This window comes from Aeromonas sp. TECH754, assembly GCF_056279295.1.
This window is the reverse complement of record NZ_JBWBRA010000001.1, coordinates 575,012-805,697: the sequence shown is the minus strand read 5'-3', so window position 1 is coordinate 805,697 and position 230,686 is coordinate 575,012. Positions and strand designations below refer to the sequence as shown.

General features: G+C 59.6%; 203 protein-coding genes, 2 tRNA genes, 2 pseudogenes and 1 riboswitch (2 of these 208 cut by a window edge). Of the genes and pseudogenes, 85 read left to right on the top strand and 122 right to left on the bottom strand.

All coding sequences use genetic code 11. From position 1 onward, the window contains the following. From lpxK to ACZ9IL_RS03570, 3 genes are all read right to left on the bottom strand, one after another. Positions 1-524 carry the 5' portion of a tetraacyldisaccharide 4'-kinase gene (gene lpxK / locus ACZ9IL_RS03580; protein WP_476002269.1) on the bottom strand. 463 nt of this gene lie to the left of the window's left edge, so 524 of the gene's 987 nt are visible here — the first part of the coding sequence; its start codon is at positions 522-524; the stop codon falls past the left edge of the window. Beyond that, entirely contained in the window at positions 524-2,293 is a 1,770-nt protein-coding gene (gene msbA / locus ACZ9IL_RS03575; RefSeq protein WP_476002268.1) for a lipid A ABC transporter ATP-binding protein/permease MsbA, read from the bottom strand. The genes lpxK and msbA overlap by 1 nt, the downstream gene beginning before the upstream one ends. Positions 2,294-2,448: 155 nt before the next feature. Continuing rightward, entirely contained in the window at positions 2,449-4,686 is a 2,238-nt protein-coding gene (locus ACZ9IL_RS03570) for a DNA internalization-related competence protein ComEC/Rec2 (protein WP_476005298.1), read from the bottom strand. Between the two features lie 28 nt (positions 4,687-4,714). On the opposite strand from ACZ9IL_RS03570, the gene ACZ9IL_RS03565 reads away from it, so the two are divergent. The 3 genes from ACZ9IL_RS03565 (at position 4,715) to ACZ9IL_RS03555 (ending at position 7,381) form a co-directional block, all read left to right on the top strand. Beyond that, positions 4,715-5,230 (top strand): DUF2062 domain-containing protein, encoded by a 516-nt coding sequence (locus ACZ9IL_RS03565; protein ID WP_476002267.1) that lies wholly within the window; start codon positions 4,715-4,717, stop codon positions 5,228-5,230. Then, a complete protein-coding gene (locus ACZ9IL_RS03560) occupies positions 5,227-5,724 on the top strand; it encodes a DUF2062 domain-containing protein (protein WP_476002266.1) in 498 nt (165 codons plus the stop codon). The genes ACZ9IL_RS03565 and ACZ9IL_RS03560 overlap by 4 nt, the downstream gene beginning before the upstream one ends. A 136-nt stretch (positions 5,725-5,860) precedes the next feature. Then, entirely contained in the window at positions 5,861-7,381 is a 1,521-nt protein-coding gene (locus ACZ9IL_RS03555) for a helicase HerA-like domain-containing protein (RefSeq protein ID WP_476002265.1), read from the top strand. Positions 7,382-7,484: 103 nt separating this feature from the next. On the opposite strand, the gene ACZ9IL_RS03550 is transcribed toward ACZ9IL_RS03555, so the two are convergent. The 3 genes from ACZ9IL_RS03550 to ACZ9IL_RS03540 form a co-directional block, all read right to left on the bottom strand. Beyond that, on the bottom strand, positions 7,485-8,675 hold the full coding sequence (locus ACZ9IL_RS03550; protein WP_476002264.1) for an amino acid aminotransferase: 1,191 nt from the start codon (positions 8,673-8,675) through the stop codon (positions 7,485-7,487). 173 nt (positions 8,676-8,848) lie between these two features. Further along, a complete protein-coding gene (locus tag ACZ9IL_RS03545) occupies positions 8,849-9,790 on the bottom strand; it encodes a hypothetical protein (RefSeq protein ID WP_476002263.1) in 942 nt (313 codons plus the stop codon). Between the two features lie 209 nt (positions 9,791-9,999). Further along, positions 10,000-11,037 (bottom strand): porin, encoded by a 1,038-nt coding sequence (locus ACZ9IL_RS03540; protein ID WP_476002262.1) that lies wholly within the window; start codon positions 11,035-11,037, stop codon positions 10,000-10,002. Positions 11,038-11,421: 384 nt separating this feature from the next. Here ACZ9IL_RS03540 and dinG point away from each other — a divergent pair, with 384 nt between their 5' ends. The 3 genes from dinG to ACZ9IL_RS03525 all read left to right on the top strand — a co-directional run bounded on the left by dinG (position 11,422) and on the right by ACZ9IL_RS03525 (position 15,269). Next, positions 11,422-13,494, top strand: coding sequence for an ATP-dependent DNA helicase DinG (gene dinG, locus ACZ9IL_RS03535; RefSeq protein ID WP_476002261.1), 2,073 nt, complete (start codon positions 11,422-11,424; stop codon positions 13,492-13,494). A gap of 156 nt (positions 13,495-13,650) precedes the next feature. Beyond that, positions 13,651-14,310: a YccT family protein gene (locus ACZ9IL_RS03530; protein WP_476002260.1), complete on the top strand. Its 660-nt coding sequence runs from the start codon at positions 13,651-13,653 to the stop codon at positions 14,308-14,310. 62 nt (positions 14,311-14,372) lie between these two features. After that, the gene (locus ACZ9IL_RS03525; protein WP_476002259.1) at positions 14,373-15,269 is read left to right on the top strand and encodes a histone deacetylase family protein; all 897 of its coding nucleotides are present in this window, start codon (positions 14,373-14,375) and stop codon (positions 15,267-15,269) included. A gap of 205 nt (positions 15,270-15,474) precedes the next feature. Here ACZ9IL_RS03525 and ACZ9IL_RS03520 read toward each other — a convergent pair whose 3' ends face one another. Both ACZ9IL_RS03520 and ylqF read right to left on the bottom strand, forming a co-directional pair. Then, complete coding sequence (locus tag ACZ9IL_RS03520; protein WP_476002258.1) at positions 15,475-16,623, bottom strand: MFS transporter; 1,149 nt, start codon at positions 16,621-16,623, stop codon at positions 15,475-15,477. A 474-nt stretch (positions 16,624-17,097) separates the two neighbouring features. Then, on the bottom strand, positions 17,098-18,048 hold the full coding sequence (ylqF, locus tag ACZ9IL_RS03515; RefSeq protein ID WP_476002257.1) for a ribosome biogenesis GTPase YlqF: 951 nt from the start codon (positions 18,046-18,048) through the stop codon (positions 17,098-17,100). Between the two features lie 332 nt (positions 18,049-18,380). On the opposite strand from ylqF, the gene ACZ9IL_RS03510 reads away from it, so the two are divergent. From ACZ9IL_RS03510 to uhpC, 8 genes are all read left to right on the top strand, one after another. Next, the gene (locus tag ACZ9IL_RS03510; RefSeq protein ID WP_476002256.1) at positions 18,381-19,772 is read left to right on the top strand and encodes an alkaline phosphatase; all 1,392 of its coding nucleotides are present in this window, start codon (positions 18,381-18,383) and stop codon (positions 19,770-19,772) included. 23 nt (positions 19,773-19,795) lie between these two features. Continuing rightward, on the top strand, positions 19,796-21,163 hold the full coding sequence (locus ACZ9IL_RS03505) for an alkaline phosphatase (protein WP_476002255.1): 1,368 nt from the start codon (positions 19,796-19,798) through the stop codon (positions 21,161-21,163). A 59-nt stretch (positions 21,164-21,222) separates the two neighbouring features. Beyond that, a complete protein-coding gene (locus tag ACZ9IL_RS03500) occupies positions 21,223-21,906 on the top strand; it encodes a hypothetical protein (RefSeq protein ID WP_476005297.1) in 684 nt (227 codons plus the stop codon). A gap of 81 nt (positions 21,907-21,987) precedes the next feature. Beyond that, positions 21,988-22,722, top strand: a complete 735-nt coding sequence (locus ACZ9IL_RS03495; RefSeq protein ID WP_476002254.1) for a substrate-binding periplasmic protein — start codon at positions 21,988-21,990, stop codon at positions 22,720-22,722. Between the two features lie 374 nt (positions 22,723-23,096). Continuing rightward, positions 23,097-23,492 carry a nucleoside diphosphate kinase regulator gene (rnk, locus tag ACZ9IL_RS03490; RefSeq protein ID WP_476002253.1) on the top strand — a complete coding sequence of 132 codons (396 nt, stop codon included), beginning with the start codon at positions 23,097-23,099 and terminating at the stop codon, positions 23,490-23,492. Between the two features lie 189 nt (positions 23,493-23,681). Then, complete coding sequence (gene uhpA, locus ACZ9IL_RS03485; protein ID WP_476002252.1) at positions 23,682-24,272, top strand: response regulator transcription factor UhpA; 591 nt, start codon at positions 23,682-23,684, stop codon at positions 24,270-24,272. Further along, positions 24,269-25,786 carry a signal transduction histidine-protein kinase/phosphatase UhpB gene (gene uhpB / locus ACZ9IL_RS03480; protein ID WP_476002251.1) on the top strand — a complete coding sequence of 506 codons (1,518 nt, stop codon included), beginning with the start codon at positions 24,269-24,271 and terminating at the stop codon, positions 25,784-25,786. The genes uhpA and uhpB overlap by 4 nt, the downstream gene beginning before the upstream one ends. A 24-nt stretch (positions 25,787-25,810) precedes the next feature. Continuing rightward, positions 25,811-27,148, top strand: a complete 1,338-nt coding sequence (gene uhpC, locus ACZ9IL_RS03475; protein WP_476002250.1) for an MFS transporter family glucose-6-phosphate receptor UhpC — start codon at positions 25,811-25,813, stop codon at positions 27,146-27,148. Positions 27,149-27,152: 4 nt separating this feature from the next. Here uhpC and ACZ9IL_RS03470 read toward each other — a convergent pair whose 3' ends face one another. Continuing rightward, complete coding sequence (locus ACZ9IL_RS03470) at positions 27,153-28,280, bottom strand: GGDEF domain-containing protein (protein ID WP_476002249.1); 1,128 nt, start codon at positions 28,278-28,280, stop codon at positions 27,153-27,155. Positions 28,281-28,767: 487 nt separating this feature from the next. Here ACZ9IL_RS03470 and ACZ9IL_RS03465 point away from each other — a divergent pair, with 487 nt between their 5' ends. The 3 genes from ACZ9IL_RS03465 (at position 28,768) to ACZ9IL_RS03455 (ending at position 31,551) form a co-directional block, all read left to right on the top strand. Beyond that, positions 28,768-29,568, top strand: a complete 801-nt coding sequence (locus ACZ9IL_RS03465) for a transporter substrate-binding domain-containing protein (RefSeq protein WP_476002248.1) — start codon at positions 28,768-28,770, stop codon at positions 29,566-29,568. 99 nt (positions 29,569-29,667) lie between these two features. Further along, positions 29,668-30,612, top strand: a complete 945-nt coding sequence (locus ACZ9IL_RS03460; protein ID WP_476002247.1) for an amino acid ABC transporter permease — start codon at positions 29,668-29,670, stop codon at positions 30,610-30,612. Between the two features lie 195 nt (positions 30,613-30,807). After that, the gene (locus ACZ9IL_RS03455; RefSeq protein WP_476002246.1) at positions 30,808-31,551 is read left to right on the top strand and encodes an amino acid ABC transporter ATP-binding protein; all 744 of its coding nucleotides are present in this window, start codon (positions 30,808-30,810) and stop codon (positions 31,549-31,551) included. A gap of 66 nt (positions 31,552-31,617) precedes the next feature. Here the strand turns inward: ACZ9IL_RS03455 and ACZ9IL_RS03450 are convergent, their stop codons facing one another. Next, positions 31,618-31,989, bottom strand: coding sequence for a YfiM family lipoprotein (locus tag ACZ9IL_RS03450; protein ID WP_476002245.1), 372 nt, complete (start codon positions 31,987-31,989; stop codon positions 31,618-31,620). A 210-nt stretch (positions 31,990-32,199) separates the two neighbouring features. Between ACZ9IL_RS03450 and ACZ9IL_RS03445 the strand changes: the two genes are divergently transcribed. Beyond that, positions 32,200-33,039, top strand: a complete 840-nt coding sequence (locus ACZ9IL_RS03445; RefSeq protein WP_476002244.1) for a sterol desaturase family protein — start codon at positions 32,200-32,202, stop codon at positions 33,037-33,039. Positions 33,040-33,265: 226 nt separating this feature from the next. Here ACZ9IL_RS03445 and ACZ9IL_RS03440 read toward each other — a convergent pair whose 3' ends face one another. From ACZ9IL_RS03440 to ACZ9IL_RS03405, 8 genes are all read right to left on the bottom strand, one after another. After that, a complete protein-coding gene (locus ACZ9IL_RS03440) occupies positions 33,266-33,808 on the bottom strand; it encodes a hypothetical protein (protein ID WP_042640220.1) in 543 nt (180 codons plus the stop codon). Positions 33,809-33,973: 165 nt separating this feature from the next. Beyond that, complete coding sequence (paeA, locus tag ACZ9IL_RS03435) at positions 33,974-35,305, bottom strand: polyamine export protein PaeA (protein ID WP_476002243.1); 1,332 nt, start codon at positions 35,303-35,305, stop codon at positions 33,974-33,976. 193 nt (positions 35,306-35,498) lie between these two features. Continuing rightward, entirely contained in the window at positions 35,499-36,209 is a 711-nt protein-coding gene (phoU, locus tag ACZ9IL_RS03430) for a phosphate signaling complex protein PhoU (protein WP_476002242.1), read from the bottom strand. Positions 36,210-36,319: 110 nt separating this feature from the next. Then, positions 36,320-37,138 (bottom strand): phosphate ABC transporter ATP-binding protein PstB, encoded by an 819-nt coding sequence (gene pstB, locus ACZ9IL_RS03425; RefSeq protein ID WP_033131161.1) that lies wholly within the window; start codon positions 37,136-37,138, stop codon positions 36,320-36,322. Between the two features lie 161 nt (positions 37,139-37,299). Further along, the gene (gene pstA, locus ACZ9IL_RS03420; RefSeq protein ID WP_476002241.1) at positions 37,300-38,949 is read right to left on the bottom strand and encodes a phosphate ABC transporter permease PstA; all 1,650 of its coding nucleotides are present in this window, start codon (positions 38,947-38,949) and stop codon (positions 37,300-37,302) included. A 33-nt stretch (positions 38,950-38,982) separates the two neighbouring features. Beyond that, a complete protein-coding gene (locus tag ACZ9IL_RS03415) occupies positions 38,983-41,220 on the bottom strand; it encodes a phosphate ABC transporter permease (RefSeq protein ID WP_476002240.1) in 2,238 nt (745 codons plus the stop codon). Between the two features lie 203 nt (positions 41,221-41,423). Continuing rightward, the gene (gene tadA, locus ACZ9IL_RS03410) at positions 41,424-41,963 is read right to left on the bottom strand and encodes a tRNA adenosine(34) deaminase TadA (protein ID WP_476002239.1); all 540 of its coding nucleotides are present in this window, start codon (positions 41,961-41,963) and stop codon (positions 41,424-41,426) included. After that, positions 41,960-42,130, bottom strand: a complete 171-nt coding sequence (locus ACZ9IL_RS03405) for a hypothetical protein (RefSeq protein WP_476002238.1) — start codon at positions 42,128-42,130, stop codon at positions 41,960-41,962. Before ACZ9IL_RS03405 ends, tadA begins: the two co-directional genes overlap by 4 nt. 449 nt (positions 42,131-42,579) lie before the next feature. On the opposite strand from ACZ9IL_RS03405, the gene ACZ9IL_RS03400 reads away from it, so the two are divergent. From ACZ9IL_RS03400 to aceA, 4 genes are all read left to right on the top strand, one after another. Then, a tRNA-Pro gene (locus ACZ9IL_RS03400) sits at positions 42,580-42,656 on the top strand. A 277-nt stretch (positions 42,657-42,933) separates the two neighbouring features. Then, a complete protein-coding gene (locus tag ACZ9IL_RS03395; protein ID WP_476002237.1) occupies positions 42,934-43,074 on the top strand; it encodes a hypothetical protein in 141 nt (46 codons plus the stop codon). Between the two features lie 708 nt (positions 43,075-43,782). Next, positions 43,783-45,390 (top strand): malate synthase A, encoded by a 1,608-nt coding sequence (gene aceB, locus ACZ9IL_RS03390; protein WP_476002236.1) that lies wholly within the window; start codon positions 43,783-43,785, stop codon positions 45,388-45,390. Positions 45,391-45,461: 71 nt separating this feature from the next. Next, positions 45,462-46,775, top strand: a complete 1,314-nt coding sequence (aceA, locus tag ACZ9IL_RS03385; RefSeq protein WP_476002235.1) for an isocitrate lyase — start codon at positions 45,462-45,464, stop codon at positions 46,773-46,775. 206 nt (positions 46,776-46,981) lie between these two features. Here aceA and hda read toward each other — a convergent pair whose 3' ends face one another. The 3 genes from hda to upp all read right to left on the bottom strand — a co-directional run bounded on the left by hda (position 46,982) and on the right by upp (position 49,706). Further along, on the bottom strand, positions 46,982-47,683 hold the full coding sequence (gene hda / locus ACZ9IL_RS03380; RefSeq protein ID WP_476002234.1) for a DnaA inactivator Hda: 702 nt from the start codon (positions 47,681-47,683) through the stop codon (positions 46,982-46,984). A 233-nt stretch (positions 47,684-47,916) separates the two neighbouring features. Next, positions 47,917-48,945: a DUF2066 domain-containing protein gene (locus ACZ9IL_RS03375; RefSeq protein ID WP_476002233.1), complete on the bottom strand. Its 1,029-nt coding sequence runs from the start codon at positions 48,943-48,945 to the stop codon at positions 47,917-47,919. A gap of 134 nt (positions 48,946-49,079) precedes the next feature. Beyond that, positions 49,080-49,706 carry a uracil phosphoribosyltransferase gene (gene upp, locus ACZ9IL_RS03370; protein ID WP_043137488.1) on the bottom strand — a complete coding sequence of 209 codons (627 nt, stop codon included), beginning with the start codon at positions 49,704-49,706 and terminating at the stop codon, positions 49,080-49,082. A 175-nt stretch (positions 49,707-49,881) separates the two neighbouring features. On the opposite strand from upp, the gene purM reads away from it, so the two are divergent. Both purM and purN read left to right on the top strand, forming a co-directional pair. Then, on the top strand, positions 49,882-50,919 hold the full coding sequence (gene purM, locus ACZ9IL_RS03365) for a phosphoribosylformylglycinamidine cyclo-ligase (protein WP_476002232.1): 1,038 nt from the start codon (positions 49,882-49,884) through the stop codon (positions 50,917-50,919). A 20-nt stretch (positions 50,920-50,939) separates the two neighbouring features. Further along, positions 50,940-51,578: a phosphoribosylglycinamide formyltransferase gene (gene purN / locus ACZ9IL_RS03360; protein WP_476002231.1), complete on the top strand. Its 639-nt coding sequence runs from the start codon at positions 50,940-50,942 to the stop codon at positions 51,576-51,578. A gap of 181 nt (positions 51,579-51,759) precedes the next feature. Here purN and ACZ9IL_RS03355 read toward each other — a convergent pair whose 3' ends face one another. The 5 genes from ACZ9IL_RS03355 to ACZ9IL_RS03335 form a co-directional block, all read right to left on the bottom strand. After that, on the bottom strand, positions 51,760-52,521 hold the full coding sequence (locus tag ACZ9IL_RS03355; protein WP_476002230.1) for a Nif3-like dinuclear metal center hexameric protein: 762 nt from the start codon (positions 52,519-52,521) through the stop codon (positions 51,760-51,762). Positions 52,522-52,765: 244 nt separating this feature from the next. After that, complete coding sequence (locus ACZ9IL_RS03350; RefSeq protein WP_476002229.1) at positions 52,766-54,103, bottom strand: sigma-54-dependent transcriptional regulator; 1,338 nt, start codon at positions 54,101-54,103, stop codon at positions 52,766-52,768. Next, positions 54,100-55,134: a sensor histidine kinase gene (locus tag ACZ9IL_RS03345; RefSeq protein WP_476002228.1), complete on the bottom strand. Its 1,035-nt coding sequence runs from the start codon at positions 55,132-55,134 to the stop codon at positions 54,100-54,102. The genes ACZ9IL_RS03350 and ACZ9IL_RS03345 overlap by 4 nt, the downstream gene beginning before the upstream one ends. A 201-nt stretch (positions 55,135-55,335) precedes the next feature. Continuing rightward, the gene (locus ACZ9IL_RS03340) at positions 55,336-56,754 is read right to left on the bottom strand and encodes a sigma-54 dependent transcriptional regulator (RefSeq protein WP_476002227.1); all 1,419 of its coding nucleotides are present in this window, start codon (positions 56,752-56,754) and stop codon (positions 55,336-55,338) included. Positions 56,755-57,015: 261 nt separating this feature from the next. Then, the gene (locus ACZ9IL_RS03335; protein ID WP_476002226.1) at positions 57,016-57,867 is read right to left on the bottom strand and encodes a DUF2726 domain-containing protein; all 852 of its coding nucleotides are present in this window, start codon (positions 57,865-57,867) and stop codon (positions 57,016-57,018) included. Positions 57,868-58,057: 190 nt separating this feature from the next. On the opposite strand from ACZ9IL_RS03335, the gene ACZ9IL_RS03330 reads away from it, so the two are divergent. From ACZ9IL_RS03330 to ppx, 3 genes and pseudogenes are all read left to right on the top strand, one after another. Continuing rightward, the gene (locus tag ACZ9IL_RS03330) at positions 58,058-58,570 is read left to right on the top strand and encodes a glycine cleavage system transcriptional repressor (RefSeq protein WP_476002225.1); all 513 of its coding nucleotides are present in this window, start codon (positions 58,058-58,060) and stop codon (positions 58,568-58,570) included. A gap of 76 nt (positions 58,571-58,646) precedes the next feature. Continuing rightward, a pseudogene (ppk1, locus tag ACZ9IL_RS03325) lies at positions 58,647-60,717 on the top strand (polyphosphate kinase 1). Further along, complete coding sequence (gene ppx / locus ACZ9IL_RS03320; RefSeq protein WP_476002224.1) at positions 60,707-62,197, top strand: exopolyphosphatase; 1,491 nt, start codon at positions 60,707-60,709, stop codon at positions 62,195-62,197. The pseudogene ppk1 and the gene ppx overlap by 11 nt, the downstream one beginning before the upstream one ends. Positions 62,198-62,279: 82 nt before the next feature. On the opposite strand, the gene mgtE is transcribed toward ppx, so the two are convergent. The 14 genes from mgtE to ACZ9IL_RS03250 form a co-directional block, all read right to left on the bottom strand. Beyond that, positions 62,280-63,623 (bottom strand): magnesium transporter, encoded by a 1,344-nt coding sequence (gene mgtE / locus ACZ9IL_RS03315; protein ID WP_476002223.1) that lies wholly within the window; start codon positions 63,621-63,623, stop codon positions 62,280-62,282. A gap of 123 nt (positions 63,624-63,746) precedes the next feature. Then, positions 63,747-63,916: riboswitch (M-box (ykoK) riboswitch) on the bottom strand. 176 nt (positions 63,917-64,092) lie between these two features. Continuing rightward, positions 64,093-65,301 carry a flagellar hook-associated protein FlgL gene (gene flgL / locus ACZ9IL_RS03310; protein WP_476002222.1) on the bottom strand — a complete coding sequence of 403 codons (1,209 nt, stop codon included), beginning with the start codon at positions 65,299-65,301 and terminating at the stop codon, positions 64,093-64,095. A 3-nt stretch (positions 65,302-65,304) separates the two neighbouring features. Beyond that, the gene (locus tag ACZ9IL_RS03305; protein WP_476002221.1) at positions 65,305-67,305 is read right to left on the bottom strand and encodes a FlgK family flagellar hook-associated protein; all 2,001 of its coding nucleotides are present in this window, start codon (positions 67,303-67,305) and stop codon (positions 65,305-65,307) included. Positions 67,306-67,308: 3 nt separating this feature from the next. Further along, positions 67,309-68,427 carry a flagellar assembly peptidoglycan hydrolase FlgJ gene (gene flgJ / locus ACZ9IL_RS03300; protein ID WP_476002220.1) on the bottom strand — a complete coding sequence of 373 codons (1,119 nt, stop codon included), beginning with the start codon at positions 68,425-68,427 and terminating at the stop codon, positions 67,309-67,311. Between the two features lie 102 nt (positions 68,428-68,529). Further along, complete coding sequence (locus ACZ9IL_RS03295) at positions 68,530-69,627, bottom strand: flagellar basal body P-ring protein FlgI (RefSeq protein ID WP_476002219.1); 1,098 nt, start codon at positions 69,625-69,627, stop codon at positions 68,530-68,532. A gap of 34 nt (positions 69,628-69,661) precedes the next feature. Further along, positions 69,662-70,333, bottom strand: coding sequence for a flagellar basal body L-ring protein FlgH (flgH, locus tag ACZ9IL_RS03290; RefSeq protein ID WP_033131137.1), 672 nt, complete (start codon positions 70,331-70,333; stop codon positions 69,662-69,664). 38 nt (positions 70,334-70,371) lie between these two features. After that, positions 70,372-71,160: a flagellar basal-body rod protein FlgG gene (flgG, locus tag ACZ9IL_RS03285; protein WP_033131136.1), complete on the bottom strand. Its 789-nt coding sequence runs from the start codon at positions 71,158-71,160 to the stop codon at positions 70,372-70,374. A gap of 14 nt (positions 71,161-71,174) precedes the next feature. Further along, on the bottom strand, positions 71,175-71,921 hold the full coding sequence (flgF, locus tag ACZ9IL_RS03280; protein WP_476002218.1) for a flagellar basal-body rod protein FlgF: 747 nt from the start codon (positions 71,919-71,921) through the stop codon (positions 71,175-71,177). 140 nt (positions 71,922-72,061) lie between these two features. Continuing rightward, positions 72,062-73,420, bottom strand: a complete 1,359-nt coding sequence (flgE, locus tag ACZ9IL_RS03275) for a flagellar hook protein FlgE (protein ID WP_476002217.1) — start codon at positions 73,418-73,420, stop codon at positions 72,062-72,064. A 12-nt stretch (positions 73,421-73,432) separates the two neighbouring features. Then, the gene (locus tag ACZ9IL_RS03270; protein ID WP_476002216.1) at positions 73,433-74,170 is read right to left on the bottom strand and encodes a flagellar hook assembly protein FlgD; all 738 of its coding nucleotides are present in this window, start codon (positions 74,168-74,170) and stop codon (positions 73,433-73,435) included. A gap of 105 nt (positions 74,171-74,275) precedes the next feature. Continuing rightward, positions 74,276-74,695: a flagellar basal body rod protein FlgC gene (gene flgC / locus ACZ9IL_RS03265; protein ID WP_139700896.1), complete on the bottom strand. Its 420-nt coding sequence runs from the start codon at positions 74,693-74,695 to the stop codon at positions 74,276-74,278. Next, entirely contained in the window at positions 74,692-75,093 is a 402-nt protein-coding gene (gene flgB / locus ACZ9IL_RS03260; protein ID WP_476002215.1) for a flagellar basal body rod protein FlgB, read from the bottom strand. Before flgB ends, flgC begins: the two co-directional genes overlap by 4 nt. A 61-nt stretch (positions 75,094-75,154) precedes the next feature. Continuing rightward, positions 75,155-75,979, bottom strand: a complete 825-nt coding sequence (locus ACZ9IL_RS03255; protein ID WP_476002214.1) for a CheR family methyltransferase — start codon at positions 75,977-75,979, stop codon at positions 75,155-75,157. An 18-nt stretch (positions 75,980-75,997) separates the two neighbouring features. Further along, positions 75,998-76,909 carry a chemotaxis protein CheV gene (locus ACZ9IL_RS03250; RefSeq protein WP_476002213.1) on the bottom strand — a complete coding sequence of 304 codons (912 nt, stop codon included), beginning with the start codon at positions 76,907-76,909 and terminating at the stop codon, positions 75,998-76,000. 234 nt (positions 76,910-77,143) lie between these two features. Between ACZ9IL_RS03250 and flgA the strand changes: the two genes are divergently transcribed. The 3 genes from flgA (at position 77,144) to ACZ9IL_RS03235 (ending at position 78,580) form a co-directional block, all read left to right on the top strand. Beyond that, entirely contained in the window at positions 77,144-77,749 is a 606-nt protein-coding gene (gene flgA / locus ACZ9IL_RS03245) for a flagellar basal body P-ring formation chaperone FlgA (RefSeq protein ID WP_476005296.1), read from the top strand. 97 nt (positions 77,750-77,846) lie between these two features. Further along, complete coding sequence (gene flgM / locus ACZ9IL_RS03240; RefSeq protein ID WP_476002212.1) at positions 77,847-78,167, top strand: flagellar biosynthesis anti-sigma factor FlgM; 321 nt, start codon at positions 77,847-77,849, stop codon at positions 78,165-78,167. Continuing rightward, on the top strand, positions 78,164-78,580 hold the full coding sequence (locus ACZ9IL_RS03235) for a flagella synthesis protein FlgN (protein WP_476002211.1): 417 nt from the start codon (positions 78,164-78,166) through the stop codon (positions 78,578-78,580). The genes flgM and ACZ9IL_RS03235 overlap by 4 nt, the downstream gene beginning before the upstream one ends. 60 nt (positions 78,581-78,640) lie before the next feature. On the opposite strand, the gene yfcE is transcribed toward ACZ9IL_RS03235, so the two are convergent. Together yfcE and ACZ9IL_RS03225 are read right to left on the bottom strand one after the other, a co-directional pair. Next, positions 78,641-79,183: a phosphodiesterase gene (gene yfcE, locus ACZ9IL_RS03230; protein ID WP_476002210.1), complete on the bottom strand. Its 543-nt coding sequence runs from the start codon at positions 79,181-79,183 to the stop codon at positions 78,641-78,643. A gap of 10 nt (positions 79,184-79,193) precedes the next feature. Beyond that, the gene (locus ACZ9IL_RS03225; protein ID WP_476002209.1) at positions 79,194-80,846 is read right to left on the bottom strand and encodes a peptide ABC transporter substrate-binding protein; all 1,653 of its coding nucleotides are present in this window, start codon (positions 80,844-80,846) and stop codon (positions 79,194-79,196) included. 234 nt (positions 80,847-81,080) lie between these two features. Here ACZ9IL_RS03225 and ACZ9IL_RS03220 point away from each other — a divergent pair, with 234 nt between their 5' ends. Next, the gene (locus ACZ9IL_RS03220; protein WP_476002208.1) at positions 81,081-81,998 is read left to right on the top strand and encodes a DMT family transporter; all 918 of its coding nucleotides are present in this window, start codon (positions 81,081-81,083) and stop codon (positions 81,996-81,998) included. Positions 81,999-82,147: 149 nt separating this feature from the next. Here the strand turns inward: ACZ9IL_RS03220 and rsuA are convergent, their stop codons facing one another. Further along, complete coding sequence (rsuA, locus tag ACZ9IL_RS03215) at positions 82,148-82,840, bottom strand: 16S rRNA pseudouridine(516) synthase RsuA (protein WP_476002207.1); 693 nt, start codon at positions 82,838-82,840, stop codon at positions 82,148-82,150. Between the two features lie 340 nt (positions 82,841-83,180). Between rsuA and ACZ9IL_RS03210 the strand changes: the two genes are divergently transcribed. Beyond that, complete coding sequence (locus tag ACZ9IL_RS03210) at positions 83,181-84,377, top strand: HD-GYP domain-containing protein (RefSeq protein ID WP_476002206.1); 1,197 nt, start codon at positions 83,181-83,183, stop codon at positions 84,375-84,377. Here ACZ9IL_RS03210 and ACZ9IL_RS03205 read toward each other — a convergent pair. Continuing rightward, on the bottom strand, positions 84,374-84,562 hold the full coding sequence (locus tag ACZ9IL_RS03205) for a hypothetical protein (protein WP_476002205.1): 189 nt from the start codon (positions 84,560-84,562) through the stop codon (positions 84,374-84,376). The two genes, ACZ9IL_RS03210 and ACZ9IL_RS03205, sit on opposite strands and share 4 nt — an antisense overlap. Positions 84,563-84,652: 90 nt before the next feature. Continuing rightward, positions 84,653-84,837, bottom strand: a pseudogene (locus ACZ9IL_RS03200) (fructose-6-phosphate aldolase); the annotation flags it as partial. 139 nt (positions 84,838-84,976) lie between these two features. On the opposite strand from ACZ9IL_RS03200, the gene ACZ9IL_RS03195 reads away from it, so the two are divergent. Both ACZ9IL_RS03195 and ACZ9IL_RS03190 read left to right on the top strand, forming a co-directional pair. Beyond that, the gene (locus tag ACZ9IL_RS03195; RefSeq protein ID WP_476002204.1) at positions 84,977-85,870 is read left to right on the top strand and encodes an EamA family transporter; all 894 of its coding nucleotides are present in this window, start codon (positions 84,977-84,979) and stop codon (positions 85,868-85,870) included. A 104-nt stretch (positions 85,871-85,974) separates the two neighbouring features. Next, positions 85,975-87,825 (top strand): extracellular solute-binding protein, encoded by a 1,851-nt coding sequence (locus tag ACZ9IL_RS03190; protein WP_476002203.1) that lies wholly within the window; start codon positions 85,975-85,977, stop codon positions 87,823-87,825. 198 nt (positions 87,826-88,023) lie between these two features. Here ACZ9IL_RS03190 and ACZ9IL_RS03185 read toward each other — a convergent pair whose 3' ends face one another. Both ACZ9IL_RS03185 and ACZ9IL_RS03180 read right to left on the bottom strand, forming a co-directional pair. Continuing rightward, a complete protein-coding gene (locus ACZ9IL_RS03185; RefSeq protein WP_033130508.1) occupies positions 88,024-88,416 on the bottom strand; it encodes a DUF2750 domain-containing protein in 393 nt (130 codons plus the stop codon). A 91-nt stretch (positions 88,417-88,507) separates the two neighbouring features. Further along, on the bottom strand, positions 88,508-89,065 hold the full coding sequence (locus tag ACZ9IL_RS03180) for a hypothetical protein (protein WP_476002202.1): 558 nt from the start codon (positions 89,063-89,065) through the stop codon (positions 88,508-88,510). 246 nt (positions 89,066-89,311) lie between these two features. Here ACZ9IL_RS03180 and ACZ9IL_RS03175 point away from each other — a divergent pair, with 246 nt between their 5' ends. Beyond that, entirely contained in the window at positions 89,312-89,560 is a 249-nt protein-coding gene (locus ACZ9IL_RS03175; RefSeq protein ID WP_476002201.1) for a TIGR02647 family protein, read from the top strand. Here ACZ9IL_RS03175 and ACZ9IL_RS03170 read toward each other — a convergent pair. The 7 genes from ACZ9IL_RS03170 to ACZ9IL_RS03140 all read right to left on the bottom strand — a co-directional run bounded on the left by ACZ9IL_RS03170 (position 89,547) and on the right by ACZ9IL_RS03140 (position 95,727). Further along, positions 89,547-89,849 carry a hypothetical protein gene (locus tag ACZ9IL_RS03170; protein ID WP_476002200.1) on the bottom strand — a complete coding sequence of 101 codons (303 nt, stop codon included), beginning with the start codon at positions 89,847-89,849 and terminating at the stop codon, positions 89,547-89,549. The two genes, ACZ9IL_RS03175 and ACZ9IL_RS03170, sit on opposite strands and share 14 nt — an antisense overlap. A gap of 97 nt (positions 89,850-89,946) precedes the next feature. Continuing rightward, positions 89,947-90,156, bottom strand: coding sequence for a cold-shock protein (locus tag ACZ9IL_RS03165; RefSeq protein ID WP_033130512.1), 210 nt, complete (start codon positions 90,154-90,156; stop codon positions 89,947-89,949). Between the two features lie 204 nt (positions 90,157-90,360). Beyond that, positions 90,361-91,461: a dihydrolipoamide acetyltransferase family protein gene (locus tag ACZ9IL_RS03160; RefSeq protein WP_476002199.1), complete on the bottom strand. Its 1,101-nt coding sequence runs from the start codon at positions 91,459-91,461 to the stop codon at positions 90,361-90,363. 94 nt (positions 91,462-91,555) lie between these two features. Then, positions 91,556-92,542: an alpha-ketoacid dehydrogenase subunit beta gene (locus ACZ9IL_RS03155; protein WP_476002198.1), complete on the bottom strand. Its 987-nt coding sequence runs from the start codon at positions 92,540-92,542 to the stop codon at positions 91,556-91,558. Between the two features lie 87 nt (positions 92,543-92,629). Beyond that, positions 92,630-93,727: a pyruvate dehydrogenase (acetyl-transferring) E1 component subunit alpha gene (pdhA, locus tag ACZ9IL_RS03150; RefSeq protein WP_476002197.1), complete on the bottom strand. Its 1,098-nt coding sequence runs from the start codon at positions 93,725-93,727 to the stop codon at positions 92,630-92,632. A gap of 475 nt (positions 93,728-94,202) precedes the next feature. Continuing rightward, positions 94,203-95,228 carry a succinylglutamate desuccinylase gene (astE, locus tag ACZ9IL_RS03145; protein WP_476002196.1) on the bottom strand — a complete coding sequence of 342 codons (1,026 nt, stop codon included), beginning with the start codon at positions 95,226-95,228 and terminating at the stop codon, positions 94,203-94,205. A 289-nt stretch (positions 95,229-95,517) separates the two neighbouring features. Further along, positions 95,518-95,727, bottom strand: a complete 210-nt coding sequence (locus tag ACZ9IL_RS03140) for a DUF1127 domain-containing protein (RefSeq protein WP_476002195.1) — start codon at positions 95,725-95,727, stop codon at positions 95,518-95,520. Between the two features lie 528 nt (positions 95,728-96,255). Between ACZ9IL_RS03140 and ACZ9IL_RS03135 the strand changes: the two genes are divergently transcribed. After that, positions 96,256-97,149: a DNA replication terminus site-binding protein gene (locus tag ACZ9IL_RS03135; protein WP_476002194.1), complete on the top strand. Its 894-nt coding sequence runs from the start codon at positions 96,256-96,258 to the stop codon at positions 97,147-97,149. A gap of 114 nt (positions 97,150-97,263) precedes the next feature. Here ACZ9IL_RS03135 and ACZ9IL_RS03130 read toward each other — a convergent pair whose 3' ends face one another. From ACZ9IL_RS03130 to rfbB, 21 genes are all read right to left on the bottom strand, one after another. Next, a complete protein-coding gene (locus ACZ9IL_RS03130; RefSeq protein WP_476002193.1) occupies positions 97,264-101,118 on the bottom strand; it encodes a DEAD/DEAH box helicase in 3,855 nt (1,284 codons plus the stop codon). 258 nt (positions 101,119-101,376) lie between these two features. Then, positions 101,377-102,030: a YceH family protein gene (locus tag ACZ9IL_RS03125; protein WP_476002192.1), complete on the bottom strand. Its 654-nt coding sequence runs from the start codon at positions 102,028-102,030 to the stop codon at positions 101,377-101,379. Between the two features lie 265 nt (positions 102,031-102,295). After that, positions 102,296-102,751, bottom strand: a complete 456-nt coding sequence (locus ACZ9IL_RS03120) for a glycine zipper 2TM domain-containing protein (protein ID WP_476002191.1) — start codon at positions 102,749-102,751, stop codon at positions 102,296-102,298. A gap of 193 nt (positions 102,752-102,944) precedes the next feature. Next, positions 102,945-104,660 (bottom strand): PglL family O-oligosaccharyltransferase, encoded by a 1,716-nt coding sequence (locus tag ACZ9IL_RS03115; RefSeq protein ID WP_476005295.1) that lies wholly within the window; start codon positions 104,658-104,660, stop codon positions 102,945-102,947. A 100-nt stretch (positions 104,661-104,760) separates the two neighbouring features. Further along, positions 104,761-105,846, bottom strand: coding sequence for an LPS O-antigen chain length determinant protein WzzB (locus ACZ9IL_RS03110; protein ID WP_476002190.1), 1,086 nt, complete (start codon positions 105,844-105,846; stop codon positions 104,761-104,763). Positions 105,847-106,026: 180 nt separating this feature from the next. Further along, positions 106,027-108,012, bottom strand: coding sequence for a polysaccharide biosynthesis protein (locus ACZ9IL_RS03105; RefSeq protein ID WP_476002189.1), 1,986 nt, complete (start codon positions 108,010-108,012; stop codon positions 106,027-106,029). 80 nt (positions 108,013-108,092) lie between these two features. After that, complete coding sequence (locus ACZ9IL_RS03100; RefSeq protein WP_476002188.1) at positions 108,093-108,653, bottom strand: sugar transferase; 561 nt, start codon at positions 108,651-108,653, stop codon at positions 108,093-108,095. Further along, on the bottom strand, positions 108,647-109,606 hold the full coding sequence (locus ACZ9IL_RS03095) for a UDP-glucose 4-epimerase family protein (protein WP_476002187.1): 960 nt from the start codon (positions 109,604-109,606) through the stop codon (positions 108,647-108,649). Before ACZ9IL_RS03095 ends, ACZ9IL_RS03100 begins: the two co-directional genes overlap by 7 nt. Before the next feature lie 15 nt (positions 109,607-109,621). Next, entirely contained in the window at positions 109,622-110,518 is an 897-nt protein-coding gene (locus tag ACZ9IL_RS03090) for a glycosyltransferase (protein WP_476002186.1), read from the bottom strand. A 19-nt stretch (positions 110,519-110,537) separates the two neighbouring features. Continuing rightward, positions 110,538-111,677, bottom strand: a complete 1,140-nt coding sequence (locus tag ACZ9IL_RS03085; RefSeq protein WP_476002185.1) for a glycosyltransferase — start codon at positions 111,675-111,677, stop codon at positions 110,538-110,540. Further along, positions 111,677-112,267 carry a DapH/DapD/GlmU-related protein gene (locus tag ACZ9IL_RS03080; RefSeq protein ID WP_476002184.1) on the bottom strand — a complete coding sequence of 197 codons (591 nt, stop codon included), beginning with the start codon at positions 112,265-112,267 and terminating at the stop codon, positions 111,677-111,679. Before ACZ9IL_RS03080 ends, ACZ9IL_RS03085 begins: the two co-directional genes overlap by 1 nt. Then, positions 112,264-113,025, bottom strand: a complete 762-nt coding sequence (locus ACZ9IL_RS03075) for a glycosyltransferase family protein (protein ID WP_476002183.1) — start codon at positions 113,023-113,025, stop codon at positions 112,264-112,266. Before ACZ9IL_RS03075 ends, ACZ9IL_RS03080 begins: the two co-directional genes overlap by 4 nt. Positions 113,026-113,120: 95 nt before the next feature. Beyond that, positions 113,121-114,359: a hypothetical protein gene (locus ACZ9IL_RS03070; protein ID WP_476002182.1), complete on the bottom strand. Its 1,239-nt coding sequence runs from the start codon at positions 114,357-114,359 to the stop codon at positions 113,121-113,123. Between the two features lie 583 nt (positions 114,360-114,942). Continuing rightward, entirely contained in the window at positions 114,943-115,890 is a 948-nt protein-coding gene (locus ACZ9IL_RS03065; protein WP_476002181.1) for a glycosyltransferase, read from the bottom strand. Positions 115,891-115,923: 33 nt separating this feature from the next. Then, a complete protein-coding gene (locus ACZ9IL_RS03060; RefSeq protein ID WP_476002180.1) occupies positions 115,924-116,484 on the bottom strand; it encodes an acyltransferase in 561 nt (186 codons plus the stop codon). A 5-nt stretch (positions 116,485-116,489) separates the two neighbouring features. Then, complete coding sequence (gene vioA, locus ACZ9IL_RS03055) at positions 116,490-117,599, bottom strand: dTDP-4-amino-4,6-dideoxy-D-glucose aminotransferase VioA (RefSeq protein ID WP_476002179.1); 1,110 nt, start codon at positions 117,597-117,599, stop codon at positions 116,490-116,492. A gap of 41 nt (positions 117,600-117,640) precedes the next feature. Continuing rightward, the gene (locus tag ACZ9IL_RS03050) at positions 117,641-119,071 is read right to left on the bottom strand and encodes a lipopolysaccharide biosynthesis protein (protein WP_476002178.1); all 1,431 of its coding nucleotides are present in this window, start codon (positions 119,069-119,071) and stop codon (positions 117,641-117,643) included. Beyond that, positions 119,071-119,619, bottom strand: coding sequence for a dTDP-4-dehydrorhamnose 3,5-epimerase (gene rfbC, locus ACZ9IL_RS03045; protein ID WP_476002177.1), 549 nt, complete (start codon positions 119,617-119,619; stop codon positions 119,071-119,073). Before rfbC ends, ACZ9IL_RS03050 begins: the two co-directional genes overlap by 1 nt. Positions 119,620-119,718: 99 nt before the next feature. Next, positions 119,719-120,597 (bottom strand): glucose-1-phosphate thymidylyltransferase RfbA, encoded by an 879-nt coding sequence (gene rfbA, locus ACZ9IL_RS03040; RefSeq protein WP_476002176.1) that lies wholly within the window; start codon positions 120,595-120,597, stop codon positions 119,719-119,721. Positions 120,598-120,720: 123 nt separating this feature from the next. After that, positions 120,721-121,608, bottom strand: coding sequence for a dTDP-4-dehydrorhamnose reductase (gene rfbD, locus ACZ9IL_RS03035; protein ID WP_476002175.1), 888 nt, complete (start codon positions 121,606-121,608; stop codon positions 120,721-120,723). Then, on the bottom strand, positions 121,608-122,693 hold the full coding sequence (gene rfbB / locus ACZ9IL_RS03030; protein ID WP_476002174.1) for a dTDP-glucose 4,6-dehydratase: 1,086 nt from the start codon (positions 122,691-122,693) through the stop codon (positions 121,608-121,610). The genes rfbD and rfbB overlap by 1 nt, the downstream gene beginning before the upstream one ends. Positions 122,694-123,477: 784 nt before the next feature. Here rfbB and ACZ9IL_RS03025 point away from each other — a divergent pair. Both ACZ9IL_RS03025 and ACZ9IL_RS03020 read left to right on the top strand, forming a co-directional pair. Continuing rightward, positions 123,478-124,152, top strand: a complete 675-nt coding sequence (locus ACZ9IL_RS03025; protein WP_476002173.1) for a response regulator transcription factor — start codon at positions 123,478-123,480, stop codon at positions 124,150-124,152. Positions 124,153-124,171: 19 nt separating this feature from the next. Then, positions 124,172-125,542: an ATP-binding protein gene (locus tag ACZ9IL_RS03020; protein WP_476002172.1), complete on the top strand. Its 1,371-nt coding sequence runs from the start codon at positions 124,172-124,174 to the stop codon at positions 125,540-125,542. A 572-nt stretch (positions 125,543-126,114) separates the two neighbouring features. On the opposite strand, the gene glk is transcribed toward ACZ9IL_RS03020, so the two are convergent. Continuing rightward, positions 126,115-127,083, bottom strand: a complete 969-nt coding sequence (glk, locus tag ACZ9IL_RS03015; protein WP_476002171.1) for a glucokinase — start codon at positions 127,081-127,083, stop codon at positions 126,115-126,117. A 348-nt stretch (positions 127,084-127,431) separates the two neighbouring features. Here glk and ACZ9IL_RS03010 point away from each other — a divergent pair, with 348 nt between their 5' ends. Beyond that, positions 127,432-128,286 (top strand): MurR/RpiR family transcriptional regulator, encoded by an 855-nt coding sequence (locus ACZ9IL_RS03010; protein WP_170176012.1) that lies wholly within the window; start codon positions 127,432-127,434, stop codon positions 128,284-128,286. A gap of 162 nt (positions 128,287-128,448) precedes the next feature. Continuing rightward, positions 128,449-129,888 (top strand): pyruvate kinase, encoded by a 1,440-nt coding sequence (pyk, locus tag ACZ9IL_RS03005; RefSeq protein WP_476002170.1) that lies wholly within the window; start codon positions 128,449-128,451, stop codon positions 129,886-129,888. 182 nt (positions 129,889-130,070) lie between these two features. Here pyk and ACZ9IL_RS03000 read toward each other — a convergent pair whose 3' ends face one another. Further along, the gene (locus ACZ9IL_RS03000) at positions 130,071-132,395 is read right to left on the bottom strand and encodes an acyl-CoA dehydrogenase (protein WP_476002169.1); all 2,325 of its coding nucleotides are present in this window, start codon (positions 132,393-132,395) and stop codon (positions 130,071-130,073) included. Positions 132,396-132,442: 47 nt separating this feature from the next. Beyond that, on the bottom strand, positions 132,443-133,096 hold the full coding sequence (gene psrA / locus ACZ9IL_RS02995; protein WP_476002168.1) for a TetR family transcriptional repressor PsrA: 654 nt from the start codon (positions 133,094-133,096) through the stop codon (positions 132,443-132,445). Between the two features lie 458 nt (positions 133,097-133,554). Between psrA and ACZ9IL_RS02990 the strand changes: the two genes are divergently transcribed. Beyond that, entirely contained in the window at positions 133,555-134,295 is a 741-nt protein-coding gene (locus tag ACZ9IL_RS02990; RefSeq protein ID WP_476002167.1) for a PHP domain-containing protein, read from the top strand. A gap of 86 nt (positions 134,296-134,381) precedes the next feature. Continuing rightward, positions 134,382-134,457, top strand: a tRNA-Thr gene (locus ACZ9IL_RS02985). Between the two features lie 252 nt (positions 134,458-134,709). Here ACZ9IL_RS02985 and ACZ9IL_RS02980 read toward each other — a convergent pair. From ACZ9IL_RS02980 to ACZ9IL_RS02965, 4 genes are all read right to left on the bottom strand, one after another. Further along, positions 134,710-135,705 carry a sulfate ABC transporter substrate-binding protein gene (locus tag ACZ9IL_RS02980; RefSeq protein WP_476002166.1) on the bottom strand — a complete coding sequence of 332 codons (996 nt, stop codon included), beginning with the start codon at positions 135,703-135,705 and terminating at the stop codon, positions 134,710-134,712. Between the two features lie 340 nt (positions 135,706-136,045). Then, positions 136,046-137,452, bottom strand: coding sequence for an efflux transporter outer membrane subunit (locus tag ACZ9IL_RS02975; protein WP_476002165.1), 1,407 nt, complete (start codon positions 137,450-137,452; stop codon positions 136,046-136,048). Beyond that, positions 137,445-140,594 (bottom strand): efflux RND transporter permease subunit, encoded by a 3,150-nt coding sequence (locus ACZ9IL_RS02970; RefSeq protein WP_476002164.1) that lies wholly within the window; start codon positions 140,592-140,594, stop codon positions 137,445-137,447. The genes ACZ9IL_RS02975 and ACZ9IL_RS02970 overlap by 8 nt, the downstream gene beginning before the upstream one ends. Before the next feature lie 18 nt (positions 140,595-140,612). Beyond that, the gene (locus ACZ9IL_RS02965) at positions 140,613-141,803 is read right to left on the bottom strand and encodes an efflux RND transporter periplasmic adaptor subunit (RefSeq protein WP_476002163.1); all 1,191 of its coding nucleotides are present in this window, start codon (positions 141,801-141,803) and stop codon (positions 140,613-140,615) included. Positions 141,804-141,965: 162 nt separating this feature from the next. Between ACZ9IL_RS02965 and ACZ9IL_RS02960 the strand changes: the two genes are divergently transcribed. The 3 genes from ACZ9IL_RS02960 (at position 141,966) to ACZ9IL_RS02950 (ending at position 144,722) form a co-directional block, all read left to right on the top strand. Beyond that, positions 141,966-142,607 (top strand): TetR family transcriptional regulator, encoded by a 642-nt coding sequence (locus ACZ9IL_RS02960; RefSeq protein WP_476002162.1) that lies wholly within the window; start codon positions 141,966-141,968, stop codon positions 142,605-142,607. A gap of 159 nt (positions 142,608-142,766) precedes the next feature. After that, positions 142,767-143,345 carry a class I SAM-dependent methyltransferase gene (locus ACZ9IL_RS02955; protein ID WP_476002161.1) on the top strand — a complete coding sequence of 193 codons (579 nt, stop codon included), beginning with the start codon at positions 142,767-142,769 and terminating at the stop codon, positions 143,343-143,345. Between the two features lie 195 nt (positions 143,346-143,540). After that, positions 143,541-144,722: a dicarboxylate/amino acid:cation symporter gene (locus ACZ9IL_RS02950; protein WP_476002160.1), complete on the top strand. Its 1,182-nt coding sequence runs from the start codon at positions 143,541-143,543 to the stop codon at positions 144,720-144,722. A gap of 59 nt (positions 144,723-144,781) precedes the next feature. Here the strand turns inward: ACZ9IL_RS02950 and ACZ9IL_RS02945 are convergent, their stop codons facing one another. The 8 genes from ACZ9IL_RS02945 to pxpB all read right to left on the bottom strand — a co-directional run bounded on the left by ACZ9IL_RS02945 (position 144,782) and on the right by pxpB (position 151,077). After that, positions 144,782-145,141: a glyoxalase superfamily protein gene (locus ACZ9IL_RS02945; RefSeq protein ID WP_476002159.1), complete on the bottom strand. Its 360-nt coding sequence runs from the start codon at positions 145,139-145,141 to the stop codon at positions 144,782-144,784. A 120-nt stretch (positions 145,142-145,261) separates the two neighbouring features. Continuing rightward, a complete protein-coding gene (gene tesB, locus ACZ9IL_RS02940) occupies positions 145,262-146,134 on the bottom strand; it encodes an acyl-CoA thioesterase II (RefSeq protein WP_476002158.1) in 873 nt (290 codons plus the stop codon). Between the two features lie 68 nt (positions 146,135-146,202). Beyond that, on the bottom strand, positions 146,203-146,853 hold the full coding sequence (gene pcp / locus ACZ9IL_RS02935; protein ID WP_476002157.1) for a pyroglutamyl-peptidase I: 651 nt from the start codon (positions 146,851-146,853) through the stop codon (positions 146,203-146,205). A gap of 118 nt (positions 146,854-146,971) precedes the next feature. Beyond that, positions 146,972-147,961, bottom strand: coding sequence for a DUF979 domain-containing protein (locus tag ACZ9IL_RS02930; RefSeq protein ID WP_476002156.1), 990 nt, complete (start codon positions 147,959-147,961; stop codon positions 146,972-146,974). Further along, positions 147,958-148,698 (bottom strand): DUF969 domain-containing protein, encoded by a 741-nt coding sequence (locus ACZ9IL_RS02925; RefSeq protein ID WP_476002155.1) that lies wholly within the window; start codon positions 148,696-148,698, stop codon positions 147,958-147,960. The genes ACZ9IL_RS02930 and ACZ9IL_RS02925 overlap by 4 nt, the downstream gene beginning before the upstream one ends. 54 nt (positions 148,699-148,752) lie before the next feature. Then, positions 148,753-149,496, bottom strand: a complete 744-nt coding sequence (gene pxpA / locus ACZ9IL_RS02920) for a 5-oxoprolinase subunit PxpA (protein WP_476002154.1) — start codon at positions 149,494-149,496, stop codon at positions 148,753-148,755. Beyond that, a complete protein-coding gene (locus ACZ9IL_RS02915; RefSeq protein ID WP_476002153.1) occupies positions 149,480-150,412 on the bottom strand; it encodes a 5-oxoprolinase subunit C family protein in 933 nt (310 codons plus the stop codon). Before ACZ9IL_RS02915 ends, pxpA begins: the two co-directional genes overlap by 17 nt. Then, the gene (gene pxpB, locus ACZ9IL_RS02910; RefSeq protein WP_476002152.1) at positions 150,406-151,077 is read right to left on the bottom strand and encodes a 5-oxoprolinase subunit PxpB; all 672 of its coding nucleotides are present in this window, start codon (positions 151,075-151,077) and stop codon (positions 150,406-150,408) included. Before pxpB ends, ACZ9IL_RS02915 begins: the two co-directional genes overlap by 7 nt. A 133-nt stretch (positions 151,078-151,210) precedes the next feature. Between pxpB and ACZ9IL_RS02905 the strand changes: the two genes are divergently transcribed. Then, positions 151,211-151,726, top strand: a complete 516-nt coding sequence (locus tag ACZ9IL_RS02905) for a winged helix DNA-binding protein (protein WP_427256579.1) — start codon at positions 151,211-151,213, stop codon at positions 151,724-151,726. Between the two features lie 69 nt (positions 151,727-151,795). Here ACZ9IL_RS02905 and rluB read toward each other — a convergent pair whose 3' ends face one another. From rluB to rnm, 5 genes are all read right to left on the bottom strand, one after another. Continuing rightward, positions 151,796-152,719, bottom strand: coding sequence for a 23S rRNA pseudouridine(2605) synthase RluB (rluB, locus tag ACZ9IL_RS02900; RefSeq protein ID WP_476002151.1), 924 nt, complete (start codon positions 152,717-152,719; stop codon positions 151,796-151,798). 95 nt (positions 152,720-152,814) lie between these two features. Continuing rightward, on the bottom strand, positions 152,815-153,399 hold the full coding sequence (gene scpB, locus ACZ9IL_RS02895; protein WP_476002150.1) for an SMC-Scp complex subunit ScpB: 585 nt from the start codon (positions 153,397-153,399) through the stop codon (positions 152,815-152,817). Beyond that, entirely contained in the window at positions 153,383-154,267 is an 885-nt protein-coding gene (locus ACZ9IL_RS02890) for a segregation and condensation protein A (protein WP_476002148.1), read from the bottom strand. Before ACZ9IL_RS02890 ends, scpB begins: the two co-directional genes overlap by 17 nt. Further along, the gene (locus ACZ9IL_RS02885) at positions 154,260-154,880 is read right to left on the bottom strand and encodes an L-threonylcarbamoyladenylate synthase (protein WP_476002147.1); all 621 of its coding nucleotides are present in this window, start codon (positions 154,878-154,880) and stop codon (positions 154,260-154,262) included. The genes ACZ9IL_RS02890 and ACZ9IL_RS02885 overlap by 8 nt, the downstream gene beginning before the upstream one ends. A gap of 134 nt (positions 154,881-155,014) precedes the next feature. After that, the gene (rnm, locus tag ACZ9IL_RS02880; RefSeq protein WP_476002146.1) at positions 155,015-155,896 is read right to left on the bottom strand and encodes an RNase RNM; all 882 of its coding nucleotides are present in this window, start codon (positions 155,894-155,896) and stop codon (positions 155,015-155,017) included. A 428-nt stretch (positions 155,897-156,324) separates the two neighbouring features. Here rnm and ACZ9IL_RS02875 point away from each other — a divergent pair, with 428 nt between their 5' ends. From ACZ9IL_RS02875 to ACZ9IL_RS02835, 9 genes are all read left to right on the top strand, one after another. Next, positions 156,325-157,977 carry an anthranilate synthase component 1 gene (locus ACZ9IL_RS02875; protein ID WP_476002145.1) on the top strand — a complete coding sequence of 551 codons (1,653 nt, stop codon included), beginning with the start codon at positions 156,325-156,327 and terminating at the stop codon, positions 157,975-157,977. An 80-nt stretch (positions 157,978-158,057) separates the two neighbouring features. After that, a complete protein-coding gene (locus ACZ9IL_RS02870) occupies positions 158,058-158,657 on the top strand; it encodes an aminodeoxychorismate/anthranilate synthase component II (RefSeq protein ID WP_476002144.1) in 600 nt (199 codons plus the stop codon). A 10-nt stretch (positions 158,658-158,667) separates the two neighbouring features. Beyond that, positions 158,668-159,681, top strand: a complete 1,014-nt coding sequence (gene trpD / locus ACZ9IL_RS02865; RefSeq protein ID WP_476002143.1) for an anthranilate phosphoribosyltransferase — start codon at positions 158,668-158,670, stop codon at positions 159,679-159,681. Next, positions 159,681-161,186, top strand: a complete 1,506-nt coding sequence (gene trpCF / locus ACZ9IL_RS02860) for a bifunctional indole-3-glycerol-phosphate synthase TrpC/phosphoribosylanthranilate isomerase TrpF (protein ID WP_476002142.1) — start codon at positions 159,681-159,683, stop codon at positions 161,184-161,186. Before trpD ends, trpCF begins: the two co-directional genes overlap by 1 nt. A 65-nt stretch (positions 161,187-161,251) precedes the next feature. Beyond that, the gene (gene trpB, locus ACZ9IL_RS02855; protein ID WP_476002141.1) at positions 161,252-162,445 is read left to right on the top strand and encodes a tryptophan synthase subunit beta; all 1,194 of its coding nucleotides are present in this window, start codon (positions 161,252-161,254) and stop codon (positions 162,443-162,445) included. Then, positions 162,442-163,248, top strand: a complete 807-nt coding sequence (trpA, locus tag ACZ9IL_RS02850; RefSeq protein ID WP_476002140.1) for a tryptophan synthase subunit alpha — start codon at positions 162,442-162,444, stop codon at positions 163,246-163,248. The genes trpB and trpA overlap by 4 nt, the downstream gene beginning before the upstream one ends. 652 nt (positions 163,249-163,900) lie before the next feature. Then, positions 163,901-164,731, top strand: coding sequence for a hypothetical protein (locus ACZ9IL_RS02845; RefSeq protein WP_476002139.1), 831 nt, complete (start codon positions 163,901-163,903; stop codon positions 164,729-164,731). Further along, complete coding sequence (locus ACZ9IL_RS02840) at positions 164,724-165,188, top strand: hypothetical protein (RefSeq protein WP_476002138.1); 465 nt, start codon at positions 164,724-164,726, stop codon at positions 165,186-165,188. Before ACZ9IL_RS02845 ends, ACZ9IL_RS02840 begins: the two co-directional genes overlap by 8 nt. A 268-nt stretch (positions 165,189-165,456) precedes the next feature. Continuing rightward, positions 165,457-166,293: a DUF2971 domain-containing protein gene (locus ACZ9IL_RS02835; RefSeq protein ID WP_476002137.1), complete on the top strand. Its 837-nt coding sequence runs from the start codon at positions 165,457-165,459 to the stop codon at positions 166,291-166,293. 162 nt (positions 166,294-166,455) lie between these two features. Here the strand turns inward: ACZ9IL_RS02835 and ACZ9IL_RS02830 are convergent, their stop codons facing one another. Continuing rightward, the gene (locus ACZ9IL_RS02830; protein ID WP_476002136.1) at positions 166,456-166,995 is read right to left on the bottom strand and encodes a metal-dependent hydrolase; all 540 of its coding nucleotides are present in this window, start codon (positions 166,993-166,995) and stop codon (positions 166,456-166,458) included. 141 nt (positions 166,996-167,136) lie between these two features. Here ACZ9IL_RS02830 and ACZ9IL_RS02825 point away from each other — a divergent pair, with 141 nt between their 5' ends. Further along, on the top strand, positions 167,137-167,379 hold the full coding sequence (locus ACZ9IL_RS02825) for a DUF3297 family protein (protein ID WP_161648224.1): 243 nt from the start codon (positions 167,137-167,139) through the stop codon (positions 167,377-167,379). A gap of 183 nt (positions 167,380-167,562) precedes the next feature. After that, complete coding sequence (locus ACZ9IL_RS02820) at positions 167,563-167,889, top strand: hypothetical protein (RefSeq protein WP_476002134.1); 327 nt, start codon at positions 167,563-167,565, stop codon at positions 167,887-167,889. Positions 167,890-168,115: 226 nt separating this feature from the next. Here ACZ9IL_RS02820 and ACZ9IL_RS02815 read toward each other — a convergent pair whose 3' ends face one another. Continuing rightward, entirely contained in the window at positions 168,116-169,327 is a 1,212-nt protein-coding gene (locus tag ACZ9IL_RS02815; RefSeq protein ID WP_476002133.1) for a NupC/NupG family nucleoside CNT transporter, read from the bottom strand. Positions 169,328-169,727: 400 nt separating this feature from the next. Here ACZ9IL_RS02815 and ACZ9IL_RS02810 point away from each other — a divergent pair, with 400 nt between their 5' ends. From ACZ9IL_RS02810 to tauD, 6 genes are all read left to right on the top strand, one after another. Continuing rightward, positions 169,728-169,928 (top strand): LysR substrate-binding domain-containing protein, encoded by a 201-nt coding sequence (locus tag ACZ9IL_RS02810; protein WP_476005294.1) that lies wholly within the window; start codon positions 169,728-169,730, stop codon positions 169,926-169,928. A 148-nt stretch (positions 169,929-170,076) separates the two neighbouring features. Beyond that, complete coding sequence (locus tag ACZ9IL_RS02805) at positions 170,077-171,180, top strand: ElyC/SanA/YdcF family protein (protein WP_476002132.1); 1,104 nt, start codon at positions 170,077-170,079, stop codon at positions 171,178-171,180. Between the two features lie 347 nt (positions 171,181-171,527). Beyond that, the gene (gene tauA, locus ACZ9IL_RS02800; RefSeq protein WP_476002131.1) at positions 171,528-172,502 is read left to right on the top strand and encodes a taurine ABC transporter substrate-binding protein; all 975 of its coding nucleotides are present in this window, start codon (positions 171,528-171,530) and stop codon (positions 172,500-172,502) included. 16 nt (positions 172,503-172,518) lie between these two features. Next, entirely contained in the window at positions 172,519-173,286 is a 768-nt protein-coding gene (gene tauB, locus ACZ9IL_RS02795; protein WP_476002130.1) for a taurine ABC transporter ATP-binding subunit, read from the top strand. After that, entirely contained in the window at positions 173,283-174,119 is an 837-nt protein-coding gene (gene tauC, locus ACZ9IL_RS02790; RefSeq protein WP_476002129.1) for a taurine ABC transporter permease TauC, read from the top strand. Before tauB ends, tauC begins: the two co-directional genes overlap by 4 nt. Positions 174,120-174,243: 124 nt before the next feature. Further along, positions 174,244-175,092 (top strand): taurine dioxygenase, encoded by an 849-nt coding sequence (gene tauD, locus ACZ9IL_RS02785; protein WP_476002128.1) that lies wholly within the window; start codon positions 174,244-174,246, stop codon positions 175,090-175,092. A gap of 135 nt (positions 175,093-175,227) precedes the next feature. Here the strand turns inward: tauD and ACZ9IL_RS02780 are convergent, their stop codons facing one another. Further along, entirely contained in the window at positions 175,228-175,911 is a 684-nt protein-coding gene (locus ACZ9IL_RS02780) for a TetR/AcrR family transcriptional regulator (protein ID WP_476002127.1), read from the bottom strand. Between the two features lie 215 nt (positions 175,912-176,126). Here ACZ9IL_RS02780 and ACZ9IL_RS02775 point away from each other — a divergent pair, with 215 nt between their 5' ends. After that, positions 176,127-177,263: a hypothetical protein gene (locus ACZ9IL_RS02775; RefSeq protein ID WP_476002126.1), complete on the top strand. Its 1,137-nt coding sequence runs from the start codon at positions 176,127-176,129 to the stop codon at positions 177,261-177,263. A 103-nt stretch (positions 177,264-177,366) separates the two neighbouring features. Here the strand turns inward: ACZ9IL_RS02775 and ACZ9IL_RS02770 are convergent, their stop codons facing one another. From ACZ9IL_RS02770 to ACZ9IL_RS02735, 8 genes are all read right to left on the bottom strand, one after another. After that, positions 177,367-177,735 (bottom strand): DUF1428 domain-containing protein, encoded by a 369-nt coding sequence (locus tag ACZ9IL_RS02770; protein WP_476002125.1) that lies wholly within the window; start codon positions 177,733-177,735, stop codon positions 177,367-177,369. A gap of 75 nt (positions 177,736-177,810) precedes the next feature. Then, positions 177,811-179,172, bottom strand: coding sequence for an MFS transporter (locus tag ACZ9IL_RS02765; RefSeq protein WP_476002124.1), 1,362 nt, complete (start codon positions 179,170-179,172; stop codon positions 177,811-177,813). Between the two features lie 190 nt (positions 179,173-179,362). Next, positions 179,363-180,256, bottom strand: a complete 894-nt coding sequence (cyoE, locus tag ACZ9IL_RS02760; RefSeq protein ID WP_476002123.1) for a heme o synthase — start codon at positions 180,254-180,256, stop codon at positions 179,363-179,365. Positions 180,257-180,266: 10 nt separating this feature from the next. Next, positions 180,267-180,596 (bottom strand): cytochrome o ubiquinol oxidase subunit IV, encoded by a 330-nt coding sequence (locus ACZ9IL_RS02755; protein WP_476002122.1) that lies wholly within the window; start codon positions 180,594-180,596, stop codon positions 180,267-180,269. Continuing rightward, on the bottom strand, positions 180,597-181,211 hold the full coding sequence (locus ACZ9IL_RS02750) for a cytochrome o ubiquinol oxidase subunit III (protein ID WP_476002121.1): 615 nt from the start codon (positions 181,209-181,211) through the stop codon (positions 180,597-180,599). A 4-nt stretch (positions 181,212-181,215) separates the two neighbouring features. Continuing rightward, positions 181,216-183,192, bottom strand: a complete 1,977-nt coding sequence (gene cyoB, locus ACZ9IL_RS02745; RefSeq protein WP_476002120.1) for a cytochrome o ubiquinol oxidase subunit I — start codon at positions 183,190-183,192, stop codon at positions 181,216-181,218. A 3-nt stretch (positions 183,193-183,195) separates the two neighbouring features. Beyond that, positions 183,196-184,227, bottom strand: a complete 1,032-nt coding sequence (gene cyoA / locus ACZ9IL_RS02740) for a cytochrome o ubiquinol oxidase subunit II (RefSeq protein ID WP_476002119.1) — start codon at positions 184,225-184,227, stop codon at positions 183,196-183,198. 556 nt (positions 184,228-184,783) lie between these two features. After that, on the bottom strand, positions 184,784-185,227 hold the full coding sequence (locus ACZ9IL_RS02735; protein WP_476002118.1) for a carboxymuconolactone decarboxylase family protein: 444 nt from the start codon (positions 185,225-185,227) through the stop codon (positions 184,784-184,786). Between the two features lie 120 nt (positions 185,228-185,347). Between ACZ9IL_RS02735 and ACZ9IL_RS02730 the strand changes: the two genes are divergently transcribed. Further along, positions 185,348-186,259 (top strand): LysR family transcriptional regulator, encoded by a 912-nt coding sequence (locus tag ACZ9IL_RS02730; protein WP_476002117.1) that lies wholly within the window; start codon positions 185,348-185,350, stop codon positions 186,257-186,259. Positions 186,260-186,369: 110 nt separating this feature from the next. Here ACZ9IL_RS02730 and ACZ9IL_RS02725 read toward each other — a convergent pair whose 3' ends face one another. Together ACZ9IL_RS02725 and ACZ9IL_RS02720 are read right to left on the bottom strand one after the other, a co-directional pair. Then, positions 186,370-186,699, bottom strand: a complete 330-nt coding sequence (locus tag ACZ9IL_RS02725) for a DUF3634 family protein (RefSeq protein ID WP_476002116.1) — start codon at positions 186,697-186,699, stop codon at positions 186,370-186,372. A 96-nt stretch (positions 186,700-186,795) separates the two neighbouring features. Then, the gene (locus ACZ9IL_RS02720; protein ID WP_476002115.1) at positions 186,796-187,764 is read right to left on the bottom strand and encodes a nucleoside hydrolase; all 969 of its coding nucleotides are present in this window, start codon (positions 187,762-187,764) and stop codon (positions 186,796-186,798) included. Positions 187,765-188,051: 287 nt separating this feature from the next. Here ACZ9IL_RS02720 and ACZ9IL_RS02715 point away from each other — a divergent pair, with 287 nt between their 5' ends. Further along, a complete protein-coding gene (locus tag ACZ9IL_RS02715; RefSeq protein ID WP_476002114.1) occupies positions 188,052-188,612 on the top strand; it encodes a HutD family protein in 561 nt (186 codons plus the stop codon). 3 nt (positions 188,613-188,615) lie between these two features. On the opposite strand, the gene ACZ9IL_RS02710 is transcribed toward ACZ9IL_RS02715, so the two are convergent. Together ACZ9IL_RS02710 and azu are read right to left on the bottom strand one after the other, a co-directional pair. After that, the gene (locus tag ACZ9IL_RS02710; protein WP_476002113.1) at positions 188,616-188,819 is read right to left on the bottom strand and encodes a hypothetical protein; all 204 of its coding nucleotides are present in this window, start codon (positions 188,817-188,819) and stop codon (positions 188,616-188,618) included. 204 nt (positions 188,820-189,023) lie between these two features. Further along, positions 189,024-189,464: an azurin gene (gene azu / locus ACZ9IL_RS02705; RefSeq protein ID WP_476002112.1), complete on the bottom strand. Its 441-nt coding sequence runs from the start codon at positions 189,462-189,464 to the stop codon at positions 189,024-189,026. A 315-nt stretch (positions 189,465-189,779) separates the two neighbouring features. Here azu and ACZ9IL_RS02700 point away from each other — a divergent pair, with 315 nt between their 5' ends. From ACZ9IL_RS02700 to ACZ9IL_RS02650, 11 genes are all read left to right on the top strand, one after another. Further along, positions 189,780-190,835: an FAD:protein FMN transferase gene (locus tag ACZ9IL_RS02700; protein WP_476002111.1), complete on the top strand. Its 1,056-nt coding sequence runs from the start codon at positions 189,780-189,782 to the stop codon at positions 190,833-190,835. Positions 190,836-191,002: 167 nt separating this feature from the next. Further along, the gene (locus ACZ9IL_RS02695; protein ID WP_476002110.1) at positions 191,003-192,649 is read left to right on the top strand and encodes a response regulator; all 1,647 of its coding nucleotides are present in this window, start codon (positions 191,003-191,005) and stop codon (positions 192,647-192,649) included. A 59-nt stretch (positions 192,650-192,708) separates the two neighbouring features. Continuing rightward, a complete protein-coding gene (locus ACZ9IL_RS02690) occupies positions 192,709-193,671 on the top strand; it encodes an ion channel (RefSeq protein ID WP_476002109.1) in 963 nt (320 codons plus the stop codon). A 266-nt stretch (positions 193,672-193,937) separates the two neighbouring features. Further along, positions 193,938-194,744: an exodeoxyribonuclease III gene (xthA, locus tag ACZ9IL_RS02685; protein WP_476002108.1), complete on the top strand. Its 807-nt coding sequence runs from the start codon at positions 193,938-193,940 to the stop codon at positions 194,742-194,744. 329 nt (positions 194,745-195,073) lie between these two features. Then, positions 195,074-196,258 (top strand): efflux RND transporter periplasmic adaptor subunit, encoded by a 1,185-nt coding sequence (locus tag ACZ9IL_RS02680; RefSeq protein WP_476002107.1) that lies wholly within the window; start codon positions 195,074-195,076, stop codon positions 196,256-196,258. Positions 196,259-196,267: 9 nt separating this feature from the next. Beyond that, complete coding sequence (locus ACZ9IL_RS02675; protein ID WP_476002106.1) at positions 196,268-199,396, top strand: efflux RND transporter permease subunit; 3,129 nt, start codon at positions 196,268-196,270, stop codon at positions 199,394-199,396. A gap of 172 nt (positions 199,397-199,568) precedes the next feature. Then, positions 199,569-200,003 (top strand): hypothetical protein, encoded by a 435-nt coding sequence (locus tag ACZ9IL_RS02670; RefSeq protein ID WP_476002105.1) that lies wholly within the window; start codon positions 199,569-199,571, stop codon positions 200,001-200,003. Between the two features lie 316 nt (positions 200,004-200,319). Beyond that, positions 200,320-201,843, top strand: coding sequence for an efflux RND transporter periplasmic adaptor subunit (locus tag ACZ9IL_RS02665; RefSeq protein ID WP_476002104.1), 1,524 nt, complete (start codon positions 200,320-200,322; stop codon positions 201,841-201,843). After that, a complete protein-coding gene (locus ACZ9IL_RS02660) occupies positions 201,840-204,986 on the top strand; it encodes an efflux RND transporter permease subunit (RefSeq protein ID WP_476002103.1) in 3,147 nt (1,048 codons plus the stop codon). The genes ACZ9IL_RS02665 and ACZ9IL_RS02660 overlap by 4 nt, the downstream gene beginning before the upstream one ends. A gap of 19 nt (positions 204,987-205,005) precedes the next feature. Next, complete coding sequence (locus ACZ9IL_RS02655; RefSeq protein WP_476002102.1) at positions 205,006-205,368, top strand: copper-binding protein; 363 nt, start codon at positions 205,006-205,008, stop codon at positions 205,366-205,368. Positions 205,369-205,837: 469 nt separating this feature from the next. Further along, complete coding sequence (locus tag ACZ9IL_RS02650; RefSeq protein WP_476002101.1) at positions 205,838-206,464, top strand: heme-binding beta-barrel domain-containing protein; 627 nt, start codon at positions 205,838-205,840, stop codon at positions 206,462-206,464. Between the two features lie 73 nt (positions 206,465-206,537). Here ACZ9IL_RS02650 and ACZ9IL_RS02645 read toward each other — a convergent pair whose 3' ends face one another. From ACZ9IL_RS02645 to ACZ9IL_RS02625, 5 genes are all read right to left on the bottom strand, one after another. Continuing rightward, on the bottom strand, positions 206,538-206,990 hold the full coding sequence (locus tag ACZ9IL_RS02645; RefSeq protein WP_476002100.1) for a DUF6979 family protein: 453 nt from the start codon (positions 206,988-206,990) through the stop codon (positions 206,538-206,540). A gap of 324 nt (positions 206,991-207,314) precedes the next feature. Continuing rightward, a complete protein-coding gene (locus ACZ9IL_RS02640; protein ID WP_476002099.1) occupies positions 207,315-209,009 on the bottom strand; it encodes a pyridoxal phosphate-dependent decarboxylase family protein in 1,695 nt (564 codons plus the stop codon). A 189-nt stretch (positions 209,010-209,198) separates the two neighbouring features. Next, a complete protein-coding gene (locus tag ACZ9IL_RS02635) occupies positions 209,199-210,215 on the bottom strand; it encodes a lipoate--protein ligase A (protein WP_476002098.1) in 1,017 nt (338 codons plus the stop codon). Positions 210,216-210,310: 95 nt separating this feature from the next. Then, positions 210,311-210,739 carry a DUF6691 family protein gene (locus ACZ9IL_RS02630; protein WP_476002097.1) on the bottom strand — a complete coding sequence of 143 codons (429 nt, stop codon included), beginning with the start codon at positions 210,737-210,739 and terminating at the stop codon, positions 210,311-210,313. Between the two features lie 11 nt (positions 210,740-210,750). Next, a complete protein-coding gene (locus ACZ9IL_RS02625) occupies positions 210,751-211,164 on the bottom strand; it encodes a YeeE/YedE family protein (RefSeq protein ID WP_476002096.1) in 414 nt (137 codons plus the stop codon). Between the two features lie 517 nt (positions 211,165-211,681). Between ACZ9IL_RS02625 and ACZ9IL_RS02620 the strand changes: the two genes are divergently transcribed. After that, on the top strand, positions 211,682-212,062 hold the full coding sequence (locus tag ACZ9IL_RS02620; RefSeq protein ID WP_476002095.1) for a hypothetical protein: 381 nt from the start codon (positions 211,682-211,684) through the stop codon (positions 212,060-212,062). A gap of 198 nt (positions 212,063-212,260) precedes the next feature. Beyond that, positions 212,261-212,989: an MgtC/SapB family protein gene (locus tag ACZ9IL_RS02615; protein WP_476002094.1), complete on the top strand. Its 729-nt coding sequence runs from the start codon at positions 212,261-212,263 to the stop codon at positions 212,987-212,989. A 332-nt stretch (positions 212,990-213,321) separates the two neighbouring features. Here ACZ9IL_RS02615 and ACZ9IL_RS02610 read toward each other — a convergent pair whose 3' ends face one another. The 3 genes from ACZ9IL_RS02610 to ACZ9IL_RS02600 form a co-directional block, all read right to left on the bottom strand. Further along, positions 213,322-214,560, bottom strand: a complete 1,239-nt coding sequence (locus tag ACZ9IL_RS02610) for a glycoside hydrolase family 28 protein (protein ID WP_476002093.1) — start codon at positions 214,558-214,560, stop codon at positions 213,322-213,324. Between the two features lie 242 nt (positions 214,561-214,802). After that, positions 214,803-216,107, bottom strand: a complete 1,305-nt coding sequence (locus ACZ9IL_RS02605; protein WP_476002092.1) for a glycoside hydrolase family 28 protein — start codon at positions 216,105-216,107, stop codon at positions 214,803-214,805. Positions 216,108-216,134: 27 nt separating this feature from the next. After that, positions 216,135-217,553, bottom strand: a complete 1,419-nt coding sequence (locus ACZ9IL_RS02600) for an MFS transporter (RefSeq protein WP_476002091.1) — start codon at positions 217,551-217,553, stop codon at positions 216,135-216,137. Between the two features lie 697 nt (positions 217,554-218,250). On the opposite strand from ACZ9IL_RS02600, the gene uxaC reads away from it, so the two are divergent. From uxaC to ACZ9IL_RS02580, 4 genes are all read left to right on the top strand, one after another. Continuing rightward, positions 218,251-219,663 (top strand): glucuronate isomerase, encoded by a 1,413-nt coding sequence (uxaC, locus tag ACZ9IL_RS02595; protein WP_476002090.1) that lies wholly within the window; start codon positions 218,251-218,253, stop codon positions 219,661-219,663. Between the two features lie 42 nt (positions 219,664-219,705). Further along, positions 219,706-221,169, top strand: coding sequence for a tagaturonate reductase (locus ACZ9IL_RS02590; RefSeq protein ID WP_476002089.1), 1,464 nt, complete (start codon positions 219,706-219,708; stop codon positions 221,167-221,169). A gap of 9 nt (positions 221,170-221,178) precedes the next feature. Continuing rightward, positions 221,179-222,666, top strand: coding sequence for a UxaA family hydrolase (locus tag ACZ9IL_RS02585; protein ID WP_476002088.1), 1,488 nt, complete (start codon positions 221,179-221,181; stop codon positions 222,664-222,666). Between the two features lie 544 nt (positions 222,667-223,210). Beyond that, positions 223,211-223,918 (top strand): oligogalacturonate-specific porin KdgM family protein, encoded by a 708-nt coding sequence (locus tag ACZ9IL_RS02580; protein ID WP_476002087.1) that lies wholly within the window; start codon positions 223,211-223,213, stop codon positions 223,916-223,918. A 266-nt stretch (positions 223,919-224,184) separates the two neighbouring features. Here ACZ9IL_RS02580 and exuR read toward each other — a convergent pair whose 3' ends face one another. The 4 genes from exuR to grpE form a co-directional block, all read right to left on the bottom strand. After that, on the bottom strand, positions 224,185-224,979 hold the full coding sequence (exuR, locus tag ACZ9IL_RS02575) for a transcriptional regulator ExuR (protein WP_476002086.1): 795 nt from the start codon (positions 224,977-224,979) through the stop codon (positions 224,185-224,187). A gap of 237 nt (positions 224,980-225,216) precedes the next feature. Next, positions 225,217-226,356, bottom strand: a complete 1,140-nt coding sequence (gene dnaJ, locus ACZ9IL_RS02570; protein WP_476002085.1) for a molecular chaperone DnaJ — start codon at positions 226,354-226,356, stop codon at positions 225,217-225,219. Positions 226,357-226,469: 113 nt separating this feature from the next. Next, entirely contained in the window at positions 226,470-228,392 is a 1,923-nt protein-coding gene (gene dnaK / locus ACZ9IL_RS02565) for a molecular chaperone DnaK (RefSeq protein WP_476002084.1), read from the bottom strand. Positions 228,393-228,691: 299 nt separating this feature from the next. Next, entirely contained in the window at positions 228,692-229,267 is a 576-nt protein-coding gene (grpE, locus tag ACZ9IL_RS02560; RefSeq protein ID WP_476002083.1) for a nucleotide exchange factor GrpE, read from the bottom strand. 243 nt (positions 229,268-229,510) lie between these two features. On the opposite strand from grpE, the gene nadK reads away from it, so the two are divergent. Both nadK and recN read left to right on the top strand, forming a co-directional pair. Further along, complete coding sequence (nadK, locus tag ACZ9IL_RS02555) at positions 229,511-230,395, top strand: NAD(+) kinase (protein ID WP_476002082.1); 885 nt, start codon at positions 229,511-229,513, stop codon at positions 230,393-230,395. Between the two features lie 113 nt (positions 230,396-230,508). Beyond that, positions 230,509-230,686 carry the beginning of a DNA repair protein RecN gene (recN, locus tag ACZ9IL_RS02550; RefSeq protein ID WP_476002081.1) on the top strand. It continues 1,487 nt past the right edge of the window, so only the first 178 of its 1,665 coding nucleotides appear in the window; its start codon is at positions 230,509-230,511; the stop codon falls past the right edge of the window.

Sequence of the window (230,686 nt, the reverse complement as noted above, 5' to 3'; positions counted from 1 at the left end):
AGCAGGCAGCCATTGCCAAAGCGGCGCGCACCGTCTACCACCACCAGTTCGAGATCCCGGGCCAGCGCATAGTGCTGCAGGCCGTCGTCGGTGATGATGATGTCCACCTCACCGCTTAGCTCGAGCAGGCGCACCGCATCGCTCCGCTTGGGCGCCACCACCACCGGGCAGCCACAGCGCCTTGCGATGAGCACCGGCTCGTCCCCCGCCTCTGCGGTGGTGCTGCTGGCATCGAGCCGATAGGGATAATGGGGCGCCTTGCCGCCATAGCCGCGACTGACCACGCCGGGACGCCAGCCGCGGGCCTGCAACTGTTCCACCAGCCAGACCACCACCGGGGTCTTGCCGTTGCCGCCGACCGAGAGGTTGCCCACCACGATCACCGGCAGGCTGGCGCGATAACGCTTGAGCCAGCCGCGGCGATAGCCATAACGACGCACTCCGCTGATGAGGGCGAACAACAGGGCGAAGGGGGCCAGCCACCAGCGCCAGCCGCTTCGCCCGTACCAGATCCGCTCCAGCATTATGCCGGGTGGCTCACGGCGGCGTTGCCGAACTGGATGGCGCGCAACTGGGCATAGGTGCCCTGCTGGCTCATCAGTTCGCTATGGTTGCCACGCTCGACGATGTGACCCTCGTCGATCACCAGGATCTCGTCCGCCTTCTCGATGGTGGAGAGGCGGTGGGCGATCACCAGCGAGGTGCGCGCCTTGCACAGCTCGTCGATGGCAGCCTGGATGTGGCGCTCGGACTCGGTATCCAGGGCCGAGGTGGCCTCATCCAGCAGCAATACCGGGGCATCGCGCAGCAGGGCGCGAGCGATGGCGATGCGCTGACGCTGACCACCGGACAGGGACGCGCCGTTCTCGCCGATGACGGTGTCGTAACCGGCCGGCATCTTGCTCACGAACTCGTCGGCGTGGGCGATGCGGGCCGCGTGCTGGATCTCTTCCCGGCTGTAGCGCTCTTCCGCCGCATAGGCGATGTTGTTGGCCACCGAGTCGTTGAACAGGTGCACATGCTGGGAGACCAGGGCGTACTGCTTGCGCAGCTCGCTCAACTTGTATTCACGGATGTTGACGCCGTCCAGCAGGATCTCCCCCTGCTCGATGTCGTAGAAACGGGTCAACAGGCTGGCGATGGTGCTCTTGCCGGAGCCGGAGCGCCCCACCAGGGCGACGGACTTGCCCGCCTCCACCTTGAAGCTGATGTTGTGCAGCGCCGGCGTCTCCTTGGTCGGGTAGGTGAAGGTGACGTTGCGGAACTCGATCTCGCCGCGGGCCCGCTCCAGGGTGCGGGTGCCGGTGTCTTCTTCCGGGGTGGAGTCGAGCAGGCCGAACAGGCTCTGGCAGGCGGTGATGCCGCGCTGGAACTGGTTGTTCACGTCGGTCAGGCTTTTGAGCGGCTTGAGCAGCATCATCATGGAGGTGACCATGACGGTGAAGGTGCCCGCGGTCAGGGTCGCCTTGACGCTGTCGATGGTCGCCACGTAGAGGAACACCGCCAGGGCGACCGAGGCCACCATCTGGACGATGGGGCTGCCGATGGCATCCGCCGCCACCATCTTCATGGTCTGCTGGCGCATGCGGTTGCTGACGGCGAAGAAGCGCTTGTCTTCCACCTGCTGGCCGCCGAACATCAGCACCTCTTTATGACCCTTGAGCATCTGCTCGGTGGAGGTGGTGATGTCACCGACCGCCTGCTGGATATGGCGGCTTATCTTGCGGAAACGGCGGCTGATGAGACCAATCAGGATACCCACGACCGGGCCGACCACCAGGAAGATCACCGACAGCTGCCAGGAGTGCCAGAACATCAGGCCGAGCAGGCCGATGACGGTGGCCCCTTCCCGCACCAGGGAGACCAGGGTCGAACTCGCGGCAGAGGAGACCTGACCGGCGTCGTAGGTCACCTTGGAGAGCAGGTTGCCGGTATTCTGACGGTCGAAGAAACTCATGGGCATGGCCATCAGGTGGCTGAACACCTGCTGTTGCAGCCGCATCACCACATGGTTGCCAACCCAGGCCATGCAGTAGTTGGAGAGGAAGGCGGCGCAGCCGCGCAGGGCGACGATGCCGAGCACGAAGAAGGGCATCCATTTCAGCACTGTGCTGTCGTTGCCGTTCAAGCCCTGATCGATCAGCGGCTTGATGGAATAGACGAAGGTGGTATCCACGGCCGCATAGCCCAGCATGCCGATGATGCCGCCAACCAGTCCCAGCTTGCGATCCCGGACATACCCGAGCAGGCGTTTGAAGACGGGCCAGCTCTCTTGTGAGGTTTCTTGTTGCATGAATAGCCGTTAATAAGGGAAATGACGGGGTATTCTAGCCAAAGCCGGGGCAACCACCAAGCGCCGCCATGCGGATACAATTAACCCGCCGCTGTCACCAGACCAAATTTGCATCATTTCAGGGGCCCCAGGGCGAAGAGAACGAACATCGCGGCTCATTTCTCTCGCCACAGCCTGGGCCGCCACCAGTTGCCGCCGCGTCTATACCAGGGGCCCTGCTCACGCTCGGCCCGGATCTCGAACCCGGCATCGCCGAGCTCCACCAGCACGGCGCCATCCTGACCGGTCACCCACTGCCGCGCGGCCGCATATCTCGCCACCACCTCGGGGCGGGGAAACTGCCACTGGTTCCTAAAGCCCGCGCTGTGCACCACAAATGTCGGGTTCACCGCCGCCACGAAGGCCGGGGTCGAGGAGGTGCGGCTGCCATGGTGCGGACTCACCAGCATTGTGCTGGAAAGAGTGCTCGAAAAAGTGCCGGCGGGCCCGCCCCTCTCCAGTTCAAGCAGCCGGTGCTCCGCCTCCCGCTCTATGTCGCCGCTGAGCAGGATGCGATGCTGGCCGTCGCTCACCTGCACCACGCAGCCATCGTTGTTGTGGCCAGCCCCGGGTCGCTCGGGCCAGAGCACGGCAAACTCGAGCCCCTGCCAGCGCCACCGCTGGCCACGCCGACACAGCTCGGTGCCTTGCTCGAATTGGAACGAGGAGAGTTCGCGCCGTACCGGCAAGGCCTGCAAAATAGCTTGTCGATTGCCGGCATGATCCCTGTCCTTGTGGCTGATGATGAGCGCATCCAGCACCCGCACCCCGAGCCGATTGAGCTGGGGCAAGATGGCGGCATCGGCCATGTTGTAGCCACCAGGGTAGCGATCACCGGTGTCATACAAGATGCCCCGCTCCCCACGGCTGATCAGCACCGACAGCCCCTGCCCCACGTCCAGCACCCGCAGTTGCCAGGGCGCAGGAGCGGGCCAGACGGCCAGCGCCAGGGCGGCGGCCACCGGAAGCAACAGGCTGCGCCCCGCAGGCAGTTGCCAGCCGGCCCACAGCAGGATGAGCAAGAGGCTGGCGGGCATCAGCCAGCCCGGCACTGGCCACCAGAGCTGCAGATGCGCCGCCAGCAGGCTCAATCCCCATAGCACCCACTCCAGCCCGAGATCCGCCAACCAGAACAGGCCATGGGCAAGGGTAGTCGACAGGGGGGCAACCAGGACGCCGATAAGGGCGAGAGGGATGATGCCGAGACAAAACAGCGGCAGCGCCAGCAGGTTGCACAGCAGGGCCAGGGGTGCCATGCCCTCAAACAGCAACAATTGAAGCGGAAGCAAGCCCAGTAGCAGCAGGATCTGCAGCCGCACCAGACCAGGCTTGGCCTGCAGATGGCCCGCCAGCAGCAACAGCGCCACCGCCATGAAAGAGAGCCAGAAACCGGCCGAATAGAGGGCGAAGGGGTCCCACAGCACCAGCACCACGAAGGCCCACAGCCAGATGCGATGACTGGGCCAATCCCGCTTGCGCCAGCGCAGCAGGCTCCAGACCGCCACCATGATGAGTGCCCGCTCGGTCGCCACCGCAAAGCCCGCCAGGGCGCTGTAGATAGCGGCGAACAACAAGGAGATCAGAATGGCGCCACGCAACCCGAACAGCCGCCCCAGCCACCAGCCGAGCACCGCCACCAGCGCGATATGCTGGCCGGAGATGGCGATGATGTGGGTCAGGCCGCTGCCGCGAAACAGCGCCCACTGCGTATCCGTGATGCCGCTCTGCTCGCCAAAGCTGAGCGCCGCCAGCAAGGGGGCATGGGGCAGCCCCTGCCAACCGGCATTCGCCTGCGCCAGCCAGCGATCACGCCAGCCCGGTGCCGAAGCCTCCAGCCCGATGATCCGGCGCAGGTTGCCGGTGGCGGTGACGCCCTTGCCAAGCAGCAGGCGGCGCCCGTCCATGCCCGCCTCGTTGGCGAGGCCGTGGGCGGGCTTGAGACTGCTCACCAGGGTGATGCGACTGCCGGCGGGGATGGGTGGCAACGCCTGATAGGCGTTGATCCGCACCAGAGGCTCGGGGGTCAGCGTACGCTCGTCGAGGGATTCCACTCGCAGCAGCAGGCGGACAAATTTATCCCCCTGTTTATCGCCTGACGGCTCCGTACTTTGTACTCGTGCGGTTATGATGTGGTTCGTCTGCTCCACCAGCAACTCCAGCCAGCCGAGCCGATACAGCAGGCTGCCCTGCATCCAGAGCAAGCCTAAAACCAGGAACAACAGCCGCCAATGGCGGTAATATGCGAGGGGGATGGCGAGAGACAGCAAGACGCCCCCCCATGCGACTGAAGGTAACCATGGCCAGAGTAGCGAGGAGCTTGCCCCCAGGGCAAACGACAACAGACGCAGATCCATGGAGCAAGTATTTAGCAAGGTTTCAATCATGCCCAAACATCTCATCCAGCGCTGGCTGCCCAATCAAGACGCGCTCAAGACTCACAAGCACCTGAAGATGTTCGGCAGCCTGCTGCTGGATAACAATCTCTGGCATCTCAATCGCCGCAGTGCCTCGGCGGCGGTCGGGGTCGGCCTGTTCATGGCCTGGATCCCGGTGCCGCTCCAGATGTTGCTGGCCGCAGGTGGCGCCATCGCCTGCCGGGCCAACCTGCCACTGGCGGTGGCGCTGTGCTGGGTCGCCAATCCCATCACCATGCCGCCCATGTTCTATGGCGCCTATCTGCTCGGCTGTGTGCTGCTGGGTCGCCCCTCTCAGGTGATCGACATCGAATTCAGCTGGCACTGGCTGAGCTCGGTGTTCGAGACGGTGGCGCCGCCACTGCTGCTCGGTGCCCTGCTGCTGGCTTGCGTCAGTGCGCTGTGTGGCTACTTGGCTACCCGCTTGCTGTGGCGGCTGAGTGTGGTGCGCCGGTGGCGTCAGCGCCGAGGGGATCCGATATGAAGCTTGCTCGCTTCAAGCTGGATCCCGACTCCCTGCGCAAACAGAAATGGTTCGCCCTGTTCGGCGAGCGGCTGTTTGCCCCGGCGCTGTGGCAGGGGGGCCGCCGGGCACTCTGCGGCGCCGTCGCGGCCGGGCTGTTCGCCAGCTGGGTACCGATGCCCATGCACTCGCTCGTCGCTGTCGTGCTGGCACTCGCCTTCGGCCTGAATCTGCCGCTGGCCCTGCTGGCAGTCTGGTTTAATAACCCCATTACACTGCCCTTTATGTACCTCTGGGCCTATCGCACCGGTTGCCTGATGCTGCACCAGCCTCCTGAGCCCTTTCACCTCACCTGGTCCCTGCACTGGCTGGAACACGAGGCGGCGACCCTGGTGCCCCCCTTCCTGCTCGGCAGCCTGCTGCTGGCGGTGCTGACCGCCATCTCCGGTGCCCTGCTCACCCTGCTGCTGTTGCAGCTGGCAAGGCTGGGCAAGGGGCGTCCCCACACGCCCTGAGCCATTGATCCGGTACTGTGATGGCAAGCCCCGAGTCAGCACGGACTCGGGGCTTGCCATCATTTGACTCAACCACCACACTCCTTGTAGCCCTCTCAGTCCTTAGCATCATCCGATCCGAGACAAGGAGTCCACCATGGCCGAACCGTTGACCCTCGCCTATGCCAATGGCCGTCCCATCTCCCTGCTACCCGCCCTCGCCAATCGCCACGGCCTCATCACCGGCGCCACCGGCACGGGCAAGACGGTGACCTTGCAGGTGATGGCGGAAGGCTTCTCCCGCCTGGGGGTGCCGGTCTTTCTGGCCGATGTGAAAGGGGATCTCGCGGGTCTGGGGGCCCCTGGCACCCCATCGGCCAAGCTGGACGCGCGCCTAGCACAGTTCGGCATCCCGGCCCCTGCCTTTGCCCCCTGCCCCACCCTCTGCTGGGATCTGTTTGCCGAACAGGGCCACCCGGTGCGAGCCACCGTCTCCGACATGGGCCCCCTGCTGCTGGCCCGGCTGCTCGGCCTGAACGACACCCAGAGCGGGGTGCTGGAGCTGGTATTCAAGGTGGCGGACGACGAGGGGCTGCTGTTGCTCGATCTGAAAGACCTGCGCGCCATGGTGCAATTCGTGGGGGAGAACGCCAAGTTTCTCACCACTCGCTACGGCAATGTCTCCACCGCCTCCGTTGGCGCCATCCTGCGCAACCTGCTCACTCTGGAGAGCGCGGGGGGCGATCACTTCTTCGGCGAGCCCATGCTGGATATCCAGGATCTGCTGCAGACCGATCAGGCCGGCCACGGCCATGTCAATGTGCTGGCAGCCGCCAGGCTGACCCAGTCCAGCCGGCTCTATGCCTGCTTCTTGCTCTGGCTGTTGTCCGAGCTGTTCGAGCAGTTGCCCGAGGTGGGAGATCCTGAAAAACCCGTGCTGGTGTTCTTCTTCGATGAGGCCCACCTGCTGTTCAACGACGCGCCCAAGGCGCTGCTGGAGAAGATCGAGCTGGTCGTGCGCCTCATCCGCTCCAAGGGGGTCGGCATCTACTTCGTGACCCAGAGCCCGGCCGATATCCCGGACAGCGTGCTGGGGCAGCTCGGCAACCGGGTGCAGCACGCCCTGCGCGCCTTCACCCCGAGCGATCAGAAGGCGGTACGGATCGCCGCCAACACCCTGCGGGCCAACCCGGCGTTCGATGCGGCCGGCGTCATCACCGAGCTTGGCGTCGGCGAGGCGCTCGTCTCCCTGCTCGATGAGAAGGGTCGCCCGAGCGTGGTGGAGCGCGCCTTCATCGCCCCGCCAGCGAGCCGTATCGGACCGCTGAATGACAGCGAGCGTCAGGCCCTGATCCTGGGCTCCTTGCTGCACGGCCGCTATGAAAAAACCGAGGATCGGGAGTCCGCCTTCGAGCGGCTGAGCAAAGGGGAAAAAACCGAGGTCGAGGATAACACCGATCTGTCCCCCACTCAGGCATCCCAACCGACGAGTGGCGGGCTGCTCGATGCCCTCAACGGCATGCTGTTTGGCCGCACGGGTCCCCGTGGCGGCCAGCACGACGGCGTGGTGCAGACCGCAACCAAGAGCGTGGCCCGCACCTTCGGCAACGAGGTGGGACGGCAGCTGATCCGCGGGGTGCTTGGCTCCCTGCTGGGCAGTGGCAAGGGCCGGCGCTGAGCCGCACAGGGAAATGAACATAAAAAAGCCCGCCAGAGATGGCGGGCTTTTTGCTGTGTCGGATCGGTGATCGCCCGAGCGGGAAGATCGCATCAAACCGGTTTTACAGCACCTTGGCGATGGCGTCACACAGGGGATCGATGTTGGCGCGGGTGATCCCGGCCACGCTGATCCGGCCGGAGCCAACGATGTAGATGGCAAACTCGCTCTTGAGACGCTCCACCTGATCCTTGGAGAGGCCGGAGAAGGAGAACATGCCGTTCTGCTCGCGAATGAAGCCAAAATCCTGGCTCACCCCGAGGGCCGCCAGCTTCTCCACCAGCAGCTCGCGCATCTCGCGGATCCGCACCCGCATGGCGGTCACTTCTGCTACCCACTCGGCATAGAGCGCCGGATCGCTGACGATGGCGGTCACCACGGCGGCGCCGTGTGACGGCGGGTTGGAGTAGTTGGCGCGGATGACGGTCTTGACCTGGGTGAAGGCCACGTCGGCCACGCCCTTGCTCGCGCTGACCAGGGTGAAAGCCCCGACCCGCTCGTTATAGAGGCCGAAGTTCTTGGAGAAGGAGCTCGCCACCAGCAGTTCGTCGTGACAGGCGGCGAAGATGCGCAAGCCTTCTGCGTCCTCCTCGATGCCTCGGGCGAAGCCCTGATAGGCGAAGTCAAACAGCGGCAACCAGCCAGCGGCCGCGCTCTGCTCGGCCAGGGCACGCCATTGCTCGGTGGTGGGGTCGATGCCGGTCGGATTGTGGCAGCAGCCGTGCAGCAGCACCAGTTCACCGGGTTGCACCTCGCTGAGCGACGCCTGCATGGCGGCAAAGTCCAGCCCCTTGGTCGCGGCATCGTAGTATTTGTACCACTTCACGGTGAGGCCGGCGGACTGGAACACGCTCACGTGGTTGGCCCAAGTGGGATCGGAGATCCAGATGGTCTTGGCCAAGCCGTTGCGCACCACAAACTCGGCGGCGATGCGCAGGGCACCGGTACCGCCCGGCGCCTGCGCCGTCTTGGCACGGCCGCTGGCAACCAGCGCGGAATCCTGCCCGAACAGGAGTTGCTGCACGATGCGACCGTATTCGATATTGCCCTCGATACCGAGGTAATTCTTGGTCTTCTCGCCCTCGAGCAGTTGCTGCTCGGCCTTCTTGACGCAGTGAAGGATGGGGGTGGCACCGGTCTCATCCTTGTAGATCCCGACCCCCAGATTGATCTTGTGGCTGCGAGTGTCGGCACGGAAAGCTTCGGTCAGGCCCAGGATCGGATCCGCTGGGGCGGCAACAACCTTTTCAAACATGGTAGTCCCTGTATTCCATTGAATGTGTGGGGTGTCAGGCGCTTTTTTGAAACAAAAAGCAGCAAACAAAAAGCGGCGGACAAAAGCGCCCGATTGGCAAGCGCTCCGTCAACTCTTTATACCATCGCCTTCCGTAGGGGAAAACCGCTTTTTCGAGCGGGTCTGTGGCTATATCAGCCAACGGCATGCCAATCGGGTGCCAGGGCGCAAGCCTCGGCTGACAAACCGCTGTTTGATTCGATCAGGTCGCTACAAAGTGCCAGCAAGGGTCGCGGGATCCGGCTCGGCTCCCAGGGACGAGAACCACTCAATGGGGTGGCATAGGCGTGCTTGATGGGGGCAAGCCCCCGCGGCAACCACCAGCTGGCCGGGCGGCCCAGCCGCTGGGCCAGCACCAGTACCCTGTCCACGCCGGCGGGATCCAAGGCGGTAAGATGGCTCCAGAGGGTGTGGGGTGGCAAGGCGGCAACCAGAGACTGCAGGGCGCCAGGCTCCGACACCGGAGCCCAGACCAGCAGGGTATCCGCCGGCAGCGCCAGCTCGGCGAAGACGCCGACGGAATCTGTGCTTATCACCCGCTGAATGTCCCCCTCCCCCCACAGGATCTTGCCAAGCCCCGCCAGGGTGCGTGCGGGCAGGGCCACCTCCCCCAGGGTCTGCAGCCAGGGCGTTGCATCAAGCAGGGTGCCGCCGCTGAAGAACAGGCTGAAGGGGCGAGCGGCTCGCAACCTGAGCGACTGATCGCCGCATAACCTGATGCCCTTGTCTTCAAAGTTGATCTGCTCAACCGGGCTGAACGCCCCCTCGCCCTTGCGATAGAGCGCCGCCAGCACCCGCTCGTTGACCCGCTCTCCCAGCTGCCAGCCCTGAGCCTGCAACCACTCCTCCGGCTCAGGTGGCGCACAGCTCATCTCGGCCAGCATCAATTCCCGGGTGAGGTAGCGGCGGCCGGCCGGGGTCAGCTCATAGTGGTGATTGCCGAGGGTGAGCAACAGCTGATTGTCTCTGAGCATGCCGATCAGCGGCTGCCACTGGCGGCCACGGATCGCCAGCGACGACTCGCTCAGCAGTTGCCGAGCCAGTGCTTGCCACTCGGGGTGACTGAAATCGATCAAACGCATCCTTCCCTGTGAGTCGACCATCTTTCAACGAATTGAATAATCTAGCGATTTACGGGAGGCGAGCCAAGGGTAAAAAAGAGACAACGTGAACTGGCGCAGGGGGAATGGCGGGCAGAGGAGGGAACAGGACGGCGGACGACAGATAAAACAAAACGGCCAAGCAAGCTTGGCCGTTTATCCACTAACTCAGTACTAAGACTGGATTAGAAGTTGTATTGCAGAGCAACAGTGAACTCGTCGTCCAGGTCGTCGATACCCTGGATTTTGTACTCGGTGTACGCCTTCAGCTTGGAAGTGAAGTTGTATTGAACACCCAGCAGAGTTTCGTCAACCTGGTCTTCGTAAGAAGAACCGGCCAGCTTGTCCTTGCCTTCCTTGAAGTTGTAGCCAGCCAGGAAGGTCCAGGCGTCTACGTTGTAGGAAGCAGCCAGCTCGTAACCGTGGCCCTTGCCGCCGTTACCGTTGACGTCATTGCTGATCTCGCCTTCGGTGTACACACCGGCGAAGTAGAAGCCGTTGATGGCGTAGTGTGCGCCCAGTGCCCACTCGGTCTTGTCACCGGAATCACCGTTCAGCTTGTTCTCCAGGTCGGAGTAAGCGTAACCGGCGTTCAGGCCCAGGCCGAAGTCGAAGTCATAACCGGCGGCAGCTGCGTAGCCGTAGTTACGCTTCAGGTTCGGGAATACGGTGTTGACGCTGTCGCCACCGACGTCAGAGACGATGACAGCGGTGTCGTCGTTGGTCTGATAGGACAGTTTGCCCTTGAAGCCCTGATAGCTGTTGGAGTAGATGATCTGGCCTTCTTGGCGACCATCGTAGTAGTTACCGGCATCACCCCATTCGTTGAAGATATCGGTCGGCTCCAGCACGTCGTAGAACGCGGTGTCGGTCTGACCGAAGATCACTTTACCGTACTGGGTACCATCGAAGCCAACATAGATGTGACGAGCCTTGAAGGAGTCACCGTTCTGGTCGCTGATGTTGTTGGAGTTCTCGGAGGCTACTTGCCACTCGGTCTTGGCGATACCAGACCAGGTGTTGTTCAGAGCAACTTTACCGGACCAGCCCAGACGGGAGGTACCGATCAGCTCGGCATCTGCATCGTTGTGGTCGGTGTAGTAGTTAGCCTGAACACGGCCGTAGATATCAAAAGATGTGCCGTCTTTGTCATAAACCACTGCAGCGTTAGCAGCAGATGCGAACAGAGCCGGGATTGCGATTGCCAGAATTGTCTTTTTCATAGTTGTTTCCAATGCCTACTGTAATTAAACACTAAGTCCTTGTTATTCCCTGTGTTAGCGATGTTCTTTGCATCACTATGGCGCCGAGACTATCACCGGGTTTTCCAATCCGCAATGAAAAAACTTTGAACTTTTTGCGAAAAGCATAGTCATAGCGAAAATTTTGTGAGCTGAATCCCACATTGTTTACCCCGCCAGGGAAAACGTTTACAGCGATAGTCGCTGCCTGAATCGCCACTTTATGGTGGTTTATTGCACCGCAATGAGTCCGCATACTATAAGTACAATGTCCTGGCATCGGAGCCTGCCTCCGCTTGCCTCGACCCCACCCGTCTGTTGCGGGTATCCTGTGCTCAATCCCCTCCGACATGGTCACCCTCATTCATGCTATCGACTCGCCTCAAAGCCACCATTCGCAATACCTATCGCCAGATTGCCGATGGCTTACCCGGTTTTGTGCCGCGCAAGGAGCAGAATTTTCTGGTGGCCGAAATCGCCAAGACCCTGACCGGTGAATACGACCGGGCTCGTCGCATCCTGGTGGCCGAGGCGGGCACCGGCATCGGCAAGTCCCTCTCCTATGCCCAGGGCGCCATCCCGGTGGCGCGCCTCACCCAGAAAAAACTGGTGATCTCCACCGCCACCGTCGCCCTGCAGGAGCAGCTGATCCACAAGGACCTGCCGTTCTATCACCGTCACAGTGAACTGCCGTTTCGCTTCATGCTGGTCAAGGGGCGTCAGCGTTATTGCTGCGAGCACCTGCTGGAGCAAGCCGCGAGCGGCGCCGAGATGGCCAACTTCGAGCTGGATTTCGGCGCATTGAGCAAGCACAAGCCGACGGATGCCGACAAGGAGCGCTATCAGGCGCTGTGGCAGGCCTACACCGACGGTAAGTGGGACGGGGATCGGGACAACTGGCCCAAACCCATCCCGGATCTGTGCTGGGAGCGGATCGCTGCCGATCGCCACAGTTGCAACAAGGCCCTGAGCCATCACCAGCACTGCCCCTTCCACCGCGCCAGAAACGACATGGACGCCGCCGACGTGCTGGTGGTCAATCACGCCCTGCTACTCTCCGATCTCACCATGGGGGGCGGCATCATACTGCCGCCCCCGGATGAGTGCATTTACGTGCTGGATGAAGCCCATCACCTGCCCACCATAGCCAGGGATCACGGCGCGGCCTCGGCCAGCGTGAAGGGTTCCCGCCGCTGGCTGGAGAAGCTGGCTCAGAGCGCCGGCAAGCTGGCCCGGGCCCTCAACAAGGAGAGCCTGCTCGATCCCCAGCTCAAGCTGCAGGATGCGCTGGCCTCCCTGCAACCGGATCTCAAGGCGCTGGAGCAGTGGCTCAGCGGCAACGATCAGCTGTTTGGCCGCGAGCAGCACCACAGATTTGCCGATGGGGTGTTGCCAGATCCTCTGCCCATGCTGGCGGAGAATCTGAAGGAGGCGAGCAAGAAGGCGTTGCGAGCGCTGGACCGGATGCAGGGTGCCATCGGCGAGGCCCTCAAAGACGGCGAAATCCGTCGCAAGGAGGCCGAACCCCTGCTGGCCGAGAGCGGTTTTCACCTGCAGCGGCTGGAGAGTTTCTGCGCCCTGTGGGAGATGCTGAGTCGCCATGTGCCGACCGGCAAGACGCCGATGGCGCGCTGGATGGTCAAGGGGGAGGATGGCGACATCTGGCTGCACGCCTCCCCCATCGAAGTGGGCTACCTGCTGGAGGAGTGGCTCTGGTCGCGCTGCCTCGGCGCCGTGCTGGTATCGGCCACCCTCACCGCCCTCTCCTCATTCAGCTATTTCCGCCATCAGGTGGGGCTGAAAGAACACGATGGCACCCGCTATCTGCGGCTGCGCTCGCCCTTCGAGTACCACAAGGCGGAGCTCTATCTGCCCAAGATGACCCATGAACCGAGCGATCCCGCCTTTACCCAGGAGCTGATAGACACCTTGCCCCGCCTGCTGGCCGGCAAGGAGGCGAGCCTGGTGCTGTTCTCCTCCTACCGGCAGATGAACGAGGTGGCGCAGGGGCTGCGTACCAAGGGCCTGTCCCTGCTGGTGCAGGGGGAGGCGTCCCGCAGCGCCTTGTTGACGCTGCACAAGCAAAAATGCGACGGCGGCCAGGCCAGCATCCTGTTCGGCACCGGCAGCTTCTCCGAGGGGCTGGACTTGCCCGGCCACTACCTCACCAACCTGGTGATCACCAAGCTGCCGTTCGCGGTGCCGAACTCCCCGGTGGAGGAGGCCACCGCCGAGTGGATCGAGCAGCGCGGCGGCAACCCCTTCCTGCAGCTGACGGTGCCGGAGGCGTCCCGCAAGCTGATCCAGGCCTGCGGTCGTCTCATCCGCAAGGAAGCCGATCGGGGCCGAGTCACCATACTCGACCGACGCCTATTGACCAAACGCTATGGCAAGGGGCTGCTCGACGCCCTCCCCCCCTTCACCCGACGGATCGAGTAGGCGGCACAATCGTCTGGCAGTGGGCAACCGGAAGAGAAAAAACGCGAAAATCCCCGGCGGGAACGCCATAAACGGCTATTGCCGCCCTGTGGCAAACCTGTAAAAATGAGCCCCTATTTTTCAGTGGGCAATCGCCTGACTGTTCAAGGAGATGAAATGAAACTGACTGTTCTGGTGCCGGCCCTGGCTGGTCTGTTGTGGGCAGGTAGCGCCCTGGCTGATAGCCAACTGGAAATAACCAATCCCTACGTCACGCAGTTGATCGACGGCGAGTCCATCAATCCCAAGCTGCTCGACAAGACCAGCAGCTTCCCCCTCAGTGCCGGCAAGCACCAGGTGGTGGTGGCCTTCGAGGGCAACTACTCCAACCGTAACGACATCAAGCTGGTCACCGCCGAGCCGCTGGTGATCAACTTCACCGCTGCCGACAACCAGACGCTGGTGCTGGATTACAAGAAGCCGCGCAATGAAGAGGAAGCCAAGGCGTTCGTTCAGGATCAGAAAGTGGTCCTCAAAGACAAGGTCAGCGGTCAGGTGCTGGAAAGCGAGCAGTTCGTCATGCCGAAAGTGGGTGGCTTCCAGCTGACCCGCGACTATCAGCAGGAGCTGCTGAAGATGGGCAAGGCCTTCAATCAGCCGGCCACGGTGGCTGTCTCCAGTGCTGCCGTGATGGCGGCTGCCAGCGCCCCAATAGAAGTGGCGCCGAGCAAGGCCCAGAGCAATCCGGAAGCCCTGACCCAGCTGCAGAGCTGGTACAACAAGGCCGATGCGGAGACCCGCAAAGCCTTCCAGATCTGGGTGATCCAGCAGCAATAATGATGGCGACATCGTGCCCATCGAGGGGAGCCTGGCTCCCCTTTTTCATGTCTCGCTGAGCCATGTCCCTGCGCATCTTCCATCACCCCAGCTACGCGGCCCTCGCCCTGCCCGAGCGCCACCGCTTCCCGCTGGCCAAGTATCAGGGGCTCTACCAGGCGCTATCGACCCGGGGCTACCCCCTGGCCCAGGCCAGCCCCGCCAACCGGCAACAGATCCTGCGGGTCCACGACGCCGACTATGTGGACGCTGCCCTGAACGGTCAACTCGAGGCAGGCGCCATCCGCCGACTCGGCTTCCCCTGGTCCTCCCTGCTCATCGAGCGAACCCTGTACTCGGTCGGTGCCACCCTGGCCGCCAGCCGTCATGCCCTGGCCGAGGGCTGTGGCCTGCAGATCTCCGGCGGCTATCACCACGCCCACCGGGATTTTGGCAGCGGCTTCTGCCTGTTCAACGATCTGGTGATCGCGGCCAGAACCTGCCTCGACGAGGGGCGCTGCGATCGGGTGCTGATCCTGGATCTCGACGTCCATCAGGGGGATGGCAGCGCCGCCCTGTGCGGCGACAGTCGCGACATCATCACCCTCTCCCTGCACGGGGAGCACAACTTCCCCCACCACAAGCCCGCCTCCCACCTCGACTTTCCGCTGCCCACCGGCATGGAGGATGACGCCTACCTGGGGACGCTGGAGCAGGCCCTCTCCCTGGCGCAGCGTCTCTACAACCCGGACCTGGTGCTCTATCAGGCTGGCGTCGACGTGCACCGTGACGATGAGCTCGGCTATCTCTCCCTCAGCGATACCGGGGTGCGCCAGCGCGATGCCATGGTGTTCGACTGGGCGCTGCGACAGAATCTCCCCATCGCCGCCGTACCCGGTGGCGGCTACCGGCGCGATTGGCAGCAGTTGATCCCGCTGCACCTCTCCCTGTTCGAAGAGGCCCGCCGCCGCTTCGGCTGAGGCACGTTGCTGCCTTGCTCGGTTCCTGTGCTGCTCATGGGCCCCAAAGACGAAGAGGCGACCCCGGGGTCGCCTCTTCGATTGTTTTATATCAACCAGATGATACACCGAGCCTCTCCCATGGGCAGGCCCAGCCGGTGAACGGCGCTATTCGCTGTTCATGTCGCGGCTCATGTTGTGGCCGTTCATGGGTACTCGGTGCGCATCAGGCATGGGCCACCGGCGTCGGATGCTCACCCATTTTGCGCAACAGCATCAGCAGATAGATAAAGGACACGCTGGCGATCATGATAAACAGCTGATGGTCCGAGTAGCGCTGCATCAGCAGCGCGGTACAGGCCGGACCGAGCAGGCTGCCGATGGTGTAGCTCAGCAGCAACGCCTGGTTCATCGCCACCAGCTGATGATGCTCAACCTTCTCGCAGGCCCACGCCATGGCCACCGGATAGAGTGTGAAGCCCGCCGCCCCAAGGATGAACAGCGCCGGGCCCATCGCCACGGTGCCGAGCATCGCCAGGCACCCCAGGATCACCACCAACACCTGAACCCGCAGCACGGGCAATCGCCCGAATCTGTCCGCCAGGCGCCCGATCGGCCACTGTCCCATGATGCCCGCACTCACCATCACCGCCATCCAGAAGCCGATGCCGGCATCACTCACCCCCTGATGGTTCAGATAGAGTGGCATCAGGCCATAGAGCGACCCCAATACCATGCCAGAGATGATGCAACCGTTGACACCGAGCCGCGCCTGACGCAGGCGCAGCATCGGCCACACCCTGGTGGTGCCCTGCTGTTCGCTGCGCTCGCTCACAATGCGGGTGAACAACAGCGGCAAGATCGCCGCCAAGACCAGACCGGTCACCCATGGCAGCACATCCATCAGCGCTGTCGACACCTTGCTGACCAGCAGTTGCCCCAGCACTGTGCCCACGTAATAAACCATCATGTACGCGGCCAGCAGACGGCCACGATTGCGCGAGTTGCCGCTGCACATCAGCGCGCTCTCGACCACGACCCAGATCATGGCGCAACCGACACCGGCGATGAAGCGCCAAGTGAACCAGCTCCAGAACCCCAGGGTGATGCCCAACCCGACACAGCCTGCGGCAAAGATCGCGGAGGCCAGGTAGTAGCTGCGGTTGAAGCCGACGCGCTTGATCAGCGTCCCCGCGAGCAGGGTACCCAGCAGGTTGCCGCTGAAATACGAAGAGCTGACCATGCCCACCTGCCAGGTCGGCAGATTTTCATGGGTGAGCCAGAGCGGAACCAGCGTGTTCAGCACCGCGATAGCCAGGGTCAGCAGCAGCAGGCCACAGAGCAGCAACAGCACTGGCCGGGTGTATATGGTCATGGATAAAACCGTGAGGAGAGTCAAAATTCGAGCGCATCATGCCACTGCCAAATGCATTGTCAATCGGCCTGAGATGGCGCGGTCGGCGTTTTTCTCCGCGCAGACTTGGCATCGCTTATCTGCACCGCAAAGCGCCTGCCAGGAGTCAGACTTATCCCATTGATTAACGGGACCTTTGGTCGTCAGGACGGGAATATTGCCGGTTGAGAATGCTCATCCACTTTTTGGCGGCGGCATGAGGGTGCAGGCGCGCTGCTGGCGATCGAACGGTGCTGAAACAAGCAAAAATACCCGGTGGTGGCTATCGGCGCGACTGGCGGTAGCGGATCCCGCCGCACCTCTCCCTGTTCGAGAAGGCGCTCCACCGCTTTGGCCAAGGCACTCCGCCATGTCGGCCTGCGTCCTGGCCATTGGCCCCAAAAACAAAGAGGCGACCCTGGGGTCGCCTCTTCTTTAGACAAATCACAATAGCGGCTATTTCTGACGCTTCTTTGCGTACTTGCGACGGGCGCGCGCCTGGCGCTCCTCTTCCCGCTCGGCCTTTTCTGCGGCCTTCTGCGCCGCATCGGCCTCGGCCTCCACTATCTCGGCGCTCACCATCTCCGGTGTCTCCAGCGAGATACGCCCCAGCAGGCCGGAGCGGAATTCGTTCACCAGGATCTCGGACGCCTTGTGCAGGTCGGCCAGGCCGCCCTTGCGCACGAAGGCGCGCTGACGGGCGATCATCTCCAGCAACTCGATCTCGGTCTCCGGCAGCTCGCTAATCTGATAGCGCGCCTTGATGCGCTCCGGATAGGCCTTGATGAAGTAGTCGGCGGCAAACATGGCGATGTCGGCGTAGTCGAACACCGTATCTTTGATGGCGGCGGTGATCGCCAGCCGGTAGCCGCAGGAGGGCGGGTTGAGCTTGGGCCACAGGAAACCCGGGGTATCGGTCAGGATGACGTTGTTGTCGAGCTTGATCCGCTGCTGGGACTTGGTCACCCCCGCCTCGTTGCCGGTGCGGGCTATGGTGCGCCCGGCCAGGGTGTTGATCAGGGTGGATTTGCCCACGTTGGGGATGCCCATGATCATGGCGCGCACCCCGCGCAGGTCAAAGTTTCTGTCCGGCAGCATCTCGTGGCACAGGGTCAGCAGCGCCTTGATCTTCTCCGGCTCCTGCTGGGTCAGGGGCAACGCCTTGATCCCTTTCTCTTGCTCCATGTGCGCCACCCACAGCTCGGTGATGGCCGGATCGGCGAGATCCGCCTTGTTCAGCACCTTGATCACCGGAGTATCGCCGCGCAGCTCGGGCACCAGCGGGTTCTCACTGGAGAAGGGGATGCGGGCGTCGAGCATCTCGATGATGACATCGACCTGGGGCATGACCTCGGCAATCTCTTTGCGGGCCTTGTGCATGTGGCCTGGGAACCAGTTGATGGACATTCGCGTTACTCTCTACAGGGGCTGCGGGCGCTGGCTTGCTATGGAAGGAGCGGCGAGCGATGACGGACGTCTGGCGTCGCAAGGGGGCGCATTTTACCTGCTGGCGCCGCAATTTGACAGGTCATTCTAGCCCGGTGAGCGCAAAGCACCAAGGTCCTGAGCCACCAGCACGGTCCACTCCCCTCGTCGTCGTTTATCCTGACCAGCCTAAATAAGTGATTGATACAACATAACATTTAGACGGCACCGTCACCGGATTGTCATGGATATCCACTAAAAGTGTCATTTGCCACCGTTAGGCTGCGCTCAGGTTTTACAAGGAGCGAACCCCAATGAGAAAAATGGCAGGACTTGCATTGATGATCGGCGCCGCCCTGGCCGCCGGCTGCAACTCCACAAATGACAGCGATACCCCCGAGCCCAGCGCCAGGAACGTGATCTTCTTCCTCGGCGATGGCATGGGCCTCAACACCCTGACCGCGGCCCGCATCTACGGCGTCGGTGAAGAGGGCAGCCTCACCATAGATACCCTGCCGGAGACGGCCTTCATCAAGACCTTCTCCCATGACTCCCAGGTCACCGACTCGGCCCCCTCCATGGCGGCCTACATGACCGGGGTCAAGAGCAACAACGGCGTCATCAGCATGGACAGCGACGCCACCCAGGAGAGCGACTGCAGCAAGAGTGCCGGCAAGCCGGTCACCACATTGCTGGAGCTGGCCAAGGCCGATGGCCGCGGCACCGGCGTGGTCACCAGCACCCGGGTGACCCACGCCACCCCGGCCGCCACCTATGCCCACATCTGCAACCGGGATCTGGAGGCCGACATCGCTGCCCAGCTGGTACCGGGCGGCGCCGGCTACAACGGCAACCTCAATGAGGGGCTGGACGTGGTGCTCGGCGGCGGCAGCAGCTTCTTCCTGCCCACCGCCGACAAGGGCAAGCGGGAGGATGGCCGCAATCTCATCACCGAGATGCAGGCCAAGGGCTATCAGTTCGCCAACACCCTGGATCAGCTGAACCAAGCCGATGCCGGCAAACCACTGCTGGGACTGTTCGGCTCCAGCCACATGAAATATGACCTGGACAGACCGGCCAGCGAGCCGTCACTGGCCCAGATGACCCTGGCCGCCATCAAGCAGCTCAAGGATAAAGAGAAGGGCTACTTCCTGATGGTGGAGGGGGGCCGCATCGATCACGCCTTGCACGATACCAACGCCAAGCGCGCCCTGCAGGATACCCTCGCCTTCGACGACGCCATCAAGGCCGCCATCGACGAGGTGAAGAAGACCGACCCCGAACTCAAGAACACCCTGATCGTGGTCACCGCCGACCATGACCACACGCTGGTGCTGAATGGTTATGCCAAGCGCACCGGCAAGACCACCCCTGACAACCCCGGGGTACTGGGGCTGGTGAAAAACTACGAGACCGGCGAGCCGAGCAAGGATAGCGATGGCATGCCCTACACCATCATCGGCTTTGGCAACGGCTACAACCGGGTAGACGGCCCGCGCAGCAGCGTGGCGGCCCTCGATGACGCCACCGTCTCGGCCAACGACTATCACCAGGAGGTGGTGGTCAAGGTGGGGGAAATAGGCAACGAGACCCACGGCGGGACCGACGTCTTCCTCGGCGCCATCGGCCAGGGGGCGGAGAGCTTCCACGGCTCCCTCGACAACACCGCCGTGTTCGGCAAGATCAAGGCTGCGGCCAAGCTGTAAGGGACTATAGGATGAAAATCACCATGAAAAAGACGCTGGTCTGCACCGCCCTGCTCGGTGCCCTCTGCGGGCTATCCCAGGCCCAGGCCGCCGACGCCAAGAACGTGATCCTGTTTATCGGCGATGGCATGGGCCCCACTGTGCTCACCGCCACCCGGCTGTTCAAGGTGGGGGAAGAGGGGGATCTGGAGATCATGAAGCTGCCCCAGAGTGCGCGCATCAAGACCTTCTCCCACGACGCCCAGACCACGGACTCGGCCCCCTCCATGGCGGCCTACACCACCGGCGTCAAGATGAACAACGAGGTGATCGCCATGAGCAGCGACACCAAGGCCGTGGCGCCTGGCAAGGATATCAACGGCAACAAGGGCATCAACAACTGCGCCAGCGACAATGGCACCCCGGTACCCAGCATACTGGAGCTGGCCAAGGCGGCGGGTAAATCGGTCGGCGCCGTCACCACCACCGAGCTGACCCACGCCACCCCGGCGGCCACCTACTCCCACATCTGCCATCGGGATGCGGCCTACGCCATCGCCGAGCAGGCGGTGCCGGGCGGCGCCGGTTTCAACGCCGCGCTCAAAGACGGGGTGGACGTGCTGCTGGGAGGCGGTGCCAACCACTGGACGCCTTACAGCGCCAGCAACAAGGGGGGCCGGGCCGATGGCCGGGATCTCACCGCCGAGCTGAGCGCCCAGGGCTACAGCTACGTCACCACCCAGAGCGAGCTGGCCAAGGTCAGCGGTGGCAAGGTGCTCGGCCTGTTCAGCGCCAAATCACACCTCGACTACGAGCTGGACCGGGTCGCCAAAGGCGCCTCCAACACCCAGCCGTCCCTGTCCGAGATGACGGCCAAGGCGATCGATCTGCTGAGCCAGAACAGCCAGGGCTACTTCCTGATGGTGGAAGGGGGGCGCATCGACCACGCCCTGCACGCCACCAACGCCAAGCGCTCCCTCACCGATGCGGTGGCGCTGGATGAGGCGGTCAAGACCGCGCTGGGCAAGGTGGACTTGAACGATACCCTGATCGTGGTCACCGCCGATCACGACCACACCATGACCATCAACGGCTACTCCGCCAAGGGCAACAAGGTGCTGGATCTGGTCAAGAACAGCGATGGCTCCACCCAGAACGATGCCGACGGCAAGCCGTTCACCACCCTGGTGTTCGGCAACGGGCCGAATCGCCCGGATCAGCGTCCCACCCTCACCAGCGAGGCGGTGATGGCGGACGACTACCTGCAAGAGACCGGCGTCAAGCTCGGCTCCGAGACCCACGGCGGCGGCGATGTCATGCTGTTCGCGGGCGGCGCCGGCAGTGGCAGCTTCAAGGGCACGCTCGACAACACCCGAGTGTTCGGCAAACTGCGGGAGGCGCTCGGCCTGTAGGACTCGGGGGCCCGGCTGCCATGGCGCCCGGGCCCCCGTTCTTTCGAGCGATGAAGATGATGATGAGACTCTTGCTCCCCCTGTTGCTGCTCGGCAGCACCCTCTTTACCGAGGCTCAGGCCGACGATACGCCGGATCTGGCCGCCCGCATCCGTTATCAGGACAGCGTCACCAGCAGCGACGGCATCACCAAACACAATGAGTGGCAGGAGAAGTGGATCCGGGTCGGCGATCAGGTGTGGAGCCAGCGGCTGATCCCCCTGCCCCTGGCCCGCGCCTATCACGCCACCCACGACGCCAATCCGGGTCACAAGCACTTCACCCACCAGATGGCGGCGCGCTGGGTCAGCCGCAGCGACGGCGACGAGCTGCAACTGCGCTACGCCGATGCCTGGCACAACCAACTGGTGGAAGTCCCCGCCGAGGAGTACGGCCAGGTCGCCTTCAAACCCGACTGGGCGCGCATTCGCCACCTGGTGGATCCGGCCCTGCTGCAGGAGATGACCCCCCTCGATGAGGCGGCCCCCGAGCAGGCGCGCTGGTACGAGAAACGCGAGGGCCGGCAGCGCACCCGCATCCTCTGGTCGAGCCAGTGGCAGCTCCCGCTGGTGGTGGAGTCGGCCAGCCTCGACGGCTATCGCAGCTACCGGATGGAGGTGACCCTCAAGTCCCTGCCAAAACAGCTGCCCTGGTCACAGCTCGGCGGTTACCAGACCCTGGATCTGCGGGATTTCTTCGACTGATCTCCCATCTGCAAATGGGGCTGGCCGATCCGGGTCGATGGAATGGTACACTCGAGGCCCCCATTCCCGGACCGGCTCTCCATGCGTACCCTTGCCCTGCTGTTGCTCTTCGGTTTGCCCTGGCTGGCTGGCGGAACGGCCCACGCCGTGACGGTCATCGCGGCCGAGGTGCCGCCCTATGTCATCGCAACCCGACAAGGGGCGCCGAGCGGCATGACCATAGAGGTGCTGGAGGAGGCGGCGCGCCGCCTGCACGAGCCCTTGACCATAGAGTTGATGCCGATGGCCCGTGCCCTGCAGCAGAGCCGCCACCGACAAGATGTGCTGCTGGTGCCGCCGGTCAGGAGTCCCCAACGTGAGGCTCAATTTCTCTGGATAGCCCCCCTGCTGGAGGAGGCCTTCGTGCTGGTCAGCCATCGCCGCTATCATCCTGCCCCGCTCACGGTGGCGGCGCTGTCCAGCGGCGCGCTGGGGGTGATGCGTGGCTCCTACGGCCAGAGCCTGAGCCGGCCGCTGGCCAAGGCCAGGGAGGAGGCGGTGACCGAGGAGCTAAGCAATGCCAACAAGCTGGCGCGAGGCCGCATCCAGGGCTGGGCCGTGGCCTGGAACACCGCCCGCTACACCCAGCAGCAGGCCGGGCTGCCGCTCGCGGATCTGGTACGCGGCGACACCCTGCAACAGACCGCCATCTATCTCGCCGCCCACCCCAACTTTCCCCCCGCAGAGGCCGCGCGCTGGCGCAAGGCCATCCAGGGGATGCAGCAAGACGGCAGCCTGAGTCGCATCCTCAAACAGTACGATTATCAGGCGCCCTGAGAACCTGTTCACCATCTGTCGCGAGAGATCGTCAGCAAGGGGAAGAGCCGCGCAGGAACCGGAATTTATAGATATAAATGAGGATTCCGAGCAGCACATGAGCCTTGATCACGGCCTCGCAGCAAGATCGGGGGCAGGTTCTGAGCACGGGTACGGGCAATTGCCAAAGTGCCCCGGAATGGTTATGGTATCCACATGAAAGCGCTCATGATTTTTTCAAGTCTGCTCACACCCCGCTGAGCCCCCGCCCTCGCCCCTCTGCGCGAGTCGTTCGGGGGCATCGTGCTTTCGATCTGTTTTCACAATCCAACACTCTGTTTTCGACCAGCTTGCCCGCCATCCTGGTCCCGTCAGCCATTGATAAGGAATGCCTTATGACACAGCCCAATCTCGTGATCTCCAGCCTGGATCTGGATCGCATCGAGCAGTTGCTCGGCAACCACCCGCAGCACTTGGCCCTGCAAGAGGAGCTGGATCGCGCCGAGATCCGCGAACCCGCCGACATGCCGCCGGACGTGGTGACCATGAACAGCACGGTGCGCTTCAAGATGCAAAATAGCGATACTGAATTCTGCCTAACTCTTGTTTATCCGAAGGATGTGCTAGGTGATGAGTCGAAGATCTCGGTGCTGGCCCCGGTCGGCAGCGCCCTGCTCGGGTTGAAGGTGGGCGACAGCATCGCCTGGCCAGGCCCCGCCGGGCGCACCATCCAGGTGGAGATCCTGGACGTGGTCTATCAGCCGGAGCGGGCGGGCGAACTGCACCGCTAACCTGCGTTGGCGCGCGCGTCCCGCCTCCCTGGCGAGCCGCGCGCGCCCTCTGCCTGATCCCGGTCAAGCTTTGGCTTTATGCCGCCACTTATCTTGCTCACTATTTGTCCTCCCCCTTGAGCCCGCGTTCGGTGACGGGTATCTTGTTGGCCGCGCCAGCACCCTGGCCACCCATCTCAGGCTGACATCATGATAAAAATTGCCCTCATCGACGATCACCAGATCGTCCGCTCCGGCTTCGCCCAACTGCTCAATCTGGAACCCGATCTGCGGGTCATTGCCGAATTTGGCAGCGCCGCCGAGGCCCTTGCCGGTTTGCCGGGCAGTGGCGTGCAGCTGTGCGTGTGCGACATCTCCATGCCGGACTGCTCCGGGCTGGATCTGCTCAAGGCCCTGCCCGCCAGCCTCGCCGTGGTGATGCTGTCGGTGCACGACAGCCCGGCTCTGGTCGAGCAGGCCCTGCAGGCGGGCGCCAAGGGTTTTCTCTCCAAGCGCTGCAGTGCGGAGGAGCTTATCGCCGCGGTGCGCACCGCGGTCCACGGCGGCTGCTATCTCACCCCTGACATCGCCCACAAGCTCGCCAGCAACAGCCGGGATCCGCTCACCAACCGGGAGCGGGAGGTGGCGCAGCTGTTGGCCCGCGGACTGGACGTCAAAGCCATCGCCGAGCAGCTCGGCCTCTCCCCCAAGACGGTGCACGTGCACCGCGCCAACCTGATGGACAAGCTCAACGTCAGCAACAACGTGGAGCTGGCCCACCGCATGCTGGACAGCTGGTGATCTCCCGCCTTGCCAGCTACGTCGCCATCGCCCTGGCGGCCAGCTTCATCTTCGCCGCCGGCTGGTTTTGCCTGTGGAGCATAGGTCTGCACCTGGCGGGCAGCCCGGTGCTGGCGGTGCTGCTGTTTCCGTTTGGATTGCGACTCGGCCTGCTGCTGCAGAGTCCCCTCGCCTACTGGCCACCGCTGTTGCTGTGTGAATCCCTGCTGCTCTATTGGCTCGATGGCGAGGTCAGCATGCCATTGTGGCCGCTCGTTCAGGCGGGCAGCCTGCTGACCCTGGTGCCGCTGCTCATCGCCCGCCGCCAGCGTATTCGCGACGACTGGCAACAGCTGCTGGTGCTGCTCGCCACCGTGACCATGGCCGCGCTGCTGCAATCCCTACTCTGGCATCTGGCCGGGGAGGATGGCCTCACCGCCCTGCTGCTGACCCTGACCGGCGGCCTGACGCTCACCTCCACCTGCATGCTGATCTGGCACTACCTGACCCGTGCCACCTGGGTGCCGCTCGGGCCGGCCCTCATCGATCAGCCGGTGGATTGGCGTTTTCGCCACCTGTTCTGGTATCTGCTGCTGTTCGTGCTGAGCCTCTGGCTGCAGCTCGGCCTGCCCGACTCCCTGGTGCGCTTCACGCCGTTTTGCCTCGCCATTCCCATCATGGCCATGGCCTGGCGCTACGGCTGGCAGGGCGCCCTGCTCGCCACCCTGATGAACACGGTCGCACTGATGGCGGGCCAGGCCTGGCACGAGCACCCGCTGGACTTGCTGCTCTCCCTGCTGGCCCAGAGCCTGACCGGCCTGCTGCTCGGCGCCGGCATTCAGCGCCAGCGCGAGCTCAATCAGGCGCTGACCCGCCAGCTCGCCCACAACCGCCAGCTCACCGAGCGGCTATTGGAGACCGAGGAGAGCATCCGCAAGGAGGTGGCCCGCGAGCTGCACGACGACATCGGCCAGACCATCACCGCCATTCGCACCCAGGCAGGCATAGTGCGTCGCCTGGCCCCTGACAACGGCGGTGTCGGCCAGAGCAGTGCCCTCATCGATACCCTGTCCCTCGGCATCTATGACGCGGTGCGCGGCCTGCTCGGCCGGCTGCGCCCCCGCCAGCTCGACGACATGAGCCTGGAGCAGGCGGTGCGCGGTCTGTTGCGGGAGCTGGAGCTGGAACGCCGCGGCATCGTCACCCGGCTCGACTGGCAGCTCGGGGATCAGGATCTCTCCGATGCCCAGCGGGTCACCCTGTTTCGGGTCTGTCAGGAGGGGCTCAACAACGTGGTGAAACACGCCAACGCCAGCTCGGTCAGCATCCGGGCCCACCAGCAGGGCGAGCGTTTGCACCTGCGGCTCGAAGACGATGGCTGCGGCCTGCCGGAACAGGCGCCTCAGGGCTATGGCCTGCTCGGCATTCGCGAGCGGGTGCAGGCGCTCGGCGGCACGCTGCAACTCTCCTGCCTGCACGGCACCCAGCTGACCCTCAGCCTGCCCTGCCGCAGGCGGGAGGATCCCGATGCCTGAGTCCCCATGCCAGAAGGCTTTCCCATGCTGAATTTTATCAAGAGCCGCTCGTCCGCAGCCCCCCTGCGGGATCAGCGCGAGATCGATGCCAGCTACCGCCACTGGCGTATCCACATTCTGCTGACCATGTATCTGGGCTACGCGGTGTTCTACTTCACCCGCAAGAGCTTCAACTTCGCCATGCCGGACATGCTGGCCAGCGGCATGCTGGGCAAGGCCGACATCGGCATGCTGTGGACCCTGTTCTACCTCACCTACGGCTGCTCCAAGTTCGTCTCCGGCATCATAAGCGATCGGGCCAACCCCCGTTACTTCATGGGGCTGGGGCTGATGGCGACCGGCGTCATCAACATCTTGTTCGGGCTCTCGTCGTCGCTTTGGCTGTTCGCGGCGCTCTGGATTGCCAACGCCTTCTTCCAGGGCTGGGGCTGGCCCCCCTGCTCCAAGCTGCTGACCAGCTGGTATTCCCGCACCGAGCGCGGCTTCTGGTGGTCGGCCTGGAACACGGCCCACAACGTGGGCGGGGCGCTTATTCCGCTCATCGTCAGCACCATCGCCCTGCAGTACGGCTGGCGCTACAGCATGATAGTACCCGGCGTCATCGCCATCCTGGTCGGCTTGCTGCTGTGCTGGCGACTGCGGGATACCCCGAGCACCCTGGGGTTGCCCACGGTCGGCCAGTGGCGAAACGATGCGCTGGAGATCGCCCAGCAGACCCAGGATATCGGCCTCACACCGCGCCAGATCCTGCGTAAATACGTGCTCGGTAACCCCTACATCTGGCTGCTGGCCTGCTGCTACGTGCTGGTCTATGTGGTGCGCACCGCCATCAACGACTGGGGCAATCTCTACATGACGGAGCAGCGCGGCTTCAATCTGATGAGCGCCAACTCGGCCATTTCGATGTTTGAGGTGGGGGGCTTTATCGGCGCCCTGGTGGCGGGCTGGGGATCGGACAAGCTGTTCAACGGCAATCGGGGCCCGATGAACCTCATCTTCGCCATCGGGATCCTGCTCTCGGTGGGGTCGCTCTGGCTGATGCCCTTCTTCAGCTACGTGTTGCAGGCGGCCTGCTTCTTCACCATCGGCTTCTTCGTGTTCGGGCCGCAGATGCTGATCGGCATGGCCGCCGCCGAGTGCTCCCACAAGGATTGCGCGGGGGCCGCCACCGGCTTCGTCGGCCTGTTCGCCTACATGGGGGCGGCGCTGTCGGGCTATCCGCTGGCCAAGGTGATGGAGATCTGGCACTGGAACGGCTTCTTCGTGGTGATCTCGGTGGCGGCCGGCATCTCCGCCCTGTTGCTGCTGCCCTTCCTCAAGGCGCAGGCCCCGCGCACCCAGGCCCCGGCGCTAACGCCTTGAGGCGTCAGGCCAGTCGGCAGATCCGGTTCTTGCCCTCCCGCTTGGCCTGATAGAGCGCCCGATCGGCCTGGCTGAACAGGGTGTCGAAGTGCCAGCCCTGATTGCAAGGCGCCAGCCCCAGGCTGGCGGTCACACCGATGCCATCCAGCGCCAGTGCCGCGATACCCTGCCGGATCTGCTCGCAGCGCGCCTGCTGGGCGGCCACCCCGGCCTCTGGCAGCAACAACACGAACTCCTCGCCGCCGAAGCGGCTCGCCACCAGATCCCGCTGGCCCGCCAGATAGGTCCCGACCGCCGCCAGCACCCGGTCTCCCGCCTCGTGGCCGTGGCGATCGTTGATCTGCTTGAAGTCGTCCAGATCCAGCACCACCAAGGCGCCACGCTTCACCATCTTGCCTGCACGCGCCATGAAGCCGCGCCGATTGAGCAGGCCGGTCAGGGGATCCTGGCTGGCCTGCTGGCGCAGGGCCAGCGCCCGGTACTGGGTGCAAAGCAGCAGCACCCCGAAGGTGGAGAGGTAGTTGCCCATCAGCATGGAGAGAAAGGGCAGCACGTTGACCCCATGCTGATCCATCAGCCCCCGCGCCTCACCGCTGAGCAGGGTCCCCATGCGCACCAGGTTGAAGCCATAGAGCAGTATGTTGACCACGGTAAAGACCAGCACGGCGGGCAGATAGGCCGGGTAGCCGTGGCGCCAGATCAGCACCACCACCACGGCCCCCAGCACCATGTAGCTCAGGCAGGCCAGCAGCACCCTGGGCGCCATTCCGTCATTGAACAGCACGCTCCAGCTCAGCAGCAGCCCATAGATCAGCATGAACAAGGCGAACGCCCGCCAGCTCGGCGCCTTGCCGAAGAAGCGCTGCAGTGCCAGCGGCATCAGGGCAATGCAGAGGGTGATCAGCAGGTTGGCCAGCCAGATCCCCGCCATGTTCGGCACGAAGGCCTGCAGGAAAAACAGGGACTGGGCCGCCAGGGCGCACAGGCTGGACCACCACCAGAGCCCGAGACCCGGGATCTCCTTGTGGGTCACCCAGATGATGGAGAGGGTGATGAAGCCCAGACCATAGCCCCCGAGGGCCATCAGCATCAGCGTGAATACGTCCAGTTTGAGCAGTATTGAGGCGTCCATACCCGGGCCTTCCGATGAGGATGGCTGAGTATATTGGAAGCCCATAACAAGACACAGAGGGAGCCTTCTCGGGCGATGAAATAATTTTCAGGTGCCCCGGAGGGGCGATAAAGAACGCTCATTCAACAATGGAGCACAATAAACGCGCCCATTTGATCCCCATCAGAGCGGGAAAACGGCGCAAAGTGCCCCTCGCAAACTTTTGCGCTTGAACCCACGCCATTAGATAGATATGTTGTTTTCATGTGGTTTTATGAGCCCAGCCACGAGGAAAAAGCACCACTAACTTATTGAGTCTTCTGGCACAATCAACTTTTGGTACATTTTTCACTCAGGCCAGCCTTCATAGAATCTCATATGGGGCTTTTGCCCGACCCAAGACAATAATCCTGTCTTGCCTGTTGCCGGATGCAGCAGTCTCTTGTGCCATGGAGTCGCACGGGAGCAGGTTCAAGGCCGAACACACTTTTCGACAGAGACGTCACCTATGATCAAAAAACTCATTCTCTCTACCCTGCTGCTGTGCGGGCTGGCCAACGCCGCACCCAGCTCTGCCCCTAGTTCCACTCTGGATGCCGTGCTGGAGCGCGGTGTGCTGCGAGTCGGCTTCGATGCCGGTTATCAACCCTTCGAGATGACCAACAAGCAGGGCCAATACATCGGCTTTGACGTGGATCTTGCCAAAATGGTCGCCAAGGAGATGGGGGTCAAGGTGGAGTTCGTCAACACCGCCTGGGATGGCATCATCCCGGCCCTGCTGACCGACAAGTTCGACGTCATCATGGGTGGCATGACGGTCACCCCCCAGCGCAACCTGCGCGTCAACTTCGCCGATCCTTACATCGTCGTCGGCCAGACCATCGTCCTGCGCAAGGACAAGGCGGGCGAGATCAAGTCCTTCAGCGATCTGAACGATCCCAAGTACAAGATCGCGGTCAAACTCGGCACCACCGGCGAGCAGGCGGTCAAACGCATGATCCCGAAAGCCACCCTGCTGCAGTTTGAAACCCAGGACGACGCCAAGCTGGAAGTGATCAACGGCAAGGTTGATGCCTTCGTCTACGACCTGCCCTACAACGCCATCTTCGCGTCCCAGAACACCGGCGCCGTGGTCCATCTGGACAAGCCGTTCACCTTCGAGCCGCTGGCCTGGGCCATCCGCAAAGGCGATCAGGACACCCTCAACTGGTTCAACAACTACCTGCGCCAAATCAAGGGCGACGGCAGCTATGACCGCCTCTACAAGAAGTGGTTTGAGTCCAACACCTGGTTGAACCAACTGAAATAACCCCTCAAGGGGCGGCTTGCCGCCCCTTCACGCAGATGACCCCCACACAATAACTACAAAGAGGTTGCGACAGTGCACAACCCAACACCCACAAGACAGATGGAAAAACAACCCAACCAGCTGCTCTGGCACGGCGTCTTCCTGCTGATGCTGCTGGTCGCCGTCTTCGGCATCTACAAGGCCGTACAGGCGGTCGATTACACCTGGCGCTGGGAGCGCATTCCCCAGTACATCGCCTATCAGGCCGAACAAAAACAGTTTGCCGAATTCGACGGCACCGTGATCACCGACAAGGGACTGCTGTTCCTGCAAGACGATCTCGATGCCAACCACCGTCAGGCCATCGCCGCCAAGGGTGCCCATGTAGCCGAAGGGGATACCGTCTTCCTCGGTGATACGCTCGACTCCCAATTCAGCTGGACCGCCGGCCCCATCGCCTGGGGGATCTGGGTCACGGTCAAGCTCTCCCTGGTCGCTGGCGTCTTCGCCATCTTGCTGGGCACCCTGGCGGGTCTGGCCCGTCTCTCCCCCAATCCCGCCCTGCGCAACCTGGCGGTCACCTATGTGGAGCTGATCCGCGGCACCCCGCTGCTGGTGCAGATCTTCATCGTCTACTTCTTCATCGGCACGGTATTGAACCTGGATCGTTTCACCGCCGGGGTCGCGGCGCTGGCGGTGTTCACCGGCGCCTACGTGGCCGAGATAGTGCGCGCCGGGATCAGCTCCATCCACAAGGGACAGATGGAGGCGGGGCGCAGCCTCGGCATGACCTCTGCCCAGACCATGCGCTACGTGATCCTGCCCCAGGCGTTCAAACGGGTGCTGCCTCCCCTGGCGGGCCAGTTTATCAACCTCATCAAGGACTCCTCCCTGGTCTCGGTCATCTCCATCACGGACCTCACCAAGGCGGGACGCGAGGTGGTCAGCTCCACCTTCAGCCCGTTCGAGGTGTGGTTCACCGTGGCCCTGCTCTATCTGGTGCTCACCGGCACCCTCTCCTTCCTGGTACGCCGTCTCGAGGTGAAATATGCGAAAAGCAACTGACTCCATCATTCGAGCCCGACAGGCGTCGAGATATCTTGCTGCGACCGGCACGCCCCGCCCCTTCCTGGTCCATCACCCGGAGGTGAAATATGCGAAAAGCAACTGACTCCATCCTTCGAGCCCGACAGGCGTCGAGATATCTTGCTGCGGCCGGCACGCCCAGCGCCTCCCAGGTCCGTCAACTGGAGGTGAAGCATGCGAGCAGCCACTGATCCCATCATCAAGGCGACGGCGGTCGAGAAGTTCTACGGCACCGAGGTGCACGCCCTCAAGAACGTCAGCACTCAGGTGGCGGAGGGGGAAGTGGTGGTGATCGTGGGGCCGAGCGGCTCTGGCAAATCCACCTTCCTGCGTACCCTCAACCAGCTCGAGACCATCAACGATGGCGACATCTGGGTCGATGGCATCTGCCTGACCGAGCCCGGCGACGTCAACAAGCTGCGCGAAGAGGTGGGCATGGTGTTCCAGTCCTTCAACCTCTTCCCCCACCTCAACGTGCTGGAGAACATCAGCCTGGCTCCCCAGAAGGTGCGTGGACTCTCCCGCAAGGAGGCCGAGGACAGAGCCAAGGCGCTGCTGCTCAAGGTCGGGTTGTCCAACAAGGCAGCGAGCTACCCGTCCCAGCTTTCCGGTGGTCAGCAGCAACGGGTGGCCATCGCCCGGGCGCTCGCCATGCAGCCGCGCATCATGCTGTTTGACGAGCCCACCAGTGCGCTGGATCCCGAGATGGTGGGCGAGGTGCTGGACGTGATGAAGGGGCTGGCCCGCGAGGGCATGACCATGGTGGTGGTGACCCACGAGATGGGCTTCGCCCGGGAAGTGGCGGACAGGGTGCTGTTCATGGAGAGCGGCGAGCTGCTGGTGGACGAGAAGCCCAGTGATTTCTTCGACAATCCCCCCTCCCCCCGTCTGCGTCAGTTCCTGAGTCAGGTGCTGTAATACCGCAAGTCTGACAACCAAAGAGGGAGCCCAGGCTCCCTCTTTTGTTTTTGGTGCGGCTCTTCCTCAGAACCGATAGCGCCCCATCAGGCCGGCATAATGCTGCTCAGGCAGCACCATGGGCGCCAGCAGCCAGCGATCTGTGCCGTAGGCCCCCACCGCCGCCCCCAGCGCATTGGCACCCGCATCCAGGGCTGAAAAATCCCCCTTGCCCGATGCCAGCTCCAGCAACTCCCCCGCCACCCCGATACCGGTGGAGACACCAAACCCGATCCAGCCCCTGTGCTCCCGATAACCATAGTGATCGGCGATGGCCGTGAACCCGGCCCCCATGGCCGCGCCGCCGGCAAAATGACTCAACTCGCTGTTGAAACTGTCATTGGCCCCTGCACTCGCGGTCAACAGGCTCAGCATGATGCAAACGTACTTTGCTCTCATCCTCTCCTCCTCAGCTGATGTCATGCCGCTTATGGCGCAGCCCACTCGAGCGCCTTATCTTCCAGTGTATGTGAGGATCCCGTCGGGAGCGGGCACTGGCACTGGCCCTGCCGCCCTGTCGCCCCGTCGCCCCGTCGAGCATGAAATGTTAATGAATTTTTAAATTCGTCCGGTATGCTGGGAGCCAACTGGTCCAACCGGATGGCTCACATGGATGTGCAACTGCTGCTGCTTTACCTCGCACCAATTTTCCTGGCCTTCATCGGCTGGGAGATGCTCTATCTGCGCAAGCACGGCGCGGCCTTCCCCACCGCCAGCTATCAGTGGCGTGATCTGTTCGCCAACGCAGTCCTGGCACTGATGCACCAGGGCAGCGATGCACTGGCGGCCATCGCCATCGCCTACCTCTACGACGGGCTCTGGGGCTGGCGGCTATTCGATATCGAGCTCAATGTCTGGAGCCTGCTGCTGCTGTTCCTGCTCCAAGATCTCTGCTACTGGCTGTTCCACTTCGCGAGCCACCATGTGCGCTGGCTGTGGGCCTCCCACGTGGTGCATCACAGCTCGGAGCGACTCAATCTCTCCACCGCCTTTCGCCAGAGCCTGATGTACCCCATCTCCGGCATGTGGCTGTTCTGGATCCCCATGATCCTCATCGGCTTCCCGCCAGAGGCCGTGGTCGCCACCGTGCTGCTGAGCCTGGGTTTCCAGTTCTTCGTCCACACCCAGGTGGTGGGCAAACTCGGTCGGCTCGAGTGGATCTTCAACACCCCCTCCCACCACAGGGTCCATCACGCCAGCAACGCCAAATACATAGACCGCAACTTCGCCGGGGTACTGATCATCTGGGACCGGCTGTTCGGCACCTTCGTGGAGGAGGATCCCGCCGAGCCTTGCCGCTTCGGCATCACCAAGCCGATCCGCAGCTTCAACCCGTTCACCCTCACCTTCCACGAGTGGCGCGACATGCTGCAAGAGGCGCGTGGCCTGCCCTGGCGGGCGAAATGGAGGGTACTGTTTGGCAAGCCCGCAGGCCCTTCCACCTCCTGATCACCTGTTCATGATTTGTGAAGAGAGGTCGTCAACAAGGTAAACGCTGCGCAGAAACCTGAGTGTATACAGATACATCCACACTCTTTACCCCACATAAGCGAGCAGCACATGAGCCTTGACCGCAGCCTCGTAGTCAGCTCGTGAACAGGTTCTGAAACAGCGCTGCACTCAACATGAATGAGGCCACCCAAAGGTGGCCTCATCGTTTAGCTGTCGTGACGGCTTATCGCCCCGCCAGCACTCGTTTGGTCTGTTTGACCCAGTCGGAGACACGCCCCTGCTGGGGGAAACCTTGCCAGATCTGCTCCCACTGGGCCGGGCTCAGGGGTCGGCCCAGCCTGCGCTGCACCCCGGCATAGAGGTAATCGTGGGCCGTGGTACGGGCCTGGGCGGAGGTGAGGAATTTGGACACAGGATCGGTGAGGCGCACATCCCGCATGCCGAGCAGCGGGTAGTCGCTGTGCACCGCCGCCAGCATGGTCTCGCGCATGGCAGACTCGATGTAGCCGCGGGCAAACAGGGCAGTCACAGACTCCAGAGAGCCCTGATCCGGCCCCTGATACTCTTCATCGAAGACCGGGCTCGGCTCTGCCACGGCACTTTGCACCACGGCATCGGGATCCGGCTGGGGGACCACCACCGCCGCCTGGGGGGCGGCGGGCTTGGGCGTGGCGACAGGTTTGCGCGGGGCACTCTGGCTACAGGCGCCGAGGGCGAGGGCCAGCGCCACACAACCGAGCGCACGGGAATAAGACGGCATCTTCATGACTCCTGAACGACCTCTTCGGTCACTATGGTTTCCATTCATGGGTTCCACTCTGGTGGTCAGCTGCTAATCCCGGCCTGTCCCACCACTTCATACTGCTCGGCTGCACATCTTATCGAAAAATGGCCCATACAGGGCCATTTTTATCGCGAGGCAGCCCGATGATCAGACCGCGGGGTGCGACTCAGGCACCTGTTTATCGGTATTGACGGGTTCGACCCGAGTCACCAGCAGCTGATCGATCTTGTAGCTGTCGATGTCCACCACTTCGAACTTGTAGCCCGCGTACTTGACCGAGTCGGTGCGCTTGGGGATCTTGCGCAACATGAACATGATGAAGCCGGCGATGGTCTCGTAGTTCTGGTTCCCTGGGAACTCTTCGATGTCGAAGGCCCGCATCACGTCGGAGATGGGGGTCACCCCGTCCACCAGCCAGGAGTTCTCGTCCCTCTGCACTATCTGCTCTTCCATCGCATGGGTGGCCCACTCTCCCATGACGGTGCTCATCAGGTCATTCATGGTGACGATACCCACCACCAGAGCGTATTCGTTCATCACCACGGCGAAGTCGCCGCGGTGATTCTTGAAGTACTCCATCGCCTCGTAGAGGTTCAGGGTATCGGGGATGATGATGACGTTCTGCACCAGAGAGCCGCTGTTGAGATCGATGCTCTGGCCGCTGATGACGCGGATCAGCAGCTCTTTCGCATCGACGAAGCCCTTGATGCTGTCGAGGTTGTGGTCACAGACCAGGAACTTGTTGTGCGGATGCTCGGCGATCTTGGCCTTGATACTCTCCTCGCCCTCTTGCAGGGTGAAGTAGATGAGGCTCTCGCGAGCCGTCATGGCGGAGGTGACACCGAGGGACTGCAGCTCGAACACGTTCTCGATGAGCTGATGCTCCTCGCGCTGGATGACGCCGGCCTCGGCGCCCGCATCCATCACCGCGTAGATGTCGTCTGAGGTTATCTCGTCGTTGCGGATCATGGAGACCCGCAGCAGGCGGAACAGCACGTTCGCCATGCCATTGAAGAACCACACCAGCGGCATCAGCAGGGTCACGCACAGCAACATGGGGCGCACCACTACCACGGCAACCCGCTCCGGCATGCTCATGGCAAGGCGTTTGGGCATCAGGTCGGCGATCAGGATAAAGAGGCTGGTGACGACCACGAAAGAGACGACAGAACTCAGCTGAGAGAGCCAGGGACCTTGATAGAAGCCGGCAATGAAGGTCTTGATAGCAGGGTTCAGGGCGGACTCGCCCAAGACGCCACCGAGGATGGCGACGGTGTTGAGGCCAATCTGCACCACGGTGAAGAAGTTGCCCGGCTGGGCCTGCAACGCCAGCACTTTTTCGGCATGGCGATTGCCCTCGTCGGCCATCACCTGCAGCTTGATCTTGCGGGAGGCGGCGAGGGAGATCTCGGAAAGAGAGAAGAACACGCTGCTGGCAACCAGCAACATCAACAAAAACAGACTATCGGCAAAACTCATGATTAACCTATTGCGATAGCCGCCTTAGCACAAGACGGCAAACTGGGCCCGGGAAACCGGACCGTGAGTCAATCCGGGACTCACACAGGGGCCATATTCTAGCAGAAAAGCGCCCACGAGGTGGCGTTATATTAAGCGGCCATCCAATGCAATAAAAAAGGCGCTCAACGCGCCTTTTTATTCATCCATCACCTCAGTGCTTGCCGAGCAGGTCGCTCAGCTCGTCCGCCTTGGTGTGGCGAACGTCCTTGCCCTTGACGTAATAGACGATGTATTCGCAGATGTGCTGGCAACGGTCGCCGACCCGCTCGATGGCCCGCGCCGCCCACAGCACGTTCAGCACCTGGGGAATGGTGCGCGGGTCTTCCATCATGTAGGTCATCAGCTCGCGGATGATGGACTCGTACTCCCGGTCCACCTTGTCGTCTTCCTTGTAGACGATGATGGCCGCCTCCAGATCCATGCGAGCGAAGGCGTCGAGCACGTCGTGCAGCATCTTGATGGTGCGGCGACCCATATTTTCGAGCGACACCAGCGGCGGCTGCGGCTTGTTGGCGTTGTCGGTCAGCATGCGAGCAATCTTGTCCGCCACGTCGCCGATGCGCTCCAGATCGGTGATGGTCTTGATGATGGCCATCACCAACCGCAGGTCGGAGGCGGTCGGCTGACGCTTGGCGATGATGCGGGTGCACTCTTCGTCGATCGCCACTTCCATCGCATTGACCTTGTGGTCGTTGGCCACTATCTTGCGCGCCGCATCCAGATCCTGGATGTGGATGGCCGAGATGGCGTCGGTCAGCTGTTGCTCCACCAGACCGCCCATCACCAGCACCTGATTGCGCACGTTCTCCAGCTCGGCATTGAACTGACCGGAGATGTGTTTATTGAGGTTCATATTGTCCATACGATTAATCCTTATGCTCCGATTATGCCCTAGCCGTTGAACCGACCGGTAATCTGTTTATTGATGCTCATCTTCTTCATACCAATCACCCTTGTCGCCCCCATGGCGGCTTAGCCATAACGACCGGTGATGTAGTCTTCTGTCTTCTTCTTGGCCGGGGTGGTGAAGATGGTGTTGGTGTTCGAGTACTCGATGAGCTCGCCCATGTACATGAAGGCGGTCTGATCCGACACCCGCGCGGCCTGTTGCATGTTGTGGGTGACGATCACCACGGTGAACTGGCTCTTGAGCTCGTTGATCAGCTCCTCGATGGTGAGGGTGGAGATAGGATCGAGCGCCGAGGTCGGTTCATCCAGCAGCAGCACTTCCGGCTCGATGGCGATGGCGCGGGCGATTACCAGCCGTTGCTGCTGACCACCGGACAGGCCGAATGCGTTGTCATGCAACCGGTCTTTCACTTCTTCCCACAGCGCGGCGCCACGCAGTGAACGCTCGGCGGCCTCATCCAGGGTACGCCTGTCATTGATGCCCTGCAGGCGCAGGCCATAGACCACGTTCTCGTAGATGGACTTGGGGAAGGGGTTCGGGCGCTGGAACACCATGCCGACCTGACGGCGCAGGGCGGAGACATCCACCCCCTTGTCATAGATGTTGTGGCCGTGCAGCTGGATCTCTCCCTCGATGCGGCAGATCTCCACCAGATCGTTCATCCGGTTGATGCAGCGCAGCAGGGTCGACTTGCCACAGCCGGACGGGCCGATGAAGGCCGTCACCTGACCCTTGGGGATCTTCATGTTGACGTTGAACAGCGCCTGCTTGTTGCCGTAATACAGGTTGAGGTCCTTGACCTCCAGCGCAGTCTGTTCCGGGCTCAGGTTGAGCAAATCCAGGGCGGTATGCTGGGTCGAAGTCGGTGTTACGTTGATCATCTTCTCTTTACCTCGAAACAAGTCTCAAATCAGTCTGGGGTGGCCGGCATCTGGGTCCGGCGACCGGAATTTGTCGTGCATCCGATATGTCTCCCTCATCCCCCTTCTCCCCGCAGGGGAAGGGGTCCCCCTCCTTGTGGAGAGGGGGCGAGGGGCGCCAATTAATGTTCAAGCGACCGGAATTTCTCACGCAGGTGATTACGAATGCCGATGGCCGTCAGGTTCAGACCGACGATCACCGTCACCAGCAGGAAGGAGGTGGCATACACCAGCGGCCGTGCCGCCTCGACGTTCGGGCTCTGGAAGCCGACATCGTAGATGTGGAAGCCCAGGTGCATGAACTTGCGCTCCACGTGCAGGTACGGGAAGTTGCCATCCATCGGCAACGTTGGCGCAAGCTTCACCACCCCCACCAGCATCAGCGGGGCCACTTCACCCGCTGCCCGGGCTATCGCCAGGATGAGGCCGGTCATGATGGCCGGGCTCGCCATGGGCAGTACGATGCGCCACAGGGTCTCGGCCTGGGTAGCGCCCAGTGCGAGCGAGCCCTGGCGAATGGTGCTCGGGATCCGGGCCAAGCCTTCTTCGGTGGAGACGATCACCACCGGCAGGGTCAGGATGGCCAGGGTCAGCGCCGACCAGATGACGCCGGGGGAGCCAAAGGTCGGGCTCGGCAGCGCCTCGGGGTAGAACAGCTGATCCAGGGATCCGCCCAGGGTGTAGACGAAGAAGCCGAGGCCGAACACGCCGTATACGATGGAGGGCACCCCCGCCAGGTTGATCACCGCGATGCGGATGATCTTGGTCAGGCTGTTCTTGCCCGCGTACTCGTGCAGGTAGACCGCCGCCACTACGCCGAGCGGGGTGACGATGATCGCCATCAGCATCACCATGAACACGGTGCCGAAGATGGCCGGGAACACGCCGCCCTCGGTGTTGGCCTCACGGGGGTCATCGGAGACGAACTTGCCAATCTGATGGAACCAGTGGCCCACCTTGGCCGGCAGGCTCATGTCGTTTGGCCACACCACGTCCAGCACCTTCGACATCGGCATGCTGACCAGCTCGCCACGCATGTCCTTGACGGTGATGGCATCGCGATCCGCCTGGGCTCGCAGGGAGAACAACTCCTTCTCCAGCCCCTGATAACGCTCGCCCAGGGTCTGGCGCTCGGCAGCCAGCTCGGTTTTCAGCTGGTCGGTCAGCTTGCCATCCAGCTCGGCCTTGCGCTCTTTCAGGCGCAGCTTCTCGAGCTGGTAGTTGATGCTGCCGATGTCACCCTTTTGCAGGTCGTTGGCCTGTTCGGAAAGCGCGTTGGCACGAGCCAGCACCCGTTGCAGTGCGGGATGCAGATCCTCGGTCAGCTCGCGGCCATCTTCCTTCACCGAGGTGATGTAGCCGTAGAAGTTGCCGTTGGTGGTGCGCTCCACCATGGCGAGCTCGGCCGGTTGGCTGCGGGACTTGATGTCGGTCTCGAGCAACCAGCGGAAGTCGAGGTCGACGAACTCACGGTTGCCGGTCTTGACCAGATAGCGGGTCAGTTGCTCGCGCTCTTCCCCAGCCAGTGCCTGGCCGGCGGCACGCAGCCGCTCGACCGGCACCAGCTCGCGATCGTTGACCTCGCCTATCAGCACGCTCTTGTTGCCGGCGGCGTCTTCCAACTGCCACTCATAGATGGGGTGCGGCCAGAAATAGACCAGACCACGCCAGCCGATCAGCAGCAACAGACCCAGTACCGCCACCAGACTCAGGCTGACGGCGCCACCCGTCATCCAGATCCAGGGGGCCCCTGATTTAAACCACTTACCCATTATCGATTCCTTGTTCATATACAGAACGGCTCATTACAGAGAGCTGTATTTTTCGCGCAACCGCTGACGAATGAACTCGGCCAGGGTGTTGAACATAAAGGTGAACACAAACAGGACGAAGGCCGCGAGGAACAGCACCCGGTAGTGGGAGCTGCCCACTTCCGATTCCGGCATTTCCACCGCGATGTTCGCCGCCAGGGTGCGCAGCCCCTGGAACATGGAGAAGTCCATGATGGGCGTATTGCCGGTCGCCATCAGCACTATCATGGTCTCGCCCACGGCGCGGCCAAGGCCCATCATCACCGCCGAGAAGATGCCCGGACTCGCGGTCAGGATCACCACCCGGCTCAGGGTCTGCCAGGGGGTGGCACCGAGTGCCAGAGAACCCTGGGTGAGGTGCTTGGGCACCGAGAACACCGCATCCTCGGCGATGGAGAAGATGGTGGGTATGACCGCGAAGCCCATGGCGATACCGACTACCAAGGAGTTGCGCTGGTCAAACTTGATGCCCATCTCGTGGGTCAGCCAGATGCGGGAATCGCCGTGCATGAAGGCATTCTCGATGAGCGGGCTCAGGGCGAAGGCGCCCCAGCCGATCAGCAGCAGCACCGGGATGAGCAGGATGGCGTGCCAACCCTCGGGCAGCCAGGAACGGCCACGTTCCGGCAGGTAATTCCAGATCAGCGCCGTCAGCAACATGCCCATCGGCAGCAAAATGAGCAGCAGGATCACCCCGGGCAGCGCCCCTTCGATGATGGGGGCGAGCCAGAGACCGGCCAGGAAGCCCAGGATCACGGTCGGCAGCGCCGCCATGATTTCCACCGTCGGCTTGACGTATTTGCGCAGACCAGCCGACATGAAGTAGGCGGTATAGATGGCGCCGGCCACGCCGAGTGGCACCGCGAACAGCATGGCGTAGAAGGAGGCCTTGAGGGTCCCGAACACCAGCGGCACCAGGCTCAGCTTGGCTTCGAAGTCATTGCTGGCGGAGGTGGATTGCCACACGTATTGCGGCTCCGGATAGCCTTCGTACCACACCTGCTGCCACAGCGCCGACCAGGTCACCTCGGGGTGTTCGTTCTCGACGGAGAACAGTTTGAAGTTGTTCTCCTGCTGCGCCAGCAACAGATTGTGGCGCGGGGAGATGGCCAGGGATGCAAGGGCACCACCTTCGACCTTCTCACTCAGCAGCTTGGTCTCGCCGGTGGCGTGGAAGAAGTTAACTGTCCCATCCTTGGCGCTGCTGATGAAGCCCTTGCGAAAGTGCTCGGGGGTCAGCAGATCGACGGGGCCGTCGCTCTTGAAGTCACGGATCTGGGTGAATGCACGCTTGCCATCTTTGGCCACCTCAAACCACTGGGAGATGACGCCGTTGTCATTGCCCACCAGCAGGGAAGACGCGCCGGAGAGCAGCGCGACCTGGGTCACGTTGGCATTCGGGGCATTGATCTCCATAACGTCGCGCAGGGAGATATCGTTCAGGTTATGGATGTCATAGACCGACAGGCGGTTGCCTTCCCGCACGAACAGGATGCGCAGGTTGGGGGTCAGCAACATCTGATCCACCTGACGCGGCAGGGAGGGAATGACGTAGTTCTGGCTGCTCCACTCGATCTCGCCGGAGAGGAAGTTCTCCTCACCGCTCAGCACCGCCATCACGCCACGGCCATCTTCGGTCACGGCGGCGGCGGCCATCTTGTCCTTGGTCGCCTCGAACACCATGCGTTGCAGCGCCTTGCCTTGCGGGTCGAGCACCATGGGCTCTTCGCCGAAGGGATACTGCAGGCTGGGCTCGATGACGCGCACGTCGTTGGGATAGGAGACTTTGAAATAGGGCTGAACCACCAGCGCCTTGCCATCGGCAAAGCCGTAGGCGATCAGCTTCTGACCCGGGGCGGGCGCGGCGACCGCGCTGATGTTACCGACAATCTGGGTCTGGCCCAGCACCTGGCCCACCTTGAGGTTGCCATCGGCTTGCACCACAAAGAAGCTGACCTGACCCTGGTCACTGAAGCGATAACCGATCTCGTTCTGCTCCTCGACGCCGAGCCAGGCCGTCTTGCCCTGCACCGGCAGGGTAAAGGAGGAGGTCGCATCCATGCTGGCGCCATTGAAGATGGGCTTCACCACATAGAGCAGGTAGAAGAATATAAGCAGCAAGGCCACCAGTACCAGACCACCTCCTGTGGTGACTCCGTACTTGGCCAGTTTGTCCTTGATCCGGCGTTTTCTACTGCCCGCCATGACCAGGTTGATCGATTCCGATGACATGCAAAACCTCAATGTGAGCTAGGCTTGGCGGCATTATATGGCGGTTGCATGACAGTTTTGTTACATGGGACGCGATGAAACGCAGGTTCTTGCAAGGACAAACAGGGGGCGTATTTTCTCATTGAGAAAGCGCCAACCGCTTGTTTATAGAGAGATATTTAAAGATAAGGGTAACGGGGAGGCCGGCGCCTCCCCGGCAGGCATCAGGATGGCGTATCGCTGGCGGGTTGCGATGCCAGCTTTTGTGCCTTCTTCTCGGCCCGGCGCCGTTTGAAAAACGCAGACAACTGGGCCGAACAGGCATCCGCCAGCACGCCGCCACAGAGCTCGACCCTGTGGTTGTGGCGGGGGTCTTGCAAGATCTCGAACACCGAGCCCGCCGCACCGGTCTTGAGGTCCCGCGCCCCGTAGACCACTCGCTTGACCCGGCTGTGAATGAGGGCGCCGGCGCACATGCAGCAAGGCTCCAGGGTCACGTAGAGCACGGTGTCAAGCAGCCGATAGTTTTGCAGCCGGGTGCCGGCGGCGCGGATCGCCATGATCTCCGCATGGGCGCAGGCATCGTGCTCGCTGATGGAGCGATTCCAGCCCTCGCCTACCACCTCGTCTCCCAGCACCAGCACGGCACCGACCGGGATCTCGCCGATCCCCTCAGCCTTGCTGGCCAGCGCCATGGCGTGGCGCATCCAGCGCTCGTCTTGCAGTACCTGGTTGATGGCGTCAGTATTCTCTGATGGCGTCACGCCCTTACCTCTTTATATTGCCTGTATATATTGAACATTGGCGCCGTGCTGAACGGGATCTCACCTGTTTCCCCTTCAGCCCTGGCGGCCAGCGCCATGGCGTGGCGCATCGGGCGCTCATCCTGCTGCGCTTGTTCAAAGAAGTCAGCATTCTCTGATGGCGTCACGCCCTTACCTCTTTATATTGCCTGTGTATCTTGAACATTGGCGCCGTGCTGAGCGGGCTCTCACCTGTTTCCCCCTCAGCCCTGGCGGCCAGCGCCATGGCGTGGCGCATCGGGCGCTCATCCTGCATCGGCTGCGACTCGGTCGCACTCTTCTCTGCTGGCTCCACGCCCGATCCTCATCGAGTATCCGTATTCAAAAGACGATAACACCGACTCACCCCCTGACGAGCCTCGGGCGCACCTTGGCTATCAGGTGCCCCGGCGCCCGATAGCCGCCGGAGAATGGGCGGCGATTATGCCAAATCTCTCGCCCGGACCCAAGTCGCACTTCCCTGTGAAACCGAGGGGGTGCGCAATAAAGAAGCAGTCGGCATCTCTCTGATAAAAAAGGAGTTGCGCCCACTTGCTCATATCATTAGACTCCTTTCCGTCAGCTCGACTGACCTCGTCGGTGTGTAGCGCAGCCAGGTAGCGCATCTGCATGGGGTGTAGAGGGTCGGAGGTTCGAATCCTCTCACACCGACCATTTTTCCCCGAAAATAGCCCAGTCTCCAGACTGGGCTATTTTTTTGCCTGCGCGCCCTCATCTCACTATCTTCTTCTCTTATTCTCGTCTTCACATCCGCATCATGTTGCCATCGACCACAAACACAGTGATGGCGTGCTTTTTATACAGAACCACTTGAAGCTTTCATCAAGTGTCGCTAGGATACGCAACTTTTCCGCCGGCCATTCATACAGGGAGGTGGGTATTCGGGTGAGGGAGTCACCAACCGGCTTGCAATCCATTGAGGCAAGCACCCATGACGCAAGCAGTTGATACTCAGCCCGACCAGCCCCTTCTCTCGTCCTCCCATCCCGCTCTCGAATCCGGTGATGCCGAATGCGGCAGCATGGTGCACCTCGATGTGATCGATCTCGCCGCCCCGGACGAGGATTACTGAGGCAACTCGGACCTCCCCCTCCCCCATCGAGAACGCGGATCAAGAGCCGGTTTTGTTGTCCGGCACCGCGGCTTGAATACTGCCAAATCACCACCGACAAAAATAACCACAAAATGCTGGTTAATTAGATGTTGTCAGTATTATTCACTGGTCATATCCCTGCCTCTACCTCCCCTACCCCTTTTGCTCCTTGATACAAACCTACGTTATTGCGCGTCATTTCAACCATGGGTGCACCACCCCCGCTGCGTTCACCAAACTCACCACCAAGTTTTAAACGGCAGTTCACCAGTCAACCTCGTTGGGCGCCAGATACCGGCTGCATTCACCGTATGGATTTCATACAGATGTTTTTACAAAGCCTGGAGTAAGGTCGGGATTTGTTTTTGCATTGGTAATTTTATTACGTAATTAATTACATTTTCACTGCTCGGCACCACGCTCATTCTTCTCCCCTGGCGAGGGGGATAAGCAAGAGCATAACCATCTGCATAGAGCTTTTATGCTAATCATCTAAATCTATTAAAAACATCAACTTAGATACCACTCAAAAACAGTCGTTTTAAAAATCAGGTTGACGACTCGGGCAAACTTTTGCACCTTATGAGTCGTGTTACCCCGCTGTTACGGGGAGTTTAATGAAAACAGGGATCGACGTTAGTCGTGGTTAATAAGTTCAAAATGTAACTTTTCAAAGGAGTGAACCCTATGTCGGCACCGGCCCAGACCATCAGCAGCACCCGTCTGCGCATTCAAGGCGAGATGCTTCCCGAATACGCGCCTATTCTGACGCCGGATGCGGTGGCCCTGGTATCCGAACTGGTGGAACGCTTTGCCCCCCAGCGCAACGAACTGCTGAAACAGCGGGTGGCCCGTCAGGCCCGTATCGATGGCGGGGAACTCCCCGATTTTCTGCCGGAGACCGCCCACATTCGCGAGAGCCAGTGGACGGTGCGCGGCATCCCGGCCGATCTGCAAGACAGGCGCGTGGAGATCACCGGCCCGGTCGAGCGCAAGATGGTGATCAACGCCCTCAACGCCAGCGTGAAAGTCTTCATGGCGGACTTCGAGGATTCACTGGCGCCAGCCTGGAATAAGGTGATCGAGGGTCAGATCAACCTGCGCGATGCGGTCAACGGCACCATCTCCTACCAGACGCCCGAGGGCAAGGCCTATACCCTCAGGGCTGATCCCGCCGTACTGATCTGCCGGGTGCGCGGCCTGCACCTGCCGGAGAAGCACGTCACCTTCGACGGCGCGCCCATCCCCGGCGGCCTGTTCGATTTCGCGCTCTACTTCCTGCACAACCACAAGGCGCTGCTGGCCAAGGGCTCCGGCCCCTACTTCTACCTGCCCAAGCTGCAGAGCCATCTTGAGGGACGCTGGTGGAGCGAGGTGTTCGCCTGGACCGAAGACAAATTCGGCCTGCCCCGCGGCACCATCAAGGCCACCGTGCTCATCGAGACGCTGCCGGCGGTGTTCGAGATGGACGAGCTGCTCTACCAGATGAAGGATCACATAGTCGCGCTGAACTGCGGCCGCTGGGACTACATCTTCAGCTACATCAAGACATTGAAGAACCACCCGGATCGCGTCCTGCCAGACAGGCAGGTGGTCACCATGGACAAGCCCTTCCTGTCGGCCTACTCGCGCCTGTTGATCAAGACCTGCCACCAGCGCGGTGCCCTGGCCATGGGCGGCATGGCGGCCTTCATCCCGGCCAAGGATCCGGCGGTGAACGCCGAGGTCTTCGCCAAGGTCAAGGCGGACAAGGAGCGGGAAGCGCACAACGGCCACGACGGCACCTGGGTGGCTCACCCCGGCCTTGCCGATACCGCCATGGCGGTGTTCAACGCGGCCATCCCGACCGGCGCCAAAAACCAGATCGGCGTGCTGCGCGAACAGGATGCCCCCGTCACCGCCGCCGATCTGCTGGCCCCCTGCGAGGGTGAGCGCACCGAAGCGGGCATGCGCACCAACATCCGGGTCGCCCTGCAATATCTGGAGGCCTGGATCAATGGCAACGGCTGCGTGCCCATCTACGGCCTGATGGAAGACGCGGCAACCGCCGAGATCTCCCGCACCTCCATCTGGCAGTGGATCCGCCATGGCAAGTCGCTGTCAAACGGCCAGGTGGTGACCAAGGCGCTGTTCCGCCAGATGCTGGCCGAGGAGCAGGAGGTGGTCAAAGCCGAGGTGGGTGCAGCCCGCTGGCAGGCCGGTCGCTTCTTGGAAGCGAGCGAGCTGATGGAGCAGATCACCTGCGCCGATACCCTGATCGATTTTCTGACGCTGCCCGGTTACGAGCGGCTCTGAGCCCAGAGCCCCGAGGGGCTCGCCAATAACAAGTCAATGGACACGTGAAATCAATGAAAGAGGGAACTGATATGGCACTGACCCGTGAGCAACAGATCCAGGCTATCGAGAAAGACTGGGCGGAAAATCCCCGCTGGAAAGGGATCAAGCGCGGCTACAGCGCCGAAGACGTGGTAAACCTGCGCGGCAGCTTGCAGCCTGCACACACCCTGGCCCAGCGCGGTGCCGACAAGCTGTGGGAGCTGATCCACGGCAGCGCCAGGAAAGGCTATGTGAACTGCCTCGGCGCCCTGACCGGCGGTCAGGCGGTGCAACAGGCCAAGGCGGGCATCGAGGCGATTTACCTCTCCGGCTGGCAGGTGGCGGCGGACAACAACCTCTCCTCCACCATGTACCCGGATCAGTCCCTCTACCCGGCCAACTCGGTGCCGTCCGTGGTGGAGCGCATCAACAACTCCTTCGCCCGCGCCGACCAGATCCAGTGGGCCAACAAGGTGGGCCCGCAGGATAAGGGCTTCGTCGACTACTTCCTGCCGATCGTGGCGGATGCCGAGGCCGGTTTCGGCGGCGTGCTGAACGCCTTCGAGCTGATGAAGGGCATGATTGAGGCGGGCGCCGCCGGCGTGCACTTCGAAGATCAGCTCGCCTCCGTCAAGAAATGTGGTCACATGGGCGGCAAGGTGCTGGTACCGAGCCAGGAAGCGGTGCAAAAACTGGTAGCGGCACGCTTGGCAGCCGACGTCTGTGGCACCACGACCCTGGTGATCGCCCGCACCGACGCCAACGCGGCCGACCTGCTGACCACGGATGCAGACCCGTATGATGCAGGCTTCCTGACCGGTGAGCGCACCGCAGAGGGCTTCTACAAGGTGCAGGCCGGCATCGAGCAGGCCATCTCTCGCGGCCTGGCCTACGCCCCTTACGCCGACATGGTGTGGTGTGAGACCGCCAAGCCGGACTTGGACGAGGCGCGTCAGTTTGCCGAGGCCATCAAGGCCCAGTACCCGGACAAGATCCTGGCCTACAACTGCTCCCCGAGCTTCAACTGGAAGAAGAACCTGGACGATGCCACCATCGCCCGCTTCCAGCAGGAGTTGTCCGACATGGGCTACAAGTACCAGTTCATCACCCTGGCGGGCATCCACAACATGTGGTTCCACATGTACGAACTGGCCTACCAGTACGCCCGTGGCGAGGGGATGAAGCACTATGTCGAGATGGTGCAGCAGCCGGAGTTCGCCGCCGCCGAGCGCGGTTACACCTTCGTGGCGCACCAGCAGGAAGTGGGTACCGGTTACTTCGACAAGGTCACCACCGTCATCCAGGGCGGCCAGTCCTCGGTGACTGCCCTGACCGGCTCCACCGAAGAAGATCAGTTCCACTGATAGCTGTGTAATGCTCGCAAACAAACCCCGGCCAAGTGCCGGGGTTTGTCGTTATGGGGCTTAGAACCTATCCCAGTAGGCGTAATCGTTGAAGGCAGTTTGAACACGGACAGCGCGCAGAAACCGGAGCGTACTGTAGTACGTGAGGATTTCGAGCACTGCCCAGGTTCAAAATGGCGAATAAGATAGCCTAATGGGATAGGTTTTCAGAGCTCGAGGATCTCTTTGACGAAAGGGATGGTGAGCTTGCGCTTGGCGCGAAAGGAGGCGTTGTCGAGCCGGTTGAGGGTGGCGAGCAGGGTGCGCATGTCGCGGGACAGCCGATTGAGCAGGAAGCGGCCCACGTCGATGGGCAGCTTGAAGCCGCGCAGCTCGGCGCGCAGTTGCAGGGCGCTGAGCTTGCCCTCGTCGTCCAGCTCGTCCAGGTGAAAGCTCACCCCCCAATCGAGGCGCGAGGCGAGATCCGGCAGTTGCAGCCCCAGCTTGCGCGGCGCGCTGCAGCCGGTGACCACCAGGGTGCCCTCGCCTTTCTCTTTCCAGCGGTTGTAGAAATCGAACAGGGCCCGCTCCCAGAGCGCGTTGCCGGCGATGGCCTCCAGACTGTCGAGACAGACCAATGGCAGGCTCTCGAGGGCATCGAGCATGCTGGGATCCAGCTGTTCAAACTGATCGAGGGAGAGATAGGCGGCGGCGGCGTCGCGGGCGTTGACCTCGGCGCAGGTGGCGTGCAGCAGGTGGGAGCGACCCGAGCCCTTGGCACCCCAGAAATAGAGGAAAGGCGCGCCCTGACCGATGGCCGCATTCTTGAGGGCGGTGATCAGATGGGCGTTGTTGCCGGGATAAAAACTGACGAAGGTTTCATCATCCGGTAATTGTACGGCTAAAGACAGTTGGGCCGGTTGCTTCACTCGTTGGGCTTTGACTGTGACATTTGTGCCCAAGTGTATCATTGCAATGGCAGATAGAGAACCGCCCGGACTCGGCCGAGCGGTGATGACAAGCCTGACAGGATCAGGCCTGCGACCATTGGTCGCGCAGCACTAATCCCGCCGCATGGGATCTGGTGCAAACGAGGTATCCATTGCCCAGCGGGAGAACCGCACAGATGCTCGGCCGGACGGTGAAGCCAAGCCCGACAGGATCAAGGCTGCGACCATTGGTAACGCAAGCCGCTCTCATTGTCTTCGATCTGGCGCAGACGGCTCTCCAGTTGCAGCCCCCGCACCAGCTCGGCCTTGTCCCCCTGCAGGGAGAGGTTGAAGGTAACCTTGTCCCCTTCCAGCTTGCCGATCACCACCTTGCTGACGCTGGCCATGCCTTGCAGCATCTTCTGCAGCTGGATCATGCCGTCGATCCCGGCGAGCCCTTCCACCACCAGGGTCTGGCTGGAGATGGTACCGGACAGGCGAGTACCGTAGTTTTGCACCAGCCAGCCGGCCAAAGTGTCGGCGAAGCCTTGCGCCACCTCGGCCTGGGAGCCGGCTCCCGCGCCCTTGGTCAGCTCGACCAGCTCACCGCCGGCCTTGGGCCCATAGAGTCCCCAGTCGATGCTCCACTTGCCCTCTTCCTTGTCATCGGGCGTCAGCTTGCCCAGCACCACCATCTCGGCACCGTAACGCTGGCTCGCTGCGAGGATGGGATCGGCGAAACGGCCCCAGACATCGGTGGCATTGACCGCCATGTTGTCATCGAGATCCATCAGCGGGATGCTGATCGGCAGGCCCATGGCCTGCGCCTGGCCGCGCAGGGCGGCGGCCCAGCCGTCGCTGGACTGATCCGGCAGGATGCGACGCTCCCCCTGATCGAGCACCAGCCAGATGGCCAGCTGCGGGCGCGCGGGGCCGAGCAGGGCAAACTTGCTCTGGGCTACCAGGGCGTTGACCTTGGTGACGTCAAAGTCGGCCTTGAGGAACTTGACCGGCCCGACATCCTGATAGCCGTAGTGCTGCACGTAATCCCCGGGGGTGGCCAGTGCCTTGACCACCTCGGGCTGGGTGAGGATGTCCCGCTTGCCGGTCACCTTGATGAGCACCTCCCCCAGCGCCTGGGTCTGGGCGGCGGTCATGTCGCCGCTGGTGGGCGCCTTGCCCTGATAGAGATCGGCCACCTGGGCAGCCGACACCATGAACGGCAGACAACAGCAGAGGAGTGTTGCTAAGCGTTTAAGCATAAAGAAGATTCTCGAAATGGGAGATGGGCTTATGGTAGCGGCAAGGCGCGCCTCCCAGCAAGACGACTATCCGGCCGAGCTTTCAAAAGCGTGAAGCCGGCACAAGGCCGGCTTCACGCGGATGAGGGCAAAACTTACTTGGTGCCGAAGATCTTGTCGCCGGCATCGCCCAGACCCGGGACTATGTAGCCCTTCTCGTTCAGGCCCTTGTCGACGGAGGCACAGTAGAGCTCCACGTCGGGGTGAGCGGCTTCCAGCGCCTTGATGCCTTCGGGGGCGGCGACCAGCACCAGCACCTTGATGGACTGGCAGCCCTTCTTCTTGAGCAGATCGATGGTGGCGATCATGGAGCCACCGGTGGCCAGCATGGGATCGATGACCAGCGCCAGGCGCTCCTCGATGTTGCTGACGATCTTCTCGAAGTAAGGAACCGGTTGCAGGGTCTCCTCATCGCGGTAGATACCGACCACGCTGACGCGCGCGCTCGGCATGTGCTCCAGCACGCCATCCATCATGCCCAGACCGGCACGCAGGATGGGCACGACGGTGACCTTCTTGCCCTTGATCTGGTCAACTTCCACTGGCCCGTTCCAGCCATCGATGGTAACTTTCTCGGTTTCGAAGTCAGAGGTCGCTTCGTAGGTCAACAAACTGCCCACTTCTTTGGCCAGTTCACGGAAACGCTTGGTGCTGATATCGCCTTCACGCATCAGCCCGATCTTGTGTTTGACCAGGGGGTGTTTGACTTCAACGACTTTCATTATTATCTCCTCTAACCGGCGCCAAAAAATCGCGGAATCATACAATAAAAGCCACGGCTTGTAGAGCTTTTCCACGCAAAAACGCGCAAACGATTTCCTTTCTGCTTTTACCCGCCCACTGGTAGAATACGCCCCGAATTTTACCCTCCACTTCTTTATATGACGGGGAATACGCGTGACTGACAAAACCTCACTGAGCTACAAGGATGCTGGCGTAGATATCGATGCCGGCAATGCACTGGTTGAACGTATCAAAGGCGTGTCAAAACGTACTCGTCGTCCCGAAGTCCTTGGTGGTCTTGGCGGCTTTGGGGCCCTGTGTCAAATCCCTGCGGGCTACAAGGAGCCGGTGCTGGTCTCCGGTACTGACGGGGTGGGCACCAAGCTGCGTCTGGCCATCGACTTGAAGAAGCACGACACCGTGGGCATCGATCTGGTGGCCATGTGCGTCAACGACCTGATAGTGCAAGGCGCCGAGCCGCTGTTCTTCCTCGACTACTACGCCACCGGCAAGCTGGATGTGGACACCGCCGCCGCCGTGGTCACCGGGATTGGCGTGGGCTGTGAGCAATCCGGCTGCGCCCTGGTGGGCGGCGAAACCGCCGAGATGCCGGGCATGTATGAAGGGGAAGATTACGACATCGCCGGTTTCTGCGTCGGTGTGGTGGAGAAGAGCGAGATCATCGACGGCAGCAAGGTCGGTGACGGGGATGCCCTGATCGCCCTGGCCGCCAGCGGCCCCCACTCCAACGGCTTCTCCCTGGTGCGCAAGATCCTGGAAGTCTCCAAGGCCGACGTGCATCAGCCGCTGGGTGAGACCACCCTGGCCAATGCCCTGCTGGAGCCGACTCGCATCTACGTCAAACCCGTGCTCAAGCTCATCAAGGAGTGCGAGATCCACGCCCTGTCCCATATCACCGGCGGCGGTTTCTGGGAAAACATCCCGCGCGTCTTGCCCGCCAACACCCAGGCGGTGATCGACGAGCAGAGCTGGCAGTGGCCGGCGGTGTTCAGCTGGCTGCAAGACGCAGGCAATGTCACCCGCCACGAGATGTATCGCACCTTCAACTGCGGCGTCGGCATGATCATCGCCCTGCCCGCCTCCCAGCTGGAAAAAGCCCTGACCCTGCTCAAGGCCGAAGGCGAAAATGCATGGCATATCGGCCACATCGCCAAGGCGGCAGATGGCGAGGAGCAGGTCGTCATTCAATGAATGACCGAATGAAGAGCCCAATGACACGCATCCTGGTCCTCATCTCCGGCAGCGGCAGCAACCTGCAGGTCATCCTCGACGACTGCGCCAGCGGCAAGATAGCGGGCGAAGTGGTCGGCGTCATCAGCAACAAGGCCGATGCCTATGGGCTGGTGCGCGCCCAGGAAGCCGGGGTGGCAACCTCCATCCTGGCCCAGCAGCAGTTTGCCCGTCGGGAAGATTACGATCTCGCCCTGCAGGCGCTGATGCAGGAGTACCGGCCGGATCTGGTGGTGCTTGCCGGCTTTATGCGGATCTTGAGCGCACCTCTGGTACGCCACTTCGCAGGGAAGATGATCAATATCCATCCCTCCCTGCTGCCGAAATACCAGGGCTTGCACACTCACCAACGCGCCATCGACGCCGGTGACAGCGAGCACGGTGCCAGCGTCCACTTCGTCACCGAGGAGCTCGACGGTGGCCCGGTGATCCTGCAGGCCCGGGTGCCCATCTTCGAGGGCGATGACGCCGATGACGTGGCGGCCAGGGTGCAGGCCCAGGAGCACAGCATCTACCCCCTGGTGGTGCAGTGGTTCTGCCAGGGGAGGCTGCAGATGCAGGAGGGCGCGGCCCTGCTGGATGGCGCCGTGCTCGGCCCGGCGGGTTATGCCAGCGAGTAGCGGAAACACCGAGATGTGAAAAGGGAGGCCTCTGGCCTCCCTTTTTTGTCTTTTGCAGTACAGCAGCCATGGCCGGCACAGGACTTAAACCGGTTCACGCGCTGTCGCGAGAAGCCGTCAGCAAGGTGAAGAGCAGCACATGAGCCTTGATCACGGCTTCGCAGCAAGCTCGTGGACGGGTTTACACCGGATTATCGATGTCGATAAAGGTCACCTCCAGCCCGTGCACCGTGGCCAGCCACTCCCCCAGCGCCTTGATGCCATAGCGCTCGGTGGCGTGGTGGCCCGCTGCGTAGAAGTGCATGCCCATCTCGCGAGCGGTGTGGATGGTCTGCTCCGAGGCTTCGCCGGAGATGAAGGCGTCGATGCCCTGCTCCGCCGCCTGATTGATGTAGCTCTGGCCACCGCCGGTGCACCAGGCCACGGAGCGGATAAACTCGGGCCCCGTGTCACCGCTGTACAGTGGCGTTCGACCGAGGCGCTCGGCGATGAGTGCCGCAAAGTCCGGCCCGCTCATGGGCACTTCCAGTTTGCCCACCATAGCCACGCTCTTGCTGTTCCAGGGCTCCAGCCCGCGGCGCACCTTGATGCCGAGCAACTTGGCGAGCTGAGCGTTGTTGCCCACCTCGGGGTGCACGTCGAGCGGCAGGTGATAGGCAAACAGGTTGATGTCGTGGGTCAGCAGGGTCTTGAGGCGACGCTGCTTCATGCCGGTGATCTGGGCCGGTTCCCCGCTCCAGAAGTAACCGTGATGGACCAGGATGGCGTCGGCATTGACGGCCACCGCCGCATCGATCAGCGCCTGGCTGGCGGTGACGCCGGTGACCACGTGGCGAATACGCTCACGCCCTTCCACCTGCAGGCCATTGGGACAATAGTCCTTGATGGCATGGGGTTCGAGCAGGTGGTTGAGCACGGTTTCCAGTTTTCGATGAGAGATCATAGGGTCCCCTAACACAATCAGACCCCGTCAACAGCCAGGGTCCTGGGTTCAAATCGTCAGGAGTCCATGATAATCGAGCCGGGCCGCCAAGGCCATGAGACTGGAAATCGGTTCGGGTGCTGTCACGAGAGGCCATCAGGAAGGTGACGCGCCGCACAGAAACCGGAGCTTATACATATAAGTGAGGATTCCGAGCAGCGCATGAGCCTTGATCATGGCGTAGCAGCAAGCACATGAGCAGATTTCAGGCGGACAGCTCGATGCCCGCCTCCCGCATCTGGGCCAGCTTGTAGCGCAGGGTGCGCGGGCTGATGCCGAGCCGGTCGGCGACCGCCTTGCGGCTGCCGTTGCACTCCTGCAGGGTGTCGAGAATGATCTGGTGCTCCTGCAACTTGAGCTCGCTGCCGAGCCCATCCCCCCCCGCCAGGCGCTCGAGCGGGCGCACCAGCGCCTCGTCCGTCTCCTCCAGGATCAGCTGGGCAGAACCAATCACCCCGTCCGGGCTCAGGATCAGGGCGCGCTGCACCACGTTGTCGAGCTCCCGCACGTTGCCGGGCCAGGGGTGGGCCAGCAAGCGTGCACGGGCATCGTCCATCAGCTGCGGCGTGGGCAAGCCCATCTGGCTGGCATGCAGCGCCAGCAGGTGCTCCGCCAGCGGCAATATGTCGCCGGGCCGCTCCCAGAGCGAACTCCAGCGCAGCGGGAAGACATTGAGACGGTAATAGAGATCCTCGCGGAACAGGCCGTCCTGCACCGCCTTCTTGAGATCGCGGTTGCTGGTGGCGATGACCCGAACATCGAGGGGGATCAGCTTGCGACTGCCGAGCCGCTCCACCTCTTTCTCCTGCAATACCCGCAACAGCTTGGCCTGCAGGCCCAAGTCCATCTCGGTGATCTCGTCCAGCAGCAGGGTGCCGCCCTGGGCCTGCTCGAACTTGCCGGGGCAACCCTGCACGGCGCCGGTGAAGGCTCCCTTCTCGTAACCAAACAGGGTCGCCTCCAGCATGTTCTCCGGAATGGCGGCGCAGTTGATGGCGACGAAGATCTGCTCGGCGCGGCTGGAGTTGTCGTGAATATAGCGAGCCAGCACCTCTTTGCCGGTGCCGCTCGGGCCGGTCACCATGACGGTGGCCTCGCTTCTGGCCACCCGGGTCGCCAGCTGGAACAGCTCGGCGGTCTTGGGATCCCCGAACACCACGGCCCGCTTCTCCACCTTCTGGGCCGGTACGTAGCGGCTGACCTGATTGAGCAGCACCTCGGGGGAGAAGGGCTTGGCGAGGTAATCGATGGCCCCCTCCCGCATGGCCCGCACGGCGCCATCGATGTTGGCATGGGCCGTCATCAGCAACACCGGTATCTGGGGGTATTGCTGGCGGATGTTGGCCAGCAGGGTCAGGCCGTCCATGCCCCCCATCTGAATGTCCGAGATGACCATGTCGAAGCGCTGGCGCGACAGGGAGAGTAGCGCCCGTTCACCACTGTCGGCTTCACGGCATTCGTAGCCGCCGAGCAGCAGAGTATCCACCAGCGCCTCGCGCAGGCCGTTGTCATCTTCCACTACCAGAATACGGACCTGGGTCATGCTACACCTCCGAGTTGCAGCTGTTGCTGATGCAAGGGGAACGACAGGGTAAAGCAGGTACCCTCGCCAGGCACCGAGGCCACGCCGACCTCCCCCTGATGGGCACGTACCACGGATTGCACCACCGCCAGCCCAAGGCCGGTGCCCTGGGAGCGGGTGGTGAAGAAGGGTTCGAAGATCTGGCTGAGCAGCTGGGCCGGCATCCCCTTGCCGTTGTCGAGGATGCGCAGCTCCACCCGGCTACCGCTGCGCACCGCGCTCACCAGCAGTGACGTGGCGCCGGCCTGCTGGGCGTTGGCGATCAGGTTGTTGATGGCGCCAGCCAGCGCGTTGCTGTTGGCGAGCAGCCAGAGATCCGGCTCCGGTGCCTCCATATGCAGCGCGCAGCCCTGTTGCTGGCAGAACACCTCGGCGCCGGCCTGCACCTGGGCCAACAACTCTTGAACCGAGGTCGGCGTCACCACCTGGTTGTCGCCGTTGCGGGCGAACAGCAGGATGTCGTTGATCTGTTTTTCCAGGTCTTGCAGCCTCGCCATCAGCTTTTGCTGGAACTGGCTGCGGGATTCGGGCTTGAGGGTGCGATTCGCGAGGTTGGCCGCATAGAGCATGGCGGCGGAGAGCGGGGTACGGATCTGGTGGGCCAGGGAGGCGGCCATGTTGCCAAGGGCCGACAACCGCTTCATGTGGTTGACCCTGTCCTGCAACTGACGGGTCTCGGTGAGATCGGTGATAAACACCAGTTGGCCGGGTTGATCTTGCAGCGGTTGGGTCGAGAGCTGGACCCGGCGCCCGTCGCGCAAAGAGATCTCGTGACCGTCATCCTCGCGGGGCTCGAAACAGCGGTCGATGATCTGGCGCCAGAGCAGGCCCGGCAGGGGTTCTCCCAACAGGGCGCGTGCGGCCGGGTTGGCGCGGGTGATCCGACCTTCCCCATCGAGCAGCAGTACGCCGGTCGGCAGTGCCTGGAAGATGGCGTAAAGCTGGCTCACCTCGTGAGACTGGAGCGGGTTGTCCTGCTGGGCGATTGTCATAAACCTGACCTCAAACTGGGTTTGGGATCAGGTTATTCAATTTCCATGCCAGTAAAATATCAGATATAAATCAATACATTAGACATCAAGTGTCAAAGCATTGACCTCGGCATCTGTTTAGGCTCGGTGCGAGAGGCCTAGGCCAGAGCAAGAACTTGATGCCCTTGCCCTGGGTCTCGCAGCCAGATGATGAGCCGCGACTCAGACGTCCTTGCTCATACCGTACTTCTTCATCTTCTCCACCAGGGTGGTGCGACGCATGCTGAGCAGGTCGGCGGCGCGGGCCACCACCCCTTCCTGGGACTCCAGGGCCTGGCGGATCAACTCCACCTCGAGATCGGCCAGCATCTCCTTGAGGTTGACCCCCTCCTGCGGCAGCTGCATGGGGAGCGAGAGACCACTGCTCGGCTCCGGCTCGAGCGGCGTCTGAAACACGGCGGCCAGGGCATCGCGCTCGTCCATCTCGGTGAGCCGCTCATCACGAGGCTCGCAGGGCAGCAGGCGATAGCGGCTCGGCAAGTCCACCACATCGACGATCTGGTTCGGGTAGAGGATCAACAATCGCTCGATGAGGTTCGACAGCTCGCGCACGTTGCCGGGCCAGGGGTACTGCATGATGGATTCCATGGCGCGCTGGGTCAGGCGGATGATCCCCCTGTGCTGCTCGGCATGGCGATTGAGCAGTTCCTGCAGCAGCAAGGGGATGTCGTCGGCGCGCTCGCGCAGGGGCGGCGTCTCGATGGGGAAGACATTGAGCCGATAGTAGAGATCCTCGCGGAACAGCTGGGTGCGGATCATCGCCTCCAGATCCCGGTGGGTCGCGGCGATGACGCGCACGTCCGCCTGTACCGGCTTGCCACCGCCCACTCTGTCGAACAGGCGCTCCTGCAGCACCCGCAGCAACTTGACCTGCATCGGTAGCGGCATGTCGCCTATCTCATCGAGGAACAGGGTGCCGCCCTGGGCCAGCTCGAAGCGGCCGCGGCGGGCGGCGATGGCGCCGGTGAAGGCACCCTTCTCGTGGCCGAACAGCTCGCTCTCCAGGAGCTCAGCCGGAATGGCGCCGCAGTTGATGGGCACGAAGGGGCCGCTGCTGCGGGAAGAGAGTTCGTGGATGGCGCGGGCCACCACCTCCTTGCCGGTCCCGGATTCGCCGAGGATCAGCACGTTGGCGTCGGTTTCCGCGACCTGGCCGATGAGGCGACGCACCTCCTGAATGCCCCTGCCCTTGCCCACCAGCAGCCGCAACAAGGCCTGGCCCTTGTCGTGCAGTTGCTGGCGCGGGTGCAGGGAGATGAAGGCCTGGCAGAAATGCAGGTGACGGGTCAACGACTCATAGGTGAAGGGCTCATCGCTGCCGCCGATGAAGTTGCTGTTGGGGTGACTGGCCTCAATCAGGGAGAGGAACGGGATGCGGGGAAAGGCGCCGAGCAGCTCGCCGAGGGGGCGCTCCTGCAACTCGCCCGTCAGGATCCCTTGCAGCGGGCCGGACGATTCGATGGCCACATCGAGCTCGGGCTCCGCTACCTCTTGCCAGGGGATCCCCATGAACGAAAGCACTGTTCCCAGCTGCTGGCGCCGCTGTTCATCGGCATCGACAATCAATACCTCCATCGCCATCCTATCCATCCTTTATCTACACCTGATGCCAAGTTATTGTTTTTTCGTGCTTATTAAGATAGCCACGCACGTTGAATGAGGGGCACAAAGTGCCAAAATTCTGGCGGATTGTCAAAAAATGTCGCACCCGGTGCCATCTTGCCGAGAGAGGGATCACAATCAGCCCATTTTTGTCGTCTGCGGAAAGTGGAAAAACCACCAGAGCAGAGAGAAAAACGTAGGAGAGAATGGCTCCGGTTGCAACCGGAGCCAGAGGCGGACTCAGTGTTTGAACTGACCGTGGGGTGCCGCGTAACGGCACTGGGGGAAGCGACTGCAGGCCAGGAACAGACGACCGACATGGGGGCCCTTCTTGGCTTCCCGCTCCACCAGGGGGGCATCACAGCGAGGGCAGTGAGGCAGAACCGCAGGCTGGTCCTCCTCGTCCGGGCTACCAAACAGGTTGTCCACCAGCTCGGGATCCGGCTCGGCGAGCACCGGCTTGCCGGCTGGCGGCACCGATGCCACAGGCGCAGGGCCACCATGATGGCGGGGGTCGCTCAAGTCCACACCATCGAGCAGCAGCGGGTTGAAGGTGGGCTCGCGGCGCTCCCCAGGCAGCAGGTCTTCAACCTGGGCAGAGGTCTTGCTCAGCAGTGGCAGCAACTGCTCGCGCAGCTCCTCGACCCGATAGTGGCTGCTGGCCGGGATCTGCAGCAGGGGCAGACCCGCACCGTCACAGGCCGCTTTCAGGAACAGATCCCGTGCCTTGCGTTTCTGCTGGCGGTGGGAGCTGTCATCGAGCTCGATAGCGCAGAGGAAGGAGAAATCCGCCGGGTGGCAGAGCAGATAATCGAAGTGCTTGGCACTGATCTTGTTGAATGCCTGCTGCCACTTGCTCTTGCCCATGCGGGCTTGTGGGGTCAGCACGTCGGCGACCCGCACCTTGGCGAAGACCCGCGCCTTGCCACCGACCGCCAGATCCAGCACGCCGAGGAAGGAGCGCTCGGCCGGACTGAACAGAGTCTCCTGCAGATCATAGGGCGACGCCTTGCCTTGCTTGCCTCTGCTCCAGACAATCACCAGCAGGAGCAGTACCAATAACACCAATCCCGATACGACCAGGGTATTCATGAGCGCACTATCCAGTTCACAAAACAGAGAAGGGGCATCACTCTACCACGGGGGCCACGGTCAGGCAGCGCAGAAATGGCGAGCCCCTCTGGTCGCGGCGCTTTTTCACTAAAATTGCGCGAGGCGGGGCTTCATATGGCCTGTCACAGCAGGCACAATGCTACAGAAACCCAATTCCAAGGAGAGCAGGATGCAAAAGCAATTGGTCGTCACCGTCATCGGAGCAGACAAACCCGGCATCGTCGAGAGTCTGGCGGATGTCATCACCCAGCAGCAGGGCAACTGGCTGGCCAGCTCCATGAGCGAGCTGGCGGGGCAATTTGCCGGCATCCTGCACGTGACCGTGCCCGATGAACACTACCGCAGCCTGTGCGAGGCACTGGTGATGCTGCCGGGCCTGACCGTGAGCTTTGCCGAGGGCCAGCTCAGCCAGGAGCCCGCACGCCAGATGATGCTGACCGTCACCGGCAACGACAGGCCCGGCATAGTGCACGAGGTGGCCAGCATCCTGCGTCAGCTCAACATCAACGTGGCCGATCTCACCACCGGCTGCGAGCCCGCGCCCCACTCGGGAGCCCCGCTGTTCTATGCCCACGCCCTGGTCGCCTTGCCTCCCCAGCTCGAGCAGGACGATCTCGTCGCGGCGCTGGAGTCCCTCTCCGATGACCTGGTGGTCGACATCGATCAAGACCTGACCGAATAGTGCCAATCGTCATAAAATTGTCATGGTTTGACGCCATAACTGCCGCGCAGACGCAACCTGATCACAGAGGCACCACATGAGCACCGACAAGCTGTATGAAGAGAAAGAGCTGAGTTGGCTCTCATTCAATGAACGGGTGTTGCAAGAGGCGATGGACAAGACGGTCCCCCTCATCGAGCGGGTCCGCTTCCTCGGGATCTTCTCCTCCAACCAGGACGAGTTCTTCAAGGTACGGGTCTCGGACGTCAAGCGCCGCATCCTCATCAACGAGGTACACGGCGGCGACGACGATGCCAAGGTATTGCTGCGCGCCATCCAGCAGAAGGTGATGACGCTTGGCGAGGCGTTCGACAACACCTACAAGGAGCTGTTGATCGCCCTCGCCCGTCACAACATCTTCCTGGTCAACGAGAGCCAGATCTCCGAATCCATCCAGCAGTGGCTGCGGGTCTTCTTCCGGGAGAAGGTGCTGCGTCACATCATTCCCATCCTGCTCAACAAGGAGGTCAACCCGGTCAAGTTCCTCAAGGACGAGCACACCTATCTCGCCATCGAGATGAAGAAGGGAGGCCAGGTGATCCAGTACGCCCTGGTGGAGGTGCCGACCGACGATCTGCCCCGCGTTCTTCCAGCTGCCGCCGGAGGGCACTCGCCGCAAGAAGCAGATCATCATCCTGGATAACGTCATCCGCTTCTGTCTCGACGAGATCTTCAAGGGCTTCTTCGACTACGACGAGATAGCCGCCTATGCGGTGAAGCTGACCCGGGATGCGGAGTACGGTCTCTCCGATCAGCTCGATCTGAGCCTGCTGGACAAGATGAGTGACGGCTTGAAGCAGCGCCTCACCGCCATGCCGGTGCGCTTCGTCTACGAGCGGGAGATGCCCGCCGCCATGATAAGCTTCCTCAAGCTCAAGCTGCAGATCAGCTCCTACGACGCCATCATGCCCGGCGGTCGTTACCACAACTTCAAGGATTTCATCGGCTTCCCCAACGTGGGCCGGGACTATCTGGAAAACCCCAAGCTGCCGGCCCTCGATTGCCGCGACTTCGACGGTTTCGTCAACGCCTTCGACGCCATCACCAAGCAGGATATTCTGCTCTATTACCCCTATCACAAGTTCCACCATTTCACGGAACTGGTGCGCCAGGCAGCGTTTGATCCGGCGGTGAGCGCCATCCGCATCAATATCTACCGGGTCGCCAAGAAGTCTCGCATCATCCACTCCCTCATCGACGCCGCCAACAACGGCAAGAAGGTAACCGTGGTGGTCGAGCTGCGGGCCCGTTTCGACGAGGCGGCCAACATCGACTGGGCCAACATCCTGACCGATGCGGGGGTCAAGGTGGTGTTCGGGGTACCGAGCCTCAAGATCCACTCCAAGCTCTGCCTCATCACCCGCCACGAGCATGGCGAGGCGGTGCGCTACGCCCACATCGGCACCGGCAACTTCAACGAGAAGACCGCCAAGATCTACACCGACTTCTCCCTGCTGACCCGCCACCCGGACATCACCGCCGAGGTGGAAGGGGTGTTCGAATACATCGAATATCCCTACCGGCGCTACAAGTTCAACCACCTGCTGGTCTCCCCCATCAACAGCCGCCGCCAGCTCTATCGCCTCATCGACGCCGAGCTGGCCAACGCCAAGGCGGGTCAGCCGAGCGGCATCACCCTCAAGATCAACAACCTGGTGGACAAGGACCTCATCAACCGGCTCTACGCCGCCGGCCAGGCCGGGGTGCCGATCCAGATGATCATCCGCGGCATGTGCGCCCTGCGTCCCGGCGTGCCGGGTCTGAGCGAAAACATCCAGATCATCAGCATCATCGACCGCTTCCTCGAGCACCCGCGGGTCATGGTGTTCCACAACAGGGGCAACCCCCAGCTGTTCATCTCCAGCGCCGACTGGATGAGCCGCAACATCGACGGCCGGATCGAGGTGGGCACCCCCATCTACGACGAGCGCCTGAAGCAGCGCATCCTGGATATTCTCCAGTTGCAGCTGAGCGATACCTGCAAGGCAAGGGTCATCGATGCAGACCAGAGCAACGAGTACGTGAAGCGGGGCAACCGCCGCAAGGTGCGTTCTCAGGTTGCGATTTACGACTACCTCAAACGCATAGAGTCAAACCATGGACAATAGTCTGTACGCCGCTGTCGATCTGGGCTCGAACAGCTTTCACATGGTCATCGCCCGTCTCACCGAGGGACGGATGCAGATCATCGACAGGCTCAAGGAGCGGGTTCGACTGGCGGAAGGGATGGATGAGCAACGCCGCATGTCGGATGAGGCCAGGAGCCGGGGCCTCGACTGCCTCACCCTGTTCGCCGAGCGACTGACCAACATCAAGCCGGATCAGATCCGCATCGCCGGCACCTACACCCTGCGCCGCGCCAGCAATGCCGGCGACTTCGTGCGCGAGGCGGCCAAGGTACTGAACCACCCCATCGAGATCATCAGCGGCCAGGAAGAGGCCCGTCTCATCTATCAGGGGGTGGCTCACACCCAGCACGTGGAAGGCCAGGTGCTGGTGGTGGACATCGGCGGCGGCAGCACCGAGCTCATCATCGGCGAGGGGTTCGACAGCAAGGCCCTCACCAGCCGCAAGATGGGCTGTGTCAGCTTCACCCAGAGCTTCTTTGCCAACGGCAAGCTGAGCGAGAAAGCCTTCAACAACGCCGTGCTGGAGGCGCAACATCAGCTCGCCCCCATCGTCAACCAGTACCGCAAGCTCGGCTGGCAGAGCTGCCTCGGCAGCTCTGGCTCCATTCGCACCGTGCGGGATGTGCTGCAGGGGGAAGAGTGGACCGACGGCAGCATCACCCTGGTGGGGCTGGAGCGGCTGAAAGAGGAGATGCTCAAGCACAAGAGGGTCGAGCAGCTCAAGCTCGCCGGTCTGACCGAGGAGCGCCAGGGGGTCTTCGCCGCGGCGGTCGCCATCCTGCTCGGCCTCTTCACCTCCCTGCCCATCGAGCGGATGGAGTACTCTGACGGTGCCCTGCGCGAAGGGCTGCTGTACGAGTTCGAGGAGCGACTGCAGCACCACGACATTCGCGAGCGCACCGCGCTGGCGCTCAGCACCCACTATCGCATCGACAAGCGCCAGGCTGGCCGAGTGGAGCAGAGCGTACTGACCCTGTTCGATCTGCTCAGCGATCCCTGGCAGATGCCCATCGAGCCCTATCGCGCCATCCTCGGCTGGGCGGCGCGGCTGCACGAGATTGGTCTGGCCATCAACTACAGCGGCATCCATCGCCACTCCGCCTATATCCTGCAAAACACCGATCTGCCCGGTTTCAACCAGGACGATCAGGCCCTGCTGGCGGCGCTGGTGCGCTTCCAGCGCAAGGGGCTCAAACTCTCGGAACTGCCCGCCCTGCCCAACCACGACGAGCAGACGGTGCTGCGCTGCATCCGCATCCTGCGCCTCGCGGTGGCGGCCCACCACCGCCGCCAGGATAACCTGGTGCCCGAGTGGCGCGTGCAGGCCGCCGGCGATCAGCTGGTGGTTACCCTGCCAATCGACTGGTGCGACGAGAACCGGTTGCTGATGCAGAACCTGGAGAAGGAGCACCGTTACTGTCTGGAGCAGGGCTGGCCCCTGTTGTTCCAGCTCGGCTGATCCCTGGGGCCAAACGAAAATTTGCCCAGCTCAAACGCAAAGAGGCAGCCAATGGCTGCCTCTTTGCTTGTTCCCTTCCCGCTTACCGCAAGTCGGGCAGTATCTGCTTGGCTATCTCGAAGTAGATGATGAGACCGGTGCCATCCACCAGGGTGGAGATGAAGGGGGCCGAGACCACCGCCGGATCGATCCGAAAGCGGCGCAGCACCATGGGGATCACCGAGGCGACGGTGGCACTCCAGAGCACGATGGCCACTATGGTCAGGGTCACCACCATGCCGATCTCGGGGCCCACTCCCAGGCTCCAGGCCCGTATCCAGGCTGCCACCGCTATGGTCATCGAGATGAACAGACCGGTGGAGAGCTCCTTCTTCAGGACGGTGCCGAGGTTCTTCAGGCTCACCTCCCCCACCGCCATGGCACGCACTATGGTGGTGGTGATCTGGGTGCCGCTGTTGCCGCCGGTGCCGATCAGCAGGGGGATGAAGAAGGCCAGCGCGATGGCCGCCTCCAGCTGCTCCTCGAACGCCCGCAGCACGGTGCCGGTATAGGCTTCGGCCACGAACAGGATGAGCAGCCAGCCCACTCGCTTGCGCCACAGCTGCCAGGGGGTCGCCTGCAGATAGGGGATATCGAGCGGCGAGGAGCCGCCCTGCAGCTCGGCATCCTCGGTGGACTCGCGCTCCAGGATGTCGGCGGCGTCGTCCACATGAAAGACCCCCACCAGCCGCCCCTGCGCCTCCACCGGCAGGGTCGGAATGTCGCGATCGATCAGCAGGCGGGCTGCCAGCTCCTGATCCGCCCGGGCATCGATGCGCACCGTCTCCCGCGCCATCAGTTCGCTCACCGCCAGCAAGGGATCCGCTATCAGCAGTGACTTGAGGGAGACGCTGCCGAGCAGCCGGCGCTCACCGTCCACCACATACAGATCCTGAAACAACTGGCCCTTGTCCCAGGCATCGTGGATCAGTTGCTTGGCGCGACCCACCGTCTCCTGCCCGTCGATGGCCAGATACTCGTGGCGCATGTTGGCGCCGACCGATTCACTCGGCCAGTCCAGCAGCGAACGGAAGGTGGATTGAGCCGGTTCGGGGAAGCGGGCGAGCAGACTGTGACGATCGCCGTCATCGAGCCTGCGCAGGATGGCCAGCAGATCACGTCTGGGGATGGCGCCCTGCAACAGGCCGACGATGCTGGCATGCAAACGCAGCAGCAGGCGACCGGCGCAGTCAGGTGGCAACGAGACGAGCAGCTCGGCGCCATCAGGGATGGGCAGGGTATCGAAGATACAGTTGAGCTCTTCCGGGCGCAGGGTCAGCAGCTGGTCGGCGCGTGCCACCGGATCCAGGTTGCGGGCAAGCCAGCCTTGCAGGGCAGCCAGGTCGAGCAGTTGATGACGATTGAGCAGGGTGTGTGTTTTCTTCATCACAGATATCCTCATGTGATCCCGGGTCGGGCCCGAGAGCAACCGGTCATACCGGCTGCCGTTTGCAAGAAAACAGCAATTTGATTGACGAGTAACAGGCAGGAAATGACGCCGTCCGGCGTGTATTCATCCCCACGTACCAGCTTTAGCACTGCATAACGTATCCGGCATGCCGGAAGCCACTTGGGTTGACACCTTAATCCGATGAAAACTGTCCTGATCTTGGGCGTCTCTGGACGTCGTGAGATCAGTGGCCTGTGTTTATGCAGGAGCCTCGCCTAACGAGATGCTGCGAAAAATAGCCACAGCCCAGTGGCTGTGCGGGCGGCATCATCGGCCAGTGGCTGGCCCGAGTCAAGCCAAGAGGGCTCCTGGCAACGGGTTGTTACAAATTGAGCAAAGGCGCGGGAAAACAGACGATGACGGGGAGGCAAGGCTCCCCCTGGCCTGGGCCAGGGGGAGCACTCATTCAGCGGATATAGTCAAACAGGGTCAGCTTGCTTATCTTGCTGAAGGCGAGCTGGGTGGCGCTCATGGCCGCATCCTCCTTGGAGAGGGTCGCTATCACCTCGTACATGTCGGCCTCCGAAACCTTGGCCCGCGCCTGCTGGTTCAGGGTGCTGAGGCCATCGTTCGAGCTCATCACCTGCTCCAGGCTGTTGAGCCGGCTGCCCACGTCCCCCTGCCCCCTGTCCACCTTGGTTCTGGCGTTGTCCATGTGGGTAGTGGCATTGGCCGTCGCCAGCTGGAAGTCATCCGCCGAGATAGTGGGATCCCGCAGGGCCGAGATGAAGTCGGACATGCCGTTGAGCACGTTGTCGTTCTTAGGTGCATCCAGTGCGAAGGTCTGATCCGCGCCGCCCGCCGGCAGGTCCAGAGTCAGCTCCAGCCCGTTGAAGGCTATCTTGTTGCCCGCGCTGTAGTCGCCGCTCTGCACCAGAGTGCCGCCGCTGTCCTTGATCTCGTAGGTATCCGGCGGGCCCGCCAGGGTGCTCACCGTGAACTGGTTGCTGGCAAGGGACGAGTCATAGTGGTTGCGATAGAAGCTCTCGAAATTACCCTGATCCCCCACTCCGACCTTGATGTTGGCGCTGGCGGCGCTGGCGGTGCGCCGGGTCCCCACCATCTCGAACAGATCGAAGCCGGAGTCATTGGCCGGGATCTGTACCGTGGGAGAGATCTGGATGTTGCGCTGGCCGGTGTCCCCCTGGAACACGTAGTTGCCGCTCGCATCCTTGACGAAGGGCTGGGTCTTGCTCTGGTTGCCGCCGAAGATGAACTCCCCCTGGGAGTTCTTGCTGTTCATCAGGTCGAACATCTGCTGTTGCAGCCCCTCCAGCTCGCTGGCGATAGCCTTGCGCTCCTCGGACCCCATGGCCGAGCTGTTCGCCTTCTGGATCAGGGTCTTGGCGCTCAGCATGGCGGTGTTGATGGAGGTCAGGACGGTATCTTCGTGGCCCAGGCTGTTCTCCAGCAGGCTGCCGTTGACGCTGTACTGCTTGAACAAGTCGATCTCCTTGGTCAGCGCCATCTTCTGGCTCATGCCGGAGGGATCTTCCCCCGCCCGGGTGAACTTGTCCCCGGACATCAGCTGGTTGTAGGCCGTGTTCTGGCGCTCGCTGACCTTGCTCATGGTGGCGAGGTTGCGGTCATAGATCATGTTGGTGGTGATGCGCATGGGTTACCTCACGGACGACAACAGGGTATCGAAGATGGTCTTGGCGGTGCTGACTATCTGGGCCGAGGCGGCATAGGACTGCTGGAAGCGGATGAGGTTGGCCGCCTCTTCCTCCAGGTTGACGCCGGAGACGCTCTCGTAGATGCCGGTACTCTGGGTCAGCTTGGCCTCGTTGGCCTGCAGCAGGGTCTTGGCCTGACTGGTCTTGTTGCCCACTCCGGTCACCAGCGCGCTATAGGCATCGTTGAAGGTCATCTTGTCGTTGCTGGTGGCGGCGTTGTTGTTCTTGCGCACCAGCGTCTTGTTCTGCAGCTCCGCCAGCGCGAGGCCATTGGCGTTGTCGGCGAAGCCATCCTTGTTGTAGCTCAGGGTGAAGCTGTCCTTGGCCTCCACCTTGCCGGTGATGCTGAAGTCGTAGCCCGGGGTCTGGGTGGGATCGGCATAGACCTTGGGGCCCCCCAGCGGGCTCTCGAGGGCCGCCATCAGGTTCTGGCCCTTGCTGGACGCCGGCGCCACCCCGATGAGGGTGGTGCCATCCGCCGCATACACCTCGTAGTTGCCGCCGTTGTCTATCTTGACCACCTGAGGGGCGCTCGGATCCAGGGCATTGGCCCCGAAGCCCGACCCCGTCCCGGTATTATGAACACCGCTCAGCTTGATCTCGCCGGAACCCAGGTTCTGAGAGTTCTTATCGGCCTTGACAGGGGAAGCCAGCGCAATATCTTCCGGGCGGGTGATGGCGGCTTCCAGTCCTGCGGCTGCGTGCTTGGTCGGTTGCAGCAGTATCTTGTCGCCAGCGGCCGGGGTACCGGAGAGATCTATCTCGATACCGTGCCCCGCTACCTCGAACTTGGCCGGCGGGGTGGCGCCCGTCATGAGGGAGGTACGCTTGCCGGCGCCGTCGATGGAGAACACCTCGTAGCCGGTGGCACTGTTGAACTGCACCTCATAGTCGAAGGTGGTCACCTCTGTCCCCTTGCCGGGCACGAAGTTCACGCTGGCAGCGCCGTTGCCGCTGTTGCTGCCATAAGGGAGGCCCTGGCTCCCCTTGAGAGTGAAGAGATCCCCCCCCAGCTCGTTGTCCAAGTCCATCCCCAGCCGGTTCTGCTGGTTCATGGCATCGGCCATGGCGACGGCCAGCTGCCCCAGCTCCCGCTTGGAGGGCTCCAGATCCCGGCGGGCGTTGAACAACCCGCCGATGCCGCCCCCGATATCCTTGTCATTGATGTTGACCTTGTTGGATCCCAGGGTGAGCTGCAGGGCCGACTCGCGGGAGTCAGGGTCCCCCGCCACCACCTTGAACTGGGCCACGCCGCCGTCCAGCACCAGGGAGTGTCCGGTGCTCATGTTCACCAGCATGCTGCCGTTGGGCTGGGTCACGGTGCGGATCTCCATCTTCTCGGAGAGCTGGCGGACCGCCTCGTCGCGCTGGTCGAACAGCATCAGGCTCTCTTCCGGCGAACCCTGGGTGCGAATGATGGCCTGATTCAAGTCATTGATGCTGCTCAGCAGGCTGTTGACCCTGTCAGTCTCGTCGCCGAGGGTGGCATTGATGGTGTCGGACTGCTTGTCGAGCTGGGCCGAGAGGGTGTGGTATCTGTCCACCATGCCGTTGAGCTCGCTCAGGGTGGTCTTGCGCCCGCCGATCTCGGCAGGCGACTCGTTGGCGGTGTGGAAGGCCTTGAAGTAGGAGGTAATGGTGGTGCCCACGCTGTTGCTGGTGTCACCGAGCAGGCTGTCCAGCTGGAACAGTTGATTGTAGCGTGTGTTCGAGGCGTTGTAGGCGGAAGTATCGCGGCGTACCTCCCCCTGAGCGTAGGCGTTGATGACCCGCTCGCTAATCATGTCCCCCGTCCCCAATCCGACGGAATTGGTGTAGATCAGGGTGCGTTCACGTACATAGCCCTGGCTATTGACGTTGACGATGTTGTTGCTGGTGGTCTGCAGCAGCCGCTGCTGGGCCATCACACCCGAGGTTCCAATTCCAAGCAGATCGCTTGCCATAACTTACAGCTCCATCTCTGTGTTCCGGGTCGCAGTGTTGCCGGGCGTGAAGTAGCCGGTGATGGCGTCACTGCGCAAGACCTGTTTCAGTTTCTTGGCGTACTGGGGGTCGGTGGCATAACCGGCCTGCTGCAACGCCTCGAAATAGCGATCCGGACTGTCCGCCTTGGCCAGGGCGCCCTTGTAGCGGGAGCCCGAGGTCAGAAAGTCCACATAGTCGTTGAAGCTCTCCTCAAACGACTCGTAGGAGCGGAACGCCGCCTTCTGGCGAGACGCCACCCCTTGCTCGTATTCCAGGGTGCTGACCACCGCCTTTGGACCTTCCCAGCGCGGATCGGCCTTGATACCGAACAGGTTGTGGGTCATCTGCCCTTCCCCGTCCTTGATCACCCGCTTGCCCCAACCGCTCTCCAGCGCCGCCTGTGCCACCAGCACCGCCGGGCTCAACCCCAGCTTGTCCGCCGCCTTCTTGGCCAGCGGCATCAGCCGATGGACGAACTCTTCCGGACTGTCGAACACCTTGGCGCTGCCGCCCGCCCCCTCAATCCCTTGACTGCTCAGGCGCTGGCTGTCCCCCATGGGAGGCACGGTGCGATGAGGGCGTCTGGGCAGGGCAAACCGGGGTTCGGCCCCATTCAGCTCGCTATTCATCTCCTTTTCAGCAAAATCTTTGCCAACTTTTGAGGCTGCGATCAAATCATTGGGGGCCGAGGTGGGAGGCTGGTAGGGTTTATAGACCCGTTCGGTGCGCTGCGGCAGCTTGAGCACCCGGCCGTCATTGTGGGTGAAGCTCTTCTCGGGGGAGAACTGCTTGGCCACCATCTCGGCGATGCCGAGGCCGCCCTTGCTCGACATGTCGGCGACCCGCTGCTCGTCCAGCATCCCCTCGTAGAACTGGGTGTAGCTGCTGTTCATCGGGTTGTCCTCGGTCAGCACCGCGTTGGCCTGGCGCATTCCCTTGAACAGAGTCTGGGTGAAGATGGACTCGAACTGGCGAGCGGCCGCCATCAGCGCGTCGGCCTTTCCCTCCTTGCTCATGCTCATCCGGCGCAGCTTGTCCAGGTTCTGGACATCCTGCACCATGCCAAGATTGATCCCGCTCTGGGAGTCGAACTCTGCCATAACCTACCTCGTTGCCGCCCGTGGCAAACCCTTGCCGCCCAATACCTTACCCAATGACTCGCCGCCCTTGAATGGCGCCAGCTTGATGCGATGGCCCGTCATTTACAGGATGACCAGCTGCCCCTGAATGGCACCCGCCTGCTGCAGTGCCTCCAGGATCGCCATCAGATCGCCCGGCGCTATCCCGACCTGATTCACCGCCCGCACCAGATCGTCCAGGGTCGCACCGGTATCAAGCTTGAACATCCGGCCCGGCTCCTGCTGCACGTTGATGGTGGAGTTGTTGGTGACCGCCGTCTGCCCGCCCGCCAGCGGATTGGGCTGGGAGACCTGCTGATTCTCGGCGATGGTCACCGTCAGCCCGCCATGGCTGATGGCGGCGGGCCGCAACTTGACCTGGCTGCCGATGACGATGGTACCGGTGCGCGAGTTGACGATGATCTTGGCGGACTCGGTAGCCGGATCCACCTCCAGATTCTCGATGGTGGCCAGGTAGGAGACCCGCTGGTTGGGGTCCCGTGGCGCAAATACCTTGATGGAGGTCGCATCCAGCGCCTGGGCGGTGTTGGGCCCCACCAGATCGTTGACCACGTCGGCCACTCGCCTAGCGGTGGTGAAGTCGGGCCGGTTCAGGTTGAAGGTGATGGTGTCCCCCTGGGAGAAGGCATTGGGTACCTCGCGCTCCACGGTGGCGCCATTGGCGATGCGCCCCACGGTCGGGGTATTGACCACCACCTTGGAGCCATCGGCACCCTCGGCCCCCAGGCCGCCGACCACCAGGCTGCCCTGAGCCACCGCATAGACACGGCCATCCAGCCCCTTGAGGAAGGTCTGCAGCAGGGTGCCCCCACGCAGACTCTTCGCCTCGCCGATGGCGGAGACGGTGACGTCTATGGTCTGGCCCGGCTTGGAGAAGGGCGGCAGATCGGCGTGGATGGCGACCGGCGCCACGTCCTTGATCTTGGGCTTGATGTTGTCCGGCACCTTGATGCCGAAGTTGTTGAGCATGGTCCTGAAGGTCTGCTCGGTGAAGGCGTTGTTCTTCTCGCCCGTACCGGGCAGACCCACCACCAGGCCGTAGCCGAGCAGCTGGTTGCTACGTACCCCTTCCACCGAGCTGAGATCCTTGATGCGGGAGGCATGCGCCAGCCCGAGCGGCAAGAAGCAGCACAGCAGGCCGAGCAGACGGAGTCGATTCATGAGATCTCCTGACTGGACCTGGGTCCAGTGAATCCTAGATGGGCCACCAGGGACCGTTGAAGAAGCTGGTCAGCCACCCCTGTTCCTGGGTGTTGGCCAGATCGCCGGTGCCGCCGTAATGGATGCGCGCATTGGCGACCCGCTGGGACGACACGCTGTTCTCCGAGGTCACATCCTCGGGACGCACCAGGCCGGTGATGCGGATGTATTCGTTGCCGTTGTTGAGCATGATCCACTTCTCGCCGCGCACCAGCAGATTGCCGTTCGGCAAGACCTTGACCACGCTGACCGAGATGTTGCCCTGCAGGCTGTTGCTCTGATCCGCCTTGGCCTGGCCCTTGAACGCGCTGGTCTGGCCGATGGAGGCCGACAGGTCATAGGGGCTCGCCGTCACCGGCACCCCGCCGAGGGTGACGGGTTCCAGCTCCAGCTTGTTGTCCTTGCCGCTCTGGGTGTTGGCCTTCTTCGACGCCGAGGTCGATTCGGCCAGCTGGATGGTGATGATGTCACCCACCCTGTGGGCCTTGATGTCCGAATAGATGCCATTGACCTGCTCGGGCTGGAAGATGGCGCCGGTCGGCCGGACAGAGACCGGCTCCGACTCGCCATAGACGGGGGCGAAGTCGGGATCGTCGGGTTTGGCGGTATTGGGTGTGCTGGCGCAGCCTGTCAGCGTCAGCAGGCCCAGCATCCAGATGGCTTTCATCATGGTTCTCCGCTTGAAAATGCCCAGGTAAACCTGGGTTAGGTCCGTTGAGTCAGGAAGGACATCATGGAGTCCACCGCCGAGATGACCTTGGAGTTCATCTCATAGACCCGCTGGGCCTGAATGAGGTTCACCAGCTCTTCGGTCACGTTGACGTTGGAGGTCTCCAGCATGCCCTGCTTGACCACCCCGAGTCCGTCCGCACCGGCCGTGCCCTGGATGGGGGCACCGCTCGACTGGGTCTCGAGGAACAAGTTCTCCCCCATGGGTTGCAAACCGGTGGGGTTGACGAAGTCGGTGGTGTTGATCTGGCCCACCACCTGTGACTGGCCATCTCCCTTGAGCTGCACCGACACCTGACCATCCTCCCCCACGGTCACGCTCTGGGCGTTCTCGGGGATCTGGATCTCCGGTTGCAGCGGGTAACCGTTGCCCGGCGTCACTATGGTGCCCTCGTCGTTGAGGGTGAACTGGCCGTTGCGGGTATAGGCCGCGCTGCCGTCCGGCAGCTGGATCTCGAAGTAGCCGCGGCCACTGATCATCAGATCCAGCGAGTTGTCCGTGGTCTGCACGTTGCCCTGGCTGTGGTTCTTCTGGGTGGCGACCACCTTGGCCCCCGCCCCCAGCATCAGGCCGGACGGCAGTTCGGTGTCCGCCGAAGAGCGCCCGCCAGGCTGGTTGATGTTCTGATAGAGCAGGTCCTCGAAGATGGCGCGCGCCTTCTTGTAGCCAACGGTGCTGGCGTTGGCGAGGTTGTTCGAGGTGACAGAGATGTTGGTCTGCTGGGCATCGAGGCCGGTCTTGCTGATCCAGAGTGCAGGATTCATGTTGTGCTCCTTGATTAGCTGATACGCAGCAGCTGGGTTTGAGCCTCGTCGTTCTCCTCGGCGGTCTTCATGATCTTGACCTGAGTTTCAAACTGACGTTGCAAGCGAATAAGGTTGGTCATCTCGTCGACCACGTTGACGTTGCTGCCTTCCAGCGAGCCCGCCAGCAGGCCGACCTCGGCGGAGGCGGCTTCATTCTGGCCGTCCTTGCGACGAAACAGGCCATCCTGCCCCTTCGCCACCGTGTCGCTGGCCGGATTGACCAGCTTGATGCGCTGGAAATCTTCCGGCAGGTTGGCGGCGGCCCCTTCGGGACGACCGCTGATGGTGCCATCCCGGGTGATCTCGATCTTCTCCATGGGCAGCGGCAGCACGATGGGCTGGCCGCCGTCGTCCACCACGTTGAGCCCGGTAGAGGTCTGCAGGTTGCCGGCGGCATTGAGCTGCAAGTTGCCCATGCGGGTATAGGCCTCTTTCCCATTGGGGTCCTGCACCGCAATCCAGCCCGGGCCGTCGATGGCGACGTCAAGATCCCGCCCCGTGGTCATCAGCATGCCGTGCTGCAGGTTCTGGCCCGGACTCTCGGTCATGGCGAACACCCGCGTGGGCAGCCCTTCGCCAAACGCCTGCATGCTGCGCGCCTGCTCGAAGTCAGACTTGAAGCCGATGGTGTTGGCGTTGGCCAGGTTGTTGCCACGCACAGCCAGGCTGTTCATGTTCTCCTTGGCCCCGGACATGGCGATGTAAAGCAGGTGATCCATGGGATCCTCCGTCAAACAGATGACTCTGGGGGGACAACTGCAAGTAGGATGCCAAGACAACAAAGAGGAGCAGAGGAGGGAAAACACACGAGACAGGCGTAAAAAAGGGCGCCGCAGCGCCCCTTTTAAATAACAACCAATTAGCGGATCTGCAGGATGCTCTGCTGCAGCGAGGTATTCACTTCCAGCGAACGGGAGTTCGCCTGGAAGTTGCGCTGGGCGGTGATGAGATCCACCAGCTCGGTGGTCAGGTCCACGTTGGACTGCTCCAGTGCCGACGACTTGATGGAGCCGAAGGTACCCGAGTTGGGAGTACCGGGCAGCGCATCACCGGAGAGCAGGGATTGACGCCAGGAGGTATCACCCACCTGGGTCAACCCCTGGGAGTTGGCGAACTTGGCCATGGCCACCATGGCGACCTTGACCGTGGTGGCGTTGCTGTAGGTCGCCGAGACGATGCCATCTGCGGTGATCTCGACCTTGGTCAGGCGACCGACGGTGGAGCCATCCTGAGTCAACTTGTTGACTTCAAACGGCGAGGCATACTGGGTCACGGTACCGAGCTTGATCTCGATAGCCTGGGTAGCATCCGCGCCATTGGTGATGATACCGGCCCCCGCCGCCCCCAGCTGCTCGGTCTTGATGACCGCCGGCGTGGTCGGGGTGACCAGCTTGCCGGAGGCATCGAAGGTCACGCGGGCACTCAGGGGGGCCTGGCTGACGCCGGTGGCCATGGTGGTGGCGGCACCACCCGCGATGTCGATAGGCTTGTCACCTTCATAGAGGTACATGCGCCAGGCCGTCGGCACCACCGCCTTGGTCGGGTCGGCCGGATCGGCTTCCTTGGTGAAGTACTGGGTAATGGTGTGCGGCTCACCCAGGGAGTCATAGACCACCACTGAGGTAGAAGAGGAGTAGGTACTCGAATCCTTGGGATCGAACTTGGAGGCATCCGCAGCACTGTTGCCCGCGGCCAGCGGTGAGGCGGTGGATGGCAGGTTGAAGCCGGCATCGATCTGGGACGTCTGGACGGGTTCGCCAGCACGGTCCGGGATCTGGATGGGCTTGGTCGCGTTGATGCTGACCGCCTTGGGGGTACCGTCGGCGTTGGTCTCGTACCCCTGCAGATAGCCGCCGGAGTTGCTGACCATGTAGCTGTTTTCGTTGAGCTTGAAGGCGCCCGAGCGGGTGTAGGTGCGGTCCAGGCTGGTCATTCCGTCCGAGGTGACGAAGAAACCGTTGCCCTGGATGGCGAGATCCAGCGCGTTGTTGGTAAATTGCAGCGCCCCCTGGTGGAACTGCTGCGCCACCGCGCCGGTCGCCACCCCATTGCCGACCTGCGTCTTGGCATTGGCGAAGATGGAGTTGGCATAGACGTCCGCAAACTCGGCACGGGACTCCTTGAAGCCGGTGGTGTTGACGTTGGCAATGTTGTTCGCGGTGACGTTCAGGTCTTTTTGAGCCGCATTGATGCCGCTGAGGGCATTGTTGAATGACATGTCTTTATCTCCTTAGATCACTGCTTTAGAGGTCGGGTCCGGGGTCGTGTTCGACTTGCCGGTCGTCCCGCCAATTTCCAATACGTCGGTCAGATAGATACCACCCAGCCCCTTGAGCTTGAGGGTGCTGGGGTTGGCGCTGGTACCCAGGGTGACGCTCTCGACCTGGGCGTAGGCCAGTGCCGGGATAGTCTCCGACTTGCCATTCACGGTACCGTGGATCTCGATCTGGTACTTGCCGCTCTTGGCCAGGTTGCCATCCTTGTCCTTGCCGTCCCACTCGAAGGCCACGTTGCCCTTCTGCTCGCCCTCGATGGCGAACTCCTTGACCACCTGACCACTCTCGTCCTTCACCGTCACCTTGAGGTTGCTGGCACCGTCGCCGGTGGCGATCATCCCGGAGATGGCTCCCCCCTTCTCCAGATAGCCGGTGTTGGAGGGGATGAGCACGTTCTGACCTACCAATGCCGAGGCCTGCAGCGCCTGGCTGGAGGTCATCAGGCTGTTGAGGCTGCCCATCTGGGTGGAGAGGCTGCTGATCCCCTCCGAGGTCGACATGGACGTCATCTGAGACAACATCTGGGCGTTGTCCACCGGTTTGAACGGATCCTGATAGGAGAGCTGCATGGTCAACAGCTTGAGGAAGGAGGCTTGATCGAGCTCCTTCTTCTGGGTCGTGGTGTTGGCCGTACTGGTCTGGTTCGTCGAAGCCCGGTTGACGCCGAGCAGGCTGTCATAGGTATCTGCCACTTATGCTTCCCCCTCTGTCCGGGTTTGCCGCGCACCGCACGGGCCGAGCCGATGGCCGCGGCCGTGCAGGCTGTCACAGGTCTCTGTCATCTGGGTTCACCTCTATCAGGATTTGCCGAGGCCGAGCGTCTGCTGCAGCATCTTCTTGGCCGCGTCGGCGACCTGAACGTTGGTCTGGTAACTGCGCGAGGCGGCAATCATGTCGGCCATCTCTTCCACCATGTTGACGTTGGGCTTGAAGATGAAGCCATCCTTGTCCGCCATGGGGTGGTTGGGGTTGTACTCCTTGAGCAGCGGTGCATCGCTCTCCACTATGCCTTTCACGTCGACGCCGACCGAGGCCTGCTTGTCGGACATGGCCTGCTCCAGCTGGGCGGCAAAGACTGGCCGCCTTGCATGGTAAGTTTTTTCCACGCTGGAGCTGACGCTGTCGGCGTTGGCCATGTTGCTGGCGACCGTGTTGAGGCGAACCGACTGCGCGCTCATGGCTGAGCCTGCAATGTCAAAGACCTTGAACAAACTCATCCTTGTTCTCCTTTCAGTGCCTTGAGCAGGCCGCTTATCTTGCCGTTCATGAATTCGAGGGAGGCCTGGTACTCGAGGCTGTTGCGCAGGAACTCGCTGCGCTCCTGTTGCACATCCACGGTATTGCCGTCACCGGTATCCGGTTGCAGGGGGTTGCGAAACTGGGTCGACCCCGGGGCATCCATCTGCAAGGCGATGTGCTTCTCGCTGGTGGTGGCGAGGCCAAAACCTTGCTGGCTCCGGGCATCCTGCAGCGCCTGGGAGAAGTTGATGTCCCTGGCCTTGAAGCCCGGGGTATCCGCGTTGGCGATGTTGCTCGATAGCACCTCCGCACGCTTGGCGCGAACGCTCAGCGTGTATTGGTGAATACCGAATGCCTTGTCGAATGAAATTGCCATAGCGCACCTCCTGCTTCACGAATGTTTAGCAAGAGGTGTGCCAAAGGGGGATTGGAAGGGATTATTTGATCTTGTAGACGATGCCGGGGTTGCAGCGGATCATCTCGAACTTGTCGGTGAGACCGGCAAGGGACTCCGAGGCCCCCAGCATCAGATAGCCGCCGGGATTGAGGCTGCTGGCGAACTGGTTGAGGATCTTGGACTTCACCTCGGGCGCAAAGTAGATGAGCACGTTGCGGCAGAAGATGATGTCGAACTTGCCGAGCAGGCTGTAGCTCTCCAGCAGGTTCAGGGGCCGGAAACTGGTCAATTTTCTGACACGCTCCGATACCCGCATCTTGTTGTCACCGTGGGCCTCGAAGAACAGCCGCTTGCGCTCGGGCGACAAGCCGCGTGCCAGCGCCAGGCTGTCATAGACCCCCTCCTTGCACTGATTGAGCATGGTGCTGGAGATATCGGTCCCCACTATCTGCACCCCGCCCGGCAAGGTGCCAGGCCGCTTGACCTGCTGCTCCAGCGCCGTCATGGCGATGGAGTAAGGCTCCTGCCCCGAGGAAGAGGCGGCGGACCAGATCTTGATGGGACGGCCGCTCTTGCCGAGCTCGGGGAAGATCTTGTCGCTCAGCAGCTGGAACGGGTAGGTATCGCGAAACCACAGGGTCTCATTGGTGGTCATGGCATCAATCACCGCCATCTTCAGATCCCGTTCCCGCACGTTCATCGCCCGGGTCACCAGTTCAGACAGACTCTCGATACCAAACTGAGTCATCAAGGGCGACAGGCGGCTCTTGACCAGATACTGTTTGTTGTCACCCAGCACGATGCCGCTCTGCAGCGCCAGAAAATTGCTGAATTGTTTGTATAAGTCGTCCGACAGTGTCTTCATGCAGTTTTTTCTTCTTTATTAGAGAGCGCCTTGTACGGCCTTGGCCAATTCATCAGGCTGGAATTTGGCAATGAAATTGTTCGCACCAACCTTCTGCACCATGGCCTGATTGAACACCCCGCTGAGGGAGGTATGCAGGATAACATGCAACTCCTTGAGCGCGGGATTGTTGCGGATCTCCGCCGTGAAGGTGTAGCCGTCCATCTCCGGCATCTCGATGTCGGAAATGACCAGCGCAATCTGATCCTTGATGGGACCCAGCTTGGCCATCTCCAGCAGCATGTTGAGCGCCTCGCGCCCATCCTTGGCCAGCACACACTGCACCCCGATGGCCTCCAGCGCTCGCAGCACCTGCTTGCGCGCCACCGAAGAGTCATCAGCTACCAGTACCGGACGCCCGTGGGTGTTGCGCTCCACGCTGGCTTCAACCAGCTCGGCACTCACCTCGGTGGAGACCGGCGAGATCTCGTTGAGGATCCGCTCAACGTCCAGAATTTCGACCAGCTCGCCATCCACCTCGGTGACCGCCGTCATGTAGTTGATGCGGCCGGCGCCCTTGGGGGGTGGCAGGATGGATTCCCAGTTCATGTTGATGATGCGTTCGACCGATTGCACCAGGAACCCCTGAATGGATCTGTTGTACTCGGAGATGATGATGAAGCACTTGGAAATATCCTGGATCGGGCGATTGCCCATCGCCATGCTGAGATCGATCACCGAGATGGTCTGGCCACGGATATGGGCCACGCCGCGGATGCAGGAGTTGAGTTTGGGCATGACGGTCAAGGGGGGGCATTGCAGCACCTCACGCACCTTGAACACGTTGATGCCAAATCTTTGACGTCCATTGAGACGAAACAGCAGTAACTCCAGTCGGTTTTGTCCCACCAGTTGGGTCCGTTGGTTGACCGAGTCCAAAATACTCGCCATAAACACTCCCTAAAAACGCTTGGCACTGATCGTGCATATGTCGCTGCATGCAGGTTGGCTTGCGTCAGACCATCGATGTCTCGGCAACCAAATTCAGCAGCAAGCATAGTTAACTACGGTGGTATACGTGATCAACTTATCGACCGGCAAGCAAAAATGATTAGTAGACTTTTCCTGATCTTACTGCCGTTTTGCAGCCTCTCTCACGCCATGGCGTCCGAGGTCACCCAATACCTGCAGGAACAGGCGCAGGAGTTCGTGCTCGGCCAGCTGGAGATCCCCCTCGATGCCCAGGCCGAGGTCAAGGCCGCGGCCATCGATGAGCGTCTCCCCTTGAATCGCTGCGAGGAGGCGCTGACCATCTCCTTCCCCACCAAGATGGAGATCCGCCGCAACACCACCGTCTATCTCAAGTGTGAATCGGCGCAGCCCTGGGATCTCTACCTGCCGGTGCGGGTCAGCATCCAGAAACCCTATGTCACAGTGGCGACCCCGGTGGCCAAGGGCGACATCCTCAGTGAGTCCATGCTGACCCTGGCCTATCAGGATCAGACTCTGGTGCGGGGCGACTTTCTGAGCGATCCGGCCCCCCTCATCGGGGCGCGCAGCAAGCGTGAACTGAAACCGGGTCAGCCCGTTCGGCTCACCCAGGTCTGTGTGGTGTGCAAGGGGGATGAGGTGACTCTCCTCGCCGAAAATAGCAGCATGCAGATCAAAACCATGGCCCGAGCCTTGCAAGATGGCAGCTTCGGAGACATGATCAGGCTCGTTAACATTCGCTCGGGCAGACAGGTACAGGGCACCGTCAGTGCCGTTGGTTCCGTGGTGGTCACATTTTGATTATTTTGTTAATGCTTCGATTTTTTTTCTAAAGTTCTGACCACCATCACCGATAAACAGAGATAAGCGAACAGCAAAGCAGACGAAGGTAAAGCGTATGGCTATCAACAATATCAACAACTTGGCAAACAGCAGGTTGCAAAATAGCGCAACCAGTCAGGGTGTAGCCAGCAAGTCAACGACCTCGGCCGAAGGCAATCGCGCGGCAACCGTCAAGACTGACTCTGTCTCCTTGACCAACGAGGCGCAGCAATTGCAACAGATGCACAAGACCCTCAACACCGCCTCCACCGGTAATGAAAGCCGCGTCGAAAGCCTGAAGAAGGCCGTGGCCAGTGGGGAATACAAGGTCGACAGCGCCGCCGTGGCCAAGAAGATGTTCAGTTTTGAAGCCGATCTGGATAAACGGCTCGGATGATGGACTTAGTCGCGCTGCTGCACGCCCAAGATGAATACCTCTCCCAGATGCAAGGCTTGCTGGCGGAGGAGTTTGACCTGCTCAAACAACACCAGGCTCTGGCCTTGCCGGCGCTGACCGATCGCAAGCAGCAACTGCTGGTGGTCATCGAGACCCTGGACAAGACCCTGGCCGAACTGCCCGATCTGCAGCAACGGCTCAGCGCCTTCCCGCAGCAGATGCAGGCATTGCAAGCCAAGCTGGACGCCTGCCAGGAGCAGAACAACCTCAATGGCCGGCTGCTCGAGCTGAGCATCATCTCCAATCGCCGACTGGCAAGCTTCCTCAGCAAGCTGCGCGATCGCAACTCCCTGACCTATGATGCCAAGGGCAATACCCGCTCCGGCACCCGCTCCCTGGGTATCAAGGCCTGAACTCCCCTCGCGTTTAACAACACCAGTCAGACCCCGTCACTCCCACGCTTCCCTACCCGCTTACAGTACCAATCGCATCAGTTCTGCGCCATCGCTGCAGGCATGAATGCGCAGCATCCCCTCCTCATAACAGCCATAGCTGGCCGCCAGCGCCCCCCGTGGGAAGCAGATCGAGCCCGGGTTCATCAGCACCAGATCGCCCTCCCGCTGCAGCAGGGGAAGATGGGTGTGGCCGCTGATAAACAGGCTGCCCGCCGGCAACGGCACCTCGCCGGGGCGATAGAGATGGCCGTGGCTGACGAACCAGCGCCGCCCGTCCACCAGCAACTGGTTGTAGGGTGCCGTGATGGGGAAATCGAGCAGCATCTGATCCACCTCGGAATCGCAGTTGCCCCGCACCGCCATGATGCGGGGAGCCAGCGGGTTGAGCCGCTCGGCCACGGCGGCGGGGGCATAGCCCTCGGGGACCGGATTGCGCGGGCCGTGATTGAGCAGATCGCCAAGCAGCAGGTAGTGATCCGGCTGCCAGGGGGCGAGCCGCGCCAGCACCTGCTCCAGGGCCGCCAGGCTGCCGTGCACATCGGAGATAATGGCTATCTTCATCCCGCGTTCCTCATGGCTGACTGAAATAGAGATCCTTGGTGGCGATCGCGCCCTTCAGGTTGCGGCTGGGCAGGCCGCTCAGGGTGGGATCCACCAGCCGCATCTGGTTGTAGTGATAGACCGGAATGGCCGGCATCTCGTCCATCAGCAACTGCTCGGCCTGGTGGTAGAGCCCGGTCCGGGTCGCCTCGTTCAGGGTGTCCGCCGCCTGTTGCAGCAGGGTATCGAAGGCGGGATTGCAGTAACCGCTCTCGTTCTGGGGATCCTGACAGCGGAAACTGTTGAGCATGGAAGACGGCTCGACATAATCACCAAACAAAAATGAGCGGGCCAGCATAAAATCTCCACTGTCTTTCGCCACCTGGTAGGCGTTCCACTCCATGTTGTTGAGCGCAACCGTTACCCCCAGCGGCTTCCACATGGCCGCCACCGCCAATGCCAGCTTCTTGTGGTTCTCAGAGGTGTTGTAGGTCAGCGTCAGCTTGAGAGGACGGGCGCTGTTGTAGCCGGCCTTCGCCAGCAGTGCGCCGGCTCGGGCCAGGCGGGTCGGTTGATCCAGCAAGGCCAATTCGGTGTTGAGCTCCTCATAACCCGGCATGGCGGGCAACAAGGACCAGGCCGGCGGCTCACCCTGACCACTGACCTTCTCGGTCAGCAGATGGCGATCGATGGCCATGGAGAGCGCCTGGCGCACCCGCACGTCCTGCAGCTCGGGGCGGCGCAGGTTGAAGGTGTAGAGGTAGGTGCCGAGCAGCGGCAGGCCCCAGATCCGCTCGGGTGTCTCCTGCATGGTTTTCTGGTAATACTCCAGCGCCACCTTGTTGGTGAGCTGGATCTCCCCCGCCTCGTAGCGCAGCCGCTCCGCATGCTGGGAGGCGAGGGGCAGATAGGTGACGCGCTGGATCCGGGTATGGGCATCGTCCCAGTACTGGGCATTGCGCTCCGCCTCGATACGCTCGTTCGGCACCCAGTTCACCAGCTTGTAGGCACCATTGCTGACCAGCTTGCCGGGCTGGGTCCATTGCTTGCCAAACTGGCTGATGGCCTGCCTGTTGACCGGCACGAAGGGGCGCTGGCTGATGAGTTGCAGGAAGTAGGGCACGGGCCGCTCCAGGGTCACCTTGAGGATCTGATCGCTCTCGGCCTCGACTCCCAGCGCCTCGAGATCCAGGGCGCCGGCATAGATGGACTGGGCGTTGTTGAGGCCGGTGGCCAACAACAGACCGGCGGACGGAGAGGCCTGCACCGGATCCAACAGGCGCCGCCAGGCGTAGACAAAATCCTGTGCTACGAGCGGCTCGCCGTTTGACCACTTGAGCTGCGGGCGCAGGAAGAAGCGCCACACCAGCCCATCCTCGCTGGTCTCCCAGCGCTGGGCCTGGGCCGGCACTATCTTGCCCTGGCCATCCTCGCTCACCAGCCCCTCGAACAGGTCCACCAACACCACCTCCCCCGGGAAACCGGTGCGGATCTGGGCCGGATCCAGGGACTCTGGCTCGGCACCGTTGCCCTTGACCAGGGTCTGCCTGTCCGACAGCACAGGCTGTTGCACCACAGTGGTCGCGTGCAACGGCGGCGCCAGCATCAGCCCCAGCAACATGGGAGGGAGCCAGCGACGAGCTGGCCGGCGGGTAGCGCAGTAAACTGCCGGACGGTGAACCATGACATAAACCTCATTCAATTCTTTTGACTGCAGATAGGGGGAAGGCCGGCGGCGCGCCCGGCGGAGAATGCATGATGCCGCACTTGTTATCCCCGAAGACGGCCCGTATTGTATCGGGCTTGCCCGATAGATGGAGTCTTTCGGGTTATTTTTTTCAGCCATTTCTTCTTAAGCAAGCAAGCGGACGCTGGCAGTCGTCTGGCACGCCTTCTCGCTACATTGTCAGGGACTGTTATGGGATATGAGTGGCTGGCGCTGGCAGCGGCCAGTTTATGGGCAATGGCCGCCCTTATTTCCGTCAAACCGGCCCGCCATCTGGGGGCCTTTGCCTACAGCCGCTGGCGAATGTTCCTGGTCAGCCTGATGCTGGGCAGCGCCAGCCTGGTTACCGGTGGCTGGCAGACCCTCACCGAGAGTGCCCTGCCCCTGCTGGCGCTGTCCGGCCTCATCGGCATTTTCGTCGGTGACACCGCCCTGTTTGCCTGCATGAACCGGCTGGGACCCCGTCGCAGCGGCTTGCTGTTCTCCTGCCACGCCCTCTTCTCCGCCCTGCTCGGCCTCTGGCTGTTTGGCGAGCGGCTCGATGGCTGGCGTCTGGTAGGTGCCTTGCTGGTACTGGCCGGGGTCATGCTCGCCATTCTGTTCGGGCGACGCGGCAACCCGCCTCCGTCTCAGCAGCACAACGAGTGGGAGCAGGTGCGCGGTCATCTGGCCATCGGCATCGCGCTGGGCCTGATTGCGGCCCTGTGTCAGAGCCTGGGGGCCATCATCGCCAAGCCGGTGATGATGGGTGGCGAGGTGGACGCGGTGAGCGCCTCCGGCATTCGCATGGGCAGCGCCCTGTTGGCGCACTGCGTGTTGCGGGTGCTGCGGGTGCCGCTGGCCCTGCCACAGAATCCCATCAACCGGCGGGTGCTCGGCATGATAGGCATCAACGGCTTCCTGGCGATGGCGCTCGGGATGACGCTCATTCTGGTGGCTTTGCGTCAGGGGGAGGTCGGCATGGTGGCGATCCTCTCCTCCACCACCCCGGTCATACTGCTGCCCCTGCTGTGGTGGCACTCGGGGGTGAGACCCGCGCTTCCCGCCTGGGCTGGCGCCCTGCTGGCGACCCTGGGCACGGCCCTGGTCTTGGGGATGGGCGGTGCCTGACTCCCCTAACCGCCCCTCTTATCCCACGAGGATAAGGCGGTCGGTCCAGGCTCTGCGGCTACCGGATTGCCCACACGGCGCCACTGCCTCTGTGTGGCATCAGCCCGTTATCGAGCCGCGCCCTCTCTTTCGGGAGAGGGCGCAGGCTATCAGAACTGGGCTATCTCGTCGTCGGTCAGCTCACGGTATTCGCCAGGTGCCAGCTCCTCATCCAGCACCAACGCCCCGATCTGCTGCCGATGCAGCCCGACCACCTTGTTGCCGATGGCAGCGAACATCCGCTTCACCTGGTGATACTTGCCCTCGTGAATGGTCAGCAGTGCCTCACACTCTCCGAGCAGCTCCAGCTGTGCGGGGCGGGTCTTGTCTTCCTCGTTGCGCAGGAAGACCCCGTCGGCAAACAGCGAGATGGCATCCTCGTTCACCGGATCCGCCAGCCAGACATGGTAGGTCTTGGCGCACTCGTGGCGCGGCGAGGTGATGCGGTGAGACCACTGGCCGTCATCGGTGATCAGCACCAGCCCTGTGGTATCGAGATCGAGCCGGCCCACCACGTGCAGCTTGCCCATGGCAGGCTCATCCAGCAGCTGGAAGACGGTCGCGTGATCCGGGTCCTCGTTGGAGCAGACGTAGCCTTCCGGTTTGTGCAGCATGAAGTAGCGGTTGCGCTGGTCCAACGAGAGCATGACCCCATCGAACTCGATCTGGCTCTGCTCGTTGATGTGGAAGGCGGGCTGCTTGACCAGGATCCCGTCCACCATCACCTCACCCTGACGGATCAGCTTGCCCGCCTGGGAGCGGGTCAAATCGGAGCAATCGCAAAGAAATTTATCGAGCCGCATGCCAAAACCTCGGAGTCCATCAATAAAGGGGCGTCATTATATCGGCCGGGCCGGACAACGCCAGCACTAAGCAAGGATGGGAGCCACTGGATACCCTTTGACTATTACTGGGTTGCACGGCTGACGACGCGGCCGACTGACCACATCATTCACTGGCTCGGGCAGGCTCGGCCTGAAGACGGTGCTTGAAAGCCGCCTCCCAATGCCTCAATCTTGGTGTTACATAGCGATACAAGCTGGTTTCGATGACAAAAACCACACAAACATACATAGACTCAATAGTGTCGTGGTAGATTGCTCGATAACGCGCCCGTTACGCACAATAATGTCAGGAAGCCGTATGAAGTCGAGCACGCCTCATCCCGTCATCCCGGTCAATCGGCTGCAATCGGGCATGTATGTGGTTGCCATCACCAGCCAGACCGGCGCCATGGAAATTGCCCAGACGGGACTGGTCACGAACCACCAGCAGATAGAGGCCCTGATCCGGCGCGGGGTCAGCGCCGTGCAGGTGGATATCTCCCGCAGCAAGCTGGCCGGGCTCGAGCCCGCCGCCGCCCCTCAACCTGACGACGCCTCGTCCACCCCACCCCGTCCGGGCACCAGTGCCAACGGCGAAGGGCGCGAGCTCAAGATCCGCCGCCTGTATCAGGAGGCCCGCGCGCTGCAGGGCAAGTTCATCCGCCAGCTCAAGGCAGGGGAACCCATCGACATCACGCCGCTCGCCGCAGTCGCCGAAGAGATGGTAGACACCATGTTCAGCCACGGCGACGCCATGCTCTGCCTTGCCCGCATCCGGGCCAAGGACGCCTATCTGATGGAACACTCCATGAACGTGGCCATCCTCTTGGCCAACTTCGGCCGCTATCTGGGGCTCCCGCGCAGCGTGCTCAAGGAGCTGACCCTGGGGGGCCTGCTGCACGACGTGGGCAAGATCATGACCCCGGACGAGGTGCTCAACAAACCGGGCAAGCTGACCGACGAGGAGTTTGACGTGATGCGCCTGCACGTGGTGCACAGCCACGACATCCTGCTGGCGACGGCCGGCATCACCCCCATCATGCTGGAGGTGGCGGCCAATCACCACGAGCGGCTCGACGGCAGCGGTTATCCCCGTCGTCTGAAGGGGCCCCAGCTGTCGCTCTATACCCGCATGAGCGGCATCGTCGATGTCTACGACGCCGTGACGGCGGACCGGGTCTACAAGCAGGGGATGCAACCGACCCAGGCGTTCCGGATCCTGCTCAAGGGCGCGGATCATCACTTCGATCGGGAATTGGTCACCCGCTTCATCAAGTGCATGGGGGTCTATCCGGTCGGCACCCTGGTGCAGCTGTCCAACCAGCGGCTGGCCATCGTCATGCAACGCAATCCAAAGGAGCCGCTCAAACCGGTGGTGAAGGTGATCTATCACACTGGCCAGCGCCACTACCTCGAGGTGCAGTGGCTGGATCTCGCCAGGAGCGGGGGACAGGAGAGCATAGAGAGCACGGTGGATCCCAAGGAGTTTGGCATCAACCTCGCCAACTTCGTCTAGGTGTTGCGAGACTCGGATCGCCGCTCGCGGCAATAGTGGATGAGAAACTCCTCATCCAGAGGTGACAGGCAAAACCGCAGGCTGGCTTCCTCGATGGCCTGCAAATCGTGCTGCCGATGCTCACCGAGCCAGCGCACGGCGCGGCGCAGATCCTCGCCCTGGGGCAACAGACTGTGATCGCTCATGGGGAACCTCCTGCCAACCGGGCTCGAAATGTCGAGCCTCCCCTGAGTGTAGTTCCCCCAGTCCCCTCCCCCGGTTCCCTCCCCCTGGCGTTAGCCGAAGGCCCGCTGCCAATCCTGGTCGAGCTTGGCGAGCGCCGCATCCACCGCCGGCATCCTGAGCAGTTGCTCGGCCACATCGAGCGGCAGGGTGATGACTGGCAGCCTGCCAGCAGGCAGTCCAGCGCCTGACGCGGGGTGCCCCTGCACGGCGTCGCCGCCTGAACCATCCTGTGCGGCACGGAATGGCCGCACCTTGACGCTCTCTGGTTGACACCCATCACCCCTTAGCGGTTATGCTCGAGCCTCTGTCGACTCGCCGGCTCCCTTTGGCCTGTGCCTTTCGCACCACAGCTGCCGTATCAACAAGGACGTATCATGCAAGCCAAGGACAAGTGTCTGGCCGCCCTGGTCATTCTGTGCTGGGGACTCAATTTCGTGGTGATCAAGTGGGGACTGGATGGCATTCCACCCCTGCTGCTGGGCGCACTGCGCTTCATCGGGGTGGTGTTCCCCGCCATCTTGCTGGTGCCCAGACCCGCCATGCCCTGGCGCTGGCTGCTGGCCTATGGCGGCGCCATCAGCCTTGGGCAGTTCGCCTTCCTGTTCAGCGCCATGAAGTTCGGCATGCCGGCGGGCATGGCCTCTCTGGTGCTGCAATCCCAGGTGCTGTTCACCCTGCTGTTCGCCATGATCTGGCTCGGGGAGCGCTGGCAGAGCCATCACTGGGTGGCGCTGCCGCTGGCGGGAGGCGGCCTCTATCTCATCGCCGCCAACGGCGAGGGCAACCTCACCTTGCTCGGCTTCATGCTGACCCTGTGTGCAGCCGCCTGCTGGGGCCTTGGCAACGTCATCAATCGCCAGATAGGACTGCGCTACCAGACCAGCCTGCCAAGCCTCATCGCCTGGGGTGGCCTGGTACCCATAGCGCCGTTCCTCGCGCTCTCCTGGCTGTTCGAGGGGCAAGCGCGCATCGTCAGCAGCCTGCAACATTTCAGCTGGCAGGGGCTGCTCTGCGTACTCTACCTGTCGCTCATCGCCACCTGGCTCGGTTACGGCCTCTGGGGGCGCCTGCTGATGCGCTATCCGGTGGCCCAGGTCGCGCCGCTCTCCCTGCTGGTCCCCTGCGTCGGCATGGTGGCCGCCGCCCTCCTGCTCGATGAACATCCCAACACCTTGCAATGGCTCGGCTCCGGGCTGGTGCTGCTCGGCTTCGTGGTGCATGTGCTGGGCGGGCGCATGAAGCTGTTCAAGCCCCAGGCCGAGCACTGACGCCACGGCATTGACCTGGCGGGGGAAAGTTCCCATCATGAGACAGGCCCTCGCGGGCCTGACATCGTTCCCGGCAGGACGCCGATCATCAGGAGAGCAAGGACATGCTGCACCCTTCGTCACCGACCATTTCACTGTTTTTGCGCGTTGTACGATTCACGGCACTGGTGACCTCGCTATTTTTCAGCACCTTTGGCTGGAGCGCAGCGCTGCCGGCAGATCTTGTATGGGAGAGCAATGACAGCGACCCCGTCTACGCCGATCCCGCCGCTATCCGCGGCGGCACCTTTCACGATTTCATGACGAGCTTCCCGCTCACCCTGCGCAAATACGGGCCGGACTCTAATGGCGGCTTCGCGGGCTACATCCGGGAAGGCACCCTGCCGCTGCTCGCCACCCACCCCGTCACCGGCAACCCCATGCCGATGCTGGCCAACCAGTGGGCATTTGGAACCGACAACAAGACCCTCTACTTTCGCATCAACCCCAAAGCCCGCTGGTCGGACGGTCAGCCCGTCGTTGCCGACGACTGGTTGTTCACCCTCAAGATGATGCGCAGCAAGGAGATAAACGATCCCTGGTACAACAACTACTACAGCACCCAGATAAGCGCAGTGACCAAATTCGATGATCACACGCTGTCCATCACCAGCGGCACCGAGAAGAGTCGGGAAGATCTGCTGGAATCCTTGCCCTTCAGCCCGGAGCCGAGCCACGCCATCAAGCTCACCGCCAACTGGGTCAAGGAGTACAACTGGAAGATCCTGCCGGTCACCGGCGCCTATGAGATGGGCGAGCTGAAGAAAGGCAAGTCCGTGACCTTCAACCGGGTCAAGGACTGGTGGGGGGATGGGGAGCGCTACTTCCAGCACCGGTTCAATCCCGATCACATCGAGATCAAGGTGCTGCGGGATCAGAACATCGCCTGGCAGTATTTCCTGCGCGGCGAGCTCGACACCTTCCCGCTCGTCATGCCCAACTGGTGGCACGACAAGAGCAAGACCGCCGAATTCGACAAGGGTTACATCGACCGGATCTGGTTCTATACCCAGACGCCGCAATCGCCGATGGGGCTCTACCTCAACACCGCCGACTCGCTGCTGAGTGATCTCAATGTGCGGCTCGGCATCCAGTATGCGCTCGCCATCGACAAGATGATCGCCACCCTGCTGCGCGGGGATTACCAGCGCCTCAACAGCTATGGCTCTGGCCAGGGCGCCTTCACCAACACCGATCTCAAGGCGCGCCCCTTCGATCCCAAGCTGGCACGGGAATACTTCGCCAAGGCGGGCTTCACCAAGACGGGGCCGGATGGCATCTTGCAAAATGACAAGGGGCAGGCCCTCTCCTTGAGCATCACCTATACCACCCAGGAGCATGCCCAGCGCCTGACCCTGCTGCGGGAGGAAGCGAAGAAGGCGGGCCTCAATCTGGAGCTGAACCTGATGGATGCCTCCGCCGGTTTCAAATCCATGCTGGAGAAGAAGCACCAGAGCGCCTGGATGGGCTGGAGCACCGGCCGCTATCCCGCCTATTGGGAGCATTTCCACAAGATCAACGCCAACAAGCCGCAAACCAACAACATCATGAACATCGATGACGATGCCATCACCGCCCTGGTGGAGCAGTTCGACAAGGCGTTCGACTTTGCCAAGAAGGCCGAGCTGTCTCGCCAGATCCAGCAACGGCTCTATGAGCTGGCAAGCTTCGTGCCCGCCTATCAGGTGCCCTATACCCGGGCCGGCGCCTGGCGCTGGGTGAAACTGCCCAAGATCCCGGCGACCCCCAAGAGCGATCTGCTGTACTGGCCGCTCGATGGCGGCAACTCGGGCTACAGCTTTGGCGGTCTGTTCTGGATCGACGAGCAGCTGAAGGCGGAGACACAGACGGCCATCAAGAGTGGTCAGCGCTTCCCCCCCGTCACCCTGATCGATACCCGCTACCAGCAACCTTGAGCCTTGCTTGCGACACCAGACAAAAGACCCCGCACCGTATCGGACGGCGTCTTGAGTACAAGAAGAGTGTCGCATGCAAACAAAAGACCCCGTTCCGTATCGGACGGGGTCTTGAGTACAAGAAGAGAGCCGCATGCAAACAAAAGACCCCGCTGCATGGCGGGGTCTTTTTATGGCAACAGATACCGATGCGAGGGATTAGCCGCGCTTGGCCTGCTTCTGGGCGATGGCGTCGGCCACGTCGGCCGGCTCCAGCACGATGCCTTCCTGATCCGGGGTCGGGAACACGGCGACGCAGAGCTCATCTTGCTCCATGCCATCGACCCAGCGCTCCAGCCACACCTTGAGGGTGATGGATTGCGGCTTGCAGTCGGCCCACTCGCCTTCGGCCCAGGCCTTGGCATATTCAGGGTGCGGCCAGACCGGGATGCAATCTTCATCTTCGGTGGTCAGCATCATGACGCCGTGTTCGTCGGTCAGGACAAACAGCTCTTCGTGCTCGACCAGCTTGCTGATGAAGTGATCAAAGCGGTAGTCGGCGTTCAGTTGCAGCGCGGCATTGCGCTCGGTGTCGCTAAGTTCATAGCTCATTGGTCAAGTCTCTCATTCAATAAAGGGCGACATGTTCACATCTTGCCGGCGGCTTGTCCAGCATGAGCATGCTGTCAGTCACCGGAATGGCTCAATCCAACGTCGGTGTCACCAGGGTAACGCCCGCCGTCTCGCTCAGCCGCTGGCGCAGCCAGTAGGCGGACTCCACCTCCACGAAGCAGAGCTGGGACCGACCGGCCTGCACGCCTTGTATGATCTGCTCGAACCGGGCCAGTTGCTGTTGCTGCCAGGCCCCCGCCAACTTGGCACCGTGGGCTTCATCCACCACCTCGCGGCGCAGCTCGAACAGGTTATCGGTGATCGGGCTGTTGATCCTGGCCGGATTGCTCCAGTACATCAGCAGGTTGTCCATCATCTCATCGTCGTAGCTCGCCAGCGCGTCGAGCTCGGGTGTCTTGCCCTCATCCCCAGCCGCGAAGTCGCACCACCCCGCCGCAAGCGGCGCCAGCTCCTGTGCACTTCCCCCCTTGGCATGCTGGCGCAAGCGCGTCACATCTTCCCCCTTGATGGCCGGCAGCCAGAGATCCCCTTGATGTGCGTCGAGCAAGGGCAGCAGCAGAGCGGGAGCATAAACAGGAAAACGGGGGGCAAGGGAGTGCAGCAGAGAGACCAGAGTCACAGTGATCATAAGAGGCGCCTTGAGCTGGAAGGCCTGGGATCATACCTGGCCGAAAAGACAAACGAGCAGCTATTCTATCATATTTGCCAGCCCACGGATTGTGCCGTCACGCTTGAGCGGTCTGGATTTCGAGACCAAAAAAGCAGCGTTCGCGCCCCCCCTGCCCGGACAAAGCCCAATAGTTTGAGCCAGCGCGCACTAAAGTAAAACCGGGAATGCTAGTTTGCATACATCTTTAGCGTAAGGAGTGCATCCATGAGTGGGATCGACCAGGTTTCTGACGATTTTGTAAATGAGCTGAAAATACTGGCATGCTTTGATCCGGCCAACATGAGTCTGGGGATCAAGTTACGCAGCGACATGTCTGAAGAGCTATGCCAGGCGGCAGAGCGGATGCATCAGCAGGGCCTCATCAGTGCAGCCGATGGCGGCTATCTGACCCCCTTCGGCATGACCATGCTCGAACACCTCCATCACCTGCTGGTGGCACTCAAGCCGAGTTGATTTCCTGCGGCGCCCAGAGCGAGAAATTGAGCAATTCCCAACGTTTACCTTGTCGCAGCAGACAAGCAAACAGCAAAGGACCTTCGGGTCCTTTTATCTTGCCATCGATCAACCACTCCCCCTCTCGCTTTGCCACCGGCAGAGCCTTGATCTCCTCGGGCAATTCCATCTTTCCAAGACGCACCTGTACGAACTGCTGACAGACGGTCACGGCCTGACTCGCAGCGGGATCGGGAAGCGGGGCGTTGGCAAGGAGCAGGGATGCGGTCAACAACAGTGATGGGATCATGAGGCTTGGCATGCTGGATAAGAGAAATTTAAGAATATGCCATAAACAAAAAGCCGTGGTACCAGAGGCACCACGGCTTTCTTAAATTCTGTAAGAATTACAGAGCAGTTACGTTCTCAGCCTGCGGGCCTTTCTGACCTTGGGTCACGGAGAACTGTACGCGCTGACCTTCAGCCAGGGTACGGAAGCCGTTACCGCCGATAGCGCTGAAGTGAACGAAAACGTCCGGGCCGTTTTCTTGCTGGATGAAGCCAAAACCTTTGGTTTCGTTGAAAAACTTAACGGTACCGGTGATCATGTTAGACATATCTTTAACCTGTATTCAAAAAAATTACTTATGCTTTTCAGCGGATAAAGCTTAAAAACGGGATTACTTATGTACAACAGGAGAAAATGTAAAACATCGTCTTCATTGGCATAACTATCGCCCTTTCAAGCTGCCTAGGATTATACGTGCCTTTGTCGATTACGCAAACAAATTTGTGCCCTGCCAGCGGCAGGGCACTGTCGTTTATACATCCGCCGATTCCAGTGCCTGAACCAGGGCTTTGAGGAAGCGTGCCGCCTCACCACCGGTGCAGGCCCTGTGGTCAAAGGTCATCGACAATGGCAGTGCCCGGACCGGTCGCGCCTCCCCGTGGATGAAGACCACTTTGTCAAACAACTTGCCCGCGCCAATGATGGCCACCTGGGGCGGCGTGACGATGGGACTGGCGTAGCGCCCCGCGATGGCACCGAAGTTGGTGAGGGTGATGGTCGCCCCCTGCAACATCTCGCGTGGCACGGCGCGCGCCTTCACGTCGGCTATCATCCGATTGAGCCCCTGGCGGATATCCGCCCGCTCCCGCTCGGCCACGTTCTCCATCACCGGCACATAGAGCCCGTGTTTGGAATCGACGGCGATGGCCACATTGACCTCGTTGAACAGACGTCTTGATAGCGTATCCCCGTCGAACCAGGCGTTCATGGAGGGCTCGGCACGGCAGGCGACGCCGATGGCCTTGATGAGGCGCACCGTGACATCTTCATCGGTGCGCCAGTGACGCAAGTCCACCTCATCGGTGAGGCTGACCGGTACCACGGTGCGATGAGAGTGTTCCATCGCCTTGGCCATGGCCCGGCGCGATCCCTTGAGAAACTCGTTGCCACTGCCCTGCATCGCTTCGAAGGCCGTCTGCACGTCCTGCTCGGTCACCATGTTCGCGTTGCCGCTGCCCTTGAGCCGCTCGATATCGAGCCCCAATTTTTGCGCCAGCAGACGCACCGCGGGCATGGCCTGAACCAGGTTGCCGCCGGGGGCGATGGCCCCCACCACGAAGTGATCCTCGATGTGTTGCTGATGAGTGCTCACCTTGCCTACTACGGTGCCATCATCCTCACCCCCTTCGAATTCCACCAGGGGAGCACCGATGTGGAGTATGTCCCCCTCCTGGCCGCAGAGCCGGGCGATGACCCCGGCCACCGGGGAAGGCACGTCCACCAGCGCCTTGGCGGTCTCCACCGACAGCAGCACCTGATCGACCTGCACCGTCTCGCCGGCACTGACCTTCCATTCGACGATTTCGGCCTCGGCCAGTCCTTCGCCCAGATCCGGTAATTTGAAAAATTTCATGACCCGTTCTCCATCCGCTGGGAAATCACCGCACGTTGAAAAATTCCATGCCTGTCGTTTGCGCAGTCGTTCAACCGCCCATTTGTGTACAAGGTCATAGCCAATTTTTCTCCATCAGCTGGTGAGCCGCATCCGCAATATCCTGCTCGGTGATGAGGTAATACTCCTCGTTGCGATAGTAGGGCACGGCGGCGTCCACCCCGGTGAGGCGCTTGGGCGGCGCCTTGAGGGAGGTCAGCGCCTCCTCGGTGACCCGCGCCACTATCTCGGCGCCGACCCCGAAACTGCCGCACGCCTCGTGCACCACCAGCAGGCGGCCGGTCTTGCGCACCGACGCCAGGATGCTCTCCATGTCCAGTGGCTTGATGGTGGCCAAGTCCAGCACCTCGCACTGGATGTTCTGCTCGGCCAGCAGCACGGATGCCCGCATCACCTCCTGAATGCAGGCCCCCCAGGCGACGATGGTAATGTCCCGGCCAGGGCGCAGGGTGAAGCAGACATCCAGCGGCAGGCCGACACCGTCATCCACCACGTCCGATTTCATGGAGCGATAGATACGATCCGGCTCGAAGAACATCACCGGATCCGGGTCACGAATGGCGGAGAGCAGCAGGCCGTATGCCCGCCTGGGGCTCGAGGGGATCACGACTCGCAGCCCCGGGATGTGGGCAAACAACGCCTCCACACTCTCGCTGTGGTGCTCGGGCGAGTGGATGCCCGCGCCATAGGGCGAGCGATAGACGATGGGACAGGAGAGTCGGCCACGGGTGCGATTGCGCATCCGCGCCGCCTGGCAGATGATCTGCTCCATGCCGGGGAAGATGAAGCCCTGAAACTGGAACTCGGCCACGGGTTTGAGCCCCTGGGTGGCCATGCCGACCGCCACCCCGGCGATCAAGCCTTCCGCCAGCGGGGTATCGATCACCCGCTTGAAACCAAACTTGTCGCGCAGGCCCACGGTGGCGCGAAACACCCCGCCATTGACCCCCACATCCTCGCCAAGTACCACCACGTCCGGGTCTCGCTCCATCTCGTGATGCAGCGCCAGGTTGACGGCTTCGAGCAATGTCATGTCACTCATGCTTCCTCCCCGGTGACAGCGATCATCAGGCCAGAGCCAGGCGCCGTATCGTCATGCCGCGCCAGCCGGGCTATGCCCAATATCATCTCATTCATGGTGGTTCTCCCCGCCCTGCAACTGCATGCCTTTGGCGATGATGCGCTGCCGCTGGTTACGATACTCCCTCGGCAGCTCGGCGAATTGGTAGTCGAGCAGAGTTTCCGGTGCCTGACGCGGCGTGCCTTCATACGCGGCGACGGCGCGATCGACCTCCCGGCTGGCCTCCGCCAGCAAGGCCTGCTCCTGCTGTTCATCCCACCAACCCTGCCCGGCCATGAACTGGCGCAGCCGCTTGACCGGCTCCTTGGCCCAGGCGGCTTCGACCTCGGCCGCCTCGCGGTAACGGGTGGCATCGTCGGCGGTGGTGTGATCCCCGAGCCGATAACTGACCGCCTCGATCAGGGTCGGTCCCTTGCCGCTGCGGGCGCGCTCGATGGCGGCGCGGGTCGCCTCATAGACCGCCACCACGTCGTTGCCATCGACCTGCAGGCTGCGCACACCGGCCCCGATGCCCTTCTGGGCCAGCGTCGGGGCGCTGGTTTGCAACTTGCGCGGCACCGAGATGGCCCACTGGTTGTTGTTGATGATCATCACCATGGGCAGGTGCCAGACACCGGCGCAGTTGAGCCCCTCCAAAAAGTCCCCCTTTGAGGTGCCGCCATCCCCTATGGTGACCACGGCGACGCGAGGCTGATTGCGCAGCTTGAAGGCCGCGGCGATGCCGGCGGCGTGGGTGATCTGGGTGGCGATGGGCACGCAGATGGGCAAATCTTCCGACAGTTCCCCATCGGCCTTGTAGAAGACACTGCCCCGTTCATCCCCGCCCCAATATTGCAGGTTCTGCTCCATGGGCACGCCCCGTACATAGAGGGTCGGCATGTCCCGGTAGTAGGGGACGTAGACATCCTCAGGCCGCATGGCGAGTCCGACGCCAATCCCTACCGCTTCGGCTCCCAGATGGGAGGGAAAGGTGCCGAGTTTGCCGGTTCGCTGCAGCGCGATCGCTTTCTTGTCATAGCTGCGCACCATCACCATGTTGCGGTAGAAGGTGTGCAGTATCGCCTTGTCCAGCCAGGTCGGCAGTGTCGCGACCGGGCGCCCCTCCTCATCGAGGTAACGAAGGAAAGGGATGTCGACATGGGTCATAGCTGGCTCCTTGCCGTTGTCAGCGTCACCACCATGAGGTGACCCTTAGAATGTAAATAGAATGTTAAGCAAAGGGCAATGGAATTTAGCCAGGTAAGACCAGTAGAAACTTCTTTAATTTCAGAAAGAAGATGAGATTTTCGGCGAACAGAAACGAAGAAGGGAGCCCGATCGGGCTCCCTGTCAGGGTTGGTGCGGGATCACGCCCCTCTCGATGGGGGGTGGCAGAAGACGCTGGCCAAGGGGGCGGGGCACGGCATCCCCCTACACGGCGGCGGATAGCCCTCCTTCGCCGCAGAAAACGCTGGCTCATCGGCCAGAAAACGCGCTCAGCTCGCCCCCATCAGTGGATCGGTACCACCAGCAGCATGGTGTGCTGGCTGCCGGGATCGGAAATCGCTCAAGCCATTCCCATACAGACTCGACACCAGCCACCGTATGGCGCGTGGGCCGAAGAGTCTGAAAGTCACTCGGATCATTCCCACAGCCGGGTCGGTACCACCAGCAGCATGGTGCGCTGGCCGATGGCCACGTTGGCATTGGGAAACACCACCGCTTCCCGGGGTTTCTCCACTCGATATTGCAGATCCCCGTCTTCCGCCAGCACAAACCCCTGGGGGAATTCGGTGAAGTTGTCCACGTCGCTGGCAAACAGGAAGCGGAACTGCTCGGAGCGCTTGTTCACGACTCTATCGATGGCAAACAGAGTAAAGTCATCCGCCCGCCAGGGGTCGAGCGCCATCTCGTCCTGGGTGACCAGCTCCTGCAACGCCTGCCGGGCCTCGAGGAAGCGGGTCATGTCGTTCTCGCCAAAGGGGCGCACCTTGCCGAGTTCCACCGTGAAGGCGTGGGCACCGTGGCGATGGGAGCTGTAATAGCTGAAGGTGGTGGTCGGCCCGCCGGAGAGCAGTATGGTGCGCACCCCGCAGGCGCCGAGAAACTGCACCTGCTCCTTGCTGTGCGGCCGCTCGTGGGGGAAGGGGTAGACCGCGAACTTCTCGTGGCGCGAGCCGCGGATGGCGGTGTGCAGATCGTAGTGATAACGGGGCCGGGCGGGAGCGGCGAAGAAGCGGCTCACACACTGCTCGAGGCGCATGGCGCGGATGCGCTCCCGGTTGCACAGCCCCTCCCCCTTGCTGTGGGCGCCGGAGAACAGGCGGTTCATGTTCTCCTCCACTTCCCGCAGCCCCAGGTTCATGGCGGCCGGGTTGCCAAACAGGAACAGCACACGGTGGCGAGCCCTGAGTTCCCCACTGAGCAGCCGGGTCAGCAGCTGGTTGCAGATCTCGATGGGCGCGGTCTCGTTACCGTGTACCCCGCAGGAGAGCACGATGTCCTTGCGCCCACCCGGCTGATCGCCTGCGCCGCTGGCGGGTTCCAGACAGATCACACCCGTGTCCCACACGCTCACCCGGGTGCCGTCTGGCAGCTCATAGGCGAAGGGCTCGAGTTGCCACTCGTGGCGGCGGGTCAGGGCCAAAAAGTCATGCTGGGGAATCATCCGTCTCACCCTCTTGTCGGTTCACGCTTGTCGATGTCAGACAAGGCGGATTATACGCAAGGCGCCGTGGCTTAAAATCAGTTTTTAAACAAATTCAAACAGTAATGATACAAAAATGACGATAGCTGATGACAACGTAGCGAAAGAGGGGGCAAAGGGGAGAACGGGTCGGAAACGGTGAAGCCGCAGAGAAAGGACAATAACAGGCAATCAATACAACGGGATGAGCCTGGCTGGCACCGGCGGCTCAAGAGAGGCAAAAAAAAACGAGGCATCCATGCCCGGTCTATCAACCACGCCAGAACGGCTTGGTGGTCTCCTGGAAACGATCCGCTTCGTTCAGGCCGATGTCTTTGAGCAGGTAAGCGGGCAGCTCGGAGAGCTGGCGACGGCTGCGGCTGCGTTCCAGCCAGGTCAGGACGGTTGTTTTCACGCGAGCAGCCAGATTGGATTGACTGGAATGCTGATAACCGGTTTCGGTGTAAGTTATGTTAGCCATCTGATGGCTCCTCTTCGTAAGTTGCAATTCGGCGCAGGGTTCAAATTTGATGCGCAAAGCTTAGTCAGCCTGAAGGGGCGTCTCAATTGACGAATTTTGATACAAGACATTAGTAAATCTAATGGTCAATGTCGCCCGTTGTATCGGGCTAACCATATGATTTTAAATGATAATGCCATTGCATTGTTTCCCCGTCGCGTGGGGCAGCATTTTCTCCTGCATGGCGGCTCTCTAACTATGCAATTTCTCAAATTAGGTATGCAGTCACCGGATCCAGCGCTCCTGCTGGCAACCGGCCATTTACCGCCAGTTGTTAATAATGCGATCTTTCATTGATCCTTATTTAACAGACAGATACAAATACAAAACACTCAAATGGCTATCACGCCAACCCTTCATCTGCGGCGTCAGAAACAGAGACTTGGCGCCTCTCCGGCATACTGGTATGGTTATTTATACAGTGCTTTAATCAGACCCCTGCCGCGTCCATTGCGGACGAAACACCGCAGGCCAACACGGGATATGCCGATGGATACCTTCACGCCCACCGCCGCCTTGCGCCAGCAGATGGCCGCCCTGGAAGATGCCCTGGCCCGCCTCGCCAACCAGCTCAGTCGACTCGAGCTGCTGGAGGCCCATGTCTATCCGCTCCCCGCCGTGGCGCAGGGGGAGGAGCACGATCCCATCGAGGCTATCGAGGTGGGTTATCTCGGTGGTGACGAGGCACTGGCGGCCACCCTGGCCGCCTATCGGGATCACAGCGCCCGCCCTGGCTGCTCCACCAAGGCCACCCACCGGTTACCGGGCTGGCTGCGCTTTCCCGCCGCCAGCGCCGGCCTGCTGCGCCCGCTGCTCGATGAGATCAACGACCACAAGCTCGCCTTCAAGGCCATGGTGCAGGAGGCGGGAGGACGGGATGAGAAGTTCGAGCTGGTGCACCAGGCGCTGCCGGGGGTCATCACCCTGCAGGTCTACCGCAAGCTGACCCTGCTCACAGGGGAGCTGCATTCACTCGGCTTCACCTGGGCGGACAAACAGAGCATCAGCCGCCTCAGCCGGGAGCAGGTGCTGGAGATGCTGGAGCGCAGCCGCCGCTATATTCCGGCGCTGTCGGACAACGAGGAGTGGAGCAAGATGGTGGATCAGGAGGTGTACGACATTCGTCGCCTGCCGGCCGATGTGGAGCTGCGGATCCGCCGGCCGGTCAAGACCCACCCCATGATCAACCTGCTGTGGCAGGACAGGGAGCCGCGCAAGCAGCAGCTCAAAGCGAGCCTGCCGCTGCTGCTCTGCTCGGACACGCCGCCGAGCGTCACCCACCTCGGTCACTACCCGCCCAAGCTGCGTCAGGCGCGGCGGGATCGCAAGATAGGGGGTGAGGCCATCATAGAGCGGCTGCACCTCTATCGCTATCAGGGGTAAGGCACAGCCTCGTGAGGAGAGCGCCATGGTGTGCGGCACTCCTGCCGCATGTCAGGGCCCCACACAGCAAAGGGGGAGCACCACCGGATGCTCCCCCCTGTTTATTCCCGCCGATCAGCTCATCAGCAGGGCCCGCAGGCTCTCCACGTCGAGTCCGCGTACCTCGGACTGACCGCTGAGCAGGCCATCGGCCAGCGCCCGTTTCTCGTCGTGCAGCGCCACGATTTTCTCCTCCACCGTCTGCTCGCACACCAGTCGATAGACAGTCACCGGCTGAGTTTGCCCCATGCGGTGCGCCCGATCGCTCGCCTGATCCTCCACCGCCGGGTTCCACCAGGGATCCAGGTGCAGCACGGTATCGGCCTGGGTCAGGTTGAGGCCGGTGCCGCCAGCCTTGAGGCTGATGAGAAACAGCGGCACGGGGTCGTGGCGGAACCGCAGGATGGACTCCTGGCGGGACTTGGCGGAGCAGCCGCCGTCCAGATAGCAGTAGTCCCACTGCTTCTGCTCGATACGCTCTCGCAGCAGGCTCAACAGATCGACGAACTGGCTGAACACCAGCACCCGATGACCACCGTCGATGGCCTCCTCCAGCAGTGCCATGGCCTCATCCAGCTTGCTGCTGGTCTGATTCCACTCCGGCATCACCAAGGCTGGCGAGCAGCAGAGCCGACGCAGCCGGGTCAGGCCGCTCAGCACGTGCATCAGGGCGCGGCCATCGGCGCTTTGCACCTGTTGCACCACCTCGCGCCTCGTCGCCTCATAGAGCTGGCGCTCCTCGGGAGAGAGGCTGATGTGGTGGATGATCTCGGTCTTGTCTGGCAGCTCGGTCAGCACCTGCTGCTTGAGGCGGCGCAGGATGAAGGGGCTGATCACCGCCCGCAGCAACGCCATGTGCTGGGGATCCTTGACCGCCTTGCCGAAGCGGCGCTTGAATTCGCCGAGGCTGCCGAGCAGGCCCGGGTTGATGAAGGTAAACAGACTCCACAGCTCACCGAGGTGGTTCTCGATGGGGGTGCCGGACAGGGCGAGGCGGAAATCGCCGTCGAGCTGGAACAACAGCTTGGCGCGCTGGGTACCGGCATTCTTGATCTGCTGCGCCTCGTCCAGCACCATGCTCGCCCAGCGGCGGGACTTGAGCGCCTGGGCCAGGCTGCCGAGCATGCCGTAGTTGACCAGGATGATCTGGCCGGCCCTGGCCCCCTGGATCAGCGCCTCCCGCTCGGCAGGATTCTCGAACACCACCACCTCCAGTTCGGGAGCAAAGCGTGCGACCTCCTCCTGCCAGTTGGTGACCACTGACTTGGGCACCACCACCAGCGCCGGGCCCATATGCTGACGCATGCGCAGCACCATCAGCGCCTGCAACGTCTTGCCGAGCCCCATGTCATCGGCCAGGCAGGCCCCGAAACCGTGATGGGCCAGGGTCGCCATCCAGCGCACCCCCTCTTTCTGATAGTCCCGCAGCGCCGTCAGCAGCTCGGGCGCACACTCCACCTCCTGCTGCCACTCCTGTTGCAACGACTGCCAGGCATCATCCCCGGCGGTGGTGACCGCCGACAGCAACCGGGCCAGGGGATAGGCCAGCTTGTTGTTGATACGCTGCTCGGTGTCCAGCATGGCGCCGAGCATGGTGAGGCGCTCCACCAGCTTGTCGCTCAGCATCAAACTGGTCTTCTCGTCGAGCTGGACGGTGCGCTGGCCCGGGGTGAGCTGGCGCAGAATGAGGCGCAAGTCGAGGATCTGGTGTTCGTCCAGCGCCAATGCCCCCTCCACCTGGAACCAGTCCTGGCGCCGCTCGATGCGCAGGCTCAGGGCGGCCTCGTCGAGGCTCTTGAGCCGCGCGCTGTCCTGATGCCAGTGAATGACCACTCCGGCCTCCACCAGCTCGGGCAGGGAATTGACCAGGGTCAGTGCCTGCTCCCCTTCCAGCTTCCATTCGTTACCGGGCAGCCCGATGGGCAGCTGGTTGCGCAGGCGCTGGGCCTCGCCCTTCTCGGCGAGCAGGTCGCGCTGCCAGTAGTGGTAGTCCCTGACGCCCTGGCGCACTATGGCCTCGCCTTTGCCGAGCGGCAAGGGTGGCAGATCCCCCTGTCGGGTCACCAGCTGCACCACTAGCTGGCTGTCCTGCCAATCCAGCTGCACCGCGGCCACCCCAGGCCAGGGTGCCAGTTCGGCATTGCCCTGCAACCCCGCCACCTGGCTGTGCCAGGGCAGATCGGGGATGGCGTCCAGGGTACGCTGCAACTCGGCCAGGCCGGCCTCGGGCAACCGGGGGATGGATTCCAGTGCCGGCAATTTATCCAGCAGGGCTTGCGGCGTCAGGATGAGCTGCCACAAGTCCTGCGCCAGCGGCACTATGTGTGCCCCACGGGCGGCTGCGGCCGGGCTCAGCACGGCGCTCATGCCCGGGGTATCTGAATTCTGTTCAGTCGCCACTATCTGCAGCAAGGGCGCGCTGATGGCCAGTTGCAGCTTCTGCCCCTTGGCATTGAACAGCCGGGGGTGGCTGGCGAGCGGAGGCCAGGCGTCTCGCGGCAGCTTGCTCATCCCCCTTGGCAGGGTGCGCACCAGCGCCCAGTCCGCCTCGTCGAGCAGAGCGGCATACTGGGTGGAGAGCAGGGCCGGATCGACCCGGCGACCAGCGGTCCACTCCCCCTTGGTACTCTGTTTCTGGATCTTGCACTCAAGCTCGGGGCCGTCGGCATGGAGCAGCCACACCAGCCGCTCCTGCGCCTTGCGCACGCCGCTGGAGCGACCCAGCCCCTGCAGCCAGTTCAGCCAGCTGGCCGAGGCTGGGGTGTTGTCTTCGTCGTCCGGCTCGTCAGCCGTATCGGGGGTTGGGGGGGTACGCAGCTGCTGCAGCGGGGGGTGCTGGGCTCCCGAACCGAGCAACAACCGCAGCAGATCCTGGCAGAAGGCCATCAGGCGATGACGGGGGCTGGCCTCCAGCACATGGGAGAGATCCCACTTGTGCAAGATGGCTACCTGCGGGCTCTGCTCCCCGTGGCGTGCCAGGGTGCAGAGATCGAGCCAGAGGTAGCCCCAGTGCAGCTCCTCCAAGGGCAGTTGCAGGGTATCGAACAGCCCGACCGCCTGACCGTGGCGATCACCGGCCCACTGCCCCAGCAGATCCGTCAGCAGCGGGCACTCATTGCCGAGGCTGCGTTGCCACTTCTTGCGCTGCTCGCTGGCGAGCACGGGATCGGCCTGCTGCAGCCAGCCCAGCCAGAGCAGCGCACTGAACATCCGCGGCCAGGGCGCGTGCCCCTGCTCTTGCTGCCACTGCCCGAGCGCGCCGAGCAAGCGCTCGGCCAGGGGTTGTTCCCCGCCCCGCTCGGCGAGTTGTTGCAGGGCCGGCCAGTGAGTGGTTACCTCGCCGGCGAGCGGGCCACAGAGCCATTCCCACTCGGCGGCCAGCCCATGGACCAGGCTCGCCAGCGCGGGGGCGCAGGTGGCACTGGGCTGCGCCAGCGGCCAGCCTGACTCGGGCTCGGCGTCGAGCAGGGTCTGCAGGGCGAAATGCTCAAGCAGCAGTTGCTGCCAGGCCGGACTCGACTCCGGCAACAAGCGGTGAGCATCGGGCAGGTCCAGCAGGCTCAGCAGCTCAGCACTCTGGTAATAGGCAGGGATCTGACCCGCCTTTCCCAGACAGAGCTCGCGTACCAGTGCCTGCGCCATCTCCTGGCCGGTGACTGATGGCACCCGCGTCCAGTCGGGCATGGGGCAGGCCCCCGCCCGCACCGCCAGGATCAGCGCCAGGCTACCCTCCGCCGTCAGGCTCCACTGCTGCTCTCCGCGCAGCCGTACCAGCCCTTGCTGCTGCAGCTGGTTCAGCTTGTCGATCAGCGCCTGCAGCGACAGCGACGCTGGCAGCATATCGAGCAAATAGCGAGGGCTGGCGGTGCGCTGCAATTGCAGCTCGCCGAGCAGGGCATAGCAATCCGAAGAGAGGGTGAAGGCTGACATCAGAACTCACGGGCAAGTGCAAAGGCGGAATTTTAACGGGAAAGCGGCGGCGGCTCGACCCTTAACCGCGAATTAGTACAAAAAAAGCGGGCAGCCTCATGTTATTACCCGATGGCACAGGGCATCGACGCGGAGAGAGAAGGTCGGTAAAGCGGATGAAAAGAGGGTTAATTACGGGAACATGCAGATAAAAGACCATAAAAAGGCGCCGAAGCGCCTTTTTTGCGAGGTCCACCCAGAGGTGAATGGGCAAAGGGCTTAGCCTTCCAGCTCGGCCAGTCGCGCCTCCAGCGCCTGCACCTGCGCCTTGAGGGTCTCGACCTCATCTTCCAGCACACTCAGGCGATCGGCGGCGGGAGAGGCGTGGTGACTGACGGGGGTTGCCTCGGCCAGGGCCGCCAGATCGATCTCGCCGCTAAACAGGTGAGCATAGCGGGACTCGCGCTTGCCCGGCTCGCGCGGCAGCTTGACCACATAGGGCCCCTGCTCCGCGAGCTTGGCCAGCACGGCATCCACCTGGGTCACATCATCGAAGCTGCACAGCCGGTTGGTCCGCGAGCGCAGCTCACCCGGTGTCTGCGGGCCGCGCAGCAGCAACTCGCAGATGATGCCGAGCTCCTGGGCGCTGAACTTCAGCTCGCCAAACTCGGTGTTGCAGAAACGATGCTGATAGCGAGGCACCCGGGCGTTGAAACCGGCGGTATTGACCACCAGCCGGCGACGGATCAGCTCGTCGATGACGGCGCGGATGTCCAGCTCGGAGAGCTCCAGCACGGGTTCGCGATTGCTCTTCTGATTGCAGGCGTTGACCAGCGCATTGAGAGAGAGAGGGTACTGATCCGGCGTGCAGATCTCTTTCTCTATCAGACAGCCGATCACGCGAGCTTCCAATGGGCCTAGTACTAACTCCATTTCAACCTCCCTTGCCAAACGTTAAGGCGGTTATCTTAGCCAAGGCACCCCGCGCGTCCAGCACTGAACCGCATTTTTGCGAGCCAATCAAACCCTTGATGAAACATCGCACAGCTCAGGCCGGAGCGCCCTGGCATAACGCAATCCAATCGAAGCCTGTCCATGATGGAGAGCTAACGACAGCAACAGAGGCTCCTCTTCTGGAGGTGACGTACCAGATGCCCGCGGCGGCAGACGACACGGCACGCCGAGCCGAAGTGCCAGCCTAGAGGGTCTTGTCGACCTGGGTATCAGTCCCCGAAGTCAGGATGCGCACCCTGTCCCCCTTGCTGAAGCTGAGCTTGGGATCGTTCTCCTGCACCACGTTGAGCAGCGTCCCGGCCTCGGTCTTGATCAACAGCTCGACCGATTGTCCGGTCGGAGCCACTCCCTGATCCCCCTGACGGCGGCGCGATACCTCGGCCCCGGCGATGGCTCCCGTCACCGTGGCGATGGTCTGGCCCGAGCCGCCGCCAAACTGACTGCCGGCGGCCGCTCCCAGGGCCGCGGCCCCTATGGTGCGCAGTGGCCGGCTCCCCTGCGAAGGAGCAGCAGTACTCGGTGTGCCGACGAGGCGGCTCTCCTGCACAGTGCCGTATTCCACCTTGGCGCTGGTACCGGCCATGGCGGACGAGGAGGCCAGGATGAGCAGGCTGGTGGCGATGAATGCGATTCTTTTCACGATGTCGACTCCGATGAAGAATGAATGCCCTTGGATCCGGGCAACGGGCTGATGAATGGCTCGTAGATAATTGAGAGTCCTCGCCATTTTCCAACGAGACTACACCGCTGAAGCTGACTGCAAGCTTGCCTGGGATGGAAATGATAACGGCCGCAAGGCGGCCGTTATGAAACAAAGCGGGTCTGCAATGCCATCAGGAGGATGGTTTGCGCTCCAGGGTCGCCGCCACCGACTTGGCTGCCGAGGCGGTGAGCAAGGGCTCACCCGGATAGAGTGCCAGTGCCTGGCTGCGCAGACGCTGGGCCTCCTCCGTTCGTCCCAGCGCATGGAGGGCGATCACCATGTTGGCGTAGATGTTGGCTCTGGGGGTATGGCGTACGAAATTTTGCCCCCAGTCGAGGTAAGCCTCAAGCTCCGCCTTGTTGTTGGCCTGCAGACCCACCATCAGGCGCACCGCGTTCACATCGAACTCCACCCGGGTCAACCAGGCAAGGGGGTTGACGACCTCCAGCAGCAGTGCAGGCTGCTTGTAGCCGCCACGCTCATACTTGGTCACCACCCAGGCGGTGTGAATCGCGGTCAGCATGAAGGGCACCACGATGAGGGGAATCGCGATGGCCAGGAATCGCAGCAGCAACCAGGGACGACAAACATATTCCCGCCAACTGATGCCGCCAGCAGCTTGCATCCCCTCCTCCACTTCCGCATCCAGCACATAGATGAGCAGCAGCAGAGCCCACCACAGGGCGATGGCATGGTAGAAGGGGTATTCGGTCTGGGTGTGCAGCAAGATGGGCGTCACCAACGCCAGCAGGGCCAACCCCTTGACCCCACCTGCCCGGCTTAGTCGCCACAGCAGGGCCCCCACCATCAGCAGCATACCGAGCATGGGAGCCAGCCCCCCTTCCACCGCCCAGTAGAGAAACTCGTTGTGAGGGTGATCGAGGTTGTATTCGATCTGCACCATGGCGGGGTTGAGCGCCTTGTCGGCCATATAGTGCTGCAGGAAAATGGGCTCGAAACTGCCGTAACCCCAACCGGTCCAGGGTGCCTCGGCAATCAGTTTGGCGGCGTAGGGCCAGTAGATGGAACGCATACCACCGGATTGATAGATCTCAAGCCCGCGCTTGGCGCCGCTCATACCATATTGAGATAACAGGCCCAGCGCGATGCCCAGCACGACCAACCCCCATACCCGGCCCAGTTGCCGTTGACGACGAAGCTGTGGCGCGAGCAGGAGCAGCGCCAGCAACCCACCCAGCTGACCCACCCGCGACTGTAGTCCGACCAGAAGCACACAAGCCGCCAGGATAACCCCATAGCGCAGCCCCTTCAGCCAAAGATTGGCGTCGGCACGCATCTCCAGCCAGATCGCCAGCGACAGACCGGTCGCCATAAAGCTGGCCATCACGTTGGGTTGCTGGAAGATGCCGTAGGGACGATTGGCTTGGGTGTCATAGCCTATCCAGTTGCCTGGTGTCAGTAGGTAGAACTGCACCAGACCGAGCAGCGCCTCGATGGCGACGGCGCCGAGCAACAGATAGAGCAGTTTGTCCCGCGTCTGACGCTCCCACTGCCATTGATAGAGGCAGGCGAGAAACAGCAGACCGGCGAATAACCCGAGCAACCTGGGAATGGCGTAGTCCTTGAGCTCGAAGCCCGGATACGCCATCGGCAACAGCAGCAACATGCCTCCCAACCACAACCCGACCATCAATGGCGTGACGACCAATCTCTGGCGCAATGTCACCTGCCATAGCCCGAGTCCCATCACCAGGCTGGCGAAGATCCAGCCCCAGGCATTGAAGGGCAGATAAAGACCGGACCCGCCCGGGTTGTGCATGAAGAAATGCATGCCCAGCAGCCAGTACAGCACGCTGATCACACCAAACACCCTTGCCGTCACCATCATCCTGCCTGGCTCCCTATGCCCATCTCCAGCGGCCCCATCATTCGTCGCCTCAAAAAATAAAAGGGGGCTGATGCCCCCTTTTGCTCATGCATGAACACTATACCTGTTCCGGCCTTCGAAACGCATGGCGTACCAGCACGATACCGACCCCCAACATGCCGCCGAGCAAGGTGGCCAGCACCACGATCAGCGGACGTTTGGGTTTGTCGCGGCTAAGGGGCTCACTCGGTGAGGCCAGATAGGCAAAGGATTGGAACGGCAGCTCCTCGAGCTTGATGGCCTGGAGGCTGTTCAGTTGTAAACGCAGATCGCCGATGCCCGGGTTCATGAACTCGGGGTTCTTGATCTCCTTGAGGATCTTGAGCTTTTCGGCTAAAGCACGGGCTCCGAGGTCGATAGCCAAGCTCCCCTGATCTTGCAGATTCTGCACCGGTGCTTCTATCCCCGCAGCCCGAGTAATGCGCAAACTGTATTCAGTACGCAAGATGTCATCTTGCAATTGCTTGAAGGTATCGACTTTTGCGCTCTCGAACTGGGTCTGCAACGTCTTGATCCGGTTTTGCCAGATGGTGTTGAGCTCCTTGCCCTTGGCCGCCGACTCCTGCTGCTGGATGAAGGCGATGTATTGCTCCAGGCGGGATTTGGCCTCACCCGCCGTCGCTGCGGCAAAGGAGAGAGTCACATCTTCGCGCAACTTGTCCGGTGCCTTGGCGCTGATCCCCTCGGTCATCTTATTGAGTAGCAGTCGCTTGCCTTTCGCGTCCGTAACCCCGGACTGCACCACCTCGGCATCCAGATAGCCTTTATCCATCAGGAACTGACGCTTGTTATTGAAGCTATTGAAGTTATTTACAAAATCACTGTAAAGCGCCTTCTTGTCGAAAGAGGTAAAGGCTGAGGCCGGTATCTGAGCGTTTATCAGCTGGTTGATATTGAGCTCGAGCGATTCCACCTCCTTGAGGGTGGGCGGCTTGATCTCGGCCTGACTGACCCAGACTTGGGGGGCCAACAGAGCATAGGCAATAGCTGCAATGGCAAAAACACCTGCAACCAGCAGGATTAGGATTTTCTGGCGCCATAGCATCAGAATCAGCTCGCGCAGATCGATTTCATCGCCGGAGGAGGCTTGCCAACCTTGCGGCGACTTGACTGCAGATGTAGGGGTTATTTCATTGTTAGTCATAACGACATTCGTTTCCTAATCAGTTCAGAGAGGTAAAAAAAAGCGTCGAATGGTCTTTGTCGGACAAATCAGGTACATATTTTCCATAAGAGGCCAAGCAATAGTGACATAGGGCATCACAACTGCGCTGCGGCCCGATCCATACATCGTGGCAAAGAGCAGTCACCATAAGACTCCACATTACAATATGGAATAATCGGCTTCCGTATTCAAAAATTCGATATTGCTGACATGAGAACTAACCAAGTTCTGTTTCAAATTTACTCGTGCTTTCCATACCAAATCACAGATACCATCGGTAGGTGAGAACGCTACTGGTGCTTCCAACAATAAATGACGGATTTTTTCATGATCAAACTGATGACAGGCCTCATCGATTTTGGTCAGTAGGACTCGCAACTCAGACCAAGGCAACATATGCTCATTTGCTTTCATGATTCTAGGGTGATGAGTGCCCGACACATTGTCACCAATAAGAAGCTCTTCAAAGAGTTTTTCACCTGGCCGCAACCCAGTAATCTTTACCTCAATATCTCCATTAGGATGTTGCTCATTTTTCAGCGTTAAACCACTCAGTCGAATCATTCTATGTGCCAACTCGATAATTTTGACCGATTGCCCCATGTCCAATACAAATACATCGCCGCCACTACCCATAGCGCCAGCCTGGATCACCAACTGAGAAGCCTCAGGAATAGTCATAAAATAGCGAGTGATGTCAGGATGAGTCACGGTAAGAGGACCACCGCCTCTAATTTGCTTGCGAAACAGGGGAACAACTGAACCAGAAGAGCCTAAAACATTGCCAAAACGCACCATGCAAAAGCGAGTCTGAGTCTGAGTCTGAGTCTGAGTCTGAGTCTGAGCAGAGGCTAATGCCTGTAACGCCAGTTCGGCTAAACGCTTAGTCGCCCCCATGGTGTTTGTTGGTCTCACCGCCTTATCGGTCGAAATAAGAACAAAAGTCTCAACTCCAGCGGAAATTGCAGCCTGAGCACAATAAAGTGTGCCAAATATATTATTTCGCACGCCTTCTACCACATTATACTCAACTAAAGGTACATGCTTGTAAGCGGCAGCATGATAGACTGTTTGAATCTGGAAACTATTCATGATGGTATTTAAGCGATTCTGCCTCTGCACCGACCCTAATAACGGGACAATCTCCAACTCGATATGCTCATGATGGCAAAGCTCATGAAGATCATTATCGATGGCATATAATGCATATTCTGATACTTCAAACAGAACCAACTTGCTTGGCTTGCAATGGATAATCTGTCGACATAATTCAGAACCAATGGATCCACCTGCCCCCGTCACCATGACTCGCTTGCCGGTAATATTAGCGTTCATCAGCTCTGGAATGGGTGCCACAGGATCTCGCCCCAGCAGATCTTCGATAGAAACCTCTTTTAACTCATCGATCAATGCCTTCCCATCAACAAGATCGGCCATGCCGGGGATAGAGAGCACTTCACAGGGAAAGTGTTCTAGACGGCGAATCACTTCTTGGCGTACCAAACGGGATGCGCTAGGAATTGCCAACAGTACCTTTTTGATATCAAAGCGTTCGACCAAATCAGCAATCATGTCAGGAGAATAAACATTCACCCCTTGGATTGTGGTTTTGATCAAATTTTCAGCATCATCGACAAATGCCACGGTGAAAAACTCCTGCCCTTGATGCAAGGCTTGCTGCAGTTGCCTTCCAGAAGAGCCAGCCCCATATATAAGTACCGGTATACGTGTTGCTCTGCCGCGATTAACCAACATTCTGAAAAACAATCTGGTACCACCAACCAGTAGGACTGCAAACGCAAAATAAATAACAGATACGGTTCGGGGTAAGGGAACCTCAAAAAAGAAGGCTAGCATCACCAAAGATATCGTTGATATAAAAACACCAAGCACGACTGTCCATAGTACTTTAAAGCCGACATAGCGCAACACCGCCCGATAGAGCCCCAACCGCATAAATATAACGATGGTGATAGGCACCAATAATGCCAGAGTCTGCCAATGCAAGAGGCTTTGAATTGGCATGGCAGAGTCAAGTCGCACCCAAAACCCGCCCCAAAAAGCCAATGATAGCAAGACAGTATCAGCAAAAACGCTAATCACTCGCTTATATAAACGAGGAATACCAAGAAATAATGCCAACATTATCCCACCCTATAATAAAAATGATAAAACTTGGTAACAAGTGCTATGAAATAAAAAGTAACAACTTATTAGGCCGTATATTATTTTTTTGGCTTTACCGCATCCCCTTTCCCACGACCTGTTGCCGTTACAACTATATAATGGACATAATTACCTAACGTCAAGTTATCAATCATCTCACGATCTGTTTGCGCCAATAACTTGGGAGTAGACATGTCGATATTCTGTACTTGTGCAAGTCCGGTAATGCCAGGTAATACATCATAGATACCCAATGCATTGCGCTCTGAAATCAGCTCTTCTTGGTTAAACAAGTTAGGTCGTGGCCCAACCAAACTCATTTCTCCCTTTAATACATTAATCAGCTGCGGTAATTCATCGATTTTGGTTTTGCGCAAAAAACCACCTAGCTTGGTAATAGAGGTAGAGCTGGCCAAATGACTGGCAACCGACTGGGTATCAACCGACATCGTGCGGAACTTGATCAATTTGAATGGTTTTTTGTCTTTACCTACTCGCGTTTGCACAAAAATAGGAGAGCCGGTATCAAACAAGCCGATGATAGTCACAACCAACAACAGCGGCCATAAGAACAACAGACCAAAAAAAGCTGAACAAAAATCAACCAACCTAATTAGCATGATCTCTCTTCCTCAACAAAACAGCGCTTAATGCCTTCTGCCACCGAGACGGGGGGCTGCCAGCCCAAGGTGTGTTTGGTGTGGCTAATATTCACTTGCAGATTACCACACAGCCGCTCAATCACCGCCTGTTTACCAAACAGCCACCCCAACACACGCAGCCAACGCATGGGCACTGGGATAAGCCTTGGTGACTTGCCCGCCGCTTGCGTCATCATCCACAATAACTGGGTGGTAGAAATATCCTGATCATCGCTCACCAAAAAGGTCTGGTTAGCAGCATGGGGGTGTTCAATACAGGTAATAATCAGATCAATCAGGTTATCTAGCGCAACCATGCTGCGTTGATTGTGAATGGCACCCAACGGCAAAGGCAAATTCCTGTCAGCAATCGCAAGCAACGAACGAAAATTGCCTTTAACTCCCGGCCCATACACCAAGGGCGGGCGAATAATCACCAACTCCATGTCAGTGCCAGCCACCAAACTGCGTAGTCCCTCTTCTGCTGCTTGCTTTGAACGGCCATAAGCATCTTTTGGTGCTGGTAGGCAAGCATGACTAAAAGGTAAAGTATCGGTGGTGGATTCACCATTGACCTTAATTGAACTTATGAAAATAAAGCGTTTCACGCCCGCAGCGATGGCTTGATGCGCCAAATTTAACGTGCCTTCGACATTCACAGCCCAATAAATATCATCGCTATGATTAGACAATGTCATCACATGTGCCTGCGCAGCGCAATGAATAACCACATCAATATCGCCCAACGCGTAAGCGAAATCCGCATCTCCACTGAACTCGCCCCTCACATGAATAATTGCTTGTGCAGCACTGGCATGTAAACAGACTGGCGCACGGCGGCCATAAGTGCGAATACTGCAGTCTTGCTCGCGCAACAACTGTGCTAACACAGCCTGCCCGACAAAGCCAGTGGCACCAGTTAATAGAATCATTATCAACCTTAAATATCAAAAAACATTGAACAAAAGAGCAAAGGATAATGCTATTCGATCGCGCAATCTACGCCTTAACTTATGAATATTGAAAAGTAAATATAAATTACCGAAGTAACCATTAGCCAGTCCATTTTTCACTATGGATAAATTCTGCAATTGCAAATGCCCGGCTATTTTTAATGACTGATTACGATACCAATTGTTTTTTATCATATAAAGACGTTTTTGTGCAGCAGCGAAGCTATTGTTTGTGCCTACCTGATTGTTAGCATGCTGACGATAATTCATCATAGGTTCAGGATCGATAAACCAGGAATATCCTTGACTACGAGCAAATGCGTATAACAACCAATCATGGAGGGCAATATCTTCACCTACTTTATGATAGCGGTCCAGTAACCATGCTTTAAAGCACATGGCAACCTCACGTTTAAACACGTAAGTACAACCAGGACCGGCGGCTTCAAATAAAAAATCCCACTCACGTTGTGGCTGCGATTTATCGATTAATACCTCGCGCCCATCTTCCCAAAACGCAGTAACATTGGCTGAATAACAATCATAATGCCGTAGCATTTGAACAGCTTTAGCTAATTTGTTATCAAGCCATATGTCATCTTGGTCACTAAAGGCAATATAATCGTAACGACCAATATCAGTATCTTTTAACAGGCGATAGAAATTTTTACCCGCTCCCCCAAAACGCTCACCATAAGATAGCAATTTGATGTTTTTGTGTTTTCTAACAAGATCGCTACATATATCAAAGGTATCGTCATTGCTTAAATCAACACTAATCACTATATCTACAGCCACATCAGTTTGCTGAATAATTGTTTCAATTTGTTTATCTATCAAACTACTACCATTATATGCGGCTAGCAGAATCAAAGCATGATGATTGATCATGTGTTGGTCACTCTTTTTATTATGCATTTTGATTTTTATGATCAAGTAGCTTTACAACTAACGAATCCCAATCAGGGAATGTATCATTATCATTGTATGACGATGTTTTATCATAAATAAAATCACCGTTAATAAATCCAATAATCAACTCAGCCAATGCCATAGGATTATTTACATCAAAAAACTTAGCTTTGTCATACATCCCTAACGTTTCATAAGCATAAGGTAAATCAGCCAAGAATATAGGCTTATTGAACTCCTTAGCTTCCACAATAGGCAGCCCCCATGTTTCTAATTTAGAGGGAAAAACAACCAAGTCTGATGATTGATAAAAATAGTTAACTTGCGTCCGCGTAAGTCGTCCGACAAAGTTCACTGAGTTTAATGAAGCGTATTTATTATATAGCCATTTTACGTATGCAGAATCATTTTTATGATCAAGCGTTAATACTAGTTCAATTTTCTTTGATAAAGAAGATGTGTATTTTTTTTCAATTATTACCATCGAGTCGAGCAACAATTCGAAATTTTTAAATGTACGTGGTAAGGCTGGATAAAATATTTTTATTTTATCGCTATCTACGCATTGATATATTGGCGCATTGTCAGTTATATTTTCATCTTTGTTTGTGTTTGGCTTTGCCACATACACTTGACGAGCACCGTATTCATTTTTAAATAACTCTGCAATCCATTTCTGTTGGCAAATTATTGCACAATTCGCTTTGATATTTAATTTATAAAGAAATTTATAAAATTTTGAAAAAAGAAAAAATTTCTTATCGAATCTAAAATCTTTAAATGTCGCCTTATATGCAGGGGAGGGATTATGACAATAGACAAATTGCTTTATTTTTGCGGCAGAATATAAAAAAGGCGTCATATCATGCATAGCAAGCCAAATATCAGGTTTTATCTTTTTTGATAAAAACCAACAATAAACATACTCAAAAAAACACCTAAATAGCCAGTTTTTTTTTACTAAAGGAAACTCTAAAAATATAATGTTTGTCTTAAAATTATGATTAAATAAATATCTACTATTAACTAAACAAATCACTTCAATGTTATCTTTTTTAGCCAATGCTGAGATTGCGTCTTGGAATACCTTAAGTGGCCCACCTTCAACGAGGTTCACGCCAGATATAACAATTTTCATTATATGTTTTTCCAAATAGATAACTCAAAATCATATTTTTTTATTACTTTAGCGGGATTACCAACAGCTATACAGTACTCAGGAATATCTTTTGTCACTACAGCACCCGCACCAACAATAGAGCCTGCACCAATCGTGATACCGGGTAATACTAAAACCCCCTCCCCCAACCAAACTTTATCACCAATCGTCACAGGTTTAGATGTTAACTTTCGTCTAATCGGCGCAAGGAGAATTTCTTGCTCATCCGGGAAACAACCATGGTTGTGGTCTGTAATAAATACTTTGCTTGCAATCAAAACATCATCACCAATAGCAATACCTTCAATACAACCAATGTGTACGTAATCATTAATCTGGCAACGCTTGCCAACTTTCAGTTGAGGAGTGACATCACTGGATTTTATACAATCGATGCGCAAACCAACACCAGATGTGAACCCATCACCAATTTGAAAATAGCGAGCTCCTGTGAAATAAAAAGGATAGCGTAAAATCCTAAACTTCGGATAAAAAATTTTAGTTACAATTAGGTCTCTAAATAATCTAAACAGACCTAGAATAGTGTGTTTTTTTATTTTATCAATCATCGAATAACCTTACATGAAATAAATGATAAAAATACTTTATATAAAAATTTAATCTGAACTGACTTTATAGCCCACAAAACAGAAGATCCAACTTGAAAAATCAAATTCACATTGAAATACTTTATTAAAGCTGCTGAATTTGCTAACAAAACTTCTTTTTTTCTAAATTCACCAGATGAGCCATTTATATGCGACAATTGATGTTCTAAATACGCATTAGATATGGTGTATTGGTATTTTTTTTTATTGATAAAGTAACAAAAAGCAGTGTCAATACCATATAGCTCAAACGACTCATCAAAAACAAAACCATTTATATTTTTAATTTCTTGAATTGCATAATTTGATATAGCTAGACCACTTGTTATTGTTTGAACCCCAGATGCAGTAACCACGGGGTAATACTCGATACCTTGGCATTTTATTTTTGGCATGAGCACTTTAAAATCGACGTTCAGAATATCAAAAAGATAATCTTCAGCTACATTCGTGTCATCATCAAAAAAAACATATTTGTTAGCCTGATATAAATCAATGAATCTATTATAAATCTTTGAAAGCGAGCCATTGATCAGCACCTGATGCACTGAAATAAAATCAGGTAATTCTTCATCGACCTGGATCTGTGGTCCATTATTAAAAACGACAATTTTTATTTTTTTCTCAAGACATGACACGTATTTTTCCAACGAAATAAGAGTTTCGCTTTGTGAGATTTTTTTATTATAAAGTACGATACAGAAACAGATATCATGCATTTATATACACCATTTTTTTCATATAAATAGTAGATTTTTCTATAAATTAATTTTTTATGATACTATATTCGTTGATGCAAAAATATCTCATAAAACTAACTATAAATATCAATTTGTTTTTTTTCCCCACAGCTGAAAAAACATAACAACATCGAAATAAAATAAACTTGTGTAATACCATTGGAACCAAAAAGATATACATCTTTAAAATTACCAATTAATATTAAGCAAAGACAGATAATGTAAACAGCTAACATATCTCTATTATTATTGTTTTGTAAGACAAGAAACAAATTATAAAATAATAAACAAAGTGTAGCTAAGACAGCAAGAATCCCAAAATACCAAGTCAATAATACATAGCCACTATCAATGCCCAACTCTCTCGAAGAAAACACACCTTCACCAAAAATTATTTCATTTGGAAAATGATACATACTCTTTAAGATTTCGCTGGATGCCGTGGTAGCTTCATTACCACTCAAAACATTAATAAATAACTCAAAAGCCCATTCAATAAATATTTTAGATTCATTATAAAAAAATACAATCAAGCCAGTTAACGTTGCGGTTAATAGAAGAATGCAATTTAATAACAAACTCTTATTAGCTCTTGTAAATCTTACGGGGATAAACAAAATAGCTAAAAAACCGACAATTAGAATCAAGACCCCCATTCGACCAGAAAGAAAGACTGCGATCACATTCAAAAAAATCAAAATCAAATCAATAAAACTGTGCTTATGATTTTTTTTATGCTGTATATAAACAAGACCTATATAAATCATTAAACAATGAAACAATGACATTAACGAGCCACCAAAAACAAACAGCCCAGAACTTCGAATTCCTGATGCCAGATGTTCTTCATTTTGGGGACTGGTATCAATTATACTGTAGAGTATATCCCTTACATCAGGGATTAACAAAACTAACACGGTAAAAATAGCATTTATGCAACCAGCTAAGTAAACATGCCTTAATAATATGTATTTATAATCATTTATATAAAAGCAGCGATAACAAACAACAAGCATTATTGCATTAATATAAATAATCAGGCCATATACAATAAATGCTATTAGTTCAAATGAATTTGTCGCATGAACAAGCGGAGCTATAGCCACAATAACCAAAAGTAATAAATATGAAAATAGTGACAAAATTATTTTTCTTGATAGGATTTTAGGATTGTTTTTTATTAAAAAACAACAAAAAACTAACAATATAACCGGACTGAAAAATAATACAGTTCCTATTTCATGTATTGACATAGGTATAACAAAAACAAATATTAGGAAAAACAAAATGCATTTATAAAACATATTATTCATCAAATAATCCATCTATATCTGGTGATGCCTCAGAGCAAGATTAATAAAATTCATTACCCAAAAAGGATCCACAATAGAAACTCTGTGCTAAGTACCACCTTTAGTCTTTTGCGCTTCACGCCAGCTCAAAAATACAAAGTCACATAAAATATTCCGAGAAAATTTTTGTACTATCACCCCAAAAAGCCCACGCTCATATTCTTATTAGCACAGACCAACATTCAAGCACTAGTGAATTTTAGCCGTTCGCTGCCCACACTCATCTATTTATTCCCAACAACCCGAACCAATTGCAAACTGCGTCAATTTATCGCCCTACTCAATAACCCCGGCAGTTTAATATCAGGAAGCGTATAGAAACATAAGTTTGAACGGACATAGGATATGTGAGGGTTTTGAAAAAAGCACAAGCAAAACTGATAAATTAAACAATCCTAATGGAGTAGACTATAAATTGAAATTTGACGAACAACAAGAAATCCAAAAAGTGGGATCAGATATTTCACTTTAACATTGTCTAAAAATCACCACACCATCTATTTTTATAAAAAACAATGTAGTTCACTAATGAATAATGGATTAGCTATCGGCGACACACAATCGTAAATTGAGTATTGGACAGTCTGCTTTTAAATTTCGTCACAATAAAAGTGAATATTTCATTACCCAATAAATATAACGCTTGCATGATGTAATATTTTATTATAAGCGATGAGATTTCAGAATGCTGAGCATAAGCAATGTGATTTTTATTAAGATAACTAGTTAATTTTCCATACCATGAGTTTGCTTTGATTCTTGAATAATCATGGAGGCTAAGTTTACTATTTTTTAGACCTTCAACTCTGGCTTCATGGACTAATTTAACAACCGTAGAAGGTTGCGTTGAACATAGACCACCATTAGCATTTCTACGATAAAAAGCTAATGTATCTTTTATATACCCCAAGAAGCCATTTGTAGCCAGCACAATATGAACACAATAATCAACTACCCTCCCACTACTGTTAAATACATCACCAGCGAGGTTTTTACGATATGTCATTGAACTATTATTTAAAAAATTAGATTTTTCTAGTAAATAACTACTATTGATTTTGCATGGTAAATTTTCTGCATTATTAAATAGCCCATACACTGAGCCATCTTCATTTATAACTGTCGCATTACTATATATAGCGGAACAGTCTTCATTTTTTTCTAAAAAATCTATCTGTATTTCTACTTTATTTTTAGCCCAATAATCATCTCCATCACAGTGCGATACATAGTTTGTTTCAGCCCGACGGTGTACGTATTTGAAGTTTTCATACGCACCTATATTTTCTTCATGTCTGACGTGTTCAACAAATGAATATCTCCTTGCATATTCAGCACAGACTTCTGATGTACCATCCGTAGATGCATCATCTGATATGAGTACTTTATATAAATAATTTGTTTTTTGATTAACTATGCTTTCTAAACATTGCTTTATGTATTTTTTTTGATTGTATGTCACAATGCAAACTGTAAGTACTATTTTGTCCATTTTGACCACCTTTGCTTTATACTATAATATTTTCTAACTTTTCAGTAGTCTCACTTCAAGATTCAACAATTCTCGTTTGCGGTTTTTAATCTTCTTCGCCGGTGAACCAATATATACTCCAAATTCTTCACAGTCTTTAGTCACCAACGATAGTGAACCCACCGCTGCACCTTCATGTAAGGTAACACCAGGCAACACAACAGAGCCGGAACCAATAATCACATGCTTACCCAGAGTCACATCCGCATGTGTAACATTAGTATACTCCATGGGGACCATAGGGTTGGTCATATATGTGCCACTATAGTCATCATTACTTGAATAAACTGCAACTCTTGATGAAATATTACAAAAATTAGCAAGCGTTATTTTGCCTGCCCCAATTAATGAACTATAAACCGCAATGTGTATGTAATTACCTAGTTCTATTCCTCCCTCTCCAGCAGAAAGAACGCAGAAATCGTCAATACGTACATTGCTGCCAATATGAATTCGACTAGACCCGTAGATAGAGGCTTTATCAGAAATTAGCACATTAGAACCAAAGGATGCAAATCCCATACTGGCTAACTGCTCTTGAGTAAGAAAAGCCATATAGATTAACTCCCATTAATCAGGTTGATAATTTTATCTTGCTCAAAAGAATTCAACTCGTGATATATCGGTAGGCAGAGCACTTTATCCGCTAACTGATTAGCAAAAGGCAACAGATTGGCCTGTGCACTAGGCAGCCCGCGATACATCGGCATATTACTAATCAAAGGATAGAAATAACGGCGAGACAATATATTGTTTTCCTTGAGCTTATCATACAACTCATCACGACTCAGTGGATAATCAGATTCAACCAAGATAGGGAAATAAGAGTAGTTACTATTCGCATATTGATTGTGCTGATAGACAGTAATTCCCTTTACATCAGATAACGCTGTACGATAGTTTGAATCAATTGTTTGACGTTGCTGCATAGCATGGTCTATGTGCTTAAGTTGAACCAAGCCAAAAGCAGCATTAATCTCACTCATTTTTCCATTAATACCAGGAGCCGTCACGGTTAGCTCATCGGCTATACCAAAGTTCTTCAAGCGATCAATCCGCTGTTTAGTTTTAGCATCCGGGCTAATAATGGCACCTCCCTCAAAGGTGTTGAATACTTTGGTTGCATGAAAACTTAAAATAGAAAGGTCGCCCCATTTAAGTAAACTTTCCCCTTTGTAATTCACGGCGAAAGCATGGGCTGCATCGTAAATGACTTTCAGGCCATAATTATCGGCAATCTTCTGAATCGCTTCGACATCACACGGATTAGAATAGCAATGCACCGGCATAATAGCTGTGGTGCGAGGGGTTATCGCCGCCTCAATCTTAGCGGGGTCGATATTAAATGTTGTGGGATCAATATCGACAAACACCGGCTCTAAACCATTCCACATGATCGAGTGGCTGGTCGCCACAAATGAATAAGGGGTGGTAATAACTTCACCACTGATCCGCATCGCCTGTAATGCCGTAATCAAAGCAATGGTGGCATTATTGAATAGAGAAATATATTCAACACCAAGATAATCACAGAGTTCAGCTTCCAATTCTTGATGAAACGGTCCATTGTTGGTTAACCAGCGATTATCCCAAATTTTCTCCAGATAAGGAATAAACTCATTCAACTCAGGTAGGAAAGGTTGGGTAACAGGAATATTTTTATTTCTCATTTTCTCTTCCAAAAAAGTCATAACGCTTAGACTTAGATAATTTAGCGATGCAAAGCACTACGAAATTGCAATAGCAACGCCTTTTGAGCTAACACTAAATAGAGTAAATAAGTAAGCGTACCAACACTGATATTAATTACGATCTGCAACCAAGGTTGCACTTGCCAGAGTTGTCCAATTACATAAGCGAGCAGAGCAGAAAGTACAACCGCTAACCAGATAGGGGCTAAATCTTTAAACTGCTGCCATTGACTAATGCGAATGAGCTTTGCCGTGTAATAGGTGTTAAGCAATAAGGAAAAGTAGGATGAAAGAGTAAAACCAATACACATACCTAATACACCATAGGATATGCTGATCAGCAAAATAACTATCCCAATGATTTTTTTAATCACTTCTAGCTTTAAAAAAAGATCACTACGCCCCATGACTTGCAGCAAATTTAGATTTATTGCATGAACGGGATAGAGCATATAACCCACACACAATACACTGAGCAAACTCGCGGCACTCTGCCATTGCTCACCCAGTAGAGAAGTTAGTAGCGGTTGAGCAACAAGCCCTAAACCAATAATTAATGGGAAAATAACTACAATAGCCATCTTCAACGTCAAGCGGTAGACGCTTTCCATATTCTCAGCACTGTCTTGTAACTGACTAAACAGTGGGAAAGTTACCCGTTGAATAATGCTGGTTAGGGTTATCGCTGGTACACTAGCCAACTGATTAGCTTGAGTAAATTGTCCTACTAACGTAGGACTGAATTTCTTGCCGATGATGATCAGGTAAAGATTATTGTAGAGCACATCCAATAAACCAGAGAACAATAACTTGCTACCAAAACAAAATAGGTAGTTAAATGATTCTTTAGTAGCCTTTCCCCGTGGCAGCCAAGGGGAAAATACGTTAAATAGAATTAGATTACATATGGTATTGAGTAAGGTTTGTACCACTAATGCCCACACCCCATAACCATTAAGCGCTAACACTATAGCAGTGCAACCGCTAACCAATACACTGATGACCGAAATCTTAGCTTGGGTTTTGAAATCCATTGCTACAGTCAATTGCATTCGAGGTATTAAGGTAAAGGCATTGATCAATACCGCCAGCCCCAATATTCGTAATAAATCTGGCAATTCTGGCTGCTGATAAAAATCAGCAGTATAAGGAGCACCGAAATATAATACGAGATAACAAAGGATAGATATAATAATGTTGTAGTAAAAAGCGGTGACAAGATCACTCTCTGTCCGATCAATTTTACGGATCAACGCCGAGGTAAAGCCACTATCGACAAAGACATTAGCTATGGCAATAAATACCGCAAGCATGCCAATCAGACCGAATGCGATTGGCCCGAGTAACCGAGCCAGCAACAAAGTCAGACCAAGCTGTATACCTTGAGTCAATATACGCTCGATAGCACTCCACTGTAAGCCTTTTCTAGTCTTAGTCGCCAAATCCGACATTAGAGATACTCGGCCATTGTGAAAATAGGCTGTCGTTGATCTTTATCGGATAAAATTAGTGGTAATCCAACGATTGGCCATTCGATAGCGATGCTTTCATCATTCCACTTGATGCCGCGATCACTGTTGCAGGCATAATAATCAGTTGTCTTGTACAAGAACTCAGCTGTGTCGGTTAACGTAATAAAACCATGAGCAAATCCTTCCGGGAGCCATAGCTGACGTTTGTTTTCACCGGAAAGATGTACACCCACCCATTGGCCAAATGTTGGAGAGCTTTTTCTGATATCAACTGCTACATCGAACACTTCACCAGCAACACACCTCACCAGCTTTCCCTGAGCATGAGGTGGTAACTGGTAGTGCAGCCCACGTAATACCCCTTTCGAAGATTTCGAATGATTGTCCTGCACGAAGGTCACAGAATAACCAACCGCCTCTTCAAATAATTTGTGATTAAAGCTTTCAAAGAAGAAACCTCGCTCATCACCGAATACTTTCGGCTCAAAAATTAGCACATCCGGGATATTGGTCTTGATTACATTCATTGCTCAATCCAGAAAATTTGGAATTTTTCAGTGGAGGGATAGAAAATAGGGAATATACGATAGTACGCGTCGCTGTTCACCAATCACTATTTCCCAAACTTAGGCTTTAGCCACCATCTTCAGCAGATATTGACCATAAGCATTCTTGGCAAGTGGCGCAGCCAGTTGCCGGATCTGTTCGGCGTCAATAAATTTCTGGCGGTAGGCTATTTCTTCGGGACATGACACTTTCAACCCTTGGCGGGTTTCGATTGTTTGAATAAAGTTGCTCGCCTCAATCAGGCTCTCGTGAGTGCCGGTATCCAGCCAGGCATAACCACGACCCATCATGGCCACCGACAGATTGCCTTGTTCAAGGTAGATACGGTTAACATCAGTAATTTCCAGTTCGCCACGGGGAGATGGCTTCAGGCTCTTGGCAATCTCGACCACGCTGTTGTCGTAAAAATAGAGACCGGTCACCGCATAGTTGCTCTTGGGCTCCACTGGCTTCTCTTCCAGTGACATTGCCGTTCCCTGTTTATCAAATTCCACCACACCATAACGCTCTGGGTCATGCACGTGATAGGCAAACACGGTCGCACCACTGGCTTTGGCCGCCGCGCCTTCCAGCTGCTTCTGCAAGTCGTGGCCGTAAAAGATGTTATCGCCCAGCACCAGGGCACAATCATCGTCGCCGATAAACTCTTCACCCAGAATAAAGGCTTGTGCCAACCCATCCGGGCTCGGCTGTACCTTGTACTGAAGGCTCAGGCCCCATTGGCTACCATCACCCAGCAATTGTTCAAAACGGGGGGTATCTTGCGGGGTACTGATGATAAGGATGTCGCGAATACCTGCCAGCATCAGGGTGCTCAGCGGGTAATAGATCATCGGCTTGTCATAGATAGGCAACAACTGCTTGCTGACAGCCATGGTCACAGGATAGAGACGGGTGCCAGAGCCGCCGGCCAGAATAATACCTTTACGTTTAGTCATAGAGCTTGATTTCTTATCTTTGAATGATGTAACCCATCAAAGTGAGTGCGCTTACATAACACTCATTTTGCGTTTTATCCCTGTTGGTGAGAGGCATCATATCCCCACACCGCTGCCATCTTTTTATTTACCGAGGATCTCGGTCAGCATCCGCTCGACACCGACTGTCCAGTCCGGCAGAACCAGCTTGAATGTGCGTTGAAACTTGGTGGTGTCGAGTCGCGAGTTGTGCGGCCGCTTGGCCGGTGTCGGAAAGGCGCTGGTCGGGACGGCATTGACCTGAGTCACCGCCAACTCGACACCGGCGTCCCGTGCCTTGGCAAAGACCAATTGGGCATAGTCAAACCAGGTCGTGGTGCCAGAAGCGATCAGATGATAGAGCCCCGCCACTTCGGGTTTGTGCTGCGCGGTCCGGATCGCATGAGCGGTGCAGTCGGCCAGCAGTTCGGCTCCGGTCGGAGCGCCAAATTGATCATGGATGACCGACATTTCACTGCGCTCCTTGCCAACACGTAGCATGGTCTTGGCGAAGTTGGCACCACGGGCGGCATAGACCCAACTGGTGCGGAAGATGAGGTGCCGAGAACACAGTGCAGCGGCCTGCTCGCCCGCCAGCTTGGTCTCACCATAGACGTTGAGCGGTGCCGTCTGATCGCTCTCGACCCAAGGACGTTCGCCACTGCCATCGAATACGTAATCGGTGGAGTAGTGCACCAGCCAGGCACCCAACGCCTCAGCTTCTTTGGCAATCGCAGCCACGCTGGTGGCGTTGAGCAGTTCGGCGAATTCCCGCTCGCTTTCCGCCTTGTCGACGGCGGTGTGAGCCGCGGCATTGACAATCACATCCGGCTTGAGCAGGCGAACCGTGTCGGCCACGCCAGCCGGGTTGCTGAAATCGCCGCAATAGTCGGTGGAGTCAAAATCCACCGCGGTAATGCGGCCCAGCGGGGCCAATGCGCGCTGCAACTCCCAGCCTACCTGACCATTCTTGCCAAACAACAGGATATGCATCAGGCACGCTCCCCGTAGTTTTGCTCGATCCAGGACTGATAGGCCCCGCTCTTGACGTTGCCAACCCACTGCTGATTTTCCAAGTACCACAGCACGGTTTTGCGGATGCCGGATTCGAAAGTCTCTTGTGGTTGCCAATCCAGCTCGGCGCTCATCTTACTGGCATCGATGGCATAACGACGGTCGTGACCGGGGCGGTCGGTCACATAGGTGATTTGATCACGATAGGACCCTGCTTTCGGCACCATCTCATCGAGCAGGTCGCAGATGGTGTGTACCACCTCCAGGTTCTGCTTCTCGTTGTGACCGCCGATGTTATAGGTCTCACCCATCACCCCCGTGGTGACCACGGTATAGAGTGCACGGGCATGGTCTTCCACATAGAGCCAGTCACGGATCTGGTCCCCCTTGCCATAGACCGGCAACGGCTTGCCATCTAGGGCGTTGAGGATCACCAGCGGGATCAGTTTCTCGGGGAAGTGATAGGGGCCGTAGTTGTTGGAGCAATTGGTGACCACAGTCGGCAGGCCATAGGTACGGCGCCAGGCGCGGACCAGATGGTCGCTCGATGCCTTGGAGGCGGAATAGGGACTGCTGGGCGCATAAGGGGTCGTTTCGGTAAAGAGCGGCAGCGCCTCACCAGGAGCGGCTTCATCGGGATGGGGCAGGTCGCCATATACCTCGTCAGTGGAGATATGATGGAAGCGGAAGGCCGCCTTGCGCATCTCATCCAGCACGTTCCAATAGGCACGGGCGGCTTCCAGCAACATGTAAGTGCCGACGATATTGGTTTCGATGAAATCGGCAGGTCCGGTGATGGAGCGATCGACGTGGCTCTCGGCCGCCAGGTGCATCACGGCATCGGGTTGGTGGGCGGCAAAGACCCGATCCAGCTCGGCGCGGTTGCAGATATCTACCTGCTCGAACGCATAGCGATCGCTGCCTGAGACCTCAGCCAGGGATTCCAGGTTGCCCGCATAGGTCAGCTTGTCGAGATTGACCACTGAGTCTTGGGTATCACGGATGATATGACGAACAACGGCCGAGCCGATAAAACCGGCACCACCAGTTACAAGGATTTTCATATAGGTAAGTACTCTACAAAACAGAATTGAACAATGGAGAAGAAATACAGAAAAATTAGATAGTCCAGAAAATAACAAAAATGCAGGCTACCGCCCCTGAGTTACAGCTCCCAATATGCTGTTTTTAACCTGATTGTGCGCGCTGTTGGTCATCATATCCTCCAGCTTCTTGTATTGGTTGATGCATAACAATGGTGTCAAATCACGTTGCACATCTGAGTATTCCGAGAGCATGCATTGTTCACATCTTGGGCTGTTGAAGCCCTAAACCCGACTCGCGCCTGATTCTATCCCGCTTCCCCCGAGGATGAACAGTCAAAACATAGGAAAGCCCCCATCAAAGATGGACTCTTTCTGGTCCCAACAATGAAACTGTTCCCAACCGTACCTGAATAAACTTAGCAGACTATAAAGAAAACCTTTTTATTTTAACTAGTTATAGATAATGGTGTCGTTTGCTTATGTGTTCAAGAATATTTTCTGAACAATAGTAACTTGTAGCGTTGGAGCCCAAAGCACGTGTTCAGCCCCTGTCGGTGCGATCATAATCGTCGCAAAGCTCCCCATAGGAAGACGGAGCAGAGGCCAACGACATTGGATTTTCGCCTAGCACATCAGCCAGACGGACACCCTTTGGCCATCGTATTTACACAAGGGAACATGCTGAGAATAAAGGAATATGCGATTCAGTCTCGATACAGGGGGATCTGTGTAGGATCCACATTGACTCTCCTCCCCATACACCCTCTAATTGACAGCCTGGACCCTCATCATCATGCATCTTATGAAAATCCTTTTGGTCGAAGACGACAAGCTGCTCAATCACCATCTCACCACGCTGTTGACCGAGGCCCAGAATCAGGTCCATAGCACGGATAGCGCCTTGGTCGCGCTGCACTATGCTCGCGACTATCCCATCGATGTCGCCATTATCGATCTCGGCCTGCCGGACATGGACGGCCTGCAGCTCATCAGCCAACTGAGAGAGCAGCAGATCCCCTTCCCCATCATAGTGTTGACCGCTCGTGGCAGCTGGCAGGACAAGGTGGAAGGACTGGAAGCCGGTGCCGATGATTACCTGGTCAAGCCGTTCCAGAAAGACGAGCTGCTTGCCCGTCTCAACGCCCTGGTGCGTCGCAGTGCCGGCTTTATTTCACCCAAGGTAAAAGCCGGTGACTACGAACTCGATCTGTCCCGCAAGGAGCTGACTATTGCTGGCGAAGTCACCGTGCTCACCAGCTTCGAGTATCTCATCCTGGAATATCTGATGCGCAACGCCCGTCAGGTGGTCTCTAAGCAGCAACTGCTGGATCAGCTCTACGGCGATGGTGAAGGGGATCCGAATACCATCGAAGTCATGGTGAGCCGGCTGCGCAAGAAACTGGACCCGGAAGGATTGATATCCCCCATCTCCACCATTCGCCGTCAGGGTTATATATTCAATCTTTCATGCAGTTGAAGCTACCGCGATAACGACCATGAAAAGCCCCATGTATCTGATCCGCCGCTCTCTCCACCTCAAGCTGATGCTGAGCGCCATGTTGGTCATCGCGATCATCATGACCTTCTCTGTCTATATCCTCTACCTCGGCCACGCCGAGGAGCAGGCCCAGAAGGCCAGCACCCGCATGCAGGAGAACCTCTCCAAGCTGTTCTCCTCAAAGCAACCGGATCCCCATGCCATCACCGATCTTGGCAACATCACCCCGGATGCCATCGACCCCAACCTCGATACCCTGATCTGCCGGGCCGACGGGGAGCTGAGCTGGTCCAGCCTGCACATGCCGGAGGTGATCTCGGCCAAGGGCACCATCTGCCGGGATCTGATGAAGCATCTGGGTGGGCTGGATCAGGACTATTTCTTCAAACTGCATACCATCAAGACCGGCGATAGCTACTTCATCTACAGCCTGCGTTTCCTGCGCAATCACGGCGACGGCCCCACCACCTATTACGTGGTGATGGTGGACTCCGCCAAGAGCTACCAAGACCAGACCCGGGAATATCTCTATCAATGCATTCGTCAGGCGCTGCTCTCCTATTGCCTGCTCGGCGCCCTGCTGCTGCTGACCAGCTTCTGGAGCCTCTCCTCCCTGCGTACCATGGCGCGGCAGATAGACGAGATCAGGGCCGGCAAGCGTGAGGCTCTCTCCGACGACTACGAGCGCGAGTTGACGCCATTGACCGAGTCGGTCAACCAGTTGCTGGAGAACGAACGCCAGCAGACCCAACGTTACCAGCATGCACTGAATGATCTGGCCCACAGCCTGAAAACCCGCCTCGCCCTCATCCAGATCACGGCGCAGGAGCTCAAACTCGGTCATGACATCCATGACAACATCAGTGAACAGATCACCACCATGGATCAGATCATTCAGTACCAGCTGCGCCGCGCCGTCACCGGACGCAAGCGTCTCGCCAGCAAGGGCACCGAACCTGTTCCCCTTATCGAGAAACTGCTGGCAAGCCTCGCCAAGGTCTATCGCCACAAGAAGCTGCAAACCGGCTTCCAATTTGATGACGATGTCTTCTTTCACGGCGAACAGGGCGATCTGATGGAGCTGATGGGTAACCTGCTCGACAACGCCTGCAAGTTTGCCATCAGCGAAATCCAGGTGCAGGTGCGCCATCAAGGCAGCGGCCTGCTGATCCTGATAGAGGACGACGGTCCCGGCATCGCGCCCGGCAAATCAGAGCAGATCTTCCAGCGCGGGGTGCGAGCCGACAGCTCCTCCGGTCAGGGTATCGGCCTCGCGGTGGTGACCGAAATCGTGCACAGCTATGGCGGTGACATTCGGGTGGATGAGTCCCCCCTCGGCGGCGCCCGCTTCCAGATGACCCTTCCCTGATACTTGGGTACTCGCCCGACGGGTCCGGGCGGGTACCCAAGATATTCTACCTCTGGGCCCATGTTTCTCTGCCCAGCCTTTGTGATCGCCACCAATCTCTTGTCACTCGTCCCGCCGCCTCAAGCTGACGGACAGCCATATCTGTTCGTTGCCAACGCCTCCCATCAACCCTCTCCACACTGCATATTGGCAGCGCCCGCAATAGCGAGGCCTTATGCACTTATGCACTTATGCACTTATGCATCAGCAGGTTGACGTGTCTTCACGCAAGATGACGGCCGGGATCATCGGCGGCTGGATGCAACCGTCGAGGGAACAACCTCTCAATATCGGGATGGGAGGCGATATTTGGAGGAGAACTGCACGGCAAAACGTGCAAAAAATAGATAAAAAAACCGGCCGCGAGGGCCGGTGAAACAGTTCAGGCTTGTCAGGTGACAATCGCACCCAGCGGATGAAGACCGGTTCCAATTCCTTATGAAGCCCTGTCCTCTTGAGTACGTGAGTTCACTTTACCCCATGGTCACTGAATCGGGACTGAACCACGATGAAATCGTTTCCTTACCCATTTTTCAGAGCAGGATCCCGAGAGATTGACGCAGGTAGGCGCCGGCACCGAGCAGGCCCGGGCCCTCATGAGTGATGAGGTACACGGGGATATCTTTCAGGTAGGGCTTGAAGCGCCCCTTGTCCTCGAAAGCGACCCGAAAGCCCGAGCCGAGGAAAAACTCCTGGAAGCGCGGCACTATGCCGCCAGCGATGTACACGCCACCAAAGGTGCCCATATTGAGCGCCAGATTGCCGGCAAACCGCCCCATCAACACGCAGAACAGGCTGAGGGTGCGGCGGCAATCGAGGCAAGAGCCCGTCAGCGCCCGCTCGGTGATGTCCTTGGGGGCGAACGGCTCAGGCTCGCGGCCATCGGACTTCACCAGACCGCGGTAGATGTTGACGAGACCCGGACCGGAGAGCAGCCGCTCCGCCGAGACATGGCCGAGCTCGGCACGCATCACCTGCAGTACGGCATCTTCTTCCTCGCTGTTGGCAGCGAAATCCACGTGACCGCCCTCCCCTGGCAGGCTCAGCCACAGATCGCCGGCCTGTACCAGATGAGCGACCCCAAGGCCGGTGCCGGCCCCATAGACGGCGATGGGTTTGCCCGCCACCGGGGCGGCGCCGCCAAGCTGGATGCGGTCGGCCTCACCCAGCACGGGTACCGCCATGGAAACGGCGGTGAAGTCGTTGATGACTTGCAGCCGGGTCAGGCCCAGCTTGGCCTGCATCTCACGGATGGAGAACTCCCAGCTGTGGTTGGTCATGGCGACCCAGTCGCCGTTGATCGGGCAGGCGATGGCGATGCAGGCCTCGCTCACCTCGGTTTTGTGTTCCTCCAGATAGAGGCGCACCACGGCTTCCAGGCTGGGATGAGCCAGGCCGGAATAGGTCTTTGCCTGGGAAATGGCGCCGCTTGCCAACTCACAGAGGGCCAGCCGAGCATTGGTGCCGCCGACGTCGCCGACCAGCGCATGGGTATGCTGCATAACAAACTCCTTCGTTACCGACTCGGGGCGGCCCTTACCGTCCCGACATTATTATTTGGCAGCGATTCTACCCGAGCCCAGGACCCGGCCGCGCGTTTGATGGGTGCAACTGTGCGCCCGCTCACAGTGTTGTTGCTTTGCAACATTTGTAAGCGTTTTCAGAGGGCAAATGGAAGTTTGTAACCAAAAATACGAAATAATTAGACATGAGTCATACTTTATGGGGTCGAGGTTAGTTCCGATAAGCGCTTGTCTTGTATAGTCATCAAGTTGATTGGAAACCTGCTTGAGCTGTGAACTTAGTGCACAGACACTGAAGTTAAATTACAAAAATGCTTGGTGGTAATGATGAATACCCTTGATAAAATTACGAACAATTTGGAAAGTTTTAGTAAATCAGAGCGTAAGGTGGCTGAAGTGATCCTGGCGTCGCCCCAGACCGCCATTCACTCCAGTATTGCCACCCTCGCCAAGATGGCCGACGTCAGCGAACCGACCGTCAATCGCTTCTGCCGCCGCCTCGATACCAAAGGCTTCCCCGACTTCAAACTGCACCTGGCCCAGAGCCTGGCCAATGGCACGCCTTATGTGAATCGCCACGTGGAAGCCGAAGACGGCCCCGACACCTACACCGCCAAGATCTTCGAATCGACCATGGCCTGTCTGGATGCCGCCAAGAACAGTCTGGACATCTCCGCCATCAATCGTTGCGTCGATATCCTGACCCAATCCAAGAAGATCAGCTTCTTCGGCCTCGGCGCCTCTTCGGCCGTGGCCCGCGATGCCCAGAACAAGTTCTTCCGCTTCAACATCCCGGTGGTGAGCTTCGAGGACATCGTCATGATGCGCATGAGCTGCATCAACAGCAGCGAGGGAGATGTGGTAGTGCTCATCTCCCACACCGGCCGCACCAAGGCGCTGGTCGAGATCGCCGCGCTGGCCCGTGAAAACGATGCCACCGTGATCGGCATGACCGCCAAGGATTCCCCGCTGGCACGCGAATGCAACCTGGTGCTCTCCATGGATGTGCCAGAAGACACCGACGTCTACATGCCGATGGCCTCCCGCATCGCCCAGCTGGCGCTGGTGGATGTACTGGCGACCGGTTTTACCCTGCGCCGTGGCATGAAATTTCGCGAAAACCTGAAGAAAGTCAAAGAAGGTTTGCGCGAATCCCGCTTCGATACCCCACACAATTCCTGACCTGCCGGGGGCCAGTCCCCCGACTGTCTATGCCACTTGGCTTGGTGTAGTATTGTAATTTAATAACATAAGGCCACCCAGATGGCCTACAAGCGGGCGCCAATCCCACGCGCTTGACGGGGCAGTATTTCAAGTCATATCAACTTCATATCGGAGTCTTTCATGCCAAGACGTACAAAGATTGTAACCACACTCGGTCCGGCGACCGATCGCGACGGCATCCTCGAGGGGATCATCCGCGCCGGTGCCGACATGGTGCGGATGAACTTCTCTCACGGCACTCCTGAAGATCATATCCTGCGCGCCAACCAGGTGCGTGAAATCGCCGCCAAGCTCGGCCGCCACGTCGCCATCATGGGCGATCTGCAAGGCCCCAAGATCCGTGTATCCACCTTCAAGGACGGCAAGATCTACCTGGCCATCGGTGACAAGTTCATTCTCGACGCTGCCCTCGGCAAGGGCGAAGGCTGTCAGGAACAGGTTGGTATCGATTACAAGAGCCTGCCAAACGACGTGGTGTCCGGCGACATCCTGCTGCTGGACGACGGTCGGGTACAGCTGAAAGTCGAACAGGTCGAAGGTACCCGCATTCACACCACGGTCACCGTGGCCGGTCCGCTCTCCAACAACAAGGGCATCAACAAGAAAGGCGGCGGTCTCTCCGCCCCGGCCCTGACCGAGAAGGACAAGGAAGACATCAAGACCGCCGCCCGCATGAACGTGGACTACCTGGCCGTCTCCTTCCCCCGCAACGGCGACGATCTGCGCTACGCCCGTGAACTGGCCCGCGAAGCCGGCTCCAACGCCAAGATAGTGGCCAAGGTCGAGCGCGCCGAGACCGTCGCCAGCGACGAGGCGATGGAAGACATCATCCTCGGCTCCGATGCCGTCATGGTGGCTCGTGGGGATCTCGGCGTCGAGATCGGCGATCCCGAGCTGGTCGGCGTGCAGAAGAAGCTGATCCGTCACTCCCGTCGTCTGAACCGTGTCGTCATCACCGCGACCCAGATGATGGAGTCCATGATCAATGCCCCGCTGCCGACCCGCGCCGAGGTGATGGACGTGGCCAACGCCGTGCTGGATGGTACCGATGCGGTGATGCTCTCCGCCGAAACCGCTGCCGGTCAGTTCCCCATCGAGACGGTGACCTCCATGGCCAGCGTCTGCGTGGGCGCCGAGAAGCACCCGAGCCTGAACGTCTCCAACCACCGCATGAACTACACCTTCACCTCGGTGGAAGAAGCCGTGGCCATGTCCACCATGTACGCCGCCAACCACCTGGAAGGGGTCAAGGCGATCGTGGCGCTGACCGAATCCGGCACCACTCCGCTGCTGATGTCCCGCATCAGCTCAGGTTTGCCGATCTTCGCCATGTCTCCTCACAACAAGACCCTGGCCTGGACCAATCTCTACCGTGGCGTCACCCCCGTGCTGTTTGACGGCGACGAGACCAAGCCGGTCTACGAGGTCTGCCGCGAGGCGCTGGACGCGCTCAAGGCCAAAGGCTTGGTCCAGAGCGGCGACATGGTGCTGCTGACTCATGGCGACAAAATGGAAACCGTGGGCAGTACCAACACCTGCAAGGTGATGATGGTCGAGTAACTCCCGGCTTCACATCGACGAAAACGGCTCCCACGGGAGCCGTTTTGTGATGGTGAATACTGACGCTATCACCGGCGTCCCTGACCACCCAAAGCCTTCTTTATCCCTTCCTTTGATATACCAATAAAAAAACCGGCCACTTGGGCCGGTTTTCGATTCATGTTGAGCTCTTGATGTCAGGCTTAAGCGGCATGCACCGCCGGGGCGGGTTGGGACACCCCCTCCAGCTCGCCCGGGGCGAAGTTGTCCACCTGAATGGCTTCGTAGCGCAGAGCGTCGGCAGCCAACAGCTTTCCGGCCTCATCCTGGCTGAGGATGGATTGGGACAAGGCGGCGGCGACCAGCTCGGGCAGCGCCATCTTGCGCGGCAACTTGCCCTCTTTCTGGGCCTGTACCAGCTTCTTCTCGATGGGCTGCACCGCCACCATGGCCTGGAAGGCACGCTCCATCAGGCCAACCGGATCCGCATCATCCTTGCCCACATAGCACAGGGCGGTCAGACGGTCGCGGAACTCGCCAGGGGTCATCATGGCCAGGCAGATGGCGTGGCAGCGATCGTCGGTCGGCATCTTGTAACCGACGCCGAACGGGAACACCACCCGCTTGAGCACGGCACCGGCCAGCTTGTTCGGGAAGTTCTGGAAGAAGCCCTCGAACGCCTTGCCAATCAGATAGAGGTTGCGCTCCACCGCATACTGCACGAACGGCAGATCGGAAACCATGCGGCCCTGATCTTCGTAGTGCTTGAGGGTGGAAGACGCCAGGTACAGGTGGCTCAGCACGTCGCCCAGGCGGGCGGAGATCATCTCCTTGCGCTTGAGATCGCCACCCAGCATCAGCATGGAAACATCAGCACAGAGCGCCAGCCCCTTGCTCATGCGCGACAGCTGCTTGTAGTAACGGGCCGTCTCGCCGTTCACCGGGGAGCCGTTGAACTGGCCCAGGGTCAGCCCCTGGAACAGGGCGCCGAAGAAGTTGCCGGTACCGAAGGCGATGTGTTTCATCAGCAGGGCGTCGAATTTCTCGAGACCGCGCTCCACGTCGGTGTCGGCTGCCGCTTCCAGCTCGGCGAACACGTAAGGGTGGCAACGGGTCGCTCCCTGGCCGAAGATCATCAGGTTACGGGTCAGAATGTTGGCCCCTTCCACCGTGATGGCCACCGGAATGCCCATGTAGGCGTAACCGGTGTAGTTCTTCGGACCTAGCTGGATGGCACGGCCGGCATGGATGTCCATGGAGTCATCCATGACCTGACGCGCCATTTCGGTCATGTGGTACTTGGAAATCGCGGTGACGATGGCCGGAGCCTGACCCAAATCCAGCGAACCGGCCGTCATGCGACGGGCCCCTTCCAGCTGATACGTCAGGCCACCGATACGGGCCAGCGCCTCTTGCACCCCTTCGAACTTGCCGATGGACATGCCAAATTGCTTGCGCACATAGGAGTAGGCACTCACGGTGCGGCTCGTCATGTGACCACAGGCGGTACCGAGCGCAGGCAACGAGATGCCGCGACCGGCGGACAGACATTCGACCAGCATGCGCCAGCCGCGACCGGCATACTCCGGACCACCGATGATCCAATCCAGCGGAATGAACACATCCTTGCCATAGGTGGGGCCGTTCAGAAACGCCAGCCCCATGGGGTAGTGGCGATCGCCAACCCGTACACCCGGGTGGCTGGTCGGGATCAGGGCACAGGTGATACCGAGCTCTTCCTTGTCACCCAGCAGCTTCTCCGGATCATACATCTTGAACGCCAGCCCCAGCACGGTGGCCCGCGGCGCCAGGGTGATGTAGCGCTTGTTCCAGTTCAGGCGGATGCCAAGCACCTCTTCACCCTTGTACAGACCCTTGCAGACGATCCCCTTGTCCGGAATCGCACCCGCGTCGGAGCCCGCCTCGGGACCGGTCAGGGCGAAACAGGGCACTTCCTTGCCATTGGCCAGACCCGGCAGCCAGAAATCCTTCTGGGCCTGGGTGCCGTAGTGCATCAGCAGTTCGCCCGGGCCCAAGGAGTTCGGCACCATGACGGTGACCGCCACGCTCAGGCTCTTGGTGGCGATGCGGGTGACGATGGTGGAGTTGGCAATCGCCGAGAATTCGCGGCCGCCGTAAGATTTCGGGATGATCAGGGCGAAGAAGCCTTCCTTCTTCAGATAGTCCCACACCGGCTCCGGCAGATCCTTGGTCTCGTTGACGATCTTGAAGTCGTCCACCATGGCGAGCAGGGTCTCGACCTGATTGTCGATGAAGGCCTGTTCCTCGGCGCTCAGGGTCGCCTTGCCGTAGCCATGCAGTTTTTTCCAGTCGGGGTTGCCGCGGAACAGCTCGCCATCCCACCAGACGGAGCCGGCCTCCATGGCCTCCCGTTCGGTGGCCGACAGCGGCGGCAAGATCTTCTTGAAGATGCCAAACACCGGGCGGGTAACCACCTTTTTACGGATGGAGGGCACGCCGAGCACGACGGCTATCGCCAGCACCAGCAGGATAAGCAATGTGATCATACTCAAGTTCCTTCTATTTCACTGTTTCCGTTGATTATTGTTAGCAATTACACGGCCAGGGACAGCCTGGTCGACTCCACGGGCGCGCCGACACCGGACGCCAGATAAGGAATAACGTTGCGCACCAGCCCTTCCACATCGAGCTGCTGGCCAAAGTCGGCCTGGGCGATGTCGCGCAGCGCATCGGCGGAGGCCATGGTGAACACGACGGTGCCCAGGGTGAAGTGCAAGCGCCAGAACAGGTCCGCCGGCGACAGCGACGGGTTGGCCTTGGAAATCGCCTGGGTGATCCGCTGCAGGGTCGCGCCGTAGTGGGTGGTGATGAAACGGCGCAAATGGCCCTGGCTGTCGATGTAGCCACGCCCCAGCAGCTGCATGAAGAGCGCAGGCCCGTTGGTACGCACCTCCACCAGCTTCATCAGCGGGTCGACGAAGCTTTCGAACACCTGCAGCAAGGTCAATTGCTCCTGTACCATCAGGGAATGCAGACGCGCGTCGAGCGCCGGCATAAACAGGCTCAGATAGCGATCGAGCACCGCCTGAATCAGCTCTTTCTTGGAGCCGAAGTGATAGTTGACCGAGGCCAGGTTGACGTCGGCCTCGCTGGTGATCAGACGCAAAGAGGTATCGGCAAACCCCCGCTCGGCAAACAGCACCTCGGCGGCATCGAGAATACGGTTTTTGGTATCGACTTTACTCACAGGACACCTCACTTAAAACGAATGTTTAAAAAGTACGTTTCACGCCCAGACATGTCAAGAGAATGTGAACGAGTGTTGGTGAATTGTTTTTAATCAAAAAGGGGAATGAGGTGGGAACTTAGTCGACCAGCGGGACTCTATATCTATGCCACTGCAATTAAACATTAAGTCTCGCCCAACCTGCACCATGCTAGTTGGGCATTTTTTTGTCCGCTCGTGGGCAAGCGCGCGAAAAAAAAACCGCCGCAGGGAGCGACGGTGGGGAAATCGGGTCGGATCATCCAGTTCCAACCCCTCGATGGGTGTTCAGGCTTGCATCGATAGGCTCATGTTGACAGGTAAAGATGGCCAGACTTTGTCAGGCGTCCCCTGATTTGTGACAAAGTATGGCAAGCCGCAACATGGCCCGCTCTCGCCAATCTTGCTATGCTGGCGCCTCATGCCAGAGGGGAGAGAAGATGAAGTATACGGTCGATACCCACACGCACACCGTCGCCAGCACCCACGCCTACAGCACCATTCATGACTACCTGCCCATCGCCAGGGCGAAAGGGATCAAGCTGTTCGCCACCACGGATCACGGCCCCGACATGGCCGATGCCCCCCACTTCTGGCATTTCGTCAATCTGCATGTGCTGCCCAGGGTGGTCGACGGGGTCGGCATCCTGCGTGGCATCGAGGCCAACATCAAGAACATCGCCGGTGAGATCGACTTCCCCGAACGCTATGAATCGCGGCTCGACATGATCATGGCCGGCTTCCATGAGCCGGTGTTCCCGCCCTGCGATCAAGCTACCCACACCCAGGCCATGATCAACGCCATCAAGAGCGGCCGGGTCGACATGATAAGCCACCCCGGCAACCCCGCCTTCCCCATCGACATCCAGGCGGTGGTCAAGGCCGCCGCCGAATATCGGGTGGCGCTGGAGATCAACAACTCCTCGTTCAGCCACTCTCGCCCCGGCAGTGAGGGCAACTGCCGTGCCATCGTCGAGGCGGCGCGCGATCTGGGTGCCTACCTCACCTTCGGCTCCGACTCCCACGTGGCCTTCAGCCTGGGGGATTTCGAGCACTGCCACCGGCTGGTGACGGAGGCCGGCTTCCCCGAGGAGCGGATCCTGGCGCGCTCCCCCCGCGCCCTGCTCGAGTTTCTCGAGAGCCGAGGCCGCGCCCACATCCCGGAATTTGTCGGTCTCTGACTTGCACCTGTAACCCCATGAGCTGATTCATAAAACCGATTCAGACTCATTGACTTGCCCCGTTATTTTCGGGAATCTAGTCCCACGCCGGTATAGCTCAGTTGGTAGAGCAGCGCATTCGTAATGCGAAGGTCGGGGGTTCGACTCCTCTTACCGGCACCAGATAACACAAAGGGTTAGCTTCAGTTAGAAGCTAACCCTTTGTGCCTTTTGTCATTTGAGGCCCACCAAGGACCCCAGATTCACAACGCTAGCGCCCAACCTACATCCTTCACATGCCTGCCATGGCCCGCTCTTCCATGGGATCCCTGACAAGCCAACCGGAACCTATGACGATCAAGGAGTGGAGGCCCCACAGGTGAGGGACCTCAGCATAACGGCACCTGGCCGGGATGTTTTCATCCAAGACGCCTCTTACTGCACCGCATAGACCTGGTCGAACACCCCACCTTCCTTGAAGTGAGTACTCTGGATAGCAGGCCACTCACCGAAGGTCTTCACCACGTTGAGGAAGGTGACTTGCGGGAAGCGGTCGGCGAATTCTGCGAGGATCGCCGGGTTGCGCGGGCGCAGGTAGTTGTTGGCGGCGATGCGCTGGCCTTCGTCAGACCACAAGTACTTCAGATAGGCCTCGGCCTCCTTGCGAGTGCCCTGCTTGTCGACGACCTTGTCCACCACCGCCACCGGGAGTTCGGCCACGGCGGTGACGCTCGGGTAGACCACCTCGAAGTTGCCACGGCCGAACTCGCGGGCGATCATCTCGGCTTCGTTCTCGAAGGTGATCAGCACGTCGCCTATCCGGTTCTGGATGAAAGTGGTGGTGGCGGCGCGGCCACCGGTATCGAGCACAGGGACTTGCTTGAACAGCTTGCCGACGAACTCCTTGGCCGCCTTCTCATCGCCACCCTTCTCCAGTACATAGCCCCAGGCCGACAGATAGGTATAGCGGCCGTTACCCGAGGTCTTGGGGTTGGGCACTATCACCTGCACGCCATCCTTGAGCAGATCGGGCCAGTCCTTCAGGCCCTTGGGGTTGCCCTTGCGCACAATGAACACTGTGGCCGAGGTGAAGGGCGCGCTGTTGTCCGGCAGGCGAGCCGCCCACTCTTTCGGTACCAGGCCGCCATGTTCGGCGAGGGCGTTGATGTCGGTGGCCATGTTCATGGTGATCACGTCGGCGGGCAGGCCCTCGATGACGGCCCGCGCCTGCTTGCTCGAACCGCCGTGGGACATATTGATCTGCAGCGGCTGACCGCCTTCTGCCTGCCAGTGTTTCTGGAAGGCTGCGTTGTAGTCCTTGTAGAAGTCACGCATCACGTCGTAGGAAGCGTTGAGCAGGGTGGCAGCCTGGGCCAGTGGGGCGAGGGCCAGGCCTGCGGCGAGCAGGGTAGCCGGCAGTAGTCGTTTCATTGCACATCCTTGGAATGAGAGTCGAGTAACCAACTATATGATTCCCTCAATTATTCTTTGAAAGAATAATAAGTTCGTAGCTTATGCAATTTGTGGCATGACTCTGGCTGGGTTCAGTGGATGAGATGGATGGTGGCAGTGATTAGGCTACCGGTTTTCGCAGCCAGATGAAGACAGGAGAGGCCGATGCATATTATAGGTTGCGCTTGTGCTGGCTGATCCCATGTTTGGCGAGTAAATATCTAACCATCCCATATGGGTTGGTGTCATCACATATAAAAACAGGACGAACCCAGTGGTTCGCCCTGTTGCTGTCACTATGTCAGCAGCTGGAGAGAGGCTAGCCCTGCGATGGGGCTTCCTTGGGGGCCTGCCAGCCGCCACCGACCGCCTTGTAGAGCGCGACCTGGTTGCTGAGCTGGGCCAGACGGGTGCTGATCAGCCCCTGCCTCGCGCTGAACAGGGAGCGCTGGGCATCCAGTCTCGTCAGGTAGCTGTCCACCCCCTGCTCATAACGGAACTCCGCCAGCTTGAAGTAGGTCTGGTTGGCATCCACCAGATCCTGCTGGGCCTGCAGCTGTTGCTGATAATCGGCCTGGGCGCCGAGGGTATCGGCGACCTCCTTGAAGGCGGTTTGGATGCTCTTCTCGTAGCTCGCCACCGCCTGCTTGGTGCCCACTTCCGCCACGTCCAGATCCGCCACCCGCTTGCCACCGTCGAAGATGGGCAGGTTGATCTGGGGCATGAAGGTCCAGGTGCCGGTGCCACCGTCAAACAGCCCGCTCAGCTGGTTGCTGGCGGTGCCCGCCGTCGCGGTGAGCGAGATGGTCGGGAAGAAGGCGGCGCGGGCCGCGCCTATGTTGGCGTTGGCCGCCTTCAGGCTGTGCTCCGCCGCCAGGATGTCCGGCCGCTGTTGCAGCAGGCTGGAGGGTGCACCCACCGGGATGGCCGCCAGTTGCACCTCGGCCAGGGTTGCCGGTTGGCCGTCGAGCACGGGCACTTCGGTACCGAGCAGCAGGGCCAGACCATTTCTGTCCTGTTTCACCTGGCGCTGGTATTGCGCCTGGCTGACCCTGGCATTCTCGAGCGCGGTGCGCCCCTGTGCCAGCTCCATCTCGGAGGCGGCGCCCAGCCGGTATTTGTGCTGGGTCAGGGCGTAGCTCTCCTGCTCGGTGGCCAGGGTCGCCTGGCTCAGCGCCAGCAACTCCTGATCCGCCAGCAGGGTGAAGTAGGCATTGGCTACCGAGGCGACCAGCGCGATCTGGGTGCTGCGCTGGGTCTCGACTTGCGCCAGGTAGTTCTCCAGCGCCTGATCTTTCAGGCTCTGGATCCGACCAAACAGGTCCAGCTCGTAAGCGGTGATGCCGATGTCGGCACCGTACTGGCTGCTGATCCTGCCCTGCCCCGTGGCGCTGAGATCGTCGGATCCCTGCTGGCGAGTGCCGGTGCCGCTGGCAGCCAGGGTCGGCAGTTGAGCCGCCCGCTGGATCCGGTATCTGGCCTCATAGGCCTCGACATTGAGCGCCGCGATCCGCAGATCCCGGTTGTTGTCCAGCGCAGTCCCGATCAGCTTCTGCAGGGCCGGATCGAGGAACTGCTGGTGCCAGGGGGCCATCTCCCCCTGGGTCTCACTCAGATTATCCTGCCAGGAGGCGCCTTGCGGCAACTCGGGGCGCTGGTAGTCGGGGGCCATGGAGCAGGCCCCCAGCAGCAGGGTCACACTCAAGGCGACCAGAGTCTTAGTCATGTTTGATCTCCTTGGCATGGGCCACGCGCTCTTCGGGGGTCTGGTGCTTGGTGAAGTAACGCATCACCAGCACGAAGAACAGCGGCACGAAGAAGATGGCCAGCACGGTCGCACTGATCATCCCCCCCATCACGCCGGTCCCGATGGCGTTACGGCTGCTGGCTCCGGCGCCGGAGCTGACCACCAGCGGCAGCACACCGAGGATGAAGGCAAGGGAGGTCATCAGGATCGGACGCAGACGCAGACGCGCCGCCTCGATCACGGCCTCTCCCAGCCCCATGCCCTTGTCATAGAGCTCCTTGGCAAATTCGACGATCAGGATCGCGTTCTTGGCAGAGAGCCCTATGGTGGTGAGCAGGCCCACCTGGAAGTAGACGTCGTTCTCCAGGCCTCGCATGGTCGCCGCCAGGATGGCACCCAGCACCCCGAGCGGCACCACCAGCATGACCGAGAACGGAATGCTCCAGCTCTCATAGAGCGCAGCCAGACAGAGGAACACCACCAGTAAGGAGATGGCGTACAGCGCCGGCGCCTGGGAACCCGCCTGCCGCTCCTGGAAGGAGAGACCGGTCCACTCGATGCCCACCCCTTCCGGCAGTTGCTTCACCATCTGCTCGATGGCCGCCATGGCGTCACCGGTACTCTTGCCGGGGGCCGCCTCACCGACGATCTCCATGGCGGAGACGCCGTTGTAGCGCTCGAGCCGCGGCGAGCCGAAGCTCCAGTCGGTACTGGCGAAGGCGGAGAAGGGCACCATCTGACCCGCGTTGTTGCGCACATACCACAGCTTGAGATCTTCCGGGTTCATCCGGAACTGGGCATCCGCCTGCAGGTAGACCTTCTTGACCCGGCTGCGATCGACGAAGTCGTTCACATAGGACGAGCCCCAGGCCGCCGACAGGGTGTTGTTGATGTCGCTGATGGAGAGCCCCTGCGCCAGCGCCTTCTCGTAGTCGATCTTGATGTCGAGCTGGGGCGTGTCTTCCATCCCGTTCGGGCGTACCCGCACCAGGTTGGGATCCTGCGCCGCCATGCCGAGCAGCTGGTTACGAGCCGCCATCAGCTTCTCGTGGCCCAGACCGCCGCGATCTTGCAAGAAGAAGTCGAAACCGGTCGCGGTGCCGAGCTCCGGGATCGGAGGCAAGTTGAAGGCGAAGACTTGCGCCTCCTTGATGCTGAACAGATACCCCATGGCGCGGCCGATGATGGCGTTGGCACTGCGCTCCTCGCCCTGGCGCTCGCTCCAGTCCTTCAGCTTGATGAAGGCCATGCCGCTGTTCTGGCCGCTACCGGCGAAGCTGAAGCCCGCCACCGTCAGTACGGAGTCGACGTTGTCCTTCTCGTTCTCGAGGAAGTAGTCGCGCATCTGCGCCAACACCACTTCGGTACGCTCCTTGGTCGCACCGACCGGCAGTTGCACCATGGACATGATGACCCCCTGATCCTCTTCCGGCAGGAAGGAGGTGGGCAGTCGCATGAACAGCACGGCCAGTACCGCCAGCATGGCGACGTAGATGAGGCTGTAACGGGTACCCTGCTTGATCACCTTGCGCACGCCGTTCTGGTAACGGTTGGCGTTGGTGTCGAAGAAGCGGTTGAACCAGCCAAAGAAGCCGCGCTGGATACCGTGATCGCCCTGCTTGATGGGTTTGAGCAAGGTGGCGCAGAGGGCCGGGGTCAGGATCAGGGCCACCAGCACCGACAGCACCATGGCCGAGACGATGGTCAGGGAGAACTGGCGATAGATGGCACCGGTCGAGCCGCCGAAGAAGGCCATGGGCACGAACACCGCCGACAGCACCAGGGCGATCCCCACCAGGGCGCCGGTGATCTGGGTCATCGACTTGCGGGTCGCTTCCAGCGGGGAGAGTCCCTCCTCGCTCATCAGTCGCTCCACGTTCTCCACCACCACGATGGCGTCATCCACCAGCAAGCCGATGGCCAGCACCAGGCCGAACATGGTCAGGGTGTTGATGGAGAAGCCGAACGCCGCCATGACACCGAAGGTGCCGAGCAGCACCACGGGCACTGCGATGGTCGGGATCAGGGTCGCCCGGAAGTTCTGCAAGAACAGATACATGACGCAGAACACCAGGAAGATGGCCTCCACCAGGGTCTGCACCACCTCCTCGATGGAGATCTTCACGAACGGCGTGGTGTCGTAGGGATAGACGATCTTCATGTTGGCCGGGAAGTACTCGGAGAGTTCACCCAGCTTGGTGCGCACCTCGTCGGCGGTGTTGAGGGCGTTGGCCCCGGTCGCCAGCTTGATGGCGAGCGCCGCGGTGGCCTGGCCGTTGTAGAGTGCCGAGGCGTCGTAGCTTTCGCCGGCGAGCTCGACCCGCGCCACGTCCTTGAGCAGCACCTTGGAGCCGTCCTGATTCACCCGCAGCAGGATGTTGTTGAACTCCTCCGGGGTGGAGAGACGGGTCTGCCCCATGATGGTGGCGGTAAATTGCTGATCGCTCACCGCCGGGGTGCCCCCCAGCTTGCCGAACGCCACCTGGGTATTCTGCGCCTTGATGGCGGCCTGAATGTCACCTGGGGTCATCTGCACCCGGTTGAGCTTGTGCGGATCCAGCCAGATACGCATGGAGTACTGGCTGCCGAACAGGGTGATGTCACCCACCCCGTCCAGACGGCTCAGGGGCTCTTTGATGTTGCTCACCACGTAGTCGGCGAGGTCATCGTTGGTCATGCTGCCATCGCTGGAGATGAAGGCGGCCACCATCAGGAAGCTGCTGGAGGTCTTCTGGACCCGGATCCCCTGCTGCTGTACTTCTTGCGGCAAGAGCGACATCGCCTGCTGCAGCTTGTTTTGCACCTGCACCTGGGCGATGTCGGGATCGGTCCCCGGCTGGAAGGTGAGGGTCACGCTGACGTTGCCGGAAGAATCGGACTGAGCCGACATGTAGAGCAGGTGATCCAGCCCGGTCATGTTCTGCTCGATGATCTGGGTCACCGAATCTTCCACGGTTTTAGCGGAGGCGCCCGGGTAGCTGGCGGAGATGCCAACGGCGGGCGGGGCTATGGTCGGGTACTGGGCCACCGGCAAGCCGATGATCGCCATGGTCCCGGCCAGCATGATCACCAGGGCAATCACCCAGGCGAAAATGGGTCTGTCTATGAAAAAACGTGCCATGAGGCGACTACTCCATCCTTACTTGTTGGCCGGGGTCTGCTGGGCATTGGTGGCGGCGCTGTCGCTCTTGCGTTCAGCGGGCGCGACCTGGGCACCGGGTTTGACCTTCTGCAGACCGGCAACGATCACCTTCTCGCCGGCATTGAGGCCGGACTCCACCACCCAGCTGTCGCCAACGACGCGGCTGAGTTGCACGTTGCGCAGCTCGACCTTGTTGTCCGCGGTCACCACCATGACGGTGGCGCCGCCGTTCGGGGTCCGGGTCACGGCGGTTTGCGGCACTAGCAGCCCCTCGGGGCGCTCACCCTCTTGCAGGGTCGCGCGCATGAACATGCCGGGCAGCAGCAGCCGATCCGGGTTCGGCACTATCACCCGCAGGGTCACCATGCCGGTGCTCTCGTCCACGGTCACATCGGAGAACTGCAACGCACCTTGCTGGCCGTACTGGCTGCCATCTTCCAGCTGGAAGCTGACCTTGGCGCCATCCTGCTGCCCCTGGGTCAGCTTGCCGGCGGCAACCTGGCGCTTGAGGCGCAGCAGATCGGCGGTGGACTGGCGCACATCCACATACATGGGATCGAGCTGGGAGATGGTGGTGAGGCTGGCGGCTTGCTGGGCGGTCACCAGGGCACCCTCGGTCACCGCAGACTTGCCGATGCGGCCACTGATGGGAGCGGTGATGCGGGTATAGGCCAGGTTGATGTTGGCACTCTGCAAGGCGGCCTTGGCGGCCCCTATCTCGGCGACCTGCTGCTTCCAGGCGGCGTCGGCATCGTCATATTCCTGACGGCTGATGGCCTTGACCTTCACCAGCTCGGCATAACGCTGGGCCTTGAGGCGGGCACTGCGCTCGTTGGCTTCGGCCTTGGCGAGGTTCGCCTTGGCACTGGCGACGGCGGCCTGATAGACGGCGGGATCGATCTGGTACAACAGCTGACCGGCCTTGACGTCGGAGCCCTCGGTGAACAAACGCTTGAGGATGATGCCATTGACCTGGGGACGCACCTCGGCGACGCGCAGGGGAGCGGTGCGACCGGTGAGTTCGGACATGAGTTGTAGCGGTGCGGTATGGAGGGTCACCACGTCCACGGCGGCAGGGGGCATCTCCCCCATGGCCTGCTGGGCTTCTCCCTTGTCGCCACAGCCGGACAGCAGACCGCTTGCCAGCAGGGCAAGACCCACTGAACGTGCGAGAATATGTTTATGCATGAGATTTCTAAGCCTCTGTTTCAAATGTTTCAAACAAAAAAGTCAATAAAACCACAGGGTTTATAGGGTCCCTGTTGGTAAAAGCGTAAAGATGAGGCAATATACATACATTCATAAATGTATGTAAGAAACTTTTTCCCCTTTTAGACAGGAATGGATCCGATGGCCAGACGAACCAAAGAAGAAGCGCAGCAGACCCGCTGCCACATCATGAGCACGGCCCTGAATCTGTTCTGCCAACAGGGGTTGGCCAAGACCAGCCTGACCGATATTGCCAACGCCGCCGAGCTGACCCGGGGTGCCATCTACTGGCATTTCAAGAACAAGGAAGAGCTGTTTATCTCCCTGTGGGAGGAGCTCTGCTCCCCCCTCTCCCATCAGCTCGACGCCTGTGTCGATGAACAGGAGCCGGATCCCCTCGGCAAGCTGCGAGTCTTCCTCAAAGACGTGATGTTCAAGATAAGCCTCGAACCCGCCCATCAGCAGATGTTCACCATCATGTTCAATCTGGAGTCGCTGGAAGGGGAAGCCAGCGCTCTGCGCGAGCACATGCGCGCCCAGTCCCTCAATTTTTTTCAGGATCTGGAGCTCACCCTGGCCAATGCGGTGCGCCTCGGCCAGTTGCCGGCGGACCTCGATCTGCGCAGGGGCGCGACCCTGATGCACTGCACTCTGGATGGCTACATCATCAACTGGCTGCACTTCCCGGAGCGCATCAACCTCATTCGGGATGCCGACTTCCTGCTCGACACCCTGTTCGCCCTCATCGCCCAACCGCAGGGCCCGGCGGTGCGGCGCAGCTGAGGTGAAACGGGTCAGTTTCCTGGTCCTCTGCGCCCTTCAGAGCCATCAAGCCGGCATGCCATGGGATCCCGGCCTGACACAGACCAGGATCGACGATCAATAGGGCGACAATATTTGCTAGGATAGCGACCCTCACCCGACCCGCTTTCGAGATGACCCATGCCAGCTTCTGCCCCCTTCCCCGACCACCAGCCCGCCCGTGTGGCCCTCACCGGCGAGGCCCATGGCCCCTTCCTGGCCCGGCTGCGCACGGGGGCCCACCTGCTGGAGGCCGGTTGCGGCGCGGGGGAGGACCTGCACTCTTTCCGCGAGCTGGGATACGTGGTGACTGCCTTCGATGCCAGCCGGACCCAGGCCAGCGCCGCCTCGCGCCTGTGCGGCCAGCCGGTGCGGATCTGCCGTTTCGAGCAGATGCACAGCGTCGTGCCCTTCGACGGCATCTGGGCCAGTGCCTCCCTGCCCTGCCTGCACGAGCAGGAACTCGCCCCCGTGCTGACTCACCTCGCCAGCCTGCTCAAGCCCGGCGCGCCGTTCTACTGCTCCTTTCCCCACCTCGATGACGCTCCGGTCACCGGAACCTGTTCACCCGAGGGCGACTACCCGCTGCGCGTCTGGCTCGACGAGGCCGGGCTCAGGGCGCTCATGGCGCCGCTTCCGTTCGAGTTGCAGAGAGTCTGGTGCGCCGAGGACGGGGTCAATGGCCGCTGGCTGCATGCCCTGCTGATCCGCCTTCCCTGAACCCACGCCGTACAATTAATCATCATTTTTGCCCGTCCCTTTTCCGCTGGCGATATACGTCGGCGCGATCACATTTAACAAAATTTAACTCCAAGTTAACCAGCATCAAGCAGACAAAATGCGGCTGTCGTGTTAAAAAGCAGCAATATAATCAAGATTAAATAACAAGACCGACAACAACACCTGGAACATCACATGAAACTTGTCCTGAAACTGATTGCCGGCATCCTCGCCGGTCTGCTGTTAGGCCTCTACGCCCCGGAATGGGTCGCACGCGTGCTGTTCACCGCCAAGACCGTTATCGGTCAGCTGATCAGCTTCACCATCCCGCTCATCATCCTGTTCTTCATCGCCAGCGGCATCGCCAGCCTGCCGAAGAACTCCGGCCGACTGCTGGGCAATACCGTTGCCCTCGCCTATGGCTCCACCCTGGTGGCCGGCACCCTGGCCTTCCTGGTGGCCAGCCAGCTCATCCCGATGCTGACCAGTGAAGCTACCCTGACCAGCCAGGAAGGCGCCAAGCTCGCCTCCTACATCACCATGGAAATCCCACCGCTGTTCGGGGTGATGTCGGCCCTGGCCGCCGCCTTCGTGTTCGGCATCGGCATCTCCGCCACCGGGGCGCGGGATCTGCGCAGCGTGGCCGATCAGGGTCGCGACATCATCGATCTGCTGCTGGCCAAGGTGATCATCCCGCTGCTGCCGTTCTACATCGCCGGCGTCTTCGTCGAGATGACGGTGGAAGGCACCGTCTTCACCACCCTGAAGACCTTCGGCGTGGTGCTGGTAATGGCCATCCTCATGCACTGGCTCTGGCTGAGTGTGCTGTTCGTCGGCACCGGTCTGGCGCTGGGTCGTTCTCCGGCCACCCTCATCAAAAACATGCTGCCGGCCTACTTCACCGCCATCGGCACCATGTCCAGCGCCGCCACCATCCCGGTCGCCCTCAAGGCCAGCAAGAACAACGGCGTGAGCGATGCCATCGCCAACTTCACCGTGCCCCTGTGCGCCACCATTCACCTCTCCGGCTCCACCATCACCCTGGTGACCTGTGCCACCGCCGTCATGTTCCTCTCCGAGCACCTGGCCATTCCCAGCCTGCTCGAGATCTTCCCCTTCATCATGATGCTGGGCGTAGTGATGATCGCAGCCCCTGGCGCACCCGGTGGTGCGGTGATGTCTGCACTGGGCCTGCTCACCTCCATGCTCGGTTTCGGTGACGCCTCCATCGCCCTGATGATCGCGCTCTACCTGGCGCAAGACAGCTTCGGCACCGCCTGCAACGTCACCGGTGACGGTGTCATCGCCCTCTGGGCCGATCACTTCGCCAAGGGTAGCGACACCAGCCTCCCGGCCGTGGAGCAGGATGCGGCCTAAACGCCGCCCATGAAAAACGGGAGCCACTGGCTCCCGTTTTTTTATGCGGCAATCAACGCCTATTCGGCGGCCAGCGGCTCGGTGAAGATGAGGCGGTTGCCGAAGGGATCGGTGATCGTCACCTCGCGGCAACCCCAGGGCATGGTCTCGATGGCAGGCCTGGCGTTGGGGTAACCGCGCCCCTGCCACTCGGCAAACAGCGCATCGAGCTCCGTGGTCGACAACCGCAGGGCCGCCCCCGGACAGGCATCCCCGTGATGCTCCGACAGGTGGATAACCCAGTCCCCTCGGGAGATCTGCAGATAGAGGGGCATGTCCGGGCCGAATCGGTGCTGCCAGTCGATGCCAAAGCCGAGGTAGTCGAGGTAGAAACCCCGTAATTTGGCCTCATCGAAGCTGCGCAGAATGGGGATGATCATGAGGTCCCCTCTCTGCCACCTGAGTCGTCGAGGGAGAAGCCCCAAAGCTTGGTCTCATCGCGGCGGTGCACAATGGGCACGAGCATCAGCTCGCGCTCCCCAGTCTGCCCACTGGCGCATTCATGCCCCTGCACCCCGGCGGCGGATCACTCCCTCCTGCACCGTGCTGGCCACCAGCACGCCGTCACGGGTGAAGAACTGGCCGCGCACCAGACCACGGCCACCGCTGGCGCTCGGGCTGTCCACCACGTAGAGCAGCCAGTCGTCGAGCCGGAAGTCACGGTGGAACCACATGGAGTGATCGATGGTCGCCACCTGCATGTCCGGCTCCCAGTAGGAGACGCCGTGGGGCTGCAGGGCGGCGAACAGGAAGTGGAAGTCAGAGGCGTAGGCCAGCAGGTATTTATGCACCCGCTGATCATCGGGCATCTGGCCGTTGGCCTTGAACCAGGTGTAACGCAGCGGCTCGTGCACGTCGGGACGGATCGGGTCGACCAGGGTCACCGGCCGGATCTCGAGCGGCTTCTCGCACAGGATCTTGTCGCGCAGGGCTGGCGGGATCAGTTGCTCGTAGGGACGCACCAGCTCCAACTCGCTCTTGAGCTGCTCGGGCGGGGTGATGTCCGCAGGCATCTGCGCCTGGTGCTCAAACCCCTCGGCCTCGATCTGGAAGGAGGCGTTGAGGTAGAAGATGGGCTTGCCGCCCTGGATGGCCTTGACCCGGCGGGTGGAGACGGTCTGGCCATCGCGGATGTTCTCCACGTCGTAGACGATGGGCTTGTTGGCATCTCCCGGACGCAGGAAGTAGGAGTGGAAACTGTGCACCTGACGATCGCCGGCGACCGTCTGCTTGGCGGCTGACAAGGCCTGCCCCATCACCTGTCCGCCAAACACGGATCGCAATCCGAGATCCTGGCTCTGGCCCCGAAACAGGCCCTCCTCGATCTTCTCCAGTGCCAGCAACGCCAGCAGCTCATCCAGTACCTTGCTCATTCGTCTCTCCTGTATCAGTGCGGGAAAGGCTAACAAGGAGACAGGGCCGAGGCAACCATTGCCGTCCCTCAGTGGGTCGTCCCGCCGGTGACCACCAGATCCCGCTCGTGGCACAGCGCCGCGTCGAGGGCTATCCCCACTCCTTGCACTATCTGGGGCAGGCCCATCGAAGGGGTGCCCGCCGGCTGGCGCGCCGCCTGCTCGGGCAGATAGGGAATGTGCAGGAAACCGCCCCGACAGCTCAATCCATCCTGCGCTATCTCGTGCATCAGACCGTAGAAGAGGTGGTTGCAGACATAGGTGCCGGCGCTGTGGGAGACGGCGGCGGGCAAGCCTGCCTCACGCAGTGCCGCCACCATGGCCTTGATGGGCAGGGTGGTGAAATAGGCGGCGGGCCCCTCTGCCACTATGGGGCTGTCGATGGGTTGTGCCCCGGCGTTGTCCGGGATACGGGCGTCATCCAGGTTGATGGCCACCCGCTCCAGGCTGAGCTCGCTGCGCCCTCCCGCCTGGCCCACTGCCAGCACCAGCACGGGGCGGTGACGCGCCAACTCGGCCCTGAGTTCGGTCAGGGCCTGGCCGAAGGCGCAGCTCAGTTGCACCGCCCGGATCAGATGATCGCCGTGGCGCTGGCCATCGAGCTGCCTGACCGCCTCCCAGGAGGGGTTGAGCGGCTCGCCGCCGAAGGGTTCGAAACCGGTCAGTAAAATGGTCTTCATTATTGCCATATCCTTCTGTGTTGCCCGGTATGCGGCCGAACGGGGCGCCGAGGCCGCCGATGCATGACGGCGGGAGAGACGAGGACAGACCAGGATGGTCGGCCCTCGTCATGATCCATCAACGAAACGCCAGGAAGTACATCAGCAGGATGTTGCAACCAAGCATCAGGATCGCGGTGGGGATCTGCACCAGGATGACCTGATACTTGTTGTCCAACTCGAGCAGGGCGGCGGGCACTATGTTGTAGTTCGCCCCCATGGGGGTCATCAGGGTGCCGCAATAACCCGACAGCATGCCGATGGCGACGACGGCGGCGGGGTTGCCGTGGGCTCCCATGATGAGGAAGGGAATGGCGATGCCCGCCGTCATCACCGGGAAGGCTGCGAAGGCGTTGCCCATGATCATGGTGAACAGCGCCATGCCCACGCAGTAGATGGTCACCATCAGGAACAGGTTGTCGGGGGTGACAAACAGATTCACCACCTCCTTCACCGACTCCCCCGTCTGGGCGACCACGAAGACCCCTCCCAGCATGGCGAGCATCTGCGGCAGGATCGCGGCCCAACCGATGGAATCCACCAGCCGTCTCGACTCCCGCACCGCCTGCAGGGGAGTGCCGCCGGTCAGCTTCCAGCCCAGCAGCAGGGCCGCCAGGGTGCCGATGGCCAACGAGGTCAGGGTGATGTTCTTCTGATCCAGCACGAAGTGATCCCCCAGGGTGGCATGTCCCAGCAGCAGGGTGCTGAGTACGGTCGCCACCGGGATCATGACGGCGGGCAGGAACAGACGGTTGCCCAGCTTGGCCGCCGATCCTTGTCGCTCGGCATCGCTGCGCTGGGAGTAACGCCCCATCGCCAGCTGACCCGTCCCGGCCAGCAGGGCGATCAGGATCACCAGCCCTCCCACTATCCGGTAGGCAATCTGGCTGCCGAGCTGGCTGACCAGCAGGTCGCCGAACAGGAAGATGGCGCCGAAGCAGAACCAGAACAGGGCCGTCGTATACCGCTTGGGGTTATGCCTGTCCGAGAGGGTCATGCCGACCTGCAGCATGACGATGAGACCGATGAGGTAATAGATATCGTTGATGGTGATCAGGCTGTTCATCATGCACGCTCCAGCACGGCTTGGCCATTGGCCCTGGCCTGTTCGCCCGACTGCCAGGCGGCCACGTCGCGGGCGATGCTGGCATCCAGTCTGAGCAGGCGCCCCATGTGGATGAGCAGCGCGCACAGGGCAGTCGGTATGCCCCACAAGCCGATGTAGAGGGGCTCGACCTGGGTGATGCCGTTCTCCTGGAGGAAGGCACTCATCAGCAAGACGGCGCCGAAGGCGAGGAAGATGTCTTCACCGAAGAAGACCGCCACGTTGTCACAGGCGGCGGCATGGGCCCGGATCTTGTCGCGAATGTGTTTCGGCAAGTCACCATGACGATGCACCGCGGCGCCCTCCGTCATGGGGGCGATCAACGGGCGCACCGTCTGGGCATGGCCCCCCAGGCTCAGCAACCCCAGCATGGCCGTGCCCTGGCGCAACACGAAATAGAGCATCAGGATGCGGGCCGAGGTGGCTTTGCGGATGCCGGCGATCCAGCTCTGTGCCCGCTCCTTGAGGCCATAGCGCTCCAGCAGGCCGATCACCGGCAGGATCAGGATCAGGGTGGCCAGTTGCCGACTGTTGAGAAACTTCTCACCGAAGGTCTCCAGCAGCCCGGTCAGGGACATGCCGGTTGCCAGACCGGTCGCCAGCCCCGCCGCCGTCACCACCAGCAGCGGGTTGAACCTGAGCGCGAACCCCACCACCACCACGGGGATCCCGATCAGTGGCAATAACAGACTTCCATCCATGCAATCCTCTCCATTCCATGTGAATGCCACCGCGGTGGCGTGAAATTGACCTCTTCAATGAGGCCTTATCGATATGCCATTCGAAACCAAGGCCTCGTGCAGGCGCCTCGCAAAGGCGACGGCATGGGCGCCATCTCCGTGCAGGCAGATGCTCTGGGGATCCAGCGCCAAAAGGGTCCCATCCAGAGTCTCCACTTCCCCCCTGCTCACCAGACGCAGGGTCTGGCTCAGCGCCCTGGCCTCGTCCTCGATGACGGCGCCAGGCTGGTCCCGCGGCGCCAGGGAGCCGTCGGCCAGATAGGCGCGATCGGCAAAGACTTCTTCGATGGGGGTCAAGCCATGGCGCCGGGCGGCGGCGATCAGCTCGCTGCCCGCCAGCCCCATCAGCTTGAGGGAGGGATCCAGGCTGGCGATCGCGCTGGCGATGGCATCGGCCAGGGCCCCGTCCCGGGCGGCCTGGTTGTAAAGCGCGCCATGGGGTTTGACATGGGCCAGCCGGCCCCCGGCCGCCTTGGCCAGCGCGGCCAGGGCCCCCACCTGATAGAGCACGTCGGCATAGACCTTCGCCGGCTCTCGTACCATGGGCGCCCGTCCGAAGTGCTCCCGATCCGGGAAGCTGGGATGAGCGCCGATGGCCACCCCTCTGGCCAGGGCCAGCCGGACCGTCTCGCCCATCAGGGACGCATCCCCGGCGTGCCAGCCACAGGCGATGTTGGCCGAGCTGACAAACGCCAGCAGCGCGGCATCCGAATCACAGCCCTCGCCCACGTCGGCGTTGAGATCAATCTGTCTGTTCATAAGCCATCCATTCAAAACGATTGAGGTGCCGTTGCCATTCGTGCCGCGCCGCCAGGGCTTGCTCCCGCGTCACGGGGGAGAAGCGCAGCCGCGCTCCCGGCCGCAACTGGGCCAGCTTCCAAAGATCGGCCTCGATGACGCAGCCGATGCGCGGATAACCTCCCGTGGTCTGGGCATCGGCCAGCAGTACGATGGGCTGACCACCGGGGGGCACCTGGATGACGCCGGGCAGGACCCCGTGGGAGGCCAGCTCCGGTCCGCGACTGCGGACCAACGTTGGTCCATCTAGGCGGGCCCCCATCCGGTTGCTGGCGGGACTGAGCCGCCACTCCCCCTGCCAGAGCGCCGCCACGGCGGCGGGCTCGAACTCGTCAAATTCAGGGCCAGGCAAGACCCGCAGGCAGGCGTCGGACTCGCGTAGCCAAGCGCCCAGGGTGCCGTCATGAACCAGCGGCGCCCCCAGGGGCAGGCGATCCCCGGCTTGCAAGGCCCGGCCCCGATGACCGCCGAAGGCGGCCTGCAACTCGGTGGCGCGCGACCCCATCACCGGGGGGACCGCCACGCCGCCATCCAGGGCGAGGTAGGTGCGCATGCCATGGCGGGGGGCCGACAACCGCAAACGCTGGCCGCGGCGCATCCGCCAGCGCCAACCGTGCCAGACAGCCTCACCATCCAGGGTGGCGCCGCAGTCGGCACCGGTCAGCGCCAGCCAGCCATCGCGCAGGAGGCAGAACTCGGCCGCCCCCAGCACCAGCTCTATCCCCGCCGCCCCGGCGGGATTGCCCACCAGTCGGTTCGCCAGGATCAGCGCCTCCCTGTCAAGGGCGCCCCCCAGGGCGATACCGAGATGGCGCACACCGGGGCGGCCGAGATCCTGGACCGTGCTCTGGAGCCCGGGACGAATGACCGCTAGCATGGAGAGCCTCCCTGGGGAACGAAGCGCACCCTGTCCCCCGGTAGCAAATAGGAGGGCTCGTCACGAGCCGGGTCGAACAGCGCCAGATCCGTGCGGCCGATGAGCTGCCAGCCGCCGGGGCTGGCCGCCGGATAGATGCCGGTCTGGGTCCCACCTATGCCGACGCTGCCGGCGAGAACCTTCAGCCTGGGCTCACTGCGCCGTGGCACCGCCAGCCCCGCTGCCAGCCCGCCCAGATAGGCGAAACCGGGCTGAAAACCGAGGAAGTAGACCCGGTAATCGCCGCCGCTGTGGCGTGCCACCAGCTCGGCCGGCGTCAGGCCACAATGCCGGGCGGCCTCCTCCAGATCGGGCCCCCATTCGCCACCGTAATGCACCGGGATCTCCCGCTCCCGCGGGTGGTAGTCGAGCTCCTCGCCCTGGTGCCACAGCTCGGTCAGCCGCCGCTCGAGACGGGCAAGGCTAGTCACCTCGGGATCGAACACCAGAGTCAGGTTGTTCATCCCCGGCACTATCTCCGCCAACGGCTCGCCCTCTTCTCCCTCGCGCAGTCGATCCGCCAGCCACCAGACTCGTCGCTGACCGATCAGATCGGCCCCCAGATCCGTCTCCAGCACCAGGGCCCGCTCTCCCAGCGGGTAGAGGCGACACTCACTCGATCCCATACAGCCTCCGACAACGAAACATAGCATTAACATACAACAAACATATCAACAAAACATCGATAATTTATCTACAATAAGCCATCGTAGGGAACGCAAGCCGTGTCTCCGGCATCTCATCAGGAAAGGAGTCTCCATGACCAAGCCCCCCTCCATCGTCTCATCGGCCCACCTCGTATCGGCCCAGGCCCCCGCGCTCTCGGAGCTGGAGTTCGGCCTGACCGTGCTCAACAACTCGTTCCACCGCTGGGTCGTGCGCTGCATGGGGGCCGCCGGGGAGAAGGGGCTGACCGCGCTGGAGGTGCTGCTCATCCACCACATCAACCACCGGGATCGCCCCAAGCGGCTGGCCGATATCTGCTTCGTGCTCAACATCGAGGACACCCATGTCGCCACCTATGCCCTGAAGAAGCTGGTGACCCTGGGCTATGCGGCGCGCACCAAGGTGGGCAAGGAGGTGCATTTCAGCACCACGCCGGCCGGGGCCACCCTGTGCCGCCAATACAGCGAGATCCGCGAGCAGTGCCTGATCCAGGTGATAGTGGAGAGCGGGCTGGCCGGGGCGAACGCCTCGGCGGCGGAGATAGCACAGCAGTTGCGGCTGTTTGCCAGCCTCTATGATCAGGCGTCTCGCGCCGCCGCCTCTCTGTAGCTGCCGGGGCCCCAATAAAAAAAGAGCCGGCCCCTTGCGGGGCAGGCTCTTTCAAGGCCGTGGCAGGAATTACTTGCTGCCGGTACCCGAGTTGCGGGTCGAGGAGGTCGGCTTGCGACGGGCGGTGGTGCTGCGCGCGCGCGGCTCCATGCCCTGCATATCCTTGTGGCGCTTGACGGCGCGGCGGATCTGGGCAGCCTGCTTGTGGCGGGTGGTCTTGCCATCCTGCTGCAGATCGACCTTGGATTCGGTCTCGTAGTTCATGTGGACCAGACCGCGCAGGTAGTTCACCTCCGGCAGCTTGAGCTCTTTCCAGCCACCGCGGGGGATGCCGCGATCCAGGGTCACGTCGCCGTAACGGATCCGCATCAGGCGGCTCACCTGCACTTCCTGGGATTCCCACAGGCGGCGCACTTCACGGTTGCGACCCTCGGTCAGGGTGACGTTGAACCACTGGTTCAGGCCTTCACCGCCGGCCGGCTTGATCTTGTTGAACTTGGCAACGCCGTCTTCGAGCTGCACGCCCTTGCGCAGGCGTTGCAGCATGGCTTCGGTGATCTCGCCAAACACCCGCACCGCGTATTCCCGCTCCACTTCGTGGCTCGGGTGCATCAGGCGGTTGGCCAGCTCGCCGTCGGTGGTGAACAGCAGCAGGCCGGAGGTGTTGACGTCGAGACGACCGACCGCAATCCAGCGGGCACCGTCCATCTTGGGCAGACGATCAAACACGGTAGGACGACCTTCCGGATCGTGACGGGTACACATCTCCCCTTCGGGCTTGTGATACGCCAGCACGCGGCAGATCTGCTCTTCAGCCGCACGGGTCTTGATCTGGTGGCCATCCACCCGGATCACGGCGTTTGCTTCGACGCGATCCCCCAGCGTAGCGGCCTTGCCATCCACACTGACCCGACCTGCGGTGATCAGGGCCTCCATCTCACGACGGGAGCCTTGACCCGCGCGGGCCAACACTTTTTGCAGTTTTTCACTCATCGGGTTTACCTGATTGTTGATCGCTGCCCGCTCATGACGCGGGCAACTGTGACTCCTGTGGTGGCGCCTTGAAGGCGCCACCACCGCTTTGCTACTCAGGACGGTACAAACTGACCGTCACTGCCCTCGCCCAGGAAACCTGACAAGGGTTGCTGCAGTTCGGGATCCAGCTCGGGGAGCTGCTCCAGACTCTGCAGATTGAAATAATCCAGAAATTCCCGGGTGGTGGCGAGCAGCTCGGGGCGCCCCACCACCTCCTTGTGGCCTATGCTGCGCACCCAGCCACGCTCCTTGAGGGTATTGACGATCTGGCTCGATACCGCCACCCCGCGAATGGCTTCAATCTCGGCCCGGGTGATGGGCTGACGATAGGCGATGAGGCCCAGCGTCTCCATCACCGCCCGCGAATAACGCGGCGCCCGCTCGCTCCACAGCCGGGAGAGCTCTTCCGCATACTCCTGGCGGGCCTGGAAGCGCCAGCCGGAGGCGACCTCCTTGAGCTCCACCCCCCGCTCGCTGTACTCCTGCTTGAGCTCCGCCAGCAGCAGTTGGACATAGCGGCTGGTGACGGGGTAATCCGCCAGCACGCCGGCCTTGAGATCGCTCACCGTCAGCGGGCGACCCGCCACAAACAGGGCCGCCTCGATCAATGTCTTCAGCCGTTCAGTGGGCAGCGCCACGATACGCCTCCTCTTCCGGCTGGCTGGCCAAGGCAAAATGGATGGGCCCGAGGGGCTCTGCCTGCAGGATCCAGATAAGGGACTCCTTGCACAGCTCCAGCAGGGCCAGAAACGTCACAAGCACCCCCATGCGTCCCTCTTCTGCCTTGAGCACCTGATCCAGCCGCAGGGTCTGGCCCAAGGAGAGCAGCGCGAGGATCTCCGCCATGCGCACCCGGGTCGGGATCTGCTCACGGCGGATCTGGTGATGTTCGAAATGAGTCGCGCGTTTTACCACACTTTGCATGTAAAGGGCGAGCTCAACCAGCGAAACATCGGGAGTCAATGGCTTGAGATCGCCAAAATCCGGTGGCAAGGCACTGGCGACAAAGATCTCCCGCTCCAGCCGTGGCAGCGCGTTGAGCCGCTCGGCACCGGTCTTGTAGCGCTCGTATTCCTGCAAGCGGCGGATCAGGGTGACGCGGGGATCTTCCCCCTCCTCGTCATCGTCAAACTCCGGTGCCTTGGGCAGCAGCAGACGGGATTTGATCTCCGCGAGCCAGGCCGCCATCAGCAGGTATTCGGCCGCCAGCTCCAGATTGAGACCCTGCATCAGCTCCACGTACTCCATGTACTGGGCGGTGATCTGCAGGATCGGCAGGTTCAGGATATCCAGCTGCTGGCGACGGATGAGGTAGAGCAGCAGATCGAGCGGCCCCTCGAAAGTGTCGAGAAACACCTCCAGCGCATCCGGCGGAATAAACAAGTCCTGGGGCAGCTCATGATAGGGCTGCCCCAGGACCTTGGCGATGGGCAGGGGGAGGCTCGCCTCCCCCGCAATGCCCGCCACCGTCGCCTCGGCGGGCACCGCATCTACCGCCTTATTCAAACGGCGTGGGATCCCCTGCGCCGCGACGACGCAGCACCGGCTCGTCGTCGGAGAAGTCCACCACTGTGGTGGGCTGCTCGCCCAGATAGCCACCGTTGACCACCAGATCCAGCTGCTTGCCGAGCTTGTCGAAGATCTCTTCGGGGTCGAATTCCGCCATCTCGGAACCCGGCAGGATCAGGGTGGTGGAGAGCAGCGGCTCGCCGAGCTCCTCCAGCAATGCGAGGGCGATGTTGTTGGCCGGCACCCGGATGCCGATGGTCTTCTTCTTCTCGTTCATCAGCCGGCGCGGCACTTCCTTGGTCGCCTTGAAGATGAAGGTGTAGGCACCCGGGGTGTTGCTCTTGATCAGCCGAAACGCGCTGTTGTCCACCTTGGCATAGGTGGCGATCTCGGAGAGATCCCGGCACACCAGGGTGAAATCGTGGTTTGGCTCGATGCGGCGGATGCGGCAGATACGCTCCAGCGCATCCTTGTTGCCCATCTGGCAGCCCAGCGCATAGCCAGAGTCGGTGGGATAGACGATGACGCCGCCGTTTTTCAGGATCTGCACGGCCTGGCCGATGAGACGGATCTGGGGATTATCCGGATGTACGTAAAAATGCTGACTCATATGCTGCTCTCACAATAGGGGCAAGATGACTGCCCGCTTCATGGTCACGGACCCTGTGGCCCATGACACTACCTTAACCTGTTTGGTGCAGACTCGCTCGCACCAAAGGCCAACCCTCACGGCCGACGTCATCCTCAACGGGCGGCCAGCAGGCTGGCATGCTGCTCGGGGCTGAGGCCGAAGTGGCCTGGGTAGCCCAGCCAGAGCGGCATCCCCTCCTTGGGCAGCCAGAGGTGGCGGCCGAGCTCGGTCCAGCTGGAGGGAAAGTGAAAGTCCGATCCCACCGAGATGTAGAGATCGTGCTCCTTGGCCCACTGGCCGAGATTGGCACGCTCCTGAGGGCTCTGCTGGGGCAGGGAGACCTCCATGGCATCGCCACCGGCGGCCTTGAAGGCCACCAGCAACCGCTTGATCCACTTGGCGGTGAGGCCGTAGCGACTGGGGTGGGCCAGCACCGCCAACCCGCCTGCGCCGTGAATGGCCTCGATAGCTACCGACATCTCGAGCCACTCGGCGGGCACATAGCCCTTGTTGCCCCGACTCAGGTACTTCTTGAACACCTTTTGCATGTTGTCGGCCACCCCGCGCGCCACCAGCACCCGGGCAAAATGGGCGCGGGTCACGGCGGCATCACCGGCCAGTGCCTTGGCCTCTTCATAGGTGCCGGGCAGCTGGCACTTCTCCAGACGGCGCCCTATTTCCTCGGCCCGCGCCTCGCGGCGGGCCAATTGGGCGGCGAGGAAAGCGGTGAGCGCAGGATTTTGCTCATCCACCCCCAGCGCCACTATGTGGATCTCGTGATGCTCCCAACCGGTGGAGATCTCGACCCCGCTCACCAGTCGCAGCGGCAGTTGCTCGGCGTCGATCGTTGCACGGATCTCATCAAGCCCGGCGAGGGTGTCGTGGTCAGTGACCGCTAACACTTCGACCCCTTTCTCGGCGGCGCGACGCACCAGATCCCGGGGTGCCAGCACCCCGTCGGAGGCGGTGGTATGACAGTGAAGATCGAATCTCATCGGCTTATTTCGCTCTCATCAACAGGCCACTTTGGAAAAAAGAAGGCAAAAAAGCGACTTGACTTGGCCGCAGCTTTATCGTTTTCTGTAGACACTTCAACTGCAAACAGAACGTTACAGGATTCTATCATGCAAACGACAATCACCCTGAACCAGAACTGGTGGTGGCACATTCCCTGACATGCGGGCGTGTGGTCGTTGCTGTACCTGTAATCTGACAGCAAATTAAGAACACAGAGAAAAAGCCCGCTGACCCCAGCGGGCTTTTTTATTATCCGGCAAATGGACATCTGATGAAACCGAGAATTCAGACAAGCACCCAGACGTGGCGATGGCGAACTCGCTGAAGTGGTGAAAAACCTATCAAACTCCAAGAGATTCAACGTCATGAACATCGGTTACACAGAACACATGCAAGGGAACGCATTATGACAGCCAGCAAGACCCGGTTATCCCTGGGCGAATTCGACACCCTCAGGCTCAATGCCCCCTATGTCACGGACCCCCTGGCGCTCTACAGCCAGCTGTGCCAGGGCCGCCCCAACAACCTGCTGCTGGAATCGGTGGAGATCGACTCCAAGGCCGGCACCCAGAGCCTGCTGCTGGTGGATGCCTGCCTGCGCATCGAGTGCCGTGGCCGCACGGTGCGGGTACGCGCCCTCAACGACAACGGCGCCCGGCTGCAAACCCTGCTCGGTGAACAACTGCCGACCATCATCCGCCGCAATCGGGTGGCGGGGGAGCTGCACCTCGACTTCCCGGCCTCCGATCGGGAGCTGGATGAAGACAGCCGCCTCAAGGGCTGCAGCGTGCTGGATGTGCTGCGCACCCTGCAGCAACAGCTGCATTGCGCACAGGGTAAAGAAGCGCTGTTCATGGCGGGCAGTTTCGCCTATGACCTCATCGCCTCCTTCGAGGATCTGCCACAAGTGCCGGAAGGCAGCAACGACTGCCCCGACTACTGCTTCTATGTGGCCGAGACCCTGATCACCATCGATCACATCAAGCAGAGCACCCAGCTGCTGGCCTGCCTGTTTGGTGGCAGGGACGAGCAAGACGACAGCCAGCAGGATGAGTGCTACGCCCGCCTGCTGGCACGCCTCGAAACCTTCAAATTGGCTTGCCAGCAGCCGCCACCCAAGCCGCAGGCGACCCAGCCGCTGACCGGGGCGCTCAGCGTCGACAAGAGCGACAAGCAGTTCTGCGCCGAAGTCGAGAAGCTCAAGGGCTTCATCCGTCGGGGTGACATCTTCCAGGTGGTGCCGTCACGCAGCTTCTCCCTGCCCTGCCCCGAGCCCATCGCCGCCTACCGTCGCCTCAAGCAGACCAACCCCAGCCCCTACATGTTCTATGTGCAGGATGAAGGCTTCACCCTGTTTGGCGCCTCGCCGGAGAGCGCGGTCAAGTTCGAGCCGGGCAGTCGTCAGGTGGAGATGTACCCCATCGCCGGCACCCGTCGCCGTGGCCTCAACCCCGATGGCAGCATCAACCTGGATCTGGATGGTCGCATCGAGCTGGAGCTGCGCCAGGACGAGAAAGAGGTCGCCGAGCACCTGATGCTGGTGGATCTGGGCCGCAACGACATCGCCCGCATCTCCGAGCCCGGCACCCGCTACGTGAAGGATCTGCTGAAAGTGGATCGCTACAGCCACGTGATGCATCTGGTCTCCCGGGTGGTCGGTACCCTTCGTTCGGATCTGGATGCCCTGCACGCCTATCAGGCCTGCATGAACATGGGCACCCTCACCGGCGCCCCCAAGCTGCGGGCCAGCGAGCTCATCCGCATGGTGGAAGGTCAGCGTCGCGGCAGCTACGGCGGTGCCGTCGGCTACCTGAATGGCGTGGGGGAGATGGACACCTGCATCGTCATCCGCTCCGCCTTCGTCAAGGACGGGGTGGCCCATGTCCAGGCCGGTGCCGGCGTGGTCTATGACTCCAAGCCCCAGATGGAAGCGGACGAAACCCGCGCCAAGGCTGCCGCCGTGCTGGCCGCCATCGCCGCCAGCCATGGCACCTCCCTGCAGGCCCTGAGCCTGCAGGAACATCAGTCCGAGAAGCACAAGGAGGCGCGCCATGACTAACATCTTCCTGCTCGATAACGTCGACTCCTTCACCTGCTGCCAGGTTGCCGATCAGTTCCGCCCTTTGAAGGAGCAGCATCATGACTAACATCTTCCTGCTCGATAACTTCGATTCGTTCACCTACAACCTGGTTGATCAGTTCCGCACCCTCGGCTACCCGGTGCGCATCTACCGCAACAGCCTGCCGGCGAGCCGCATCATGGCCGAGATTGATGCCGCAGGCGGCGACGCCGTGCTGGTGCTCTCGCCGGGCCCGGGTGCCCCTCACGAGGCCGGTTGCCTCATCGATCTCATCAAGCTGGCCCGCGGCCGGGTGCCGATCCTCGGCATCTGTCTCGGTCATCAGGCGCTGTGCGAAGCCTATGGCGGCACCGTCGGCGCGGCCGGGGAAATCGTCCACGGCAAGCGCTCCCTGATCGAGCACAACGGCCACGGCGCCTTCGCCGGCCTGCCGAGCCCGCTGCCGGTGGCCCGCTACCACTCCCTGGTCGCCACCTATGTGCCGGAAGAGCTGCAGGTGATTGCCCACTATCAGGGCATGCCCATGGCCATCGAGCAGAGCGGCGATCGCGTGCTCGGCTTCCAGTTCCATCCAGAATCCATCATGACCAGCGAAGGGGCCCGCCTGCTCACCCAGGCCCTCGCCCATGTGACTCGTCCCGAAAGCAGTGTGCGGTAAGGAGACCCCCATGCATCAACATCTCAACACCCTCTATCAGGGGCAGTCTCTCTCCCGCGACGAAGCGCGCGATGCCTTCGGCCAGGTCGTGCGCGGCGAAGTGGATCCCATCGTGCTGGCGAGCCTGCTCACCGCCCTCAAGCTCAAGGGGGAAACCCCGGAGGAGATCGCCGGGGCCGCCGAGGCCCTGCTGGCCGAGGCCCGCCACTTCCCGCGCCCGGACTATGCGTTCTGCGACATCGTCGGCACCGGCGGGGATGGCCTCAACACCATCAACGTCTCCACCACCTCGGCCCTGGTGGCCGCCGCCTGCGGCCTCAAAGTCGCCAAGCACGGCAACCGCTCGGTCTCGAGCAAATCCGGCTCGAGCGACCTGCTCGACAAGATGGGGATCAAGCTCGACATGAGCCCCGAGCAGGCCCGCCGCTGCCTCGATGAACTCGGCATCTGCTTCCTGTTCGCCCCCCAGTATCACGCCGGGGTGCGCCACGCCATGCCGGTGCGCCAGGCGCTCAAGACCCGCACCTTATTTAACGTCTTGGGGCCGCTCATCAACCCGGCTCGCCCCAGCTACCAGCTGATGGGCGTTTATGCCCCCGAACTGGTGCGCCCCATCGCCGAAACCCTGCTGGCGCTGGGTCTGAAAACCGGTATGGTGGTACACGGCGCGGGGCTGGATGAGATCGCCATCCACGGCCCGACCCAGGTGGCCGAGATCCGGGACGGCGAAATTCGTGAGTACTTGCTCACTCCCGCCGATTTCGGGCTGGCCACCTACCCGGTCAGCGCCATTCAGGGCGGTGAGCCGGAAGAGAACCGCGCCATCACCGCCGCCATCCTGGCGGGGGAAGGCAGCCCGGCCCACAACGCCGCCATCGCCGCCAATGTGGCGCCGCTGCTGGTAATGGCGGGCAAGGCGCCGGACTTCAAGCAGGCCGCCGCCATGGTGCTGGCCAAGCTGGCCAGCGGTGAGACCACCGCGCTTGCCAAGGCACTCGCCACCCTGAGCCATCAGGAGGCATGATGTCAGCCACGACCACCGAAAGCCGCCCACAGGGCAGACCCCAGCTTCGCAAGGATAACGAGATGTCAGACCCGATTGCCCCACTCTCTGCCCATGACTTCTTGAACATGGCCTCCATCAACCAGACCATTCTCGGCAAGATAGTGGCCGCCAAGCAGGAGTGGGTGGCAGCCCGCAAGGAAGCCCAGCCGCTGGCAAGCTTCCAAGGGAGCCTGACCCAGAGCGATCGGGACTTCGAGGGGCAACTGAGGGCGGGCGGCACCCGCTTCATTCTCGAATGCAAGAAGGCCTCCCCCTCCAAGGGACTGATCCGAACCGACTTCAACCTGGAGGCCATCGCCGATGTCTATGGCAAGTACGCCACCGCCATCTCGGTGTTGACCGACGAGAAGTTCTTCCAGGGCGATTTCACGTTCTTGCCAAGGGTACGGGCCAGGGTCAGCCAGCCGGTGCTGTGCAAGGACTTCATGATTGACCCCTATCAGGTCTATCTGGCCCGCCACTATCAGGCGGATGCCATCTTGCTGATGCTCTCGGTGCTGACCGACGAGGGCTACCGTGCCCTGTTCAAGGTCGCCAAGGAGCTGGGCTTGGGGGTATTGACCGAGGTGAGTAACGAAGAGGAGCTGACCCGCGCCATCGCGCTCGGCGCCCCGGTGATCGGCATCAACAACCGTGATCTGCGCGACCTCAGCGTGGATCTGGCCCGCACCGGCCAACTCGCTGCCGACATTCCCGCCGATCGGGTGGTGATCAGCGAATCCGGCATTCGGGATCGCACTCAGGTCGCCACCCTGCGCCAGCACGCCAAGGGCTTCCTGGTGGGATCGTCGCTGATGGAGGAAGACGATCTCGAAGCCGCGGTGCGCAAGCTCACTCTGGGCCAGAACAAGGTGTGCGGCCTGACCCGCCCCGAGGATGCCGCCGCCGCCCACAGCGCCGGCGCCGTGTTCGGTGGCCTCATCTTCGTCGCCAAGAGCCCGCGCTACGTGGATATCCCCAGTGCTCGCGCCGTGATGACGGGGGCGCCGCTCAACTATGTGGGGGTGTTCCGTAACGCCCAGACCGCCACCATTGCCAAGACGGTGGAGGCGCTGAACCTCGCCGCGGTGCAACTGCACGGGGACGAAGACGCAGCCTACATCGAGAGCCTGCGCCCCCTGCTCCCCCCAAGCTGCCAGATCTGGAAGGCCGTCGGCATTACTCTCGACAAGACAAGTGGCGAGCCGCTGCCCAGCCTCGACTACCCGGCGGATCGCCTGCTGCTGGATACGAAAGTCGGCAACCAGAGCGGCGGCACCGGTCAGGCGTTCGACTGGGGCATGCTCGCGGCCCTCGATAAATCCCGCCTGATGCTGGCGGGGGGCCTCAACCCGGATAACGCCCTGCAAGCGGCCCAGATCGGCTGTTTGGGCCTCGATTTCAACTCCGGGGTGGAGAGTGCGCCGGGAGTGAAGGATCCCCAGAAGCTCGCCGCGGCCTTTGGCGCCCTGCGCCAACTGTAAGCGCGCCGGTGACTCATTCAAAAAATTCATGAACTGCGTTTACCTATAAGCACAAGGAATAATATATGACTCTGCTCAACCCGTTCTTCGGTGAATTTGGTGGCATGTATGTGCCCCAGATCCTCGTCCCCGCCCTGCTCCAGCTGGAGAAAGCCTTCGTCGATGCCAAGGAGGATCCTGCCTTCGTCGCCGAATTTCAGGAGCTGCTGACCGAGTACGCCGGTCGCCCGACCCCGCTCACCCTGACCCGCAATCTGACCAAGGGCACCAAGACTCGCCTCTATCTGAAGCGGGAAGACCTGCTGCACGGCGGTGCCCACAAGACCAACCAGGTGCTGGGCCAGGCCCTGCTCGCCAAGCGCATGGGCAAGACCGAGATCATCGCCGAAACCGGCGCCGGTCAGCACGGGGTCGCCACCGCCCTGGCCTGCGCCCTGCTCGGCCTCAAGTGCCGGGTCTACATGGGCGCCAAGGATTGCGAGCGCCAGAAACCCAACGTGTTTCGCATGAAGTTGATGGGCGCCACCGTGATACCGGTGCATTCCGGCTCCAGCACCCTGAAAGATGCCTGCAACGAGGCGCTGCGGGATTGGGCCGCGAATTATGACAGCGCCCATTACCTGCTCGGCACCGCGGCCGGCCCGCACCCCTTCCCCACTATCGTGCGGGAATTCCAGAAGATGATCGGCGAGGAGGCCAAGGCCCAGTGCTTCGAAAAAGAAGAGCGACTGCCCGATGCGGTGATCGCCTGCGTCGGCGGCGGGTCGAATGCCATCGGCATGTTCGCCGATTTTATCGATGAGCCTTCCGTGCGCCTGATCGGCGTCGAGCCGGGTGGTCATGGCATCGAGAGTGGCGAGCACGGCGCACCGCTCGGTCACGGCAGCAAGGGAGTCTTCTTTGGCATGCACTCCTACCTGATGCAAGACGAGCAGGGCCAAATTCAGGAGTCCTACTCCGTCTCGGCGGGGCTCGACTTCCCCTCCGTCGGCCCGCAGCACGCCCATCTGGCCGCCATCGGCCGGGCAGACTATGTCTCTATCACCGACAAAGAAGCGCTGGATGCGTTCCAGGAACTGGCCCAATCGGAGGGGATCATACCGGCGCTGGAGTCCTCCCACGCCCTGGCCCATGCCCTCAAGATGGCCCGCAGCGAGCCTGAGAAAGAGCAGGTGCTGATCGTCAACCTCTCCGGCCGTGGCGACAAAGACATCTTCACCGTCGCCGACATCTTCGAAAAAGAAGGAACCCTGTCATGAATCGCTACGCACAACTCTTCTCCCGCCTGGATGCCGCCAATCAGGGCGCCTTCGTGCCGTTCGTGATGCTGGGTGACCCCACTCCCGAGCTGTCACTCGCCATCATAGATGCGCTGATCGAAGGGGGCGCCGATGCCCTCGAGCTCGGCATTCCCTTCTCGGATCCGGTGGCGGACGGCCCCACCATTCAGGGAGCGGCCCTGCGCGCGTTTGCGAGCCACACCACTCCGGATGCCTGCTTCGGACTGCTCGCCCGGATCCGCGCCAAGTACCCGCAGATCCCCATTGGCCTGCTGGTCTACGCGAACCTGGTCTATGTGCGTCACATCGACGGCTTCTATGAGAAGTGCCAGCAGGCGGGTGTGGACTCCGTATTGGTGGCAGATGTGCCGGTGCAGATGTGCGAGCCCTACAAGGCGGCGGCCGACAAGTTTGGCATCGACAGCATCTTTATCGCCCCGCCCAACGGCGATGCCGAGACCCTCAAGGCCGTTGCCGAGCTCGGCTCTGGTTACACCTATCTGGTCAGCCGCGCCGGCGTCACCGGCGCCGAGACCAAGGCCGGCATGCCGGTGGAGGGCCTCATCAACTCCTTGCGCGAGTTCAAGGCGCCCCCTGCCCTGCTCGGCTTTGGTATCAGCGAACCGGCCCAGGTACGCGAGGCGATCAAGGCCGGCGCCGCCGGTGCCATCTCCGGCTCTGCCGTGGTGAAGATCATCGAGACCCACCACCAGAACCCGGAACATATGCTGACTCGTCTGAAAGAGTTTGTGGAAGGGATGAAGGCCGCGACCAATCGATAAGGGGCGGCATTAGCCAAATGCCATTGACCGTGTCTGAAGAAAGGGAGCCTGATAGGCTCCCTTTCTATTTCCTGCTTGTTGCCGCTCCCAGCGTCTTTGTCCCCTCTCCCCTTGGGAGAGGGTGAGGGGAATTCCCCCCCCCCATTAACCCAACAGCTCACTTAATCAACAACTTTCACTAATTGGTTGAACCAGCTCAGATTTCTATCAACTCCCTCTTTCCATGTCTCAATCCGGCCTCTTATGATAGCCACATGACAATCCATCTCTCGGGAGGGCCCCATGAGAGCGATTGCTGACACAACTCAGGTGAAAAGCAGCGGACTGGGAGCTGTAACTCAGGGGCGGTAGCCTTGTCGGCGCTTGCTACAGCCAACCATTTAACTGTTTGGCAATGTGCGGCGTTAAAAGAGGCAATTAAGCAACAATGCTCAGCTCCAGAGTTCAGCTGGTAGTGTAATTTTTTAAAATGAATTTGTCATAGCGATTCTCAAGATGGTATGCAGTTATATAGCAAGCTCAATTATCGGACTAACACCACTTTCCATCTAATATTTTTTAAGTGCCTTAGTATGACAATCAAGATTTAAGTGTATGCACGTCATGGTTTGTTAGTATAAAATCACAATAATTTTAATTAATAGGAATAATAATGGCTGACTGGACAGACCTACTACCAACTGTGGTAAAAGCACCGATAACAATTTATCAAAATAAGAGTCACCTCCATCAATGGTGGAAAAAGCTGTTAGTCTATGCAGGTCGTGGGGATACAAACGTTGTTGTAACTGGTGCTGCAGGATCCGGTAAGTCGGTATTAACCCTATGTCATCATGGTGAAGTAAAAGATCGTGAATGGAAGGATCCGGGTACTTCCACTACGGTCGAGAAGAAAGCGATTTCAGTCGGTGAATGGACAAAAATTTTTACAGTTGTTCCGGGACAAGAAATACTAGCTAGAGAGGCTGCGTTAGATGAAGCCTTTAACAAACATAAAAGCCTTGAAGGTGTGCTTCATGTTGTAGATTTTGGCTACACTTCAGTTCGTTCTAGTGTTTCTGAACAAAAGCTAAGAGATAAAGGTTATGAAACTCTTGACTCTATTCGAGCATATAACCTTGAGCGTGAATTAGAAGAATTTAAGAAAGTTGCAAATTTAATTGCAACAGCATGTGCTGCAGGACGAGGACCTAAGTGGTTAACCATAGCAGTTAGCAAGGCAGATTTGTACTTCGATAAATTAGAGCAAGCTAAAATGTATTACTATCCAGAAGGTAATAGCCAGTTTGTAGAGGAGCTGAATAGACTATTAAAGCGAGTTGGCTCCAATAATCTCAAATGCCGTGTTGTACCTGTTTGTCCTAAACCCAAACCGTATGTTTGGGGGGATACTAAAATCTCTCCTCAACTAGTGACCTTTGATGAGCCAGCTAATTATATGCAAAACTTTATTGGTATCTTAGCAGAGGTTTCCAATGAGTGATGAATACTTCGAAAAAACAAACACTACTTTAAGTGAGTTGGAAAAAGTAATTTCACTCGCTGAAGATGTATCTAATAATTTGAAAAAATTAGAAGAGCTGTTTATATCAAATAAGCAGAAACAGTACATTTTTTTTGGCTGCATTTATGTTTTTGTAACATTTTCAGTGTTGATTATTTTACCAACTATGACACCAGATATAAGTTCATTCTATCGAATGCTATTCTCTATCTCAACATTGATCATGTGTTTCCCATTTTTCATTGTTCTTTTTAATATTCGCAGGCGAGCTAAAAAATTAGCTGAAGAATTAAAAATTGAATCATCTGTACTAGCTGAGTTACTAGACTTAATTCATGAACTAGAAAACTACAGTCGTTTCGTGGAATCGTTAGATCCAGTAACAGTCGCTACTTATCGGATGAGATTAAAACGCCTACGCTTTTCGATTAAATAGGTACGTTAACAACGTTGGGACACCCACCTTTCTGAGCCTGGCGTATCATAGCCAACATTCGACAAGATGGGTGTCCCAGCTCTGCTGATGACTGGGCTTTTTAAATAATTACAAACCTCCAGTCATAAGGTGGCTAACAAACGTATCAAGGCGCTCACTGGGGCACCAAAACTACGCGGTGATTTAGTTTGGTGCTTCGCTAAAGCTTAACTAAATCATAGTTACGTTTCGGCGCCCCTTATGCTGGCGTTAAGTTTATAGGGAATTCATGAAACTATATCACTATACCGATCAGAATGGTTTTATTGGCATTTTTGATTCAAGAACTTTATGGGCTACCAAAATTCAGTATCTGAATGATCACAATGAATATTACTTGGCAGCCAAAATAGCATCAAAAATAGCATCAAAAATATTAAAAGAAAGAATTGAAAAAGAAACGAATTTCGATATTCGTTTCACATATGAGACATTTTTGAATATAATACAGTTGATGTCTCATATTAATGTATGCGTCTGTTCCTTAAGTGAACAAGGTGATTTGTTAAGTCAGTGGCGTGGCTATTCAAACAAGATGGGGGGCTATTCCATAGGATTTGATTTCGATAGTATTGAGTCTATTGCAAAGCGAAATAGTTTTGAACTAGTAAAGTGTATTTATGATGAAGAACAGCAAGTAAATAAAGTAGAGTCGGTCATCAATGAATCTATTGGCATGGTTGGTCAATATTCACAGTATGGTATTAATAGGAAGAGTATTGACTATTTCGAGGAAACATTATTAAAGCTAGCGCCAGTGTTAAAGGATAGTCATTTCTCTGAAGAAGCCGAGTGGCGATTAGTAGGAATAGCAAACACCATGTCATTAAGCTTTCGCGCAGGAAATTCGATGTTACTTCCCTTTAAAAAAATATCATTGGGCAGTAAGGTAGAGTTGAAAGAAATGGTTCAAGAAATAATCATTGGTCACACTCCTCATATTGATTTAGCTAAACAAGCAACACAATCTTTTCTAGTTAAATCGCTGCTTTCTCAAGATGACTTTCCTTTAAGGATATTTCCGTTTAATGTTCTAGAAAGTAAGGTGCCATATCGAAGTTGGTAAACTCAACAAAGTATTTAAGAGTTATTCCCAATAAAATTGGGACATCTACCTTTCTGAGCAAGGCGTAGCATAGCCAACACTTAAAAAAATGGGTGTCCCAATGTAGCTAGTTTGGGTTTGAGCCAACCACGATATATCAAGAGAATATTCCCAACCCCACCACTACCGCCTCCTGCCCCACACCCGCCACCCCGTCAAAGTCAGCATCAATACAACCCCCGGCAGCCAGACCCAGTAGAGCTCGGAGAGGATCACAGCCTCACCTCGGGCGGTGAGGTACGCCTCCAGCTTGAAGGGGGCGACCCGGATCACCTGCCAGGGGGCGAAGAAACGCTCGTCACGCCACGGCCAGAGCCAGAGCCAGCCAACCCCCTTGCCGCCGGTGGTGAGCGAATCAAGCAGGCTGTGGGAAAGCAGCGACACCAGCAGATACGACCAGACGGTGACGGCACGGGCCCTAAGCTGGTGGTGAAACAGCATGGCCAGCGTGGGCAGGGCAAAGGCGAACAGCAATGAATGGGTAAAGCCGCGGTGGCCAAAGACATGGCCGTAGGCAACCCCCAACTTGAAAGCGAGCACATCGGCATCGGGCAGCATGGCGATGGCAACCCCCGCCAGCAGCAGGCGCGGCGGGATGATCCGGCTGCCAAGCCCCAGTCCAAGGCAGAGAGGGACGGCGGCGTGAGTGACTATGGTGGGCATAGAGTGAAGCTCCAAGTGAAAACATTTGCCTACCTTATCCCCGCTCGGTGAAGTGAAGGTGAAGTTGCGTGCCACCAGCCTTGAGCCCATGACGGGCATTGCCTACAATGACCCACTTTTTATCAAACTCAGGTCTATAAAATGAGCGACAACAAACCAGCCCTGCCCGACCGTCTGGCGGCCAACCCGCGCAGCCCGCACCATGTGGCGGAGTGCTTCGAGCACGAGATCGGCATTCGCGTGAACGGCAAGGAGCGCACCAATGTCGAGGAGTACTGCATCAGCGAAGGTTGGGTAAAGATCCCCTCCCCCAAGGCCAAGGATCGCTATGGCAATGCCATGCTGATCACCGTCAAGGGCACCGTCGAGGCCTTCTACGCCTAAGCCACCTCTCTGGCTGCTGCCACCCTGAACCGGGGAGTGCTGCGATGATTCAAAACACCGGCCTAGCGCCGGTGTTTTGTTTTTCGCTGCTATTGGGTTCATGAATAGCTACCAGGACCCCCTGTTAATCTCTTCAGCTGACACCTATGGCACAATGGCCGCCTCAACGACTGAATTCCTTTTATGACCGAGATGAATCGAAAGACAACAAGGCTGGCCGCCCTCTGCTTTTCCCTGTTTCTCACCCGACTCGGGTTTCACGCCGTTGGCTACGATCACATTGATCACAACACAAACGATCCCTACGGCTTATCGGATTTGATTGAGCTGGCCTTGGCCCTGATCTATCTGGTGAGCTTGGTGCTCTGCCTACTGCATGCGTTTCGGGTGCTGATTCGCCACTGGGATCAAGGGGCTTTGGAGGCCTCTCTACTCCTTGCCCTCTGCACCCTGCAATGGCACAGCTATGACTATCTTCACAATCTGGCCGCCCGCCTGGTCATCCAATAACGTTCCCTTCATTCCACCAGCAGCATCACCAATGGCTTGTCCGACATCTGCTTCATCAGGCCGAGAATCTATCCCCAACAACTTAAAAAGCCCCGTTCTGCCTTGTGGCGAGACGGGGCTTTATCATTTTTTATGATTGAAGAGCCAATCACATTAGCAAGCCTAATGAGCTGACATCCTCTTAGGGCCAGCGTCCCGAGCCTTAGCCCTCGTCTTAGCCCTGTTCTTAGCCAAGTGAAACGAAGATCCCCGCCAAGGTCGCACTCATCAGGTTGGCCAGAGTGGCGGCCAGCACGGCCTTGAGGCCCATGTTCGCCACATCCTGGCGGCGCTCCGGCGCCATGGTACCGATGGAGCCGAGCTGGATGGCGATGGACCCCAGGTTCGCGAAGCCGCACAGGGCGAAGGTGACGATGATCTGGGTGTGGGTGCTCAATCCATCCTTGATGCTGGCAAAGTCCAGGTAGGCGACGAACTCGTTCATGATCACCTTCTGGCCGATAAGCGACCCGGCCGCCATCATCTCGCTGCTCGGCACCCCGATGAGCCAGGCGACGGGGGCGAACAGATAGCCCAGCAGCAGCTGCAAGGAGAGCCCGGGCCAGCCAAACCAGTCACCTACCGCGGCAAAACCGGCGTTCAGCATGGTGATGACGCTGACAAAGGCCAGCAAGATGGTGCCGATGGCCACGGCAATCTTCATGCCCCCCATGGCGCCGCCCGCCAGCGCATCGATGGCGTTGCTGTAGTCGCTCTTGTCCAGGGTGATCTCGTCTTGCTCGCGCACCCGCTCCTGCTCCGGCACCAGCAGTTTCGCCATCAAGAGGCCACCCGGCGCCGCCATAAAGGAGGCGGCGATGAGGTATTTGAGATCCACACCGAGGCCGGCGTAGCCCCCCAGCACCGAGCCCGCCACCGAGGCCATGCCGCAGGTCATCACAGTGAACAGCTCGGAGCGGGTCATGCCCGCCAGGAAGGGGCGGATGAGCAGGGGCGACTCCCCCTGCGAGAGGAAGATGTTGCCGGTGGCCACCAGGGATTCGGCGCGGCTGGTGCCGAGCAGGCGGTGAATGCCGCCCCCCAGCATCCGGATCACCCACTGCATGATGCCGAAGTGATAGAGCACGGCGATGAGCGCACTGATGAAGATCACCAGGGGCAGCACCCGCACCGCGAAGATAAAGCCGTTGCTCGCCAGATCGCCGAACACGAAGCGGATGCCGCTGTCGGCGAAGCCGAGCAGGGCGGAGACGCCGTTGCTCATGGCGCCCAGCATCAGCTGACCGGGGGGGAAGTAGAGCACCAGGGCGGCCAGGCCGACTTGCAGCGCCAGGGCGCCCAGCACGGTGCGCCAGCGGATGGCACGGCGATTTTCACTCGCCAGCCAGGCAATAAACATCAGGGCCAGCATACCGACCAGACTCAACAACAGTGTCATCTTGCACCTATGAAATGAGGAGATTCATACGGCAAGCCTGCAGAGGGCATCGCGCAGGGAGGCGGAAAGCGTGCCGACCCGCGCGACACACGGACCACAAACCTACGGTTCAGTGGCGGGTCCCATCCTGGGGTCATTCACGTTCCGGGTGACGGCGTGTATCAGGTGACGCCAGCCGCGGCAGAGGCGGCGACTGGCAGGTCGGGCGGCGATGCTACAGTGATCGCCGCCACATAAAAAGCGGTAAAACGATTCGCATTGGAAACAAAATTCGGCTCGTTCCAGATTTACCCATCAGCGATGATTTTTCGCCCGCTCGCCAGGCGCGGCAAGGCGGCCCCCGCCAGCACCAGGGTGGCGCCGAGGCAGGCCGACCCCGCCGAGGGCATCACACAGGGCCCTGCTGGCGGGCCTTGGCATCGGCAACATGCCGGACTTCATCGTGGCTGCCGACCTCACCAGCGGTCGGCAGGTGCCCACGCGGCCTGCCTACAGGCTGCCCGAGCACGGCATCTGGTGCCTCTATCCGCGCCGCCGCCACCTGCCTGCCAAGGTAGAGGCCTGGCTCGCGTTTCTCGAGGAGCGGCTCGGCCAGCCCTGAGCTCAGGTTAAGCCCATCTGCGGATAACCGAAGCTGTTCACGTTTTTTTCAGCCACAACAGGTACAATGAGCCATAACCAAGTTCATGTTTTTATTGGAAAAGCCACAAGAGCGCCGAGATGATGCCCTTGCCCAAAGGAAGCCATTGATGAAAAGAACCGCGATCGCCCTGACCCTGGCCAGCCTGTTGGCACTGCCGGCGTTTCTCCCCTCCGTCGCCTCGGCTGCCCCGGTGCGCTCCCTGCAAAAAGAGCAGAATTACGATCAGTACATCAGCAAGCGTCAGGTGGTGGATCAACTGCTGGCGGATGCCCTGCACATCTTCAAGTCGCCGGCCCGGGTCTCTGATGCCGGCTTCACCGCCAAGATGCCGAGCAACATGGAGCAGGTCACCGAGCTCTTGTTGCAGGCCCATCAGCTCGAACCCTATCGCACCGACTTGCTGATCTCGGCGGCCAACGCCCAGATCTACAACGGCAACGTGGACAGGGCCATCGGCCTGTTCGAGCAGGCGCTGGTCGCGGCGCCGGACGATCTGGATCTCAACACCTATCTGGCCACCTGGCAGCGCTTCAAGGGCAACCAGGCCAAGGCCGATGCCTACTTCAAGCGGGTGGGTGAGCTCAATGGCGGGCGCGCCGCCGACTTGCAGCGCATCTTCGACACCGTGGACAGGGTCAACGCCACCCCGCTCAAGGAGCAGCAGGGACGGGGCGAGAAGAAGGGTCGCCGCGCCATCGTCACCCTGGGCTATGCCCTCAACCCGGACGGCAGCATGCACGAGATCCTGCTGGGACGGCTCGAGACCACCCGGGCGCTGGCCCAGGCCAACCCGGCGGCGCTCGTCATCCTGACCGGCGGCGTGCCCCAGAACCGCCAGACCGAGGGCAAGCTGATGGCGGACTGGCTGGTGAAGAAGGGCATCGACCGCTCCCGCATCATCGAGGAGAACTACGCCACCAGCACGGTGGAGAATGCCCTCTACAGCGGCTATGCCCTCGCCCGCCACCAGATTGAATACGCGACCCTGGTGAGCTCCGCCAGCCACGTGCGCCGGGGCCAGACCCTGCTGGAAATCGCCTGCTGGCAGAGCGGTCCGGCCGGGATCCAGATAGACAGCGTCAGCTACCCGGACAAGCCGCTGTCGACCCTGGCCAAGGTGAGCGACGGCGAGCTGCTCGGCATCTACCGCGACGCCCTGCGTACCTATGGCCTGTGGAGCTACCGCTCGGCGCCGCTGATCGAGCGCTGATCGCCAGCCCCCCGATCGCGACAACCCGATAACAGCAGCCCGCCCACCGGCGGGTTGCTGTTTTTCGGCCGCATAGGCCAGCCGTACGCCAGGCCCCTGCCCACTCTCCTCCTCCGTTGTTCCCTCCTGTTGCCACCGCTCTGCGGGCGGCCTGTTCCTTCCCGCCAGAGAACCCGATTGCCAGCGGGCAAATAACCTCTGCACAACTCGGCATATCTGAATTACCTCATTGATTCACCGTTCTTTTTCTAAGAACCATAACTGATGACAGCTGCCTTCTCGTTCCTTCATTCCCCGGATCATTCGGGGAAAGATGAGGCCTCAATCACCCCATGAAGGAACGCATCATGACAGGAAAAGGAAGGTCCCTCTGGCTGGCGGCACTCGCGCTGGTCACCCAATCGGCTCTGGCGGTCGAAGTCACCGTCGCCTACCAAACCTCGGCGGAGCCCGCCAAGGTGGCACAGGCCGACAACAGCTTCGCCAGGGAGAGCGGCGCCAAGGTGGAGTGGCGCAAGTTTGACAGCGGCGCCAGCGTGGTCAGGGCGCTCGCCTCCGGCGACGTGCAGATAGGCAACATCGGCTCCAGCCCGCTGGCGGTGGCCGCCAGCCAGAACGTGCCCATCGAAGTGTTCCTGCTCGCCTCCAAGCTCGGGCAATCCGAGGCGCTGGTGGTGAAGCAAGGACTCGCCAACCCTCAGGATCTGGCAGGCAAGCGCATCGCCGTGCCCTACAGCTCCACCACTCACTACAGCCTGCTGGCGGCACTCAAGCACTGGGGCGTCGATCCGGCCAAGCTGCAGATAGTGAACCTGCAACCTCCGGCCATCATCGCCGCCTGGCAGCGCGGCGACATCGACGGCGCCTATGTCTGGGCCCCGGCCCTCAACCAGCTGACCAAGGAGGGCAAGGTGCTGACCGACTCGGCCCAGGTCGGTGAATGGGGCGCCCCGACCCTGGATGTGTGGGTGGTGCGCAAGGACTTCGCCAAGGCGCACCCTGAGGTGGTACAGGCCTTCGTCAGCAGCACCCTGGCGGCCCAACGCGGCTACCTCGACAATCCGGACGGCTGGCTGGCCCAGCCGGACAACCTCGGCAAGCTGGCAAAACTGAGCGGCGTCCCCGAGGCCGACGTGCCCGGCCTGGTCAAGGGCAACACCTACCTCGACGCCCGCACCCAGAGCGCGGAGATAAACCGCCTGGTGAACCAGACCATCGTCGACACCGCCCGCTTCCTCAAGGCCGAGGGCAAGGTCGCCAATGCCGCCACCGACTACCGCCAGTTCGTGACGGATCGTTTCGTGAAATCCGTGCCCCAATAAGCCACAGGAGACGATCATGCTGCAGCTATCTCATGTGTCCGCCGAGTACGCCGGCAAGAAGGTGCTCGACAACATCAGTCTGAGCCTCCCTGAGGGCGAGTTGATGGTGGTGCTCGGCCCCTCCGGCTGTGGCAAGACCACCCTGCTCAACCTGGTGGCCGGGTTCGAGCCTTGCCAGAGCGGCCAGATCAGCCTGCAGGGCAAAGCGGTGACGGGGCCGGGCGCCGAGCGTGGCGTGGTATTCCAGAGTGAGGGGTTACTCCCCTGGCGCAACGTGCGGGACAACGTGGCCCTTGGCCTGCAACTGGCCGGGGTACCCAGGAGCAGTCGGGATGAACAGGCGCAGGCACTGCTGGCCAGCGTGGGGCTGGAGGGGGCGGGCGATCGCCCCATCTGGCAGCTCTCCGGCGGTCAACGCCAGCGGGTCGGCATCGCCCGCGCTCTGGCCACCCAGCCCCAGCTGTTGCTGCTGGACGAGCCGTTCGGCGCGCTGGACGCCTTCACCCGCGAGCAGATGCAGACCCTGCTGCTGCGCCTGTGGCACCAGGGGCGCCGTCAGGTGCTGCTGATCACCCACGACATCGAGGAGGCGGTGTTTCTGGCAACCGACTTGGTGCTGCTCTCCCCCTCCCCCGGCCGGATCATGGAGCGGCTGACCCTGGAGTTCGGTCGCCGCTTCGCCGCCGGCGAGCCCTGCCGCAGCATCAAGTCCGATCCGGCCTTCATCGAGCGCCGTGAATACGTGCTCGGCCGGGTATTCGAGCAGCGGGAGGCCTTCGCATGAGCATCGCCCTCACCCGTACCGTCCGCGCCTCGAGTCATCGCAAGCACGCCCTGCGTTGGCCGCTGCCAAGGCGGCTGACCCTGAGTCTCGCCACCCTGGCCGCCTTGCTGGCCCTGTGGTGGCTGGTGGCCCGGCTCGGCTGGATAGATCCGCTGTTCCTGCCGCCCCCGGCCCGGGTACTGGCGCAACTCGTCACCATAGCGGGGCCGCAAGGCTTCATGGACGCCACCCTGTGGCAACACCTGGGGGCGAGTCTGGGCCGCATCCTGATCGCCCTGCTGGCCGCTGCGTTCTTCGGGATCGCGGCCGGCATCGCCATGGGGCTGAGCCCCACGGTGCGCGGCATGCTGGATCCGCTGATCGAGCTCTACCGGCCGGTGCCGCCGCTCGCCTACCTGCCGCTCATGGTGATCTGGTTTGGTATCGGCGAGACCGCCAAGGTGCTGCTCATCTATCTGGCCATCTTCGCCCCGGTGGCCATGGCGACCCTGGCGGGAGTGCAGAGCGCCAAACCGGTGCGGCTGCGGGCGGCCCGCGCCCTCGGTGCCTCCAAGGCGCAGGTGCTGTGGCATGTGATCCTGCCCGGCGCCCTGCCCGAGATCCTGACCGGGCTGCGCATCGGCCTCGGGGTCGGTTGGTCGACCCTGGTGGCAGCGGAGCTCATCGCCGCCACCCGGGGCATGGGCTTCATGGTGCAATCGGCCGGTGAGTTTCTGGCCACCGACGTGGTACTGGCAGGCATTCTGGTGATCGCGGTGATCGCCTTCGTATTGGAATTGGGCTTAAGAGCCTTGCAGCGCAGGCTGACGCCTTGGCATGGAGAAGGACAATGAACGACAAGCTGACCATCACACCGCTCGGGCCCCATGGTGCTCATCCAGATCGCCTTCGTACCGGAACCGGGTTGACGCGCATTGCCGCACCGGCTGACGTCCCGACATCCCATGGAGAAATACAATGAACGACAAGCTGAGCATTACCCCGTTGGGGCCCCATATCGGCGCGCAGGTGGCGGGCCTAGAGCTGGCCCAGCCGCTGACCCAACCGCAGTTCGAGCAGCTTCATCGTGCGCTGCTCAAGTACCAAGTGCTGTTCCTGCGGGATCAGCCCATCACCCCGAGACAACAGCGAGCGCTGGCGAATCGCTTCGGGGACTTGCACATCCACCCCGTCTATCCCCACAGCGAGGAGGCCGAGGAGATCATCGTGCTCGACACCCACGACGACAATCCTCCAGACAACGACAACTGGCACACCGACGTGACCTTCATCGAGACGCCGCCGGCGCTGGCCATCCTGGCCGCCAAGCAGCTGCCACCCACCGGCGGAGACACCCTCTGGGCCAGCGGCATAGCCGCGCTGGCGGCCCTCTCCCCGCCCCTGCAGAAGCTGCTGGCGGGACTGGAGGCGGAGCATGACTTCACCAAGTCCTTCCCGGCCCATCGCCACAACGGCAGCGAGATCGATCGTCAGCGCTGGCAGGCGGCCGTGGCCAGCAACCCGCCCCTGCGCCACCCGGTGATCCGCACCCACCCGGTGAGCGGCCGGCAGGCGCTGTTCGTCAACGAAGGCTTCACCACCCGCTTGCCGGACTTGCCCGCCCGGGAGAGCGAGGCACTGCTCAGGTTCCTGTTCGATCACATCACTCGCCCCGAGTTTCAGGTGCGCTGGCGCTGGCAGGAGCACGACATCGCCATCTGGGACAACAGGGTGACCCAGCACTATGCCAACGCCGATTACCTGCCGGCCCGGCGGGTGATGCACAGGGCGACCATCCTGGGAGACAAACCTTTCTGGCGGCCCTGATGATCAGCAATACCGGGCAGGGTCGTGACGCGAGGGATGTATAAAAAAATCCGAGACCCGTCGACGGGTCTCGGATTGTTGTCGCCGATGGATGGGCAATGTCGCCTCGCTGAGCACCGCGGCCATCGCCTGGGTCTATTTCCCCGACGCCGAGGCAGCCGTGCTCCGGGGGATGGGGAGCGAGTCGTCATCCCGTGCACAGCTCTGGATGCCGGCCAGGGAAAACCGCTTGAAATGGGCTACCAATTCCCGGTTGCTCATCCTGTCGGCAAGGCCATGGATGGTGCTGGAGGCGAACTTGCCCGTCATCATCAGCATCATGCACGGGCCTATGATGCTCAGAAAATAGAGCAGGACCCTGGGGTCTTCCTCCGCGATCCCGGTGATCTGGCTGACGATCCGAAGCAACGTCTGGCGTTTGCTCATCCCTTCCGACTGCAGAAAATCATTGAACAGGGGTGAGGGAGAGAGCAGCTCCTGGGTATAGAGCCGTCCGTACCACCCCTCCTGCTCGTTCAACCTGGAGATATTCATCTCAAGCAGCGCCTCCAGTTTCTCTGCAGGCGCCAGGGTGCTCTCTGCCAAGGCGGTCAGCTCGGCACCGTCGAGATAATGCCGATGCGCCTCGGACAACACCTCCAGATAGAGCCCTTCACGTCCGTTGAAGTGGTAGTTGATCGCGGCCAAGTCCACTTCGGCAGCGCTCGCGACCTGCTTGTTCGTCGTCTGGGCATACCCCTGTTTTGCGATCAATGTGCCTGCGGCCTCAAGGATCCTGGCTCGGGTAATAGCGCCATCACTGCGAGATGTTCTGCTCATGGGTCAACCTGTCAAAAATTTCCATAAAATCAAAAACTTCAATACAGATTAAATTTAACTTGAACTTACTTTAAATTCAATTTAAATTTCGCATAGTTTAAATTCAATTTCAATTTACATTGTGACCTGGCAGAGCCGAGCAAAGATGAGCGCATTCATGGCGTTCGCCATGAGCAAGATTGCCATTTCTTACCCTACCCGGAGTGACTGCTTTCATGCCCAACCCCCTTTTGCTCTCTGGCTTGGCCCTGTCCATGCTTGCCGCCCCCGTCTTCGCCGCGAACACCTCCGACCCGGACGTGACCAAGGGTGAGGTGAGCGAGGCCGAACAAGAGGGCAGCGACGCGCCGAAAAAAGAGAAGCCCGCACGCTCCCCCTGGCTGTTCGTGCCGCTCTTGAGCTCCAACCCCAAGCTGGACACGGCAGCGGGCCTGATGGTGGGCTATCTGCATACTTTCGACGAGAAATCCCGTCCGTCGCTGTTCACCGTCTCGGCCAAGTACACCACCTCGGAGTCCCTGATCGCGAGTGCCTTCGCCAAGACTTCATTCGGGGCGGATCACCACCGCATCGTTGGCGGCATCATCTCGGGGGACATCAACAACGACTACGAGGACTACCTCGGCAGCGGTCACGCCCTCGAGACCAACGACAACTTCCGCTCCGCCTTCTTCCGCTACCTCTACCGGGTGGAAGGGGACTGGTTCGTGGGCGGCATGGCGGCCTACTCCAACTACGAGATGACGGGGCGGGACTTCCAGTCCGAACAGGTGCTGGACGAGCTGGGGCTGGAAGGCTTCACCTCGGGAGGCTTGGGGCTGGTGGTGCAACACGATTCCCGAGACAGCGACTTCAGCGCGACCAAGGGCTGGTACCTGAACGTCAATAACCTGGCCTATCGGGAAGAGCTCGGGGGGGAAGAGGACTTTGACATCTATCGAGTCGACTATCGCGGCTACTGGAGCCACGGCGATGGGCACGTACTCGCCTGGCGCAACCGCAACCAGTTCTCCCACGACGCACCGAGCGGCTCCTACTCCCCCATCTACCTGCGCGGTTACACCCCGGGTGAGTACCTGGGGCAGCACATGTCTGCCGTCGAGATCGAAGAACGTTACAAGCTGGCTGAGCGCTGGACCGCAACCGCCTTTGCCGGCGTGGCCTGCCTCTATGGCGACTCGGTAAACGGGGAATCTCTCGACTGTGGTGACAGCGCGAACGTCTATCCGGCCTGGGGGGCTGGCGTGCAGTATCTGCTCAAACCGGAAGAGGGAATCGTCATCAACCTCGAATACGCCATGGGCAAGGACGACAACTCGGGTATCTACCTGAAGATGGGTTACAGCTTCTAAGATCCTTGGCGATATAGCCACCCGACCATCCGGTCGCACAGGATGGACGCTCAGCAATAAAGAGGCCCGCCAATTGGCGGGCCTCTTTTCCTTGTGCAACACCTCAACCACGCAGCTCCAGCACTGTGCTGAAGCCGCCGAAGATCATGCGGGCACCGTCGAACGGCATCTGCGGCAGGAGGGCATTGGCCGGATCCATTCTGGGATCCTGCATTATTTTCTTCATGGCCTCATCCCGGGTGGCCTTGTCCGGCCACTCCACCCAGGAGAAGACCACGGTCTCATCCTCCTTGGCCGCCACCGCGCGATAGAAGTCGGTCTGCTTGCCGTGGGGCACGTCGTCCCCCCAGCACTCCAGCACCCGGGTGGCCCCATATTCGAGGAAGATGGGGTCAATCTGTCTGGCATGCTCGATCATGGCCTGCTTGTTGGCCGTGGGCACGGCGATCACGAATCCATCTACATATGACATGAGACTCTCCTCCTGATTGAGGATCTCAGCATAGCAATGGCCTGGACCCGCCGCCCCCTCCCGGCCTCAGCCCAGTCAGCTGGCGATCAATCGCTCCAGATCGCTACGGCTCAGGTGCTTGGTGTCCACCTTCACGTAGAGTGAGCGCTCTGCGGGAACCAGCAACACGTCGCTCACCCCGTCGCAGGCGCGGATCTTCTGCTCCAGCGCCGGGCTTGCTTCCAGCCCTTCCGGCAGCACGATGCGCAGGCTGCTGACATAGGGCGGCTCCTGCATGGTGAGGCTCACCCCGAGCCAGAGCAGGGCCAGCACGGCGCAGCTGCCAAATACCAGGGGTGCACCGCCCAGGCTATAGAGCAGGCCGCCGAGGCTGCCACCGATGGCGACCCCGATGAACTGGCTGGTGGAGTAGACCCCCATGGCGGTGCCCTTGTAACCCGGAGGCGACTCCTTGCTGATGAGGGACGGCAACAGCGCCTCCATCACGTTGAAACCGATGAAGAAGATTTGCAGCCCGGCGAGCAGGCCCCACAGCTGTAGTCCTGCCTGCCACAGCACCACCTCGGCGATGAGCATCACCAGCACGCAGAACTGGAATACCCGTTTCATCTGGCGGCGCTTCTCGGCGTAGATGATGAAGGGCACCACGCTCACGAAGGCTACCAGCATGGTCACCAGATAGGCCTGCCACTGGCTGTCGCGGGGCAAGCCGGCCTGCTCCAGCAGCGGCGGCAGCGCCACGAAGCTCGACATCAGCAGGGTATGGACGCAGAGGATACCGAGGTTGAGCTTGAGCAGGCGCGGGTTGGCCAGCACGGTGCGGATCCCCCCCTTCACCAGCGCCGACTCACGGTTGAGCAGGTGGCTGGTCGGGGTCGGCACCCACCACAGGGTGATGCCGATGCCGCCGAGCGCCAGCAAGGCGATGAGCCAGAACAGGCCGGACAGTCCCAGTGCGTGGGTGATGATGGGCCCGGTCACCATGGCGATGGCGAAGGTGATGCCAAAGCTCACCCCGATGAAGGCCATCGCCTTGGTGCGGTTCTGCTCACGGGTCAGATCCGAGAGCAGCGCCATGACCGCAGCCGAGATGGCGCCGCTGCCCTGCAGGGCACGACCGACGATGACCCCCCAGATGGAGTCGCTCAGGGCGGCGATGACGCTGCCGATGGCAAACATCAGCAGGCCGCCGATGATGAGGGGCTTCCTGCCGATGCGATCGGAGAGCAGCCCGAACGGGATCTGCAGCAGGGCCTGGGCCATGCCATAGACGCCGATGGCGAGCCCTATCAGCGTCTCGGATGCACCGGCAAGGGACATGCCGTAGGTGGTCAGCACCGGCAGCACCATGAACATGCCGAGCATGCGCAGTGAGAAGACGGAACCGAGCGCCCAGGTTGCCCGGCGTTCGCTCCTCGTCATGGTGAAATCATTCATGATGGCCTCGATAGATTCAGAACAAGAGGGAGAGAAGGAGATGGCAGCCTGCACGGCCTGGCCACAGACACAAAGAGCCCCTGAAACATTCCAAAATGGGGGCGCCCCATAATAACAGAGCCGGGAAGGTTCCCGGCTCTGGATTCTATTGATTTTCCTGTGTCACATCACAGCCTTGCATTTCAGGCCATCAGGGCAGCATGGTCACCAACACCGGCGCTGCGTCCGGCTGGAAGTCCACCGACATCATCACGCTGAGGCAGGTGATGGTGACGATCGAGAACATGAACAGCTTGCGGGCCCAGAGGGAGTCATCCACCGCCTGCTTGTAGCCGGACAACGCCATCCCGAGCCACCAGACGCTCACCGCGGTCGCCACGATCAGATACTTGTAACCGGCGTAACCGCCGAGGAACAGCATCAGGGTCGGCACCATGAAGGCCAGGATGTAGAGGGTGATGTGGTGTTTGGCCACGGAGATCCCCTTCACCACCGGCAACACCGGGATGTTGGCCGCCTGGTAATCCTTGAAGCGGAAGATCGCAATCGCATAGGAGTGCGGCATCTGCCACAGGCTGAAGATCGCCAGCAGGATCAGCGCCCCCGAGTCGAACTGACCGCTCACCGCGCAATAACCGATGACGGGGGGCGCGGCGCCGGAGAGGCTGCCGACCAGGGTGCCATAGACCGAGTGGCGCTTCATGTAGAGGCTGTAAACCCCCACATAAACCAGGAAGCCAAGCACTGCCAGCAAGGCGGCCAACGGATTGGCCGCGAAGTACAGCAGGGCAATGCCCGCAACGCCGAGTGCGCTCGCATACCAGAGCGAGACGCCAGGGGCGATCAGCCCCTTCACCAGGGCGCGGTGCTTGGTGCGCTCCATGATGCAGTCGATGTCCCGGTCGATGTAGTTGTTGAACACACAACCGGAGGCGACCACCAGTGACACCCCCGCCATGGTCAGGATGAACAGGGGAAGATCCAGGCTCCCCTTGGAGGCCAGCAGAAATCCACCGATAACCGAGATGAGGTTACCGAAGATGATGCCCGGCTTGGTCACTTGCAGGTATTGCTTCATCATCACATCAACCCGCTCAGTGAATCATCATGTTGACGTTGAGGTTGTACATGATCCACAGGGAACCCACTACGACTATGGCGATGATGAGCACGGTGAAGACCAGCGCCACCAGGTTCCAGCGCTCCTCGGAGGAGGTATTCATGTGCAGGAAGTAGGCAAGGTGCACGAAGATCTGCACCACCGCCATCCCGACCACGGTGCCGAGCACCACGGCGTGGGAGGCGCTGCCGTCCATCACCATCCAGAACGGGATCGCGGTCAGGATGAGTGACAGCACGAAGCCGATCAGGTAGGACTTGGCGCTGCCGTGGCTGGCGCCGTGATTATCAACCGCATGACTCATTTACATGACCCCCATCAGGTAGACCACGGTGAAGACGCAGATCCACACCACGTCCAGGAAGTGCCAGAACAGGCTCAGGCACATCAGGCGAGTACGGTTGCGCTCGGTCAGCCCCTTCTTGGAGATCAGCACCATCATCACGATGATCCAGATAAGACCGCTGGTCACGTGGATACCGTGGGTACCGACCAGGGTGAAGAAGCCGGACAGGAAGCCACTGCGCTGCGGGCCGAAGCCTTCGGCGATCAGATGGTGGAACTCGTAGATCTCCATGGCGATGAAGCCGGCACCGAACAGGAAGGTCACCAGCAGCCAGCCGTTGACGGCGGCCACCTTGTTCTTGTTCATGGCCAGCATGCCGAAACCGAAGGTGATACTGCTCAACAGCAGCAGCATGGTTTCGGCAAACACGAACGGCAGCTCGAAGATGTCCTTGCCGCTCGGGCCACCGGCGGTGCCGTTGACCAGCACTGCATAGGTTGCGAACAGGGTCGCAAACAGGATGCAGTCGCTCATCAGGTAGATCCAGAAACCGAACACCTTGTTGGCACCGGCATCGTGGTGCCCATGATCCTCATGGGCGCCGTGAATATGATGTAAAACGTCCGTTGCCATAGCGTCAGGCTACCTTGTTGATGTTGTCGAAATGCTGACCTTCGATGCGCTCGATCTCGTCAACCTGTACGTAGTAGTCCACATCGTCGTTGAAGCTGTGGATGATCCAGGTGCCGATCATGCCGACGAAGCCGGCGATGGCCATCCACCAGATGTGCCAGATCATGGCAAAGCCGAACACCACGCTGAAAGCGGCGATGATCACGCCGGCACCGGAGTTCTTCGGCATGTGGATGGGCGCATACTTGGACGGCTGGCGGTAGGCGCTACCGTCTTCCTTGGCTTCCCAGAACGCATCCAGACCCTTGACCTGCGGCTCGATGGCGAAGTTGTAGAACGGCGGCGGCGAGGAAGTCGACCACTCCAGGGTACGGCCACCCCAGGGATCACCGGTCAGATCGCGGTTCTTCTCGCGGTCACGGATACTGACCACGACCTGGATCAGCTGGCACAGGACGCCGATGGCGATCAGGCCGGCGCCACAGGCGGCCACTACCAACCAACCGTGGTATTCGGGGTCGATGCCCTGGCTGACGCGACGGGTCATGCCCATGAAGCCCAGTACGTAGAGCGGCATGAAGGCGACGAAGAAGCCGGTGATCCAGAACCAGAACGCACGCTTGCCCCAGACGTCATCGAGCTTGAAGCCGAACGCCTTCGGGAACCAGTAGGTGATACCGGCGAAGCAACCGAACACCACGCCGCCGATGATGACGTTGTGGAAGTGGGCGATCAGGAACAGGCTGTTGTGCAACACGAAGTTGGCGGCCGGGACCGACAGCAGGACCCCGGTCATGCCACCCACGGTGAAGGTGATGATGAAACCGACGGTCCACAGCATGGGCGAGCTGAACTCGATGCGACCGCGATACATGGTGAACAGCCAGTTGAAGATCTTCACCCCGGTCGGGATGGAGATGATCATGGTGGCGATGCCGAAGAAGGCATTCACGTTGGCGCCCGAGCCCATGGTGAAGAAGTGGTGCAACCAGACCACGAAGGCCAGCACTGTGATGGCCAGGGTGGCCCACACCAGGGAGGTGTAACCGAACAGCTTCTTCTTGCAAAAGGTCGCCACCACTTCGGAGAAGACCCCGAACACCGGCAGCACCAGGATGTACACCTCGGGGTGACCCCAGGCCCAGATCAGGTTCACGTACATCATCATGTTGCCACCCATGTCATTGGTAAAGAAATGGGTACCCAGGTAGCGGTCTGCGGTCAGCAGGGCAATGGTGACGGTGAGGATCGGGAAGGAGGCGATGATCAGGATGTTGGCGCACAGGGCGGTCCAGGTGAACACCGGCAGACGCATCATGGTCATGCCAGGAGTACGCATCTTGATGATGGTGGCAAAGAAGTTGACACCGGTCAGCAGGGTTCCCAGACCCGAGATCTGCAGACTCCAGATCCAGTAATCGACCCCGACTCCCGGACTGAACTCCAGCCCCGACAAGGGCGGATAGGCCAGCCAGCCGGTCTGGGCGAATTCACCGACCCCGAGGGAGACGTTGATCAGCACCACGGCCGCGGCGGTAAACCAGAAGCTCAGGTTGTTGAGGAAGGGGAAGGCGACGTCACGGGCACCGATCTGCAGCGGCACGACGATGTTCATCAGGCCGATCACCAGCGGCATGGCCACGAAGAAGATCATGATGACGCCGTGGGCGGTGAAGATCTGGTCGTAGTGGTGCGGTGGCAATATGCCCTCGCCCCCGGCCGAGGCCATGACCTGCTGGGTACGCATCATCACCGCGTCGGCGAAGCCGCGCAGCAGCATGACCATGCCCAAGATGAGATACATGATGCCGAGGCGCTTGTGATCCACCGAGGTGAACCACTCTTGCCACAGGTATTGCCACTTGCCGTAGTAGGTGATGAGACCGGCGATCGCCAGCCCACCCAGTAAGATACAGGCTATCGTGACCATGATAATGGGTTCATGGTACGGGACAGCCTCGAGTGTTAACTTTCCAAACATCGATTATTCCTCGGATCCTGCTTTCACACTCTTGTCATCCATCGGCATGGCCATGTGCCCGGCATGATCTTCATGTCCGGCCTGTGCCATGTCGCCGTGATCCATCCCTGCCATATCATCCATCTCGTCGCCCTGCTTGGCGGCGGCTTCATGCTTCATGCCCTTGTGATCCGCGGGTTTCATGTCACCCATGAACTTGTTGATCACATTGACGAACAGCTGCGGATCGGCACTGGCGAAATATTCCACCGGGTTGTTCTGGCTCTGTTTGGCCAGGGTATCGAACTCGCCCATGGTGCTCAGCATCTTCGGCGACTGCTTCACCTTGGCAACCCAGGCGTCGAAACCGGCTTGATCCTGGGTGGCGATGGCCTTGAACTTCATGCCGGAGAATCCGGCGCCGCTGTAGCTGCCCGAGATCCCCTTGTACTGGCCCGCCTCGTTGGCGATCAGGTGCAACTTGGTCTGCATGCCCGCCATGGCGTAGATCTGGCCGCCGAGTTGCGGAATGAAGAAGGAGTTCATCACGGTATCCGAGGTCACCCGGAAATTGATGGGGGTATTGATCGGGAAGGCCAGTTCATTGACCGAGGCGATGCCCAGTTCCGGATAGACAAACAGCCACTTCCAGTCGAGGGAAATAACATCGACCTGGATCGGTTTGACATCCGATTCCAGCGGTTTGTAGGGGTCCAGATCGTGGGACGTCTTCCAGGTAATGATCGCCAGAATGACGATAATGATGACGGGAACTGTCCAGACAACGGCCTCAATCTTGGTGGAATGAGACCAATTCGGGGTATATGTGGCGTTGGTATTGGATGCTCTGTATTTACGAGAGAAAACCACCGCCATCACAATCACCGGGATCACCACAATTAACATCAGCCCAAGCGCTGTTAATATCAGTGACCGCTGTTCCAGACCTACTTGCCCTTTAGGGCTCATCAGAGCCATGTCACAACCACTCAGCAAACCAGTGACTGCAATCAACAGCAAAGCACCCAAACCTCTCTTCAAATCACCAGGTCTCATGCCGTGTCCTCACCTTCCGAAGGCGTTGATGTCATAAAAATGCGGCATTTTATTGCATCTGAATGTCATGTGAACAACATGAAAAATTAATCCATCAATTGTGTTTTTTGAGGCTTTTGGCGTGCTACAAATGTTAATGGCTTGACACGCCCGATTTTATCGAAGTCACATGCCGGCAATTCATCTTTCATTAATTACATCCTCATCCATTAACGCTCAATTATTGAGCGATACCTCTGGCGTCTATTATTGTTTTTATAGTCAATATGTGATTTAGCCCCATTTATCACCCTTCATGAGCATTTACCACCGACCACTACCTTGATTTGGATCAGGGTATTTCCGGCTAAAAACAAAAATTAATTAATCAAACATTAGTATGATTAACTCCTAGCGGGGCCCCAATAGGCACCCCACATTCAGCCAAGAAATCGCCAGCTCCCCGTGGCCAGATAAAAAACGGGCCTCCGATAGAGACCCGTTCCGTACCTTGCACGACACAATTTGCAACATTTCCATCCAGTAAAATGCCATCAAGGCAGCGATAACCTCTGCATCAGCGAGGCTTGTGCTCCATTCTGGTGGCGACCGCGATCCGGTTCCAGGCATTGATGGTGACGATCTGCATCAGGCACTGGGCCAGCAGGGTTTCACCGAGTTGCACCAACCCCTGCTGATACGTCGCCTCGCTCAGACCCTGGTCTGCGATCAGGGTCACCTCGTCGGTCAGGGCCAGCACGGCCCGCTCGCGCTCATCGAACAAAGGGGATTCCCGCCAGGCGGCCAGCGCCAGCAGGCGCTGCGGGCTCTCCTGCTGCTGCATCGCCACCTCGGCGTGCATCTCGATGCAGTAGGCGCAGCCGTTGATCATCGAGGCCCGCAGCTTGATGAGCTCCTTGAGGACGGGCGATATGTCGCTCCCGCCGAGATAGGATTCGAGGCCCATCATGGCCTTGATGGCGGCGGGGGCCTGACTGGCGAGCTGGATACGATCTGACATGGCAATACTCCTGAGGTGAGCGCCCCTCTTGGGCGATGACGGCATTGTTCACCTTCCCACTCCTGAATAGAATACCGTCATCATCGGCAACAGTTTTGCATATAACGCAAAGGTATCCTCATGCTGGATCGCATTCGCATCCTGGCCCAGGTGGTGGAGTCCGGCAGCTTCTCCCGTGCCGCCCGCGCCCTCAACCTGGCCCCCTCCTCGGTGACCCGCACCATAGACACGCTGGAGCTGCAGCTGGGAGTACCGCTGTTCAAGCGCAGCACTCGCCAGCTGATGCTGACCGAGCAGGGGGAGTACTTCCTCGCCCGCTCGGTGCGCCTGCTGGAGGAGGCCGATCAGCTGGTGCAATCCCTCCAGCCCCTGCCGGAGGCTCCCCGGGGGCCGCTGCGGGTGTCGGTGTTCGAGAGCTTCGGGGCGGCCTGGCTGGCGCCACGGCTGCCCGGGTTTCTGGCCCGCTACCCCGGGGTGCGGCTCGAGATAGAGCTCGACAACCGATTGGTGGATCTCGACGCCGAGAACGTGGATGTGGCCGTTCGCATCGGGCGCCCGGCCGACAGCGGCCTGCACGCCCGCAAGCTGCTCACCAACCGCACCCTGCTGGTCGCCTCCCCCGGCTATCTGGCACAACATGGCGAGCCCACCCATCCCGATGAACTGGCCGCCCACAACTGCCTGATCCGCGGTCAGGGGCGACAGCGCCAGCACTGGCATTTTCGGCGGGGCACAGAGCGGCGCAAGGTCGCGGTGCAGGGCAACCTCACCTCCGTCGGGGGCACGCCGCTGTTGTGCGCGGCCCAGGCGGGCTGCGGCCTCTTGTTGCTGTCGAGCTGGATGGTGCAGCAAGGACTGGACGACGGCTCCCTGCAATCCGTGCTGCCCGACTGGCAAGCCTCCCCTTATGAGGATCGCCACGATGAGATCTACGCTGTGTTTCGCGGCGGCCGCTTCCTGAAACCCCAGACCCGCGCCTTCATCGACTTTCTGATAGAGGCGATTGCCCCCCTGCAGGAGGCAGCCAGCTGAGCGTGACAGAGGCAAGATGTGGAAATTGGCGAGACTGCTGCGGGGCACCCCGGCCCAGCCCAGCAAGCAAAAGCCGGGCAAGGGCCCGGCTTTTCAGTATTCAGAGGCGGCTAGCGGGGCTTGCGCCCATCCGGCGCGGCAGCGGCCGCACGATAGTCAGCATAGGGAAAGACGTTGCGCAGCCGCTGGGCCACGGGTTCGGGGATGGAGCGGGAGAACACCAGCCTGACGCCATTGCCATCGCGCTGGCCCAGGATGCGGCCCCGCACCGGATCCTGCTGCAGGATCTGTTTGGCCTGGGCCAGGAAGCGTGGCGGGACCGATCCCCGTTTCACCACCAGCTTCCCCGGCTGCAAGCGGATCTCGAACAGAGCGCCGCGCCCCAGCGTCATCAGCCACCAGATCAGGGCGATCGCCACCAGCAAAGATAACCAGGCCATTTGACTCCTCCTTGAACCCTCGTTTGCGCCAGTATAGGCCGCGTCTGCGCCCAATTATTGGGTCGGCATCACGCTTTGCCTACGATGCCGCCAGTCTCAGTGCCCCTTGCCCCAGGCCACCAGCGTCTCGCGATAGAGCGCGAGCAGGGCCTGATCCCGCACCGCTACCCCGACTCGCTGGGCGGGATAGCCGGCCCACTCATCGTGGGGATGGGACTTGCCATCAAATTTTTGCAGGGTATGGCCGATGGCGGGACCATGGTCGATGACCCGCACCGGCCCTTCCCGCAGGGTGAACAGCTCGGGATCGATCACATAGGCGATGGCGGAGGGATCGTGCACATGGCAACCCTCCAGGCCGATCCGCTCGGAATAGAAGCGCAGATAGAAGCGACTCACCTCCCACAGGAAGCGCCCCGGCTCGCCTGCGTCATCACGCAGCGCATCCAGATAGTCGCTGCTGAAGAAGCTCTGCTGGGTCACGTCCAGCCCGATGATCACCACCGGCCAGTTGGCGGTGAACACCGCATCCGCGGCCTCGGGATCGTCGTGGATGTTGGCCTCGGCATAGGGGGTCACATTGCCGCGATGACCGTTGACGCCGAAGGCACCGCCCATCACCACCACCTGCTTCACCAGGCCGGTGATCTCGGGGGCCTGTGCCAGCGCCAGCGCCAAGTTGGTGAGCGGCCCTATGGTCACCAGGGTGATCTCGCCGGGGGCCGCCTTCAGCGCCTCGACGATATATTGCCAGGCTGGGCGGCTGTCCGCGGCGATGCTCACCTCCCCCGCCGTCACGTCCCCAAAACCGGTGGGACCGTGCACCACAGTGGTCGGCCCCACTGGCGCCCGGCGCAGGGGGGCGGCCGCGCCCTGGGCCACGTCGGCCTTCATGCCATATTTCTGCTTGAGCCAGAGCGCGTTGTGGGTGCCATTCTCGATGGTGGCATTGCCAAACACAGTGGTGATGGCGAGCAGATCGATGGCGGGGTGCGCCTCGGCAAACAGTATTGCCATGGCATCGTCGATGCCGGGATCGGTATCCAGAATGATCTTGTGGGTCATGGTGCCTCCATACGACAGAGCTGCCAGTGTAGCGGCCCATCAACCGTTTAACAGCACCGGGATCACAGCCTCGCGGTTTCGTTTGCTCCACCCGCACCGACTGGTGACATTGTGAGCTGCGGTGGTGGCAAAAAAAGCATCGCGGCCACAAAGCGGGCCAGAGTGTCGAAAAAAGTGCCGAAATAGTGGGCAACCGGACGCCGTGGGGCGTGGGCCGCCTTGTGGGCTCGCCCGCAGGATGGTATCACTTGGCCTCTTTGCCCACTCCCACCAGCCGAGGCGCCATAGTGATCACCCTGATTAAAGAGTCTGACCAGCTGAAGATGCCCTGGAAGAACAGGCAGGGCACCACGGCCCAGATCCTCATCACCCCCAAGGGGGCGAGTCTGGACAAGCTCGATTTTGACTACCGACTCAGCTCGGCCCCCATCAAGGCGGCGGGCCCCTTCTCGAAACTCCCCGGTTATCAGCGCATCCTGCTGCCCATCGGTGGCGCCGGTTTCGTGCTCAATGGCCACCCCTACGCCACCTTTGAAGCCGCCCATTTCAGCGGCGACGACGAGACCCACTGCGAGCTGCTGAAGAAAGAGGTGACGGATCTGGGGCTCATCTATGATCCCGAGCGCATCAGCGCCAACGTGCGGGTGCTCAATGTGCCCTTCCCGCTCAGCCTCAGTCTGGAGGCGGACAAGACCTATCTCTGCCATCTGCTGAGCGGTCAGCTCGAGGTTGAGGGTCAAGCCGTCGCGGTCAACGAGACCCTGGTGGTCAGCGGGGAAGAGAGCGTGCGACTGGAGTGTCAGAAGAAGACGACCATCGCCTTCTTTACCCTGCAGCCGCGCGGTTAAACGCTAGCGTTTGGGGGCCCGACCGCCGCTGTCGAGGCAAGCCTGCATACTGTCGTAGGGCTCGTAGTATTTGGTGCGGCTGTAGTAGGTGCCGCCCTTGGGGTGGCAGATGCCGTTGCGGCTCTTCTTGACCGGGGGCTCCGCCGCCAGCGCGATGGCGCACACCAGCATCAAACAGCAGCCGAGCACCCATTTTACTGCTCTCATTCTCTTTCTATCCATTCGGTTTATTGGCGGGCCGCTGGCCCGTTTGCGGCCAATTCTATCTCACCTCCCTCTTCTGCTACCGCCCGTCAGATCATGAAATGGGGCGCTTGCTCCCCGCCCTTTGTCCGCCGGCATCCAACCCCGTACGGCAACCAATAAATAAAGCCGGGAGAACCCGGCTTTTTTCATGACAAGCCGAATGGCTTAGCCGATCTTGAAGCTGCCCTTCATCATGGCGAAGTGGCCGGGGAAGGAGCAGAAGAAGGTGAGATCCTTGCCGGCAAGGCCATCGGTCTTGAAGGACACGCTGGTGCTCTCGCCACCGCCCACCAGCTTGGTATGGGCCAGGATACGCGTGTCATCCTTGGGCAGGTAGTCGTGATCGGCGCCGGCGCTCATGCCGGCCGTGGCGACGGCCTGATAGTCGGCGGTGTTCGCCAGCACCCAGTTGTGGCCCATGGCGGTCACCGGCATCTTGCCGGTGTGATTGAGGGTGATGGTCACCTCTTTGCAGGTGGCGGGGACGCTCATCTCTTTCAGGTTGTACTGCATGGCGTCATTGCCCTCGATGACCAATGCACACTCATCGGCCAGTGCCGGGGCGGCCAGGGCACTCAGAAACAGCAGGGTAATTAGCTTCTTCATCATCTTCTCCTTTGATTGGCAATGAATGGCAACACGCTTGCCTGCATACTCGCACCGGCGATGGGCAAAGATGCTGTCATAATCGATCTTCATCATTGTACTGAACTGTCGTCATTCGACTATGGCTTTTGCTCAAAGCTGCGGACCAAGTCACCTGTTTGAACCCGGGCCCATTCAACTTTGGAACAGATCTGGCTGGTCAACACTCTGAACCGCTTAATTATTTCCACCGCCCGCACCGGCGGGAGACTCGTCAGCCCAGGCCCCCTTGGCTAAGCTGCCGGTCTGTCAAATATTGTCCTGCGAGAATCCCTGATGCGCTTTGTTTCCCAAGTCCCAGCCCCTGTTTCTCTGCGCGGCCTGCTGCTGGCCCTGACGCTGCTGCTCGGCGCCTGTCAGCCTGCGCCGCCGTCCCTGACGCGCATTCAGGGCAACACCATGGGTACCTACTACGTGGTGACGGTGAATGACGCCTTCCCCGGCGGCAAGGAAGCGTTGCAACGGGAGCTCGATACCCTGCTGGCACGGATGAACCAGGAGATCTCCACCTATGATCCGGGCTCCCTCATCTCCCGCTTCAACCAGGGAACGGGCAAGGAGCCCATGCGCATTCCGCCAGCCATGGCCAGGATAGTGCAGCAGGGCATAGACGCGGGTCACCTCACCAAGGGCAAGCTGGACGTGACCGTGGGCCCCCTGGTCAATCTGTGGGGCTTTGGGCCGGACAAGCGCCCGGTCAAGCGGCCCACCGACGAGCAGATCGCCAAGGCCCGCCAGCGGGTGGGCATCGACAAGCTGGCGCTGACCCGGCAAGGGGAACAGTTCCTGCTCGGCAAGGCCATTCCGGACCTCTATCTGGATCTCTCCACTCTGGGCGAGGGGGCCGCCGCCGACGAGATAGCCGCCCTGCTCGAGCGCAAGGGGGTCAACAACTACCTCATCGAGGTGGCGGGCGCGGTACGCAGCAAGGGCCATAACAGTCAGGGCAACCGCTGGCGAGTGGCCATCGTCGAGCCCTCTGACAACCCGGGCGCCATCGAAGACGTCGTTGTCCCCAACGGCATGGCGCTCAGCACCGCCGGCAGCTATCGCAACTATTACGAGCTGGATGGCCGGCGCTATTCCCACATCATCGACCCTGCCAGCGGCGCCCCCGTGACCCACAAGCTGGTCTCCGCCAGCGTCTTGACCCCGACCGCGCTGGAAGCCGACGCCCTCGATACCGCCCTCATGGTGATGGGGCCCGAACAGGCGATGGCGTTTGCCAACCGCCATCACCTCGCCGCCTATCTCATCGTCAAGACGGCGCAGGGCTTCGAGAGTCGGTATACCCCCCAGTTCGCCCCCTATTTGCAACAGAAGAAGCCTTGAGCGGACATCTTCAAGCAGGGAGAACGCCGGGCACGGCGACCGGGTCAAGATGATCGATCGCCGATTTGGGAGGGAAAGCGCGGGGCAATTGCGCCATCGGATTGCCTGCCTGCGGACTTTGGTGGCACACTTCATTCACCCGCCCGTAGCGCCCTGACCCAAGACAGATGCAGACACCGGATCCCGAGCCAGAGAAGAAAGCCCAACCCAAGCCCAGGCGCATCCTGCTGGTCAATGAACAGCGCTCCTTCCAGATGATGATGAAGGCCATGCTGATCAACATCGGCATCAACCGCATCACCTACATCAACTCGGCCGAAGAGGCGCGGCGTCGCTGCCAGAAAGAGACCTTCGACATCTACCTGCTCGACTATGAGCTGGGGGCCGGTGAAAACGGTCGCCAGTTGCTGGAGAGCCTGCGCAACCAGCAACTGATCCCGCCCCAGAGCGTGGTGATCATGGTCAGCAGCGACAGCTCGAGGGCCATGGTGCTGAGCGCCCTCGAGGCCGAGCCCGACGAATACCTGATGAAGCCCTTCTCCCAGGAGCAGTTCTCGTTTCGCTTGAAGCGAGCCCTCGCCCGCCGCCAGACGCTGGAGAGCGTGTTCATCGCCCTCACCCAGAACGATCTGCCGGCGCTCATCGCCGCCTGCGCCACCCAGGCCGATACGGTGCCGCGCTTCGCCAATTTCTGCCGCTGCCTGCAGGCCGACACCCAGCTCAAGCTCGGCCAGGCCAGGGAGGCGCGCAGCCTGATGCGCCAGCTGCTGGCCGGGCAGGAGAACAGCTGGGCCAGATTGACCCTCGGCAAGGCCTGCCACACCCTGGCGCTCTATGACGAGGCGGTGAGCCACCTGCAGGCGACCCTCAAGAACACCCCGCTGATGGTGGAGGCCCACCTCTGGCTGGCGGAATCCCAGCTGGCCCTCGGCAAGGATGAACTCGCCCAGCAGGAACTGCGGCGGGCAGTGGACATCTCCCCCCAGTCGGTGCAACTCTCCCGCCGCCTGGCGGAGGTCTGCCTGCTGCGTCACGACTACGGCCAGGCCAAGGATGTGTTGTTGTCTCTCATCGACCTGTCGCGCAACTCCATCCACCGCACGCCGCACTATCTGGGGGCCTACATTCAGACCCTCACCCTCTATGCCCTCAACAGCAACGACGGCTACCACATCGCCAACCTGCAAAAGCAGGTGAACTCGGCCCTGTCACGCATTCGCGATTCGCTGATGATGGCGGAGTTCAACTACCCGGTGTTCGAGCAGATCTGCCAGGCCCGGGTGCAGATAGCGCTCGGCGAGCTGCTCAAGGGAAAGAAAATGCTCTATCGCGCGAACCAGAACTGGCTTGATCAACCGGCGACCATGCCTCCCGCCCTGCTGGGGGAGACCATACTGGCGCTTTATCAGCTCGGCGAGTTCGAATACGCCGAGAGCCTGCAGGCGCTCCTGGCAGAAGATGAGGATCGGCTGCTGACCACCTGCATCCAGGTGACCCGCGACGATAAAACCGTGCAGGAGCGTCGTCAGCGCTACCAGCAGCTCAACGATCTGGGCATCAAGGCCTATCAGGGCGGGGAGCTGGAGCAGGCTCTCGGTCACTTCCGGGAGGCGCTGCGGCGGGCACCGGCCAACACCGGGGCGGCGCTCAACAAGATCCAGGTGCTGCTGCAACTGATGCAGAAGAACCGCAAGAGCCCGGAATTTGGCGCCGAGTGCAAGGAGACCCTGGACGTGCTGGAAGGCATCCCCCTGAATCCCGCCCAGCAGGATCGCTTTCGCAAGCTGCGGCAGGAATTTAACCAGTTCAGCTAGCCAGCTGAGCCCATGCCTCACCTATGCTGATACCAATTCAGCGAGGAAGGGGCGACGACATGGCAATGTGCCGATATCTGGTGGCCGATGGCCGCCATTGCAGCGAAGAGGCCGGGGAGCACGACCTGTGCCGCTGGCACGACCCCCACGCCGATCACCAATCCCCCGATACCGTTCAGGCCCTGGAGCACTATGTGCGCCAGGGAGGGCTGTGCCACGGCCTGCAACTGGCCCGCGCCGAGCTGGCCGGCCTCAACCTGGTGAACAAGCAAGGCCCCCAGGGATTCTTGCTGGAGCAGTGCAATCTCTACCGCGCGAACCTGCGCGGCGCCCACCTCTATGGCATTAGAGTCAAGGGGGGGAGCCTGATGAAGGCGGACTTCAGCGAGGCGAACCTGCACTGCGCCGAACTGCACGACGTGAACCTGCTCGGCATCCGCTGGAAGAACACTCGCCTCGACAACCTGGATACCGGCAAGCGGCTGATGCAAGACAGGAAGGGGAGAAAGGAGCGGGATCCGGCACAGGCACGCGTCTGGTTCAAGGAGGCGGAGGAGACCTACCGGGATCTGCGCAAGGCCTCGGAGGCGCAGGGCATCTTCACCATGTCCGGTCGCTACATCCAGCAGGAGCTCACCATGCGCCGGCTGCAGATGCCCTTTTGCTCCTACCAGCGCTTCGCCTCCTGGATAGTGGACTTGTTCTGCGGCTACGGCGAGGCCCCCATGCGGGTGGTGCTGTTCTCGCTGCTGCTGATCCTCATCTGCAGCGTCTTCTACTTCTTCTTCGGCCTGAGCTTCAACGGCAACCACCTCATCTATCACCCCGAGGCCTCCCTCGAGAAAAACGCCATCTTCCTGCTGGAGTGCCTCTACTACAGCGTGGTGACCTTCACCACCCTGGGTTACGGCGACTTCACCCCCATCGGCCTCTCAAGGATCTTTGCCGCCTTCGAAGCCTTCACCGGCAGCTTCACGCTGGCGCTGTTCGTGGTGGTGTTTGTCAAGAAGATGACCCGCTAAAAACCTGTCCACGATCTTGCTGCGAGGCCATGCTCAAGGCTCATGCGCTGCTCGCTTATGTGTAACCAGGAGCGCTCATGTATACATATACATTCCGGTTCCTGCGCTTCACCTTGCTGACGACCGCTCGCGACAGAGCGTGAACAGGTTGCCGATAGCCAGATACCCTGCTCAAGAGCGGCGCCGGGCACAACCCCCGGAACTTGCATCCACGGCGGATTCCTAGTCCAATAGCGGCTAATAAAAACGACATGAGCATCCCGGACATGAAGATCATCTCTTTCAATATCAACGGCCTGCGCGCCCGTCCTCATCAGCTGCAAGCCATCATCGACAAGCATCAGCCGGACGTGATCGGCCTGCAGGAGATCAAGGTGCACGACGACGCCTTCCCGGTGGCCGACGTGGAGGCCATGGGCTATCACGTGGTGTTCCATGGCCAGAAGGGCCATTACGGGGTCGCCATCATGAGCAAGCAGCCGCCGCTCGACGTACAGAAAGGCTTCCCCACCGACGAAGAAGATGCCCAGCGCCGCATGATCATGGCCAGCTTCAAGCGCGAAGACGGCTCCATCATCAAGGTGATGAACGGCTATTTCCCGCAAGGGGAGAGCCAGGATCACGAGACCAAGTTCCCGGCCAAGCAGAAGTTCTACGAGGACTTGCAGCACTACCTCGAGACCCACCACAGCCCGGACGATCAGCTGGTGCTGATCGGCGATGTGAACATCTCCCCCACCGACCTCGACATCGGCATCGGCGAGGCGAACCGCAAGCGCTGGCTGCGGGATGGCAAGTGCTCCTTCCTGCCCATCGAGCGCGAGTGGATGGAGCGGCTCAAGGGCTTCGGCCTGACCGACACCTTCCGCGCCGCCAATCCCACCGAGTGCGAGCGCTTCTCCTGGTTCGACTACCGCTCCAAAGGCTTCGACGAGAACCGGGGTCTGCGCATCGACCTCATCCTGGCGTCCAACGCGCTCAAGGACAAAGTGACCGAGACCGGTATCGACTACGAGCTGCGCGGCATCGAGAAACCCTCGGATCACGCCCCCATCTGGGCCTGCTTCGCCTGATGACCTGACGTCCGATCTGGCGGCCATTCTGAGACCGCCTCATCCGATCAGAAAAGGGGACCATCATGGTCCCCTTTTCATTGCCCCACCCTCCCCGCCGCCCCTGCCATAAACCGTCGCGTCCCTCGCCCTTTTTCCCCGCGCCGATCCTGTTTGGAGCTGACACCTGAGGCTGCCAACAGCTCCAGTTCAACTTCGCAACCTTAATATGAAAAACAGCATGTATAACAAAAGGTTAATTTTCAGGTATGTCGCTAATAAAGTTTGTTAACAATCAGGTCCCAGGGTTGCAGGGAGAGCAGACCGACGGACAAACACCCAGGCCTGGCATGGGCTGCGCACAGCTGCGCCGGGCCGGCATCGCCCTGGCGTTGGCCGGCGTGCTGACGGCTTGTGGCGGCGAAACGGATGGCAAGGCCCAGGTGTTGCCGCCGGTACCGGTGGTGGTGGCCGAGGTCAAGCTGACCGACGTCCCGCTGACTACCGAGATGGTCGGCGAGACCGCCGGTTTTCGCGAAATCGACGTGCGCTCCCGGGTGAGCGGCATCCTGCTGCAGCGCACCTACATCGAGGGTCAGCCGGTCACCGCCGGCCAGGCGCTGTTCCTCATCGATCCCGCCCCCTATCAGGTGGCGCTGGAGCAGGCCAAGGGCACCCTGGCTCAGGAGCAGGCCCGTCTCAACAAGGCCCTGGCCGATCGCAATCGCATCATCCCGCTCTACCAGCGTCAGGTAGTGAGCCGACAGGACTATGACACCACCATCGCCAACTACGAGGCCGCCATCGCTAGCCATCAGGCCGCCCAGGCCAAGGTGAAGGAGGCGGAGCTCAACCTCAGCTACACCCAGGTGACCGCCCCCATCAGCGGCATGGCGAGCAAGAGCTCCCAGTCCGAGGGCAGCCTCATCTCCACCAGCGGCGACAGCGGTCTGCTCACCACCATCACCCAGTTCGATCCGCTCTATGTGAACTTCTCCTACTCGGAGCAGGATCGCCTCAACTTCGAGAGCGCGGTGAAGAGCGGCAAGCTGGAGGCCTTCGACGCCAACAGCTGGCACACCCATATCCGCCTCGCGGACGGCTCCCGCTACCCCCAGGTGGGCAAGCTGAACTTCTCCGACAACAGGGTCGATCCCCAGACCGGCACCATCCGTGCCCGCGCCATCTTCGACAACAAGGAGGGCAAGCTGCTGCCCGGCCAGTTCGTGCGCATGACCATCGAGCTAGGCCTGCGCAAGAACGCCATCCTGGTGCCGCCGCGGGCCATCGTTCAGTCCCAGGCCGACCGCATGGTGATGGTGGTGGACGAGACCAACAAGGTGGTGCCGCGCCCGGTCAAACTCGGCCAGAGCGTGGACGGCGGCGTGCTGATCGACAGCGGCCTCGCGCCCGGTGAGCGCTACATCGTCGAGGGGCTGATGAAGGCTCGACCCGGCGCCGTGGTCAAGCCGGTCTCCGCCGCCGAGATGAAGGCGATTCAGGCCCAGCTCACCCAGCAAGCCGCCGGCAAGTAAGGAGCGCCCATGTTTTCCAAGTTCTTCATCGAGCGCCCCATCTTCGCCAGCGTGATCTCCATCATCATCGTGATCGGGGGGCTGGCGGCCATGCGCGCCCTTCCCATCGAGCAGTATCCCCAAATCACCCCGCCCGTGGTGTCGGTCACCGCCTTCTACCCCGGCGCCACCCCCGAGGTGATCTCCCAGACGGTCGCGGCGCCGCTGGAGCAGCAGATCAACGGGGTGGAGGACATGCTCTACATGCAGTCCGGCTCCGCCTCCAACGGCCAGATGAACCTCAACGTCTATTTCGAGATAGGAACGGATCCGGATCAGGCCACCATCAACGTCAACAACAGAGTCAGCGCGGCCATGGCCCAGCTGCCGGAAGAGGTGAAGAAGCAGGGGGTGACGGTCAAGAAGAAGTCGACCTCCATCCTGCAGGTAGTCACCCTGCAATCCCCCGGCGGCACCTTCGACACCACCTATCTGTCGAACTATGCCCTGCTCAACATCATTGATGAGCTCAAGCGCATCCCCGGGGTCGGTGACACCACCCTGTTCGGCGGTACCGACTATGCCATGCGCATCTGGCTGCGACCGGACCGGCTGGCCCAGCTCGAGCTCACCCCGAGCGACGTGATCGGCGCCATCCGCGAGCAGAACACCCAGTTCGCGGCGGGCAAGATCGGCGCCCAACCCACCACGGCCCCCGTCGACTTCACCTACACGGTGCAGACCAAGGGGCGGCTCGAGGATGTCCGCGAGTTCCAGGACATCATCATCCGCTCCATGCCGGATGGCTCCAAGATCCGGGTCAAAGACGTGGCCAGGGTCGAGCTCGGCGGCAAGGATTACGACCTGCTGGCCAAGTCCAACGGCAAGCCCGCCATCGGCGTCGCCACCTACCTGCAGCCGGGGGCCAACGCCGTGGCGGTCGCGGATCAGGTGCACGCCACCATGGCGCGGCTCAAGGAGCGCTTCCCCCAGGACATCGAGTACCAGATCCCCTACGACACCACCGAGTTCGTGAAGATCTCCATCGAGGAGGTGGTCACCACCCTGTTCGAGGCCATAGTGCTGGTGTTCGTGGTGGTCTACCTGTTCCTGCAGAACTTCCGGGCCACCCTGATCCCCTGCATCGCGGTGCCGGTCTCCCTCATCGGCACCTTCGCCGGCATGCTGATGCTCGGCTTCTCCATCAACCTGCTGACCCTGTTCGGCATGGTGCTCGCCATCGGCATCGTAGTGGATGACGCCATCGTCGTGCTGGAGAACGTCGAGCGGATCATGCAGGAGAAGAAGTGCTCCCCCAAGGAGGCCGCCATCCTCGCCATGCAGGAGGTATCGGGCCCGGTGGTTGCCATCGTGCTGGTACTGTGCGCCGTGTTCCTGCCGGTCGCCTTCATGGGCGGCATGACCGGGGTGATGTACAAGCAGTTCGCCATCACGGTGGCGGTGTCGGTGGCCATCTCCGGCCTGGTGGCGCTGACCCTGTCGCCGGCCCTGTGCGCCGTGCTGCTCAAAGAGGGCCACCACAAGCCGGCCCGCTTCTTCGTCTGGTTCAACAACGCCTTCGACGGCCTGACCCGCCGCTACGTGCGCGGGGTCGCCTTCCTCAACCGCCGGGTCGGGGTCGCGTTCACCATCATCGGGCTGATCCTGGTCGCCATCTACGGTCTGCTGATGAAGGTGCCGGGGGAGCTGGTACCGAACGAAGATCAGGGCTACCTGCTCTCCGCCGTCATGCTGCCGGATGCGGCCGCCCTCACCCGCACCCAGGCGGTGGCCGACGACTTCGACAAGATGGTGATGGCGAACCCCAACGTGAAGGACGTCATCACCTTCGCGGGCTTCGACATCCTCTCCAACGCCGTCATCAGCAACAGCGGCATCAGCTTCATCACCCTCAAGGACTGGGGCGAGCGCCAGGGGACCGGCGAGGACTCCTTCTCCCTGGCCAAGACCTTCCAGGGCATGAGCCTGATGGGGTTGGCGGATGGCTTTGTCGCCCCCTTCAATCCGCCGCCCATCACCGGCATGTCCACCACCGGCGGGCTGGAGGCCTATCTGCAGAACCGCAGCAGCGGCGATGCTCAGGCCTTCTCCGGCGAGGTACAGCGCTTCGTCGAGGTGGCCAAGCAGCGTCCCGAGTTCGCCAGCGTCACCACCACCTACCGTGCCAACGTGCCCCAGGTCTACCTGGATCTCGACAGGGAGAAGGCCAAGGCGTTGGGGCTGCCCATCAATGCGGTGTTTGACACCATGCAGGCCACCTTCGGCCAGGTTTACGTCAACGACTTCAACCAGTTCGGCCGCACCTACCGGGTTCAGTTGCAGTCCGAGGCGGACTACCGCGCCAAGAAGAGCGACATCAGCAACGTCTATGTGCGCTCCAACAAGGGGGAGATGATCCCGCTCAGCAGCCTGGTGACGGTGCGTGACAGCACAGGCCCCGAACTGGTGGAGCGCTTCAACATCTTCCAGGCGGCCAAGATCATGGCCCAGCCGGCGCCGGGCTACAGCTCGGGTCAGGCCATCGCCGCCCTGGAGGCCGTGGCAAACGATACCCTGGGCAACGACGCCAAACTGGAGTGGACCGGCTCCGCCTATCAGGAAAAAGCCGCAGCCGGCAGCGCCGGCACCGCGTTCGGCTTCGGCATAGTGATGATCTTCCTCATCCTGGCGGCCCAGTACGAACGCTGGAGCCTGCCCTTCGCGGTGATCACGGCGGTGCCCTTCGCCCTGTTCGGCGCCCTGCTCGCCACCTGGGCGGTGGGGCTCACCAACAACGTCTACTTCCAGATAGGCTTGGTGACGCTGGTCGGCCTCGCCGCCAAGAACGCCATCCTGATCGTGGAGTTCGCGGTGATGAAACACGAGGAGGGGATGAGCCTCATCGAGTCGGCGCTGGAGGCGGCGCGACTGCGCTTTCGCCCCATCATCATGACCTCGCTGGCCTTCATTCTCGGCTGTGTGCCGCTGGTGACCTCGAGCGGGGCCGGTGCCGCGAGCCGCCATGCCCTCGGCTGGCCGGTGATAGGCGGTATGCTGGCGGCGACCTTCATCGCCACCTTCTTCATTCCGCTCTTCTTCCGCCTCATCATGCGGCGGGCGGAGCGAAAAGAGGGCCCCGCGCCAAAGGAAACACACTAAAAATGACAAGCCCCCGCCCATGCGGGGGCTTGCTTATCCCCGCCCTGGCGACCCGCACCAGCCCCAAGTCCCTGTCTGCCATCACATATTGCGCGGCCCGCCGGTGCCAAACCTTGACCTTCTCCTTTCGGGAAGGTTTACATTCCCCACATCCGTCACAGGGAAGCCATCCATGTTGTCATCCAGATTGCCCACAGAGCTTATCGCCCGGCTGTTGCTGGCGCTGGTGCTCGTCTGCAATCTCACGCTCTGCGTCAGTTGGCATGGCGTGACGGATGCCACTGCGGCCAATCTGGTGATGGGCACAGGCGCAGAGACGTCCGCCATGCAGGGACTCGCCTGCCATACCGGCGATGACGGACAGCCCAGCGCGACCATGAGCCAGGGGAACTGCCAGATGCACGGCGGCCTCACCTCCCCCGGCGGCAGCGGCCTGCTCCTGCTGGCGGCACTGCTGACCCTGCTCGTCCTCCCCCTGTTGTTGCAACTCCGAGCGCTCACCATGGCGCTGGATCACTGGTTGCGGGATCCTCTCCTGCGCCTGCGCGGTACTCACCCCCCTTCCTGGCCCAGACGGCATCTGATGCTCTCTGTGCTACGCCATTAGAAAGATCTTCTCCTGCGTGCCCGATGCAAGGCTTGTCCCTGTCCGGGATCCCGCGCCTTGCCTGACCTTGCCCTGATTGGCCATGCCCCGAGGGCGCAAGGAGCCGTGCGTCTGCTGACTCGTCAGTGACGCCCCGTTTGCCGCCCAGCCTGTTGTTCCGGTCGTCGTGACGGTGCCAGCCCATGAGGGTTGCGCCGAGCCACTCACCTCCTCAGCGCTCGCGGCCTGACAGAAGAGAAGATGTCATGTCATCAGCCAACCTTGCCGCGCCATCGTGCGCCCTGCCCTCCTGCACTGTCTGCGTCGGAGGCCCGCTATGAACAAGACCCTGTTGATGTCCGCCCTGCTGCTTGCCCTCGGGGCCGGTGGCGGTTACTGGGCCGCCAAACAGAGCGGTGCTGACGCCACGGCCGAGAAGGCCCCGCTCTACTGGGTCAATCCCATGGATCCCCGCGATCGGCGTGATGGCCCCGCCAAGGACAACATGGGGATGGACTTCATCCCCGTCTATGAAGAACAGAAAAGCGGCTCCCCCGGCACCGTCACCATCAGCCCCGAGATCCAGCAGAACCTGGGGGTACGGCTCGCCAAGGTGGAGCGGTTGCCCATCCACCAGCAGATCGAGACGGTGGGCTACGTGGGTTATGACGAGGAGCGGCTGGAGGCCGTCAACGCCCGCATGGCAGGCTGGATCCGCACCCTGGCCATCAAGAATGAGGGTCAGAAGGTGACAAGGGGCAGCCTCATCTATGAGCTCTACGCACCGGATCTGGTCAACGCCCAGCATGAATACCTGCTGGCACTGGGCACCAGCAACCCGCTGCTGCTGCGCGCCGCCGAGGGCAAGCTCAAATCCTTGCAGGTGCCGGCGGATCAGATAGCCGCCCTCAAGCGCACCCGTCAGGTGAGCGAGACCATCCGCATCTATGCCCCGAGCAGCGGTTATGTCTCCGAGCTCAAGGTGCGCGAGGGCCAATACGTGGAGCCCGCCGCCGCCCTGTTCAACATCAGCACCCTCAAGCAGGTGTGGGTCAGCGCCGAGGTGTTCGAGCGCCAGGCCGACCAGCTCAAGGTCGGCGATCCCGTCACCATGACCCTGGATTACGCCCCCGGCCGCCGCTGGCAGGGCAAGGTGGATTACCTCTACCCCACCCTGGACGCGGCCACCCGCACCCTCAAGGTACGGCTGCGCTTCGCAAACCCGGACGAGTTCCTCAAACCCAACATGTTCGCCAAGGTGAGCATCCAGAGCGGCAACGGCGCGCCCCAAACCCTGGTACCGAGCGAGGCGGTGATCCGCACCGGCAGCCAGGACCGGCTGGTGCTGGCGCTGGGGGATGGCGGCTTCAAGTCGGTGGCGGTCACGCTCGGCCCCCAGTTTGGCGACAAGGTTGCCATCCTCGGCGGAGTGGAGCCCGGTGACAGCATCGTCAGCTCGGCGCAATTTTTGCTCGACTCGGAATCCAGCATCGACTCAGACTTCCAGCGCATGACGGCTGTGCGGCCGCAGCAAGTCTGGACCCAGGGGGAGATCCAGACCCTGGATCTGGCGAGCCGGATCTTGAGCGTCAGCCACCAGCCGATCCCCGAGTGGCAGTGGCCCGCCATGGAGATGGACTTCACCGTCGCGGACGGGGTCGATATCAGCCGGCTGAAGCAGGGTCAGGCCCTGCACCTGCAGGTCGAACAGGAGGGGGATGAGTACAAGATCGTCAATATCCATGTTGAGGATGCCCCGGCCAACAAGGCCGCGCCTGCCAAAGATGACATGCAGGGCATGGAAGGTATGGACCATAGCCAGCACCAGATGAATATGCCCGAGATGGGAGCCAAATCATGATTCCGTCGATTATCCGCTGGTCCGTCGGCAACCGCTTCCTGGTGCTGCTGCTCACGCTGATGCTCTCCGCCTGGGGGCTCTGGTCGGTCAAACAGACCCCGGTGGACGCCCTGCCGGATCTCTCCGACGTGCAGGTGATCATCAAGACGTCCTACCCTGGCCAGGCGCCCCAGGTGGTGGAGGATCAGGTCACCTACCCGCTCACCACCGCCATGCTGGCGGTGCCGGGCGCCACCACGGTGCGCGGTTACTCCTTCTTCGGCGACTCCTTCGTCTATGTGCTGTTTGACGACAGCACCGATCTCTACTGGGCCCGCGCCCGGGTGCTGGAGTACCTGAGCCAGGTGGCCCCCAGCTTGCCCGCCTCGGCCCGTCCCCAGCTCGGCCCCGATGCCACCGGGGTGGGCTGGGTCTACCAGTACGCGCTGGTAGACAGAACTGGCAAGCACGATCTCAGCGAGCTCACCTCCCTGCAGAACTGGTTCCTGAAATACGAGCTGCAGACGGTCAACGGGGTCTCCGAGGTCGCCACCGTGGGCGGCATGGTGCGCCAGTATCAGGTCCGGGTCGACCCGGACAAGCTGCGCGCCTACGGCATTCCGCTCTCCCTCATCCAGACCGCCATCGAGCAGGGCAATCAGGAGACCGGCGCCTCCGTCATCGAGATGGCGGAAGCGGAGTACATGGTGCGCTCCAACGGTTACCTCAAGAGCGTGGATGATCTGAAACAGATCCCGCTCGGCACCAGCGTGCGAGGCGCCCCCCTGCTGCTGGGTGACGTGGCGGACGTGGTCACCGGCCCCCAGAGCCGACGGGGCATCGCCGAGCTCAACGGCGAGGGAGAAGTGGTGGGCGGCATCATCGTCATGCGCTATGGCGAGAACGCCCAGCACACCATCGACGGGGTCAAGACCCGGCTCGCCGAACTGAAATCCAGCCTGCCGGACGGGGTGGAGGTGGTCACCGTCTACGACAGATCCGACCTTATCCAGCGCGCCATCGACAACCTCTCCGGCAAGCTCATCGAGGAGTTCGCCGTGGTGGTGCTGGTCTGTCTGGCCTTCCTGTTCCACCTGCGATCCTCTCTGGTGGTGGTCATCACCCTGCCCATCGCCATCCTGGTGGCCTTCATCGTCATGCACCTGCAGGGGATCAACGCCAACATCATGTCGCTCGGCGGCATCGCCATCGCCATCGGCGCCATGGTGGATGGCGCCATCGTGATGATAGAGAACGTCCACAAGCACATGGAGCGGGAGGCACTCACCGACAAGAACCGCTGGCGCATCATCACGGAAGCGAGCATAGAAGTGGGCCCCGCCATCTTCTTCTCCCTGCTCATCATCACCATGAGCTTTCTGCCGGTGTTTGCCCTGGAAGCGCAGGAGGGACGCATGTTCCACCCGCTGGCCTACACCAAAACCTACGCCATGGCGGCGGCGGCCGGCCTCTCCATCACGCTGGTACCCGTCATCATGGGCTACTTCATCCGTGGCAAGGTGCTGGCAGAGCAGGCGAATCCGCTCAACCGTGGCTTGAGCCAGGCCTATATCCCGCTGCTCAACGCCGTGCTGGCCCGCCCCAAGGCGACCCTGGCGCTGGCGCTGGCGGTGACCGTGATCGGCTTCTGGCCGCTGAAATATCTGGGCTCCGAGTTCATACCGCCGTTCGATGAGGGGGACATCATGTACATGCCCACTACCGCGGCCAACATCTCGGTGGGCAAGGCGCGAGAGATCCTGCAACAGACCGACAAGCTCATTCGCACCGTGCCCGAGGTGCAGAACGTGTTCGGCAAGGCTGGCCGCGCCGACAGCGCCACCGATCCTGCCGACCTGGTGATGATGGAGACCAGCATCCAGCTCAAACCCCGTGACCAGTGGCGTCCCGGCATGACCCCGGAGAAGCTGAAGGAGGAGCTCGATGCCCTGATCCGCTTCCCCGGCCTCACCAACGCCTGGGTGCCCCCGATCAAGACCCGCATCGACATGCTGGCCACCGGCATCAAGACCCCGGTCGGCATCAAGATAGCGGGGCCCGATCTCAAGGTGGTCCAGCAGATCGGCCAGCAACTCGAGCAGATCGTCGGCAAGGTGGAGGGGGCGGCCTCGGTCTACGCCGAACGGGTTGCCGGCGGCCGCTACGTCAAGGTAGACATCGACCGGCTCAAGGCGGCCCGCTACGGCCTCAACATCGCCGAGGTGCAGGCGGTGCTCGCCACCGCGGTCGGTGGCATGGAGGTGGGCCAGACCATAGAGGGACGCGAGCGCTATCCCATCAACCTGCGCTATCCCCAGAGCTACCGCGACTCGGTGGCGAGCCTGGAGTTGCTGCCGCTGGTGACCCCCAAGGGAGAGCGCATCGCCCTGTCAGACGTGGCCCGGGTCTACATCAGCGACGAGGCCCCCATGCTCAGGAGCGAGAATGCGCGCCTCAACGGTTGGGTCTACGTGGATATCCGCCATCGGGACATCGGCACCTTCGTGGCGCAGGCCAAGGCCGAGGTGGACAAGCAGCTGGTGCTGCCGGCGGGCTATGCCCTCAGCTGGTCCGGTCAGTACGAATACATGGAGCGGGCCAAGGCACGCCTCGCCTACGTGGTGCCGCTCACCCTCGCCATCATAGTGCTGCTGCTCTATCTGGCGTTTCGCCGCGCCCAGGAGGTGCTGCTCATCCTCACCACCCTGCCGCTCGCCGTGGTGGGCGGGATCTGGACCGTCTGGCTGCTCGACTTCAACCTCTCGGTGGCAGTGGGGGTTGGCTTCATCGCCCTGGCCGGGGTGGCGGTGGAGACCGGCGTGCTGATGCTGGTCTACCTCAATCACGCCTGGGACGATCTCGTCGCCCGTGGCAAACCCACGCTGCAAGGCTTGCATGACGCCGTCATTCAGGGCGCCGCCCTGCGCCTGCGCCCCAAGATGATGACGGTGGTGACCATCATTGCCGGCCTGTTGCCCATCATGTGGAGCCACGGCACCGGCTCCGAAGTGATGCAGCGCATCGCCGCTCCCATGATAGGCGGCATGGTGACGGCGCTGGTGCTGACCCTGTTGGTGCTGCCCGCGGCCTTCTATCTGTGGCGTCGCCGCAGCCTGGCCCCCGAGCAGGCCGAATCACCCGAATCCACAACCGGTTTCGACTAAACAACTGAAGGAAAACATCATGAACTACAAGACGTTGACACTGACCCTGCTGCTCGGCCTCGCTACCCACACCGGCGTACAGGCCGAAGAGATGATGAGCCACCAGGGACACGACATGGCCCAGATGGGCGAGATGGATATGACGGGGATGGAGGGCTCGCAGACGATGACCAGGGGAGTCATCACCCGCATCGACGCCGCGAACGGCAAGCTGGGGATCAAGCACGAGGCCATCGCCAACCTCAAGATGCCCCCCATGAACATGGTATTCCTGCTGGCGAGCCCGGCCCTGCTGGAGGGGCTCGAGGTCGGGGATGCGGTCAGCTTCCACGCCGAGAACCCGGCCGGCAAGCTGACCCTGACCCGCTTGCAGAAACACTGAACGGTCAACCATCCAGAGAGGCGGGTCATCCCGCCTCCGTTATCATGATCTCGGCATCATGGTCCACCGCCCGGCAATGACCACGATATATAGACAATGCCTCGTATTCGATCTCACGATGAAATGAAATTGGTATTCCTCTTGCTAGAATGAATCACACCCAGACAGTGTGCTCACATATATAGCACCATTGATTATCACTAACGGCATCACATTGCCAGGCAATATCCATGCTGCATGGGCCAACAATAATCATATTTTGATCCACATCAACCTGTGATTTAATTCAACTCATCAATATTTTGTTTTAAATCAAAGCCTGTTTTTACGCTCCCTTAAAAACATATCCCCTCTCACAAAAATGAACGAGGCTGCATAATCTTCATTGACGAAAAATAACCCCCCTTATAAATTCGACTCGCTTAATGAACGAGCATAAAAATAACTATATATTTCCAATGGGAGTTTTATGAACAAGCATTTAATATCAGCGATGCTACTGGCAAGCTCATCCATGGCTTATGCGCAAACTGACAACATCATCAATGGTCTCGATTTTGGTCCTCTCGCCTCCCTGGCGGGCACCTGGAAGAGCGTTGAAGCTGGCGGCGTCGACGTTGCACCGGGTCAAGAAGGTAGCAAAGCCGGCAAAGGGGGGCCGGCCGTCGAGCCCTATTATGAGGTCATGACCTTTGAACCCGCCGCCGACGCCAAAAATGCCAGCGATCAATATTTGGTAGCCATGTATTACAAGCAGGAAGTGTTTCGAAAGAGAGACAATGGAAAATTCCATGATCAGCGCGGCTATCTGATTTACGATAAAAAGAATCAAGTCGTCTACAACTCATACTGCATCCCCCGGGCCGTCTGCGCCGTCATTGAGGGCAGGGCTGGCAACAAGATCGACTTTAAAACCGGCAAGAGAAGCCTCGCGGAAAGTGACTACATGAGCGCCAATGGCACCACGACAGATCTCGTTATGTCATTGGATTTCTCGGAGAAAGACTTGCTGAAGTACACCCAGACCACCAGTCTGAACATCTACGGCAACCCCTTTTCGCACACGGATAGCGGCGCCCTGTCCCGGGTAAAATAACCCCGAAAAATGAAAAGCCAAGGTACGGTTCACCCTGGCTTTTCATGCCTGAATCATTTTAATGGGATCGTCATCACAGCACATCCAGCTCTAGTCTGGCACCCGCTCCGAGCGGGTCGATACAGAGGATGTTTGAATACCACAGGGTTAATATGACATCCATCTGATTATTATGTCGCAATGGCTTCAACACCTTGCAGTCTCTTATTACCTCCAGCCATAACGCATCCGGATCAATCGGTTTAGACATATCTTTTTTGGACAGCAAACTCAGCGCGCTGATCACATAGTTTTTAGTTTTTTCCGCCGAAGGGTAACAAATGGGTAGCACACAGCCGATCACTCCCAAACTGCAGAGCGTCAGAAAGGTGACCTTGGGATTATTCTTGAACTTCTTCACTGTCGAGCATTCACCGAAGGCTTCAAGTATGGCGATATCCCATGCGGTGACATGATCATGATTATATTGCACCATAAGATGAACCGCTCTTAACGCCGCACCACCATACTTTCCATAGATAATCATCAGCACCTCTCATTTCGCCTATCATAAAAGACAGCCTCATGGTTGCGATCATTTAATTATCTATTGTGACCATCGCCTTTTTCTATTGCAGGCTGAGACAGCTGCAATAAAAAACTGCACTTGATCTAAAACAATGATTGGCGGTTTATCATAAAAAATGGTTTGAATCAGGTGATAGAATTTGCTGGTGATGCCGTAGCAATATAGATTTCCCTGATGACGTCAACGAAATATGCCAGGATGATTCATCCCGGCATATTGGTGACGAGAGCCGCCTCTCACTCGGCTCCTTTGCCGGGTGAGAGGCGGCGGGCAAGCCGACGATCAACCGCGAATGTGGGCGATGAAGGCGTCGATCTGCTCGCGGCCACAGGCCGGGTTCATGAACACCGCCTTCTCCCCGGCGATGTAGGAGTACTTGCCGCGCTCGTCGTACTCCGAGTGCGCCACCGCCTCCACCCAGTTGGTGAAGAGCCCGACCTTGCCGCGATGCTTGAACAGGCTGCGGTGATAGTCGGTGTTGCGTTGCAGCCGCGCCTTGTAGGCCGCATCGCCGGTGCGGGCCAGCTCGAAGGCAAACTCGGCCTCCGGATCCTGCACCCACTCGGGGTTGTAGATCTTGAAACCCACACTCGGCCCCTGGTTCTCCTGGGCCACCAGCTTGACGTTGCCGAGCTGGCTCAGTTGATAACGGAAGTAGTTGGCATTTTGCAGGCAGTGCGCCAGCACGGTGCGATAGCCCTCCACCCCCATGTAATTGAGCGCCGCATAGGCACCGAACAGCCCGCTTGCCCCGCGGGAACACTCGATGGTGGACTGCAGGTGCGTCTGACCCTGAATGTCCCGCTCGAAGTAGGAGAAGTTCTCGGGATCGTTCTCCATCGCCTTGAGGTCATCCTGCTCCTTGATCATCACCAGGCTGGAGGTGTAAGGCACATAGCCCCACTTCTGGAAATCGACGGTGAAGGAGTCGGCGTATTTCAGCTCGGCGAAGCGCGCCACGTTGCGCTCTATCCCCGCCAGGGTGGCGGCGTTGATGGCGAGCGGGTTGGCGGCAAAGTCGTAATCCAGGAAGAAGATCATCGACCAGCCGATGGCGGCATCCACGTGGATGTGGGGCTTGACCGCCACCTCGAACCGCTCGCACAACCGATCCCGCAGCTTCACCACAGGTTTCACCTGATCCACCCCGAAGGTGTCGGTGGTGCCCATGGTCAGCATGATGGTGGGCACCACGTGCTTCAAGGCGAAGCAGGCGGTCAGGGTGCGCTCGAGATCCAGCAGATCGATGTCGTTGTTCTCCCCGACCTGGATGCGGATGGTCTTGTGCTCGATGTCCACCCCGAGCAGGGAGAGGTTGGTGATGTTGGAGTAGTGGCCGCCCTGGGAGTTGATGATGCGGTAGTCCTGATAGTGCCCGAGCCCCTTGTGCTTGGCTTCCGGCAGGCTCTTGCGGATGCCGAGCAGGTAGCCATAGAGGTTACAGAAGGTCCCGCCCTGGGTGAAGATGCCGGTGGCGCGGGCCGGATCAAACCCCGCCAGCAGGGCAATCTGGCGCACCACCTTCTTCTCCAGCTCCTCGGCCACCCCGGCGTACTCGGAGTAGACCAGGTTGGGGTTCGCGAGTATGCCCATCTGGGCGCCGTAGATGGCGGGATCCGCCGACATGGTGATGACGTTCTCGACGCTGGCGGGGTTCTCCCAGTCTTTGGACAGAGCCCCGGCGAACAGCAACTCCGTCATTGGCTCGCCCGGCGCACGCATGGCTTGCGGTACCGGCATGGTCTCGCAGAGATCCGCGAGACGGGCACGGCCGTCCGGCCAGGCGTTCAGCCGTGCATCCGGCGCCAGGCCACGGGCACGAAATTCGTTGAGGGTGGCGAAGCCGGGTTCGCGAAACACCGGCCATAGCTCGGGGTTGCGGGAGAAATAGTGGGCCTTGACGGTGGCGAAGCGGGCGGCGAATGCGGGGGAGACGGCATTGACGCCGTCATCTTTCAGATAAACCAAGTCACTCATTTTATTACCATTTAGTACTACAGAGGTGACCTGTTTATACCGCTGAGGCTGCATTTGAGACAGCGACAATATCTAATGGCCTGCCCTACTTTTTATCATGCCCCAGACGTAGCAAGGGTTGGGGAGGGGCGACCCCGGACGGTCTCATGCCGTTTCGTGATCCGGGTCAAGCCCTCCCATCATCACATCTCAGCGCAGGGCCGCTACCAACCAGTCGCTGAGCTCAGTCAACTCGGTGCTCTGGGCCGGAAAATTCCCCATCAGTTGTTGCAGCAACGCCACGATCGCCTCGGGTCTATAGGCCGTGCCCGGCAGCCGCTCGGCCAGCGCATCCAGCGGTGCCGGATCCAGGCTGTCGCTGAAGATCTGCACCCGGCCGATGAGCCCCTTCTCCACATCGAAGTGCAACTCGACCCCGCCCCAGCCGAAGCGCTCGTCCAGTTGATGGCTGAACGCCGGCGCATGGCCGAAGTTCCACTCCCAGCTGCGCTGGTGGGCGAAGGTCTCGGCGAACCCCGGCAAGTCCGGCAGCTGCTCGGGGGAGATATGCTCGGCCTGGGCTCGCTCCCCATGATGGGCGAAGAAGGCATCGCTGAGCGCGGTGACGACCCACTCATGGCTGATCCCCGGCAGCAATTCGCTTAAGTTCGCGACCCGGCTGCGCACCGAGGTGATGCCCTTGGCCGCCAGCTTCTTGGGATCCGGGTTGAGGTAGTTCGCGAGGCGACTCAAGTCGGCATCGAGCAGCAGGGTGCCGTGATGAAAACCGCGATCATGGGTCTCCCGGTAGGCCGAGCCCGACACCTTGCGATCCCCGTCAGGGGTCGCCACCAGCAGATCGTTGCGACCGGAGGCGAAGGCCTCCACCCCCAGCCGCGTCAGGGCATCCAGCACGATGGCGGTGGAGAGGCTCTTGTCATAGCCGGGCTTGCCCGCCATGAAGGTGAAGCAGCTGTTGCCGAGATCGTGGAACACGGCCCCACCGCCGCTGCTGCGCCGGGCCAGGGTCACCCCATCCTCTGCCATGCGGCGGGTGTTGCACTCCTTCCAGGGGTTCTGGGCCCGGCCGATCACCACGGTATTGGCGTTGCGCCACAGGAACAGCACCCGCTGGGCGGGATCCATCTGGCGGAAGATGCACTCCTCCACCGCCAGATTGAACAGGGGATCGTGAGAATCAGAGATGAGCAGGCGCAGAGGGTGCATGGGCAAGCCTTGTCGAGTCGATGGGGCCCCGATAATACCACCTTGGGTCGCAATGCGGGGCCTTCTTGCCATCGGCAGGCATGGGCTACGAGGGGTCAGGAACGACGCTGCCACCAGGGCCAGAGCCTGTCTACCAGCAGGACACCTGCCACCATGGCGGCCACGAACAGCCAGATCATGGGCTGGCCACCGGTGAGGAGGCTCAGGGACGGGCCCGGGCAAATCCCGGCCAACCCCCAACCTATCCCGAACAACGCCGATCCGGCCAGCAAGCGGCCATCCAGCCGTTGGGATGGAGACGGTGAACAGGCTTCCCCCAGCAGACTCTGGCTGCGGGCTTTCACCAGCCAGAAATAACCCGGCATAAACACCAGCAAGGCGCCCCCCATCACGAACGCCAGGCTGGGATCCCAGGCCCCGGCCACATCGAGAAAGCCCAGCACCCGCGCCGGATCCACCATGCCGGAGATCGCGAGGCCGAGCCCGAACAGCAGGCCGGACAACAGGCTGATCAGCAGTGTCATCTCAGTTCTCCTCACAACAGATGGCAGCTGACAAACACGGTCATGATGCCGGTTGCCATGAAGACGAGGGTGGCAACGAGGGAGCGGCGCGACAACCGCCCCACCCCGCAGATGCCGTGGCCGCTGGTGCAGCCATTGCCAAGGCGGGTACCGATACCGACCAGCAGCCCCGCCAAGATAACCCAGGGCCAGGCGGGCAGAACCGCCAGGGTGGGCAGGCTCACCCAGCCGAGGCCAAAGGCCAGCCCGCCTCCCCCGACCAGACCCAGCAGGAAGAGCCAACGCCAGGCCTCCCGGTGTTGCAGGGCACCGCCCAGAATGCCACTGATGCCAGCGACCCGGCCATTGAACAGCATCAACATCAGCGCCGACACTCCGATCAGCATGCCGCCACCCAGGGCGTGCAACCATTGGATCTCTAACATCAGGGCTCCTCGTATCGGGATCATCGAAAGGCCACAGCCGATCGCCATGGACTGGCTGCCGGGTCCGGTATCAGCGAGTTTCAGAATAAATTAGCAGTTACTGATGTTGGGTCATTCTACTGTCGGGCAAAACATTAGCAATAACTAATTCAAAGGCGTTCCAGGGACGACAAACACCCTGCCAATAAGCGCATGGCTGACTGGCAAACGTGTATCCAGATGTTACAGAAAGAGGACAAGGCTTTACCTGCGGGCGGTGGATCGTTACCATTTGGCCGTTCATCAACAGCGGAGACCATCAGTGGGCAACTCATCAAGTGACAGTAGCAGGCCGACCTTGTTCGTCGGCACCCCGGTCGCGAGATAGCCGCAGCACTTGTTCTGCCGTGCTCTCGCCACCCTGCGAGAAGCGAGCACTTCCTCCCTTTCTCTTTTTTACACTTGACGTCAAGTGACCCGGGTTCAGGCCTGCGGACACCTTGCCTGCATAGTTTCTGCTTCCCACAAGGAGGCTGCTATGCGCTTTGTTTCAACACAATCCGTTTCACCACAATCCGGCACTCATTCCCTGCTGAGCAGGCTGGGCCTTGGTTCATTGCCACGCTGGCTGCGCACCAGGCAACGGCGCCATCACTACCGTTTGCAGATCCGCTGCCAGGATCGCGCCGAGCTGGAGCAGGTGCTGGAGATGGTGGCCCATACCCTGCAACCCGCAGGACTGAGCCCCTTGCAATCCCTGAGGCCGGGGCGCCACGGTGGGCGGGAGCTGATACTCAACCTGTACTGCACCCCGCCCCAGCGCCGCTATCTGGTGCAGTTCGTGCATCAAGTCGGGGTCGCTCACCCGGTACGCTGGGAGCTGCGCCCGCGGCGCGATGGGGAGTCGGCGCTCAATTAAATCAAGGGGCCAACCAGGTTGGCCCCGCTCAATCTGACCCTTTCACTCACTCGTCCCGGAGCCTGAGTGCAAGGCGTGACATGCATCCATAGTTATTTCCAGCGATGGCTTTCACCCGCGTGTCCTTCATCAACGCATCCGACAGGATGCATCATATTCAGTCCCCGAAGGCCATCACTCATCCAGAAGGAGTACGCCATGAGAATGTGGCAACAGATAGACATTATTTCCCTGCTCGACACCCTGGCCAGCCTGCTGCTGGCCTTCGTGCTGGGCAGCCTGGTCGGACTGGAGCGCCAGTATCGCCAGCGTACCGCAGGCCTTCGCACCAACGTGCTGGTTGCCGTGGGGGCGGCGCTGTTCGTCAACCTGGCCCAGCGCATCTATGACCTGCACGGCGGCAGCTATGGCGTAGTCCATGTGATCGCCTACATCGTCTCCGGCATCGGCTTCCTCGGCGCTGGCGTCATCATGCGCGAATCCGGCAACATTCGCGGCATCAACACCGCCGCCACCCTCTGGGGTGTCGCCGCCGTGGGCGCCGCCAGCGGGGCCGGACTCGCCATGGAGGCCATCCTCGGTGCCCTGTTCGTGCTGGCCGCCAACACCCTGCTGCGCCCCCTGGTCAATCAGATCAACCGCCACCCGGTGGACAATACCGATACCGAGGTGACCTACCGCGTCACGGCCCTCATCCGCCGTACCCATCAGAAGGAAGTGCTGCCCTGGCTCGAGCAGATGCTGGAGCAGGCCAACTACCCCCTGAGCGAGTTGGATATCGAGCCGTTCGGAGAACATGATCTGGAGATCTCGGCGGTGTTGCTCGCCACCTCCATCGATGGCGAGGAGCTGGATGCCCTGATGAAGACGCTCGGGGAACACCCCCGTATCAAACAAATCTTCTGGCGCACCAGCACCACGGATTGAGGCGACACCTGCGTGTGCCTGTACGCGCAAGCCGCAAATCCCGCCACGGCTGGCGGGGTTTGCTGCGTGTCAAATGATCAACGATTGACGCTCACAGCCTCCACCAACCCTGGCCGAGAGATCTGCATCTGAGCAGGTATTGGGATAATCGATTGTCCATGCGATCAGAGCAAACATGACCTGGTCATCGACTCACGGCTGGCGGGCTGGCGGGCTGGCGGGCTGGCGGGCTGGCGGGAGCAGGCAACAGGGTGCCTCTACGGACAACTCACCTCGTTGTAAACCACAGAAAATGCGCTTTTTCAGCGGTGCTTTTATCAGTTCGATCCATATCAATGATCGCCGTGTTCCTCATTATATTTTTTTATCTCTTTATTCTTGAACATGTAATCCCTGATATGCAGATTAGAAACATTTGAGGTATACATGCCAACCAACTCACCTTTAAATAGCCCCGCATGTTCCTCGCCCATACTTGGTCGCCGGTCATAATAATGCTCGGTCCATCTACTCTTAATTTTTATTTCATGGTGAATTTGATTGAAATAGATTTCGCTTATTTTACCCTCGTCACCAGAAACAAATATGGCGTTTTCCGAGTTACATATTATGTTGGAAAACATGATTTTTTCAATCGTACCAACCTCGATATTATCATTTCTAGGGTAAGCCGTTATCGCAATAGGTTCTCCTTTCCCCCACCACTTGTCATGAAACCGCCGGGTATTGATGACTATGTTTGAAAAAATGATATTGCTGACATTTCCAGAATCTCTTAACTGAATAGAAAGCCCTCTGTTGGAATCAGAGATGACACAATTGCTGACGGAAATGTTATGGAAATCACCGTGTGATTCCGTTCCTATTTTGAAACCGGCGGAGGTGGAAATGAGTACGCAATCACTCACCACAACATTATGGGTACCACCATAGTGCTTGTTGTAATGAGTATTTTTGATAACAATGCAATCGTCACCACTCTCGATATGACAGCCCTTGATGATGACATTTTTGCAATGATCAGGATCTATCCCATCGGCATTCGGCATTTTCAAATCCTGCAATATTTTTATATCACGAATGTAAACGCCATCACAGCCTGCCGGGTGAATGGTCCAGTAGGCGCAATTGTAGATTGTGATATCTGAGATGACCAGATTGCTGCAATGTTCGATATATATCAGGGTAACTCGTGGCTCTCCTTTTAGAGCATAAATATACTGCAAGTCTTCGATAATAAAACTGGTACCATTGCCATTTATCTTGCCATATCCAGTAATCTGAATGTTGTTTTGATCCTTGGCATATATCAAGGCCTTGAACACTCCAGTGCCAGGCGCATTTAATGTTGGATAGTTATCATATCCCTCAACACCTTTTATTTCTGCGCCCGCCTCTATATGTAATTCTACATTTTCTTTCAAATAGAGTGTCGAGGTCAAAATTGTCATCCCGGTTTCGATGACAACCCGACCACCACCGCTGCCATGACAATCATCAATAGCCCGCTGCAAGAGCACAGTTTCTGCTATCGTGCCATCACCAACAATTCCATAATCAACAAGTTTCATCTCTTCACCTAACTTATAAATTAATTGAAATGCAATATATAGACATCTTTGCTCTGGCTATTGGCAATAAAATCACTCGGTGGTTAGTCAGTGCACCGATGGTGAGTGAACACAATGCTCTCGGTTAAAGAGTGATTTAAATTAATAATGAAAAATTTGTGCATGATAGCAATACAATAAAGACACCGGTTCGAGACCGGTGTCTTGTGCTAACCAGAACGCTGCAAGGTACTTAAAGGCGACTAGCGGTTGTCAAATGTATCATTGGTCGCATCATTCTCACCAGCAATGGAAACAATGACTTCATTAAAACTCAGACCATTGACAGCGATGATGCGTCCGAACTCTTTGGCCTCAATACGACACTGGCTGAACCGGATGTCCTCCATCGGCTTCTCGGCGAAGGCGACCAGATCGAAGGCTCTGGCCGGTAGCGCATAATCAACATCCAGGGTCGCCTTGACATTGGCGATGCTGATATTGCGCACTTTGGTCATCTGCTGGTCTTCGGGTATTTGTCTGGCCACGGCCTGCCACATTTCAGGCAGCTCATCAATATTATCGAACAGTTTTCTATTGTAAGAATTATGCCAGTCCATGATCCATGAGAACGGGAATTGTACATTCCGCATATGCAGATTTTCTACGATGACATCTTCAATAAAGCCGCCACGTTCTTTGGAGGACTTCATACGTAGACCACAATCTGAATTCTCATATTCGATGTCATGAACATGAACGCCTCTGATGCCACCGCTGACTTCGCTGCCCAACGTGACCCCATAACCGGATTTGATTTTGCAGTTATCTATCTCGATGTTTTCCGCGATTTTTCCCACCCGCAAGCCATCGCCATCACGACCAGACTTGATGACGATACAGTCATCACCGCAAGATATTTCGCACTCGGTGACACGCACATTGGTGGATGAGTCGATGTCGATACCATCGGTACTTGGGCCATGGTTATCACTGATCTTTACATTACGAACCAAGACGTTGTTCGCATAAGTGATCTGCAAATTCCAAAAACCGGCGCGCAGGAAGGTAACATCAGATACCTTGATATTTTCGGCCTCATAGACCAAGCAAGCTCTCGGACGCTTGACCAGATAATCGGCAATCCAACGCAGACCTTTCTTGTCATAGTCGACTCGCAGACCACCATTCATATCGGTGCCACAATAGAGTTCCCACCAGTGGCGCCCTTGCCCATCAATAATGCCATTGCCGGAAATTTCTACATTATTTACAGCGATAGCATTCAATAGTGCTGCCGGCCAAAGCATCTCAACACCGGCAACCCTTGTATGAATTTCTGGATAATCGGCGATGTCTTTAGATCCCAGCAGAGTGGCCCCTTCCTCAAACCTTACATTGCTGCCCTCTTTCAGGAAGAGCGAGCCGACCAAGTAGGTTCCTTGTGAGATAACCACGGGAATGCCTTTCTCCGCTGCCTGATCTATGGCTTGCTGAATGGCATGGGTATCTTTTTCGACTCCGTTTCCGATTGCACCAAAGTCTTTGATATCGAGTTGTGTTGTCATTTCATAAAACCTTTCATTTAAATCAGATTAAATGCCATTGATTTTATTCAGTGCTTTTTCCATTTCCAGAGTCTTGGCTTTGTTCAATGGATAGAAGTAAATCAATACAATTGCTGAGGCAAACAAGCAAAATGCCGGGATAAGATTTGCCATGGTATAAATATGCTCTTGCACGACAAGGCTCTGCTCCGAACCACCGGTTGATGATGATTGATAACCAATTAATGCCAACATGAACCCACCAATCCCGCCTGCACATGCCTGGCCAATTTTTCTAGCAAAGAAGTTCACACCATATACGGTTCCATCTTCACGATCACCAGTGACATACTGGTGATAATCACAGACATCCGTCATAAATGCCCAGATCATGAGATTGAACAAACCAGCACCCAGAGTAGCCAGGAACAGGAAGACCAAATAAACTCTCGCATCTGTTATTTGACAGAAAAACATAACCAAATACATGACGACGGAGAATAGCAACGCACAAATACTCGCCTCTTTCTTGCCAAATCGCTTCGTCAAATAGGAGGCGGAAGGTGCCAATAAAACGAGTGAACCAAAGGTAAACAGCAATGCGATGGACATAGCCTGCTTGTCATGGAAGTAATCATTGAACAGGTATGTCATGTTTGTACCGGACAGACCCTGATTGATTACAATAAGCAAGTCAACAACAACCAGAACAATCAAAGCCTTATTTTTGAGCATACCTTTAAGTAACTGAGCAACCGGGACGTTTTCTTTCTTTTCAACACGAACCCGTTCAGTGGTCAATTTGCAGGTCAGCGTCAGGAAAATAAAGGCAAGAATTGAGCAGCCAACCGAGATCCAAAGGAAGCGCTCACCAGAGATAACCTGGCTGCCATCGGCGAGGGTTGCGTACATCAGAATTGGAATAAAGAAACCAGTCGTACCACCACCAATCGCAGATCCCACACTTCTATAGGTAGAGAGAGATACGCGGTCATTTGTATTGGAACTGATAGCGGCCGCCATAGCACCATAAGGAATGTTGACTGTCGACAGGATGGCGCCGTAGGCAAAGTATGAGATGCAGATGTAGGCAATTTTTCCCGCATAGGAGAGTTCTTGCGCGAATGGCAGGAACAAGACCACGGCAATGGCGCAGAAAGGATATTTCATGCGCCGGATCCATGGATTAAACCGACCCGTTTCGGTCAGTTTCGAGGTATCGCACATGCGGCCGACACCAACGTCCACAAAAGCATCAAACAGCTTTGTACCAAAATACAGCGAACCGACCACGATGCCAGAGACGCCGAGTACGTTGGTGTAATAAATCATTAAAAAGCTATTAACCAAGCCCAAGATAAAACATGACCCCAAGTCACCGCACATATAGCCAATTTTATCTCGAATACCAAATGGCCTTATCTGCGTTGCTTTGACCTTCTCATCAACCAATGCTTCAGAAATCATCTTGCCAGCTCTCCTGTCATTTTTTCACGTTTAGGGTGTGGAAGACCCAAGTGTCGGTGTAACTAGTTGGACCCATTTCAATCCAAAACCACGCTGGTCCAACACATTTGATGGCGAGAGGCTAATTGGTATGACATAAGAATTTATTGCTGAGTATCACATAACGAAAAAGTGAGATTTTTTGAGTCAAAATACGTGATGAACATCACCTTGTCGCTATTGACCAGACCATCAAAATCATCAAAAAGAGATCACTTGGTTTACAAGACAGCTCATGAAATACATTCGCGCAGCGGATCTGTGTAGAAGGCCTTGTACCGGATGCAGCACTCTTCAGGAGAGCCACTGCCATGTGGTGGCAACGGTGACAACTGGGGTTCTGATGAAGGACTGGATGATCGAAAAATCCACCTGCCCCGCACTTTATAAGGGCTGTAGAGGCTAACGAGCACTTTTACAGGTCTATAGCCCGGGGATGGCCGAACACAGACATTCAGCCCCCACGATGAGAACAACTCGGTGAGTCAACGATGAAGGGAGGTCCCTAAGGCTCTCCCATCGCGATTGGCAGGATGGTGGGCTTTTTGTGACCCGGTCGGTATTTTTGAAATGAGATGCCTAGACAATGGTGTCAGTCAAAAGGGATGATTGGTCCAACAACTACCGTATCCAACGTCTCTTGCACGGAGCGAGCTGAATGAACGCCTTCATGACCGACGATTTTCTGCTGGACACCGAGTTTGCACGCCAGCTGTACCATGGCTTTGCCGCCCAGCAACCCATCTTCGATTATCACTGTCACCTGCCGCCCGCCCTGATCGCCGAGGATCACAGGTTCGCCAACCTGTATGAGATTTGGCTGAAGGGCGACCACTACAAGTGGCGGGCCATGCGATCCAACGGGGTGGACGAGCACTTCTGCACCGGCGATGCCGACGACTACGCCAAGTTCGAAGCCTGGGCACGCACAGTGCCGGAGACGATCGGAAACCCGCTCTACCACTGGACACACCTGGAGCTTCGCCGCCCCTTCGGCCTGGAGGGGCTCCTGCTCGGTCCGGACACGGCACGCCAGGTATGGGATACCTGCAATGACCAGCTGGCCCGCCCCGACTTCTCGGCGCGCGGCATCATGAGACAGATGAACGTGAAGATGGTGGGGACGACCGATGATCCGGTGGACGACCTGCGCCATCATGCCGTCCTGGCCGCCGATCCCTCGTTCGCTACCAGGGTGCTGCCGAGCTGGCGCCCGGACAAGGCCTTCAACATCGAGCTGGCGGGCTTCGCCGACTATATGCAGCAACTTGGCCAGGTCTGCGACCTCGAGATCCACTCCTTCGCCGCTCTGACCCAGGCCCTGAGCCTGCGCCTCGACCACTTTGCCGCCCACGGTTGCAAGATTGCCGACCACGCCCTCGATGAGGTGCTCTACGGCGAGGCCGACGAGCAACGACTCGATGCCATGCTGCAGCGCCGGCTGGCCGGGCAGACGCTGGCGCAAGACGAGGTGGCGGCGTTCAAGACGGCGGTGCTGCTGTTCCTCGCGGATCAGTACCACGCGCGCGGTTGGGTGCAGCAGTACCATATCGGTGCTTTGCGCAACAACAACAGCCGCCGCCTGCTGACGCTGGGGCCGGACACCGGCTTTGACTCCATCCACGACGCCCCCGTGGCCAAGGCGCTCTCCCGCCTGCTGGATGCTCAGGACCGCCAGTCGCGCCTGCCCAAGACCATCCTCTACTGTCTCAATCCCCGCGACAACGAGGTGCTCGGCACCATGATCGGCAACTTCCAGGGGGACGGCATTCCCGGCAAGGTGCAGTTCGGTTCAGGCTGGTGGTTCAACGATCAGAAGGACGGCATGGAGCGCCAGCTGACCCAGCTCGCCCAGCTCGGGCTGCTGAGTCGCTTCGTGGGGATGCTGACCGACAGCCGCAGCTTCCTCTCCTACACCCGTCACGAGTACTTCCGCCGCATCCTCTGCCGCATGCTGGGGCGCTGGGTTACCGATGGCGAGGCACCGGCCGATCTGGCGCTGCTCGGCCGCATGGTCGAGCACATCTGTTTCGACAACGCCAGACGCTACTTCGCCATCGAATTGAACTGATCCCCCGGACCATAGGGGCAAGACGCCCCGTGAGGAATGATTATGCAAGCCTTGAATCGTGACACCTTCGCCGGTGCCCGCTACCCCACCCGCGTCATCCAGTTCGGGGAGGGCAACTTCCTGCGCGCCTTCATCGACTGGCAGCTCGATCTGCTCAACGAACATACCCCACTCGGCGCCGGCGTGATGCTGGTGCGCCCCATCGACAGCGGCACTCCCCCCAGCCTGGCGACCCAGGATGGCCTCTATACCACCCTGATCCGCGGCCTGGACGAGCAGGGCGAACGCGTCAGTCAGCAGCGCCTCATCCGCAGCGTCAACGGCGAGCTCAACTGCTACCGCCAGTTCGACGAGGTACTGGCGCTGGCCCGCAACCCGGATGTGCGCTTCTTCTTCTCCAACACGACCGAGGCCGGCATCAGCTATCACGCCGGCGATCGACTCGAGGATGTGCCCCCCCACAGTTTCCCGGCCAAGCTGACGCGCCTGCTGTTCGAGCGTTTTACCCATTTCGAGGGCGCCGCCGACAAGGGGCTGGTGCTGTTGCCCTGCGAGCTCATCGATTACAACGGCGAGGCCCTGCGCGAGCTGGTGCGGCGCTACGCCACCGAGTGGGCGCTGCCGCCGGCCTTCCACCACTGGTTGTGCGAGCACAATACCTTCTGCTCGACCCTGGTCGATCGCATCGTGACCGGCTTCCCCCGTGACGAGCACACCGAGTTGCAGGCGCACTTCGGCTATCTGGACCAGTTCATGGTGACGGCCGAGCACTTCTACCTGCTGGTGATCCAGGGGCCCCAGTGGCTGGCCGACGAGCTCTGTCTGAACCAGATGCCGGCGGAGCGGGCGCTCAACATCCGCATCGTTTCCGATATCAAGCCCTACAAGGAGCGCAAGGTCGCCATCCTCAACGGCGCCCACACCGCCCTGGTGCCGGTCGCCTTCCTGGCCGGGCTCGACACTGTCGGCGAGGCGATGGATGACGCCGAGATCGGTCGTTTCATCGAACGCCTGATGTTCGACGAGATAGTGCCGACCCTGGATCTGCCGGCGGAGGAGCTGCGCGCCTTCGCCCGCGACGTGCTGGGACGTTTCCGCAACCCCTTCATCAAACACCAGTTGCTCTCGATCGCCCTCAACGGCATGACCAAGTTCCGCACCCGCTTGTTGCCACAGCTGCTGGCCTACCCGGCCGACGGCAAGCCGCTGCCAGCACGGCTGAGCTTCGCCCTGGCGGCGCTGCTCGCCTTCTATCGCGGCCATCGCGACGGTCAGCCCTATCCGCTGCAGGACGATCAGCCCTGGCTCGATGCCTATGCCCGCCTCTGGCCCGCCGTCGAGCGCGGCGAGTTGGCGCAGCGCGCACTGGTGGACCAGGTGCTGGGGGATGCCGCGCACTGGGGCAGCGCCCTGGGCGAGGTGCCGGGGCTGGCCGAGCGAGTGGATCACTGCCTGACGGCCATTCGCCAACGGGGCATGCGCGCCGCGCTCGCCGCCTGCTGCTGAGGATCCACCATGCAAGCTGTTATCCAGATCCATCCGACCGACAACCTGGCGGTGGCCCTGCGCGAGCTGAGCGCCGGCGAGTGCGTCGAGCTCGGCCAGCTGTCGCTTAAGGTGGCGACCCCCATACCGCGCGGCCACAAGCTGGCGCTGCGCGATCTCGCGCTGGGCGAGTCTATCGTCAAGTACGGTCTGCCGATCGGTCATGCCACCGCCCCCATCAGAGCCGGGGAACACATCCACAGTCACAACCTGGCCACCAACCTGAGCGATCTCGACGAGTATCGCTATCAACCGGAGCTGGTCCCGGTCAGCACCCTGCTGCCGGATCGAGCGATCAACGTCTATCGCCGCGCCAACGGTCAGGTCGGGATCCGCAACGAGTTGTGGATCCTGCCGACCGTGGGCTGCGTCAACGCCCAGGCCAGGCAGATGATGCAGCGACTCGAGCGCGAGTGCGATCTCTCGGGGATCGATGGTGTCCACCTGTTCCACCATCAGTACGGCTGCTCCCAGCTCGGCCAGGATCACCTCAACACCCGCACCCTGTTGCAGAACCTGGTGCGCCACCCCAACTGTGGCGGTGTGCTGGTGGTCGGCCTGGGCTGTGAAAACAACCAGATAGCCGCGTTTCAGGAGACACTCGGCGAGGTCGACGAACAACGGGTGTGCTTCATGATCTGCCAGCAGCAGGACGATGAGGTCGAATTTGGCGTTGACCAACTCAAGACGCTGCTCGCGGTGATGGCACAGGACAGGCGCACACCCGGCCACCTCGGGGAGCTCAGGTTCGGGCTCGAGTGTGGCGGTTCGGACGGCTTCTCCGGCATCACCGCCAACCCGTTGCTGGGTGGCTTCTCGGACTACGTGATCCAGCATGGGGGCAGTTCGGTGCTGACCGAGGTGCCCGAGATGTTCGGGGCGGAGCGGATCCTGATGTCCCATTGCCGCGATGAGACGGTGTTCGAGAAGACGGTGCAGATGGTCAACGACTTCAAGCAGTACTTCATCGATCACCAACAGCCCATCTACGAGAACCCCTCCCCCGGCAACAAGGCGGGGGGCATCTCCACCCTCGAGGAGAAGTCCCTCGGCTGCACCCAGAAGGCTGGCCACAGCCAGGTGGTGGACGTGCTGCCCTACGGCGCCCGTCTCGAGCGGCCCGGCCTCAACCTGTTGAGCGCCCCGGGCAACGATGCGGTGGCCACCAGCGCCCTGGCCGGGGCCGGTTGCCACATGGTGCTGTTCAGCACCGGGCGCGGCACCCCCTACGGCGGCCCGGTGCCCACCGTCAAGTTGGCCACCAACAGCGATCTGGCCCGGCGCAAGCCGCACTGGATCGACTTCAACGCCGGTTCGCTCATCGAGGGCGTCCCAATGCAGCAACTGCTCGAACAATTTGTCGATCTCATCGTCGAGATCGCCAACGGCAAGCGCACCTGCAACGAGCGCAACGATTTTCGCGAGCTGGCGATCTTCAAGAGCGGGGTCACGCTCTGAGACGATGCCCCTGATCGCCGGCGCAGAGCACATTCGGCAGGTTCCACCTCCTGTCGTCGGGATAGCCACGACAGGATAGCCAAGGCTCCTCTCCTCCATATAACGAGAAGAGGCTGCTATTTACCTTATATGATCGGTCGGTGTCATGGGGACACCGACCGATATTCACGGGCCTTGATACCATGAATCATATCGACCTAATCGGATTTATTGCGGGTGACTGCACCACCCTCTCATTTATTCCACCGGTGGCTCTGATGTTAACACCAAGCCCACCGAAAACATTTCCCTGTTGATGTCTTCCGTCTTCGTGTCAGGGATGTTTGATGGCTGCTGTATGACCTCCTCTCTGGAGTACTGTCGGTCATCATTCAAAATTTAATTACCTTTGTGCTGACTGGCGCCATTCTCATTATGAAAATAAAAATGATGTCATTGAGAAAAGCAAAGCTAATTGATTAGCTTTCCCAGCCAAATCATTTTTTGTTACCCGGCATATTCATGTCACCTATCGTCATGTCTAACATAACTGGAGATCCATCGAATGCACGTTTCCTTTAAATTGGGATTGATTACCTTGGCGCTGACCTCTGCCTCCGCCCAGGCCCTGACCCTGGACTACCGCCACGAATTCAAAGCCGATTCAGAGAAGCAAGCCAACCGCCTCAAGCTTGGCCACACCACGGAGAGCGGGCTCTTCGTCGGAGTGGAAGGGAAGATGACCGAGGGCGAGAGCGTCCGGGACGATGGCTTCAAGACCGGTAACGGCAACTGGAGTGGCAGTGGCAGCGAATGGGAGATGGGGCAGAACTTTAATGTGACCGACAAACTCATTGTCGCCCCCGCCGTCAATATCGATGTAGGTGATACCTTCGTCGGCTACCGTGTTCAGCTGAAGGGTATTTACAGTATCACCGATAACTGGGTCACCACTTTGCGCTGGCGGGGTGGTATTCAAAAGGATGAAGACAGCAACAATCAAGACAAAAATTATAACCAGATCAACTGGGAGTTTGGTTACAAGAACGAGCGCTTCTCCATCATCGGTGACTATGAATACAAATTCACCAACTATGATGACTACAAGGGAAAAAATAATAACTGGCTGTATAATGTCGTGATCGCGGTACCGGTCAACAAGCAATGGGTACCTTATGGTGAGATCGGTTATGTGCCTCGCTACCACAGCAGCGATGATTCACAAGACGAGATGGAAATGCGTTACCGGATGGGGGTTAAATATAACTTCTAATATTGTTATTGAATGGCTGGCTGTGTTTTCAGCCATTCAATATATAAATGAGAGTGGTCCTCGCACTCGACTCATGACCACTCTTCGCATTGATCTATTCGTAACCATGTTGCCCGATATCATCATCGCGCCATCGCCCGTGCCTCTCGGTTGCGGGCAAGGCCCCCAACCTGTCTCATCGAGGAAAGTCGGAGCTGCGGGATAATCTTCCCCCGCTCAATGAGTGGTCATCTGGCATTGACTCACCTGGCCAAAAATCTTGACTCCTACTGGCTGGCGGCCTGCTTAACGGTCAGGTGCACAACGGGGTTTTCGGAGAAAAGATAGCGGTCGTCCGACATGTCGTCATCGAAGATGGTGGCCTTGAAGAGCATCTGCTTGGTGTTTTCCAGGTGCTGCCACATGGCCAGCTTGGCGGCCTGCGGATCCTTTCTGATCAGGGCCTTGAGGATCTGATCATGATCATCACACCAGCTCATGATGGCTTGATCATCGATGTGCTCCTGCAGCTTGCGCCAATAGGGGTTGTGCTCACGGTGCAGCCACAGCTGCTCGATCAGGAAGACCAGTACCGAGTTCTGGGTTGCCTTGGCAACCTGGATATGAAACTGCTTGTCCCAGGTTGAATCTCGAGCGCGGTCCTCGGTACGAGCCTGCTCCTGAATACGCAGCAATTCCAGAATGTCCTGTTTGGTGACCTGAGTAGCAGCGAACTCGGCAATGTTGCTTTCCAGCAGTTGGCGCGCCTGCAGCAGCTCGAAAGGGCCGGCACTTAACAAGGCTTCATCCAGCACAGGAGGAAGCGGGATCTGCTGACTCTCCTGGGCGATGACATGGATGCCCGAACCTTTTTGCACGGCGACCAGCCCTTCGACTTCCATCATGATGATGGCTTCGCGGACAACCGTCCGGCTCACATCCATCTCTTCGGCAAGGATCCGCTCCGCAGGCAAGCGTTCGCCGACCTTGTAACGCTGGCTGGCAATTCGTTGTTTCAGCTCGGCGGCCACCTTCTGGTAGAGCCTTTTCGGCTCAAGCAAATCCACATTGATGTCCTTCACGACCGGCCTCTTCTTATGTAGCTGCGAGCGTCGGCTTCCTGCCGACAGAATGGAGATATTATACCAATTTCGTTAATTTCAGACAAGTTAGCAGCAGGTCTGTTTGTATCCCTTAACCGGTCATCAGGCTGACCCGCCAGCAACTGAAAAACTGGAAACAAGAGCTCTCTTTAGTGAACGCAGGCAAAAAGAAAGCCGGCACAGGGGCCGGCTTGCATCACGCTTGTGGCGTTTGGCTTATTTGGTCAGATCGTCGAAGAAGCGTTTCACCCCTTCGAAGAAGCCTTCCGATTTTGGCTTGTGGGTCTTGGCGGCGGCACCGCTGAACGACTCGTCCAGCTGGCGCAGCAGATCTTTCTGGGCCTCGGTCAGCTTGACCGGCGTCTCGATCACCACCTTGCACATCAGATCGCCGACCTGGCCGGAGCGCACGGATTTGACGCCCTTGCCCCGCAAGCGGAACAGCTTGCCGGTCTGGGTCTCCGTCGTCACCTTCAGCTTGACCCGACCATCCAGGGTAGGCACTTCGATCTCGCCGCCAAGGGCCGCGGTGGTGAAGCTGATGGGCACTTCGCAGTAGAGATCGTTGCCATCACGCACGAAGATCTCGTGCTCCTTGACGTGGACCTGTACGTACAGATCCCCGGCCGATGCGCCCGCTTCCCCCGCTTCCCCTTCACCGGAGAGACGGATGCGGTCGCCGGTATCGACGCCCGCCGGGATCTTGACCGACAGGGTCTTGGTCTTCTGGTAGCGACCCTCACCGTGACACTTGCGGCACGGATCCTTGATGATCTTGCCGCGACCGTGGCAATGCGGACAGGCTTGCTGCACCGCGAAGAAGCCTTGGCGCATCTGCACCTGGCCTGCACCGTGGCAGGTCGGGCAGGTATGGGCGGAGCTCCCGGTGTGGGCGCCGGAGCCGTTGCAGACCTCGCAGTGGACCTGGGTCGGGATCTTGATCTCCTTGGAGACCCCGCGCACCGCCTCTTCCAGCGTCAGCTCCATGTTGTAGCGCAGGTCGGAGCCACGGGCCGGACCACGACGACCACCGCCACTGCGACCACCGAAGATGTCGCCAAAGATATCGCCAAACGCATCACCAAAGTCGGCGCCGCCACCAAAACCACCGTGGCCGCCACCCTGACTCTGATCCACTCCGGCATGACCGTACTGGTCATAACGGGCGCGCAGGTTGTCGTCGGTCAGGACCTCGTAGGCTTCCTTGACCTCTTTGAACTTCTCTTCCGAGGCGGCATCCCCCTGGTTACGGTCGGGGTGATACTTCATCGCCAGACGTTTGTACGCCTTCTTGATCTCGCGCTCATCGGCACCTTTCGATACCCCAAGCACTTCGTAGAAATCGCGCTTCGACATACTCATCCTGTTGCTATATCAGCAGTTACGCAGACGGGCGTTGGTTACCCAACGCCCGTGAAATCATTGACCAAGCCGATGGGCAGCGCGGACGCTGCCCGGTTGGGTACGGCTTATTTCTTGTCGTCTTTCACTTCTTCGAACTCGGCGTCGACCACGTCGTCTTCGCCCTTGGCGGAAGAAGTCTGACCGGCATCAGCGGCGCCAGCTTGACCCTGGGCCTGCTGCTGAGCGATCTCCATCAACTTCTGGGACGCTTCCAGCAGAGCCTGCTGCTTGGCTTCGATGGCCGCCTTGTCGTCACCCTTGAGGGCGCTTTCCAGCTCGGACATTGCGGTCTCGATCTTGGTCTTCTCGTCGGCAGGCAGAGCATCACCGGCTTCGGCGACTTGCTTGCGGACCGAGTGGACCAGACCGTCAGCCTGGTTGCGGGTCTGCACCAGCTCTTCGAACTTCTTGTCTTCGGCCGCGTTGGCTTCCGCCTCGCGTACCATGCGTTCGATCTCCTCGTCGGACAGACCGGAAGAAGCCTGGATGGTGATCTTCTGCTCCTTGTTGGTCTCCTTGTCCTTGGCGGAGACGTGCAGGATACCGTTGGCATCGATGTCGAAGGTCACTTCGATCTGCGGCAGACCGCGCTGTGCCGGACGGATGCCTTCCAGGTTGAACTGGCCCAGGGACTTGTTGTCGCTGGCGCGCTTGCGCTCACCCTGCAGCACGTGAATGGTCACGGCAGACTGGTTGTCTTCGGCGGTGGAGAACACCTGAGACTTCTTGGTCGGAATGGTGGTGTTCTTCTCGATCAGCGCAGTCATCACGCTACCCATGGTCTCGATGCCGAGGGAGAGCGGGGTCACGTCCAGCAGCAGTACGTCGGTCTTCTCACCGGACAATACGGCGCCCTGGATAGCAGCACCCATGGCCACGGCTTCGTCCGGGTTGACGTCTTTGCGCGGCTCTTTGCCGAAGAAGTCAGCGACTGTCTTCTGCACCAGCGGCATACGGGTCTGACCACCCACCAGGATGACGTCGTCGATCTCGCCAACCGCCAGACCGGAGTCTTTCAGGGCGACACGAACCGGCTCCAGGGAGTCTTTCACCATGTCTTCCACCAGGGATTCCAGCTTGGCGCGGGTCACCTTGATGTTCATGTGTTTCGGACCGGTGGCATCTGCGGTGATGTACGGCAGGTTCACGTCGGTCTGCTGAGCGGAAGAGAGCTCAATCTTGGCCTTCTCGGCGGCATCTTTCAGACGCTGCAGAGCCAGCTGGTCGTTGCGCAGGTCGATGCCCTGCTCACGCTTGAACTCGTCAACCAGATAGTTGATGACACGGTTGTCGAAGTCTTCACCACCCAGGTGGGTGTTACCGTTGGTCGCCAGTACTTCGAAGGTGGTTTCCCCTTCGACTTCGTCGATCTCGATGATGGAGATATCGAAGGTACCGCCACCCAGGTCATAGACGGCAACCTTGCGCTCACCCTTGACCTTGTTCACGCCATAGGCGAAGGCTGCGGCGGTCGGCTCGTTGATGATGCGCTTGACGTCCAGACCGGCGATGCGACCGGCATCCTTGGTAGCCTGACGCTGGGCATCGTTGAAGTAGGCCGGTACTGTGATGACCGCTTCGGTCACCGGCTCGCCCAGGTAATCCTCGGCGGTCTTCTTCATTTTTTTGAGCACTTCGGCAGAGATCTGCGGCGGTGCCATTTTCTTGCCTTTCACTTCAACCCAGGCGTCACCGTTGTCGGCCTTGGCGATGGCATACGGCATGATCTTCAGATCGCGCTGTACTTCTTCATCTTCGAAACGACGGCCGATCAGACGCTTGATAGCAAACAGCGTGTTCTTCGGGTTGGTAATGGCCTGACGCTTGGCCGGCTGACCAACCAGGATTTCGCCGTCATCGGCATAGGCAATGATGGACGGAGTAGTACGGTCGCCTTCCGCGTTCTCGATCACGCGAGCATGGTCGCCGTCCAGAATAGCGACACAGGAGTTGGTAGTACCCAAATCAATACCGATGATTTTACCCATTTGACGAATCTCCAAATACTTTGAATAAACTGGCGAGGTGCTCGCCTTAATACGTTAACGGCTAGGTGGGGCCGGCCAATCTGGCTTTCAAGCTCCCGACATCAAATTCTTGTCACCCGAGGTGCACATCTAGGATGCCGCCGTGGCCTTGTCCCCTATATGGGGTCTCAAGCCACGGCTTCAAGCCCCACACTTAAAAAACCATGCCTTGGGTCGGCTCTGCGCCGAAAAACCCATCAACTGGCCGCTCGGGACAATAAAAAGCCCGCCGCGCGGCGGGCTCAATGCTGGGAGGGTACTCAGGCCGGAGCCTTGGAGACCATCACCATGGCGGGGCGGATCACCCGGCCGTTGAGCTCATAGCCCTTCTGCATCACCGCAATCACGGTGTTCGCTGCCACGTCGGCGTTCTCGATCATGCTGATCGCCTGATGGGCGTTGGGATCGAACGGCTGATCCAGCGGATCCAGCGGGAGCAGGCCAAACTTGCCGACCGAGCTCTGCATGGATTTGAGGGTCAGCTCCACCCCTTCGATCATCGGCTTGAGCGCCTCATTTTCCTTGTCGGCCAACTCGATGGCACGCTCCAGGTTATCCAGCACCGGCAGCAGTTCGCCCGCGAACTTCTCCAGCGCGAACTTGTGCGCCTTCTCCACATCCTGAGCGGCACGGCGACGCAGGTTTTCCATCTCGGCGACGGCACGCACGGCGCGCTCGCGCTCGTCGGCGGCAGCCTGTTCGGCGGTCGCCAGCTGGGCTTCCAGCTCGGCAATGCGGGCCTGCTCGGCTGTCACTTCACTGTCTACATCGGTCGGCTCGACTGGCTGGGCTTCCACTTGCTCCATCGCTTCAACCTTTTGTTCTTCGTGGTTCATGACATCTCCAATATTCAGGGTTACTGCAATCTGTTATGCGGGGTTACTTCGATCAATGGCGCTATTATGGGGACGCAGCCCCCGCTTTCAAGGGGAAAAGGCCAGATCATGGAGGATCAGGTTCCCGGCCGGGGCATTGCGTCGCCGTTCAGCGCCGAGTAAGCCAAGCTCGCATGGTGACAGACAAATCTCCGGCAAAGCGCGGTATACTCCGCTCAATACTCATTCCAGACCCGACAATCCATGGATTCTCCGTTCAAAACTGTTGCTCTTATTGGCAAACCCCATCATGAAGGGGCCAACCAGACCCTGACCGGCTTGTACCAGTACCTCAGCAGCCGCGGCTTTCGGGTACTGCTCGAGAGCCGGGTCGCCCAGACCCTCGGTATCCAGAACGATGACGTGATGGATCTGGTACAGCTCGGCCAGCAGGCGGATCTCGCCATCGTGGTCGGCGGTGACGGCAACATGCTGGGGGCCGCCCGGGTGCTGTCGCGCTTCGATGTGGCGGTGATCGGCGTGAATCGCGGCAATCTCGGTTTCCTGACCGATCTCTCGCCACAGGATTATCTGCTGCCGCTGGAGCAGGTGCTGTCCGGCCACTTCAAGAGCGAACATCGCTTCCTGCTGGAGGCCGCGGTCTATCGCCACGGCGAGCGCAAGTCGAGCAATCTGGCGGTGAACGAGGCGGTGCTGCACCCGGGCAAAATCGCCCACATGATCGAGTTCGAGGTCTATATCGATGGCAGCTTCATGTACAGCCAGCGCTCGGACGGCATCATAGTCGCGACGCCAACCGGATCCACCGCCTATTCCCTGTCGGCCGGCGGCGCCATCCTCACCCCCAAGCTCAACGCCATCACGCTCGTCCCGATGTTTCCACACACCCTGAGCAGCCGCCCCATCGTACTGGACGCGGACAGCGAGGTGCGCTTGCTGGTCTCGCCCGACAATCAGGACGACGCCATGCAGGTGAGCTGTGACGGTCAGGTGACCCTGGCGGTCCACCCGGGGGACGAGATCCTCATCAAGAAGAGCCACCACAAGCTGCACCTGGTGCATCCGCTCGATTACAGCTATTTCCACGTGCTGCGCAACAAGCTCGGCTGGGGCAGCAAGCTGTTTTAAGCCCCGCAATCGCGCCCTCTCCCCCTCCTGTGATGGGTCGACACTTTACTGTATGGAAAACCAGTATATACTGGATGCATACACAGTAATGTTGGCCCACACAGGATGAGACCATGCTGACCCAACTGACCGTCACCAACTTCGCCATCGTCAAATTTCTCGAACTCGATCTGCAAGCCGGCATGACCTGCATCACGGGGGAGACGGGGGCGGGCAAGTCCATTGCCATCGACGCGCTCGGTCTCTGTCTGGGGGAGCGGGCCGAAGCCAGCATGGTCCGGCCGGGCAGTG

What these genes read in the sequence shown, in the direction of transcription:
- msbA (WP_476002268.1), bottom strand. Translation starts at nt 2,293, where the DNA reads ATGCAACAAGAAACCTCACAAGAGAGCTGGCCCGTCTTCAAACGCCTG.
- ACZ9IL_RS03570 (WP_476005298.1), bottom strand. Translation starts at nt 4,686, where the DNA reads ATGGATCTGCGTCTGTTGTCGTTTGCCCTGGGGGCAAGCTCCTCGCTA.
- ACZ9IL_RS03565 (WP_476002267.1), top strand. Translation starts at nt 4,715, where the DNA reads ATGCCCAAACATCTCATCCAGCGCTGGCTGCCCAATCAAGACGCGCTC.
- ACZ9IL_RS03560 (WP_476002266.1), top strand. Translation starts at nt 5,227, where the DNA reads ATGAAGCTTGCTCGCTTCAAGCTGGATCCCGACTCCCTGCGCAAACAG.
- ACZ9IL_RS03555 (WP_476002265.1), top strand. Translation starts at nt 5,861, where the DNA reads ATGGCCGAACCGTTGACCCTCGCCTATGCCAATGGCCGTCCCATCTCC.
- ACZ9IL_RS03550 (WP_476002264.1), bottom strand. Translation starts at nt 8,675, where the DNA reads ATGTTTGAAAAGGTTGTTGCCGCCCCAGCGGATCCGATCCTGGGCCTG.
- ACZ9IL_RS03540 (WP_476002262.1), bottom strand. Translation starts at nt 11,037, where the DNA reads ATGAAAAAGACAATTCTGGCAATCGCAATCCCGGCTCTGTTCGCATCT.
- dinG (WP_476002261.1), top strand. Translation starts at nt 11,422, where the DNA reads ATGCTATCGACTCGCCTCAAAGCCACCATTCGCAATACCTATCGCCAG.
- ACZ9IL_RS03530 (WP_476002260.1), top strand. Translation starts at nt 13,651, where the DNA reads ATGAAACTGACTGTTCTGGTGCCGGCCCTGGCTGGTCTGTTGTGGGCA.
- ACZ9IL_RS03525 (WP_476002259.1), top strand. Translation starts at nt 14,373, where the DNA reads ATGTCCCTGCGCATCTTCCATCACCCCAGCTACGCGGCCCTCGCCCTG.
- ACZ9IL_RS03520 (WP_476002258.1), bottom strand. Translation starts at nt 16,623, where the DNA reads ATGACCATATACACCCGGCCAGTGCTGTTGCTGCTCTGTGGCCTGCTG.
- ylqF (WP_476002257.1), bottom strand. Translation starts at nt 18,048, where the DNA reads ATGTCCATCAACTGGTTCCCAGGCCACATGCACAAGGCCCGCAAAGAG.
- ACZ9IL_RS03510 (WP_476002256.1), top strand. Translation starts at nt 18,381, where the DNA reads ATGAGAAAAATGGCAGGACTTGCATTGATGATCGGCGCCGCCCTGGCC.
- ACZ9IL_RS03505 (WP_476002255.1), top strand. Translation starts at nt 19,796, where the DNA reads ATGAAAAAGACGCTGGTCTGCACCGCCCTGCTCGGTGCCCTCTGCGGG.
- ACZ9IL_RS03500 (WP_476005297.1), top strand. Translation starts at nt 21,223, where the DNA reads ATGATGAGACTCTTGCTCCCCCTGTTGCTGCTCGGCAGCACCCTCTTT.
- ACZ9IL_RS03495 (WP_476002254.1), top strand. Translation starts at nt 21,988, where the DNA reads ATGCGTACCCTTGCCCTGCTGTTGCTCTTCGGTTTGCCCTGGCTGGCT.
- rnk (WP_476002253.1), top strand. Translation starts at nt 23,097, where the DNA reads ATGACACAGCCCAATCTCGTGATCTCCAGCCTGGATCTGGATCGCATC.
- uhpA (WP_476002252.1), top strand. Translation starts at nt 23,682, where the DNA reads ATGATAAAAATTGCCCTCATCGACGATCACCAGATCGTCCGCTCCGGC.
- uhpC (WP_476002250.1), top strand. Translation starts at nt 25,811, where the DNA reads ATGCTGAATTTTATCAAGAGCCGCTCGTCCGCAGCCCCCCTGCGGGAT.
- ACZ9IL_RS03470 (WP_476002249.1), bottom strand. Translation starts at nt 28,280, where the DNA reads ATGGACGCCTCAATACTGCTCAAACTGGACGTATTCACGCTGATGCTG.
- ACZ9IL_RS03465 (WP_476002248.1), top strand. Translation starts at nt 28,768, where the DNA reads ATGATCAAAAAACTCATTCTCTCTACCCTGCTGCTGTGCGGGCTGGCC.
- ACZ9IL_RS03460 (WP_476002247.1), top strand. Translation starts at nt 29,668, where the DNA reads ATGGAAAAACAACCCAACCAGCTGCTCTGGCACGGCGTCTTCCTGCTG.
- ACZ9IL_RS03455 (WP_476002246.1), top strand. Translation starts at nt 30,808, where the DNA reads ATGCGAGCAGCCACTGATCCCATCATCAAGGCGACGGCGGTCGAGAAG.
- ACZ9IL_RS03450 (WP_476002245.1), bottom strand. Translation starts at nt 31,989, where the DNA reads ATGAGAGCAAAGTACGTTTGCATCATGCTGAGCCTGTTGACCGCGAGT.
- ACZ9IL_RS03445 (WP_476002244.1), top strand. Translation starts at nt 32,200, where the DNA reads ATGGATGTGCAACTGCTGCTGCTTTACCTCGCACCAATTTTCCTGGCC.
- ACZ9IL_RS03440 (WP_042640220.1), bottom strand. Translation starts at nt 33,808, where the DNA reads ATGAAGATGCCGTCTTATTCCCGTGCGCTCGGTTGTGTGGCGCTGGCC.
- paeA (WP_476002243.1), bottom strand. Translation starts at nt 35,305, where the DNA reads ATGAGTTTTGCCGATAGTCTGTTTTTGTTGATGTTGCTGGTTGCCAGC.
- phoU (WP_476002242.1), bottom strand. Translation starts at nt 36,209, where the DNA reads ATGGACAATATGAACCTCAATAAACACATCTCCGGTCAGTTCAATGCC.
- pstB (WP_033131161.1), bottom strand. Translation starts at nt 37,138, where the DNA reads ATGATCAACGTAACACCGACTTCGACCCAGCATACCGCCCTGGATTTG.
- pstA (WP_476002241.1), bottom strand. Translation starts at nt 38,949, where the DNA reads ATGGGTAAGTGGTTTAAATCAGGGGCCCCCTGGATCTGGATGACGGGT.
- ACZ9IL_RS03415 (WP_476002240.1), bottom strand. Translation starts at nt 41,220, where the DNA reads ATGTCATCGGAATCGATCAACCTGGTCATGGCGGGCAGTAGAAAACGC.
- ACZ9IL_RS03395 (WP_476002237.1), top strand. Translation starts at nt 42,934, where the DNA reads ATGACGCAAGCAGTTGATACTCAGCCCGACCAGCCCCTTCTCTCGTCC.
- aceB (WP_476002236.1), top strand. Translation starts at nt 43,783, where the DNA reads ATGTCGGCACCGGCCCAGACCATCAGCAGCACCCGTCTGCGCATTCAA.
- aceA (WP_476002235.1), top strand. Translation starts at nt 45,462, where the DNA reads ATGGCACTGACCCGTGAGCAACAGATCCAGGCTATCGAGAAAGACTGG.
- ACZ9IL_RS03375 (WP_476002233.1), bottom strand. Translation starts at nt 48,945, where the DNA reads ATGCTTAAACGCTTAGCAACACTCCTCTGCTGTTGTCTGCCGTTCATG.
- upp (WP_043137488.1), bottom strand. Translation starts at nt 49,706, where the DNA reads ATGAAAGTCGTTGAAGTCAAACACCCCCTGGTCAAACACAAGATCGGG.
- purN (WP_476002231.1), top strand. Translation starts at nt 50,940, where the DNA reads ATGACACGCATCCTGGTCCTCATCTCCGGCAGCGGCAGCAACCTGCAG.
- ACZ9IL_RS03355 (WP_476002230.1), bottom strand. Translation starts at nt 52,521, where the DNA reads ATGATCTCTCATCGAAAACTGGAAACCGTGCTCAACCACCTGCTCGAA.
- ACZ9IL_RS03350 (WP_476002229.1), bottom strand. Translation starts at nt 54,103, where the DNA reads ATGACCCAGGTCCGTATTCTGGTAGTGGAAGATGACAACGGCCTGCGC.
- ACZ9IL_RS03345 (WP_476002228.1), bottom strand. Translation starts at nt 55,134, where the DNA reads ATGACAATCGCCCAGCAGGACAACCCGCTCCAGTCTCACGAGGTGAGC.
- ACZ9IL_RS03340 (WP_476002227.1), bottom strand. Translation starts at nt 56,754, where the DNA reads ATGGCGATGGAGGTATTGATTGTCGATGCCGATGAACAGCGGCGCCAG.
- ACZ9IL_RS03335 (WP_476002226.1), bottom strand. Translation starts at nt 57,867, where the DNA reads ATGAATACCCTGGTCGTATCGGGATTGGTGTTATTGGTACTGCTCCTG.
- ACZ9IL_RS03330 (WP_476002225.1), top strand. Translation starts at nt 58,058, where the DNA reads ATGCAAAAGCAATTGGTCGTCACCGTCATCGGAGCAGACAAACCCGGC.
- ppx (WP_476002224.1), top strand. Translation starts at nt 60,707, where the DNA reads ATGGACAATAGTCTGTACGCCGCTGTCGATCTGGGCTCGAACAGCTTT.
- mgtE (WP_476002223.1), bottom strand. Translation starts at nt 63,623, where the DNA reads ATGAAGAAAACACACACCCTGCTCAATCGTCATCAACTGCTCGACCTG.
- flgL (WP_476002222.1), bottom strand. Translation starts at nt 65,301, where the DNA reads ATGCGCATCACCACCAACATGATCTATGACCGCAACCTCGCCACCATG.
- ACZ9IL_RS03305 (WP_476002221.1), bottom strand. Translation starts at nt 67,305, where the DNA reads ATGGCAAGCGATCTGCTTGGAATTGGAACCTCGGGTGTGATGGCCCAG.
- flgJ (WP_476002220.1), bottom strand. Translation starts at nt 68,427, where the DNA reads ATGGCAGAGTTCGACTCCCAGAGCGGGATCAATCTTGGCATGGTGCAG.
- ACZ9IL_RS03295 (WP_476002219.1), bottom strand. Translation starts at nt 69,627, where the DNA reads ATGAATCGACTCCGTCTGCTCGGCCTGCTGTGCTGCTTCTTGCCGCTC.
- flgH (WP_033131137.1), bottom strand. Translation starts at nt 70,333, where the DNA reads ATGAAAGCCATCTGGATGCTGGGCCTGCTGACGCTGACAGGCTGCGCC.
- flgG (WP_033131136.1), bottom strand. Translation starts at nt 71,160, where the DNA reads ATGAATCCTGCACTCTGGATCAGCAAGACCGGCCTCGATGCCCAGCAG.
- flgF (WP_476002218.1), bottom strand. Translation starts at nt 71,921, where the DNA reads ATGGATCACCTGCTTTACATCGCCATGTCCGGGGCCAAGGAGAACATG.
- flgE (WP_476002217.1), bottom strand. Translation starts at nt 73,420, where the DNA reads ATGTCATTCAACAATGCCCTCAGCGGCATCAATGCGGCTCAAAAAGAC.
- flgC (WP_139700896.1), bottom strand. Translation starts at nt 74,695, where the DNA reads ATGAGTTTGTTCAAGGTCTTTGACATTGCAGGCTCAGCCATGAGCGCG.
- flgB (WP_476002215.1), bottom strand. Translation starts at nt 75,093, where the DNA reads ATGGCAATTTCATTCGACAAGGCATTCGGTATTCACCAATACACGCTG.
- ACZ9IL_RS03255 (WP_476002214.1), bottom strand. Translation starts at nt 75,979, where the DNA reads ATGAAGACACTGTCGGACGACTTATACAAACAATTCAGCAATTTTCTG.
- ACZ9IL_RS03250 (WP_476002213.1), bottom strand. Translation starts at nt 76,909, where the DNA reads ATGGCGAGTATTTTGGACTCGGTCAACCAACGGACCCAACTGGTGGGA.
- flgM (WP_476002212.1), top strand. Translation starts at nt 77,847, where the DNA reads ATGGCTATCAACAATATCAACAACTTGGCAAACAGCAGGTTGCAAAAT.
- ACZ9IL_RS03235 (WP_476002211.1), top strand. Translation starts at nt 78,164, where the DNA reads ATGATGGACTTAGTCGCGCTGCTGCACGCCCAAGATGAATACCTCTCC.
- yfcE (WP_476002210.1), bottom strand. Translation starts at nt 79,183, where the DNA reads ATGAAGATAGCCATTATCTCCGATGTGCACGGCAGCCTGGCGGCCCTG.
- ACZ9IL_RS03225 (WP_476002209.1), bottom strand. Translation starts at nt 80,846, where the DNA reads ATGGTTCACCGTCCGGCAGTTTACTGCGCTACCCGCCGGCCAGCTCGT.
- ACZ9IL_RS03220 (WP_476002208.1), top strand. Translation starts at nt 81,081, where the DNA reads ATGGGATATGAGTGGCTGGCGCTGGCAGCGGCCAGTTTATGGGCAATG.
- rsuA (WP_476002207.1), bottom strand. Translation starts at nt 82,840, where the DNA reads ATGCGGCTCGATAAATTTCTTTGCGATTGCTCCGATTTGACCCGCTCC.
- ACZ9IL_RS03210 (WP_476002206.1), top strand. Translation starts at nt 83,181, where the DNA reads ATGAAGTCGAGCACGCCTCATCCCGTCATCCCGGTCAATCGGCTGCAA.
- ACZ9IL_RS03205 (WP_476002205.1), bottom strand. Translation starts at nt 84,562, where the DNA reads ATGAGCGATCACAGTCTGTTGCCCCAGGGCGAGGATCTGCGCCGCGCC.
- ACZ9IL_RS03195 (WP_476002204.1), top strand. Translation starts at nt 84,977, where the DNA reads ATGCAAGCCAAGGACAAGTGTCTGGCCGCCCTGGTCATTCTGTGCTGG.
- ACZ9IL_RS03190 (WP_476002203.1), top strand. Translation starts at nt 85,975, where the DNA reads ATGCTGCACCCTTCGTCACCGACCATTTCACTGTTTTTGCGCGTTGTA.
- ACZ9IL_RS03185 (WP_033130508.1), bottom strand. Translation starts at nt 88,416, where the DNA reads ATGAGCTATGAACTTAGCGACACCGAGCGCAATGCCGCGCTGCAACTG.
- ACZ9IL_RS03180 (WP_476002202.1), bottom strand. Translation starts at nt 89,065, where the DNA reads ATGATCACTGTGACTCTGGTCTCTCTGCTGCACTCCCTTGCCCCCCGT.
- ACZ9IL_RS03175 (WP_476002201.1), top strand. Translation starts at nt 89,312, where the DNA reads ATGAGTGGGATCGACCAGGTTTCTGACGATTTTGTAAATGAGCTGAAA.
- ACZ9IL_RS03170 (WP_476002200.1), bottom strand. Translation starts at nt 89,849, where the DNA reads ATGATCCCATCACTGTTGTTGACCGCATCCCTGCTCCTTGCCAACGCC.
- ACZ9IL_RS03165 (WP_033130512.1), bottom strand. Translation starts at nt 90,156, where the DNA reads ATGTCTAACATGATCACCGGTACCGTTAAGTTTTTCAACGAAACCAAA.
- ACZ9IL_RS03160 (WP_476002199.1), bottom strand. Translation starts at nt 91,461, where the DNA reads ATGAAATTTTTCAAATTACCGGATCTGGGCGAAGGACTGGCCGAGGCC.
- ACZ9IL_RS03155 (WP_476002198.1), bottom strand. Translation starts at nt 92,542, where the DNA reads ATGAGTGACATGACATTGCTCGAAGCCGTCAACCTGGCGCTGCATCAC.
- pdhA (WP_476002197.1), bottom strand. Translation starts at nt 93,727, where the DNA reads ATGACCCATGTCGACATCCCTTTCCTTCGTTACCTCGATGAGGAGGGG.
- astE (WP_476002196.1), bottom strand. Translation starts at nt 95,228, where the DNA reads ATGATTCCCCAGCATGACTTTTTGGCCCTGACCCGCCGCCACGAGTGG.
- ACZ9IL_RS03140 (WP_476002195.1), bottom strand. Translation starts at nt 95,727, where the DNA reads ATGGCTAACATAACTTACACCGAAACCGGTTATCAGCATTCCAGTCAA.
- ACZ9IL_RS03135 (WP_476002194.1), top strand. Translation starts at nt 96,256, where the DNA reads ATGGATACCTTCACGCCCACCGCCGCCTTGCGCCAGCAGATGGCCGCC.
- ACZ9IL_RS03130 (WP_476002193.1), bottom strand. Translation starts at nt 101,118, where the DNA reads ATGTCAGCCTTCACCCTCTCTTCGGATTGCTATGCCCTGCTCGGCGAG.
- ACZ9IL_RS03125 (WP_476002192.1), bottom strand. Translation starts at nt 102,030, where the DNA reads ATGGAGTTAGTACTAGGCCCATTGGAAGCTCGCGTGATCGGCTGTCTG.
- ACZ9IL_RS03115 (WP_476005295.1), bottom strand. Translation starts at nt 104,660, where the DNA reads ATGGTGACGGCAAGGGTGTTTGGTGTGATCAGCGTGCTGTACTGGCTG.
- ACZ9IL_RS03110 (WP_476002190.1), bottom strand. Translation starts at nt 105,846, where the DNA reads ATGACTAACAATGAAATAACCCCTACATCTGCAGTCAAGTCGCCGCAA.
- ACZ9IL_RS03105 (WP_476002189.1), bottom strand. Translation starts at nt 108,012, where the DNA reads ATGTTGGCATTATTTCTTGGTATTCCTCGTTTATATAAGCGAGTGATT.
- ACZ9IL_RS03100 (WP_476002188.1), bottom strand. Translation starts at nt 108,653, where the DNA reads ATGCTAATTAGGTTGGTTGATTTTTGTTCAGCTTTTTTTGGTCTGTTG.
- ACZ9IL_RS03095 (WP_476002187.1), bottom strand. Translation starts at nt 109,606, where the DNA reads ATGATTCTATTAACTGGTGCCACTGGCTTTGTCGGGCAGGCTGTGTTA.
- ACZ9IL_RS03090 (WP_476002186.1), bottom strand. Translation starts at nt 110,518, where the DNA reads ATGATCAATCATCATGCTTTGATTCTGCTAGCCGCATATAATGGTAGT.
- ACZ9IL_RS03085 (WP_476002185.1), bottom strand. Translation starts at nt 111,677, where the DNA reads ATGAAAATTGTTATATCTGGCGTGAACCTCGTTGAAGGTGGGCCACTT.
- ACZ9IL_RS03080 (WP_476002184.1), bottom strand. Translation starts at nt 112,267, where the DNA reads ATGATTGATAAAATAAAAAAACACACTATTCTAGGTCTGTTTAGATTA.
- ACZ9IL_RS03075 (WP_476002183.1), bottom strand. Translation starts at nt 113,025, where the DNA reads ATGCATGATATCTGTTTCTGTATCGTACTTTATAATAAAAAAATCTCA.
- ACZ9IL_RS03070 (WP_476002182.1), bottom strand. Translation starts at nt 114,359, where the DNA reads ATGAATAATATGTTTTATAAATGCATTTTGTTTTTCCTAATATTTGTT.
- ACZ9IL_RS03065 (WP_476002181.1), bottom strand. Translation starts at nt 115,890, where the DNA reads ATGGACAAAATAGTACTTACAGTTTGCATTGTGACATACAATCAAAAA.
- ACZ9IL_RS03060 (WP_476002180.1), bottom strand. Translation starts at nt 116,484, where the DNA reads ATGGCTTTTCTTACTCAAGAGCAGTTAGCCAGTATGGGATTTGCATCC.
- vioA (WP_476002179.1), bottom strand. Translation starts at nt 117,599, where the DNA reads ATGAGAAATAAAAATATTCCTGTTACCCAACCTTTCCTACCTGAGTTG.
- ACZ9IL_RS03050 (WP_476002178.1), bottom strand. Translation starts at nt 119,071, where the DNA reads ATGTCGGATTTGGCGACTAAGACTAGAAAAGGCTTACAGTGGAGTGCT.
- rfbC (WP_476002177.1), bottom strand. Translation starts at nt 119,619, where the DNA reads ATGAATGTAATCAAGACCAATATCCCGGATGTGCTAATTTTTGAGCCG.
- rfbA (WP_476002176.1), bottom strand. Translation starts at nt 120,597, where the DNA reads ATGACTAAACGTAAAGGTATTATTCTGGCCGGCGGCTCTGGCACCCGT.
- rfbD (WP_476002175.1), bottom strand. Translation starts at nt 121,608, where the DNA reads ATGCATATCCTGTTGTTTGGCAAGAATGGTCAGGTAGGCTGGGAGTTG.
- rfbB (WP_476002174.1), bottom strand. Translation starts at nt 122,693, where the DNA reads ATGAAAATCCTTGTAACTGGTGGTGCCGGTTTTATCGGCTCGGCCGTT.
- ACZ9IL_RS03025 (WP_476002173.1), top strand. Translation starts at nt 123,478, where the DNA reads ATGAAAATCCTTTTGGTCGAAGACGACAAGCTGCTCAATCACCATCTC.
- ACZ9IL_RS03020 (WP_476002172.1), top strand. Translation starts at nt 124,172, where the DNA reads ATGAAAAGCCCCATGTATCTGATCCGCCGCTCTCTCCACCTCAAGCTG.
- glk (WP_476002171.1), bottom strand. Translation starts at nt 127,083, where the DNA reads ATGCAGCATACCCATGCGCTGGTCGGCGACGTCGGCGGCACCAATGCT.
- ACZ9IL_RS03010 (WP_170176012.1), top strand. Translation starts at nt 127,432, where the DNA reads ATGAATACCCTTGATAAAATTACGAACAATTTGGAAAGTTTTAGTAAA.
- pyk (WP_476002170.1), top strand. Translation starts at nt 128,449, where the DNA reads ATGCCAAGACGTACAAAGATTGTAACCACACTCGGTCCGGCGACCGAT.
- ACZ9IL_RS03000 (WP_476002169.1), bottom strand. Translation starts at nt 132,395, where the DNA reads ATGATCACATTGCTTATCCTGCTGGTGCTGGCGATAGCCGTCGTGCTC.
- ACZ9IL_RS02990 (WP_476002167.1), top strand. Translation starts at nt 133,555, where the DNA reads ATGAAGTATACGGTCGATACCCACACGCACACCGTCGCCAGCACCCAC.
- ACZ9IL_RS02980 (WP_476002166.1), bottom strand. Translation starts at nt 135,705, where the DNA reads ATGAAACGACTACTGCCGGCTACCCTGCTCGCCGCAGGCCTGGCCCTC.
- ACZ9IL_RS02975 (WP_476002165.1), bottom strand. Translation starts at nt 137,452, where the DNA reads ATGACTAAGACTCTGGTCGCCTTGAGTGTGACCCTGCTGCTGGGGGCC.
- ACZ9IL_RS02970 (WP_476002164.1), bottom strand. Translation starts at nt 140,594, where the DNA reads ATGGCACGTTTTTTCATAGACAGACCCATTTTCGCCTGGGTGATTGCC.
- ACZ9IL_RS02965 (WP_476002163.1), bottom strand. Translation starts at nt 141,803, where the DNA reads ATGCATAAACATATTCTCGCACGTTCAGTGGGTCTTGCCCTGCTGGCA.
- ACZ9IL_RS02960 (WP_476002162.1), top strand. Translation starts at nt 141,966, where the DNA reads ATGGCCAGACGAACCAAAGAAGAAGCGCAGCAGACCCGCTGCCACATC.
- ACZ9IL_RS02955 (WP_476002161.1), top strand. Translation starts at nt 142,767, where the DNA reads ATGCCAGCTTCTGCCCCCTTCCCCGACCACCAGCCCGCCCGTGTGGCC.
- ACZ9IL_RS02950 (WP_476002160.1), top strand. Translation starts at nt 143,541, where the DNA reads ATGAAACTTGTCCTGAAACTGATTGCCGGCATCCTCGCCGGTCTGCTG.
- ACZ9IL_RS02945 (WP_476002159.1), bottom strand. Translation starts at nt 145,141, where the DNA reads ATGATCATCCCCATTCTGCGCAGCTTCGATGAGGCCAAATTACGGGGT.
- tesB (WP_476002158.1), bottom strand. Translation starts at nt 146,134, where the DNA reads ATGAGCAAGGTACTGGATGAGCTGCTGGCGTTGCTGGCACTGGAGAAG.
- pcp (WP_476002157.1), bottom strand. Translation starts at nt 146,853, where the DNA reads ATGAAGACCATTTTACTGACCGGTTTCGAACCCTTCGGCGGCGAGCCG.
- ACZ9IL_RS02930 (WP_476002156.1), bottom strand. Translation starts at nt 147,961, where the DNA reads ATGATGAACAGCCTGATCACCATCAACGATATCTATTACCTCATCGGT.
- ACZ9IL_RS02925 (WP_476002155.1), bottom strand. Translation starts at nt 148,698, where the DNA reads ATGGATGGAAGTCTGTTATTGCCACTGATCGGGATCCCCGTGGTGGTG.
- pxpA (WP_476002154.1), bottom strand. Translation starts at nt 149,496, where the DNA reads ATGAACAGACAGATTGATCTCAACGCCGACGTGGGCGAGGGCTGTGAT.
- ACZ9IL_RS02915 (WP_476002153.1), bottom strand. Translation starts at nt 150,412, where the DNA reads ATGCTAGCGGTCATTCGTCCCGGGCTCCAGAGCACGGTCCAGGATCTC.
- pxpB (WP_476002152.1), bottom strand. Translation starts at nt 151,077, where the DNA reads ATGGGATCGAGTGAGTGTCGCCTCTACCCGCTGGGAGAGCGGGCCCTG.
- ACZ9IL_RS02905 (WP_427256579.1), top strand. Translation starts at nt 151,211, where the DNA reads ATGACCAAGCCCCCCTCCATCGTCTCATCGGCCCACCTCGTATCGGCC.
- rluB (WP_476002151.1), bottom strand. Translation starts at nt 152,719, where the DNA reads ATGAGTGAAAAACTGCAAAAAGTGTTGGCCCGCGCGGGTCAAGGCTCC.
- ACZ9IL_RS02885 (WP_476002147.1), bottom strand. Translation starts at nt 154,880, where the DNA reads ATGAGTCAGCATTTTTACGTACATCCGGATAATCCCCAGATCCGTCTC.
- rnm (WP_476002146.1), bottom strand. Translation starts at nt 155,896, where the DNA reads ATGAGATTCGATCTTCACTGTCATACCACCGCCTCCGACGGGGTGCTG.
- ACZ9IL_RS02875 (WP_476002145.1), top strand. Translation starts at nt 156,325, where the DNA reads ATGACAGCCAGCAAGACCCGGTTATCCCTGGGCGAATTCGACACCCTC.
- ACZ9IL_RS02870 (WP_476002144.1), top strand. Translation starts at nt 158,058, where the DNA reads ATGACTAACATCTTCCTGCTCGATAACTTCGATTCGTTCACCTACAAC.
- trpD (WP_476002143.1), top strand. Translation starts at nt 158,668, where the DNA reads ATGCATCAACATCTCAACACCCTCTATCAGGGGCAGTCTCTCTCCCGC.
- trpCF (WP_476002142.1), top strand. Translation starts at nt 159,681, where the DNA reads ATGTCAGCCACGACCACCGAAAGCCGCCCACAGGGCAGACCCCAGCTT.
- trpB (WP_476002141.1), top strand. Translation starts at nt 161,252, where the DNA reads ATGACTCTGCTCAACCCGTTCTTCGGTGAATTTGGTGGCATGTATGTG.
- trpA (WP_476002140.1), top strand. Translation starts at nt 162,442, where the DNA reads ATGAATCGCTACGCACAACTCTTCTCCCGCCTGGATGCCGCCAATCAG.
- ACZ9IL_RS02845 (WP_476002139.1), top strand. Translation starts at nt 163,901, where the DNA reads ATGGCTGACTGGACAGACCTACTACCAACTGTGGTAAAAGCACCGATA.
- ACZ9IL_RS02840 (WP_476002138.1), top strand. Translation starts at nt 164,724, where the DNA reads ATGAGTGATGAATACTTCGAAAAAACAAACACTACTTTAAGTGAGTTG.
- ACZ9IL_RS02835 (WP_476002137.1), top strand. Translation starts at nt 165,457, where the DNA reads ATGAAACTATATCACTATACCGATCAGAATGGTTTTATTGGCATTTTT.
- ACZ9IL_RS02830 (WP_476002136.1), bottom strand. Translation starts at nt 166,995, where the DNA reads ATGCCCACCATAGTCACTCACGCCGCCGTCCCTCTCTGCCTTGGACTG.
- ACZ9IL_RS02825 (WP_161648224.1), top strand. Translation starts at nt 167,137, where the DNA reads ATGAGCGACAACAAACCAGCCCTGCCCGACCGTCTGGCGGCCAACCCG.
- ACZ9IL_RS02820 (WP_476002134.1), top strand. Translation starts at nt 167,563, where the DNA reads ATGACCGAGATGAATCGAAAGACAACAAGGCTGGCCGCCCTCTGCTTT.
- ACZ9IL_RS02815 (WP_476002133.1), bottom strand. Translation starts at nt 169,327, where the DNA reads ATGACACTGTTGTTGAGTCTGGTCGGTATGCTGGCCCTGATGTTTATT.
- ACZ9IL_RS02805 (WP_476002132.1), top strand. Translation starts at nt 170,077, where the DNA reads ATGAAAAGAACCGCGATCGCCCTGACCCTGGCCAGCCTGTTGGCACTG.
- tauA (WP_476002131.1), top strand. Translation starts at nt 171,528, where the DNA reads ATGACAGGAAAAGGAAGGTCCCTCTGGCTGGCGGCACTCGCGCTGGTC.
- tauB (WP_476002130.1), top strand. Translation starts at nt 172,519, where the DNA reads ATGCTGCAGCTATCTCATGTGTCCGCCGAGTACGCCGGCAAGAAGGTG.
- tauC (WP_476002129.1), top strand. Translation starts at nt 173,283, where the DNA reads ATGAGCATCGCCCTCACCCGTACCGTCCGCGCCTCGAGTCATCGCAAG.
- tauD (WP_476002128.1), top strand. Translation starts at nt 174,244, where the DNA reads ATGAACGACAAGCTGAGCATTACCCCGTTGGGGCCCCATATCGGCGCG.
- ACZ9IL_RS02780 (WP_476002127.1), bottom strand. Translation starts at nt 175,911, where the DNA reads ATGAGCAGAACATCTCGCAGTGATGGCGCTATTACCCGAGCCAGGATC.
- ACZ9IL_RS02775 (WP_476002126.1), top strand. Translation starts at nt 176,127, where the DNA reads ATGCCCAACCCCCTTTTGCTCTCTGGCTTGGCCCTGTCCATGCTTGCC.
- ACZ9IL_RS02770 (WP_476002125.1), bottom strand. Translation starts at nt 177,735, where the DNA reads ATGTCATATGTAGATGGATTCGTGATCGCCGTGCCCACGGCCAACAAG.
- ACZ9IL_RS02765 (WP_476002124.1), bottom strand. Translation starts at nt 179,172, where the DNA reads ATGAATGATTTCACCATGACGAGGAGCGAACGCCGGGCAACCTGGGCG.
- ACZ9IL_RS02755 (WP_476002122.1), bottom strand. Translation starts at nt 180,596, where the DNA reads ATGAGTCATGCGGTTGATAATCACGGCGCCAGCCACGGCAGCGCCAAG.
- ACZ9IL_RS02750 (WP_476002121.1), bottom strand. Translation starts at nt 181,211, where the DNA reads ATGGCAACGGACGTTTTACATCATATTCACGGCGCCCATGAGGATCAT.
- cyoB (WP_476002120.1), bottom strand. Translation starts at nt 183,192, where the DNA reads ATGTTTGGAAAGTTAACACTCGAGGCTGTCCCGTACCATGAACCCATT.
- cyoA (WP_476002119.1), bottom strand. Translation starts at nt 184,227, where the DNA reads ATGAGACCTGGTGATTTGAAGAGAGGTTTGGGTGCTTTGCTGTTGATT.
- ACZ9IL_RS02735 (WP_476002118.1), bottom strand. Translation starts at nt 185,227, where the DNA reads ATGTCAGATCGTATCCAGCTCGCCAGTCAGGCCCCCGCCGCCATCAAG.
- ACZ9IL_RS02730 (WP_476002117.1), top strand. Translation starts at nt 185,348, where the DNA reads ATGCTGGATCGCATTCGCATCCTGGCCCAGGTGGTGGAGTCCGGCAGC.
- ACZ9IL_RS02725 (WP_476002116.1), bottom strand. Translation starts at nt 186,699, where the DNA reads ATGGCCTGGTTATCTTTGCTGGTGGCGATCGCCCTGATCTGGTGGCTG.
- ACZ9IL_RS02720 (WP_476002115.1), bottom strand. Translation starts at nt 187,764, where the DNA reads ATGACCCACAAGATCATTCTGGATACCGATCCCGGCATCGACGATGCC.
- ACZ9IL_RS02710 (WP_476002113.1), bottom strand. Translation starts at nt 188,819, where the DNA reads ATGAGAGCAGTAAAATGGGTGCTCGGCTGCTGTTTGATGCTGGTGTGC.
- azu (WP_476002112.1), bottom strand. Translation starts at nt 189,464, where the DNA reads ATGAAGAAGCTAATTACCCTGCTGTTTCTGAGTGCCCTGGCCGCCCCG.
- ACZ9IL_RS02700 (WP_476002111.1), top strand. Translation starts at nt 189,780, where the DNA reads ATGCGCTTTGTTTCCCAAGTCCCAGCCCCTGTTTCTCTGCGCGGCCTG.
- ACZ9IL_RS02695 (WP_476002110.1), top strand. Translation starts at nt 191,003, where the DNA reads ATGCAGACACCGGATCCCGAGCCAGAGAAGAAAGCCCAACCCAAGCCC.
- ACZ9IL_RS02690 (WP_476002109.1), top strand. Translation starts at nt 192,709, where the DNA reads ATGGCAATGTGCCGATATCTGGTGGCCGATGGCCGCCATTGCAGCGAA.
- xthA (WP_476002108.1), top strand. Translation starts at nt 193,938, where the DNA reads ATGAAGATCATCTCTTTCAATATCAACGGCCTGCGCGCCCGTCCTCAT.
- ACZ9IL_RS02680 (WP_476002107.1), top strand. Translation starts at nt 195,074, where the DNA reads ATGGGCTGCGCACAGCTGCGCCGGGCCGGCATCGCCCTGGCGTTGGCC.
- ACZ9IL_RS02675 (WP_476002106.1), top strand. Translation starts at nt 196,268, where the DNA reads ATGTTTTCCAAGTTCTTCATCGAGCGCCCCATCTTCGCCAGCGTGATC.
- ACZ9IL_RS02670 (WP_476002105.1), top strand. Translation starts at nt 199,569, where the DNA reads ATGTTGTCATCCAGATTGCCCACAGAGCTTATCGCCCGGCTGTTGCTG.
- ACZ9IL_RS02665 (WP_476002104.1), top strand. Translation starts at nt 200,320, where the DNA reads ATGAACAAGACCCTGTTGATGTCCGCCCTGCTGCTTGCCCTCGGGGCC.
- ACZ9IL_RS02660 (WP_476002103.1), top strand. Translation starts at nt 201,840, where the DNA reads ATGATTCCGTCGATTATCCGCTGGTCCGTCGGCAACCGCTTCCTGGTG.
- ACZ9IL_RS02655 (WP_476002102.1), top strand. Translation starts at nt 205,006, where the DNA reads ATGAACTACAAGACGTTGACACTGACCCTGCTGCTCGGCCTCGCTACC.
- ACZ9IL_RS02650 (WP_476002101.1), top strand. Translation starts at nt 205,838, where the DNA reads ATGAACAAGCATTTAATATCAGCGATGCTACTGGCAAGCTCATCCATG.
- ACZ9IL_RS02645 (WP_476002100.1), bottom strand. Translation starts at nt 206,990, where the DNA reads ATGATTATCTATGGAAAGTATGGTGGTGCGGCGTTAAGAGCGGTTCAT.
- ACZ9IL_RS02640 (WP_476002099.1), bottom strand. Translation starts at nt 209,009, where the DNA reads ATGAGTGACTTGGTTTATCTGAAAGATGACGGCGTCAATGCCGTCTCC.
- ACZ9IL_RS02635 (WP_476002098.1), bottom strand. Translation starts at nt 210,215, where the DNA reads ATGCACCCTCTGCGCCTGCTCATCTCTGATTCTCACGATCCCCTGTTC.
- ACZ9IL_RS02630 (WP_476002097.1), bottom strand. Translation starts at nt 210,739, where the DNA reads ATGACACTGCTGATCAGCCTGTTGTCCGGCCTGCTGTTCGGGCTCGGC.
- ACZ9IL_RS02625 (WP_476002096.1), bottom strand. Translation starts at nt 211,164, where the DNA reads ATGTTAGAGATCCAATGGTTGCACGCCCTGGGTGGCGGCATGCTGATC.
- ACZ9IL_RS02620 (WP_476002095.1), top strand. Translation starts at nt 211,682, where the DNA reads ATGCGCTTTGTTTCAACACAATCCGTTTCACCACAATCCGGCACTCAT.
- ACZ9IL_RS02615 (WP_476002094.1), top strand. Translation starts at nt 212,261, where the DNA reads ATGAGAATGTGGCAACAGATAGACATTATTTCCCTGCTCGACACCCTG.
- ACZ9IL_RS02610 (WP_476002093.1), bottom strand. Translation starts at nt 214,560, where the DNA reads ATGAAACTTGTTGATTATGGAATTGTTGGTGATGGCACGATAGCAGAA.
- ACZ9IL_RS02605 (WP_476002092.1), bottom strand. Translation starts at nt 216,107, where the DNA reads ATGACAACACAACTCGATATCAAAGACTTTGGTGCAATCGGAAACGGA.
- ACZ9IL_RS02600 (WP_476002091.1), bottom strand. Translation starts at nt 217,553, where the DNA reads ATGATTTCTGAAGCATTGGTTGATGAGAAGGTCAAAGCAACGCAGATA.
- uxaC (WP_476002090.1), top strand. Translation starts at nt 218,251, where the DNA reads ATGAACGCCTTCATGACCGACGATTTTCTGCTGGACACCGAGTTTGCA.
- ACZ9IL_RS02590 (WP_476002089.1), top strand. Translation starts at nt 219,706, where the DNA reads ATGCAAGCCTTGAATCGTGACACCTTCGCCGGTGCCCGCTACCCCACC.
- ACZ9IL_RS02585 (WP_476002088.1), top strand. Translation starts at nt 221,179, where the DNA reads ATGCAAGCTGTTATCCAGATCCATCCGACCGACAACCTGGCGGTGGCC.
- ACZ9IL_RS02580 (WP_476002087.1), top strand. Translation starts at nt 223,211, where the DNA reads ATGCACGTTTCCTTTAAATTGGGATTGATTACCTTGGCGCTGACCTCT.
- dnaJ (WP_476002085.1), bottom strand. Translation starts at nt 226,356, where the DNA reads ATGTCGAAGCGCGATTTCTACGAAGTGCTTGGGGTATCGAAAGGTGCC.
- dnaK (WP_476002084.1), bottom strand. Translation starts at nt 228,392, where the DNA reads ATGGGTAAAATCATCGGTATTGATTTGGGTACTACCAACTCCTGTGTC.
- grpE (WP_476002083.1), bottom strand. Translation starts at nt 229,267, where the DNA reads ATGAACCACGAAGAACAAAAGGTTGAAGCGATGGAGCAAGTGGAAGCC.
- nadK (WP_476002082.1), top strand. Translation starts at nt 229,511, where the DNA reads ATGGATTCTCCGTTCAAAACTGTTGCTCTTATTGGCAAACCCCATCAT.